Consider the following 177870-nt stretch of genomic DNA (forward strand, 5'->3'; position numbering starts at 1 on the left):
ACAAACTCGCCGCCCGCTACAAAGCCGGCATCCACCTCGCCTCACTCATCCTCTGGCTCCGCGTCCCCCAAGATCCCTTGTCAGACAGGACCTAGCGGGTGGTACTCGGTGACGGCCACCCCGTCGCCGAGCACGCCGAACATTCAGCCACCGCTCCGCCCCAGTGCCAGGCCGTTCGGCTGCGCACCGCCCGAGCCGAAATCTTCTGCCTCATCGAGACCTTCAACTACCGTCGTCGCCTGCGCATGCACCGAACTTCCAGGCTGTCTCGCCCCGGCCGAGAACGGGCAGCAGCATCAGCACTCCCCCGCGGCACAACGACCATGTCCGAGCCAGCGGAGAAACGCCAGGTGCTCACTCGCCTGCGTGCGGCTGCGCGGGGGCTTGGGCTGTGATCGGTCCGCATTCTTGTACGTACCGGCCGAGTACGCCGAGCATGGTCACCTCGCTGCCGAGCAGCAGGCGTTCGACCAAGCCGATCAGCTCCCGGCCACCGGGGCCCGCCGAGTAGGCCATCAGCGCGGCCCCGATCAGGGCGATGCACGACAGGACGCGCAGCCATCGAACTGTTCGCACCGCATGCGGTTCGGCGGAGAGCCGCCGGGCGAGAAGGAGCCCGGCGGCCGGGAGTGCGGCGAACGCCGCGATGGAGGCATAGCGGTGCACGTACGCGGACCCGCCCAAGTGTGTGGTCAGCGGGTCAGTCGGCACCACAGCCGCGACCACGAGTCCCAGGCCCCAGACGGTCAGCAGGGCTGAGGGAAGACCGCGCACGGGCACGCATCGCCCCCTCGCCACCGTCAGGAGTACCAACGAAACCGCACCCAGCAGGGCCATGGTGGCTTCGATCGGACCTCCGCGGTCCAGGGCAGCGAAGTCGCTGACGGTCAGGAAGAACGGACTGAGGTCGGGGTCCGTGTCCGAGGGGGACCACAAGGCCGCGCCCACGGCCAGAGCGACGGCGGTCCAGACTGTCGGGGCGAGTAAGTGGCTGAAGGCGCGACGTCCTGGTGTGATCATGGTCTGCATTCTCTGGTCCAGCGACCCGGCCAGACCACCGGGCCCGCCCCCGAAGCACCCCTGATTCCGACCCCCGACGGCAGTCAGGGATGACCACGTTGCTGAGTGCGTGTTGCGTCCCCCGTCCGGCTGCGCACCGTTCTGCCCGGCCCTTGCCACGGGGGAAGAGCGTCTCGCACTCGGTCGCCTCACGGCACAGGACACGAGCGCACCAGCGTCTGGCGCTCGTCGTCGGTCAACGTCACCTCGGCCACCGGCCGTCCCCTACGCGCCACGCGGGAACTGGACGGACTGGGCGACGAGCCGCGCCCCGGCGCTCCCCGGAAGATTTCCGATAAGCAAGTGGAGGCGGTCGTCGTCGCCACCTTGGAACGCACCCCGAAGGACGCTACACACTGGTCACGCGCGTCGATGGCGGCCGAGAGTGGACAGTCCAAATCCACTGTGGGGCGGATCTGGCGCACCTTCGGCCCCAAGTTGCACCAGGTGGACACGTTCAAGTTGTCCAATGACCCCCAGTTCATCGACAAGGTCCGCGACATCGTGGGCCTCACCTCGACCCGCCGGAGAAGGCGCTGGTCCTGTGTGTCGATGAGAAGTCCCAGATCCAGGCGCTGGACCGCTACGCGCCGGTGCTGCCGATGATGCCGGGCATGCCCGAGCGCCGCACGCACGACTACGTCCGCCACGGCATCACCACGCTGTTCGCCGCCCTGGATGTGGCCACCGGCGAGGTGATCGGCTCCGTCCACCGCCGCCACCGGGCCGCGGAGTTCAAGAAGTTCCTGGTCATGCTGGACAAGGAGGTCCCCGCCGGCCTGGACGTCCACCTGATCTGCGACAACTGCAGCACCCACAAGGCGCCGACGGTCCGAAAGTGGCTGGAAGCCCATCCCTGCTTGCATATGCACTTCACGCCCACCTACTCATCCTAGCTCAACCAGGTCGAGCGGTGGCTCGGCCTCCTGACCGACAAGAAGATACGGCGCGGAGTCCACAAGGACCCGTAGGCCCTGGAACGCGACATCCGCTCCTGGATCGCCCAGTGGAACGAGGACCCGAAGGCCTTCGTCTGGACGAAGGACGCGGACGAGATGCTGCAGCGCCTCGCCGCATATCTTGATCGAATTCCCGGCGCAGGACGCTAGATCGTCGGAGTGATGGCACCGAACGGCTCATAAGCAAGAACGTCCGAGTGAGTCGAGTCAGACCATTCTTCGATGACGATGACCTCGATCGGATTTCCGTCCTCGTCGCGGCCGACTCCGAGCGTGGCGCGGACCAGACCCGGCGTTTTTTCGCCGCGCAGCCGGGCTGTCTGCTGTTTCACCAGCGCTTGGACGCCCGCGTCGTCCGTGGCGGGAAGCCGCCGTGTTATCCACTTCTCGGCGACCGTGTCGACGTGCGCAACCACAGCGACAATCTCGGTCAGCGACCGATCCCGCTCGATATCGGGGACCCGGTCGTCGATCGCCGCGCGAGGGATCGACGCGACGTGGTGAACGTAGTGGTCGCGTGCGGCGGCGGTGGTCCACAGCGATTGGAGGAACAGCGTCGGTTCTGCCGGCGAGTGAAGCACCGAGAACTGGATCAGCCCGTCAGACCAGGGCATCGCCTCCAGTGCGCCGCGAGCGGCTTTTTCCGCCTCTGCTGCCGTGGGCAACCGCCACCAGCTGTCAATTCGGGCTTTGGCATCGTCATGGTGAGTGGCAACGTGTGTTGGCCGCATCGCTCGGGCTTGGTTCTGCTGATCGGTCATGCTGCCACTCTGGATGTTAAACATTTGTTGAAGGCAAGGCCTCGGTGGTGGGAGAGTGCTGTCATGACAGACACCAGGAATCTGACTGATGCGCCGCCGACCGCTGGTCCACGCGAAGCTGGCTTGACTGTTGGCGACGTTTCTCGGGAGTCAGGAGTGGCCACTTCGGCAGTGCGCTTCTATGAGCGGTACGGCGTGATCAAGGCAGAACGAACCAGCGCCAACCACCGGGTTTTTGATCAGTCGGCGGCGTGTCGGATCAAGGTGGCCAAGTTGGCCCAGGGTGTCGGCTTGACCGTTCGCGAGATCGCAGAACTGCTCGCCACCTTGTCCCCTGATCCCGAGCCTGACGACTGGGCCGAGATCGCTTACGAATTGATGGACGAGGCTGAGCGTCGAGTGGCCGCATTACGTGGCTACCTGACGGAGATCACCTCTGCCGGCAAGCTCTGCGAGGTCGTTGACCGGATGAGTTAGCGTCCTGCGCCGGAGTTCGAAGTAGAAGCAGCCTACGTATTAAACGAACTCCCGGCGCAGGACACTAGGTGTCCTCGCGGTCACCGCACTCGGCCTTCGCCGCCGCCCAGAACACCTCGTGCGTCTTGCTGAAGATCCCTTGGGCGCGGGCCTGCGCCAGCGCGGCCGCCCCGGCGAACGCACCGGGCTTGACCAGCAGGATCACCAGGTAGTGATCGAGGATGTCGTGCGAGGTGTACGGCGCTTCAGCCGCGGATGACGGGCGACGAAGGAGGCAACCATTTCATGGAGTTCTGCAAGGGAGATACCGTCACCGTCCATGTAGAAGCCATCAGAATGGGCAACTTCAAAAGAGCCGAAGTGGTCGAGGTGAGCCCAGTAGGCCAGTTCGGGTCATCGCGGCAACCGACAGGCAAACTTCAGGGCCCGGCGGCCTGGGTCGTCCAGTCGCCGTCGAAGAGCGCGCGACCAGGTGTCGGCGTACTCCTGAAAAGGCGCACCGGGGTACGGATGAAGGTGCTCAGGCCCTGGCGATTCAACGGAAGGCGTCGGCGTTCTCCGAAGCCCACTGCCGGAACGGGCGAGCCGGCGTTCCGGCGACCTGAGAAACCGTGTCGCGCACCATCAGCAGCTCGGGGTTCACGTCTCCACCAGTGACGTCGAGCACCGCGTCCGCGGCCTCGGCCCCGAAGACCGCGACCATCTGCGCGTAGGCCTGCCGACGGCTGATCTCGGCGAAGGGCACCTCCCGACCCAGTACTGCCGCGATGGCCTCGACCTGCTGTCGGGCGGTTATCGGCTCTGGCCCGGTCAAGGCATACGTGCGTTTGTGGTGGCCGGACTCGGTCAGTGCCACCCGTGCCACCGATGCGATGTCCGCGGGGTGGATGGTCGGTAGCGCGGTCTCGGCGTACGGCGCGCGGACGGTCTCGCGGCCGCGGATGGACGCAGCCCACATCAGGGCGTTCGACGCGAACTGCGTCGGCCGCAGGATCGTCCAGGCCATGCCGGTTTCCTTGAGTAGTTGCTCCACCGCCAGGTTCTCGTCGGCGGGGCCGAGGTGCGGGTGGGTCTGGACGGTGATGGACGACACCAGCACGACGTGTTCCACTCCCGCCTGCCGGGCGGCTTCGAGGATGTCGGCGTCCGAGCCCAGACGCGACACAAGAAACAGCGAGCGCACCCCCTTCAGCGCGGGCTTCAACGACGTCGGATCTGCGAAGTCGCCCTCCACGACCTCGACCCCTTGGGGGAAGACGGCTCGTGCGGCGTCACGGGTGAGCCCTCTCAGCGGCCCGACACCGCCTGCGTGCAGCTCCTTCAGCAGGGCACTGCCTATGTTTCCGGTGGCTCCGGTCACGAGGATCACGAGCGTGTCTCCCGTCGCTAGATGATCGAGTGGGCGACACGCTAGAACCTCAATCCTGCTTCAGGTCAAGAAGACGTCTGGCCGTGCCCGAGGCTGGGCACGTTTCATCCGTACTCGACTGTGCACGTTCACATGTACGCCGACACCAGGCAGGCATGGCCGTCGGAGAGCTGGCCGGAGCGGTGGAAGTGCTGGGCGACATGACCGACGGCGGCGGCCACCGGATCCGCACCGTCACGGTCGTGGCGATCCGGCTGTGGCTCCGCCTGCGACCTGCTGAGCTACTGGCCCAGGTCGTAATCGAACCAGATCCGATGCGTGCCGTCAGGGTCGATCGCGATGCCCCCGGTCCCTGTAATTCCGGCCAGCTCACCCGTTCCGCTGCCCGGAACGATGACGACGAAGTAGTCACCCTGCCGTTCTCCGCCCGACATCGTGGCGGAGTGCGCGAAGTTGAAGGCCCCCGCCCGCCCATGGAGGACCCCCTCGAACGACTCCATGGCGACATAGGTGCCCGTATTGCTGGGCTGGTCGAACGCGGAGGTGAACAATGTGGTCGCGCGCCCGACAACCTCGCCCTCGAACCGCTTGTCCATCGTGGCGACCCCGACAGACACCGCGGTCTCAATTGCCGGGCTCGGCACCGAAGCGGGCGTGAAGTCGACGACCTTGAACGTTCCTGAAACTCGCATCCCCGGAGCGTACCGGCCACCACCGACATCAACGCCGTCCTACCCCTTCGTGACCTGCAGCTGACGGAGTGGGCTCCTGCGCAGTCCGCACCACCCGCGCAGCTCCGGCCCTCGATGGCGCAGACAGGTACGTGATGTGGCCGGGCAGCGCTGCGCCGTCTCAGCGTGGCGACTCTCTCGGAACAGGGGCGGGTCAGTCCGGAGTGACGCCGGTGAGGACAGCGAGAACGGCGAGACGGATGCGGTTGTCTCGGCCCGTCTTCGCCATCAGGTTCGCCACGTGCGTCTTCACCGTGGTGACCCCAAGATGCAGCCGGTCGGCGATCTCCTTGTTGGACAGGCCCACGCCGAGCAGGCCGAGTACCTCCCGCTCGCGCGGGCTGATGCCCGGTATCGGGAGGTCCCTAGGGGTGTCGGAGGTGGGACGGGCGTGGAGGGCCTGGGCGACGAGGCGGTTAAGGATGTCCCTGCTGAAGGGGGCCTCTCCATTGGCGGTCCGGCGTACGGCGTCCAGGAGTTCGGCCGGTGGGGTGTCCTTGACGAGGAAACCGCAAGCTCCGGCCGCGAGCACCGGATACAAGTGGTCGTCGTCGTCGAACGTGGTGAGGGCGACGATACGGATGGCAGGGCGCGCCGCCAGGATGCGGCGGGTAGCCGTGATGCCGTCCACGCCGGGCATTCTCAGGTCCATGAGGATGACATCGGGAGTGAGACGTTCAGCCAGTCGTACTGCCTCCGCTCCGTTGTCCGCCTCGCCCTGGATCTCGATGTCCTGTGCCTGCTCGAAGAGCATGCGCAGCCCCATGCGGACGAGCTGCTGGTCGTCGACGACGAGGATGCGGATCACAGCTGGGGCTCCATGTCGGATGCGGGGGCGGGCATTTCGGCAGTAAGTCGCCAGCCGCGAGCTGCGGGGCCCGCATCCAGTCGGCCGCCGAGCAGGTCCACGCGTTCGCGCATGCCGATCAAGCCGTGTCCGGGTAAGCCCGGGGCTGGTGGTCGGGTTCTTCCGGCTCCGTCGTCGTGGATCGTCACGTGTATGGCGTCATCGGTAACCCGCACGGCCAGTTCGGCGTGTGCGCCGGGCCCAGCGTGCTTGGCCGCGTTGGCCAAGCCCTCCTGGGCCAGGCGGAGGACCGCGAGCGCACGTACCGCGTCGAGTCGTGCGAGACGGGGATCCACGGAAGCGGTTACGGCCAGGCCGGTCTGGCGGCTGTGTTCCGCCACCGACTCCAATGCCGCCGGCAGCGCCCTGGACGAGACCAGGGCATCGGTGTCGGGACCGGTACGGTCCGGGGCACGCAGTACAGCCACCAGGTGCCGCAGATCAGTCAGTGCCGCGCCGGCGCTGGAGTGCAGGTCGTCGAGGACGTCGGTGATCCGAGGATCGGTGGTGCTGGTGATGGAGATGACATGCCGGGCGACACCAACGCGCAGCACCATGGAGGAGACGTGGTGGGCCACGAGGTCGTGCAACTCGCGTGCGATGGTGGTGCGCTCCGCTGTCCGGGCGGCCAGCAGCTGCTGTTCGGCACGAAGTTCCTGCTGTTCTGTCCGCTGACGGGCGTGCACCGCGGCTTCGCGGGTCACGCGCACGTACGCGCCCAAGAGCAGTGGCAAGCCTGCGACGATGCCCATCTTGTAGAGCACTGGAAGAAGCTCGCCGGGCAGATCCTCAAGTCGGTTGAAGGCGACGGCAAGCGCCAGTACCGCCGTCCCGGCGGCCAGGCGGCGCCCGGACTGCCGAACCGCCAGCTCGAAGAGAGTCACGGCGGCCAGCACCTTCAACGAGGAAACGGTGCTCACGCCCAGCGCGTGCGCGGCGACGAGCAGGAGCGACTGCGCCAGGAGCGCGCCGAACGCCCACTTACCTGCGGCCAGGCACAGCACGAGTCCGGCTGCGGCAAAGCCCCAGTCCTGTGCTCCGGACGGCCGCTGCAGCAGCAGGAAGTCGCCAATCAGGATGCCGGCGAGCGCAAAGACCCGTATGACGGCGAATCTTCTGTCGAACACAAGCTCGATCCAAGATCGGTTCACGCGGCCCACGATAGACGGGCGCCCGTGCGCCTGGGGTCCTTCCATGGGAGGAGGGCGACTCCTCCTGTCGGCCGCGAGGTCCGGCCCGAGGACGGAGTCGTGTGCCCGGAGCGGGCTGCCAGTGTGGTCGTCATGGATGCGAATGCGAACACTGACACAAGTACCGACAAGAGTGCGGGTCCTGCGGGCATGGGGCGGCGGTCCCTTCTCGGTGGTGCTGCCGCCCTGGGCCTGGCGAGCGCGGCCTCCGGCACCACCGCCCATGCCGTCGGCGCCCAGTCCAGGTCCCGCACCAAGGCCGGTCGCTTCCAGGGAAAGTCGGTCCTCATCACGGGTGCCACCTCGGGCATCGGCAGGGCGGCGGCGAAGGCGTTCGCCGCGGAAGGTGCCCATGTCGGCTTCTGCGGCAGACGAGCCGACTGGGGGCGCCAGGTGGAACGCGAGATACGGGACGCGGGCGGCGAAGCCACATACATCCAGGCCGACGTCCGGATAGCCGCCCAGGTACGGAGCTTCGTGGACCGGGTCGCGAGCCGTTACGGCGGCATCGACGTGGCCTTCAACAACGCCGGCGTCGGCAGCGGCAAACTACCCCATGAGATGAGCGTCGAGGAGTGGGACGACGTCCAGGCCACCAACGCCCGAGGCGTGTTCCTCGCGATCAAGTACGAGATCCCGCACATGCTCAGGGCGCAGCGCGGCGTCATCATCTGCACCTCATCGTCAGCAGCCGAACAGGCGCGGCCGAACGGCGCCGCCTACACGGCAAGCAAGCGGGCGGTGCAGGGCGTGGTGAAATCCGCAGCGCTCGCGTACGGACCCAAGGGAATCAGGATCAACGCCCTGCTGCCCGGCACCACCGACACCCCCTTCGTCCGCCCGCCGGGAATCCCGGATGCGGAATGGACCAAGTACAAGCAGGCATGGGGGCCGCTCAACGTCGATGGTCTCGAGCGGATGGCCGAGACTGAGGAGATCGCTCGCGCAGTGCTCGGGCTCGCGTCCGACGACTTCCCCTATATGACGGGTGCGTCGGTGACCGTGGACGGCGGAAGCACCGCGGGCCGGAGAATGATCCAGCCGAGCGGTACCTGAGGTTGGGCCCCCTTACACTTGCCGATCTTGGCCGGCAGTTCGAGGTCCCCGCACCGGCCTCGTCGGCAAAGGGGATAAGGATAATGGTGAGTAGGCGCCTTGCGGCGCTCTAGTGTCTGGCTCCCATCCGGCGGGGCCGACGTGGTCTGTGTCGACTGGGGAACCATGCGCGTAGCGGTTTATCTTGCTCACCCGCGTCCGGGGAGCTTCAACCACGCCGTGTTCGACGCCGTGGTTGAAGAGCTGCGTGAGGGAGGAGCCGAGGTGGTGGCGCACGACCTCTACGCGGAAGGGTTCCCGGCCCTGCTCTCCGCCGACGAGACGGGGACAGTCGAATCCGCAGGGCACTCCCACGACGCGTGGCTGACGCTGCACCGGGAAGAGCTGTCCACTTTGGACGCGATGGTGTTCGTGCACCCGAACTGGTGGGGTATGCCGCCCGCTGTCCTCACGGGTTGGGTGCAGCGGGTCCTGGCGCCGGGGGTCGCGTACAAGCTGGAGACGGCAGAGGGCGAACCCGCCGGGTTGCTGAAGGCCGGCCGAGCCCTCGTGCTGAACACCTCCGATACTCCCGCCGACCGGGAGGAGAGCGAATTCGGTGATCCACTGCAGAGTGTCTGGGCGGCATGCGTGCTGCCGTACGTGGGAGTCTCCGACGTACGCAGGGTCGTCTTCCGCACCGTCACCGGCTCGCTCCCCGAAGAACGCGCCACCTGGCTTGCCGACGCACGCGAGCAAGCGGCAGCGCTCCTCCGCCCCGCATAGCAGTCCACGTCACCGATACAGCCCTGACACCGAGGTAGCGGCGAGACCTCTCGCGACCGGGGCCCATCGGCGGGTGGTCACATCTGCTGACGGAACCGACCGCCCGATCAGCCGGTGCGGGACGTTCGGGGTGCGCGAGCGGTGAAAGCCGAGCTCGGTCGACCCGTCACACGGGGCGCGCTTGTAGAGGAGCGGGAACTCGGGGTCGACCATGGGCACGTCGTGGTACCAGCCGCCGTCGTCGAAGCCGCGGTACGGCTGGCAGCGGTGGCCTCGTTCAGGGGCGTGACGGCACAAGGGGTGCCAGGAGCGTGGTGGTCATGTCCGTTCAACGAGCACCGCTCGGGTGCGCCGTTCAGCCGAGCGAGGAACCGCAGCGGCTCGCCCTGGCTGCTGCGCCGCGCACCCGGGGGTCCGGGGTCGCGCCCGGGTGCACGGCCGTTCAGACGGCCCGGTTGACGGGCGCGGCCGCCAGGCGGTTCAGGCATTCGTACAGGAGCCGCACGAGCCGGGCGCGGTTATGGGTTGCAGCGAGCGGTGCCCTGGATCGGCTGGGAGAGGCGGTCGGCGGCTTCACGGAGGATGACTTCGGCGAGGTCGACCGCCGGACGGTGTCGGCCGACAGGGCGCTGCTCGAGGGTGCAGAGGAGCAGTTGCTGGGGCTATGCGGGCGGCTGTGTGATCAGGCCGTACAGGGGGTGGGTTGTGCGGCGTGTGGTGCGCAGCCGGCGGTGAGGATGGGGGTGGTGATGACGGCACGGTTGTGGCGCATTGGCACGCGCGGGGTGCCCCACTGCCCGGCTCCAGTGGCAGGAACGGCGCGGCGCTCCGGGCGCGTAGTAACGCCTACCAGTAGCGGTCGTTTCACCAGACATGATTAACCGACGTACCACCTTGACTGTGACCGCCGCCGCCCTGGGAGCTGTCCTTACCTCGGCTGCTCCCGCCGCCGCCGGCGGTGTCGGCGATTTCCTCTCCCCCGCCTTCGGCACCCTCTGCACCAACCACCACACCGGCGCCCACGCCGACGGCACCACCACCCACGGCACCGGAGCCGCCAACGGCAACCTCGCCGGACTCCCCCTCGGCTCCGCCCTCAACCACTGCGGCGGCGCCGACTTCAAGAACATCTTCGACGGCAACGGAAGTGAAGCAGCCTCAGCTGAAGAGAGCGCTCGGAAGGTAAACGAGAATATTCCTGCTGCCCGGCCTGAACGGAAAGGACTCGACCAGGAACTTTACGACGGCATTCCTGAAGCTGTGCGCGACCCGAAGATCGTGCGCGAGACGTCACCCGAGGCGCTCAGCGTCATGAGCAACTTCATCGCCCCCCTGTTCAAGGACACGGCAGCTGCGGCATCTGCCCAAAGCGCGGCGGCCGGGTGAGCATGCCCTTCCTCGCTTGCCTGGCAGTGCGCAGCCTAGAAGGCATCCGGGCATGATGCGGTCCTTGCCCGAGCCGATGCTGGGGGTGTGGTTCGGAACAGCAGTTCTCTTGGATCGTCTCTATGGGCGATCTTGTCGAGGTGATCGAGAATGCGCGCGGTGGAGAAGGGCCGGCGTTCCCCACTCGCTGCGCTGGCGAAGCAGGCCGCCCCGGCGTGACCGGCACGGCGTTGTCCACGAGGGCGCTCCCCCACGGCTGTGGCGTGGGGGAGCGTCGTCGTCTCCGGCAAGCTTGGCCTCAGCGGCCGGGCGGTTCGGGGTAGCGCTGGCGGCGCCGGTCCGGGTCGTCGACGCCGATCTCGTACCAGGGCTCGCCCCGCTGGAGCCGCGGCAGGGTGTTCACCCAGACCGCGATGGCGATGCCCTTCACGTCGTCGGCGAGCGCCTTCAGGCGGTTGTCGAGCAGGTGTTCCTCCTTGCCCGCCAGGACGACATGCAGCCGCGGGAAGGTTTTCGAGCGTGTGTAGCGGTGGCGCTGCCAGAACGGGTACGTCGTGCCGATCGTGCCGCGGGCGCCTTCCCAGACGCGGTGCCCGGCGTAGCGCTCGTAGTCCCAGACCTCACGTGCGAGGCGGGCCTGGGACATGGTGCCGTTGTCGAGCTCGAAGAGGCGCACCTCGCTGGTCTTGGTGGGCAGGGCGAGGACGGCGTCGGTGTTGAAGCTGAGGCCGGTCTCTTTGATGGCGTGGTTGACCTCCACCTGCCAGTCGGTCAGATGCTCGCGGCCTCCGTAGGCGAGGATCATGTCCGTCACCGCGACGCCGTGCGGACCGAACCCGGCGCGAACGGCCTTCGCGCCGGTGCCGGTCTTCGGGCGGGGAGGCAGCTCGTTGCCGTCGGCCAGAGCCTTCTGCCCTGCCGGGGTCAGGTTCCAGATCGGGTGCCGTCCAGCCTTGCCGTTCGTCTCCGCCAGCCCGAGCTCCGCCAGCTTGTTCATCGCCCTGCGCACATACGACCGGCCGTCGGCATCCTCCGCCGTGATCACCTGAGCCATCTGCCGCACCGTGGCTGTCCGCACGCACCCCAGCATCCGCAGTGCATCAGCCCGCACCTTCCCGGCCGCAGGGGTGGACTTCTTCCCCTTCGCCGACGTCTCAGGGGAAGACAGAGAGGTGTCAGCGTGCCGGGAGGCTCCCTGGCGGGCGGTGTGAGCTGCGGTGATGGGCACGACGTTGGAATCATTCACGGCACCGTTCGCGGCACTGGATTCCGGGCCGCCCGGCTGGCGTTCAGGACCCCCTTGGCAGCGCGGCGAAGCCCACACCGTGTTCTCAGACGCGACGCGGACGGCGACGGAGGGGCCCGTGATCAGAGCCGACGGATGAGGAAGCGCGGGTCGCAAGCACCGAGCCGCCACCGGCCATGGCCCCAGCGATCCGGTTTCAATGCGAACATCAACAGGCCCTTTCGGGCTGAACCCCGCCGCCGCAGTAACGATTCCTCGGAGAACCCATGCGCCGCGCCTACCTCCTCCCCGCCGCTGTCCTCCTACTCTGTACCGCCTGTTCCGGCGGTACAGACAGTGACTCCGGTGAGAGCGCGAAGAAGGCCGCGGACCACGGGGCGGCCGTGCGCGCCGCGATCGAGAGGACGAGCACGGAAAGCGCCCGCGTCGACGAGAAGATCGAGCTGCAGTCCGCCGGCAGCCCCACCACCTACGTGTTCTCGATTTCCGGCACCTTCGACCTGGCAGGTGACAGGGGCCGGCTCACGGTGGAGTTCGAGGACAGCGGTATGGACCCCATCGAGGAGGTCTTCCTCGGTGACACCGTCTATGTAAGGGGCTCGCGGGCGGTGGAGGAGGGCACGTGGGCCTCAGCCGCCCGGAGCGAGGCCCTGACCCGCTATTTCCTGCGGGCGCCGCTGAACGACCCCGAGCACCTGCTCCACCAGATGAAGGCGATGCGGCAGGTGTCGCACGAGGGGACGGAACAGGTGAACGGCGCCCCCACGGTGCACTACCGGGGCACAATCGATCACGCCACCGCGACGCTCCGAATGACGGCTGAGACGAAACACGGGCTGGATGCTCGGCGCGAAAAGCTGGGCGACAACACGCCCGTCTACGCGGATGTGTGGGTCGACGGGAAGGGGCGCGCCGTCCAGGCCCAGCTGTCCTGCTCCGGCGTGAGGAAGGCCATGACGACGATGACACTGACGGACTTCGGAACGCGGGTGAAGGTCAAGGCGCCGTCGACCAAGCAAATCGTCCCCGTACCGGCGGGCGAGGACGTCCTGCTGGCCTGATCGGAGACGAACCCGGCACAGCACAGCACAGCCGGGCTGCGGCAACCGGGACAGGCCGCAGCCACGAACGGCGGCACACCGGCACGGTGGCGAAGACGAGGCCGCGGGTGGGATCGCGGAAGATCACGCGTTCCTGCCGAAGGGCCTGGTCCCGTCCCGTAACCGCTGACGCCCGAGCAGGTGGGGCGGAGCTTCGACTACATCCTGACTTCGTCGAACGGTGGCGCCGCCGCTGTCGCCGGGCGGGCGGAAGCGGACACGGAGCTGGCGTTCGTCCTGCTGCGGCTGTCCGAGGACATCATCTGGCCCGTCACGGCCGCGAACGGGGAGGCCGACCCCTGCGCGGACTCCTTCGCGCTGGACGAGGTCGGGTACGTGCTGCTGTCCGCGCTGCGGGACTGGGCGCGGGACTCCCGCACCACGGGCAGCGCCGGGCATCGCCCGCGGCATCATCCGGTTCACGGTAACGACGTTGTGAACGAAAGCCGCCGGGGGCCTTGACCGAGGCCCGTGGTTCTTGTGCTCGCGCAGCGTCCACGCTGGGGGCGGTGGTGGTGCACCGAGGCAGGGCGGCGAGAATGACGGACCGGAGGTCCCCGGGACGACGACGCGACCGCAGCACGGCGGAGAACGGGACCCTGCGGAGGGCGGCACACAACCGGACAGCAGCGGCGGGTGGCGGCCGGCACGCGGCCGACAGCTCGGCAGCGCGCCGGGCCGACGGGACGCCGGGACGGCGAGCCCGGTGCGGCGGGACGCCGGGACGGCGCGACGGGGCGGGGCGGGTGCGGCGCGACGGGCGCAGGCCGGGGGCGGGCGGGGCGGGTGCGGCAGGCCGGGCCGGGACGGCGCGGCGGCGGCCCGGGCCGAGGCGGCAGGACGGGGCGGTGCAGCGGGCTGGCGGGCCGGTTCGGCGGGGGCGGTGGGACGGCGGGCCGGCGGCGCGGCCGGACCGGCGGGCCGGGACGGGTGCGGCGGGCCGGGACGGTGGGCCAAGGCGTGTGCGGCGGGCGGACCGGGACGGTGAGCCGGGCCGGGCCGAGGCGGGGCGGGCCCGGAGCAGGCGGGTGGCGGGACGGGTCGGCGTGGTGACGGGCCGGCACATGACGAACCGGCGGCGCGGGGCCGCAACCCCGGGCGGCAGAACACCCCCAACGGGCAGACCCACCCGCGGCCAGCCGACAGCAAGCGGCCCCCAGCCGGACGCCGGCCGGACGGAACCGCGACAGCCGGCACACGGGACCAGGACGGCAGCCGGACGACGGTGCGCGGGACCGGGACGACGGACGGCGGGCGGCCGAGCGGCGGACGGGCTGCCGGCTGGCGACGGGCCGGGACAGCTACAGCGGCGGGGGCAGCGGAGACGGCCGGTACGCGACCGACAGCACGACAGCGGAACGGCCGGCGGCCGAGCAACGGCGCAGCGGACGGTGCGGCGGCGGGCCGGCGGCGGGGCGGCAGGCCGGCGGCGGGGCGGCAGGCCGAGGCGGCAGGCCGGCGGCGGGACCCAGGGCAGGCCGGGCCGGCGGGGTGGGCCCGGGTGCGACGCGGGCCGAGGCGACGGGACGGGTGCGGCGGCCGGGGGCGGCGCGGCGGGCCGCCAGCCCCGCGGCCGGGCCAGGAACACATCATGCTTACGTGCCTCAGGTTCACCACCGGTCAGCCCGGCCCGCTCCCCGGAGTCAGATCACGGCGGATCGCCCGGTGCAGCGTCGGGATCGACGGAGGCGGCTGCCCCTCGCCCCTGGCCACGCGAGCGGCCAGCTCGCGGTGCACCGCCGCAACGTTGCCCTTCCACAGCCCCAGCAGAGCCCGGACCTCACCAGTAACCGTGAACCGCCCGGGATACGCGGCCCGCTCCCCCGGTGCCCGGGCCGCAGCCTCGTCCCGCTCAGCGGCCGCCAGCCACCGCCACACCGCACGCTCCCGCACCCCCAGCACGTCCGCTGCCGACCTCACCTGCCCAGTCGTAAGCTTCCCCTCCCGCCGCAGGGCCAGCAGACGGCGCACCGCCGGTCCCCGCAACGCCCGAACCGACGCAGCAGGCAAAGTCCCAGGCGCGTCACCACCCACCGGGGCCGGGTCCTGCTCTCCCTGATCCACACCCCCGAGCACACCAACACCCATCGGCCAGCGGATCAGAACTCACGAAACTGAGACAGCGTCACCCCTGATGCAATAACGCCCCGGGAACAGCTACACCCCAGAAATCTCGCCTCCAGAACAGTGGCCCCCACCCCCTCCACCACCACTGACCAGCAGCAACACACCCAGGACCACTGTCACTCACCCACTGCCCCAAAACCGAGAGATCGCACTTCAGGGGCTGCCGCTCGGGCTCCTGCGACTCTGCTGACGGGATTTGACGAGAATTCATCATGTCAGGTGCATGACTGGCGTGGATGGATGGGCATACCATCGCAACGCGCCGGAGGAGCGGTCGACGGTGCATCCGGCCCTCACCGGACCAGTGCCACTCCTTCGCGCACCACCCGGCCCCGCCGGGGCCGGATCCCCCCACAGATGAAGGAGCAGCAATGCCCCTCGGTATTTGGCTCAAGGCAGGCACTTCCGCCACAGCACTCGTCCTCGCCATGGCGGGCGCCGCGACCGCCGCCACCGCTCCCGCGGGTGCATCATCCACCGCGCAGGCGGCAGCGGTGACCCTTCGCTACGACGACAGCCGCGCCGCAGGCTGGGAGGCCGCGATCGCGGCCGGAGTCGCCTCATGGAACGCGAACGTGAGCAACGTCCGTCTGGTGGAAGCAGCACCCGGCACCGCGGCCGAGATCGTGATCGTCGCCACCACGGGCTGGCCGCAGGCCACGCTCGGCCCTGTTCGTCCGGGCCGTCAGGTCCGCGTCGAGCTCGGCAGCCAGGCCGTGAACCAGGGGTACAACAAGACTCGGATCGCCGCTCACGAGCTGGGACACAGCCTCGGCCTGCCGGACACCAAGCCCGGCCCCTGCTCACAGCTGATGTCAGGGTCGAGCGCCGGCACGGCCTGCACCAACGCCACACCGAACACCACAGAGCGCTCCCGCGTACAGTCCGCCTACGCGAGCGGAACCCCCGCGCTCGCGCCCACCGACCTGACCCTCATCGACGCGCCCTGACCACACGGCCGTCGAACGGACGGGCTTCCCGGGGGTCTCGGCGAGATCACCGACCCCTACGCCGTGCCCTAGGACGTCGAGGTCGAAGCCGGGGCGACCAAGGCGTTTGGCTCGGGCGATGGGTCCACCAGCAGAGAAAGGCGCTTCGGCGCGGTAGGCCGTCCAGGTCGTCAGGCCCGCCGGGAGCGACGGGGCCAGGTAGGGGCAGTGGGCGGTCATCTGCCGCGCGTAGTCGCTGATGTCCACGGACCTCGGCCGGATGGCGCTGGCCTCAACGAGGCGCAGCGCCCCGGCGGTGGGCCGGGGCGCTGGCGTGGTGCGGCCGGTGGTCACCGGCGGGCGGTCTCCGGCTGGTCGGGCGCGGCGTCGTCGCCGTCCCCGCCGGTCGGGGAGCAGTCCCACTTGTTGGCCCACAGGTGGGAGATGCGGGTGTGGTCGAGGACCAGGGCGTGGGCGCCCTGGTGGAGGAACTGGGCGGTAAGGGTGCGCAGAATGGTCGTGCTGCCGCCGTCGGTGCCGCTGCAGACCAGGATGTTCGGGGCGGCGTCGACGTCGACGGCGATGGCCCGGCCGTCGGTGCTGACGCCGATGACTGCGGCGGAGTCGGGCAGCGCCCGGAGTTGCTTGCGCAAGCCGGGGTCGGTGAGGCGCAGGAGCTTCGGGAGCGTGACCGTGTTCGTCATCGTGGTGGTTGTGCTCTGCCTGGTGTACCGGGTGTTCTCCGGGGCTGGGTGGATCATGTCGGGGCGGACCGGACAGGTCCCAGGCCGCGGCCGTCGGGCGGGCTGGGGAGGTCACTCGAGGTAGATGGTCCCGGACGCGGCGCGGGGCCGGTTACGGGCCCAGTTCTTGAGGTCGCCGACGCGGTAGAGGAGTTCGATGCCGCTTTGTCGACCGGTTTGGGGAAGGTCGGGTCGTTGGCACGGGCGCGGCGATGGTGATGTCCGGCAGGTGGCGTTCGTGGGCCTGGCGGAGTCCCACCGCCTCATCGTCATCGACCGGCGCCGACGGCGGCGTGGGAACGGGACTGGCGTGGCGGGCCGGACGCGCGGCCGCTCCAGGCGGACGGCAACCGCGGCCGGGTGCTGGGGCAGTCGAATGAGCGGCGAGCCGGCCCACGCACGGGCGACGAACGGCCGGCGGCGGGCCGGGACGGTGCGGCGGGGCGGTGCGGCGGGGGACGGCCGGTACGCGACCGACAGCACGACAGCGGAACGGCGGCGGCCGAGCAACGGCGCAGCGGCCGAGCAACGGCGGGCCGGGCCGGACCGGCAGGCCGGCGCGCCGGGTGCGGCAGGCCGGGACGGGACGGCCAGCGGGCCGGCAAGCCGGGCCGGCCGAGGCCGGCCGGAGGACCGGCGGCGGGACGGCGGGACGGCGGCGCGGCCGGACCGGCGGGCCAAGGCGGGTGCGGCGGGCCGGCGCGGCGACGGGCCGGCACATGACGAACCGGCGGCGCGGGCCCCAACCCCGGGCGACAGAACACCCTCAACGGACAGACCCACCCGCAACCAGCCGACAGCACGCGGCCCCCAGCCAGCCGGCGTCCCGCCGGCGTCCGGCCGGACGGAACCGCGACAGCCGGCACACGGGACCAGGCAGGGCGGCAGCGGCAGACGACAAACCGACTACGGGGGCACAGCAGCCAGGCAACAACCGCCAGGCAGCAACCGCGACAGCAGCAGCAGCGGCGGCAGCAGCCGGTACGCGACCGACAGCACGGCAGCCTGACGGCACGCCGCAGCCGACTCGACCTGCTCTTCAGGCGGAAGGCCCTGCCGAAACACCACAAGGCCGTTCGCCTTGAGGCTGATGTGAATCTCAGCTTTGGCCAGGGCCGTCAAGGCGGTCCGGTCAGCTGCCAGCGAGTGGGATTCCACCCGTCGGGCTCTCAGGACGAAGGCCTCCACAGCCGTGCTCACTTCCGGCGCACGAAGCTGTGGAAGTCGCAGACGTCCGGATCCCCGGCGAACTCGTAGAGCCGGGGATCCGAGCGGGTGCCCGTGACGTTCAGGTCGGATCCGAAGGCGCCGCCACCGAGCCGACTCTGCCAGACGCCGGAGAGCATCGAGAAGAGCAGGGCCATGTCGCTGCCCCCCTCGCGCTCCGGGAACAGCTTCCAGCTCCCCTTGCCGTCGGCCACCCTCCGCGATTCCTCGGAGACCGGGTCGTCGTCCGGGTGCGGCCAGTCGGACACCGTGAAGGTGCCGTCCGCCGCGATCGTGAGCGTCCCGAACGGAGAGCCCTCATACGTTCCGACCAGGTCCTGCGCCGTCAGCCCCCGCGGGCGGGGGCCCTCCTCGCCGCACTCCACGTACCGCGCGAAGCAGCCGGTCGTGGAGAGGGACAGCATCAGGGCGAGGGCCGCCACGAGGCCTGTGGTCCGTGTCCACTTCCTCCGGGTCATGGCGCCGCCAACTCCTCTTCCCCGATCGCCTTCTGCTTTTTCGTGCGCAGCGGACTGTCGAACTTGTCGACGAGTGCGTTGAGGGGCCCACCGATGTACTTGTCCCACTCCTCCCGCTGGAAGGGCGGGTGGATCGACGAGTTGCTCGTCGTCCCGTTGGTTATCGTGATCCCCGCCTTGACCTTACCGCGCTCGGCGTAACGGGTAAGCACCTCGTACTCGTAGTTGTACGAGCGAAGGCGGAGCAACCGCACCCGGTTCCTGTGCCATCTGCTGCGCCACGGGCTGGGCCGGCGAGCGGCGGCGGACGGGCGGCCGGCGGCGGCGGGGCGGCGGACGGCCCGGGTGCACCCCGCCGGGACGGCGGGGTGCACCCGGGGACGGCGGGCGGTCCGCGGGAACGGCCCGGCCTGCACGGTGGCAATTCAACGGGCCGCCGGTATCTCTGCGGGACGGCATGCTGAACCAAGCAGTAAGTAATAAAGCCAGGAGGCCCGGTGGGCCGGCAGCGGGTGGACCCGCCACGCCTGTGTGACGGCCTTGCCGTAGTTGGCGGTGGCGGTGCAGGTGGTGACGGCCGGTTCGGGCCAGGTCTCGGGCGTGACGGAGCGGAACTCCGGCTCGTGCTTCGGCGGCCGGCCGCCTTTGGGGTCGTGGACCCGGGGCCGTTTCGCCAGCCCCATCACGCGATCGCCGCGGACGCGGCCGACCAGCTCGACAGGCAGGTCCCGCAGGAACCGGGCCAGGCGGGGTTCGGGTCAGACCCCACAGGTCGGTTTAGCGGAGCAGCGTGACGACGACGTCGTCGAGCTCATCGTCCTCGTCCGGGCGGATCGCGGCGGTGATGTCCAGCTCCGTCATGGCGCAGGCTACCCAGCAGCTGCAGGCGGTCCTCACATGAACTCGCTCAACGTTTACCGGGTACTCACTGCGAATGCTTACCCTTGCAGCCTCGCCCTGGCGGCTGGTCCGCGCGTCCTGCAACACGGGGCGCCCCCAGGGCGTTGCCGGGACGCATCCCGCGCCGCTGGCACGTTTACCAAAGTGGGGAGATGCACTCAGACCACCGGTGTCACCTCGCTCGCCCTCTGCTCCGCCGGCGATACTCCTACGCTGCCACCGGCGGCGGTGAGCAGACACTCAAGGACGCCGCCCTTGCAGCAAGCCAGGCGGGGCGCGGTCTACCGCGGGTGTGTGTCGTTGATTTCCTCGTTGGCGTTCCTGGTGCGGAAGGGCAGAATCTCCGTTGCGTCGATGCGCTGGACGACGTATCGGTCGCCGCGCAGCCAGATGGCGTGCTTGACCTGCTTTCCGTCGGCCGGAAAGGTGCGGCCCACCTTCGTGGTCTTGCTGGTGGACTGTGACTAGCTGGTTGACTGGCTCCTGACAGTGATGCTCGTCGTCTTCTCGATTTCCTGTGAGTTGGTGGTAGCCAGGCCGACAGTGGTCTCCTCGATCTTTTCCAGCGCCACCTTCCAACGAGTTTTCGCAGTAGAACACTCGGTCCCCATACCCGTGCCTGCTCACCATGTAGTAGGGCGAGTCTTGCACTGCCAAACCCGGTCGTTGCCCTGGAGGGTCAAGAAAGGGACGGAGATTTGACCGTCAGCGCTTCTTCGGTCCGCTCGGCCGGGAATCCACCGCCGCCGATCCGGTCGACGCCCTTGAGTTGTGGCTCGACAGACGGTAGGTCGACCTTCTGGCTCAGGTCTTCGACAACATCCAGTTTCCAGCGGGAATGTTCAGCGGCGCTGCCGGGCCCCTTCGCCCACAATGTGTTCGGAATTTTGTGCAACCAGCCACCCAGACCGGGGGTGGACGTAGCGGCCGTTCTGAACGTTTTTGACGCGGTAGTTACTCTCTCCCGCCCCTTCGAGCTCCCACTGGTCAGCGCGATCGTTCGGGTCGTACCCACTCCTGAATCCTGGTTCAGGTGACCATCCGGTGTGGCACGTACACCAGCCAACACCGGTTACTGCCCGCCCGCGCGGCGCCGCAGCACGGTGTGGAGCATGCAGTCGGTGATGACCGGGGGCCGAAACCCGTGCGGCGTCGAGTTTCGATCGATCAGCCTGAGTTCGCCGTGTCGCCGGTTCTGGCTCACCCACTTCGACGATGTTGCTCGGGACATCCCCCATCTCTGCGGTGGCATGCACAATCGGACGTGTCGTGCAACGCTCGATCAATCGGCGGCGACCCTCACGGACGACCGTGCGTGCGCGTGGGTCATGGTGTCGTCGAGGCCGTACGGGACGCGTGGTGCCGTGCGCCGGTGACGATGAGTGAGACATTCTGCCCCCCGAAGCCGAAGGAGTTGCTGAGCACGGCTTCCTGGGGGACGTCTCGTCGCTCTGCGACGACATCGAGATCGATGTCGGGCCCGACGCCGGCCGCGGCGAGGTTGCGAGTCGGCGGGATGACGCCGTGCTCCACGCTGAGGACGGCGATGATTACTTCGATCGCGCCGGCGGCGCCGAAGAGATGACCGAGCGCCGCCTTGGGGGCTGTCACGGTGGCGCGGCCGAAGACCTCCCTGATCGCGCGCGCCTCGGCGACGTCGCCGACCGGAGTTCCGGTGGCGTGGGCGTTGATGTGGCTGATCTGCTCGGGAACCAAGCCAGCTTGGGCGAGGGCCTTCCGCATCGCCGAGATCTGACCGGAGCCGTCGGCAGCGGGCGCCGTGATGTGGTGAGCGTCGGCGGCGATGCCGGCGCCAGCGAGTACCGCGTGGATGCGTGCGCCCCGGGCGCTGGCGTGTTCGGCGCTTTCGAGCACCACGACAGCGGCGCCTTCACTGAGGACGAATCCGCTGCGGTCCGCGGCGAACGGCCGGGACGCTGAGGCGGGTTCAGCGGTGTGACGCGACAGTGCTTGTGCCTGGGCGAAGCCAGCGACGGTGATCGGGGTGATCGCGGCCTCGGTCCCGCCCGTGATGACCACGTCCGCCTCGCCTGCACGGATGAGCCTGGCTCCCAGGGCGATCGCCTCGGCACCGGAGGAGCATGCCGAGACGGGCGTGTAGACCCCGGCCCGTGCGCCGTATTCGATGCTGATCAGCGCCGCCGCCGCATTGGGCATGAGCATCGGGACCGTGCGTGGCGAGACGCGGCGCGTCCCGGCCGTCTCCAGCACGTCGTCTTCCTTCAGCAGCGTCCGGACGCCCCCGATGCCCGTGCCGATCGATGATGCGAGCCGGTCCGGGTCGACCCGCGGGGCGCCGGCATCGGCCCAGGCTTCCGCCGCCGCGGCGAGGGCTGCCTGCTGCGAGCGGTCGAGCCGCCTGGCCTGCACCGGCAGCAGCGATTCGGCTGGGTCGATCGCCATCGTCCCCGCGACAGTGTCGGGAAGGCCGGTGTCCCCTTGGCCTCGTAGGACGCCGCCGCGGATGCCGGACTCACCGGCGAGCAGGGCGTCCCAGGTGGACACCACGTCTGCCCCGAGTGGTGTGATCGCGCCGAGTCCGGTCACGACGACTTCAGTCCCGTGCATGCCCCTCAACCCTTCTTGTATGCGATACAAGTGAACGAGTCTTGTTGTATCACATACAATTACGGTGTGGAGAAGAAGCGAACCGAAGATCGGTCGACGTCGCCTCGGTCACGTGATCGCGGTCGCGCGACGAGGCGTCGGCTGATTGAGGCAACTGCGCGGCTCTGCAAGGAACGGCCCGGCGCTGAGGTGAGCGTCGCGGAGATCGCGAACGCGGCAGGCGCCTTCCCCAATCAGGTCACCTACCACTTCGGCTCCAAGGACTCGCTCCTCGTGCACGCCGCCTTTCTCGGCTTGCTGCACGACGCCCGACGGATCGAGCGCATCGGTCGCCAAGCTCCCGATGCGGCGACATTTCGGCGCAACATCGCCCGCGCCGTACTGGCCATGCCCTCGCTCCCGTCAGTCACCCGAGCACTCGCCGCCGGGATCTCCAAGCCCGAGCTCGCCCCCGTGGTCGACCAGCACCTCCAGCTGCTGTTCCGGCAATCCGAGCGCTTCGTGAGCCAGCTCCTCGACAGTCGCGGCTGGAAGGCCCGTCGACCGCTCAACGTGGAAGCCAGGACGTTCTGGACCACCGCGCTCGGTGCAGTGCTGCTCGTCCGTGCCGGGGCACATGGCACCGTCGCCGACCTCGACCTCGCTGGAGCATTGACCATCCACGACGAACCCGATCCCGGTTAGCTCAGTCGAACAGGCCAGCGACGACGTGCGCGGTCACCGCACGAGGGTGGCCTTGTCGCGGTCGGCATGGTCGCCGAGATCCACTACGCAGAGCCGCTTGTCACTTCGCCATGGCCTGGGGAGAACGGGGCCTTCTCAAGGACCGGGCGGCTTGCGGGCGGCTGTGGCTGTCCGGGTCGGCTCTGGAGCATCCACGGCGATCAACCGGCTGTTCTCGGCCAACAGCCGCTGGTTGACGTTGCGGAGTGCCTGCATGGCGGTCTCTGCTGGGCGGCCGGCTGTGAGTGGTGCGTCTCGCTGCTCGCGCAGTTCCTCCATCTCCGTGTCGCGCAGCGAGCGGGCGTCGCCGTCGCGGAAGCGGGCGCCCAGTTCGTGGGCGCGTACCATGCGCAGCTCGTTCCGGACTTCGTGCAGGGCCCGTTGCAGGACGGCGTTCTGGGCCAGGAGATGCGGTTCTCGACGTCGAGGGGCCGCCTCCTTGCGCGCGGTCGCTGCTCCCACCGCCCGCGGCCCGTCTTGGGTGAGGGGGCGCGGACGGTCTCGGCTTCCGTTTTGAGATCGCGGTGGCGTTGCAGGTACTACGAGTTGACGGCGCCCCGCCGGGTGATCTCCGCGTCGGGGCGGGCCTGGCGGGCTCGTGCGCATCGCGGCCTGTACGCCGTCCCCTACGACACCCCAGTCGAGGTCGGCGTACACCAAGGCTTCCCCCTGGGACGGTGGTGCGCCAGCAGCGCAAGACGCTGCGTGCCGCTGCACTCGATTCCCACCGAAGGGAGCTGCTGGGGGGCCTGGATGGTGCGGGAGCCAAGCGAGGAGGAGTGGGAGGCCGAGCTCGCCGCGCTGCGCTCGTACCGGCGGGCGACCGGGCACCTCGCGCCCCGGCAGGACGCGGTGTGGGGCGAGGGTGAGGCGATGGTGCCCGTCGGACAGCACCGGGCCAACCTCCGCCGGAAGGGAGCGAAGAACGGCCTGCGCAAGGACCCGGAACGGGCGGCCGTACACGCGGCGCAGCTGACGGCGATCGCCCCGGACTGGGACTGCCCGTGGCCCCTGGACCGGCAACGCCACCACCGCACCCTCGCCGACCTCGTCGACGCCGACGACCACCTGCCGGCCACCGAACCCGGGGTGCTGTTCGAGGGCGACGACATCGGACGGTGGCTCCAGCGGCAGAAGAACTCGGATACCTGGGCGCGCCTCCTGCCCGACCAGCAGCAGCGGCTGACCATTTCCAGCGGGCCTCGCAGCCCTCGCCCAGTGGGTCGAGCGGGAGGGTCAGAGGCCGTTGCCGCGCTGCGGAAGCTGGGAGTCGAGTGGGCGGGACGCCGTTGGCCGCAGGTCGTTGCCCTGGCCGGACACACCAGTGCGCAGAAGGGCCCCGGGCTGTCATGGCAGCGCCCGGGGTCTTGGGCTGTCGGATGGGGTCTTGGTCAGGGTGTGCAACGCGGATGCGACACGCGCCCTGTCCTGGCGTGCGGTTTTAGCAGGTCAGGGGTCGCCCGCGCCGTCCACGGCGATCCCGCGCGGGGTATGCAGCGGGGCCGAGACGGCAAAGACACCCTCTGCACCGCGCCCCGCGCTCCCCGTCCCCGCGACCGTACTGATCCTCCCGTCAGTCGTGACCTTGCGGACCCGATTGCCGCCGTCGGAGATGTAGAGGGTCCCATCGCGGCACACCGCGACCCCGTACGGACCGCTCAACTGAGCCGAAACGGCAGGGTCTGTCCCTTTGGGCGCCCCCGCGGCACCGGTTCCCGCGACCGTGCTGATCAGACGCGTGGAGTACTCGCCATTTGCAGCTCCCGTGCCAGCAGTGCTCGTCTTCGTCCCTTCACTGTGCACCCGATCGCCGATCGCTGACGGTGACGTCGACAGCGACCAAACGGCAACGAAAAACAGGACGCCGGATCACGCAGTCGTCTGGGAACAGAGCGCTTGCCCATCTGCGGCTTCGGGGCGTCTCCTGCACAAGGCGAACCACACGTCGGCGCGCGGCCGAAAGCTCAGCCACCCTCATGAGGGAACGGCGGGCGCGGCGTGGACAAGGCTGGGCTCTGCTGTCGCTGTTGCGTCCCGGCCGGAAGGGCTCCCCCGGTCCCGGGCGTGGGCGGGGTCCGGCATGCGGCGGTGACAGCCGTCCCGCATCGCCGAGAAGCGACCACCTTGCAAAGAGGTGACGACAGCTCCAACCCGAGTGCCTCCGACGCCCCGCTGCACATCGACGCTGCCGCCTGCGCCCCTCATGACAGCGACCTGGCTGACCGTGTGGGTGGGTCAGGAAGACCTTGGTCACGCCCTTCGGGTTGCGGTTGCCGCTTCGTACATGTTCTGCGTGGCGCCGCGCCCGAATTCGGACAGCAGCCTCTGACCGCCCGCTTCGGCGCGTGTGGACATGCCCTTGCGGGTCGTCGGCATCTCCGGCCCTCGGCCCCGAGAAGGTGGACCTCGACACAGTGGCGCCCTGCGGTCGGCCGCGGGGGCGCTTCCCTATGGCGCCGCCGGGACGGGCTGCTCCTCCGAGCAGGGGTCGCCGGGCGGGGTCACGGGCCGGTCGTCGCCGGCATCCCTGGGGATTCTCACACCGTGCCGACCACCCGCCGCCAAGCCGTCTCGCGTCCGCGCAACCCTCCGCCGACGTGGCGGCGAAGCGCCCCGACCACCCGGTATTGACCCATGGATCCCGCCATTGAATGAACCATCCTGTGGGTCTTTGCGGGCCGTAGATTCATCTGTGTCAGCGGGAATCGCCGGTGAGAAGCCGACCAGACATCCAGGAGAAGCCATGAACCCCACCACGAACCAGTCGACCGGCCCCGTCCTCGTCCGCGCCGAGAACGCCGAATCCCTCCAGGACGGCGCAACGAGCCTGATCACGCTGCTCGCCGACGCGGGCGCGACGGGCGGGGCCCTCACCGCCAACAAGGCCACGTTCCGCAAGGGTTCGCCGGGCGCTCCCGCACACTTCCACACCAAGGCCACCGAGATGTTCTTCGTCCTCGACGGCGCGATGCGCATCCTCGTGAACGACGAGGTCCTCACCCTGGGCAGGGGTGACTTCCTGACCGTGCCGCCGACCGTGCCGCACGCCTTCGCGCCGGCCCCCGGCAACGAAGCGGAGATGCTGGTGGTCTTCACTCCCGGTCTGCACCGCTTCGACTACTACCGGTTGCTGGAGCGCGTCTACCGCGGCGACGCCACCGTCCAGGACATCCGCGACAGTTCGCAGCAGTACGACAACCACTACTTCGAGAGCCCAGTGTGGTCGCAGGCGCTGGCCGAGCGCTGATCCGCCGCCGGGCCGCCGCCCATCGCGGCGGTGGCCCGGCCGGTGTCCCCCCTGCCCCACAACCCGTCCGCACAGCAGCCTTTGTCAGGCCGTCAATCAACGCGGAAGCTCCGCAGCACCGGCTGGGAGCGACCCCGGCGCTGCTGGCGTTCGCCCAGCTGATCATCTCGATCGACTACAACATCGTCCATGTCGCCCTGCCCGAGGTCGGCTCCAACCTGGGCTTCTCGGCACAGAACCTGCGGTGGGTGGTCAGCGCGTACGCCGTCGCGTTCGGCGGCGTGCTGCTGCTCGGCGGCCGGGTGAGCGATCTGTTCGGACCGCGGCGGATGTGCGCCGTGGGGCTGGGCCTGTACGCGGTCTCCTCGCTGCTCGGCGGCCTCGCCGAAGCGCCCGGGGTGCTGGTAGCCGCCCGGGCGGTCCAGAGTGTCGGCGGCACGTGCCTGTTCCCGGCGACGCTCACCCTGGTTCCACGAGCTTCGCCGAAGGACGCCGGCGCAACCGGGCGTTCGCCGTGTGGGGCACGGCAGGTGGCAGCGGGCTCATTCCCGGTTCCCTGCTCGGGGGTGTGCTGACGAATCTGTTCGGCTGGGAGCCGGTCTTCTTCGTCAACGTCCCGCTCGCCGGCGCCGCGGCCCTGCTCGCCTTCTCGGTGATCACACCGGACACGCCGCGCGGTGGCGGGCGTTCAGTGGATGCCGGAGGCGCACTGTCCTCGACGGCCGGTGTCACCGCCGTGGTGTTCGCCCTGGTGCGGGGACCGGAGTCGGGATGGCTCGCGACGGCCGTGCTGACCACCGCCGTCGCGGGCGCCGTCCTGCTCGCCGTCTTCGTCGCGATCGAACCGCGCCATCCCGACCCGTTGTTGCCGCTGCGCCTGTTCACCGACCGCAATCCGAGCGTGGGTACGGTCGTCGCGTTCCTCTCCATGGGGACCTTCGGCACACCGCTGTACTTCTTGACCGTGTACCTCCAGGGTGTGCACGGGTACGACGCGCTGACCACCGGGCTGGCCTTCCTGGTGCCGACGGCCGCCATCGTGGTCGGCTCGCAGGGCGCGGGCCGCCTGGCCACCCGGTACGGGATCCGACCGGTGATGGTCGCGCCAGTGGCGGTGGGAGGTGTCGGCGCCGTGATCGTCGGGGCGACCGTGACGACGGGCGCCTCGTACGGTTCGCTGGTCCCCGGTCTCATCGTGCTGGGTGTCGGTCAAGGTGCCGGCTACACCCTGATGTTCGGCGCGGCTGCCCTCGGGGTGGTCGCCGAGGACCAGGGCTTCGCGTCGGGTGCCGCGTCCACCAGCCAGCAGGTCGGCGGCGCGGTCGGCCTGGGCTGCTGGTGGCGGTCGCCAACGCGGGTCTGGACGGACTCGGTGGCGAGGCGCTGCGCACGGCGACGACCGCCGGGCCGCGTACCGCGGTGTTCGTCGCGGCGGCGGGGATCGCGGTGACCGTGCTGGTCGCACTGGGCCTGCGCAAGCCCAGCACGAAGGAGGCCACCAGGCAGGAAACCGGGACGGACAGCCGTCCGGCGGTGCCCGCCTGACCGGCACGGATCCCCTGTTGCCGCCCTTACCGGGTGGCACCACACTTCTGGCGTTCGCGGCCCCCCCGTCGAAGGGGGCACGGGTGCGGCTCAGGTGTCAGGGAGGGGCGGCAGGGCCCGGCACAGCGCGTCGAGTGCCAACCGGTAACGGTGCTCGGGGGGCGTGGCATAGCCGACGACCAGCCCGTCCTGGTGAGGTTCGGGAGCGTCGGGGTGGCGGAACTCCGCGAGGCCGTCGAGTGCGACGCCCATCCACGTGGCCGCCTTGACGGTGGACGCCTCGGTGCCCGCCGGCAGGCGCAGGACGGCGTGCAGACCAGCCGCTACGCCGGTCACCGCGATGTGCGGGGCGTGCTCTGCCAGCGCCGCTACGAGCAGATTGCGGCGGGCTCGGTAGCGCCGCCGCATACGGCGGATGTGCTTGTCGTACTGCCCGGATTCGATGAACTCCGCGAGGGCGAGCTGGTCGGTGACGCCCGTCCACGCCTCACGCATCCCCTTGGCCGCCAGTACGCCGTCGACCAGGTGTGGTGGCAGGACCAACCAGCCGAGCCGGATCGCCGGGGACAGGCTCTTGCTGGCCGAACCCAGGTAGACGACGTGGTCCGGATCGAGCCCCTGTACGGCACCCACAGGTTCCCGGTCGTAGCGGAACTCGCCGTCGTAGTCGTCCTCCAGCACCACCCCGCCCCGAGTCCGTGCCCAGTCGACGGCCGCGGCACGGCGCGCCGCGTGCAGCGGGCCTCCGGTGGGGAACTGGTGGGCGGCGGTGAGCAGGACGGCACGTGCGCCGTGCCGCGATGACGTGCCCGGCTGCGTCGCCAGTCGGTCGGTCCTGGCCCCCTTCTCGTCCAGCCCCATGGGGATCGTGCGTACCTTGGCGTCGGCCAGGATGGTGCGGTGGAAAGGGAGGCCGTACGGCTCGACGGCGAGCGGTCCGGACAGCACACCGCCACCGAAGAGAAGACGCAGCCCGTGCGCGAATCCGGCGCAGACGACGATCTGTTCCGGTGAAGCGCACACCCCACGTGCCCGGGCGAGGTATTCGGCCAGCGCGCGCCGCAGTTCGGGACGGCCTTGGGGATCCCCGGGGCCGAAGGCGTCGTGCGGTGCGGCGGACACCGCCCGGCGGACGGCCGCGACCCACGCGGCTCGGGGGAAGGACGTCGAATCGGGCTGCCCCTGCCGGAGGTTGTGGACGGCGCCCGACTCGTTGCCCGGGGCCTTCTTCGGGACGCGCTGAGCCTTGGCGGCGACGCGCTCGGCAACCCGGGTGCCAGAGCCCTGCCGGGCGGTCAGCCACCCTTCGGCGACCAGTTCGGCGTACACGTCCGCCACCGTGTTGCGGGCCACCCCCAGGTCGACGGCGAGCGAGCGGTACGGCGGCAGCCGGGTGCCCGGCGCGAGTCGCCCGGTCCGCACCGCCTCGCGCAGGGCCGTCGCCACCGCCGCGCGGCGAGGCCCTGCCGGCGACAGCTCAAGATGCAGGTCCGAGCCTGTCTCGTGGGCCGAAGTGACCCGGGATTCCGGCACTTTACTGCACCCTTCCATAGGTCTCCCGGTTGCCCAGGCTAATCCCATGACGCCCAGGGCCGATGCCGAGCAGCGGGTCGGGCTCCACCCGAGCACGCGGGTCTCCGCGGCGGGCGCGGGGCCGCGCGGCAGCGGGGGAAGGTGTCGCGTACTGGGAGGCAGAGACACCGGGCGGCCAGGTCGGGCGCGGTACCGCTCCGGACTGCCTGCTGCAATCGTGTGCGCGCTCGCCGGCGCCGAGCGGCACGACTGGCCTCTGTTGCGCCCATCTTGGAGACCCTTGGGCGCTGCGGTGTCCATCCGCCCGACCGGATCACGGTGCACCCGGGCTCGGGGTGCGACTCGCACGTGACCCGCAAAACTGCTGACCGACCGGGGCTGCGGATGGCAGATCACCCCAAGGGGCGCGTCCTTGCCGCTGACCACAGCCACCGGTGGGTTGTCGAACGGACGAACCTCCTGGCACACACGGGGCTTCCAGTCACTGGCGTTCGTCACTGATCGGCGTACGGTAGTGCAAGCCGCGTGGGTGGCGCTCGCCAGCGCGGTCATCGTGGTCCGGCGCCTGATCGGCACAGCGTGGACGGTCCACCGGTGGGACACACGGCCCGCCCGACGCCCGTGACCTATCGGCGCGAACCCTGAGGTCCCTTCCGGCCGGATCATCGCCTGCAGGTGAGCCCCGGGCAGTGGTCCGCGGCACGCGGCTGGGCAACGGCGCGTCAGGCCTGGGAGTACTTGGCAACGTACTCGTCGAAGGGCTCGATGCCGACGTCCGCTCGGAGTGCGTTCATGCGCTCGGGCTCTTCACAGGGCCACGGAATCGGCACCCCGTTCTTCACGCCGGCGATTTGAGTGCCGTAGATCTGCGCACGGCCCTCATTGACCAGCGTGCGGTCGCGCAGGAAGGCCAGCTCACGCGGGCTGGCCGAGCCTGCCGACACCGCCTGCTGCATCAAATGGAGGGCGCGCCGCTGAACATCGAGTTGCCGGTCGGCGTGCTGGGCGATCAGCCATGCTGCACGTGCGGCCTCCTCACCGACCAGCTGTGCCGTCGGCCAGCCGTATTCGTCCATGATCTCGGCCAGCCGGTCACCGTGCCGGGCGGTCAGCCGCCGCCAGGCCAGCTGCTCGGCAGGGTCATCGCTGTTCGCGCGGACTGCGGCCCGGTGATCGGCCGCAGCCATGTCCGCGAGTTCCACGGCCAGCGCGGCATAGTCGTGCCTCACTCTCAACTCCCCATTTCGGTAAGTGCGTTTGTGCCCAGTGACCACAAGCCTAAAGGCGTAAATCAGGCGTAAAGATCATTCCGGAGAACGGTGACAGGCGCCTGCCCGCACGGGGATAATGGGTCTACCACCGAATCCGGAGCCGGATCGCTCCGAGAGCCACGGTGCCCTGGAAGACATAGGCACGCCTGTCGAACCTCGTGGCCACGCCCGGGAGTTCTTGAGGTCGGTGATCGTCCGCTCAGCTTCACTCCTTCGCTCGTGGATCGTCTTGTCGCAGTCGAGTGGGCCGGCCGCCGCGAATGCCGCGATGCTTTCGGTTGGCCCGCTGGTCGCCCGGTTCGGGGATGGTGTGCTTGATCTGCCGTTGGCGCAGGTAGCGGCGGTTGCGGCGAGAGGAGTACGCCTTGTCACCGCCGGGATGATCCGGTCGGGCGCGGGGAGGCCCGCCGCCGAGGCGGCCGACGCGGATGCCCCCCATGACGGGGATGAGCTGTGGGACATCGCCCCACTGGCCCGGAGTGATCAGCAGGGCCAGCGGACGGCTCCCGCCCTCTCCGGCGGAGACGCATCGTGCAGGTGAGACCGCCCCGGGATCGTCCGGGCCCGCCGTCGCGGCGGTGCCGCCGGGGCGTACGTCTTCTCCCGGCACCCGTGGGGGTCTCCTGTCGTGCTCCGGCGGCATGCTGGTGGGGCCCGGACGACGGTGGAGTCGACCGACATGGTCCAGCCGATGTCATCGACGGCATCGGCCGTCGCGAGGACGGCGGCGAGAGTCCTCTCCCACGTGCCGTCGGTGGCCCACCCGATCAGCTGTTTGTGAGTGGCCTGGAACGAGCCGAGCTCGTCAGGGAGGTCCGCCGGGGCGAGTTGGTGCGGTACTTCCCCGCGATGGCTTCGAGCGTGCGGCGGTGTCCGGCCCACCGGCGTCCGCGGCCCGGATCGGCCGGCATCAGCGGCTCGGTCCGGTCCCCCATCGCATCAGTGATCACTCATCGGACATACACATCCGATCGACCGGTGAGTGCACCGAAGAGACCCGCTCTAGTCGCTGAGCAGCCGCCATGCGGTGAGGGCGAGAGCGGCCCGTATCAGGCCGGGGGGTTCGGTGAGTTCGACGCCCAGAGTCTTTCCGATCTGCTCAAGTCGGCGGGCGACGCTGCTGTGGTGCAAGTGGAGAACTTCGGCGGCCCGGCGCAGGGAGCCGGTGGCGCAGTAGGCGTCCAACGTCTCCAGATCTTCTGGCTTGCTGGCGACGCGGGCGATCGCGGCGACGTCGGCATTGCCTTGCGCGGCGTCCTGGGGTATCTGGGCGAGCAGCGCCAGTGCCCCCAAGTCGTCGTAGCGGACGGTCGGCCGGCGTGAAGTGGTGAATCGGAGGGCGGTGCGGGCTTGCCTCCAGGACAGGTCGGGGCTTTCGGCGGCGCCGATGCCCGCGCGTATGCCTGCCGGGAACCGGGCCCGGTCCACGGTGGTCGCCAGGATGACGCCCACGTCGGCGAGCGATGCCGCCTTCACCGGGCGGGCCGGGCAGATCAGGGCGCCGACCTCGTTGAGGGGAAGCTGCGAATGTACGGCGACGACACGGACCGGCAAGTCGGCGGCGAACCCCAGGAGCCGTAGCGCCCGGGTCCGGGCCGCCTCGTCGCTGTTGGAGCTGATCGCCAGTTCGACGAGGGCGGGGTCGGCCATGGTGGTGAGGGCCGGGCCATATCGTTCGACGACCGCCGCGGCGGCGATGGCGAGCCGGTCCAGGAGCACTTCATCGAGCGGACTGGGCGGGCCGGGGCGTTCCAGCCACACCGTGCCGATCTCCTCCTCGTCGAGGGTGATCGGCGCCGTGGTGGACGCGGAGTGCAGCGGAGTGGACGCCTGCCTGCCTTCGGGCGAGACGCGGATCACCCGCCCCGTGCCGTGGAGCCGAATCCCGACCGCGCACCCGGCCAGGCCCGCCGAGGCCCGGGCGAGAGCCGGGAGATCCACCCGCCGGCGCATCAACGTGTCGTAGAACGCGATGACGCGGATCGCGCCTCGGGCATGCGGGTCCAGGTGCGACAGCCGTTCGGCAAGGGCCTCCATAGCGCAAGGATAGGGGTCGGTGGGTGCGCCGATCGGTGCGTGATTCGGCCGCATGCCCGACAGTTGGTGGCTGACGCCCTGGGTGTCGGCGACGAGGATGGTCGTCATGGATCCCGAACTCGAAGCGTTCATGCCCCTGCTCGTGAAAGCTGATCTGGCTGACCCTGTCACCGACCGCGAGAACTACGCCGAGCGTGCCGCCGCGACACCCGCGCCGGACACATCACGCATGGAGATCGAAGACCGTACCGTGCCCGCCGATCCGGATGTGCCGGTGCGGATCTACCGCCCGAACGGGGCACGGGGCACGATCATCTGGCTGCACGGCGGAGGCTGGGTCATGGGAGATCTGGACACCGACCACCACTTTGCCGCCCGGATCGCGGCCGGCGCCGGCACAGTGGTGATCTCGGTGGACTATCGCCGCTCTCCCGAGCACCGATTCCCGGCCGCCCTGGACGACACCTATGCCGTACTGACCTGGACGGCCGAACACGCGGCCGAGCTGGACATCGACCCGAACCGGATCGCCGTCGGAGGGCACAGCGCCGGCGCCGGCCTGGCGGCCGCGGTGGCGCTGCGGGCACGTGACCAGCAGGGGCCCGCGATCCGATTCCAGCTGCTCAACCAGCCCCTGCTGGACGACCGTCAGGAGACCTGGTCGCAACGGAACTTCACCGACACGCCCCTGCACGATCGCGACACACTCACCGTGGCGTGGCGGCACTACCTGGGCTCCAAGCCCGCCACACCGTTCGCCGCCCCGGCCCGGGCCGACGACCTTTCCGGCCTCCCCCCTGCCTACGTTGCCACCGCCGAGTTCGACCCGCTCCGCGACGAGGGCATCATCTACGCGCTGCGCCTGCTGCAGGCGGGCGTCCCGGTCGAACTGCACCAGTGGCCCGGCACCTTCCACGGCTCGCTGGCGGTCCTGTCCGCCGACGTGTCGCAGCGACAGCTCGCCGAACTCGGCGCAGCCCTGCGCCGTGCCGTGGCCGAGTGAGGCGGCGACCGACCGGGCCGCCCCTCATGCCCTACAACCCACCAGATGAGAGATCACCGCAGAAGGGATGTCCCGGCATGACCGTTACCCCGATCGATCTGTTCGCCTCCTTCATCCACCTTGACCGAAGCGGCCAGGTGCGCGCCGAGCAACCCGTGTTCGACCCGGAGCGGGACGGCTGGCAGTTGATGACCTTCCATGTGGAGACCGACGCCGACGTCCACGCCGACCATTGGGAGATCCACTCCGAGGCGGACGAAGTCGTGTCCTGCCTCACCGGCGGGATACGCCTGTACTTCCGCCCGGAGCAGCCCGGAGAAGAGGAGGAGATCAAACTGGCGGCCGGAACAGCGGCCATCGTCCCGCGCGGGCGATGGCACCGCATCGCACTGGACGGCCCCAGCGACATCATGTCCATCACCCTGCCACGGGGCAGCCGCCTGGAGAAGCGGACTGAAGTCCAGGCCGGGGCCTCGCATCCGGCTCCTGTCCCCGACGACGCTCGCCACAGGCGCTGACCTCGGCGGTGCGGAAGCGTGCGCTCAGGCAACCGCGCACCACCGTCGAGGCACGGCGCGGACGGTTTCGACGGTGGCCAGGCGGTTGGTTCGGTGTCCAGGGCTGGTGCCCTTCGCATCAGCGGCCGGTCAGGGGCCGGTCCGGGCCCGTACCGCTCGGTGCGGTTGCGCAACCTTGGCAGTTTCCCCGCTTTTCTCGGGGCAGGAGGCGGTGACGATCGCCTCCGCTCCCCTGCCGGGCACCGGCCGGAGGGTCAGCGGCGTGTACGCGCCGAAGCCAGCGGCGCCGACGGTACGGGGCAGGTCACCCTGCCCGTACCGGTAAGTGGCTGGCCGCCGTCCGCGTCAGCGGGTGAGGCGGCCATCGGTTACCCGACCTGGCGTATGGGGCCCAACCACGGTGACGGACCGGGAGTCCATGAGCGCTAGGGGCCCGAAATCGCCGGGAACGTGGTCGGGAATCTCGCGGCCTGGGGCTGCGCGGCCTCAGGGCGACCCGGGGCCCGGGGCGCGGCGACGGTGGGAGGCCCGGGCCTGATCACGGGCCGGGGCGAGGCCGCCGTGCTTGACCGGTCACCGACACCGGTGTCACCCGGCGCCAGGGCAACCGGTTGTCCACCACGCTGCTACCAGGCGCCACCGCAACCAGCAGAAAGCCTCTGCGGGGCGGCGGAGGGCGGGAGCGGCGCTCATGTTTTCCTTTTCTCGGGATGCTCGGGTGTGGTGGTGCGGTGGTATTCGGCGATGGCGATCAGGGCGAGCGTCACTGCGATCACCGCACAGCCCGTCATCACGGGTGTGAGGAAGCCGGGGACGGCCGCGGTGTAGGAGCCACCCGATGCCAGCCGGCAGTCGAGAGCGGGCGGAAGGTAGGACACGCTGTAGCCGCTCACCTGCCCGTACAGCGAGGGGTTCGCGTCCTGACACGCCTGAGCGGTGCCGCTCTCGTCGAGGAAGAGCGATACCAACCCCCAGACATAGGCGACGGCAGCGAGGACTCCGGCGAGCGCGGCGGCGCCACGCGCCACGGCCCCCGGGCCGCCCCTGCCGAGCACCGGGAAGCCGTATCCAACGAGGCCGAAGGCGGTCACAACGGCGACGACGATGCCGAGCAGCAGGGGCAGGGCGGCGGGATACGAGGAGGTCATGGCAACCACCTCACCCGCCGGCGAGCTGGTTGGCAAGGTTGTTGCATTTCTCGACAATGTGGTAGCGCTCCATCCCCTCGGGGGCGTCGGCCTCGGCTTGGTTGCCCCATGCGGCGGCCTGGAGCAGGGTCCAGGCGTGCCTGCGGACGTCGGCGTTGTACAGGAGCCGGGGGCGGGGCGGGTGAGCAGGCGCACGGCCAGGAGCAGGGCAGCGGGGCTGCGCGAGTGGGCGGCGGCGCATTCGATGACGTTGTCGGCATTGTGCTGGGCGGGAGTGTGCTCGGCGCTGCGCCGGAACAGGGGCAGCCACACCTCGTCCGTGAACGCGGAAAGGGCGAAGTAGCCGGCTCCGGTGAGCTCGCCGGACGGCCGGCCGGTCTCCAGCGTGGCCGTCCACCACATGGGCGCGACGTCCTCGGGGGCGCGGGCGGCCGGGTCCCCTGCGGCATCACCGGTGCGGGGGCGCCCCCGCACGGGAAGGGGCGAGCGGCAGGAGCAGGTGGGAGACGGCCGGGGCGCCGTCCGGGCCGGTGGCCACCTCGCGCCAGGCGTCCACGGGGTCGCCGAGCAGGTCGGGCGGGCCCTGGAGCAGGAGCGCGAACGCGACGTATGCGGCCGCGCGTAGCCCTACGCGTTCGCGCGCACCGCGGTCAGGAGCTGGGCGCGGTCCAAGGCGGCGGAGCAGCGGTTCGGATCTTTCCCGGTCCAGCCATGGGGCGGCCGGTGAGGGGCCGTTGGGGGTCGAGGGCGTGCAGCTCGGGGTGGGCGGCGGTGCCGGCGGTGGCGCGGCGGTGCAGGACTGGCAGGTGCGCGCCGATCACGGCGGCGACGGCCTCGTCGCCACCGCGGGCAGGACGTCGGCGACGAGGCGTAGGACGCCGCCGGGCATTTCGCCGTCCGCGGTGGCCTGGCCGGCGGCGTAGTCGAGAGGCAGCCCAGCGCGCGCACCGCCGGGTGGGTGTCCAGCGGGGGCCCGCGAGCAGTTCCTCCTTTCCCGGGCTTCCCCGGCCGGCCTGTTCGTCCGGGGCAGGCGATGCCGGCCGCGGGGGCGGGCGTTGCCGGGTTGGGCGCGGGCGGTGGTGGGGTGGGGCGGCGGGTGTAGGGGCTCGGCGAGGCCGTGCACGTGGTCCAGGACGGCCGGCAGGTCGCCGCCGAGGCCTGCGGCACCCGACGGTCGGCCTACCACCCCCGCAGCACGCCCACGGCCTCGCTCAGGCCGTCGACTCCCTGCGTGCTCATCACGATCACCATGTCCACGATCCGACACCCACCGCATGATGCGCCGTCCGCATCCGGTTCTGGACCGACGCGTCGCGGTCGCGGCCGGGCCGGGCACGCGTCACAGCGATCCGCATGTCTTGACCGGTTGCCCGGGCCGGGTCAGGCGTCCGGACCGCCGGAGTCGTCGAAGGTCATGGCGTCCACGGAGCAGATTCGGGCGGACATGTTGCGCTCCATCATGCGCAGGGCGGCGTCGGCGAGGCCCGCGTCGATATGGGCGACGGCTTCGGGGGCGAGGCTGACGTCGAAGTGGCGGATGTGCGCGTCGAGAGCGGAGTAGAGGACGCACTGCTCGGTCACCTGCCCGCACAGGACCAGCCGCTGGACCCCCAGCTGCCCCAGGAGGTAGGTCAGGGGCGTCTCGAAGAAGATCGAGTGCCGAGCCTTGACGACGAAGAGGGAGTCCTCGCCGGGAGCGACGGATTTGACCAGCTCGGGGTGCCGGCCCTCGAGGGCCGCCTGGAGGATCTCACCGTGGTGCGAGCGCCACCGACCGAAGTTGTCGTTGACGTAGATCACCGGAGCGCCGCTGTCCCGGGCACGCCGCAGGAGCTTCTCGATGGCGGGGAGTGCCTCCTTGACGGAGGACACGAGAGCGTCGGCGTCCTCGTGTTCGTAGGTGTTCAGCATGTCGATCACGACGAGCGCCGTCTGAGTCATCGGGTCACCTTCACCTCTCGCGTCCCTGCCGGGGCCTGCTGTGGGGCGGCGGGGCCGGGCGGATGCCGCGGCCTTGTACGAGCCGCCGTCACCCGGCCGGGTGACGGCGGCTGCGCGCGGCATCCAGGATGCTTTCCTCGCCCGCTCGCTCGGCGCCCGCAGTCGATCTCACAAGCAGCATCATGGGACTCTCCCCTCACTCGTCCCTCACGGTGCCTGTACGGAGGCGCCTGCCCCCGTCCCACATCTGTAACACCATAATTCCTGTCATCTCAGGCGGCACGGAGGCGAGTGAGGAGAGGGCGCGAGCGGGCGGTCACTGCCGTGCGTGCGATGCGGGCCCCTCCCCGCGCGCGGGGACGGCCGCACAGGAGGTTGTGGTTCTCCGGTCATGGTGCGGTCACTCGCGCACGTGTCCTGATAGGGCACACCGGACGCGTACAGCGTCGTCCATTCGTGCTGTGAGCTCGGCGACGGTCGCGGGGAGCTCGCCGAGGTTCCACGGCCGGACGCACGCGGCCGCCGCCATCGTCCGTAAGGCCTTGGACCCGGCCTGAGGAGCCGGCGCCCGGCGGGGCGGGGGGCGGGTGGCGGTGTGGACGGCGCACCGGAGGAGGCCCGCGTTCCAGCAGCCGCCGGACCACTCGGGGAACGTCGTCCCACGGCCTGGGCGGCGCGCGGAGCCGCGGGCGGGTCCGCGATCAGCACCGCAGCCGATGGGTCGGTCGAAGCGCGGCACGCACGGCGCGGCCGCGATGGCCGGTGAACAGCGGCTCGCCGATCCGGCGCTATCGCGCGGGTTCGATGACGAACACCTGACCGTCTCTACCGACGCAGCGGTCCATGACCGCTTCGGTTCCCTCCCGAGTTCCGGAGTCGACGATCCCCATGCAGCCCTGGCCGTCCACGCGGAACACGTACGTGCCGTTGCCGGGGGGTCCGGAGGGCTCGATGTGGAAGCGGCTGCCCTGGGCACAGTCGTCCATCGGCTCCAGCAGCCCCGCGCCGGAGCCCTGGGTCAGGACCTTCAGGCAGCCTTTGCCGTAGTCGGGGTGGTGCCACTGGATGCGGTAGCTGTCCCCGCCCACCGGCTCCAGCAGGGTGTCCTGCGGCGCCACCTGGTCACACGGCCGTTGTACGGCCACCAGGGGCGTGTACCGCCGGTCCCGGACGCGCCCGTCGGTCAGGCACAGCTCCGGAGCCGAGACCGGGCGGATGCGCACCCACCCCTCCGGCAGATCCAGGCTGACGGCGGGCAACGCGGGCCCCGCGTTCCCGCCGGCCGCGCCGCTGACAGCCGGCTCTCCGCCGGGGGCGGCCAGCAGCCGGACACCGGCACCCGTCAGGAGGAGGGCGAGCATCACTCCCGCTGCCACCGCCACGGGTCTCCTGGCGATCAGACCGCGCAGCGGCGGCCGCCGGACGGGTTCCGGCTCGGCGGTGCTCACGGTTTTCGACGCGCCGATATCCGCCCACGCCGCGAGCCACGCCTCCAGCCGGTGGCCGTCCCCGCACGCCCGCACGAAGGCCGCCAGCAGCTCCGGGCGCGGTGGTGTCCTGCCGGCCAGCACGTTGGCCAGCGTGCTGCGTGGCAGTACGTCACCCCGTACGGCCGCCCGCTCCTCCAGCTGCCGGTACGTCAGCCCCGACCGCTCCTTCAACTGCCGCATCAGGGACACGAACTCCGCCGCGTCCTGCGCCCGCTGTGGAAGTGACTTCGCCTGATTCTCCATGGCGGCATGGTCACCAGAGCGACGCGTACAGGCAATTGGGCCGACCGGCTCCGGACACGTTTCCGGACACCCCATGGGACAGGGCTCGGACAGAGACCGGACGAGGACCGGACACGGCGGTGACCAGGCCGGACACGGGTGCTCTGTCCGGGACAGGCCCCTGCGGTTGTTCCCGCTCCCCGGTATGCGGAACATTCGGATTGCCCGGCCGATCGCATCCATGGCCGGGCGGGCGTCTTTCCCCTCCTCCTCGCGCCACGCGTCCGACAGGAGGGGTTCGCCGCGCCTTCCCGGAAGAGTCCCCATCGAGAAGGAGACGTTGTGACACTTCGTTCGTGTGCCGCTGTCGCGGGTATCGGCGCCATGGCGGTCCTGGGAATCTGCGTCGCGCCTGCTCAGGCATCGGAGAATTCCTCCAGGTATTCCTGTGGTTCCTCTGGAGCCTGGTCGTCCGACCGCGGGGCGTACGCCGGCTTCAGCGAGAACTGCCTGTGGTCGACCGGTGGCGGTTACTACATCCACGTCACCGGCACGCTGCACGACTACGCCAGGGACGGTCTGGGTCCGCGGTTGTACGCGCAGCCCCGAATTTCGACGGGCTGGGGACCGACCCAGCTCGTGGCGAGGAACAGCAACGGCTATGACGGGCCACCCGCCGAGATCTCCGGCTACGTCACGGGCGTGGATGCCCAGTACGTCGCCCGGTACAAGGTGTGCAACGGCGGCGTCGACACCAACTGCTCATCTTGGTTCGAGGCATGATGGGCCGCCCGCGCACAGCCCCGCGCACCCGCGCCGGGGCGGGTGGGCGGGTTCGGCCGGACCCGTCGCTCGTATCCGCGCACCGGTTGCTCGCGGGCGGGTGCCTCGCCGTCGGCGGCGCGCTCCCGGACCAGGAGTGGCCATGACCACCCGCATCCGGACAGGACCCTCGCTGCTGACGACCGCCGCGCTCCTCGCGGGCGCTCTGATCGCCACAGCGGCACCCCCGGCCCACACCGCACTCGCCGCACAGTCGACCTCCGTCACGGCGGTCGCGACAGAGGACAGTACCTCCGGTGCCGCCGGCGAGGCGGAGTGGTATCGCACCACGTCGCTGGGCGGCCCGATCAGGGCGTGCTACAAGGCGAGCTGCGACTGGTACTACCGGACGTCCCCCGGGGACGAGCTGCACTGGAGCCACAGCGCCTACAACGAGTACGGGAACCTGTGGTACTACGTCGACAACACGCATACGCGCGGGTGGATCCATTGCGGGAATGTGACGGCGGGATGCTGACCGCCGGACCTCCCGGCGGAGGTCCGCGGTCCGTCCGAGCGGTGCACCACCCAGTGGCCCGGCAACCAACGGGGGACGCCCGCCGTTCGGCGCGCGCCGAACCCGAGAGGCCGCCGACGAGTCGCTCGACGGAACGACGGAACGAGCTGAAGCTGCCACGTCGGGGGAATGCACGAACACCGCGGTCGGCGCATGATCGGCGACCGCGTCCTTCCGCCCGGTGGGCAACCGCGGCAACAACGCCGCAGTCGCCCTGGGATCGGGTGGCTCCGGCGGCCAGTACCGTGTCCCGTCCGAGCACAAGAACGGCAACACTCGAGCGAGTTCGGTGTACTTCGCGTACGCCCGACGACAACTGCTGAGCTCGGCGGTCACGGTCCCTCGCTCGGGTCGCCCCTCCCCCACAGCACGCCGCCGGGCCTCGGAAGGGCGCCCCGGCCGGCGAGCCCCGGTGCGGGCGGCCGCAGGGACACGGAGGCCGCAGACCGCGTGGGCTCCGCCGCGGACGGCCGCAGCCGACGTCGGGTGCGGGTCCGGACATCTGACGGCCATGCTGCACGTCTTGATGCTGGACGCCTTCGGGATAGACCTCTCCCCGGCCCTGGTCGAGCATGCCTGGCGGGCCCGTCCGGCGCTGCGGTTCGACGAGGCGCGGATGGAGGCCGTGCCGGCCCACTATTCGATGCTCCGTACCCGGCCTGCGAAGACGCCCGTACCGCTTGCCGAGCAGGCGCCGGGCAGGACCGGCGACCAGCCCTGCACCCGCAGCCGGGAAGCGAGCGGCTCCTCCGTGACGTCCCCGCGCTCGGCCTTCTCGGGCGGGGTGCCTCATCGACGTCGCGGGGGGGCCGGTGGCGTGCCGAGCACCGCCCGGGCCGCCTCGTCCAGGAGGACTGCGGCATCCGGCGGGCAGGTACGCCACACCACGGCAACGAGGCGGGCCGGCTCCGGCAACCGGGCTTCCCGGAGCCGAACAGGCAGGAATTGGCCGGCACGTACGGCCATAGGTAACCGGGAGCCCATCCTCTTTGCTGCGACACGCGCGTGTCCACGGCTCCTCCCGCGGGATCTCCCCCAGTCCAGACACCCACCGATACCCGGAATGGGTGGACCCTCGACTGGCCCCAGGTGCCCCCGTCCCTCGGTCGTGGCCATCGGACAGGGCCGAGCTGAGGTGTCCCTCCACGTGGTGAACCTCTCCTATCCGTCAATCTTGGCGCCTCACCGAACGCGTCAACTCAGGTTGACGATTGCGGGGTGGGTCAACTAAGGTTGACTCATGGCTGAAGTTGACATTTCGTCGATCACCGAGAACGCCGATCCCATCGCAGCGCTCCGCGAGGCAGCCGCGCTGCGCCACCGCCTGGAAGGACAGGAAGAGGTCCTGGTGCACCGGGCGCGGGTGGCAGGGACAACGTGGACGCAGATTGCCGAGGCGCTGGGGGTTTCAAAGCAGGCCGTACACAAGAAGTACGGCGGCCGACGCCTGTTCGGCCGGACGGAAGCCTGACGATCGTGACCTCGCTCCTCGATGATCTGGCACGACGAACGGCCAAGCGGCTCGGCGCACGACAGCGTGGCGTCGTCGCGGTGGGTGCTGTCCGGGGCGGGCAGTCCGCACTGCACGGCGCAGACCCCGGCACGCTGTTCGAGATCGGTTCCGTCACCAAGACGTTCACCGCGCTGGCCCTGGCCCAGCTCACCGTGCGTGGCGCCGTGGGGCTGGACCAACCGCTCCGTGACCTGCTACCCCGCGACATCATGGCCCCCGAACGCGGTGGTGGGGTCATCGAGCTGGCTCACCTGGCCTGCCACACTTCCGGTCTGCCGCGGCTGCCCAAAGGCCTCCTGCCGCGAGGGCTGTTTCGATCGGACCCGTACGCCGGCTGCACGGGCGAGCTTCTGCTGGACGGATTGCGGCGCACCCGTTTGCGGTCGGTGCCCGGTACCCGCTTCCGCTACTCCAACTTCGGCGCCGGCCTGCTCGGGCTCGCCCTGGCACGCCACGCCGGCACCGACTACGACACGCTCATCCAGGCCGAGATCTGCCGGCCCCTCGGCATGACCGACACTCACGTGGTTCTCGACCCCGCACGCACCGCACGACTGGCCGGTGGCCACTCCCGCACCGGCCGCCCCCGCCCGCCCTGGCACCTGGCCGCCCTCGCCGGCGCCGGCGGCCTGCACTCCACCGTGCCCGACCTGCTCAGGCTGGCCCGGGCCCAGATCGGCCCCGCGCCCGAAGAACTCGCCGAAGCCATCGCTCTCACCCACACGACCGCCCACCGCATCAACGCCAGAGCCGCCGTCCATCCCGGCTGGATCTCGGCCAACCTGCCCCGCAGCCAGCACCGCGTCCTTTTCCACACCGGCGGCACCGGCGGCTACCGCAGCCTGCTGGCCGTAGCCCCCGAACACCGAGCCGCAGTCGTCATCCTCAACGCCAACACCCGACCCGTGGACCGCCCCGGCCTCAACCTGCTCGCCCAGATCATCGACTCCGGACCCGGTCCGGACCCCGTCCCGGCCGCCACGGGCGCCGCCGGCTGATGCCGGCGATCCGGCCCGCTTCCCAGTTGCTCACACCTCGATCCATGAGCAGGACGTATTCCCCCCGCTCACGAACCAGCACGGGGCTGGCCAACAAGGCGTGGGGCATACGGGCGCGATGTGCGCCGAAGCCGTGCCGGTCGACCTGCGGACGGGGACGGTCCCTCCCCGTCCACCTCACGATGCGACCGAGCCACGGGTTCCGGTGCTCGACAGACGAAAACGAGAAGCCCGAACGAATGTCGTGACGCGGGCGCTGATGTCGCCCAGCGCGGAGCTGGGGTCGCGTTCCGTGGCGAGGTCGGCCAGGGCGACGACACCCACCGCGCGCCGTTCCTGGAGCACGCGGTGGCGACTCCCCCGGGGCGTGCGATCCTGCGGCTCCTGGGGCGTGCGGACACCGCGGCCCCGCGCTTCGTCCGTGGTCACGCGGAGCGCCTGGGCCGGCGGCTCGGTGATGCGGAGCAGGAGGAGATGGGGACGCGGTCAAGGGTGCGGCCGGGACCTTTGGTGCCTGACTCATGGGGTTCACTCGTCTCCGTGGGAGCCAAGGGAGCGCCGTCGCCGGCCGACGGCGTGCCGTGCCGTGCCGACGCGGGCGTCTTCGTGCGGCGGTCTCCGGCGCACCGTCGCCGCTGGGCGCGTGATGCGGATTCGTTGTGGACCGCCGGGCCCGGTCGAGCCTGGCGTTCGCGGGTGCCGGGCGGTCAACAGGCAGGAGCGACGAACCTGGAGGGCCAGGAGCGACACGAGTCACCCCTCGGCCGATGCCTGGTTTCCATCGTCCATGCGTGCCGGGTGCGGTGTCAACGAGTTGCGTGGCGCGTGCAGACAAACCGGAAGGCCCGTTGGTTTGTCCGATTGCCGCGGGACACCGGCGGCCGGAATGCCCCTCAGCGGCTGGTCATCGCGGCGAGATCTCACCCAGTCCTCCGGCACATGCAGTCGATGGAGACGTCCGACACATCCGCTTTGAGCACGGTATGGGAGCCGTCACCTGTGGCGGAAACACGGCGAGATCCATGCGTCACCGCGTGACGTGCCACCGCCGGCCCTTGTTCGAAGGTGTGCGGGGCGATTGCGGGAACGATGGCTCAAACGCTCTCTCTTCCGTCGCTCCGGCACATCGATCCGGCCGGGGACGAGATACGCGTCCGGGTGGGCGGGGAACCCCCGGACCGGTTCATCGCGGTTTTACCGTCATCGCCGTGACCATGAACAACACGGCCGGCACCGGGACGACGGCCCGGATCGCCACGGTGACGGCCCCCCGGTTCAGCGGAGTCGATTTCCGGTCACTCATTTCGCCATTCCGTCGCGGCATGGCGGTGATGTCATGGCGCACGACGAGCGCCGAAGAAGGCCCAGGAAGTCGAATTGGTCTACCCCGGCACACTCCAGGGACCGCGCGGATCACGGGCCGTCATGAGATCCCACTGGTTTGCACAGACCAGGATGAACTGGGCGCATCGCGGCATGGGGCCAGCCGTTCGAATCACCGTTGACACCAGCAAGTTTCGTATGGAAGCTGTTGTGGTCGGAAACCTGACCGACGCATAGGAACCGAATGAGTGCGGATGCGCCACGAGTTGCTGACCTGATGGGGCGCCGAAAACCGTGCCCGACGCAGCGCTTGTCGGCTGCGTCCGCCAAGAAGGCCGCACATATCTGCACCTCGACCATGGAAAGCTGAGCCGAGGGGGAGCCGTTGTCCAGTGTGTCTTCCGGAAGCCGAACCACCGACGTGGGGCTCGACTTGGACGAGATAGAACTTCTCTGCGCCACGTGGGCCGATCGGCTCCTGGACCGGTCGGAGGATTTGTTACGCCTGCTCACATCCGTGGCAACTCGGGACAGCGCGGTGGCCGAACTGGATTCCGCCGTCGACACTCTGCGCGGAGGCCGGCAGGAACTGGAGCGGTTCGCCGGTCACGCAGGGGGGCGCGTCTGCACCTTTCTGCCGTCCAACAACGTGCTCTACTCGTACGTCCTGTTCGGTTTGATGCCCGGACTCTGGAGCGACGAGGTGCTGGTGCGGCCGTCGGCCCGGACCCGGGATGTGGTGCTTCGGCTCCATGAGCTCCTCAAGGACGTGCCGCACAACCCGGTCTCCATGGTCGACGTGTCCCAGCGGGAGTTCGTGGCGTTGTGCCGTCAGGCACAGATGGTGGTCTTCACCGGGCGGTACGAGAACCTCCAGGACATCAGGAACGCGATTCCTGCAGACATCCCTGTGCTGGGTTTGGGATCCGGCCCCAATCCGGTGGTGGCGGGACCTTACGCGGACGTCTCGGAAGTGGTCCGCGCGACGACGGAGTCCCGTCTCTTCAACGGCGGCCAGGACTGCCTCTGCCCGGACCTCCTGATCGCCCACAGCTCGCTGTATCCGCAAATCCGTGAAGAGCTGGCCGCAGTCTTTTCCACCATTCCCCGCGCCCGCAGGGAACAGCCCGGACTGATCGCTCCTCCAATGTTCTATCCCGACGCGTTCGACGCGGCTGCCGCGTTCGTCGAAACCCATCGGGACAAAGTCGTCAGTGGCGGAGGCATCGACGCGCCGAACAGATGGCTGGAGCCCACCGTTGTCGAATTCCCCGGCCTGTCGGAAACACATCCACCTGAACTCTTCTCTCCGGTGCTCTGTCTGACCTCCTATACGGAGCCCTACCAGGTCCGCGCCTGGCTGGAGAGCGAGACGGAAACCGAACGCGGCATGTACGTCAGCGTCTATGGTGAGCCCGGCTTGCCGGACCCCGTGCTGGGTACATCCGTGAACTGCGGCCCCCGCACCTCCTTCGACGTCGAGAACGGCAATCAGCCGTTCGGCGGCTACGGCAGGCGCGCCAGCGCCCGCTGGCAGCACGGCGAGGTGGTGGCGCGCCCCCTTCTGCTGTCCAGGGAAGCGGGGCGACATCCCGCCCCGGAGGTCTCCCACACCTCCGTGGCCGCCCGATGAATGGCAGCGAGCAGCAACGGCTGAGCCGCCACGGAACCGTCGTCAGCGTCCTGCGCCCAGCGCCAGGTCAGCGGACCGGGGCACTTGCCGCGCGGACGCCACGCGTCCCGGAGCCCTCCTGGTGGCGTGACGCCCCGGCCGCCGTCGCCGACGTCCTGGCCCGGCTGCCCGGCTTGACCGGCTGCACGCCCCTGCACTTCGCGGTCGCCGAGTACTGCGCCGTGGCCGGCGAGCTGTACACCCGGCGTGTCGACGGCCGGAAGTACCGGCTGCGCCCGTCGGCGTCGACGGAACTCGAACCCAGTCGGCTGCTGACGGCACACGCGGACGGCCCCGTCGCGCACCACGAGGCGTACTTCCACTGCGGCCCCGGGGACGGGGACGCGGCCGAGCAGGCGGCCCGGGCTGCCCTGGCGGCCGGCTCGTGCGGCAGCGCGGCGATCCTGCGGGTCCGCTGCTCGGAGTCCCTGTTCCGGTTGACCGGGGAACTGATCTCCGTGGCCCCGTGATCCGCGCACCCCAGCGGCGTGACCGATTCCCACATGTGCAGCACAGAAAGGGCGACTGTCAGTGTCGAGCGGCTTCTGGGACCGTATGGCAGCGGAGTTCGGCCGCCTGGGTGTCGACATGGTGGTGGGCTTCCCTTCAGACCTTCCGTCGCTCGTCGACGCGGCCTCCCGGCGGCAGGACACGCACGTGCTCGTGCCTCGGGACCAGCGCACGCTGGGATGCGTGGCGGCGGGATACGTGCGGACGAAACGTCGGCCCGCCGTGATCGAGGTGTCCACGGGACCCTCCGTCCTCAACGCGCTCACCGGACTGGCCGAGCTCGCCTCACTGCGGCTGCCCGCGGTGCTCGTCACCACGGCGACCGCCCGGGACCAACGGGGCAGAGCCGCCTTCCAGGAGCTGTCCCAGCGCGAACTGCTCGGCCAGTTCTCCGTCTGGTACCACGTGCTGGCCACCGGTGACCAACTCCGCTGGGCGGTCGAGTCGGCCCTGTGGCAGGCCACGGGCCCGCGTCCGGGCATCGCCGTCATCGAGGTTCCGGCCGACGTGGCCGAGGCGCCCATTCCCACCACGGCCGACGGGGACGCGCGCGCCGGGCGACCGGCGCCCGCGCGTCCGACCCCGGCCCCCGCGGAGGAGTCCCTCCTGTACGCCGGAATACTGCTGCAGCGCACTCGGCGGCCGCTGATCGTGGTGGGCGGCGGAGCGCACGCCGCGGGGGCCGGTCCGGCCGTGTGGAAACTCGCCAGGGAACTGAACGCGCCGGTACTCGCGACGGCCAGCGGCCGTGGCACGGTGCCCGAGGTCGGCAACCGGTTCCACGAAGCCGGAGACAACTTCTGCGGGCTGCTCGGTCTCTACCGTGAAGAGGCCCTGGCGGACACGCTCCGGCAGGCCGACCTCGTGCTCGCCTTCGGTACCAGGCTGGAGGAGACGGCGCGGGACGGCTGGGACGAATTCCTGGGCGACGCCCCGCTCGTACGGGTCGACTCCGACCCCGAGGCGCAGTTGTACGGCCCCTCGGCCGAGTGCTTTCTCGCGGGTGATGCCACCCTCACCGCCGAGTTGCTGCTCCTGGAAGCGGGGCGCGCGGTCACCCCGACGAGAGAGTCCTGGGGCGACCAGTGGCGCGCTGCCCGCGACCGGCTGTTCAAGGACGCCGCGCCGGGCATGGTGCCCGCGACCCTTCGTGCGCTGTCGCGCGAGTACGGCGACAGCCGTTGGTGCGTCGTCCAGGAAAACGGGCTGCACGACCTGTGGGGGTACCACTACGCCTGCCTGCAACTGGGCCCCGCGGGAACGGCGCTCACCCCGGGTGAGCAGACCATGATGGGGTTCGCGCTGCCCGCAGCGGTGGGCGTAGGCCTCGCGGACCCCACCATGGAAACGGTGGTGACCTGCGGCGACGGTGCCCTGGAGATGAGCCTTGCCGCCCTGGCGACGGCCCGGCAGGCCGGCATCGGCCTGACCGTCGTCACCTGGGACAACGGCGGCTGGGGCTGGCCCCGCGCCGAGCGTGACGCCACGGCGTCCCTCATGTCGTTCACGAACCGCTCCCGGAGCCTGCCCGCCCTGGAGCGGATGTTCGACGACACGCAGCGGGTCGAGAACGCGGACCAGCTGGCGCATGCCCTGGCCCGGGCCCGCGAGCACGCCCGGGCCGGGCGGCTGGCTCTGGTCGTGGTTCCCGCCGACGACGCGAATCTGCCGCAGGCCGCGCGGCGGGGACTGGAGCGGACGGCATGAGCGACCGGTCTCCAGCGGTGCGTCTCGTGGTGGACGGGGAGCCGGTCGACTCCCTGGTACTGCGGCGTGCGGTCGACGCCGTGACGCGGGCGGCCGCCGAGGCGGGAGCGGGTCCGGGCCTGGGCGTCCTCGCTCCCACGACCAATGGAACCGCGTTCGTGGCCGCGGCCGAGGCGTGCCGGCGCACCGGCGCCGCCCTGGTCCTCCGCTCCCCGTATGCGCGCACCTCGGGGCTGCCCGCCGTGTGCGAGGTGAGCGACGGCCCGGCGGGTCCGCGGGTGACACCCCGGCCCGTCGCCACGCACGAGCGATTTCCTTCCGACACGACGGTCGCCTGCTTCACCTCCGGCAGCACCGGTGATCCCCGCCTGGTCCTGCTCAGCGCCCAGGGCCAGGAGTACCAGTACCGGGCCACCGCGGAGCGCATGGGAACCACGGACACGGACCGGCTGTGCCTGCCGCTGCCGCTCGGCCACGCGTACGGCTTCAGCGTGCTCGGGATGGCCCGCCTGACCGGTGCTCAGCTGTGGGTCGAGACGGCGAACGACGCCCTGGCCGTCCTGCACCGGCTCACCCCGAACGGCATCACCACGCTCGACGGTGTGCCGGGGCTGTACGCGGCACTGCTGTCCCGCCTGGACAGGTTCCCCGACAAGCGCCGGGCCTTCGCCGCGCTACGGTTCCGCGGCTGCGGAGGAGAGGTACTGCCCGCCTGGATCGAGGACAGGTTCGCGCGGTGGGGAGCCCCTCTGCACAACGGGTACGGCCTGACCGAGGCCGGTCCCAACGTGGCGCTCAACGCGCCCGGGCACACCTACCCCGGCACGGTCGGCCTGCCCCTGCCGGGCACCGAGGTGAGGATCGAGGAGAGCCGCGGCGAACTGCTGGTCCGCGGCCCGGGCGTCATGTCGGGCTACTTCGGCGACAGCCGGCGTCGGCTCCGCTCCGACGGCTGGCTGGCCACGGGTGACCAAGCCGAATGGCGGGGTCCCGCCCTCCACATCGTGGGCCGGCTCGACCACCGCGTCATCATTCACGGTGAGACGGTCATCCCCACCGATGTGGAGGCGCTGCTCAGCGGCCTCTGCTCGGCCGGCCAGGTGGTGGTGGACGCCGTGGTCGACCGGCGGGGCACGACACGGCTGGGCGCCATGGTGGTGACGGCCGGTGACGCCGACCTCGCCGGCTGGCGGGCGGCCGCCCGGGACCTGCTGCCGCCCGCGCTGCGCCCACGCGTGGTCGTACCCGTCGAGGAACTCCCCCGCCTGCGCAACGGCAAGCTCGACCGCAGTGCCGTGCGGAGCCTGCTGTCCGAGCACGCCGCGGGAGACCGGCGCGCGGTCGCACAAGGAGGGCACCATGCGGACTGAACACACCCACGCGGGGCCGGGCGTGCTGATCACCGGCGTCGGCGTCCGCCTGGCCGGACACCAGGGCACCGAGGGGCTGTGGCACGCGGCCACGCAGGAGGGCGCGTACGCGGCGTCACCGCCCGAGTGGTCGAAGCCGGACCTGCTCGGCACGGTCATCGACGAGGCGCTCGCCGAGGCCGGGTTCCCCCGGTCGGCGCGGCCCGATTGCCGGGTGTCGGTCGTGGTCTGCGCACAGGCCGCCGTCACCACTCCGACGCTGTCGCCCTTCCTCCACGGCGCCGACACGAACGTGCTGACCACCCGTGCGGGACGGGCCCCGGTCACCGTGGTCTCCCATGCGTGCGCCACCGGCGGCTTCGCCCTCCGCCTGGCCGTGCAGAGGCTCGTCTCCAGCCAGTCGGACATCGTCGTCGTGGCGGGCGCCTCCGTGCCCGATCCGCTGGAGGAGATGAGTCTCGACGCGGTCGGCGTGCTGGCCGAAGGCCCCGTACGACCACTGGACGTGCGGCGTGACGGCATAGCCGTCGGCCGAGGTGCCCTGGCCCTGGTGCTCGAGCGGGCTGACGACGCGGCCCGCCGCGACGTCCCCGGGGCCATCTCGGTCGCCGCCACCGCGTGCCTGGTGAAGCCGGGCAGGGCCGAATCCGATACGCAAGCGGTGGGCGCGGTGCTGCGTGCGGTGCTGGACCCGGCGGACGGCCCGGACCGTACGCGCGTCGACGCCGTCTGCGCCCACGCCACCGGCACAGCGCGCGGTGACGAAGCGGAGCTGGGACAACTGGCGCAGCTCGGCGCGGAACTGGAGTGGACCGACGTGCCGGTCTTCTCCCACAAGGGAGCCCTCGGACACCTTCTGCACACCTCTGCCCTGGCGGCTGTCGCGCACTCGGTGGAGGCCATGCGGAGGTCCGTCGTACCCGGGACCCCGGGATGCCACACGCCGATGACGGTCGATGCGGGAGTGCGCGTCAGCACGGAGAGTTTCCCGCGCCCCCTGGCGCGTGTCCTGGTCAACGCGTTCGGGTTCGGCGGCAACTATGCGTCCGTTCTGCTCGAGAAGCACACGTATGGAAAAGAGCCGCAAGATGGATGACACCCTGGGGGCGAAGAGCCAAGGAACGAAGGCGGGACCCACGGCCCCGTTCGGCTCACGTGGGCTGTCCCGCAACGCGCTGTTCCTCAGCATCTTCTTCATCGAGCTGGGGGCCGCCATGACAGCGGTCGCCCTGCCTCTGCTCCTGCTCGACCAGTACGGCATCAGCGCCTCCTCCGGCCTCGCGTTCGCGGCGCGGCTGATCCCGGGTGTGCTGCTCGGGCCCGTGGCCGGAGACGCCGTCGCCCGCCATGACCCTCGGCGCGTCGCCGTCGTCAGCGCCCTGGCCAGCGCCGGCGTCATCGCCCTCATGCCGTGGACGACGGAGCTGTGGCAGATCCAGTTGCTGAGCCTCCTCGTCGGCATCGGTCACATGTTCGCGGGACCCGCCCGGCTCGCGCTGCGGCCCCTGGTACTCAAAGAGGGCGAGGAACTCGCCGGCAACGGCGTCCTCGTCACCGTGGAACGACTCCCCGTCTTCCTGGGGCCCCCGCTGGCCGGCATCCTGGTCGCCTCCGCCGGCTTCCACGTGGCCTTCCTGGCCGAAGCCGCCGCCTGCCTGACCGCCGCCGTGCTCGTTCTCCTCGTCCCCGCCTCGCCCGTCGGCTCCCTGCTCCGCCCACAGGACGTCACGGCGTCCGACGGGGCAGGACGCCGAGGCCCGGGCGGCAGGCTCGTCACCGCCACCCGGCGTCTGCGCGATGCCTACACCGCCGGCGTCCGCGGCATGACCACCGCGGTCACCCGTGACCGCTTCCTGCTGGGTCTGACCCTGACCGGCTTCACGTACGTCGGCGCCGTGGCGGTGGGCAGGATGTTCCTGCTGCGCCTCGCGGCCGATTCGTTCCCCGGGCACTCCGGCTTCTACGGCTACCTGCTGGGCGCCATGGCCATCGGTGCCGTCCTCGGCGGCCTCCTCGTCGGCAGACTCACCCGTCTGCACAGCGGGCTTCTCTACATCATCGGCAACACCGTCGAAGCCGCCCTGTGGGTGATCGTCGTCCACGTCCCGTCGGCCACCACCGCGCTGCTCCTGCTGTTCTTGGCGGGCGTCACCGAATCCGTCGCCACCGCCGTCTTCTTCGCCGAGGCCCAGCGGCGCCTGCCCGCGCAGCTCGCCGGCCACTACTACGCCGCCCTCATCCCCCTCACCGACGCGTGCAGTCTGCTCGGAGCCGTGGCCGGGGCCTCGCTCACCGCCGCAACCCTCACCGGTGCGTCCCTCACGGTCGCCGCACTCATCGCATTGCCGGTCCTCCTCACCGCGCCCTGGTATCTGCGCGGAAGCGGACCGCACCACGAACAGGCCGAGACCCATGGAGGTACCCATGCCCAGCGCTGACACCACCGCCTACCGGGTCAGTGCCTACCTGTGCGTCACCGAACTCTCCTCCTCGACCGTTCTGACACACGCCGTCACCGGTGAGCGTGCCGCTGTCGAGCCCGCATTGGGCCGTGCGTTGCACAGCCTGGCCGGCAGAAAGCGCTTCACCCAGGCGGAGCTCCATGAGGTCACAGGGCTCTCCCAGGGCTCCCTCCTCGAGTTCCTCGCCCGGCGCGGTTTCGTCGTCGAGGCGGACACCGACGAGCGCACCGGGCTGGAGTCGCTCTTCGCCCTGGCGGCCCCGGTGTCCACGCCCCGCGACCAGAGTGCCGGGATCATGCGGGGCTTCGGGCGCCAGCACTACTTCCAGCCGCGCGCGCTCACTGCCCGCCTCCTTGACGGCCACCAGGGGAAGCCGCGGCAGCTCACCGTGCTGGCGCTCGGCGGATGCGTGACGGAGTTCGCGCGGGACGAGCTGATCGCACAGGGGCTGGAACGAGGTCTCGACGTCCGCGTCGTCGGAGCCTGGCCCGACTCCCGGGGCCGGCTCAAGTCGCTCGTGGACAAGCACCGGCCGGACGTCACCGTTCTCCAGCTGTCCCTCTACCCCTACCTGACGGAGCTGTGGGACCACGGTCCCCTCGCGACCGAGGACGAACGCCGTGCGCGGGCGGAGCGGCTACGGAGCGTCGGTCGCTCCTGGATCGACGCCTTGGCGGAGGCGACCCGTGACCACGGCATCGGGATCGTGCACAACTACGGGCCGACGGCGCTGTCCCCCTACGGGCGGTTCGAGCACCGGACCCCCATGGGCAGCCGGGAGACGCTGGCCCGGTTGAACGCGGGGATCGACGAGGCACTGCGGGCCCATGACCACCTGATGCTGCTCGACGAGGAACGACTGGTCGCGCGGTACGGTGCCGAACAGCTCTTCGACGACCTGTACTTCCCCTTCGGCCACCACGGCGGAGCCCCCGATCCGGAGCGGGACCAGCCACATCAGCTTCCCCTGCTGGGGTCCGTGCTCGCCGGCGAGTACCTCGACGTGTACGCCGCGGCGACCGAGCGGGGACGCGTCAAGTGCGTGGTCGTCGACCTCGACAACACGCTGTGGCCGGGGATCGCGGCCGAGGACGGCTTCTCCTGGCTCGACCGGGATCACACCTCGACGTGGGTCCACCTCGGCCTCCACCAGGCGCTGGCCCTGCTCAAGTCCCGGGGGTTCCTGCTGGCCACCGCGAGCAAGGGCACCGAGTCGCAGACCCTCAAGGCGTGGGAACAGGTGGATCACCCGCTGCTCCTGAAACCGGACGACTTCGTGATGCACTGCATCGACTGGCAGCCCAAGTCCCGCGGCATCGCCCGTATCGCCGCCCGTCTCGGGCTGGCGCACGAGGCGTTCCTCTTCCTCGACGACAATCCCGTGGAACGGCACGAGGTGCACCGCGCGCTCCCGCAGGTCCGGATCGCCCAGGGGCCCGTGCACGGGTTCCGCGCGCTCCTGCTCGGCGAGCCACTGCTCGACCGGCCCCCGGCCGGGCAGGAGGCGTCGCGGCGTACCGAGACCACGCGCGGCATGCTCAAACGGCGCGAACTCGGCGAGAGCCTGGACGAACAGACCCTGGCGCAGGAGGTGGGAGCGCGGATCACGGTGCGCAGGGCCCGGCCGGAGGACGTGGATCGCCTGGAGGAACTCCTGCACCGGACGACCCAGTACCGCACCACCGACTGGCGGCCGGCCCGCCACGAGCTGGAACGGCTCATACGGGCCGGGAGCGTGACGGTGTGCCATGTCACGGACCGTTTCGCGGACTACGGGCTCGTCGGCGGATGCGCCGTCGCCGGCGGGCAGGTGCTCTGCCTCGTCCTGAGCTGCCGCGTCATCGGTCTGGGGGTCGGCCCCCGGCTGCTGGCCGCCACCGTGCGGGAACTCGGCCTGGCCGGGGAACGGGTGCGTGGCACGTTCCTTCCGAGCGAGCGCAACGGCCCCGCCTCCGACGTCTTCGATCGTGCCGGGTTCCGGCACGACCCGGACGCGGGCCCGGACCGGGGCGACCACTACGTGCTCCGCGCGCCCGCCGACCTCATCGATCCTCAGTGCACCGCCGACCCCCACGACTCAGTTGGAGTGTCATGACCCGCTGGAGCACACTGCTGCTGGACGAGGCCCAGCTCTCCGAGATGGCGCACGTGCCGCTGGAGGACATCGCCGGCCACGCTCAGCTGACCATCGCCGCACGGCCGACGTACAGGACGCTCTACCGCTCCTGGGACAAACAGCACTGGTCGGCGGAGGCCCTGAACCTGGAACGCGACGCCGAGCACTGGCAGCGCGTGCCCCGCAGGACCAGGAACCGGCTGGAGCGGATCGTCCGGCACTTCCTCGTCGGCGAGTACACAGGGCTCGACCTGCTGGCACCGATCACGGTCGGCGCCCCAGACGAGGCGTCGCTGATCTTCCTCGGCACCCAGTCGGCGGACGAGTCGCGCCACACCCGGCTGATGGACCGGCTCGCGAGCGAGGTCCTCGGTCTCAGCGGCGACGACCTGCGGTACGCCCTCAACGCGGCCTGGCAGCACTCGACCCCCGCCCAATTGCGGCTGAACGCGCTCGAAGCCCGGCTCATCCGCCCGCTGTCGTCCCTGCACGCCGGCCATGACGACTGGCTGCGCGCCGTCGCTGTCTTCCACATCGTCACGGAGGGGGTTCTGGCGCTGACGGCCCAGCGCCGGCTGGTCGCCTCACTGCGCTCGGGCTCCTTCCTGCCCGGGCTCCGGGCCGGGTTCGTGGCGATGACCCGGGACGAGTCGCGCCATGTCGCCTTCGGTGTCGAGGCCATACGGCGCGGGGTCACGGAGAACGTGCCGGAGGCGAGGATCGACGCCGTGGCCGACGCGCTGCGCGAGGCGCTCGCCCTGGCCGTCGCCGTGGAACTGCCCGAGGACCCGTCCGACCAGGAGCGGGCGGAGGCCCTGGCCTTCGGCCGGGAACTGGAGGGCGAGGCTGTGCTGCGGCTCCGGTCGGCAGGCTTCCGGCCGGAAGTCATTGCGTGGATACGAACAGGAATGACCGCCACTCTCGCCTCGCTGGAGGCGCCCGAGGACCACGGGGGAGCCGATCACCATGTCGCCTGAGCCCACGAATCCGATGACATCCCGCTCCGGCGGGCGGCCCCAGGAGTCGGCCCGAGCCCCCCAGCCCTCGTCGGAACCCCTGGTCAGCGTCGTGACCCTTACCCACAACCGGCCGCAGGCGTTGTTGCGTTGTGTCCGGTCCGTCGCCGCGCAGGAAGGCGTGCGGACCGAGCACATCGTCGTCGGCGACGCCTGCCCCGCCCTCGCCGACGAGGGTTTCGTGGCCGAGCTGAGAGCGGTCCGCGCGGACGTCGTGCTCCACAACCAGCGACGCGCGCCCGGTTTCGAAGCCCGGTACCTGTCCTCCCGGCTGGGACAGATGCGCAATCTCGGGATCTCTCTGAGCCACGGTGCCTTCGTCGCCCAGCTCGACGATGACAACGCGTATCGCCCCCAGCACCTGCGCACCCTGGTGGATGCCCTGGAGCGCTTCCCGGACGTCGGCGTGGCGCACAGCTGGCGGCGCCTGGTGACCGAGCAGGGGGAGGAGTTCGTGCCGGCCGGCGAGGACCCGTGGTGGCCCGTCGTGGAAGGCCGCGCGGCGCGTTCGGAGTCCTACGACCGGCTCGTCGCACTGGGTGTCTTCGTTCCGGGTTCGCCGGTCGTCAGGGACGTCTTCAAGGTCGAGGGCGAACTGATCGCACGCCTGGACACCAACGAGTTGCTCGTACGCAGGGAGATCCACGACAAGGTGCCGTTCCGGGAGGAGTTCTCCCGCGCCCGGCAGAAGATGCAGTGGACGGAGGACTTCACGTTCGCGATCGACTTGGCGCGGGCCGGCATCGAGGTCGTCTGCACTCGGCAGGCCACCGTCGACTACACCATGGGCGGCTGCTCCACCAACGGTGAGGAGCTGAGGAACGCGATATGAGCGCATCGCCACTGCCCACACGCCTGCCCCTGTCCTGCCCGGCCCCCGCCGGCGAGTCCCCCGTCACCTGGGGCCAGCAGGCGATCTGGGACGCCATGCGGGACCTGGGCGCCTACGATCACCAGTTCAACCTCCGGTGGACGCTCACCCTGCCGACACCTGGCCCGATCCCGCGCGTTCTGGCCGCGCTGGAGTGGCTCGTCGGCCGTCACGAGTCCCTGCGCAGCGTCTACGACGGCCGCGCCGGCGCGGCGACCCAGCGGTTGCTGCAGCGCTGCGACATACCGCTGCACTGGCGCCCCACCCAGGCGAGTCCCGGTGAGACGGAACAGGCCGCGGCCGATCTGGCGGAGCAGCTGTGCGCCCGGTCGTTCCGTCACGGCACCGAACCACCGTTGCGGGTGGGGCTCGTGTACACCGGGAACGAGGTGACGCACATCGTGCTCGCCGTCTCGCACATGGCCGCGGACAACGACGGACTCGCGCGGGCGGCGAGTGAACTCCTGGACCGTGTGGCAGGGGCTGGGTCACCGCTGCCGGAGCCGACGCAGCCACGGCACATCGCCGCGCTGCAGCGCGGCGCGTCCTGGCAGGCACGCAGTGAGCGAGCCGCCGATTACTGGATCGAGACCCTGCGCGCGGCTCCGCCCATGGCAGCGCCGTCACAGGTGGCCGACGAGCGAAGTCCTCGCTTCTGGCGGGGACTGCTGACCTCCCGGTCTGCGCTGGGGGCCGTGGGCCATCTCGCCCGCGAGGGGGGCGTCAGTACAACAAGTGTCCTCCTGGCCGCGGTCGGCAGGGCCCTGGGCACCCTCACCGGTTCCCGCCGTCCCTGCGTGATGCTGATGTGCAACAACCGGACCCGTGAACCGTTCCGGAGCACCATCAGCCCTGTCGCCCTGGAAGGCGTCCTCTCCTTCGACGTCTTCGCCGACGGCCCCGGTGACGGCGGGGAGTCCGGCGCGACCGGCGCCGAGCCGGACTTCCCGGCCTTGGCGCGGCGGGCCTGGGACGCCTCGCTGCTCGCCTACCGGTACGCCCAGTACGACAAGCCGGCTCTCTCCGAGGCCATCGCCCGGGCCGGCGGATTCCGGTCCCGTATGCACCGCACCTGCTGGTTCAACGACCTGCGGATCGAGCGCCGGCCCCACGGGGCGCCGCCCCCGGCCGGTGCCTGGCGGACCGGCGAGTTCCGCTGGATGGACTTCACCCATGAGCAAGGAGACGCGGATCTGGCCTTCCACGTCTACGACCCCGCCGACACGCTCCAGATCACGCTGACCGCCGACACCCGCCTGGTGGGGCCCGCGACGATCGAGGGCGTCCTGCGCGACGTGGAACGGATCATCATGGAGGCGGCGGTCACCGCCCCCACGTCAGGGGACGTGCATGTCTGACGCACCGCCGAGGACGAGTGTGGCGGTCATGTGCCATCCGGCGCGCCGGGACCGGGTGGCCGACTTGGTGGCCGCGCTGCACCCGCTGCGCCCCAGACTCGTCTGGGACCCCGACCCCGGTGCCGGGCCCAGCCCTCTGCGCACCGCCAAGCTCGCGTGGTCGGACGTGGAACCCTGGGCCACACACCATCTGGTGCTCCAGGACGACGTCACGCTGGTGCCCGGCTTCGCCTCCCATCTCGCGTCGCTCGTCACGGCGCGGGAGAAGGACGCGATCGCTCTCTACGTCAACTGGAACAGCCCCCACAACGCGTACCACGTGCGCTGCGCCGCCGTGGCCGGTTCGCCCTGGGCCCCGCTGACGCTCCGCGAATGGGTGCCGACGCTGGGGCTGGTGCTGCCGGCCGAGGAGGCGCGCGGGCTGGCCGCGTACCTCAAGGGGTTCCCGGACAGCTTCCGCGACGAGGACGAACTGGTGGCCGAGTACTGTGAGGCGGCGGGGATCTCCGTCGTCGCGGCGGTGCCTCATCTGCTGGAGCACGGTACGGGTCCGAGCGTCGCGGGCAACGACGCGCACGGCCGGCGGAAGGCGACGGTGTTCGCCGGGGAGGCCCGCGTCCCCGACGGGCACTGGGCCGCTCACCCGGGCCTGAGTTCCTTCCCGAGCCGGCCCGCCGCCCTGCCGCATCCGTTCTCGGTGGAACTGGTCGCCTCCCGTTGCGGGCTGCGGATCCTGCGCGGGCAGGCGGGAGAACCGGTGGAACACCCCTTCAGCTGGGGCTGGCGCGACTGGGCGCCACTGATCGGGGCCGACCCCCTGCACATCGCGGACTCGCTGCGGGAGCGGACGACGCCGCCGCGCGGCAGCCTGGACGACGGGCGCCGGGCACCTCGCCGACCGTGGCCGGAACCGGCCCGCCCTCTCGCCCGTACGCGCCTGGAGGTCTGGGCGGCCGGTTATCTGCTCGGCCTCGACGTGGCCTCGGCCGCGTGGCCCGCCCCGGCGGCCGGACAAGCCGCGTTCGCCGCGTGGCTGCGCGACGAGGCCCTGCGGACCTGGATCGTCCCAGGGCTGACGGAACGTGACGCGGACGCCCTTGAGGAGACGGGCGTGGAGCACCTGGTGCGGCTGTGTGCCGACGCGGTCGGGTGCGGCACGCGGGAAGGACACCGCCGAAGGGAGGCGCGACCCGCGTGACATCCGACCCCGCGGACCTCGCGCGGAACCTGGTGCGCGCCATGGCACGCCGTGAGGCCTCAGCGCTCACCAGCAGCGCGGGGCGGCTGCCGGACCTGGCGGTACGCAGTGTGGCCTGTCCCTGCGGATCGGTTGCCGGAGATCTCGCCGAGGGGATCGACCGGGTGCGCACCGGACGGCTCGTGGACCTTGGGCCACAGACCCGGGGGGACGCCGCCGACCAGGATCTGCCCGTGCTCACGAAACTGGCGTGCGAGCGGCTCGAGAACCGCTCGCTGTTGCCGGTCGCGGTCGTGCTCCTGCGCCACCCGGGCCGTCCCGTCCGGCTCCGCACACGGGCAGTGGCCTTGCGGGAAGCGGGCGCCGGCCCCTCCCCGGCGTACCTGTCGGCAGGGCCGCCGGGCGTGCGGGAGCTGCTGCCGGTACTTCGCAGACTGAACGACGAGGAGACCTGGTGGCCCTCCTTGCCCGAGCCCTTGCCGGCCGGCGGCCAGGCCTGGACCCTGCCGGTCGCCACGCACCCGGCCTCGTCCGCCTTCGACGCGCGGGGGGCCGCGTTCCTCGGCCCGCACTGGGACGGCGGGCAGCCGGAGGAACTCAACGAGGTATATCGCCGCGCCCGCCGGGACGCGGTTCTCCGAGCACTGTGAAAGGGATGCGCCGATGAGTGACGGACGGCTGTCCACGCCCTGTTACCGGGCGGCGCTGTTCGACCTGGACGGCACACTGGTGGAGTCCCACGGCACCATCGACCGGCACACGCGCCTGTGGGCCGAGCGCCTCGGCCTCGACGCGGCCGAGGTCATGCGGGTGTCGCACGGTCTGAGGGACCGGGATTTCGTCGCGATGTTCGTGCCGCCGTCCCGGGTCGAGACCGAGCTCCGGTGGCTGCACGAGCTGTCGTGCCGTGACACGGCAGGGGTCACCGCCACCCTGGGCGCCGCCGCACTGACGAGATCCCTGCCGCCGGGCGCCTGGGCTGTGGTGACGTCCGCGGCGCGCGAAGTGGCCCTGCGCCGGCTCGCGGCCGCCTCCCTGCCCCGGCCCTCCCTCCTCATCTGCTCGGAAGACGTGGCGAACGGCAAGCCGGCGCCCGACAGCTACCTTCGGGCGGCGGCCGCCCTGGGGGTCGGGGTTCAGGACTGCCTCGTCTTCGAGGACTCTCCCGCGGGACTCCTCGCGGCGCGGTCGGCGGGCATGGCCGCGGTGGCCGTGGGGTGCGGCCGGGACGCCCCGCACGGCACGCCGGTGACCGACCTGAGAGAGGTGGGCATCGAGGCTGCCCCCGACGGGCGGCTGCGGGTCACGCGCCCGGTCGCGCACCCGCCACGCCCGCCCCGGCGATCACGTCCAGGGAGCGAGCGACCCCGTTCGGTACGGCGAAGCGCGGAACAGTCATGGGAGCGGTCATGATCCTCAAGGGTAAGCGCGTGCTCGTCACAGGGCTGCTGTCCCCTTCCTCGCTGGCCTTCCACATCGCCGCGCTGGCCCAGCGGGAGGGAGCGGACATCGTCGTCACCGGATCCGGACGCATGAGCCTCGTCGAACGTGTCGCCGGAAAGCTGCCGCACCCGCCTCCGGTCATCGAACTCGACGTCCGCAGGCCCGACCACCTGGAACGACTCCCCGCACGGGTGCGCGCGCACCTGCCGGCTCTGGACGGTCTCGTCCACTCCATCGCCTACGCTCCGCAAGAGGCCCTCGGCGGGGAGGACTTCTGCGCCACCCCCTGGGCTTCCGTGGCGGAGACCCTCCAGGTCTCCGCCCACTCGCTGGCCTCGCTCACCCACAGCTGCCTGCCTCTCCTCGAGGGACACGGCGGCTCCGTGGTCGGTCTCGACTTCGACGGTCAGGTCGCGTGGCCGCGCTACGACTGGATGGGCGTGGCCAAGGCGGCCCTGGAGTCCACGTCCCGTTACCTCGCACGCGGGCTGGGACGCAAGGACATCCGGGTCAATCTCGTGGCGTCGGGGCCCATCGGGACCCTTGCCGCACGGTCCTTCCCCGGCTTCGACGCCCTGGTGGAGGCCTGGCGGTCACGGGCTCCCCTCGACTGGAACGCCACCGATCCGGAGCCCGTCGCGCGGGCGGTGGTCGCTCTGCTGTCGGACTTCTTTCCCCGCACCACCGGAGAAGTGGTGCATGTGGACGGCGGCTTCCACGCGATGGGCGCGGGGCGTCCCCAGCGACGAGGAGGAGCGGACCCGTTCGGCTCCTCGCATCACCCGCGTTCTTCGGACCCGGACGTACCGAGAAAGCAGTGATCACCGAAACGAAGGACTCGTCACCACACGGGAGGGAAACCATGCCGCTCACCATCAGCATCGTCGGAGCCGCCGGCTTCGTCGGCACGAACCTCGCCCTCGCGGCTCTGGACGCGGGCCACCACGTGCGCCTGGTCGACGTCGCCGACCGCTTGGGGCGCCTGAAGGCGTCCGGGCTGCTCGACCGGGCACCGCACCAGTTCGTCGATCTCTCGCAGCCCGGAGCCCGCCTGGACGGTGCGGCGGACGTCATCGTCCACCTTGCCGCGCTGCCGCAGGTGGACTTCTCCCTGTACGAGCCGGCGCGGGTCCTGACGAACAACACCGCTGTCACGGCAGCCGTCCTCGACTCCGCCCGCGCGATGGACGTGCCCGTGCTCTTCACCTCGTCGATCGAGGTCTACGGAGGGAATGACGGGGCTCTGTTCACCGAGACGAGCCCGCTGCTCCCACTCTCCCCGTACGCTGCCTCGAAGATCGGCTGCGAGGAGTACCTGGCCTCCCTCCGGCATGGCTTCGGCACCGAGACGACCACTGTCCGGTTGACCAATCTCTACGGCCCGTGGCAAGCCCCGGACCGGATCGTGCCGCGGGTCACCGCCCAGGGGCTGTCCGGAATGAAGAGCGAGGCGGTCACCGGAAAACTGCGCGACTTCCTCGCCGTCGAGGACGCCACTCGCGCTCTGCTGGGGCTTGTGGAGCGCCCCTCGTGGGGCGAGACGTTCAATCTGTCCGCCGGCCTGCACACCGGGCTCGAGGAGGTCGCCGACACCATCGCCGAGCTGACGGGCTCGGGACCGGTGGTCCGCACGAACTCCCCGGGGAAGGACGGGCGGGGTCCCTCACTGGTCGCGTCCGCCGCGCGCCTGGAACAGCGGCTGGGCTGGCGTGCGCGGATCCCGCTGTCCGACGGGCTGCGCAGCACGGTCTCCTGGTACGCCGACCACGAGTCGTGGTGGCGCCCCTTCGAGGCGCAGTTCGGAGCCGATCGCAACGGCCCGGACTTCCTGCTGGATCACACGTATCCCTTTTGGACGGACTGACCTGACCCGCAACCTTGGGAGGACCAACCGTGGAAGCTCTTGTTCACGACGTCGTGCGGACCGTGCAATCATGCCTGGTCGCGGCCGGGGTTCGTATCCGTGAGGGGTCGTCTTCGCCGGCCCAGCTCGCCGACCTGATGAAGGCCGCGAGCGCAAGCGATGTTCGGCGCTCGTGGAGGTCGGATTCCACGCCGGCCTGTCGAGTTACGCCTTCCTCGAGGCGAACCCGAAGGCCCTGGTCACCTCGTTCGATCTGGGCTTCCATGAATGCGTGGGTCCGGCCAAGGAATTGATAGACAAGACGTTCCCCGGCCGTCATCAGCTCGTCATAGGCGATTCGAAGACCACGTTGCCGGAATACCGCGGCAACGCCCCCGACGTCGAGTTCGACTTGGCATTCATCGACGGGGGGCACCGCCTGGAGGACGCCAGGTCGGACATCGAATCCCTGGCTCGGATGTGCAGGCCGGGAGCCACGGTCATCGTGGACGACATCCTTCCGGACCAGTTCTGGGGGAAGGGGCCCAGTCAGGCGTGGGACGAGAAGGTGCGGGAGGGCGTGGTCGTGGAGCGTGCGCGGCGTTCCTCGGAACCGAGCGGGGACGTCTTCTCAGCCATGTGGCCGAGGTTGGGCAGCTACCCTCTGCCTCGCTGCTGGGTCATAGGGACGTTCGTCTGACGAGGGCCTGCCCGGGGGCTCCGGGCAATCTCCGAGACGGGCGAGAGGCGGCGGGCGGTCGGTCCCCGCCTACCGCCGGGCGCCGTGGCGGCGCTGAACCGGGCGTCACGTCCGTCAGCTCGACGAGCACCCGACCGCCGGATCCGCCCGGCGTCGCGGAACACCTCCTCGGCGGCCGCCCGCGCTTCCGGGCCGTTCGGCTGAAAGTGCCCTGATCGGACGGTCCTGTCGCCGGTTCGATCCCAGCGTGGCCGCACTCCCCCGGGCCCGTGCGCTCCCTGGGCCCCGTACCCGGCCCGAACCGGCACTACGCGTCCTCTCGGGGTCCTGCGGGGCCAGCGCGGAGACCTCGTACGCGAGGCCGACCGGCACCGCGGCGTCCACCGCCCGGATCACCTTCCCGCACCCGCTGTACTTGTGGGGCGAGAGCTCCATCAGACAGCCGGACGCCGCGAAGAGCGTGCGGTCTTCGCCATCTCGCTCCAGGCCGACGATCTCGGCGAAGCGTATGCGGTGCACTCGCCCGTCCCCGTCGAGCTCCGCCACACCGTCACCGGTCAGCACCAACCGGGACCGGCGCGCCCCGCTGTACTTCGCGCGCGCCAGCAGCGATGGCCGGAACGTCTCGCCCGCGGGCAGGCCGCCGTGCTCCCAGCAGGCACCCCGAGGCAGCGGCCGTCCGTCCAGGGCGGCCAGCCGGGGCTCGACATCCGGCGCCACGGCGAGCTGTGCGGTGGCCAAGGCTTGCGTGAAACAGGCACGTACGTCCTCGGGGACGACGGCACGCAAGGCGGCCAGCCGGGCCGCGGCGTCCCGTGACGGCAGCCCGAAAAGCTGGGCGGAGGCCGCCGAGTCCAGCTCCGCCTCCACGGCGCGAGGGTCCGCGTAGCTCTCCCGGAAGCCCTCGATCTCCTCTTTGAGCTCCGCCTCGGTGGGCAGTTCGCGACCCAGGCGCAGTGCTTCCTGCCAGAGCAGGTCCGCTATCTCGGCTTCCTGCCCGGGGCGGGAGTCGAGTGAGAGCAGGCTGTCCATGGTGTGCTCGTCACGCAGGCTCGACTCGACCTGGACCGCGTAGCTCAGGCCGCGGCGGTGCCGGGCGAGCTCGGTGAGCCGGTGCTCGAGGAGCGCGAGACCGAGAGCCGCGGCCGGTGAGCCCAGGGGCATGGTCAGGGCGATGCCGGCGCCCTCGATCGGCGCCTCGTCCCAGGACGCGCCGGTACGTGCGGCGGGGGCCGTGCGCCGCGGCGGCCGGCCCTCGGGCAGTGGTAGCCGAAGGCCCTCGGGCGGAGGCCCGGTGAGTTGCAGGACGGCGTTCACGCGGGTGAAGTACTCGGCGGCGTGGGCCCGGACGGTGTCCGCGGAAAGCCGGTCGTAACCGGGCCCGGTGTAGGGCGCGAGGCCCGGCCCTCGGGCCCCGAAGCGCTGGTTGAGCAGGAAGGCAGCGGCCGGGGAGGTCACCGAGGAGGCCTCGGCGGTCAGGATGCCGGCCTCGTGCTGGATCCGGTCCAGCGGCAGGTCGGACAGGGCGGCGCAGACCGTCGCCAGGAAGGCGGTGATCTGTTCCGGGCGTCCTGAAGCGGTGAAGCGGGTGGTCTCCAGGTCGACGGAGGCGTTGTGTTCGTGGTGCAGCCGGGGCAGCGTGCTCATCGCCAGGTGCTCGATGAGGTGGGTGACTCCGATGGTGCGGAAACTCTCGTCCCGGGCGCCGCACCCGAAGGTGAGCGTCGCGCTGAGGGGAGCCGGGCCCCGGGTCCACAGAACGGTGACACCGTCGACGATCATACGCTGCATGGGCCCGACTCTACCGACAGCCCCGGGCGGGGCCCGGGCCCCTGGGCCACGGTCTCGGCCGTGCGGGACCGGCGGCTCACGCCGCCGGCCGCACGACGGGCGCTATGCGACTCGGGCCCGACGCCGGCCAGGACGGGCGATTGCGGGGCGCCCCGGCGGACGGCCTGGTGGGCCGGGCGGCGGGCGCGGACGGCTCCCGGGCCAGCAGCAGGTGAGGCGCTCGCCTGGTCCGGGCTCAGCTCTCCGGGACGACCTCGTCCGCCTGCATACCCTTCTGGCCCTGCACCGCGACGAAGGTCACCTTCTGACCCTCCTTCAGACTCTTGAAACCGTTCCCCTGGATCGCCCTGAAGTGCACGAAGAGGTCCGGGCCGCTTTCAGGGGTGATGAAGCCGAACCCCTTCTCATCGTTGAACCACTTCACGGTGCCGGACTGCCGCTCCGCCATGTCCACTCCCTCAATGTCACGTGCTCAGGTCGGACGCGCAGGACGCCCGACGAGCTGATCATTCCCGAAGGCGGGACGAAGGTCGCGGAGTTCAAGGCTGCTGGCTGGTAAAAGTCGCGCTGCGTGTGCCTGCCGACGTCTCCATACGTTGCCTTGGACCACCGTTCGGTGACACGCCGCCGATCAAGGTCGCGTGAGACGGGAGGGCAGGGACTGCACGGGGATGCAGGACACGGGGGTGCGGGCGCAGAGCACCGTCTACGGCAGCCACCAGGCCGTCGGGGTGCTGGAGGGCGGCCAGCCGCTCCCAGTCCCCCAGCTCGCCAACTGCTCGGCCGAGGTGCTGTGGGCGGCACGTGCCCGTTCAGTGATCGCTTACGGCGGGGCTCCTTCGGGGGCTTCGGGGAGATTCCGAGCAGGAGCAGCAGGCCCAACTCGCCTGCGCCCTCCACGGTGGGCAGTGGGGCGGCGCTGACTGCCGCTTCGGGGCTGGTCATGAACCCTCGACGACCTTCGCGTCCGGGGTCAGGAAGTCGCTCCGCGGTGTTCCGGTCATCAATGAGTCTCACGCCTTCCGTTGGTAGGGAGTGGTACCCGCGACGGGTCACCAGTCGCGCCAGAAGCTCGCACCGAAGGACATGCCACCCGAATGGGCGAGGACGGCGCGCGCCCCGGCGGGCGTACCGTTGCGCGCCCCTACCATGCGCCGCCCGGGGCCGTCGCCTTCGAAGCAGGCCTCCCATGGCGGCCGGGCGGGGTGGTGGGGCGAGTGGTCCCCTTCGGGCGGGCAGGCAGCTCGTCGCCGTCGACCAGAGCCTTCTGCCCCGCCGGGGTCAGGTTGCGGATCAGGTGCCACCCGTCCTCGCCGTTCGTCTCCGCCAGTCCCAGCTCCGCCGGCTACTTCATCGCTCTGCGCACGTACCACCGGCCGTCGGCGTCCTCCGCCGTGATCACCTGGGGCATCTGCCGATGTGTCTGGGATGACCCCGAGCGGGAGAATGAGGCTCACAGCGCGCACCATGTCCGGCGGAAGTGAGTGAAGCCCGGCCCCGGGGACGGCGATGGACAGTGTGCCTTGAAGTGGTTGCCGCGCCTGGAAGTGCAGTCCGCTGGCGAGGTCGTCCTGGGCGATGTCGTCTCGCTCAGCCAGTGTGAGCCACCGGGCGGATGAGCCGGCGGTGGTCCGCTCCACCCGCGCACAGGCTCTCTGCAGGCCCCAGGGTCCACGTGAAGAGGTTGCCGAACGGGTCGGAGGTCAAGCTCGGGGTGTTCCTGAGCAACAGCAAGAGCCGCTGGGCCAGACCCACCGCCGAGGAGCTCCAGGCGCTGGCCGGCCTCGGGCTCGACCGGGCGTGAGCTGGCGACGAAGGACGGGCGCGCCGGCGTCGGTGCCCCCGCGCGGGCTTCGGACCATGCAGTGAAGCGAAATCGCTGGGCCCTGTCCTGGTAAGCAAGGGGATGAACAGGGCATCCGGTTATCGTTCGAGTGGTGGAGATTGAGTCAGATCCGCATTGCCGCTGGGCCGGAAGGAGGCCCGGCGCAGCAACTCTGAACCGGACGCTGAATCGATTCTTTGATCACTTAAGAGTCGCTGGGGATTTATTAAGACGCTTTTTGACTCCTCAGGAGCAGTCACCGGAAGGCCTCCCGACCGCCCCTTTGTCCGAATGGTTTCGTTCAAGGACTCTGTGTCCTGATGTGAGGAGTCGCGGCTCCGCTCGGCGGGGAGTCCTCCGCACGAGACATCGCTTCTTGCCGTCGACACCGAGGAACCGCGCCCATGAGCACCCCCCCTCTCACCCCCTTGGCCACTAATCGGGCACCGGACGACACCGTCCTCGTCTGGGACGAGACCCGTTGGGAAGCCACTGTAGGGACCTGGACCGACCTGCCCGGCGCCACCATCGATCTGAAGATCGGTCAGGGCACCGCTTCGTACGGGGCCATCTTCGTGGCGACGTTCAGCGCCGAGGCCCTCGCCTCCCACCCCAACAACAACGCGGTCGTCAGCGCCACCGTGTTCTTCGGCAACGACCCGGCCGCGCCGGTCAGCGCCAACCATCGCTTCGTGACGGCGCGCGGCAATCCGGAGTGGTCCTCCCACACTCTGATCCGCGTCGCCGAGTTCCAGCCCGCCTTCCCCACCCGAGACGTCACCGCCCGCGTGAAGGTGATGGCCTCGACCGGTGCGACGGCAGGCTTCCAGAACTGGCTCCTGAGGATCGACCGGTACAACCTCTGACAGCGCCCCTCTGCTCGTGCGACCTGGCGAGGAGGTGTCGGGGACCGGGCCCGCAGCCACGTGCGGTCAGCGAGCGACGCACGGCGGAGTACGCGGACATGCTGGACGGGGTTGGTCGCCGATGGCGCACGCGGCTGGCCGGTCCAGTCCGGGGCGTCACTGTAACCGAGCCGTTCGTGTGGGGGCATCGGTGACGATCAGCTGCCCGTCCGCTGCGCTATCCCCTCAGCGAGCTGTACGGGGGATCACTCGCAAGTATTTCTCGAACTCGTGCGGCTTTCTGACATCGGAACACAACCAATGCACAGCGAGGGAAGGTGAAGGGACGACGATGAGCACTACCCATGCGGAGCCCACAGAGGGCGAGAACTCCGCTCCTGCGATCAGCACGGTGGCGGGAACCGGGGTCGGCGGATCGGAGGGGGGCGACGGGCCTGCCGTCTCGGCCCAGTTGAACTTTCCGTACGGGATCGCGCTGGACGGCAGCGGCGCCCTCTACTTCTCCGACCACGGTAACCACCAGGTCCGGAAGATCACGGCTGACGGAACGATCAGCACCATCGCGGGGACCGGTACCGCGGGCTACCGGGGCGACAACGGTCCTGCCGCCTCCGCCCAGCTGAACTGGCCTCGAGACGTGGCGGTGGAGGACACGGGCACCGTCTACGTCGTAGACGCCAGCAACCACCGGATCAGAAAGATCACGCCCGACGGAACAATCAGCACGGTCGCCGGCACGGGCAGGGCGGGTTTCGGCGGCGACGGCGGCCCCGCTACCTCTGCCCAGTTGAACGTTCCGTTCGGACTGGCGGCGAGCAGTACCGGCGCCCTTTACATCGCCGAGTACAACAACCACCGGGTCCGGAGGATCACCGCTGACGGGAAGATCAGCACGGTCGCGGGAACCGGGGTCGCAGGATCCGCGGGGGATGGCGGGCCGGCGGTCTCAGCCCAGCTGAACCGTCCGCAGGCAGTCGCAGTGGACGACTCAGGCAATCTCTACATCGCCGACAGCCACAACCACCGGGTCCGGAAGGTCGCGGCGGACGGGACGATCAGCACGGTCGCCGGCACAGGCACCGCGGGCTTCGACGGTGACGACGGCCCGGCGACCTCGGCACAGCTGAACTCCCCCTTGGGAGTAACGGTGAGCCGCGATGGCACCCTCTACTTCTCCGACCACCGCAACCACCGGGTCCGGAAGGTCGCGGCGGACGGGACGATCAGCACGGTCGCCGGCACAGGCACCGCGGGCTTCGACGGTGACGACGGCCCGGCGACCTCGGCACAGCTGAACAATCCGGTGGGGATCGCGCTGGACGGCAGCGGCGCCCTCCACATCGCCGACCACGTCAACCACCGGATCCGGAGGATCGCGGCGGCGAGGGTGGCCGACTTGCCCGCTTCGGGCACGGTGGTCTGCTGGGCGAATGTCCGCAGCGGGCTGCGGATGGGAGTGCACCGGGAGTCGACCAAGGACGGGGCCGAGGTCCACCAGGTGCTCGCCTCGCCCAGGGGGCACCAGCGGTGGCGGTTGATCGCGGTGGGTCAGGACGCCGGTGAGGTTCTGTACCGGATCGAGAATGTGCGCAGCGGCAAGGTCCTGGAGGTCGCCGGCGCCCGGGAGACGGCGGGGTCGGCGGTCTCACAGCGGGCGTACGAGGGCGACGACGCGTACCACCAGCACTGGAGGCTCATCCCGATCGGCTCGGCGACCGGCACCCCGCAGGTGTTCGAGATCGCCAACCGCAACAGCGGTCTGCTGCTGCGGGTGGACACCAACGCTCGCACGCCGGTTGAGCAGCACGGGTCGGAGGGTGACCGCCGGGGCCGCCAGTGGCAGTTGCTTCCCTCGTAGCGAGCGAGAAGGGGGGCAGGGGCGGTCGCGCCCCTGCCCCCCTTCTCGCTTCCGAGTTCTACTCGGACCGGGACGGCTTCTCCGCGGTCGCTGTGGGCGCCTTGGGTGCTTCCGGAGCCTTGGGGGCCTCCGGGGCCTTGGGGGGCTTGGTGAAGTCGCTCTTCTGCGGCCGGCTCTCCAGGTCCTCGTCCTTCTGGAGATCGCCGTACTCCTTCACCGTCGCGCTGGCCTCCTGCATGCCGGCGGACGCCGCCTCGCTGACCGAGCCGGGATCCTGGGCGTACTGGGCCTGCGCGCCGGCGGAGGCCTGGGTGGCCTGGATGAGGGAGCCGAGGAACCCCAGGACGGCCCGTGCTTCGGGGGATGTCTCCTGCACGATTTTCGCCCGGGAGGAGGCGCCGTGGATGGCGCTGTCGAGCAGGCTGGTGCTCGGGTCGTCGTACGTGGCGTCGTCGGAGTCCTCGAAGTCGACGCCGGCGCCCGGCTGGGGCTTCGTGCTGTTGGTGGTCACGGAGAAGAGGCCCGCACCCTTGCCCGCGGACTTGAAGATGTTGTCGAACACCATGGTCGTCACCTCTGGTCGTCTTCGTGGCGGCGGTGCCGCGCGGTCAGGGCTGCTTGTAGAGCGTTTGCTGGCTGACGGTCAGGCTCTCGACGTCGAGCAGGGTGTGGTGGACGTCCAGGGCGGAGACGACCTCGGCCAGCCCCTGCATGCGGAAGCCCCCAGGTGTCAGGTCGATGTCACCGATGTCGCGGGCGACGATCTGGCTGCGTCCGGGGTAGGTGCCGGGCTGCGGGGGCGACAGGACCGCCACCGGTACGGCGTACTGAACCGCGACCAGTCCGGAGAAGGTCACCGGGATTTCGTAGGTGTACTGCCTGCGGGTCCGCCGCTGTGTGACGATGGTCTGCACGCGGGAGTTCGCCGGCACCTTGCCCGAGATCTGCGACTTCGAGGCCCAGCTGGTGTTCAGGGAGCCCCCCACGGTGGCCGCGATGCCCAGGGCCAGCTGTGCGTTGAGCGACGCGTTGCCGGTGGCGCTGCCCGAGGTTGTGAACCCCACCGAATTGGTCATCGTGTTCGATGAGGAGTTCGTCGCGGAGCTGCTCGCGGACGTCTCGGTGGTGTTGGCGTTGTCGACCCCGACGCTGTCCTTGCTGTTCTTGTTGGTGACGGCGTTCGCGTTCTTGTTCGCCGTCCCGGTCTGGCACGACGCCGCGAGCTGCGACTGCAGGTCCAGGCGGAGCTGGTTCTGCAGTTGCAGCTGGAGCGAGGCACCGACGCTGCCGCCGAAGGTGAGCTTGGCGTCCCCGTGGAGCGACCAGGTGACCCCGTTGGAGACGGTGAAGTCGACCGAGTCGGTGAAGGTCATCTCGGACTGGCTGCGGTTGACGTACGAGCGGGAGGAGAAGGTGTCGGGCGGGGGCTGGCCGATGTCGCCCCGCACCTCGATCAACGGCTCCCCGAGGTTCATGTAGGCGAGCCAGCCCCGCTCGAACGCGCTCCCGGAAAAGGACCCGAAGCTCGACTTGTTCACGGAGAACCCGACGGGCTTGTGCTTCACACCGGAGGCGTCGACGTAGACCAGGTTGGGGTGGTCCAGGATGGACTGCCACGTCTGCTCGATGTGGAGTTCCCGCAGGTTCTTCTTCGTCAGCGGCTGACGCTTGGCGTCTACCAGGCTGTATACGGTGGAAGGCATCTACCCGTCCTCGACTAAATCCGGCCCGAACCGCGCTCGGCGAAATGTAAACAGGGATTTGCGCACGTTCTGCCAGTCGAAATTACCGCTCCCCATCCGACTCGGGAAGACACATCCACATGTCACGCTCAATCGAGTGATCGATTTTCGGAAATCACTTCCGAAACGCCGGCGAAGTGACCTTTCTTCACCGCCTGTCACTCGATCGATGACTTTTCGGCACCCCTGCCCGTGGGTACCGTGACTTCGGGCATTGCCATGGATGAAATTTCATTTTCAGCCATTGCTCCGATTTCGGACAGTCCCTCGGTGAAAACGATCAGTCTGCGGTAATGCGACGTGACGGTCCGCTGGATCGAGCGCCCGAAGCATTGCTCTCCCCCATTCGGAACAGGTGAGGTTTTCGCGATGTACACCCAAGAACGCACCACAATGTCCAATCTGGTGGTCGGTGGGCCGGTGGCGGTGAACAGCTACGACAACGCGATCGTGGCGGCGCTGGTCGAGAACCGGCCGGTCATGCTCGTCCACGCCTTCAACGGCGGCTTCCTGCGACCCGCAGAACTAGGCGAGGAGAGCCACGACAAGGGCGTCCAGCTGGCCACCGCCCTCGACGAGACCGTCAAGGAGGCCAAGGGCCACCTCTGGTACCTCACCCCGGCCGGCTTCTTCGGACAGCGCCCCCTGTACTTCATCGAGAGCGCTGCCGGCCAGGTGACGCCCAAGCCCGCGAGCGCGGGCGGGACCGACTCCGGACGCGGCGACGACGGCACGCCCAAGCCGCAGCGCAGGCGCATCGCCGTTCACCAGGACGCGCCGCAGAGTACGGCCGACACCGTGCAGGTCGGCCTGCCCGACAAGGTCGGCGACAAGTGGCGAGGGAAGAACGGCGCGCCCGAGGACACCCAGCTCTGGGTCGTCACGGTCACACCGTGGGGCGGCATCACCTTCGTGCCCATCACCCACCCCGACACCATCCTCGGTTTCAAGGACCACGCGGTGACCGCCAACAGCGAGGTGCGCCTCACCCACAACTGGGGCGGGGACTTCACTGGGACGGTCATCAACACCTTCTACCCGCGCCTGCCCAGCGAGTGGAACGTCCCCTACCACCACGTCTTCACGTGATCGGCGGCCACCGCCGTAACCGTCCCGAGCCACCGTCCGCACCGCCTGGAAGAGGCACCACGATGCCCGTCCCCACGGAAGAACTGAAACTGGAGATCGTCAACGCCGCCACGGGGAGGACCCTCGACGGCAGAGCCTCACCGGGGCAGGACGGGGCGCTCGTCGTCCGTGCGCTCCCCGAGGACGGTCCGCCCCCGGAGCAGTGGCAGATCGTCCCCGTGCAGTCCGCGCAGGACGAGCAGGCCTATGTGATCCGCGACGCGGCCGACGGCAAGGTACTGGAGCGGTCCGCCGCCGGGGACGGTGGTATCCGGCAGGGGGACGCGGCCGACGGCAAGAAGGACCAGCAGTGGCGCGTCGTTCCGATCGACCACGAAGCCGATCTCTACGTCATCGAGAGCGCGGCCGACGACACCGTCCTCGACCTCGATCTCGACAAGTCCGGTGACAACGGGACCCCGGTCGTCCTGCGCGCGTACGACGAGGAGGCCGAGAGCCAGCGGTGGCGTTTCGTGCCGGCCGAGCCGGAGCGCGTCAGCGACTCCGTGCTGCGGTGGGCACGGCTGGGGCACTGGAACGGCCGACAGTCCTGGCGGCTGGCTCCCTCGGCGGCGCTGCGGCCCGCACCCGACGCGACGCCCTCGTTCAGCGACTTGCTGCTGGTCCTCGAGCGGTTCGGAAGCGACCAGGACGCCGGCGGATGGAAGAGTGAAGGGGCCGCGCCCTGCCCCGGCGGACAGCCGGGCTCGTGGGCCGGGCTCGGTGCGCGGTTCCTCGCCAACACCGCCGGCAAGGGATCGGCGGACATCATCGGGCTCAATCCCGCCAAGGGGGCCGTGACGGCCGCTGCGAGGGGTGACGGCACGTTCGACGACGAGGAGCGCGTCCTGCGTCCGCCCGCGCCCTCCCCGAGCCCTGAGGACCTGTGGGCCTTCGCGGACACCACGGGCGAAGGCAAGCCTGGCATCGTGGTGCTGGCCGCGGACGGTGTCCGGGTGTCCTGCCAGGAGGAGGACGGGACGTTCGCACCCTCGGGCGGCAAGCCGGTCCTCGAGGCATTCGGCCACGGCGATCAGGCCGGTGGGTGGCTGGTCGACAAGCATCCCCGCTTCCTCGCCGACACCACCGGCAACAGCCGCCTCGACATCGTCGGCTGCCACGACGACGGCGTCTGGGTCTCCCTCCAGGACGAGGAGGGGAAGTTCGCGCCACTCCCCGACGAGCCCGCTCTCCGGGCGTTCGGCCACGACGAGAAGGCCGGTGGGTGGCTGGCTGACAAGCATCCCCGCTTCCTCGCCGACACCACCGGCAACAGCCGCCTCGACATCGTCGGCTGCCACGACGACGGCGTCTGGGTCTCCCTCCAGGACGAGGAGGGGAAGTTCGCCGAGCCCCTGTACGTCCTCGACGACTTCGGGACCGAGCAGGGGTGGGCCTCGGCCGGGGAGCATCCCCGGTTTCTGCTCAGGACCACCGGCGACGGGGCGACGGACATCATCGGCTTCGGGCCCCACGGCGTCGTCGTCGCCCGCGGACGCGGTGACGGCACCTTCGAGCCCTCGAAACTCGTCCTGAACGACTTCGGCACCGCCCAAGGCTGGACAGCCACGAAGCACCTGCGATTGCTCGCCGATGTCACCGGCGACGGCAACCCTGACATCGTCGGCTTCGGCGACGAAGGGGTCTGGGTGTCGCACAACCTCGGCGACGGCCGGTTCGAACAGGCCCAACTCGTCTGCCGCGGCTTCGGGTACAACGACGACGCCGGCGCCTGGCGCGTGGGCCGCCACCCCCGCTTCCTCATCGACATCACCGGCGACGGACGCGTCGACATCGTCGGCTTCGGCGGCCCAGGCGTGTACGTGGCCCGAAACCTCCACCGCCGATTCCGAACCCGATAGCCCCCAGGAGAGCAATCAACCTCCACCGCCGGATCAAGACGATCCACCATCCACACGGCGGAAAGCGTCACACCGGCTCGGTGTGCGGCCCAGCACGCCTTCGTCTGTCAGGCCGCACCCCGAGCAACCGACACCGCCAAGGACGACTGGGACCGCATCCTCGGCGTCAGCCTTACCGGAGCGTTCCTGTGCAACCGTACCCAGATCCGGCACAGGCTCCGCCGGAACAGCGGCGGCGCCATCGTCATGGGGACAGTCTTCTGAGCCTTGGTTGGTGCGGTCGTCCTGGCAGCCTGCTCGATCTTCGCGAAGTGGGCTGCACGGGCTTCCTCGTCGATCGGCTGCTCGTTTTCGGCGCGCATCCCGGTCCGGCCGTCGACGCCCTCGCGGAGAATGTCGGCGTGCCCGGCATGCCGGATGGTCTCGCCGAGGACATGGACCATGATGGCGAACAGGTTCGTGTTCGGATAAGGCTCCGACCACCAGGGAATGTGGCCGGGGGCATCGAGGGCAAGCTCGTTGATCGTCGACCCCGAGTGTTCCCACGTGCGCCGGTAGAACTCGATGATCTGATCACGCGTCTCGTTCCCGGCCGCCCATTGATCGCTGCCGTCGGAGTCCTGCCACCGGCACAGCGGTTCCGGAGAAGGGCGGTCAAAGACCTCGCCGAAGTACCTGGCCTCGACCGTGGCCACGTGTTTGACCAAGCCGAGGAAGCTGGTCCCGGTCGCTGTCAGAGGCCGGCGCACGTCGTATTCGGACAAGCCGTCGAGCTTCCAGAACAGCGCCTCACGGTCCCGCCGCAGTCTCTTGTGCAGGTTGTCTTTCGCGAACCCATCGATCATGCGGCACGAGCCTGCCACGGGCTGCTCATGGTCTCAAGATCCCGTACGCGGACCGCAACGACTGGACGAGCCGTGGTCAGCTATGGCCACCACCCCGACCTGCAAGGAGCTCAGGAACTTGTCCACGTGAGACAACCTCCAAGGCTTGTCCCGCAATTCTTGCGGGCCTTCGCGGGTGCTGACGGTGGGCGGTCAGCGCCTCTCCATCAGTGTCGAGTAGGCCCTCTCAAGTCCCTGGGCGTAGCCAGCCCCCAACTCGACGTAGACGTGCCCGCTGGCCGCACAGGCTTCACGCAAGGCGGTGCTTTGTTCCCTGACCCACGCGGCGATCTCCCGATAGGTGGTGTCATCGGCTCCGTCGAGCCAGTCCGGGGCGGCCCTCAAGTGTTCGGTGGTCAGCTCCGTGTTCCCCAGGAAGACGCAGCTCAGTGGCACCCCGAGACCAGCGGCGGCGGTGGCCGCGGCCGGCGTGACGATGTCGCCCTCGACCACGTAGCCGTCCAGGGGATCGGAGTCGTCGAGGCTCTCCGCGGTGGCACGGATGAACTCAACGAGGAAGGGCTGCGCCGGTACGGCCTTGTCCGGGTGCGTGCCGTGGCGCACGCCGTGCTGGGGTGCGGCGCGCTGCAGCATCGAGACCAGAGCGTCGGTCGGGCATCCCGGGATGCCGTCCCGTTCCAGCAGCATCCACGCGAGTGTGCTCTTGCCCACCCGTGGCGGGCCGCCTATCAGGTAGATCATCACGTGCGAACCGTACCCCGGGCGGCAGTTCGGATGGTCTCGCGGTGGCGGAGTCGTGACCACACCTTCAGATCGGGCAGGTGAACGTGCCATGGGACGATCTTGGCCGTGGCTGGTGTGATCACGGCGTCGCAGCCGTCCTGGACAGCCCCGTTCACCGGGCTGAACCCCCTGCTGCCTCGACAAGTTGGTGACGATGCTGCGGCGTGAAGGCACGGACGCGGTCCGCCGGGGCCGACCGTGGCCTGCCGCTGGAAGACCGGGTGCTGCTGGTCGCGGCGTGCTGGCGCCCCCACTTGACGCTGCGCCAGCTCGTTCCGCTGTTCGGCATCTCGAAGTCCGCAGCCGACCGCATCATCAACCATCTCGGCCCGTTGCTCGCGCTCCGGCCGCGCGGTCAGGGCGAGTTTGTCCCGGCACCAGCCGACGAGGGAGCCGGTGTGGCCGCCGTCGGCCCACACGAGGTTGATGTCGCGGTGCAGACGGCGCAGCCGGATCAGCAGGCCCGCCGCGGCGTCCCGGTCGCCGATGTTCCCGGCGGTGACCGCGACGGTCAGGAGCAGGCCGAGGGTGTCGGTCACGATGTGCCGCTTGCGGCCCGGCACCTTCTTCCCGCCGTCGTAGCCGCGTGAGGCGGTCGGCACCGTCGCGGCGGCCCGCACCGACTGCGCGTCGATGATCCCCGCCGTGGGCTCGGCCTCACGGCCCTCGCGCGCACGGAGCGTCCCGCGCAGCCGATCGTGGAACTCGGCGATCAGCCCGTGCTCGCGCCAGCGGCGGAAGAGGGCGTAGACCCGGGCCCATGCGGGGAAGTCCGCGGGCATCGCCCGCCATGAGATTCCGCCCACGACCAGGTAGCGGATCACGTCCAACAGCTGCCGGTGGCAGTAGCCCTCGGGCCGTCCACCCCGCCCCTGGAACCAGGCCGGCACCGGCAGCAACGGCCGGACGGCCGCCCACTCCGCGTCCGTCATGTCCGACGGATACCGGCGCACCCGGTCCGGATGGTCGGCCGCGTTGCCGTACACGTGCGGGAGGCAATCGCACGACACGGCGAGCGAGTTGAAGTCAACGTGCTCGGGCACGAACAACAAAGACAACAGGGCCTCCGGGAACCACTCGGAATGGGATCGCACCCCCGAGCTACCAGGAGGCCCTGCTTTCCCCCGCGGAAGCCGCCGCAGTCGACCGATCGAGGCTCCCGTTCGATCGAACAACCTTCGAGATCGGTACGTGCAACAACCACTTACGTGTCGGGGTGCTCCGGCAGGGCGAGCCAGTCCGACCAGGAGATCTCGCGGCCGAGGAAGCGCGGCTGCTCGAACGGCCAGTCGGCGGCGATCCACTGCGGCACCAGCGCATCGAGGGCCTGCTCGACCTTGCTGCCCACCAGCTCGTCCACCACCCACCAGGAGATCTCGCCGTCCGCGCCGGCCCTCTCCGGTGGGTCGATGTAGACACAGCCGAGCAGAGCTGTCTCCGCCGCGTCGAGCAGCGCGTAGTTGAAGGACTGGTGTGCGGCGATCTCCTTCTCGTGCCGCAACAGGTCGGCCTGGTCAGCCTCGTAGGTCATGGTGGCCGCGGGCCAGCCCCAGGCCGGGCCGAAGATGGTCCACAGCCGCTCGCGCGAACCCATCACAGCTGGATAGTCGAGCGGGGTGTCCGCCTCCCGGATCGGCCGCAGGTGATGGCCACCGCCCGGCAGCGGTACCAGGACGGGGTGGACGAAGTCATCGGGAAGCCAGCTCATGACGCCCGACCGTAACAGCACGCGGCCGTCCGCACCCCTGGGTTTTCCCCGCATACCGCCAGGCCCTGCTCTCATGCTGGGCATGGCCCGCGATCACCCGATCACGACCTGTGAGGCGTCCCAACAAATCTCAGCCGTGCGGTTCTGTTGCCTGTTGTCCGGGAACCCGATCGCGGCCACCTCGGAGACAGGCTCGGGCTCTGCGAAACCGTGGTCAGGCAGGGGCAGCTCAACTGTGCTGGGCCCGGCCGGGCTTTGCGCGCTCGCTGCGCACGAGCTTCCAGAGCAGCCCCAGGGTCAGTGACTGAAGGACGGCGCTGACGGCCAGGGTGACGACCGAGAGTTCCTGGGACGGCTTCGCGAACCCGCCGATCGCCTCGGCAAACTCCATGAGCAACAGGGCCGTGGGAGAGGTCACCATGAGGACATAGAGCCCTGCGAATTCTTGGGGGCCCTCGATGAGGGCAGCGATTACCTCGAACACCGCGACCGCTCCGACAACTCCCAGGTAGACGGCGGAAAAAGGGTTGGCGAAGGCGATACGAAACAGCTTGCGCGCGATCATGAGGGTCCCCCGGCAGGTGAAGTGGTCCCTCATGTTCCCGAAGAGCATGAGGCCGTGGCATGGGTACGCGTACTCACCTCACTGCGTACGAAGTTCAGGCGCCTCTGCGTACGGTCGCCACGCTGGCCCGTCATGTCTTCCCGCACGTGCACGCCTCGGTCGTACGGACGACCCGGCCGCCAGCCACGCCTGTCACCGCGCGCACCGGCCGCCCGAGCACGGACCGGAGTTCCGCCTCGCCAGTTCGGAGACCTGGCCGGAGCCGGCGGTGGTCACCGTGAATGGCACCCCCCGCTACGGCAAGGCCGAAGTACGCGCGTGGGACCGCCTCCATCCCGAACTCCAGCAACGTTCCGCCTGGATCGACCACCACAGCGAACTCCCCGTCTTTGAGGGCACCTCAATCCGGCTGGAGGTCGATCACCTGCCCCGTGACCGCGAGGCGCCACCGGTCTGGCTGTGGTCCTCCGCGACCGGCGCAAGCCCGGCCGACGTCGACTTCGTCTGGTCGAGCTACCTGCGCAGATTCGACCTTGAGCACACGTTTCGTCTGTTCAGGCAGTCCCTCGGCTGGGCCCGTCCCCGCATGCGCGACCCGCAGGCGGGCGGACCGCTGGACCTGGATCGTCACCGTCGCGCACACCCAGCTCCGCCTCGCCGCACCGCTGACCATCGACGTGCGCAAGCCCTGGGAGAAGACCACCCGCCCCGGCACCGTTCTCACACCGACCCGCGTCCGACGCGGCTTCCGGCATCTCCGGCCCCATTTGCCCTGCCCGGCCCGGGTGCCCAAACCCAGCCGGGCAGGCCCCGGACGCCCACCCGGCTCCAAGAACCGGCACCCCGCCACCAGGATGTGGGCAAAACCATCAAACGACCCAGCACCCTCTACGAACGCGACCGGGTGAGACCTTAAGTCGTCTGGACGAGGTCAGCGCTATCGACCTCGGGTTCCCCCACGCCATGCTCGCGAGCGACCACATCCGCCTCCAGACCCGCGGCGACCTGAAGATCCAGGCCCGCCGCTGACGATCGAGCAAAGCGCAGGGAGCGGCGATTACCGCTGCCACTGACCGGCGTCCGTCCCCTGGACGCCGGCCGGACCGACGCGAGGGCAGCTTGTGGTCACCGACTGGGCGGCTGGCGACAGAACGGCTGCCGATTGATCGTTTGTGACGGAATGGATGCCTTGTCCGTAGTGTTCGCCTCTGAGCAACTTTTGCCTCATGACACGTATCGTCGACCCGGCAAGGTGCGGGAAGAAGCACCCGTAGTCTTCACCCACTCGTGGTACTCGGCGTCCGCTGCCATTCCGTCTCCGGGCGTCCGCGCCCTTCGACGGTCGGCCCACCATGGGACCGGATGACCGGTACCGCGAACACCGACCACCTGGGCTGTGCGGTGAGATCACCGCGTCCGGCAGGCACGCACGATGGCGTACCCCTCCGTACGCCAAGGTCGATGCACCTGACCCGGGCGAGGTACGTGGCTGACCCGGGCGAGGTACGCGGCCAGGTCACCGCAGGGGTGTCCGGCCGTCTCCGACCTCCGCCGCACGTCGGTGCGGTTGTGCGGGGCCATGGCCGCGCACTGGATCCGCCACCTGCCGCGAGCAGGCGAGAGGAGGGCGGACCACGGCGACCTGGCGGGCGCCCTGACCGCCGACGACAGCCGGCCTGGCGGAACGGGACGCGGAGAGCGGGCTGCCGCTGCGGCTGACGCCGGCCGGAGCGGGACGCTCGCGCGGCAGCAGCGCGTGCGCCATGAGCAGCAGTACGCACGCACCGTTGACCAGACCGCCCACCACATCGCTCGGATGGTGCATCCCCCGGTACAGGCGGGACGCACCGACAGCCAGCGGAATGACCAGCAGCACCCCCGCCGCGGCGTACCGCCAGCGTCCCCGGAGCCCGGTGACCGCGAGCGTGGCCAGCCCGCCGTAGAGCGCGAGCGACGCTCCGGCGTGCCCCGAGGGGAAACTCGAGGTCGGTGGAGCCGGGTCGAGATGGGGCACGCCGGGGCGTGGCCGCTCCACGCACAGCGTGACAATCAGGAAGAGAACGGACTGTACTGCGACCGACGCACCGAGGAACCCCGCCTCCCACCACCGCGGCACACGCGGCAGGATGACAAGTCCGACGACACTGAGGAGGGTCACCCCGATGACGCTTTCAGTGGAGGCGATCAGCGTCAGCCATTCGGAGACCGCCGTAGCCGCGCCGGTGCGATGTCCGGCGAACCAGGCGTTGACAGAGCCCTCCGCTGAAAGGGGCCACCGAGCCGCGGCCGGCCCGGTGATCAGCAAGCCTGTCCACACCATCAACGCACCGAGGAACGGCAACAGCACCAGGGGTCTCATCCGTCCGGCGGCCGCGCCGCTTCGCGTCGTCATGGCCGTCGTATTGCCCGGAGCGGCCGGGTGAACCGTGGTGATGTGCGGTGCGCGTCAGTGGGAGAGCAGGGATCGGGCTTCTCCGGCCGCCGGTCCCGGGAGAGTTCGGCGTTGAACTGCGCGCCGGCCAGCAAGACGACGTGGGACACCCAGAGCCAGACCAGGAACGCCACGACGCCCGCCAGGGAACCGTAGAGGCGGTCGTACGTGGCGATGTGCGAGGTGTAGAAAGCGAAACCCACCGAGGCCGCGAGCCAGAGGACCACCGCCAGCGCACCGCCAGCCAGCGTCTGCCGCAGCCCGCGCGCCCCGGCCGGGCCGGACCGGAAGAGCAGCAGGACCAGGGCCACGACCACCACGAACAGCAGCGGCCACTTCAGGCCCGCCCACACGAGCGCCGCCTGATGATCCGCACCTGTCCCCCGTCCTATCGCCCGGGCGATCCGTCCTGTGGCGGTCAGCGTCAGCACGCCGCTGACCAGCAGCGCCAGAACGGTCAGCGCCCTGAGCAGAATGGCGGGAAACGTCCGCCACGCCGGGCGGCAGTCCGGGACACCGTGGATCGCGTGCAACGCGCGCCGGAACACGGCCAGATAACTGGATGCCGACCACAGCGCGGCGCCGGCAGTGAGTACGACCAGCAGCCAGGGCGCCGAAAAGCCCTCCTGGCGGCTGCCCACTGCCTGTTCGAGTACCGGGCGGGCCGTCTTGGGCACGAAGGCCCCGAACTGCGCGACGGCCTCGCCGGGGGAACCCGTGCCGAGCAGCGCTATGACAAAGACGATCACCAGTAGGGCGGGGAAGACCGCCAGGGTCGCGTAGTAGGTCAATGCGGCCGCCCAGTCGGTGAGGTCGTCTTCCCAGACGGCGACCGGTGTCCGAGCCAGTGCTGCTGCGTATGTCTTCCGTTGCTGATGGGATGCCGACCCGCTCGCGGGAAGACCGATCACCATGAAACCACCGCTCTGCTCCGGCCTGCCGTTCCCCGGCCGCGCCTCGGCGCGGTAACCGGCAGGTTCCCCGTACTGCTGCCCCGCACCGGTGCTCTCACGCCACGGCGGCGACTCCGCGCCCGGTGGCAGGCGCCGCCACCGCCGGGCCGACATCGAGCACGCCTTCCGGCTGTTCGACCGGACCCTGGGCGGCGGACCTGCCGGAGCATCCGCTCTCCCGGGCGGGTCAGCCGTTGGCTGCCACGGATTTGACCCAGTCGGCGTACGGAGCAGTGGCGGTGTATCGGGTGAAGGACTGCCGGTCACTGGTGGAAGCCACTCCGACCAAGGTGTGGTCGGTCATGGCGGGACCGCCGGAGTCACCACCGGCTCCCACCCCGTCGACGGCCTCGAGTTGGAGTGCGGTGCCGCCGTAGTAGTCGGAGGCGAGGCCGGCCATGCGCATGGTGGCGGTCTTCAGGACGGGGGACTGGCAGTAGGCCTCGTACTGCTGGGGGGTGCAGGTGGCACCCCAGCCGTAGACGGAGAGGTAGGAGCCGGTCTGCGGGTAGCTGGTGGCGATGCGGGCGGGGGTGTGGGGGATGTCCCGGTCGAGCCGGACCATCGCGAGATCCGCCGACGGGTGCAAGTTGATCCGGGTGGCGGCGGCCGTGGTGCCGCCGCTTTCCGCGTAAGTGCTGGCGATACGGAAGGTGTACTGGGCGGGCTTCTCGACGCAGTGCCTGGCGGTCAGGATGTAGCGGGAGGACACCAGGGTGGATGTGCACATCCCCCGCCCGTCCTGGAACACGCGGGCGTGGTAGGTCTGCGCCTGGGTCTGGCCGCCGCCGATGACAGGCTTGTACGTGCCCGACACCGGCGCGAAGGACATGGTGCCGACGGTGCCGTTGCCGTCCGCGCCGGGGTGCGCGATGGCGGTCTGCGCCGGGCCATCGGTGGCGATCGGGCCCGCGGTCGCCCGGCCCACACAGCCGAGGGTGATGGCACTGGCCAAGCCGGCGGCGCAGGCTGTCATGCGCAGGGACAGGGTGGAGGACTTCATGAGGCGCTCCTCGCCGTTCGATCACAGGAAGTGAAGCGGTGCGGCGACAAATTTGAGCCACGGGAGACAGTGGTGGGGAGACTGCGATCGTTCGATAGCCTTGTGCTATCGGTGGCCCTGGCGTACAGGCTGCTGCCTTCGGGCCCGGATGGGCGATGTCGCAGCGGCTTCCTACCGGACGGGGCTGGTCAGCAGCCGGCGGTGGCCGTACTCTCGCCCTTCATGGAGCTGGAATTACGGCATCTGCGGGTGGTGTGCGCCATCGCTGACGCCGGGAGTCTGCGCAAAGCGGCACGCATGCTCGGAGTGGCTCAACCCTCATTGACCGCACAGTTGCGCCGGATCGAAAACGCCCTCGGCGGAGAGTTGTTCGCCCGGCAGCCTCACGGCTGCCGTCCTACTGCGTTCGGCCACCATCTCCTCGCCCGGGCCCGCCCCCTGCTAGCCGAAATGACCGCTCTCACCGCTGAGATGAGGGCCGCATCAGCACGCACCGCGCCGACAGCACGGCTGCGCATAGGGTCCACTCCCAGCCGTGCCCTGGCCTGCTGGACGCGCCGCCTGCGCCTCCGCTACCCGGAATTCGTACCGGCAGCGCAAACCGACGTGTCGGCGAACGCGTTGTTGCGCATGGTGGCTGCCGGCCAGCTCGACGTCGCGTTCGTCCATGAGATGGAAGGCACCCATCTGCGTTTCCCGCCCGGTCTTCACCAGCGCGTCCTGGTGGATCGCGAGCCGGGCTTCGTGGCCCTCGCCGAACACCACCCGGCCGCCGAACGCGGCACCGTGCGGCTCGAGGACCTGGCGGGGGAACAGTGGATAATGGACCGCACGGCCGACGGGGAATGGGAGTGCGTGCACCGAGCACTGCGCGCGGCCGGACTGCCGCCCCAACTGTTCCACGGCGACTACTCCACTGCCGCGCTGCTGGTCGCCACCGGGGAGGCCGTCACAGTGTGTCAGGCTACCTCGACCGGTTGGGACGGCGTGGTAGCACGTCGTCTCGACGGCGATCCGATCGGGTGGCGCTGGCTGCTGGCAGCGCGTACCCAGGGCCAACTGGACGCTGTGCACGAGGACTTGGCCGCCGCCTACCAGGAGGCGGCCGAGCAGGCGCCGGACTATCAGGCCATGGCGCCCATGGTCTTCGGCCCCCAACGCTGACCGCACGGTCGCTCACGTACGAGCCGGGCAAGGTCAGGCGCCGGCAGAGCAGGCCGTCGTCGCGGCGTGCGCGCCGGCCGATGCCGCCGATCCGTTGCGGTGGAGGAGGTGGCCGGTCCCCTGGCCCAGCTCGGTCCGCAACAGGCGGAGATCCTCGCCGTCGCGCCTGTTGCGGCGGCCACCGTCGTGAGCACGCCGAGCAGGCGCGGGGCCGGCGATCGATGAGCGGTGGGCGCCGCCAGCTCGGGGCCGCGCTCGTCACTGTGACCTTGGAGGCGTCCTCCGCGCAGGACTTGGGCGTCGTCCTCAGCCGACGCGATGCCCTCCCCCACCACGCGGTCCTCGTCACCGGGCAGCGCCCACACGATCCGCGCGTCGACGGCGCCCGGAACACCAGGTCCACGGAAGCGGCAGGCGTCATACTGTCCGTCGGCGGCGGTCTCACCCAGGAAGCGCCGGGCGCCGAGGGACCGAACGCGGACGGACCCCGCATCCGGCCCCTGTGCGTACGGAAGGCCCCTATCCGCGCAGAGTGCCCTCCAGCACCGTGACCGCGTTCCCGGTGAGATGCACGCGGTCGGTGCGCACGGCGGTACGGATCAGGCCCCCGCGCACGGACACCTGCAGCCCGGTGAGCCCGTCGCGGCCGAGACGCCCGGACCAGTACGGGGCGAGTGCGGTGTGGGCGCTGCCTGTCACGGGGTCCTCGGCGATACCTTCGACAGGTGAGAAGAAACGGGAGACGAAGTCATAGGCCCGGCCGGCCTCGGCCGAGGCGGTGACGATCACGCCGCGCAGCCCCTCGCGGCGCGTCAGCGCGGCCACTGCGTCAAGGTCAGGGCTCACCGCGCGGACGGCGTCCTCGTCGGGCAGGACGGTCAGCAGGTCGCCCAGCGAGCCCGTGCGGAAGGTTGCCTCGGGCTTCGCTCCCAGCGCCTCGGCCAGTCCGCCCGGGACGGGCACCCGCGAGACCGGCGCGGCCGGGAAGTCCAGCGTGATGGTGCCTCGCGCGTCGGCGTGCGCGAGGAGGACACCGCTGTGTCTGCTGGTGAAGCGCACCGTACCGGCATGTCCGTGCATGGTGTGCAGCACGTGCGCCGTGGCCAATGTGGCATGGCCGCAGAGGTTGGTCTCGACGAGCGGGGTGAACCAGCGGATGCCCCAGTCCGCCTCGGCCACATCGGACGACGGCAGGGCGAAGGCGGTCTCGGAGTGGTTGACTTCTGCTGCGACCTGCCGCAGCCAACCGTCCTGTGGCCATTCCCCGGCGGGCAGGAGACACACACCCGCCGGGTTCCCGGCGAACGGGCGGTCGGTGAAGGCGTCGACTACGTATATGCGCATGCCGCACCGTAGCGATGCCGATCGAGGCCGATCCAAGTCCAATCGGAAGTACGTGGACCGTTTCAGGGGTTGGGAGTGCCAGTCGATGGAAAGGCTTCGAGACGGTCGCCCACCTGCGGGTCGGGCAGGGCCCGGGCGGCATCGGCGTGGGCCACGATGCCCACGTGGCCGCCGATGACGGGCAGCCGGGTGGCGACCGCGGAGCAGGACCGGACCCACCCCTTCACGTTTGCCCATCATTTGCACGGGAGCCCGAGGTGCGCCAGGAGCCCGCTCCCCCCACCGTGGCGCCCCCCTTCGAAGGCACGAAGACGCTGCACTCTCCGGCCAGGCGGGCAGCATGACCACCGCCTGCACGATGGCGTCCGCCCGGCCCGGCGAACAGGTAGCGCAGCGTCATGGACACGACGTCGTCGAAGAGTCCCCGGCTCGCGTCAGTGCCGCTCTTCCCCAGCTCCATCCGGATCGAGCGATACGGGTTCTGGGTATCAAACGTCAATCAAGTGCGGCCCGCGCGACCGCCCCCGAGGAATGCGAGGGCACGGACGTCCGGCGGGACCATCGAGGACGCGAGGAGACCGTTGAGGAACGCGACGAGGAAGGCGCCGAGGCAGGCGGCGAGGGTGTGCGGGTTGTGCCGCGCCGATCTCTCGTCGCGCTCCGCCGCCGCGCGCAGCAGGTCGGGTAAGCGCTTCCTGGGTGGCGCCCAGCACGTCCCGCACGGTCCGCCGGGCCGGCTGGTCCTCCCACAGGCGCTCGGTGGCGGCTTTGACCGACAGGCGTCCCCGGCCGCCGCGTGGACGGCGATCCGCCTCCGCTGGACCAGCAGCGCGCGGGTCGCCGATCGGGCATCCGCCCCTCTGCGAGGCCGCGCAGGACGGCCGCCGCGAGAGTGGTGCGGTAGTGCTCCAACGCGGCCCGGTAGAGGCTGTCCTTGTCACCGCACGCGGTGTACAGGGACTGTAGTCCGATCCCGGGAGTGCTGGGGGCAGGTCACGTGCCGAGTTCGCCTCGTACCCGGGCATTCGGAACAGCTTCATCGCGCGGCTTACCACCGCGTCGGCGTCGAACTCCCGGTTCCACCGCGTGGCCCAGTGCGGCCACAGGGCCCAACGCTTCCACGACCCGGGCATCGACGGGTCCACCCTCCGCCACGGCCCTGGCCCTCCCGGCGGACCCGGACCAACCCTGTGCGTGTACACCGTCGAACCGGCTGCGCCTGCGCCCAGGCCCTCGCCCTCCTCGCCAGTCGGAGCGCACCCGAGGCCACCCGGGCGACAACGCGTCACGCGCCCCCGGCCCGGCAGCACGGCACACCCGAAGTGACGTCACACCACCGCAGTCGGGCAGGTTCACCTCGCCCATGGGAACTGCGTCGGACCGCCGCGAAAGGAATCACATGAGCCAGGACACCACCCCCGCCGGCACCTCCCCGAGCCCAGGCGGCCACCTGCGCTTGGTCTGGCCCCAGTGGCAGGGCGCCGGTGCGGCCGTCGTCGAGGAGTGCGCCCCCGAGTTCCCCCTCGATGTCGCCCGCCGCGGGTACACGGTCGGCACGAAGGTGCTCGAAGCCGTCCTCCCCCCGCACGACGGCCCGACCGCAACCGTCTCCGTTACCCTGAGTGATGACGGGCTGGAAGAGCGTGACGGCGTCGAAGCCAAATCGATCGTCGTCAAGCAGCTCATGAGCGCCCTGCAGATCATCCGCGGCCACGACCCGGCACGCATCACGACGCTCGGCGGCGAGTGCGCCGTCAGCGTGGCCCCGTTCGCCGAACTCGCCCGCCGCTACGGCGACGACCTGGCCGTCATCTGGATCGACTCCCACCCCGACATCGGTACCCCCGACAGCGCGTACAAGGGCTATCACGCGATGGCCGTCGCCGCCCTCACCGGCCACGGCGACGCCGACGTACGAGAGCTGCTGCCCGCCACCGTCTCCCCGGACCGCGTCGCCCTGGTGGGGGTGCACCAATGGGCCGACGACGACTTCCCCAACATCGCCGCCTGGGGCATCCACTCGTACAGCCCCGACCAGCTGCGGACCTCCACCGAGCCCCTCCTCGGCTGGCTGGGGGCCACAGGCTGCTCCCGCGTCGCCGTCCACTTCGACGTCGACACCATCGACAGCAACGAGATCGGCCTCGGGCTCGGGCTCGTGCCGGGGGGACTCACCAGCAGCGAAGTACGACGTGTCGTCGCCGACATCGACCGGGCCGCCGACGTCGTCGGCCTCACGATCGCCGAGTTCATCCCCCGGCAGGTGATGCACCTCCAGCGGATCCTCAACGGCTTCCCGCTGCTCCAGGATGGCTGACCCGCCCGCTCGCGACAGGAAGCCCCTCCGCAGAACCGAACCGAGCCCCGTATGCGTGCGAGGTCCCGCTCGCACGACACACGCAAGGCCGCCCCTACCGGAGCCGTGGCCCGCCGAGCCCCCGCGGCGCTCCCGACGCCAAACGCACCCCGTCTCGCCGTACCCGTACGGGCGCCATTGCGCGGTCGCGCGGGCGGGCGCGGGGCATGGACCACCACCGCACGCGGTCCTGGCCGGCGCGACGCTGCTCGCCGAGGTCGGCCAGCGCACCAGGGGCTGCCTGGTCTTAGTGGCGACCAGGCTCATCGGCCTGGTCACCGGCGCCGCAGACGGCATGTACGGGGTGCTCGGCTGCACGGCTCGGTGTGCGGCGAGTCCGGGGGGGGCCGAGGCAGGCCCTGGTCTACCGGGTGCCGGGCGAGGCAGGCCGACGCGGCACGCCCCCGGAGGCATGGAGCCCGACCGGTGCGTGGAGTGGCGGTGGTGGAGGCCGCGGGATCTCCCGGCTGAGGTCGTGCCGTGCATCCGGTAGGCGATCAACGGCATTCGGCAGCCGAGTACCGCCTCCTGTCCTGAAGGCTTTCTCACACACCGAGCCGGCTGCGTCTGTCCGATGCGCGGCAACGACCGGCGGTCCGACGACTTCCGGCAGGTGTTCCTGCACCGCTGCGAGGTATCCCAGTCCTGCCTTCGGCGCCCTGCTCACGTGCGGGGCTACGTCGTCGCAACCTTCACCACGCGGCACGTTGCCGGGCCGACAGAGGTGTCGGACGAGGAAGCGGCCGCTCCCTGGCGCGACACCCTCAAGTCGCGGGCGACAGCTTCGGTACGTACGGGGCCGTCTGCGTGGGTGGTCCGCACCCCAAGGACGAAATCGGCGGCTGACCCCGGGTGATGGACGAGTGCGGTCGGCCGACCGGTGTCCTCGCCGCCGAATGAAGCCGCCCGGGTGTCGAGCCCGGTTCGGTGCGTGCTCGTGACGATCAGCCAGTAGACCCTCTCGTCCACGGAGCCGCCGGGCCCGGATCCTCCGGACCGATGGTGCGCCCGAGTCGTCACCGCGAGGATCAGCAGGGCCGTCGTCACCGTGCCGACCCCCGCGAGCAGCACACCCCTCAGCCGCCGCCTTCCGGTGATCGACGCCACGAAGTGCAGGATGGCGCCGGCCGAGCAGACGCCGATGAGGTTCCGTACCAGAGTGACCAGATGGGGCGGGCCGTCGGCGCGCATCACGGCCTCGGTCAAGGGCGGAAGGCTCAGCGTCATGGCCGCCGCGGCGGTGGCGCCCGCCAGCCACAGCCCGCGCTGTTCGAGGGAGTGGGCCGCGGAGCGGGAACGCAACAGGACGGCGGCCCACAGGGCGCAGGCGCCGACCGCCAGGGAGAGGTTGCCGAGGTCCCTCGGCCCAGTGTCCATGCGCGGCGCTCACTCCCCGGTCGCCTCGGGGAGGCCCCGCGGGCCACGAGGAGGCCGTGCGCCGCAGCCCTCTCGGGAACTCGGCCCGATGGTGAGCACATCGCCTCCTGTCCCTGGTGCGGGGCCGAATCGCGCCACAGGAAAAAGCACGCCGGAGCGTGCCGTTCCATATCGTCCGCTCCATGCAATCAGCAGAAGGCAGGGACGCGGAAGCCGCAGCAAGCGGATCTGGCCGATTCCCTGCGACAAACATGCCTGAATTCATGAGGCGCTTCCCGTTCCGCGCGCCGCACCCCTGACGCGGACGCGCGTCGTGCGCCGCCCGCGGGGGCACAGCCCGGTGCCGCGCCCGGCACAGGCCCCGACGCACTCCCGCCGGACCGGGCATCTCACCGGTTCCCGCCCGCGGGTCGCGCGCCGACCCGTCACGACCTGGACCGAACCCGCGGCGCCGGCGGACCGGGGCGCCGCGCACCCGTCCGTCGGCGGCGTCCAGCCCTCGGCTGCGGGGCGGTACCGCCCTCTGCCGTAGGGGCGGACCCGGTCACACTTCCGGACCGTTCCCCTTCATCCCGCGGTCGGTCGCGCACTCCCCCTCCCGGCCCGGAGAAGGAGGGCACGAAAGGATAATTGTCCGCCACACCGACACCCGAGATAATTTCCTCCTCGCTGCTTCGGCGGATTCACTCGGAGGTACCTTTCAGTGCGACGCGTGGGTTTCACCGCAGGGCGACGGGTTCCGGAAGACCGGACCGATCCGCACGATGGGAACGCGACCGCCACGCCTTATCCGGACAGCATGTGCGTCCACGAATTGTTCGCGGCGCGGGCGGGGGAACGCCCCGAAGCACGGGCACTGGCGTGGGGCGACGCGACCATGACGTACGAGGTGCTCGACGCCCGGGCCAACCGGCTGGCCCACCACCTGCGACACCAGGGCGTGGGGCGCGGTTCCCTGGTGGCCGTGTGCGTCGAACGCGGACCCGACTTCGTCGTGGCGTTGCTGGGCGTGCTCAAGGCCGGCGGCGGCTACGTTCCCCTGGACCCGTCGCACCCGGCCGAGCGGATCGCCTCCCTCGTCCGCGGCGCCGACCCGGTCCGGGTCATCACCCGGACGGCCACGGCCCGCCGCCTCTCCCTGGATCCGGACCGCACGGTGCTCCTCGACGAGGAGCGGCCGCTGATCGACCGGCTGCCGGCGAGCGCCCCCGCGGTGGCCGTCGCCCCGGACGACGTCGCCTGCGTCATGTTCACCTCCGGGTCGACCGGTGGGCCCAAGGGGGTCGTGTCCACGCACCGGGCCGTCCTGCGCACGTTCTTCGGGCAGGACTACATCGATTTCGGCCCCGACCAGGTGTCCCTGCAGTGTTCCCCGGTCTCCTGGGACGTCCTGGCACTGGAGCTGTGGTCGGTACTGCTGCACGGCGGGCGGTGCGTGCTCGCCCCCGGCCAGAGCCCCGACCCGGCGACGCTCGCCACCCTGGTGGCCGAACACGGGGTCACCACCCTCTGGTTGTCGGCCGGGCTGTTCGCCGTGGTCGCCGACGAGCACCCCCAGGTCTTCGCCCGGCTCCGGCAGGTCATGACCGGCGGGGAGACGCCCTCGGTCTCCCACGTGCGGCGGATCCGCCGCCGCTTTCCCCGCCTGCGGATGGTGCACGGCTACGGGCCGGTGGAGAGCATGGTCTTCGCCACCTGCCACCGCATCACCGAGGAGGACGGTGCGGACGGCGAGCCGATCCCCCTCGGGTCGCCGATCGCCAACACCCGGGTGTACCTCCTGGACTCCGCCCTGGAGCCCGTCCCCCTCGGCGTACCCGGCGAGATCCACATCGCCGGCGACGGACTGGCCCGCGGCTACCTCAACCAACCCCGCCACACCGCCGACCGCTTCGTCCCCGACCCCTACGGCCCTCCCGGCACCCGCCTCTACCGCACCGGCGACCTCGCCCGCCGCCACCCCGACGGCCACCTCGAATTCCTCGGCCGCACCGACCACCAACTCAAGATCCGCGGCTTCCGCATCGAACCCACCGAAATCGAGACCACCCTCACCCAACACCCCCACGTCCACACCGCACTCGTCACCGCACACCGGGCCGGGGGCGTCGGGAGCCCGCGTCTGGTGGCCTACCTCGTCGGCGCGCCGGACCAGGCGCCCGCGCGAACGGTAACGGAGCACACGGACGAGTGGCGGCACGTCTTCGACCGGTCGCAGGGTCCCGGCCGGCCCGACAGCCCCTTCTTCGACCTGGCGGGCTGGACGTCCAGTTACACCGGGGAGCCGATCCCCGAGGACGAGATGCGCACCTGGGTGGAGTCGACGGTGTCGCGCATCCGGGGCACCCGCGCCCGCCGGATCCTGGAGATCGGCTGCGGTACCGGGCTGCTGCTGTGGCGGCTCGCCCCGCACGCGGACCAGTACGTGGGGACCGACTTCTCCGCCTCCACCCTCGACTCCCTGGGACAGGCCCTGCGGGCCGGGGGGCTCGACCACAAGGTCCGGCTCGTGCACCGCGAGGCGGACGACTTCACGGGTTTCACACCGGGCGAGTTCGACACGGTGGTGGTCAACTCGGTGGTCCAGTACTTCCCGGACAAGTCGTACCTCGATCGCGTCCTGCGTGGCGCCGCTCGCCTTCTGGCGCCCGGCGGCACCCTGTTCGTCGGTGACGTACGGAATCTGGCGCTGCTGACCGCGCACCACTGTTCCGTGGAGTGGTCCAGGGGAGCGCGAGGCGCGCGGCTGGCGCGGCGGGTGGCCCGGCAGACCGCCCGGGAGAGGGAGCTCCTGGTCAGTCCGCGCCACTTCACCGCCTTCTGCGGTCCGGACCGGGAGTTCACGAGCCTGGAAGTGCTGCCCAAGCGGGGCCGGGCGCACAACGAGCTGACGAAGTTCCGCTACGACGTGCTGCTCCGCAAGGCCGGACGGCCCCGGGAGGGCACTCCGGCCGACGCGCCCGCGGAGGTGGCGACGTGGTACTCCTGGGACGCCGACGGGATTACCGCCGGGTGGTTGCGCGAACGGCTGGCCGGGGGCGGGTCCTTCGGCGTCCTCGGGGTGCCCAACGCGAGGGTCCGCACCGACGTGGCCCTGGCCGCCGGCCAGGGCGCGCGGGCGGTTCCCGACAGCGACGCGATCGACCCGGAGGACCTGTGGGAGTGGGCGGAGGAGCACGGTCGCCACGCGGCCGTCAGCTGGGCGGCCGGCCGGACGGACGGTTCGGTCGACGTGGCCTTCATACCCGCCGGCGCGGTCACGGACCCCCTGAGGGCCGTGTTCCCCGACACCGGTGGGCCGTCGGGCGACACGACCAACGATCCACTGCGCGCCCGCCTCCTGGGGGAGGCCCGGCGCGACCTCGTCCCGGCCGTACTCGCCTTCCTGGCCGGCAAACTGCCCAGCCACATGATCCCGTCGGCGTTCGTCCTGCTGGACCGCCTGCCGCTGACGGAGAACGGCAAGGTGGACCGCCGGGCGCTGCCCGAGCCCGACGGCGACCGGCCGGACTGGCTGGGTGAGTCCACCGCACCGCGCGACGCCTGGGAAGAGATCCTCGCTGGACTGTTCGGTGATGTCCTCGGGGTGGAGGACGTGGGCGTCCACGACGACTTCTTCGAGCTGGGTGGACACTCGCTGTCCGCGACCCGCCTTGTTTCCCGTGTCCGGAACCGGCTGGGAGTGGAGCTGCCCCTGGGTGAGGTGTTCACGCACCGGACGGTCGCCCGGCTGGCGGCACGGGTGGCCGGGGGTGGCCGCCGTACCGTTGGCGAGCTGCCGGGGCGACTGCCGGTGGCGCGCGCGGGCGGGGCCCTGCCGCTGTCCTTCGCGCAGCGACGGCTCTGGTTCCTGGAACAGCTGGATCCCGGGACCGCCCGCTACCACGTGCCGTGCGCCGTACGACTGCGCGGCCCCCTGGACGTGGAGGCGCTGCGGCACGCCCTGGCCGGGGTGGTCCGGCGGCACGAGACGCTGCGCACCACCTTCTCGCAGGAGGGCGGGGTGCCCCGGCAGACGGTCCACGAGCCCGGACCCGTCCCCCTGCGGGTCGAGGACGTCTCCACGGCGGCCGATCCGCAGGCCCGGGCCCGTGAGCGGGTGGCCGACGAGCTGTCCCGGCCCTTCGACCTGGGTGACGCGGCCCCGCCATGGCGGATCCTGCTATTACGGACAGGGGCCGACGACCACGTGCTGTGCGTGGTACTGCACCACCTCATCTCCGACGGGTGGTCCCTCGGTGTCCTCCTGCGCGAACTGGGCCTGCTGTACCGGGCGTTCGACGAGGGCGCGCCCTCACCGCTGCCGGACCTGCCCGTGCAGTACGGGGACTTCGCCGTCTGGCAGCAGGAGTGGCTGACCGAGGACTTCCTCCGGCCCCAGTCGGAGTACTGGCAGGACCGGCTGGCCGGGGCGCCGGCGGCGCTGGAACTTCCCACCGACCGCCCCCGCCCGGCCGTGCCCACCGGCCGCGGCGCGACGGTGGACGTCGAGATCCCGCCCGATGTCGCCGAGCGGCTGCGCGCGCTGAGCCGCGACCAGGGCGTGACGCTGTACATGACGCTGCTCGGCGCGTTCCAGGTCCTGTTGTCCCGCTGGACGGGCACCACCGATGTGACCGTGGCCTCTCCGGCCGCCGGACGGCGGCATCCGGACGTGGAAGGGCTCATCGGGTTCTTCGTGAACACGCTGGTCATGCGGACCGACTGCTCGGGAAACCCCTCCTTCACCGACATCCTGAACCGGGTGAGGGAGACGGCCCTGGGCGCCTATGCCCACCAGGACCTGCCGTTCGAGCAGGTGGTGGAGCAACTCGCGCCCGTCCGCGACCGGGGGCGTACCCCGCTGGCGCAGGCCGTCTTCCAACTGCTCAACGTCCCCCGCTCCACCCTGGAGCTCACCGGAGTGCGCGGGGAACCCTTCGACGCACCGGACACCACGATCCGTACGGATCTGGAGTGCCACCTCACCGAGGAGGACGGGCGGCTGTCCGGGCGCATCGTCTACAGCACGGACCTGTTCGACCGCGGGACCGTCGAGCGGTTCGCCGGGCACTTCCAGCGCCTGCTGGCCGGTGTGGCGGACGACCCCGAACGGCCCGTCGGGCGGATCGGCATCCTCACCGGCGAGGAACGCGAGTCGGTCCTGCACGCCTGGAACGCCCCCGCGACCGGTCTGTCGGACGGCCGGTGCTTCCACGAGCTGTTCGAGGCGCAGGTACGCCGCACGCCGCACGCCACGGCCGTGCTGTGCGGTCCTCGGCGCGTGTCCTACGCGGAGCTGAACGCGCGGGCCAACCGGTTGGCGCGGCTGCTGGCCGCTCACGGGGTCGGTCCCGAGACGCCGGTGGCGGTGATGCTGCCCCGGTCGGTGACGGCGGTGGTGGCGCAGCTGGCGGTCGTCAAGGCCGGCGGGGCGCATCTGCCGTTGGATCCGCAGCTTCCGGCCCAGCGGGTCTCGCTCGTGCTGGAGGACGCGCGGCCCGTCTGTCTGCTGACCGACTCCGGCACTGCCGCGGCTGTGCCCGGAACCACGGCGTGCGCCCGGATCGTACTGGACGACCCCGGCACCGCCGCGCGGATGGGCGCCTGCCCCGACGGGGACCTGACCGATGCCGAGCGCGGGGCACCGCCGTCCGTGGACTCGCCCGCGTACGTGATCTACACCTCGGGGTCGACGGGCGTGCCGAAGGGGGTGGTCGTCACCCACCGCGGCCTGGAGCCGCTGCGCGCCTCGCTGGCTCGGCGGCTGGGGGTGACCGGGGACAGCCGGGTGCTGCGTTTCGCCTCGCCGGGTTTCGACGCCGCCTGGGGAGAGGTGTGCCTGGCGCTGCTCAGCGGGGCGGCGCTGGTGGTCGCCGACGCCGCGCGCCTGCTCCCCGGGCCCGCGCTGTCCGCCCTGGTGGCGGAGACGGGTGTGACCGTGCTGTCGCTGCCCCCCAGCGCGCTGGGGATGCTGGACGAGAAGACCTTCCCCGAAGGGGTCACGGTGGTGGTGGCGGGCGAGGCGTGTCCGCCCGGACTGGTCGACCGGTGGGCCCCGGGCCTCCGGATGGTCAACGCCTACGGGCCGACGGAGGCCACCGTGTGCTCGACGACGAGCGGTCCGCTGCGGGCCGGGGAACGCCCTTCGCTCGGGTCGCCGATCGCCGACACCCGGGTGTACCTCCTGGACTCCGCCCTGGAGCCCGTCCCCCTCGGCGTACCCGGCGAGATCCACATCGCCGGCGACGGACTGGCCCGCGGCTACCTCAACCAACCCCGCCACACCGCCGACCGCTTCGTCCCCGACCCCTACGGCCCTCCCGGCACCCGCCTCTACCGCACCGGCGACCTCGCCCGCCGCCACCCCGACGGCCACCTCGAATTCCTCGGCCGCACCGACCACCAACTCAAGATCCGCGGCTTCCGCATCGAACCCACCGAAATCGAGACCACCCTCACCCAACACCCCCACGTCCACACCGCACTCGTCACCGCACACCAGCCCACGGACGGTCCCGCCGTCCTCGTCGCGTACTGGACCTCGCAGCCCGCGGCTGCTCCGGGAGCGGACCCGTCCCCGGCGGAGTTGCGCCGCCATGTGTCCGATCGGCTGCCGAGGCACATGGTGCCGTCCGCCTTCGTCCGCCTGGGCAGCCTGCCGCTGACGCCCAGCGGCAAGGTGGACCGGGCGGCGCTGCCCGCCCCGGTGTTCTCCGCCTCCGAGTCGCGGCAAGCCCCGCGCACGCCCACCGAGGAGGCCGTGGCCGAGATCTGGGGGCGGGTCCTCGGTCTGGAGCAGGTGGGCGTGGAGGACAGCTTCTTCGAGCTCGGCGGTCACTCCCTGCTGATCCCGCAGGTGATCGCCCGCGTGCACGAGCGGCTGTCGGTGAAATTGCCCGTGGAGACGGTGTTCTCGTGTGAGACGGTGGCCGCACTGGCCGCCGCCGTCGACCGGGCGAAGCTGCCGGGGGCCCGCCCGGTGCACCGGGTGGACCTCGTGGCGGAAGCGGTGCTCGACCCGGAGATCACCGCGGTCCCGCACGGACGGACGCCGGCCGGTGCCGCGCCCCCGGCCACCGCGCGGCGGATCCTGCTGACCGGCGCCACCGGCTTCCTGGGAGCCTTCCTGCTCCGCGAACTGCTCGACAGCACCGACGCCGAGGTGTGGTGCCTGGTACGCGCCCCGGGAGAGCGGGAGGCACACGAGCGGATCCGCCGCAACCTGGAGGGGTACGGCCTGTGGGACGGGGTCCGGCACCAGCGCATCGTCGCGGTTCCCGGGGACCTGGAGTCGCCGTTGCTGGGGCTGGGTGCCGAGCGCTTCGCCTTCCTGGCCGACGCCGTGGACGTGATCCACCACAACGGTGCCGCCGTCAACGGCGCCGCCCCCTATCACCGGTTGAAGGCGGCCAACGTCCTGGGGACACAGGAGATCCTCCGGCTGGCCACCCGCTCCCGGACCAAACCGGTGCACTACGTGTCGACCTCCGCCGTCGCCCTCGGCACCGGCACGCCCCCCTCCCGTCCCCTGCCGGAGCGCCGCGCCGACCCGGCCCTGCTTCCGCCGGGCGGTTACATCGCGAGCAAGTGGGTCGCGGAAGAGCTGGTGCGCACCGCAGCGGCCCGCGGCGTACCCACCGCCATCCACCGTCCCGGACGGGTCAGCGGCGACTCGCGGACCGGCGTGTGCGGGAGGGACGACGCGTTCTGGAACCTGGTCCGGGCCATGGTGACGCTCGGCGCCGTCCCCGAACTGCCCGGAGCCCACGGGTTCACGGGATCGGGGGCGGACGTGGGCCTCGTGCCCGTCGACTACGTGGCCAGGGCGATGGTGCACCTGTCGATCAACCGGTCCGCGCACGGTGAGACGTACCACCTCACGGGTGGCCGGCCGGTCGCCTTCGGCACCGTGGTGCGACGTCTCGTCCGCAGCGGCTACCGGCTCGACAGGGTGCCCTACGCGCAGTGGCGCGCGCTGCTCGACGACGGCCCGGCCGAGCTGGCTCCCGCCCGGCTGCTGGCCGGAACGCTCCAGGACCTGCCCCGCACAGGTGCCTTCCGCTTCGATCGCCGCAACGTCCTCGCCGGGCTCGCCGGATCACCGGTGCGCTGCCCGGGCGTCGACGCGAACCTGCTGGACACCTACATCGGCCACTTCGTGGCCTCCGGTTTCCTCCCCGCTCCGCCTCCGCCCTCCGGGCGTCGGTGAACGGGCCCCATCCGTCGTCTGGTCAAGGAGGCGCCCCCGTGGACAGCACCACGACGCACCGTACCGGCCCCGCCTTCGCACAGCAGTCGTACGCGGATTTCCTCACCGACCGGATGGCACGCGCGTGCGACGCCCTCGGCATCGTGCGGGGACTGTCCCGGCCGGTCCTGCGGGAGGTCCGTTCGTTGCTCGACCCCTGGGGCCGGCAGCCGATCGGCACTCGCAGCCGCTACCCGTCCGCCGTGTCCCACGACGGCTTTCCCGCCGAGCTGTCCGTCAACTGGAGCGATGGACCGCCACAGGTGCGCATCCTGTTCGAATCGCTGGGCGGTCCCATGACACCGCTGTCCTGCCGGCGGGCCGGGGTCGCGCTGAACGGCAGACTCGCCGCACGGCCGGGTGTGTCCCTGGACCGTTACCTGAAGATCGAGGACCTGGTCCTCCCCGCACCGCCGGAGCCCGGTCCCGGACTGATATGGCACTCGCTGGCCTGGACCCCTGGCCGCTCCCCCCAGTACAAGGTCTACTTCAGCGCGCAGGCCCGAGGACGTGCGCACAGCCACCACCTGGTGGAAGAGGCCATGGGGAGGCTGGGGCTCAGCACCGCGTGGAGTCATGTCCGGGGCGTTCTGGGACCGTCCGAGGACCAGGAGCACGAGCTGGAGTTCCTGGCGCTCGACCTCAGTGACACCCCGCGCTCCCGGGTCAAGGTCTACTACCGGCACCACGCCCCGACGGCGGCGGTGCTCAACCGGGTGGCGGGCCTGTCCGGTCACCACGACAGCGAACGCGCGACGGCGGCGTACCGCCGGATCCTGGGCGACGCCATGGTGCGGCAGTCCCTGCCCATCCCCAACGAACCCCTGACGTGCCTGGCCTTCCTCCAGGACCACGACATCCCGGTCGAGGCCACGACCTACCTCCGCCTCCCCGGCCTGGTCGGTTCCGACGAGGAGGCGCGCGGCCGGGTCAGCGGCCTGATGGAGGCCGAGGGGATCGACCCCGCTCCGTACCGCTCGATGATCGAGTCCCTGGCACCCGGACCGCTGTCGCGAACCACCGGGCTGCAGGAGCTGGTCAGTGTCAGGTGCGGCCGCCGGACCCCCGACGTCACGCTGTACCTTCGTTTCGCTGCCTACCCGTCGGACTGACGGGGCGGCGGCCGGCCCGGGTGTCAGGGGTCGAGGCCCATGGCCGCCTGGAGTCTGTCGAGCACGCCGGCCGACTCGCCGCGCCTGCCCACCCGCCCGTGCCCCGTCCGCAGGAGGTCGGCGAACGTCTCGGCCTGCAGTTCCTGACGGGTGGTGTAGCGGGAGCGTCCGAGGAGCCGACGGATCAGGCCGGGATGGAGGTCGGGCAGGAGCCCGCCGGGGACCAGCCGGCCAGTGGCGTCGTCGTCGAGCAGCTCGTGGTGGTCGAACAGCAGGTGCCCGATCTCGTGGAGCACGATGTGCTCCTGGTGCGGAAGCACGGTGCACCGCTCGAAGAAGATGTGGTCGTCGGTGTCAGTGGCCAGTAACAGGCCGCACATCCCGGAGACGGCGGCCTGCGGCGGCATGGGGTGGAGGTGGATCGGACGCTGCCGCTGCTCGGCCAGCCGCTCGCAGAACGCCTCGATCGAGAAAGGGTTCGGCACCGTGATCCGGCGCAGGATCGCTTCGCACTCTCGACGTATGCCGGCATGCCGGTAATGCGTACGCACGTCCTCTGGACCCTTCTTGCCGCAGTGGTTGTCAGGAGAAGGACGGGAATACCGGGGCGTGTCCTGTCTCCCCGTGTCGGCGGCCGGTCAGGAGCCGGACTCCGGGGATCCTCCCGGTGATGTGCCGTCGTTTCCGTCCGCGCTGGGAAGGTTCTGCACTCTGCGGGCCTCGTTGACCATGGCGAGCAGCGCGTCCAGGGTGGCCGGGGAGAGCCCCTCGGCACGCAACGCCAGATGGCGGACCTTGGTGTCCCGCAACGCCGTGGCGAGTGCCAGTTGCGCACTCACTCGTTCCGACACCTCGTCGTTGAAGAAGAACTCGGGTGGAACACCGAAGAACTCGGCGAGGACGTCGAGCTGCTCAAGGGTCACGTTGGACTTCTTGCCCGTCGCCAGTTCCCACAGATAGGTGCCGGAGATCGTACCGCCGGTCGTCTCGCTGATTTCCTTGGCGAGCTTGGCGTACCCCGGGCGCCTGCGCTCGTCCGGATAGACGGTCTCGATGAGTTCGTTGAGCCGCTGGGCGAGCTTGCGGGGCAGTGGCCGCTCGGCTCCCCGAGGTGCTGACCTGTCGCTGCCCATGTGCCGCCTTCACGTGACGAGAGGGACCCAACGCTTCCGGCCTGTCCGCCGGGGCGAACAGACTACCTTCTCAAACCAATACAGCCGTCCGGCAGGGTGCACAAGGCGCCGGCCGGGGGCGGGAGCACCGGCTTTCCCGGCCGGGCCGACGAACGGCGTACTCCCTCACCTCCCCGAGAGGTCCCGCGCCCCCTACTCCGGTAGCGGTGCCCCTCTGACGAAATGACCAACTCCCCCACTACTCGGGAACAATTGAGGAATACGGCGCGACCTTGCCATCATGGTCACGTCGCGACGCCGGCGACTCCCGCTCCCCGTTCACCCCTGGTTCCCTGCCGGGGAATGTCGATGACATCGAGGAGATCCCCTTGGCCGGCCGGAATCGGAAGCGGAGTACCAAAAGGTCAGCACCACGGAACTCCACGCTCTGCCATGGCCGCGACGGGCATTGTCTCCGCGCGGAGCATCGCACGGGAAAGACCTGGAACGGGCGTGGCGCCCGCGGGCACCGGTGCCGACCCGGTGGCGCGACGGCGGTGGCGTGGGGCTCCGCGACGACGGCCCGGTACTCGGCCCCGGCCACGCCGATGGAGCGGAGGGAGCCGGCGACGAAACCGGTGCCCGGTCCTGGACGGCAATGCCTCACTGGCGTGGGCACAGGCGGGCGTCGAGGCGGCGGGCGCGATGGCGGTCCTCGAACGGGTGGCCGCCTCCGTCCCGGCATCCGCCGTGCCCGACACCACGGGTGCGGTACCCCCCGGGCCTCCCGGTGCCCGGCCCGACGATCCAGAAGGAGGAGAAGTGATGAGCGAGGGCGCGCGGGACCGCGACGACGTCACCTACCAGGTCGTGGTGAACCACGAGGAGCAGTACTCGGTCTGGCCCACCGACAGGGACGCTCCCGACGGGTGGTGGGGCGAGGGCACCACCGGCACTCGTGAGGAGTGCCTGGACCACATCGAACGCGTCTGGGTCGACATGCGGCCCCTGAGCGTGCGGGGCGGCGGGGAGACCGGGGCCGACGTGCCGGCCGCGTCCTGAGCGGTCCGGCGGAAAGGGGACCGCCGTGCCGTCGGCCCGTTCACGGCCGGCGGCACGGCGTACCGCCCGGTGGGACAGCCGGCGCGGGCGGTTCAGTGGTGGCCGAGGAAGCCGTCGTCGGGCTCCGCACCGGCCACGACGTCGTGGAACTGTCCCCGGTGCGGCGGGAGCCCGTACCCGCCCTCGTCCGGCGGGAGCCGTTTCACCGTTTCGAGGTGCTCGTCGATGATGTCGATCGGTCTCTCCACCCCTTGCTCACAGGTTGTCCTCCGGCGCGTCGAAGGCGAGGCCGAGCTGCCAGATGAGCAGTGCGGCGTGGACCCGGTCCCGCAGGTGGAGCTTGGCCAGGATGCGCGAGACGTGGCTCTTCACCGTCGCCTCGCTGAGATTGAGCCCGCGTCCGATCTCGCGGTTGTTGCTGCCCTTCGCGATGAGGCGGAGGACTTCGCGCTCTCGTGCGCTCAGCGAGCGCAGTTCCGTGGGGACGTCCCGGGCCCTGGGGATGAGCCGGAAGCCGCCGAAGAGGCGGCGGGTGACGCCCGCCGGCAGGAACGCCCCTCCCTCCGCCACCGCGCGGATGGCCGCCACGAAATCGCTCTGCGGGGAGCTCACCGGGAGGTACGCCTTGACGCCCGCCTCCAACGCCTGGTGCAGCAAGGTGTCGGTGTCGTCGTCAGCGACCATCACGGCTGCCGGAGAGGGCTCGCCGGAAACCAGGTGGAGGAGCTCGAACCCGTTGGGTGCCAACAGGGACGAGCCGATGATCATTACGTGTGGTTCCGTCTTCTCGGCGACCGTGAAGAGTTCGTCACGGTCACGAGCCGGAAGGACCTCCACCTCGGGAATGCGGTCCAGAAGCGCCATTATCCCGCTTCGGTACACGTCCTTCTCCTCCGCGAGTACGACGCGCAGAACGTCCTCCCCGCCCGTTCTCGCGAGTCCCGCACTGGCGTACCGCCCGGCCGGCATCGGCGCCATCACCCCCTCCCCCACAGGTGGACGGGGCGGGGTAATCGTGGATTCAGGCCCGAGCGTGCCGGGCGTATCGGGTCACGGACCGGAGAATGCATCATGCCGAGCCTCCAGGTCAGGAAGCGCACGCCAACCGCAGAAAAGCCTCACCCTCGTCGCGAAGGGCGCGTTCGGCTCTCGTGCGCAGGGTGCCGGGCAGCCGGCCAACCGCCTGCCCTCCACAGGGAAGTGATCACCCGCATTGTAGGCAGGGCCCGGAAGTCGATGTCAACTATAGCGGACGATCTGTTCGTTCGTCGGATCCGGTCGGCCGCAACAGCCGCCGGGCAAGCCTCCTCACCGGCACAAACGAGCACAACGCCCCCGTCCCGCCGCACCGGACGACGAGCCTGAGCGCCACGGGGGCATTCCGATCGCGACACATCCGTGGAATACCGCTGCACAGATGACGACCAATCAGGTCGTGTGCGGCACGGCCTGGTGTCGGTCGCCTCGCTGGCGGAAGTGTCCGCCGGCGCGAGGCGGGTGAGGCCGCGGCCCGGCCACCTCCCGCGGACCCGGGCGAGGCACCGGGTGCGCGAACGGGTGAACCGGTGGCGCGGCGACACCTTCTGCGGCTTCCGGCGCGACCTGCTCGCCGTACTCGCCGAGCCGACCGGCCCGTCAGCGCCGGGCGGGAGGTCGTCACGGGGCGATGTCGACGAGGCTGCGGTTGAGCGCGCTGTCGGGGCGGCCGGTGAGCTCCTCCCAGGTGCCTTCCTCGGCGACGCGGCCGGCTTCGAGGACGGCGATGCGGTCGGCACGCCGGATGGTGGCGCGCCGGTGGGCGATGATGACGGACGTGCGGCCTTCCTGGTGGAGCGCGGTGGCGAGTTCGGCGTCACTCGCGTTGTCCAGGTGGGCGGTGGACTCGTCCAGGATCAGCACCCTTGGCTGCGCCAGGAGGGCGCGGGCCAGGGCGATGCGGGCTCGCTGACCTCCGGAGAGGGTGGAGCCGCGCTCGCCGACCAGGGTGGCCAGCGGGGCGATCCGGTCGACGCCGCACAGGTGGGCCGTCCCGGCGAGGAGGTCGTCGTCGGCCTCGGGGGCGGCGAGCCTCAGGTTCTCGGCGAGCGTGCCGTGGAAGAGCGGGGTCTCCTGCCCCACCAGCGCGACGGCGCGGCGGAGTTCGGCGTCGTCCACCTCGCGCAGGTCGATGGGGTGACCATCGGCGGGTATCAGCTGAACCCTTCCTTCGGAGGGGTCCCAGAAGCGGGCCAGGAGGTGGGCGCAGGTCGACTTGCCGGCGCCCGAGGCGCCGACCAGGGCGAGTGTCTGCCCTGCGCGGACGGTCAGCTCGACGCCGTCGAGGACGGGACCGGCGCCGTAGTCGAAGCTCACCCGGTGCAACCGGACGCCCAGCGGGCCGGGGGGAAGCGGGCGGGGCGCGGCGGGCGGCGGAGCGAGCGCCGGAGCTTTGACGGCCGCGCCGACGCGGGAGGCGGCGGCGCGCAGGGACACGGCCTGGCTCAGGGACCGGGCCGACTCCGCGACGGGGCCGAGGACGGCCAGGGCGAGCGCCATGGCTGCCGGCGCCCACGCGCCGTGCAGCCGTCCCGAGGCGATCGACTGCGCCGCCGCGGTCACCACGCCGAGCACCGCCACCACGATGAGGAGGTCGCGGACGGCCGCGGTGGCGGCTTCCCACGTGGCCTCGGCGCGCTGGGCGTCGCCCACCTGCCGGCCGCGCTCGGCCAGTCGGCGTCGGCGTCCGGCGAGGGTGCCGCAGGCGAGCAGCTCACGCAGTCCGTCGATGATCTCCACCGTGTCGGCCGACAGTGTGGCGACCGCCGTCCGGGTGCGGGCGCCGCGTACCGCGCGTCCGCGCGCGTCGGCGAAGGGAGCCGCGGCGAGCAGGGCCGCGACCGGCAGCACGGCCGCGAGCAGCCACGGCTCCACCGTGGCGAGGACGGCCGTGCCGCAGGTGAACACCGTGCCCGCCGCCAGGAGCTGGGCGGTGGTGTGGGCGTAGAAGAACTCCAGTGCCTCCACGTCGGCCATCGCGGTGGCGGCGAGGTCCCCGCTGCGCCGGCCGGCGACTCGGGCGGGCGCGCTGCGGGCGAGCCCGTCGAAGACCCGCACGCGCAGCGCGGCGAGGACCCGGTAGGCCAGATCGTGCGAGAGGTCCATCTCGCGCCAGGTCGTCAGGGCTCGTACCAGGACCAGGGCGAGGAGTGCGGTGACGGTGCCGGACGACGGGGCCTTGGTCCCGATGACGGCGGTGCCCACGGTGTGGGCGGCCAGCGTGACCAGCGCGACGAGGGAACCTTGTTCGAGGAGTGCGGCGGCGCAGGTGCGGACCGTCATGGCGCGGTGCCCGGCGAGGGCGGGGAGAAGGGCTCGCAGCGAGCCCCGCTCGGGCAGACCCGTCTCGGCGGTGACGGTGTCGATGGCGTGGCTCATGCGGCGAGTTCTCCTCGGTGGGTACGGCCGGCCGCGACCAGTCGCGCGTAGACGCCGCCGGCCTCGGCCAGGCCGGCGTGATCGCCCGTGGCGTCCACCCGCCCCGCGTCGACGACGACGATGCGATCGGCGTGCCGGACGGCGGCGAGCCGGTGGGCTATCACCAGGACGGTGCGGTTGCCGGCGGCGTTCAGAAGTTCGCGGACGATGTCCTCCTCGCGGCGTTCGTCGACCGAGCTGGTCGCCTCGTCGAGGACGAGCACCGGGGCGTCCGCCAGGAGAGCCCGGGCGAGCGCGAGCCGCTGCCGCTGCCCGCCGGACAGGGTGGCGCCGCGTTCGCCGAGGACGGTGGCGTAGCCGTCGGGGAGGGCGGCGATCTCGTCGTGGATGCCGGCGGCGCGCGCCGCCGCCGTCAGCTCGTCGTCGGTGGCGTCCGGCCGGGCCATGCGCAGGTTGTCGGCGATGCCGGCGTGGAAGAGGTACGTGTCCTGCGACACCACGGCGACGCCCTGCCGCAGCGCGTCCAGGGAGTACTCCGTGGTGGGGCGCCCGTCGAGGGTGATGCGGCCTTCGTTCGGGTCGTGGTGGCGCAGGAGCAGGGCGAGCAGGGTGGACTTGCCCGCGCCGGACGGGCCGACGATGGCGGTGGTGCGTCCCGCCGGTGCGGTGAAGGAGACGCCGTCGAGGGCGGGCGCCGACGCGCCGTCGTAGGCGAACCGGACGTGTTCGAAGCGGATCTCCGGGGGTGTGGGCCAGTTCGCGGGTGCCGTTCCGGTGTCGCGGACCGCGGGTTCAGCGGTGCGCAGGGCCGTGATCCCGTCCGCGGCCGAAACGCCCAGGTATCCGGCGTGCCACTCGCGAGCGAGGTCGCGGACCGGTCGGAAGCATTCGGAGGCCAGCAGCAGTGCAAGGTAGGTGCCGGTCGCCGTGGTGGTTCCGCTGACGGCCGACCAGGAGGCGAGGAGCGCGGCGGCGGTGGTGCCACCCTGGATGGCGAGGTCGGTGATGGCTGTGTCGGCCAGGGAGACGCGGAGTTTGGCGACGGTCGCCCGGTGCAGCGCCGCCGAGCGCCTCTCCAGGCGTGCGCGAGTGCGGTTGACGGCGCCGGCCGCCCGCAGGGCGGGCATGCCTTGGAGGGCTTCCAGGTAGTCGGCGCCGAGTCCTTCGTAGGTGTCCCAGTGTTCCTTGCCGCGGGCGGCGAGGAGCCGATCCCAGGCGCGGGGGCCGCACAGGGCGAGGAGCAGGGCGGGGACGAGACCGAGCAGCACGACCGGTGCGACCACGGCCAGGGCGGCGAGCACCAGTGGCGGCACGGTCAGGGTGATCAGGAGCTGGGGCAGGTAGCGGGAGACGTAGGCGTCGACGCCCTCCACGCCGTCGACGAGGGTGGTGCGGACGGCTCCGGCGCGCGCGGTGGTCAGGTGTGCCGGGCCCAGCCTCCCCAGATGGGCGATGAGTTCGTCCCGCAGCGCCACCCTGACCTCGGCTCCGGCCCGGGTGGCGGTGCGCCGCTGCTGGGTGCTGAGTCCGGCGCGGGCGGCGACGACGGCGAGCACCGCGATCAGCAGCCACAGGAGCTGCCCCGTGTATCCGCGGGCCAGGTCGGCGAGCGTGAGGGCGAGCAAGACCGCCTGTGCCACGTGGGTGAGGGTGACGGCGCCTTGCAGGAGGGTGGCCGTGAGCAGGGCGCGCCGTGCGCGTCGGGCGGCCCGGCGCAGCTCGGGGTGGACGATCATGCGGTGGTCTCCTCTTCGGCTTGGAAGGTGCCCAGGGCCAGCCCGTGGACGATCCAGTCCTGGCCCGGTGGGGCGCCGAGCGCGGCGCCGAGGTCCGCCTGCTGCCAGGAGCCCACGGGCCGGGCGGCGAGTCCGTGGCGGCGGGCCGTGACGTGGGCGAGGTGGACGGCGAATCCGGCCCGCAGGTGGGTGCGGCGGATGAGCGCCGCGTCGGCGTCCGTGGGGCAGCCGCGGGCGAGCAGGACGGCACCCGCGTCCGCGATCCAGGCCTGACCCGCCGCCCAGGCCGCGAGCGTCGGGCGGGCCTCGCCCGCGGCACACCGGCGCAGTGCCGTGCCGTCGGGGGCCAGTTCCAGCAGGCCGGGCCGTGGGGGGCCGACGGCGACGCACCACCGCAGGTCGCCGCCACCCGCCCGTGCGGCGGTGGTGAGGACCGCCCGCAGCTGGTCCGGGCCGGGGGTGCCGGGCAGTGGCGGCGGGGTGCTGCGGCGGGCCAGCAGTTCCGCAGGGGTGGGCGCGCTCGCCGGCGGCTCGGCGCCCCGCGGGGCATCGAACCGGTGCGCCTCGCCGGGCGGGGGAACGCGGACGGCGGCGAGTGGGCTCCGGGCGGCTCCGCCGAGCCGGAGTTCGGGCTCGTGGGCACCCAGCGCCCGGGCCGCGAGGAACAGCGCGGCGGCGGCGTGCCCGGTGTCGAGGAGCAGCAGCGGCCAGGCGCGGTGACCGTAGTGGGAGACCGTACGCCGTGCGGTGACGGACAGTTCGACGGTCACGCCCGGCGGCGTGCGGTCGTGGTACCGGCCGAGGCGGTGGACACGGTGGCGCAGCGGGTCGTAGCCGTAGCGGCCGGGCGGCAGGGAGCAGCCGGCGCCGACGACGAGTTCGGTGTCCACCGGGTGCAGCGCGCCGGCGGAGGGGGCCGGGCGCAGCCGTCCCGAGTCGTCCGAGGCAGCGAGGGAGAGGCGCAGCAGGGCGTGCAGGTCGAGTTCGGCCGGGTCGGCTTCCGGGATCTGCCGCGGCGGTCCGGGCCAGGCCGGGACGGCCGGCCCCGCGGGTGTGTCGGGGCCGGGGTGCCGCGCGGAGCGGGCGCGCCCGAGCGCGACGACGAGGTTCACCGGACCGCTCTCCCCCAGGTGGTCGGTGTCCGCCGGACGGCCGGTACCGGGGTGGCCCGTGCCCCGCGGGCGGTCCCCGGAGCGGTGATCTCCGTCCGCCGGGCGGTCATGGTCGAGATGTTCCACGGAGGACCTCACATGTGCGGCGGAGGCGCCAGTGTGAAGTCCTCGGGTGTGCTCGGCGCGGTCGTGCGCCAGCCCCGCTGGACGGCGGCCCCGGCGAGCCGCGGGCAGCCGAAGTAGCCGAAGGCGGCTGGGGCGTTGGGGAGGAGCCCGGAGACGAGGACCCGGGCGACCCGCAGGGACGTTTCGGCCACGTCTTCGGTGGTCAGGTCGAACGTCATGAGGCGGTGGCCGCCCGCGTGCAGCGCGCTCTCCAGCCGCTCCTGGCTGCCGGGCTCGACCGCGTCGACGGAAACCGTCCCGTGGGCGGGTTCGGTGAACCGCCGCGCTTCGCCGGCCATTCGTTCGTCCAGCCAGACCTGCACGTGCGCGCCCAGGTCCCGCACCTGCTCGAAGTGCTTCCCGCACGCCTCGAGATAGCGGCCGTCGGCGCGGTGCTCCAGGTAGAGGCCGCGGGCGAGCAGACCTGCCTCGACGGCCCGGAAGACCCAGCCGCCGGGGTCCGTCAGGCCCTGCGTGAAGACCCAGGTGTGGACTGCTTCGAGAACCGCCTTGCGGGCGGCCTCGGCCGGGTCGTACTTGCACGCGAACCCGGCGGCGTAGAGGCCGAGTCGGGGGTCGTGGACGAGCGCGGCCACGCACGGGGCGAACTCGGACGGCATCTCCACGAGGTGGACGTCGAGCGCGGATCCGGCCAGGTCGTCCATGAGGCCGGGCACGCTGGCGGGGTCGATGCCGCGGGTCGGTCCGTCGAGGTGCCACCACAGTTCCAGGGCGTCGCGTTCGACGATCTCCAGCAGTCCGCGTTCGACGGCGTCGTCGAAGCCGTCCCCGGTGGCGATGCCGGCGTAGTTGAGGTGGTGGGTGCGGGGCAGCTCGCGCAGGTCGCCCTGGCGCCAGTTGAGGTGGGTGAGGGCGACGGGTGCCCAGACCTCCGTCGTGTCCCCGCCGGGCAGCCGCTCGGTGCCGCGCGTCCACAGGGACGGGGTGTCGGCGGCGAGGCGGCGGTAGGGGAACTTCTCCCGGGCGTACTGCCATGGCGCGTACGCGGGCAGGTCGTCGGGGCCGTAGAGCCGCAGGCCCTTCTCCGCGAGTTCGGCGGCGGTGGCGCGCAGGGGTGCGTCGGCGTGACCGGGCGGGGGCACACGGTTGCCGCAGTACCGTTCTATTCCCTCGGCTATCGCGGCGACGCGGGCTTGCCCGGGGTCGCCGAAGGTGGTGCCGAGGGAGACCCGGTCGGCGGGCCACAGACCGAGCCTGCGGGCGTCGGATATCTCCGCGGTGAACGCGGTGTAGCGGGGCGGGGCGCCCGCGGGGTGTTCGACGGGCTTGACCTCGCGGACGATGCCGCAGACGGGGTCGACGAGTGCTTCCAGCGGCAGCGCCGTCATCGCAGGATCTCCTTGGCGGGGTCGGTGGAGGTGGGGCGGGAGGGGAGGACGTGCAGGGTCAGGGTCACGCTCGCCGGGTCGATCTCCCGCCGGGAAACGAGCAGTTGGCCGGCGGTGACCGGGTCTTCGCCGGTGTGCGGGTTACGGGCGTGGGCCGGGAAGTGGTGTCCGGCGATTTCGAGCCGCAGCCGCGTGCCGGCCCGCAACCGACGCGAGAGCCGGCCGAGATCGACGGTGAACTCGCAGTCCGCCGGTTCTTCGCGTCGCAGGACGCCGACGGCCAGTCGCTCGGCGATCCCGTCGGGTGTGAGGGCGACGAGGCGGGCCGCCCAGTCGGCCGACGGGGTGTCGGTGGTGGCCCGCAGCCGTACCCGCACGGGCCCGACGGCGTCCAGCGGACGTGCGAGCGGTGGCGTGGCCAGCAGGCAGCGGTCGGGGACTCCCCCGGTGGGCACGGTGAGGTCGTCGGAGCGGACGGGACAGGCGGGGTCGGCGGTGAAGCGGGGGCCGTGCAGCAGCCGCAGCCGCTGCGTGCGCGGTTCGCCTTCGGTGCTCGCGGGCAGCCACAGGTCGCCGTCGCCCAGTGCCACCGCGCCGTGGCGGCCGGGGGCGAGGCCACCGGTCAGGGCGCGGCGGGCCCAGCGCGCGTACAGCTCGCCGAGGACCACCCGGTGGGCGGGGCCGGCGCCGGGTCCGGGCGCGGAGGTGAGGCCGTGCCCCCAGGGGCCGAGAAGAAGGCGCGCCGAGGGTCCGCCCCAGGCGCGCCACAGGGCGACGGTGTCCTCGGTGAAGTGGTCGTGGTGGCCGCCGACCGCGAGCAGGGGCATTTCGGCGTGCGCCGCCCGGGACGCGAGTCGGCCGCGATCACGGTGCCGCCACAGGGCCGCCCAGGACGGCAGGTCCCGGCCCAGCCGCTCGGGGAGGCCGGTGAGGGGCAGATGGGTGAGAAGGCCGGGGTCCGCGGCCAGCGCCTTGTCCAGTGCGGCCTCGTCGGAGTCCGGCCGGTCGCCGTGGGCGGCCCACCATCCGGCGCGGGCCAGCAGCCGTTCCGCCCCGGAGGGTTCGCGGGCGGTCTCGGCGGCGCCGAGTGCGGGCACGGCGGCGAGGACGGCGTCCGGCCGGGCCTCCGCCTCCCCGGGCCCTTCGAGGGCGAGGACGAGGGCGCAGTGGGCGGCGTAGGAGGCGCCGACCGCGACGTACCGGCCGTCGCTCCACCGCTGCCGCCGGATCCATCGGGCGGTCACCGCCCCGTCGGCGGCCTCGTTCTCGTACGGGAGCCACCGCCCCGGCGAGGCGAACCGGCCCCGCACGTCCTGGAGGACGGCGGCGAAGCCCCGGCGGGCCCAGCCGCGCGCCTCGGCCAGGTGCCGGGCGCGATCGTAGGGGGTGCGGATGAGGACGGCTGGGAAGGGACCGGCGCCGTCGGGGAGGCGCACGTCCGTGGCGAGTCCTCCGACAACCGCGTGGAAGGACGTCATCCGTCCTTCCTCGGTATCGACGCGGCGGGGGGCACCGGCAGGACGGGGTGCTCGGCGACGCCCAGCGTGCGCAGGTCCACGTGTCGGAGTCGGCGCCGAGCCGGGTGCCCGGCCGTGTCGGGGGCCCCGGTGGCCCACCGGCTGAGATCGTCGGCCAGGAGAGCCGCGATGAGCGCGGCGGCGGAAACGGTGAGCCGGACCGGTGCGCCCGATGTACGAGGACCGCTCCAGTAGGCGGCCAGTTCGCGGTGGGCGGGGGTGGCCGCGAGCCGGCGGGCCCGGACGTGGGCGGCGGTGACGTCGCCGGGGGTGGCGGCGAGGGGTTCGACGTACGCCTGCCAGCCCTCGCGGTGGCAGCGCAGCCAGGCGACCCCGTACTCGGGCAGCCGGTCGGCGGCCTCCCACAGCCCGTCGGGTACTGGTCCGTCGAGGCACCACACGACGGCGGCGGGGTCTCCTTCGAGCAGGTCCTCGATCTCCGGCGCGGAGGCGCCCGGCGCGGTCACGGCGTGTGCCGTCCGGGGCTCGGCGCCCGCGGCGGCCAGGTGTGCGGCCAGCGGCCCGGTCAGGGCCGGGGCGCCGAGGAGACGGATACGGCGCCGGTCGGCCGGCCAGCGCGGGGGCTCGGGCTCGCCCGCCAGGTAACCGGCCGCCTCGAAGGCCGCGACGACACGGCGCAGTTCCTGGTCCGGCGGGGCGGCGTCGGCCCCGGACAGCACGGAGAGCAGGGCGCTGCCGTCCGCGTCCGGTGTGCTGACGCTGAGGAACTCTCCGTCGGTCGTACGGACGGCGAGACCCCGCCCGGGCACGGCGACGACTTCGACACCGGGTGCGAGCCGGTTGCGGGACACGGTGATCCTCCTGGCGGAAGGGGCTGGTGTGAGCGTGGGCCCGCCCGGAAGGCAACGGGCGGGCCCACGGTCGAGGGTGGTGAGGCCCTCGCTTACTCCTCGGTGTCCTCGAAGGGGTTCTCCACGAGGGCGTTGGAGTGGGTGGCCGAGGCGTGAGCCAGCTGGCCCGGGTCGGCGATCGGGGTGAAGATCTGCTCGTTGTCCATGAACTCTCCTTGTTCGTAAGGGAGATGAGGCGTTCGGATGAGCGCCACAACCCGAACACTAATGGAACTGATTTTCATTTTCTAGTGCGGGAAGAGGGTGATCTGGGTAACACACCGGCCAGCCGCCTTCGGGATCCGCACCGACACGGCCGGCCACCTTCAGCACGTCCGCCAGCAAGCCCGGCGTGACGACCTCCCTCGGCGTTCCGTCGGCCACCACGCGGCCTTCGCGCAGGGCGACGATGCGTTCGGCGAACCGGGCGGCGTGCGCCAGGTCGTGCAACACCATCACCACCGTGAGTCCGCGCTCCTCGCGCAGGCGGACCACCGTCTGCAGCACATCGAGCTGGTGGTGCAGGTCCAGGTAGGTGGTCGGCTCGTCGAGCAGCAGGACGCGGGTGTCCTGGGCGAGCGCCATCGCCAGCCGTACCCGCTGCCGCTCACCCCCGGACAGCGCGTCGACGTCCCGGTCGGCCCACTGCTCCACCCCGACATCGCGCAGCGCCCGGAGCACCACGGGGTCGTCGCCCTCGCGCAGCATGCCGAGCGGGCCACGTGCCGCGTACCGGCCCTGCCGCACCAGGTGCCGGACCGTCATCCCCGGTACCGCCGGCGCCGCCTGGTGAAGCACCGCCACCCTGGCCGCGGTGGCACGCCGGGAGAGCGCGGCGAGGTCGTCCCCGCCCAGCAGCACCCGCCCCCGGTCCGGCCTCAGCAGCCCGGCGACCACCCGCAGCAGGGTCGACTTGCCGCATCCGTTCAGGCCGATGAGCGCGGTCAGCTCGCCCGGCCGCACGGTCAGGTCGACGCCCCGCAGCACGGGTTGTGCGGGGTAGCCGAAGTGGACCCCCTCGACGTGTATCCCCATGGAGTCGGTCATGCTCTGTCCTCCGTCGATTCAGAACGTACGGCCCGGTGCGCGGCGCACGACGACCAGCAGCAGGGCGGCGCCCAGGCACGCGGTGAGCGCTCCGACCGGAAGCGTGAGCCGGCCTGCGTCCAGCAGCTCGGCCAACAGCCGCGAGGACAGCTGCGCCGCCGCATCCGCCCCGCACACCACCACCGCTCCCAGCAGAGCCGCGCCGGGGAGACCCACCCGCAGGTCCGCGCCGAAGACGGCCACGGCCAGATGCGGGACGAGCAGCCCCACGAAACCCAGCGCTCCGACGGCGGCCACCGCACCCGCCGTCAACGCCACCGAGCACAACAGGGCCAGGGCTCGGGAGCGCCGGACGGACAGGCCGGCGGCCAGCGCGATGTCGTCACCGCAGCGAAGCAGGGTCAGCGGCCCGGCCATCAGCCAGGCGGCGACCCCCCAGACCAGGGCCCACGGCCACAGCAGGTGCCAGTGGTCCCAGACCCGGCCTTCGGTGGTGCCGACGAGCCACTGCACGACGCTGCCGAGTTCACCCGGCTCCACGAGCAGCACCATCGCGGTGAGTCCGCCCAGCACCGCCGACACCAGCACTCCGTGCACGGCGGTCCGGGCCGGATCACCACCGCCACGGCCGACGAGCAGCCACAGCAGCAGCGCCCCGGCGCATCCGCCCGTGCACGCGGCGAGCACCACGGCCAGCGGCGAGTCCCACCCGGCCAGGCCCAGGGCCGTCGCCGTGACGGCCCCCAGGACCGCCCCCGGGGTCACACCCGTCACTTCGGGCCCCGCGAGGGGGTTGCGCAACGCGGCCTGCAGCATCAGCCCCGCGACGGCGAGTGACGCGCCCGCGCCCAGGGCCACCAGCATTCTGGGCAGCCTCAGTTGCAGCAGGATGTGGCGCTCCGTCATATCGCCACCGCCACCCAGAACGTCCCAGACCGCGCCGGGGGACATGCCGCGTCCGGCCACCAGTTCCACCCCCGCGCACACGACGGCCAGCGCCACGAGGGTCGCGAAACGCCGGCTCACCACGCCTTCTCCCGTCCGGTCCTCTCCACGGGGTGGGGGGAGGCGACGCGGGCGCCGGGCTCGTCGTGACGCACCGGCCCGCGCGCCGAACCAGCGGACCCGCGCCCGCCGCTCCGGCCACCACGGCCCGACCGCATCAGGGCGACTCCGGCCGGGACCCCCAGCAGGGCCGTCCAGGCACCGGCCGGGGTCTCCACGGGCGCCAGCGCCAGCCGGGCGGGGACATCGGCGACCGTCACCACGACGGCACCCCACGCGGCGGACCAGGGAAGCCAGCGCACGGCTCCCGAGGTCGGGTTGAACCGCCGCGCCAGGTGCGGTGCGAGGAACCCCACCCACGCGACGGGCCCGCACACGGCCGTGACGGGCGCGATCAGCACGACGGCAATGGCGAGCGCTGCCAGCCGGGCCCGCTGGGCGCGCACGCCCAGCGCTTCGGCGTCCTCGTCGCCCAGCCGCATGACCGAGAGCACCGGCGCGCAGGCCACGAGGGCGGGGACCGCGACGAGCAGCCACGGCCACAGCCCGGTGACGTCATCCCAGGTCCGGGCGGAGAGGGACCCCAGCAAGTAGCGGTAGATGAGCTGGAGGTCGAGCTGGTCCGCCATGACCATCAGGACGAGCAGCGCGGCCTGCAGGGCGGCCGCGACCGCGGCGCCGGTCAGGAGCACCGCCGACGGGCTGCGCCCGAGCCCGGCGGCGAGCATGGTCAGCCCCCCGCCGAGCGCGGCCCCGCCGAGGGCCAGCAGGGGCTGGACCGCGGCGGGCAGCGACACGGCCAGTACCAGCGGCGCCGCCACGCCCAGCGCCGCCCCGGAGGAGACACCCAGCATTTCCGGCACCGCCAGCGGATTGCGGAGCGCTTCCTGGAGCACGAGCCCCGCCGCGCCCAGGCAGGCTCCGGCGATCAGCCCCAGCGCCAGTCGTGGGAGCCGGAGTTCGGTGACGACGATCCCGGCGAGCGTGGTGTCCCCTTCCAGCACGGCTCCGGCGAGCCGGTGCGGTGGGACGTAGGGGGTGCCGAGACACAGCGCGCAGGCCGACGCGGCGATCAGCACCCCGAGCACCAGGAGGGGTTGCCACCTCCGTCCCCATGGCGAGAGCCGCCGGGCCCCGCCCGCCGGGTCGTCCACCGCGGTGGGCGCCCTCACCGCAGCGCGGCCGTGGCCTCGTCGAGGACGATGCCCATCGAACGGGTACCGCGCCCCTTGGCCCACACCTCAGAGTCCACCTCGTGGACGTCGCCGTTCCTGACTGCCGGGATCTTGCTCCAGAGTGGGTTCTTCGCCAGCTTCTCCGACAGCTTGCCGTCCGCGCCGCCGAAGCTCATGGTCTCGACGAACAGGACGTCGACCCCCTGGGCCAGGATCTCTTCGAGGCTGTAGCTGCCGTCCACTCCGCGGGACTTCCACGGGTACGCGGAGATCCGGGGGAACAGGCTGGCGGTCACATCCCCCTCCGGCGTCGCGACGCCGAAGTTCTCGTCACTGCCGTAGATGATGAGGGCGGTCTTGTCGCTCGGGGCGTTCTCTGCCTTCGCGAGCTTGCTCCGGAAGGCCCGTTCGGCCTTCTCCCCCTGGGCGGTTCGGCCGGTGAGGGCCGCGGTGTCGCGCAGGTAGCCGACGCTGTCCTGCCAGGTCTCGGGCTGCATGGCCCAGAAGGTGGTGGCGCCCTTCAGCGCGGGGGCGAGCTTGCCGTGGGTGTCCCCCAGGCCGATGACGAGGTCCGGCTTGTGGGCGAGGATCGCCTCCACCTCCGGGGCGATGAATCCGCCCGGGACAACGCCGACCTTCTTCGCCTTGTCCTCCCCGAGGAAGCCGGGGTGGGCGAGCAGTGCGCCATTGGTGGCCGTCGGGACGATGTCGAGTTCGGTCAGGATGTCGTCACAGAGCGCGAACAGGCAGACGATCCGCTCCGGCACCTTCTCCAGGGAGACCTTGGTCCCGTTCACGTCGGTCAGCTCCGTGGTCGCCCTGATGGGTTCGACCGTGACCTCCGTCTGCCCGGCCGGCCTCGCCTTGCCACTCGGGGGCTCGCCCGAGGGTGAGCCACAGCCGACCAGGACGGAACCCACCACCGCTGCGGTGAGCCAACTACGGACGAACTTCGACGGTGCGCGCAGCATCGATGCCCTCGCTTCTTCTTGGGGGACCTGGAACGCACCGAAGATACATGATAATCGTTTTCACTAGTCAGACCGCTGGAGGACCCATGACCGCTACCGCATCCGCGCTCCTCGTCTCCGACCACGTGGACGGGTCCGTGTACGTGGCGAGCGTGCCGGACGGCACTGTCACAGAACGCCTCACCGGGCGCCATCTCTCGGAGCACGCCGGGTTCTTGGCCCTGCCGGAAGGGCGAGTGGCCTGTGTCGACGACCGCCGGGGGGAACTGCTGGTGCTCGACCCGTTCGGCGACGAGCTCGTGGAACGCGCGGTCCCTGTCGCCGTGCCGGCCGAGCACCTGGCCTGCGATCCGTCCGGTCGCCGACTGGCCGTCACGACCGGTCTGGGCGAGAACGGCACGCCCTGGTCGGACCTCTTGACAGTCGTCGACCTGGCCACCGGAGAGGTCGCTCGCGTACGCACACGCGTCGGCGAACCGGGTGTGACGGTACTGGGCGGTGGCGATCCGCTCGTCGTCCTGCGGCACAGGGAGCCGGGCGCGCTGGCGGTCCACAGGTTCGCCGATCTCCTCACGGCTCCGCCCGGCTGCCCCGTGGTCACGCCTCACGCGCTCCTGCCGCTGCCGGACGACGGGCACGGTGACGCGCAGGACGCCGGTGCCGAGCGGGTGTTCGCGGCGACGGGTGAGGGGGTTCACTCAGCCCGCAGGAAAGGTGACGCGCTCGTGGCCGAGGGCGTGATCCCCTGGGAGTCGCCCGCCCGCGGCTGGTACCTCCGTCTCGACACCCGTCGGCGGGCGCTGTGGACCACGCTGCGCGGTGGCGATCCCGACCCGCTCCGGTGGCCGGACTGGACCAACCAGGTCTGGCGGCACGACCTGGAGACCGGCCGCACGCTCCTCACCGAGCTCGGTGCCGGTCTGGTCTTCCGGCTGGCCCTCGCCCGGAACCACACCGCCTTCACCCGCGTCCACCCCGACGGCGACGAACTGGTGCTCCTGGGCGCCGACGACACCCTCCGCCGTGTCCCGCTCCCCGCCATGGCAGGCGCGCCGCAGCGAGGCGGTACCCCCTGGGAGGGTGTGGAACGCCGGGCCGTAGCAGCCTCGCCGGGCTCCGACTGGGTAGCCGTCACCCGCGGCGGCCACGGTGAAGTACACCTGGTGGACGCCGGGACGGGACAGGAGGTGAACCGTCTGCGATTGCGCACGCCGCTGCACCACGGCGGCCACGTCATGCTGCTCAGCCGGAACGACGGCGCTGACGGCGATCTCGTGGGCCGTTGACAGGGCGCGCCAGCGGGGGTGCGCCGGCGGCCCGTACGCCGCAGGAAGGCAGCCGGTCGGCGATCCCGGCCGTCCACGGCCGACTGCGGGGTTCGTGAAGCCGTGGGGCGGCGGTCCGTCCCGCCCACTACTGCTCCACGGCGTCGGTGTCCCCAGGTCGGCCGGCGTAGCGGCGCCGGCGGACGAGCTGGTGCCGGTGACCTTCGGCGGTGCGCGTGCGGAACAGCCGCCTCCCTGACCGCGGGTGGGTGACATGGAGGCCCCCGGCGGCTCCGGGCCGCGGCCACGGCGGCGCTTGCGTGACGCTCCGCGCCTGACCGCGCCCGGTCCCGCACGAGTGCCGCCCGCCTGGAGCGCTCAGCTGCTGACGCGCGTGTAGGTGAGGAACACCGCGCCGCCCTTGAGGACGGTGTGGTCGGCGAGTGTCCAGGTGCGCGGGTCGAAGGCGGCCTTGCGGGAGAACAGGGGGATCCCGTCGCCGATGGTCAGGGGTCCGACCTTGAGGATCAGGGTGTCGATCTCGGTGTACAGGGAGCCCGCCAGCTCGGCGCCGCCGAGTAGCCAGATGTCCTTGCCGTCCTGCTGCTTGAGCTCCCGCACGGTCGCCACCGGGTCGTCGGCGACCAGTTCGACGGTCGGGTCCGGGCTCTCGGTCAGGGTCCGGGAGAACACCAGGTGACGCAGGTGGGGGTAGGCGTCGGTGATCCCGGCGGCAAGACCGATCTCGTAGCTCCGCCTGCCCTCCAGCACCGTGTCGAAGTGTGTGCCCTCCGCCGTGACGGACAGTGCCTGCCGGGCATGGACGGGCAGCGTCTCCGGGTACTCGGCCACGAGGTGCTGAAGGTAGTCCTCCGGTATGGGCCAGAAGCCGTTCGGACCGGTGGGGTCCGCGCCGTCCGGGCCCGCGATGAAGCCATCGAGAGTGGTGGCGATGTAGTGGACGAGTTTGCGCATGTCGGGGTCCTTTCGTCGGTCACACGGTCGCGGTGCGGCTCGGGGCCGCCGGACGGCATGCCGGGGCGCGAGGCCGTGGAGTGATCATGGCATCCGACCGACGACACAAGCAGCGTGTGTTCGGATCTCGTGCACATTCGCCCGCCCGCCGGAACGCAACTGCCGCTCGGACCAGCCGTCGAACGCTGTCGCGTGAAGTGAACAGGGCCAAGCGCGGCCGCTGCGGTCAGCGGCAGCCGGGCGGCACCGTCTCGCGCATGCCTCGGCGGCGGCGGAACCGGGCCGGGGTGCGCCGCGAGGGCGCGCTCCACAGCGGTGACGAGGCCGGACGCGGCGGGCCCCGCACACCCGGGCCGCCGAGGGCGCGGCCCGGGAGCGACCGGAGCGGCGGGGGCGGCACGGGCGCGACGGACGGCCGGGGCGGCCCGGGCGCCTCTGGAGGCGGCCGGGGCAGCGCAAGGGTGCAGTGTTCCGGGATTGGCCCGGGGCGCCGCCCGGCTTCACCGGCCGGGCGGCGCCCGTATACGCGCGACCGTCGCTACCAGGCGTCCCCGGCCACCCGGGCCAATACCGCCTCGCGCAGGCCGCCGGGGTCCACTTCCAGGGCCGCCAGCACATCGAGCCCGCGACCTTCTCCCGCGGCCAGCATGCCGAGCAGGATGTGTTCAGTGCCGAATGTCTCCTGGCCCAGGGCGCGCGCCTCACTCAGGGTGTGTTCGAGCGCCTTCTTGGCATCCGGGGTGTAGGCGGGCCTCGGGTAATGGAAGGCGCCGGGGCCGAAGTTGTCATTGGCCTGGCGCTGGATCTCCTCGACGTCGATGCCGATGGACGACAGGGCGCAACACGTCCCCGGCCGTGCTCCGGTCGGTGCCGACCAGGCCGAGCAGCAGGTGTTCCGTACCGATGAAGTCATGGCCGAGGGCGATCGCCTCGTCCTGGGACAGCACCACGGCGTGCCTCGCACGGTCGGTGAATAATTCAAACACTCTACTTCTCCTTGCCTTCGGCTCTGCGTCTGCTCGCGTGCTTCTCGTGCACCGACTGCCGGCTGACGTCCAGCGACGTGGCGATGCTCTGCCACGACCAGCCCTGGTCGCGGGCATTGTCGACGTGGACCCGTTCGAGTTCTTCCAGGAGACGGCGCAGGGCGACGACGGCCCGCAGCCCTACCGCCGGGTCCTTGTTGGTGACCTGTCCGGCCAGCGAGGTCGGTGTGTCCTCAGCCCCCATGTACGTCAGGCTGCCCTGACAACCGACGCATGTCAAGAAAACCTGACAGAGGTCGAGAAGCGTGTGGTCGGCCTCACCGAACCCCAACAGCACCAGACCCCGGGGCCACGCCCGGGACGGGTACCGCCTCGTTTCTGCCGCCGCACCCGTCGTTCATTACGGCGCACCAAGAACGCTTTCGGTTCCCGGTCACAGGTCCGCGCATTTCCCGCCGCCGGGAGATGTATCAGCCATTCACCAGCGGCTCGGCATGGCCACCCCACCACTTGGACACGCTTCGCCACGACACATTGACGTTGAGTGACACAGGGGGTCGGGGTGGGCCGTGCGCCCGGACCCGGCGTCCCCCAACGCCCCTGATGCTCCTCATCGAGTGATGCCTGATTGCCGGACGAGCCAGGAGTACCGATATGACCGCTTCCACATCCGAACGCGCCGCCTCCACGCCGGTGCAGTTCCCAATCGTCGAACCGTTCACGGGCACCAGCACGGCCAACCCGCACTGGAAGCTCGCGGGCAGTGCCCGGCTGGACGGCAGTCTGGAACTGACGCCCGCCACCAACAACCAGTCGGGGACCGCCTTCCTGGACCAGCCGTTCTCGTCGAAGCTCGGCGTCACCATCGACTTCGACTACTCCTGCGAGGGAGCCGGCACCGTCGGGGACGGCTTCAGCGTCTACCTGATCGACGGGGAGCAGACCACAGGCCCCGGCGGCACGGGCGGCGCTCTGGGCTACTCGTGCACGAAGTCGGCACCGAACACCGTCGTCGCGCCCGGCGTCACGGCCGGGTACGTGGGCGTCGGCTTCGACAACTACGGGAACTTCGCCTCGCCTCTCGCCGGTTCCGGCGGCCCGGGCAGCCAGTCGAACACCGTCGGGGTACGCGGCTCCGGCAGCGGGGAAGAGGGATTCCACTGGCTCACCGGCACCCCGGTCCCCGGCGGCTTCCGCGGATCTTGGGAGGCGGGCGCCCATGTCCAGGTGTCCGTCATCGGCGGCCGGCTCACCGTACGGCACGCCGACAAGAACAACCCCAACGGCACCCTGGTGATCGACGACTTCGACCTCGCCGGCGCCTCGGGCCAGACCCGCATGCCCGACACGTTCAAGCTGGGCTTCGCGGCGGGAACGGGCAGTGCCACCGCCACGCACCGGATCAGGAACCTCACGGTGGCCCTGCCGGTGAACATGCCGCTGGAAATGACCGGCCCCCGGACGGCCGAGTCGGGCCACCAGGTCTCCTACGACATCGGCGTGCGGAACCTGGGCCCCAACGACGCACCGGACGCCGTGGTGGAGGCCACCGTCCCACCCGAGCTGATCGATCCGTCGCTGATCCTCCAGGGCCAGAACGACACCGCCCCCGCCACGCGCTCCCCAGCACAGGGGCTGAGCCTGCCGGTCGACCTGCCGAGCGGAGGCGAGGCGACCGCCCGGCTCACCGGCACCATCGACTCGCGGTTCGAAGGCCGCCTGACGTGCACGAGCCGGATCACATCGCCGACCCGCGCCAACACCGCCGAACACCACTCCGGCTCCGTGGACACCGACGTCGAACTGCCCCGGGTCGGCATCGAGTACGTGCAGCACCCCGGCTGGGGTCAGGGCGACCCGCAGGACGCGCGAGGCTGGGTCATCAGCTATGACCTCACCCTGGCCGCCAACCAGAACCGGGTACACGCGTGGGAGGTGTCCTTCGACGTGCAGGGCGCCGTGGGCGAGACGCGCGTCAACCCGACACAGACCTACTGGTTCACCGTCACCAGGAACGGCCTCGACGGAACCGTGCTCCTCACCTCCCCTCGCGAGGGGCACAGCATCGACCCCGGCACACCCCTCACCTTCCGCGTGCAGATCCTCTACCGCTCCCAGTCCGACGCCGCAGACGGCACACTGCACAACCTCCGCGCCACCGAGGTGACCGGGTCCTGACACGAGGACCCGAAACCGCCCCGGGAAGCCCCGCCACCGCCCTACCGGTGAGCGGGGCTTCCCCCTGTCCGTACCGCCCGCGACACACCCGTGAGGTGTCCACCATTGCGGCGGCACCGACCGCCCCGCACATGCCCACCGGCAGCAACAACAGCGACCGACGGTGGCGCCGCGTCCCTCACCGGGGGCCGGGCCGGACCTGACGGAGCGGGAGGAGCGGCTGCGGGCCGGCGGGGCACGGGCAGCCGACGCCGCCGCGTCCGTCACGGTCGGAGCCACCCGGCTTCTCCACAGCGGGGTGACACCTCGGCGCGTCATAAAGGAAAAGGCATATACCGGGACTAATGTGCTGATTTGTCCGATTCCATCCAGCACTGATGATGTCGACTCCGACGGAAGTGGAGATGTTGTGCGCAAGCTTCGCAACGCCGCCCTGGTAGCTGCCATGCTCGGGAGTGTCAGCATGCTCGGGGCCGGTGCCGCCGCGGCCTCCGACACCTACGGCGACCAGGACGGCAACGTGGTCGTGTGCGATCAGCAGTCCGAGGTCAGCCGGGACACGTTCCAGCTCGGCCTCATCAACGTCGTCTCGGGGCCCATCACGGTCCTCGGCAGCGGCCCGGCGACCGCGGTCTCGGTCCAGCAGATCTGCAGCGGTGAGGACACCGTGGCCGCGAACGAAGCCGACGCCGAGACGGGGCCGGGACTCGACCTCGGCCTCGACCTTCTCTGACGTCGCGGAACGCGTACCAGCGCTCGCCGGTGAGCCGGAAGCGGGTGCCACCCGTTGAGCTCCTCGGCCGGCACGGGCCCGGGTCCGAACAACCGCTGTGCACCCATCCCGCAGGCCATGGCGGCTGGTCCGTCGACTGCCGGAACCACAGGAGGGCGACGCTCTCCAGGCCGTCGTAGTCGGGCGGTCGGTTGATGGGCCGCGAGCCGCTCACGCGAGATGCTCGGCTGGGCATTCCCAGCCGAGCATCTCGCGTGAGCGGTTGTCGTGTTGGGCCGCAGCGGCGTCCAGGGCTGCCGGGCCGGGACGTGACGGTGACACCGGCCGCCACGGCAGACCGCCGACGTCATGGGCACAGGGGCCCGAGCGCGCTCGGGCCTGGTCGGCACCAGAGCCGCTGGTCGCCCGGGGAACGAAGAACCCGGAGCCCTGGACCGGGCGCAGTGGCCGGGGCCCCGGAACCCCTGGGCACGGCGCACGATCCAGGGCCCGTCGTTCAAGAGGGCGATCGACAGTCGCGCCCTGGCGGTCAGGCCGGGACGCTTCCGGTCGCCGGCGCGGCGCCAACACAACAGCCGCTCAGGCAAGGCGCTCGGCCGGGAATCCCGGCCGAGCGCCTGCGTGAACGGCTCGCGGTCCACCGACCGACTGCCTTCGCGACAGGGCTCGAAAGCACCTTCCTGCGGTTCAGGCAGTCAACGGACTAGGCACCATGGCTCGCGGGACGGGCGTACAGCGGTTGTTCACTCTGCCGCCCAGGTCGGCCGAGCCCAGCGGGTACGCCCGTTTCCGGCTCGGCGGCGAGCACTGGTACGCGTCTCGCGTCGTCAGAGAAGATCGAGGCCGAGGATGAGGCCCGGCCCCGTCTCGGCGTCGGCTTCGTTCGCGGCCACGGTGTCCTCGCCGCTGCAGATCTGCTGGACCGAGACCGCGGTCGCCGGGCCACTGCCGAGGAGGGTGATGGGTCCGGTCGCGAGGTTGATGAGGCCGATCTGGGTGGTGTCATCGCTGATCTGAGACTGCTGCTCGCAGAGGACCACGTTGCCGTCCTTGCCCGTGTCCTCCTTGTCCCCGGTGGCGTGGGCGGCCGTTGCCACACCGGCTCCCATGATGCTGAAAATCCCGAGCGTGGCAGCTGCCAGGGCAGCATTGCGAATCGTGCGCACAACATCTCCACTTCCGTCAGAGGCGACGTGATCAGTGATGAGTGGAACCGTACAAACGTGAAGTTAAAAGATGTTTGCCCCGTTTCATAGCCAACTCCCCCATATGTCACCCTATCGGCCGCCCCAGCCCTGTGGGCAGTCCGGCGGTGCGCGGGGACGGAGCCCCTTCCCCGACGTGCGGACGCCTTCCGCCCGCAGGTCCACCCCGAGGCTCCATGGGAGGCCGCCGCGATCAGCGAGGGGGCCCGTACGCGAGGAGCCGTCGACGTTCGGGGAAGCGGGCCGTCGACGGGCGCGGGCACCGGATCCCTGGCGGGCACTGGACCGGCGGTATGGCTTCGGCCGGACGCGCAACGCACCGCAGGTGCGGCGCGCCCCCCGCCTGAGCTGAAGGCGGACGCAGGTGGTGCGCGGGACGACGAAACCGGTGCCGGTACCGGTGAGCCACGTCACACCCGGCTCCTGTCAGGAAGGGGAGCAGCGTCTCGTTCAAGGGGCACGCGAACGAGACAGGAGCAAAGCCATGAAGCACCGCATCGTCGTACTCGGCGCCGGATATGCCGGGGCCTTCGCCGCCGGAAACCTGGCCCGCCGCCTCTCCCCCGCCGACATCGAGATCACCGTCGTCAACGCCGAGCCCGACTTCGTCGAGCGGATGCGGCTTCATGAGCTCGCCGTCGGGCGGGACCTCCCGTTCCGCAAGCTCGCCGACGTGTTCGCGGGCACCGGGGTGCGGCTGCTGCTGGCGCGCGTCACCGGCGTCGACCCCGAGCGCAGGACCGTCGCAGTGGCCGGCGACGACGGCGACGGTGAGCTGGCGTACGACACCCTTCTCTACGCGCTCGGCAGCTCCGTCGCCCGCCATGGCGTCCCCGGCGTGGCCGAGTACGCCTTCGATGTGACCGGCCGGTCATCCGCGCTGCGTCTGCGCGAGCGCCTGGCCGGCCTGGGCGAGGGCGGCACGGTGCTGGTCGTCGGTGAGGGGTTGACCGGCATGGAGACCGCCACCGAGGTCGCCGAGTCCCGGCCCGACCTCTCGGTCGCGCTCGCCGCCCGTGGCGAGCCGGGTGACTGGCTCTCCCCCAAGGCCCGCCGTCACCTGCGCCGGGCCTTCGACCGGCTCGGCATCACCGTCCATGAGCACACCGGCATCGAAGCCGTCGAACCGATGCGGGCCGTCGCCGCCGGCGGTAGGTCCATTCCGGCCGAGGTGACGGTGTGGTCGGCCGGGTTCGCCGTGCATCCCCTCGCGGCTGCCAGCGGCCTGGAGGTCGCCGAGACCGGACAGATCGTCGTCGACCGTTCCATGCGATCGGTTTCGCACCCGGACGTCTACGCCGCCGGTGACTGCGCCTACGCGATCGGCGAGAACGGCCGGCCGCTGCCGATGTCCTGCGCCTCGGCCGGCTTGACCAACATGCAGGCGACCGCTGCGATCGTCGCCCGTCTGACGGGCGGCGAGGTCCCCATCACCGGGCTGAAGTACTACGGCAACCACATCAGCCTCGGGCGGCGGGACGCGATCTTCCAGATGGTGGACGGGGACGTCCGGCCGAAGTCCTGGTACCTGGGCGGCCGGACCGCCGCGCGGCTCAAGTCGGGCGTGCTCAAGACGGCCGGGTGGGGCATCGCCCACCCGACCTTCGGCATGCCGAAGCGCAAGCGCCGTCCGGTCGCCACGCCCGACCGGGCCGCTGTGCGGGTCGCGGCATAGGTTGTTCCGCATGGACGATGCGGCCGTCGATCGGTTCGAGGCCAGCCGGGGCCGGCTGGCCTCGCTCGCGTACCGTCTGCTCGGCTCGGCCGCCGACGCCGAGGACGCCGTGCAGGACACGTTCCTGCGCTGGCAGGCCGCGGACCGCGAACGGGTCGAGGTGCCCGAAGCGTGGCTGACCAAGGTCGTCACCCATCTCTGCCTCGACCGGCTCCGCTCGGCGCGGGCACGCCACGAGCGAGCGGCCGGTGCCTGGCTGCCCGAGCCGCTCCTCGACGGCGATCCGATGCTCGGCCCGGCCGACACCTTCGAGCAGCGGGAATCGGTGTCCTTGGCGGTGCTGACCCTCATGGAACGGCTCTCGCCGGTCGAGCGGGCCGTCTACGTCCTGCGTGAGGCCTTCCTGTACGGCCACGCCGAGATCGCCGGGATCCTCGACATCACCGAGTCCGCGAGCCAGCAGCATGTCCACCGGGCCCGGATCCGGGTCGCCGCCGAGCGCCGGCGCGGCGGCGAGGTCGACTCCGCGTCCGCGCGCCGGGTGGTCGAGGAGTTCCTCGCCGCCGCCGTGTCGGGGCGCACCGAACGGCTGGTGGCGCTGCTGACCGACGACGTGACGGCGGTCTCGGACGGTGCCGGACTGGGCAAGCGGCTGTTGCGGCGCCAGACGCCCGAGCGGGTCGCTTCCTACGTGCGGGCCGGGTTCAAGCCCACTGCGGCGAAGCGGCGGCTGGCCGGCGGCTCCCCCGCGTTCCATATCGCGCTGGTGAACGGCTCCCCGGCCGTCCTCGCCGTGGTCGAGGACCGGGTCGTGGGCACCGTGGTGTTCGAAGTCAGCGACGGCAAGGTCGCGTCCCTGCGCGGTATCGCCGCCGCGGACCGGCTCACGCGCCTCAACGAGGCCTGGCGGCAGCACGCACCCGGCGCGCCGCTCATCAGCTCGTGGTGACCTGCCACCGCAACTTGGGGACCTGGGTCGGAGTGAGGACCCGCACCGTTGATCGAGAGCGGAGGGAGGTTCGACCGGCAGTCGGACCCTGGAGCCACACCACCGGCGGACGGCCGGCGACACGGCAACGGACGGGTGAGGTGGCGACCGTCGTTGGCGGCGGGGCCGGCCGGCAAGGCTGAGCGGCGCCGGACGGCGGGGCGGCACCGGGAGTGGGCGACGGCGGGCCGTGTCCCGGACGGGCGGACGGGGACATCACCGCGGTTGACCCGTCGGAACACCTTGCAGGTGCGCCGACCGGGGATGGTCCCCGGCGGCGGGGAACGTCCCCGTCCCGCCGGGTGCCCGGGCGCGGCCAGGCCGGGGACCGGGTACGGGTAGCGCCATGGAGTATGCGGGCAGGAGCGTGGGCGGGCGCGGCCGGCGGGTGGTGGTCATCGGAGGCGGTGTCGCCGGGACGAGCCTGGTGGTTCAGTTGATGGCATCGCGGGACGCCGCCGGGGCCATCGCCTCGGTGGACGTGGTCGAGCCGCGTGCGGTGGGCTGGGGTCTGGCCTTCGGGGATGACGACCCCCTGTTGATGTGCAACAGCGCGGTGAACGTCAATTCCCTGCGCGCCGACCGTCCCGATGACTTCGCCATGTACCTGCGGGAATGCGGGTGGACGGGGCGAGCGGGGGATGTGGTGCCGCGCGGTGAGCTGGCGCGGTACTGCGAAAGGCGATTCCGCGCCGCGCGCCGGCAGGCGGCGCGATGGGGCATTCCGGTGCGGCATGTGCGGGGGGTGGTCACGTCGGTGCGTGTACGGGAGGAGGGCTACCGGGTGGTGCTTCGGGACGGCACGGAGGTGGCGGCCAGCGATGTCGTCGTGTGCGTCGGGGTGCACCGCGCGCGTGTTCCGGACGGATTCGCGGCGTACACGGATCACCCGCGGTACGTCGCCAGCCCGTACCCTTCCCGCAGGCTTCGGGGACACGTGCCGGCCGACTCACGCGTACTGGTGCTCGGCACTCGGCAGTCGGCGATCGACGCCGCGCTCCTGCTGTGCGGCGAAGGGCATCAGGTCACCATGGCCTCCCGCTCCGGGCGCTTGCCGGCCGTACGCGAAGCGCTCCGTGAACCCCCGGCCGCGCTCCCGTCACTTCAGCGCCTGGTCCGCCTCGATCCCACTGATCCGCTTCTCGCCCAGCGGCTCACCCGCTTGGCCGTCGAAGCGATCCGACTGCTCGACACCCGGCCACTGCGCCGGCAGACGTCACCGGCCGGCGATTCCGTCGAGCGGTTGCGGCAGGAGACCACGCTGGCGGAATCAGGCGCCTGCGCCTGGGCCGAGATCAGCGTCGCGCTGATCGAGGCCGTCATCGAACTCTTCCCCACCGTGCGGCCGGAGCGCCGCGGGGAACTGCTGGAGCGTTTCGCCTGGTTCATCGACCGCTACCTCACCGCCATGACCACCGTCAACGCCCGACGTCTGCTGCGGCACCTTTCCACCGGTGCGCTGCGTGTGAGTCCTGCCTACCCCCGCGACATCCAGGTGGAGAGTGACGGCTGGCACCTGCGATGGCCCAGTGGTGCTCGGGAGTCGTTCGACGTTGTCGTCAACGCCACGGGGTTCGAACTGCCCTGGCTGTACTGGGACGGTGAGCGGCAGGCGCTCCTTCTCGACCGGCCGTCACCGGACGCCCGCGTCGTCGACCGCCTCGACGACGAACTGCGGCTGACTCTCCGGCCCGCTCGGCCGCCGGAGCGCATCTGGGTGGCCGGTGTCGCCACCCACGTGCGCGTCCCCTTCTCCAACCACCTGCGTAACGTCGTCCGTCAAGCCGGGTGGGTCGCGGGGCAGCTCAGCCGCTCCGAAGGGGCGAGGTGACACGCGGACCGCAGACAAGGGCGGCCTCCAAAAACAGCGGGCGTCAGCGAGAGGCAGGGCAGCCCGGGTGATCAGCCCTGAGCCTGCTGATCGGCGAACCACTGTTGAAGTGCGGTATTGGCTTCGCCGGTCCCGACCGGGCCTACCCGTACGTCTTCGAGTACAACGTGGTCAACCCCGGCGGCCTCGACGAACGCCTCGCTCTCGGCCTGCCCGACCACACGCCCGAAACCGTCGAGGCGTTGCCGACTGAGGTGGCGGGCCACGGGGCGATGACGGTCCCCCCGGTGTTCGCTGACGGAGCTCGCCGGACCACCCGAGCACCACCGTCACTCACCGGCCGGGCACCGCTGCCCGTGACGCGACCGCCGGCCGGGCGGCTCCAGCGGCCCGCCTGACCGGCGGCCCGGCCGGCATTGGCGGCAGCCGCCTCGGGGCGGAACTGTACGTTTCTCCGTACGGTTCGGCATGGGCCCGGGGCCCGTACGGATGCCGGCGGTGCGCGTGCTGCTCGTGCTGGGCGATGCGCGTCGGGTGCCTGCGCGCCCGACGCCCGTCAGACCGTCTGTGAGGGGGAGGGTGAGGCGTCGGCCAGGCTCGCCCCCGTGTCGGCGGCGTGCCGTCGGGAGTGCCTGACGCCGTGCCAGTCCAGGCACATGATGGTGGCGTCGTCCTGGAGGTGACCGCCGTTCGCGGCAGTGACCTCGGCGATCACTGTTCGGGCGGCCTCACGCGGGTGCAGTGCGCTGGTGCGCGCGATCAGGCCCGCCAGGTCCACGTCGCGGGACCTGTGCTCAAGCATGCCGTCGGTGAACATGACCAGCCGGTCGCCGGCCCTCAGGTCCAGCCGCTGGACCTGATACTCGTGCGGGAAGCGGAAGCCGAACGGCATGTCGATTTTGACGCTGAGCTGCTCCACCCTCCCGTCACGCAGCCGCAGCGGCCAAGGGTGGCCCGCGTTGATGAATTCGGTGCCGCCGTCCAGCAGGCTGATGCGCAGGAGCTGACCGGTGACGTACCCCTGCCTGCCGTGGTCGAGCATCGTCTGATGCGCTTGCCGGGCCTGCTCCACCAGAGTGGCACCGGCTCGCCTGGCCCCGCGCAGCGCACCCACGGCGAGGGTGGCGAGCAGCGCGGCGTCGACGTCGTGGCCCATGGCATCGGTCACGGACAGCTGTACGGCGTCGCGGTCGATCACGTAGTCGAAGGTGTCACCTCCGACGTGGTCGGCAGGCTCCAGCGCTCCGGCGACCGTGAACTGTGCGGCCTCGCAGGCGAGTGATGACGGCAGCAGCCGGTGCTGGATCTCCGCGGCCAGGCTCAGCGGGCGGGTGCGGCGGCCCCATTGGTAGACGTCGGTGTACGACCGGTTCGCGATGACGATGTAGGCCAGGGCGTGCGCGGTCTCGCCGATCTGCCGCATCGCGATGTCGTCGGGCACCGAGGGGAGGAAGAGTTCCAGCAGGCCGATGGCATCCCCACGGTTGGTGACGGGAGCGATGACTCGAACCGTGCTCCCGCCGTCCTCGGTCCGGGTGGCCGGCTGCTGGGTCCGGATCACCTCGTCGTACAAGGTGCCGGGCAGGTCGATGCGCTGGACCGGCCGGTCGGTCTCGACTTCCCCGGCGGCGCCGAGGCGCACCACTGAGGTGCCGGTGAAGTCCGTGATGAGGAAGGAAACCCTTTTCGCGCCGAGGCGCTGCCTGAGCATGCGGGCGACGACGTCGAGCGATTCCACCGGCGGAGCGGCTTCGGCCGCGGCCAATGCCCCGGCCAGCCCCCCACTCCCCATGGGGCGATCGGTGTCCGGAGAGAGCTGTGCGCCGGCCGCGCTGCCAGCGTCCGGCGGATGTGCGCTCACCTGATGCCCCTCCCGTTGGCTGGACGTCCGCACTCCTCGCACGGGAGAAGACGAAATGCCGTTGAACGACGAAATCCTAAGTGCCGGTCGCGAAACGTGGGAAACGACCTCGCGGCCGAGGGCGTGATCCGAGCCCTGCCGTCGGTTTTCCCTGAGTACCTGCTCCATGACCTTTCGGAGCACGTCTTTCTCGACGCGACCTGGACGACGTGGTCAGCGCGAGCACGTGGACGGTCCACCGGCAGCTCACCGCCCTCTTCCGGCCGCCGGCCCGTGGGGCCGCCGGCCCGTGGGAACCGGGCGGGGTGGGCGAGCTCGCCGGCGCAAGCCGGTGGGACGCCGATGAACACCCGCGTGCTGGGCTGCGCGCCTGGCACTGCCCTGGTCACGGCGTGCTCGTCTTCGACAGGTGGGCCTGGCGCTGGCCCGTCATCCGCCGTCTCCCGGCCGTCCGTGGGGCACCGGAGCGTGGCGGGGCGGTACGGACCCCAAGCGGGTGACAACACTCCCCGCATGGCACGAGTACATGGGCGAGGCGGGCCCCGACACCAGCGGGCCTGCCGGACCTCGCCGGCCCGAGGCCCGAGCCATGGCGCGGCCTGGCGACACGAGCCGGCAAGCTCGTCCTTGTCCACCAGGCCGCGCTCCGCCTCGCCGGCGCCCTCCTCCAGGACCCGGCTTCCGTCCGAAGAGACGGAACCTAGCCGCCGACGTGGATGCCGGGGCGGCGGTCGGGGTCGGGTTCGTGTTTGCGGATGATCTCGCGGGTGACGGGTGCGGTGTCGCCGCGACCGAGGAGGAAGTAACGGAACATGTGCTTCAGCGGACTGCCTTCGGCCCAGGCGAAGTAGCAGTGCGGCTGAACCCCGGTGGAATCGCGCAGGGCGAGCAGGATGGCGGCGATGGCGTTGGGAGCGGCGGGCGCTTCGGCACGCAGGACGCGGTATCCGTCGACCTCTGTGCCGTGGACGGTGAGGGTCTCGCTGAAGTCCGAGGGGTCCACGACGTCGATTTCGAGGAACAGCACGTCAGCGGGGGCGGGGACCGGGTTGGTGCCGCGCTGCTCGCGTTCCTTGGCGCTGTACTCGGCGTGGTCACCGGCCTGACGGCGGTTGGCGATGATGTTGATGGCGTCGTCGTGGGCGAGGGAGTCGGCGATGAAGCGACGGGCCGCCGGGTCGAAGGCGATGCGGTCGGCTCGCAGTTCGGTGGTGCGGGAGACCCGGGATATCAGCGAGACGACGATGATGCCGGCGATGAAGAAGCCGGATATGGCGATGCCGTCGGGTTTGTCGATGATGTTGGCGACCAGGGCGTAGAGCAGGACGGCCGTGAGGAGGGCGAAGCCGATGGTGGTGGCTCGACGGCGGCGGCGCGCGACGGAGACGGTGACGGCGAAGGCACCGGAGACCATCATGGCGAGGATGCCGGTGGCGTAGGCGCCGGCCTGGGCGGCGACGTCGGCGTCGAACGCGATGGTGATGATGATGCACAGGGCCGTGTAGACGATGACCACGGGGCGTACCGCTCTTCCCCACTCAGGGGCCATGCCGTAGTCGGGCAGGTAGCGGGGGACGATGTTGACCAGTCCGGCCATGGCGGAGGCGCCGGCGAACCACAGGATCAGGATGGTGCTGATGTCGTAGACAGTGCCGAACGTCTCTCCGACGTGCTCGTGGGCCAGCCAGGCCAGCGCGCGGCCGTTGGCCGCGCCGCCGGCCTCGAACTCCGCATGAGGGATGAGGACGGTGGTGACGAAACTGGCGGACAGCAGGTAGACGCTCATGATGAGCGCGGCGGTGGTCAGAAGCCTGCGGGTGTTGCGGATCCGTGCACTCAGCCTGCGTTCCGGGGTCTCACCGTCCGCGGCCACGAGCGGCATCATGCTCACCCCGGTCTCGAAGCCGGACAGGCCGAGCACCAGGAGCGGGAAGGCCAGCAGCGCCGGCCCCATCAGGTCACCGAAGCCGCCCCCGCCTTCGACGAGAGTGTCCGTCCAGGCCGGCCACGCGCCCGGTGTTTCGACGAGAGTGTCCGTCCAGGCCGGCCACGCGCCCGGTGTGGTGAACACGTGCACCAGACCGACGGCGATGACCACGGCGTTGAGGACCAGGAAGATGGCGACGAGGGGGATGGCGACGCCGACCGCTTCGCTGAACCCGAGCAGGAACACCCCTCCGAGCACCAGCAGCAACGCCACCGTGAGGGCGACCTCGTGGCCGTGCAGGGCCGCGGGGAAGAAGGGGTTCTCCACCACGTGTACGGAGGCGTCCGCAGTGGACAGCGTGATCGTGATGATCCATGACGTGGCCACGAAGCCCAGCAGGACCAGGACGAAGAGCTTGCCCCACCAGAACGGCAGCAGATCCTCCAGCATCGCCACCGACCCGGCACCATGCGGGCTCTCCTTCGCCACCCGCCGGTACATGGGCAGCATGCCCAGCAGCGTCAGCGCCACGATCAGCAGCGTCGCCAGCGGCGAGACCGCTCCGGCCGCCAGGGCGGCGATCGCCGGCACGTAGGCCAGGCTGGAGAAATAGTCCACCCCGGTGAGGCACATCACCTTCCACCAGGCGTGGGACTCGGCGTGTCCCTCACCGGCCGCAGGCCCGACCGGCTGCACCCGGTGGTGAAGCAGCCACCGCCCCAGCCTTCCCGTCGGCTGGGCCCGCAGAGCTGGACTCTCCACCACTTCCGGCACCGCGCGTGCCGCCACCTCGTCCATGTCCCCCATCACTCTCTCGCGTCTTCAACCAGTGGTCACAACGGTCATGGCACGACGGCACCACAACGATCACCGAGTATGCGGCCTACCCCCAGCCAGGGCACACACGCGGTACGCGGACCAGCCGGGATACCGGCCGCGTCCCGCCGCACTCGCCCGCGAGCCCCTCGACGTCCCTGCGACGTCCCTGCGACGTCCTCCGCGACGTCCTCCGCGACGAACGCCTCACCGGCACGGCGGGTGGCCAGGCCGGCGACGTCACCCTCCTCGCCGCCGGCCCATTCCCTCAACCGGGCGCGGGCACAGGGGCGGCGACGGCTCCGGGAGGGGCAGTACGACGTAGGGGCGGCCACCGGGGAATCGGTGCCGCGCTCCTCCGGCTCGTCGTCCGGGCCGCCACCCGCCTCCAGGTGTCCCGCGCGCGCTGTCGCCGCCGCACGGCCGTGTACCAGTCCCCCACCGGCCAGGAAGCGGCTGTCCCGGCGCCGAGCCGATCCCCGGCTCAGCGAGCGTGGGCGGCCTGGTACCGGGCGCCGGGAGACCTCGGGCAGCGCCGCGCACCCGGGGGCCGGCTCAGGCCTTCCGCACGCCCGCCCTCGACCGGGAACGTCAAGCACCCCCTGGGGGCGTCCTGTCGCGGCGGACCCAATCCGTCCGCGGTCCGGCTCCGAAGAGGTCGTGTGACTGCTTCTGGAAGTTCCTGGTTCCGTCGGCTGCTCGCCGGGCTGAGCGGATTGCTCGCCGGATACGCGGCGCTCGCGATTGCCGAGCTCGCCGCCGCCGCCGTCCGCCCCGAGGCGGGTCCGGTCACGGCAGTGGGTGGAGCGGCCATCGACCGTACCCCCGCGCCGGTGAAGGACTGGGCGATCCGCACCTTCGGCGAGAGCGACAAACTGGTCCTGCAGCTGGGCATTGTCGCCGTCCTGGCGGCCCTCGCCGTGGTGCTGGGTCTGCTGGCGTTGAGGCACCGGCGGACGGGCGCGGCCGGGGTACTACTGTTCGGCGTGGTGGGAGCCGTCGCGGCCATGAGCCGACCGGACTCCGACTCCTTCGCCGACGCGGTGCCGTCACTGGCGGGGGCGCTCGCCGGGGCCGCGCTCCTCTTCCGGCTGACCGGCCGGCTCGTCGCTCCGGCGCGCGCCCGGGGGCCGGAGGAGGGCTTCGACCGGCGCGCCTTCCTCATCACCGCCGGCGCCGCCGCGGTGGCGTCCACCGGCGCCGGTGCACTGGGCCGGACGCTGGGCGTGTCGCGTGGGCGCGACGCCGTGTCCTCCCGATCGGCCGTCGTCCTGCCCCGTCCGGGCTCGCCTGCCGCGCCGGTGCCCGAGGGGGCGCGGCTGCGCGTCGCCGGTGTCAGCCGGTTCATCACTCCCAACAAGGACTTCTACCGTGTCGACACCGCCCTGGTGGTGCCCAAGGTGGATGCCGGGCGCTGGCGGCTGCGTGTCCACGGCCGGGGGGTGCGCAGGCCCCTCGTGCTCTCTTTCCAAAACCTGCTCGACCGGGAACTGGTCGAGCGGGACATCACGCTCGCCTGTGTCTCCAACGAGGTCGGTGGCCCGTACGTGGGCAACGCCCGCTGGCTCGGCGTGCGCCTGGCCGACGTGCTGGCCGAGGCCGGTGTGCGGGCGCCGTCCCAGGGCGGCCCGGCCGATCAGCTGGTGGCCCGGTCCGTGGACGGCATGACGCTCGGCTCACCGGTCGAGGAGGTGATGGACGGGCGCGACGCGCTGCTCGCCGTCGGGATGAACGGCGAGCCGCTGCCCTTCGATCACGGTTTCCCGGTCCGCATGGTGGTGCCCGGCCTGTACGGCTACGTCTCGGCGTGCAAGTGGATCGAGGACATCGAGCTCACCACCTTCGACGCCTACGACCCGTACTGGGTCAAGCGCAAGTGGGCCCGCAAGGCGCCCGTGAAGACCCAGGCCCGCATCGACACACCGAAACCGTTCGCCCGCCCGGCCACCGGGACGGTCATGGTCGCCGGCGTCGCCTGGGCCCAGCGCCGGGGCGTCGACCGCGTCGAGGTACGTGTCGACGACGGCCCGTGGCAGCAGGCCGACCTCGCCGCCGAGGACACGATCGACACCTGGCGCCAGTGGTCCTTCCCCTGGCGGGCCACCCCGGGCAGCCACACCCTGACCGTCCGCGCCACCGACCGCACCGGACGGACACAGACGCAAAGACGCACCCGCACGATCCCCGACGGGGCGAGCGGGTGGCATTCAGTGGTGGTCAGCGTGGACTGACCCCTCGGGTTCCTCCTGCGCCGCTGCTCCTCGTCGTGGCCGGCGCACCCTGGTCGAGCCCACGCCACCGGATCCGGGACGGCACCGACCTGCCCCTCACGCGGGCAGCCTCGGCCGGCGGTGGGCCGGAGGGGACTTCACCGGCCCGGGACGGGGCTCGCGGACCGGTGTTCGTGGTGAGCCATGAGGAGCGGTCCTCCCGCCGCGCCGGATGACGGCCGTCCCCCCCCGGACTCCCACGGTGTGGTACCACGCCGGCCTCGCCGGTGCAGCGCGCGGCCGCCGCGAGTGTCCACGGACGGTCCAGGCGTTCATCGGCTTCCGGCGGGCCCGTGCTCCGTGTGGCGTCGCGGCGTGCGCCTCCGCCGTACGGGCTCGGCGACCTGGAGGAGGGCGGCTCGCGCTCCCCGGGAGAAACCGCGAGCCGCCCGGCAGCGCCGTCGCCCCTCAGGCGGGAAGCGACATGAGCATCACGGGAGGGGTGGTGGGCCGCGGTGACCCGCCGGCCGGTTCCACCGTGACGCCCATCCCGGTGGCGCCGTCGACGCCGCCCTCCATCATCAGGCTGCCGTCGCCGCCGAGGAGACCGGCCGGCCTCATCGTGCCGCCGTCGTCGAACCACAACTGGTACGTCTTGCCGGAGGCCGGTTCCGGCAGGCCGGACGCGAGGAACACCGCGCTGTTCTCCTCCCGGGAGACGACCACGGTGGCCTTGGCGCCGCCCTTGCTCCCCGTGACGGTGCGGGCGTCGGGGGCCACCAGCACCCGGGCCATGTCGGCCGCCCGCTGTTCCGCCCGTCGTGCCTGTTCCTCCGCTTGCCGTGCCTCCTGGTGCTGCCAGAGAGCCACGCCACCGAACGCGGTGGCGACCGCGACACACGCCGCGAGGACGAGACGAGGCAGCCGGCCGGTGCGGCCGGGAGCGGTTCGCGGTGTGATCGCGCCGGACGCCATTGCCGGGGGAAGCTGGCGGACGGTGGTGATCTGGGCCAGGACCTGTTGCTTCATCGCGGCCGGTGGGGCGGAGGCCACGGCGGTTCCCAGGCGGGCGGCTGTGGCGGAGAGCTCGCGCACCTCCTGGGCGCACGCGGGGCAGTCCCGCACGTGGCGCTCGAACTCGGCGCGCTCGTCGTCCGGCAGCGCGTTCAGCGCGTACGCGCCGGAAGGGGCGTGCAGGTGTTCCTCGTTCACGCGTTCACTCCCATGCAGTCCCGCAGCCTGATCAGCCCGTCACGCAGACGCGTCTTGACCGTCCCGAGGGGCGCGGACAACGAGGCGGCGACCTCCCGGTAGGTGTACCCCTGGTAATAAGCCAGTGTCACCGCCTGCTTCTGCAGCTCGGTCAGGGACCGCAGGCACCGTCGTACCTGTTCGCTCTCCAGCCGGACCGTCACTTCCTCGCTGACCTGGTCGTACGCGGGCGTGTGCTCCCGGCGAGCACTGCGCCGGTCGCGGTCCGTGGCCGCCTGTTCGGAGCGGACGCGGTCCACGGCACGGCGGTGAGCCATGGTCATCACCCATGTCATGACGCTTCCCCGCTCCGGACGGAACCGGGCGGCGTGGCGCCACACCTCCACCATGACCTCCTGCGCCACTTCCTCGGACTGGGCCGGATCCCTGAGCACTCTGAGCACCAGCCCGAAGACCGGCCCCGCGATCGAGTCGTACAGCGTGGCGAAAGCCTGCTGGTCACCGCCCGCCACCTGCGCGACGACCTCCGCCAGATCCGGCTCGCGCCGGGTCGGCCCACCCACGCGTTCGATCTCCCTCACCGCGTACCCGCCCTGCTGGCGCGGCCCCTCGGCCGGGCGGCGACCTGATGGTCGTCCATGAGCGACCCCTTCATCCGTGTCGTCCTGGGAGGAAACGGTGCACACCTCTGCTTCCGCTTCCTTGCTTCCTTGCGCTTCCTTGCTTCCTTGCGCTTCCTCGCGCCGACTCGTAGCCGATTCGTGGCCGAGCCGTTCGCGGATGGGTCCGCGGACCGCCCGCCTGTGTGACCTTCCCCGTGGTGAGGCTCCACAGGAAAATGTTCCGGCCCAGGACCAATCCCTTCCGGCGGTATCTCCGAATGGGGGACGTGAGGGCAGCGGCAGGACTCCTCACCAGTTCCGGGGCTTCGAGCCGGTCCTGTCCGCTGCCCTCCTCGACCCCGCTCGGCACCCGCACGGCGGTGCCGGCATTCCTCACCAGGAGACCGACCCATGCTCACGATCCGCTCCCGCCGCGTTCTCGCCGCTGTCGCAGCAACCGCCGCCCTGCCCCTCGCCCTCACGGCCTGTGGCATGGACGACTCGAACGATTCGACGTCGGACGCGTCGGCCACCGCTGCCGCCTCCACTCCGGGCGGAACCGCGGAGAAGGCCACGGCGGCCGGGCCGTTCGGCCCGGCCTGCGCGTCGGTACCCGAGGAAGGGGCGGGCAGCTTCGGCGGAATGGCGAAGGACCCCGTCGCCACCGCCGCGTCGAACAACCCGGCACTGTCGACCCTCGTCACCGCCGTGAAGAAGGCCGGTCTGGTCGACACCCTGAACAACGCGCAGAACATCACGGTCTTCGCACCGACCAACGACGCCTTCGCGAAGATCCCGAAGGCGGAGCTGGACAAGGTCCTCAACGACAAGGCGACGCTGACGAAGATCCTCACCTACCACGTCGTCGGCCAGAAGCTCACTCCCCAGCAGCTGGAGAGCGGCACGTTCGACACTCTGGAGAAGAGCTCCCTGACCACGTCCGGCTCGGGCGAGTCCTACAAGGTCAACAACACCGCGAACGTCGTGTGCGGCAATGTGCCCACGGCGAACGCCACCGTCCACATCGTCGACACCGTCCTCATGCCCAAGATGTGACCCGGACGGCGGACGGGCCCGGGCACCGTCCGGGCCCATCCGCGGCACGGTCGGTCACGAACAACGGACATGAACCCGGAAACGGTGTGCCACACGGCGGCCGGTGGACGCGCGGAGCTACGCCACCGCCTCATCACCTGGCATCTGGACGCGGTGATCGACGACGCTCTGATCGTCATCACGGAACTGGCCGAGAACGCCGCACGCCATGGCGCGCCGCCGGTGAGCATCCGCGTCGGCCGCACGCTGGACTCGGACGGGCAGCCCCACCTGCTTCTCGAAGTGGACGACGCCGGAGCGGGCATCGACATCGAGTACGTACGAGCCCGTTGGCGACACCCCTCATACGCCGGCTTCGCCTGCCGCCCCGTTTTCACCAGCGGATCGCGCGGGCTCGCCGCTGTCGGCGTACCTGACTCACCTCTTGCCTCACCGTTCTTCGAAGGGCTCGACGACACGAATGAGCCGTGCTTGGGTGCCCCGGCGGCATGCTGGTGGGCACGTACTGAGGTGGAATCGAGTTGATGTCCCAGTCGATGTCCCCTGTGGCGTCAGCGACGGCCTGGACATGCTGCAGGAGCCTGTCCCAGGTGCCGTCCGCCGACCACAGCAGGTGCCGCTTGTGGACGGTCCGCCACGGGCCGAACCGCTGAGGCAGTTGACCACTGCACTCCGGTGCTCAGCCGGTGAATGATTCCGTTGATCACCTGGCGGTGGCTGCGCCATCGGCCGCATCGGTTACCGCTCACCGGCAGCAGCGGCTCCAGCATGGCCCACTCTTCGTTGGTCGGATCACCTCTGCTGATCATGTCCGGCGCAGTGAAGTACTCGTCGGGCAGGCGCGATTATACCTCGGCCTTCTTCATCAGCTCCACCAGGGTGGAGAAGCTGTCCGCGGCGTGGCCGGCGTCCATGCCGCGCTGAAAGAGCTCGACGACCGCGGTCGGAAGCGTGGTGTCGACTCCCGCGTCGGCGTTGGTGTGCAGGACGTGCTCGACGCTGGCCATCCCCATGGCGAGGCGGTCCACGTCGCCGATGTGCCGGCCGGCGTCGATGCGCTCGGCGTAGAAGGAGAAAAAACCCGGCAGCGAGTTCGCGGTCTCCACGGCGTGCGGCAGGATGTCCGCTGCCGTCAGGCCGTTGGCGTCGGCGAGGGTGATGGCCTGCCAGTAGCTCAGCATGGAGGTCCAGAACATGACCATGCCGATCTGGTACATGAGCGCGGCGAGCCCGGGGTCCTCTCCCCGGTGGTCGGTCCGTCCCGTGATGACTTCGAGTGCAGGCCGGTGCTGGTCGAAGACCTGGCGCGGGCCGCTGTAGAAGGTCGACGATTCGGCCTGCCCGATCCCGGAGGGCGGCACGGTGACGCCGCCGGTCAGCTGGACGGCGCCCCGCTCGGCCGCCCAGAGGGCCGCGGCCCGGGCCTTTTCGGGCGTGTCCGAACTGAGGTTCACCAGGGTCCGGCCGGTCAGTGCGGCCGCGGCGGGCTCGAGCGTGGTGTACATGGCGTCGTAGTCCGTGAGGCTGAGGATCACCAGCTCATTGGAGGCAAGGGCCTCTTCCACGTTCGGCGCGAGCGCCGCCCCGCGCGCGACCAGGGCGTCCGCGCGCGACGCGGTGCGGTTCCAGACGGTGACTTCGTATCCGCGGTCGAGGAAGGCGCCGGCCATGGCCTGCCCCATGGGGCCGAGGCCGATGACGGTGACCGACTGCTTGGTGCTGCTCATGATGAGGGCTCCACCTCTCGCTAAAACGAACGATCTATTTAGAGCGTGGTGAGAACGTACCACAGCTCTAGAACGAGCGCTCTACTCAATGGGCCGCTACGGTGGCTGCATGCAGACCAGCACACGGGACCGGATCGTCGTCGCCGCATCACGCCTCCTGCAGCGGCAGGGCTACGTCGGCACGGGAATCAAGCAGATCGCCCAGGAGGCGCAGGCCACCCTCGGCTCCGTCTACCACTTCTTCCCGGGCGGCAAGGAGGCCGTCGCCGTCGCCGCGATCAAGCACAGCACCGAGGAATTCGCGACGCTCCTACGGAAGGCACTGGACAGCGAGGAAGACCCGGCGGAGGCCGTGATGGCCTGCGCCCGACAACTCGCCGATGAACTGCGCGAGTCGGGCTGGATCGACGGTTGCCCCATCACGGCAGCGGCCCTGGAGACGCTCGGCACCGACTCGGAGATCCAGCAAGCGTGCGCCGACGCACTGCGCGGCTGGGAGCAGTTGGTCCGCGACAAGCTGCTGCGCTGCGGCTTCCCCTCCCAGAGCGCCCGGGGACTGGCGACCACCGTCATCTCCGCCCTGGAAGGTGCCGAAGTCACCGCCCAGGTCCACCGCAGCGAGGAACCCCTACAAGTGGCGGGCCAGCAACTCGCCCGCCTCGTACGCTCATACGAGGTCTAGTAGTGCTTCGCTAAGTTCTGCCTTGTCTGCGGCGGCTTCGCGGGTTGGGCAGGGGTCGTCCGCAGGTGGTGCAGGTGCCGGTCCAGCACCTCAGCAGGTTGAAGGAGATCGCGGACCTGGTAGAAAGTCAGGCCGGCGTCTGGGCTTTTGGGTCGAGCCGCCGGAAGGTGAGGAAGGCCTGGGCGGCGGTGACGAGGGTGACGTGGTGGTGCCAGCCGCGTCAGGTGCGGCCCTCGGAGTGGTCCAGTCCCAGACCGTGCTTGAGCTCGCGGTAGTCGTGCTCGATCCGCCAGCGCATCTTCGCCCACCGCACCAGGTCGGCAACCGGTGTGGTGGCGGGCAGGTTCGAGATCCAGTAGTCCGTCGGAGCGTCCTGGCCGTGCGGCCACTCGATCAGGAGCGTCCGGGTGGGCAGGACGCCGTCCCACCGGCTGCGGCCGCCGCCTGCCTCCTGGACCGCTGCCAGGGACTGCTTGCCCGCCGGCCGCACTGTCAGCACCGTGAATCGTGAGGTCATCGCGCCTTGGCTGCCGCGGCGCCAGGTCACCTCGGCGAAGCGGCCGGCACCGGCCTCGGCTGCGAGGGCGGAGACGGCCCGCGGTGGGGTGCGGTAGCGGGGCAGCGTCGGCGGACCGAGCCCGCCATAAGCAGGCTGGTGCGGCCGGGCATTCTCCGGACGGGCGACTTCCTTCCCGGTCAGTGCCAGGACATAGGCCAGCCCTCGCTCCTCGAGACCGAGCCGGAACGGGGTGCTGACGCCGTAGCCGGCATCGGCGACCACCACCGGGGCCTTCAAACGCCACTCGTCGAGCGTGTCGAGCAGACCGAGCGCCAGACGCCACTTCTCCTGGTGGACGATGCCGTCGGGGACTCCGGCCCTGCGGTAGCGGTCCGGCTCCTCCGTCCACTCGCGCGGCAGATACAACTGCCATTCCAGCGGACAGGACGCGGTGTCGGTGGCGGCATGGACACTGACCGCGACCTGACAGTTCGCCCGCTTGCCGACCGCCCCGCAGTACTGCCGGGCCACCCCACCGACGCGGCGCCGCACGTGGGGAACGACACATCGTCGATGACCCACACCTCGGGCTGGACCGTCTCGCACAGCCGCTCGGCGATCCGCCGCCGCACCGGCAGCGGATCCCACGGCGACTGGTTCACGAACTGCTGCAGGGCCTGCATGTTCCCGTCCGGCAGCCGCTCGGCCATCGGCTGGACCGACTTGCGCCGGCCCTCCAGCATCAGACCCCGCAGACAACACGCACCCCACCGCCGCTGATCCCGCCGCGGCACCGAGGCGAACACATCGGCAACGAACTCCGCCAACTCACCCCGGAGCCGTTCCACCTCCCCCAGCCTCATACCGGAGAAGATGCCCACCACCAGGCAAGATCACCCGACGTAACGAAGCACTACTAGGGCGTGCCCGGCGGATCAGGGCCGGGCAGGCCCTGGCCACCGTCGGCAGGCGGCAGGCGGCAGGCGGCAGGCGGCAGGCGGCAGACATTGATCGGAGAAACAGAGCCTAGGCTGCTCATCACATGGACGGTCGGCTGAAGGGGCAGGCGGATGCTGTTCGAGGTTGCGGGAGTCCGGGTGCCCGCGGGGCGGGCAGCCGAGGCGGCGCGGCTGGTCTGTGCCGAGTACGCCGACGGCGCGCTGTATCACCACTCGGTTCGGTCGTACTTCTTCGGCGCGGCTTGGGCCGAAGCACGTGGCCTCGACTTCGACCGTGAGCTCTTCTTCGTCTCGGCGTTGCTGCACGACCTGGCTCTTGTTCCTCCCTTCGACAGCCACACGCTCCCGTTCGAAGAGGCCGGTGGCCACCTGGCCCGGGTCTTCACGGCCGGTCTCGGCTGGTCGGCCGAGCGGCGTGACCGGGCGGCTGAGCTGATCGTGCTCCACATGCGGGACGATGTCGCGCCGGAAGTGGACGTGGAGAGCCGGCTGTTGCAGGTGGGGACCAGCGCGGATGTGTCCGGGGCCGGTCTGGACGCCTTCGACCCGTCTTTCCGAGAGGCTCTCGTGTCGGCCTACCCCCGGCTGGGCTTCGCCAGGTCCTTCGTACGTCTCTTCCAGGATCAGGCAGAACGCAAGCCGGGCTGCGCGGCGGCGAAGTTGGTGGCACAAGACTGGGCGGAACGGACTGAGTCCAATCCGCTCGACCGGGGCTGACCCCGACCCCGTACACGGACGCCACCGTCACGAGCCCGGGGACGGCTCCGCCGTCCCCGGCGGGGACGCCGTCCGTCACCCGAGGAGCGGGCCTGCTCCACGGGACGGTTCAGGGACGGGCATCCGCTCACCGCGCAGCAGCCCTCCCCCGGCGGCGACGCGGCGCGGCGGGGTACGGGCGTGGCCCAGCCGGTGGTCCGTCGTGGCCAGGGCTGTGGGCGCCCGGCTACTCAAGCGAAGCGTGAGTACGTGCGCTCTGCCACAAGTCCGGGGCGGGCCGGGACGCTTGAGCCATGCGCCGGAGATCACTGCGACTCGCTCCTCCCCTCCTGGTCCTCGTACCGGTTGCCGCATGGGCCGCCTGGCTGGGCTGGGACCAGCACCGTGATGTCCGACCCGACGGCTCGCTGACCGGCCCGTACGAGGCCTGGCAGGTGATCGGGTTGGTACTGACCCTGCTGGCACCGGTGTACTGGGCGGCGTCCCGGCGCCTCGTCGCGAGCGCGGTGCTCGGCACCACGACCGGCCTGACCGCCGCCGCCTACTACGACTGGTCGGACGACGGCAGCGGCCTCTTCGTGATCGGCGTGGGACTGGTCATGACGGCGAGCCTCGTGGCGACCTACACCCTCTCCATCCTGATCGCCTCCAGGACGCGGTCCGGACGACGAAGTGGCCCGGGACCGACCGGAACCTGACACCGCCCCCGGCGGGGAGGCGGGCGAGAAGCTGCCGCGCCACGTCCGGGAGACGGCTGGAGCCGGAGGAGGCCGGCCGGGAAGTGGTCCGGTTGCCGCACTACAGTGAGCCAGGTGACCGACATCGACTCAGCTCCCGTGGACGCGTTCGTAGCCCAGCGGCGTTATTTGGGCGCGGTCGCCTACCGGCTGCTCGGCTCGGTCACCGACGCCGAGGACGTACTGCAGGAGGCCTGGCTGCGCTGGCAGGCGGTCGACCAGTCCCAGGTGGGTGAGGTCCGTCCGTACCTCACCACCGTCGTCACCCGGCTCTGCTACGACCTGCTCGGCTCCGCCAGGGCCCGCCGGGAGTCGTACTACGGCGAGTGGCTGCCCGAGCCGCTGGTCTCGGACGACGACTCGCCCGCCGAACGGGCCGAAACCGGGGAATCGGTGTCGCTGGCCATGCTGGCGGTGATGGAGCAGCTCTCCCCGGCCGAGCGGATCGCCTTCGTGCTGCACGACCTGTTCGCCGTCGGCTTCGGCGAGATAGCCGCCGCACTCGGCCGCACCCCCGATGCCGCCCGCCAACTGGCCTCCCGCGCCCGTCGCCGGGTCCGGGACGGCGGCCGTCGCTGCACGGTCGATCCAGCCGAGCACCGGCGGGCTGTCAGCGCCTTCGCGGCCGCCACGGTGAAGGGCGACATCGCCGGCCTGCTCGCGGTACTCGATCCCGATGTGGTCTGGCACTCGGACGGTGGCGGCGTCGTCACCGCAAGCGTGCGCGCGATCCACGGCGCCGAGAAGGTCTCCCGGCTGGTGGCCGGTCTGGCCGCCAAGTGGCTCACCCCGGGCTCGGGAACGTCGGTCGGCTTCGCCCAGGTCAACGGTGAGCTGGGTGTGGTCTCGTACGAGTCCTCGGGCAGGATCGGCGGTGTGTTCGCCTTCACGGTCACGGACGGCCGGATCACCGAGGCGCACGTGGTGGTCAATCCGGAGAAGCTCGCCCATCTGGTGTGACGCGGCTCACTGTCACACTTCGCTCCACCGCTCCGTCCTCTTCCCGCACGCGTGAGACATCGCATCGGAGGAGGAGAACGGTATGACCGAGCAACACATCGTGGTCATCGGCGCGGGCTACGCCGGCCTGGCCGCGGCCACCCGCGCGAGCCGGCGCCACCGGGTCACCCTGATCGCCCCGGAGTCCCGGTTCCTGCACAGGATCCGCCAGCATGAGACCGCCGCCGGCCACCCCGAGGACCGGCCCGCCATCGAGCACCTGCTGCGAGGCCGGCGCGCCACGCACCTGAAGGCCCGGGTGACCGAGCTGGATCCGGCGGGCCGCAAGCTGGTCGTGGACGGTGGCCCGGCCGTCGAGTACGACACCCTGGTGTACGCCCTGGGCAGCCGGACCGCCTGGCACGGGGTACCGGGTGCCGCCGAGCACACCTACCCGCCGGAGCGGGCGGCCGAGCTGCGCCGGCGGCTGAAGGAGGCACCGCGGCCGGGCACCGTGGCCGTGGTGGGCGGTGGCGCGACCGGCATCGAGCTGGCGGCCGAGCTCGCCGAGGCGTACCCGCAGTGGCAGGTCCGGCTGGTCACGGCCGACGAGGTCGGCGGCTGGCTCTCGGCCCGGGGACGGGCCCATGTGCTGCGGGTGCTGGAACGGCTCGGCGTCCGGCTGTACGAGCACTGCCGGGTCAGCGCTGTCGACGCGGACGGACTGCACACCGCGCGGGGGCCCATCCAGGCCGGGGTGGTGGCCTGGGCCGCCTCGGTTGAACCGAACGAACTGGCCGCCGAGGCCGGGCTGGCCGTGACTCCCAACGGCCAGGCGGTGGTGGACCAGTACCTGCGCTCGGTCTCACACCCCGAGGTGTACGTGATCGGTGACGCGGCCGCCGTCACGGTGCCGGGCGTCGGGACGCTGCGGCCGGGCTGCGCGACTGCCCTGCCGATGGGCAGCTATGTGGGCAAGCGGCTCAGCGGCGCGACGTCGAAGCCGTTCGCCTTCACCTACGTGGCGCAGTGCCTGAGTCTCGGGCGCCGGGACGGCCTGCTGCAGTTGGTCCACGGCGACGACTCGATGCGGCCGGCGGTGTTCACGGGCGCGACGGGGCGGCTGGCGAAGGCGGCCATCGTCCGCAGCGTGATGTCCAGCCTCCGCTGACCGCCGGCGTTCCACTGGGACGGGACAGCCGACGGGGCTTCGGCTCAGCGGAAGTACCACGTGGCTGTCCCCCCGGACCCGCTGCCCAGGTGTACGCGTTGCCGCAGCGGTGGCTGCCGCTGGCCAGCAGGGCGTGGAGCACCACAAGGCCGAGAGCACGTCCAGGAGTTGCGAGCACCAGGACGCTGCCGGTCACGGCCGCGGCGGGGAGCACGCCCACCGCGGCTGGAAGCCTTGCGTCGCCCGCGCCAGGAGGTCCAGGCGCTCCGGATCACGTACCGCAGCCTCCAGCGGCCCCGCCGCCGGTGGGTGGCGGGGCGACACGGGAGAGGCGGGTCAGTTGCGGCCGGGCGGTACCGGGTCGTGAAACCCCCGGCGGCGGGCGGCACCGGGCCGGCAGCGCAGCAGACGCGCCACGATCAGCCGGCCGCCGCGGAAGGCGCCGTGGCGGTGGAGCGCCTGCACCGCATAGGTGGAACAGCTCGGGGTGTACGGGCAGCACGGAGGACGGTTCGGGCTGACGGCAACGCGGTAGTGGCGTACGGACCGGTACATCGCGGCGGCCACTCGCCCGCCCGGAGTGGGCGCGGCGGGATCCGCGCCGTGAGCGGCGGCCGTGAGCGAGGGACGGACGACGGCGAGGAGCAAGGCTGTCTGTGTCCACCCCCAACAGCAGGGGTGCGTCACTGTGTCGCACGCCCCCGCACAGCAGCCCTCCTCCTTCGCGTCGGCCGCGTCCTTCCCGCGGTCGCGCTTCCTGCTTCGCGTCATGCCGTCCGCCCTCCCCGTCACGGTCAGAAAGGATCATACGGAAGGACGGACAGCACGAGACGCCCCGGCTCCCGGTCCGAACCGGCGGCCGGGCGCGCGCGGTCGTCGGTGGTACGGCCTCGGCGCACAGCGGTACCGCCTCGGTGCTCGGAGGAGATCGTGGGGCCAACGGCCGCACCTGCCGGGGCGACCGCCCGTCGGGCGGCGGCGTCCGACCAACTGGCCGTCCCAGCCCACCGGCTCCGTCCGGCCGCCGGGACCGGGCTCCGCAGGCAAGGCCCCCGGCGGACTCGTCGGGGGCCGGCCCGGTCCGGGTGCGGCGGCCTCAGGCGCGGGCGGCGCGGGCGCGGGCGCCGCAGCGGGTGGAGCGTCACTGGCGGGAGCAGTCATCGCCGCGTCCGTGACCGGCCGGGAGCCGGGGTGACCGGCGTACGGCTCATACGGCGTTCGCGCAGTGCCGCGACACCTGACGCAACGCCTCCAGCAGCGCGGTCGGGGCGTCCACGGTGAAGGGCAGGCCCAGCGCGGCGAGGTGGACGGCCAGCGTCAGCGGCGTGGCGCCGCCGATGTGCAGCAGGCACCGCTCGTCGTCAAGGTGCTCGACCCTCGCCACTGGCGGTACCCGCTCACTGACGGCCACGGCCGGCGCGTGCACGGTCGCGACCGCGCGGCAGGGTCCCAGTGTCGAGGCCATGCCTCGGGTCACGAAGTCGATCGCGTCTCCCGGAGGCAACGACCGGCTCCGGAAGGACGGCCCGGGAGGGGTACGCGGCCTGAGCCGGTCGATGCGGAACATCCGCCAGTCGTCGCGATCGACGTCCCACGCCACCAGGTACCAGCGTCGCCCCGTCGATACGAGCCGGTACGGTTCGACGTCGCGCACGGTGGGATTCCCGTCGTGATCGCGGTAGTCGAACCGCACACGCCGCTGGTCCCGGCAGACGGCGGCCAGCGTGGCCAGCACGTCGGCTTCCACGACCGGGCCGTTCCCGGGCACGGGCACCGTGGAGGCCGCGAGCGCGGCCACACGGGGGCGCAGCCGGGCCGGCAGCACCTGTTCGAGCTTGGCCAGCGCGCGCAGCGACGTCTCCTCGATGCCGCCCACCGCTTGTGCCGTCGCCGTACGCAGGCCGATGGCCACCGCGACGGCCTCCTCGTCGTCCAGGAGCAGGGGCGGCAGTCGGGCGCCGGGCCCCAGCCGGTAGCCACCCGCCGTGCCGGAAGTCGCCGACACCGGGTAGCCGAGGTCGCGGAGCCGTTCGATGTCGGAACGGATGGTCCTGGTGCTGACGCCGAGCCGGCCCGCGAGTTCGGGTCCCGGCCAGTCGGTGCGGGACTGGAGCAGCGACAGCAGCCGCAGCAGCCGCGCGGCGGGGTCTCTCGTGGTCATGTCGTGCAGTCTTCCGCACCTCGCGGAAGTCCTGTTTCCGCGAGGGCTGCCATGGTGGGGGCCTCTCGGGCAGAAGGGAACATCCATGCAAGCGGCACTGGTGACGGGCGGGTCGCGCGGGATCGGGCGGGCCGTGGTCGAACGGCTCGCGGACGAGGGCGCCACGGTGGTGTTCAGTTACGTCGCCGACGAGCGGGCGGCTCGTGAGGTGGAGGGGGCGTATGGCGGGCGAGCCGTCGCCGTGCGCGCCGACGCGGCGCACCTGGACCAGATGGAGCGGTTGTTCACCACGGCGGACGAGGTGTTCGCCGACCGGGCCGCGGGGCCGCTCTCGGTACTGGTGAACAACGCCGGCGTCATCGACCACACGCCGATCGACGAGCTGACTCCGGAGGTGTTCGAACGGGTGATGGCGATCAACGTACGCGGTGTGTTCTTCGCGGTGCGGGAGGCAGCGCGCAGGATGGCCGACGGTAGCCGGATCGTGAGCATCTCCTCCACCGGCACCGCCTGGCCCAGCCCGGGTGAGTCGGTCTACGCCGCGAGCAAGGCGGCCATCGAGCAGCTCACCCGGGTCGCCTCCCGGGAGCTGGGGCGGCGCGGGATCACGGTCAACGCGGTGTCGCCCGGCCCCACCGGGACCGACATGCTGCGTGCCGGGACCCCGCCGGAGGTGCTGGCCGGGGTGGCGCACATGACGGCTCTGGGCCGGGTGGGCACGCCCTCCGACATCGCCGCCGTCGTCGCGCTGCTGCTCGGCCCGGATGCCGCCTGGCTGACCGGTCAGAACCTCGTGGCCGACGGTGGCCTTGTCTAGCGGCAAGTGACGGCGGCCTTGTCCAGCGGCGGGTGGTCCCGGGGCCGGCGGCACTCCTGAGACGCCGCATCGGCTGCCGGGAACGCGGTGACCGATGAGGGCCGCGGCCATGCCGACGACGGCCATGGGCGGGGCGGGCGGCTCCCGCCCGTGGCACGGTCACTTCCGGGTGAGTTCCCGCAGGGCGATGTTCAGCTTCAGGACGTTGACCCGGGGCTCGCCCAGGAAGCCCAGGACGCGTTCCTCGGTGTGGTCGGCGACCAGCCGCTCCACCCGGGTGGCGTCGAGGTGGTTGCGTTCGGCGACGCGGTGGACCTGGAGCTTCGCGTACTCGGGCGAGATGTGGGGGTCCAGGCCGGAGCCGGAGGAGGTGACGGCGTCGGCGGGCACGTCCTCGGGCTTGACGGTGAAACCGGCCGTGGAGTTGTCCCGTACGGCGGCGGCCTTGGCGTCGCCGACCCACTTGATCAGGTCGGCGTTGTCACCGGAGCGGTTGGTGGCGCCGGAGAGGAGCAGTTCGTACCGGGTGTTGGCAGTGTTGGTGCCGAGCCCGTTGGACGGGCGTGGCTGGAACCACCTCAGGTCGGGGGCGGGGGTCTCCTGACCGGCTGTCAGCGGCAGGTCGTAGCGCTGTCCGATGAGTCCGGAGCCGACGACCCTGCCGTCCCCGTCCGTGATCTCGGAGCCGTTGGCGTGGTGGGGGAAGGCCGCCTGGGCGATGCCGGTGACGGCCAGGGGGTAGAGCACGCCCGTCACCAGCGTCAGGACGAGCAGGGCGCGAAATCCGGCCACGACCAGTCGTGCGGTGTTCCTCGCGGTGTTGTTCATGGCGATCAGCCGATTCCGGGAAGGGAGGAGAGGAGCAGGTCGATGATCTTGATACCGATGAAGGGTGCTGTCAGGCCGCCGAGTCCGTAGATCGCGAGGTTGCGGCGCAGCATCCGGTCGGCGCTCATCGGCCGGTAGCGCACGCCCTTCAGGGCGAGCGGTACGAGCGCGATGATGATCAGCGCGTTGAAGACCACCGCGGAGAGGATCGCCGACTGCGGGGAGGCCAGCCCCATGATGTTGAGCTTGTCCAGGCCGGGGTGGGCGACCGCGAACATCGCCGGGATGATCGCGAAGTACTTCGCCACGTCGTTGGCGATCGAGAAGGTCGTCAAGGCGCCCCGGGTGATGAGGAGTTGCTTGCCGATCTCGACGATCTCAATGAGCTTGGTCGGGTTGGAGTCGAGGTCGACCATGTTCCCGGCCTCCTTGGCGGCCGAGGTGCCGGTGTTCATGGCCACCCCCACGTCCGCCTGGGCCAGGGCCGGGGCGTCGTTCGTGCCGTCGCCGGTCATCGCGACGAGCTTGCCGCCGGCCTGTTCCCGCTTGATGAGGGCCATCTTGTCCTCGGGGGTGGCTTCGGCGAGGAAGTCGTCGACACCGGCCTCGTCCGCTATGGCCCTGGCCGTCAGCGGGTTGTCGCCCGTGATCATGACGGTCCTGATGCCCATGCGGCGCAGTTCCGCGAACCGCTCCCGCATGCCCTCCTTGACGACGTCCTTGAGGTGGACGACACCCAGGACGCGCGCTCCCCCGCCGTCCTCCACAGCCACCAGCAGCGGCGTGCCACCAGCCTCGGAGATCCGGTCCGTGAGCGCCTGCGCGTCCTCGGCGACATGACCGCCCAGCTCCTCCACCCAGGCCACGACCGCACCGGTCGCCCCCTTGCGCGCCTTCCGCTCCTCGCCGTCCGCGGTGAGGTCCACGCCCGACATCCGGGTCCGGGCCGTGAACGGCACCCACTCGGCGCGGGCCAGCTCCCCCTGGTGGCGCTCGCGCAGGCCGTACCGCTCCTTGGCCAGGACGACGACCGAGCGCCCTTCGGGCGTCTCGTCGGCCAGCGACGAGAGCTGGGCGGCGTCGGCGAGTTCGGCGGCTGTCGTCCCCTTGACCGGGACGAACTCGGCGGCCCGGCGGTTGCCGAGGGTGATGGTGCCGGTCTTGTCGAGCAGCAGCGTCGACACATCACCCGCCGCCTCGACGGCCCGCCCCGACATGGCCAGGACGTTGCGCTGGACGAGCCGGTCCATGCCCGCGATGCCGATCGCGGACAGCAGCGCACCGATCGTCGTCGGGATGAGGCAGACCAGCAGGGCGATCAGCACGATCATCGTCTGTCCGGCGCCCGCGTAGGTCGCGAAGGGCTGGAGGCTGACGACCGCGAGCAGGAAGACGATGGTCAGCGAGGCGAGCAGGATGTTCAGCGCGATCTCGTTCGGCGTCTTCTGCCGGTCCGCCCCCTCCACCAAGTTGATCATGCGGTCGATGAAGGTCTCGCCGGGCTTCGTCGTGATCCTGACGACGATCCGGTCGGAGAGGACCTTCGTACCGCCGGTGACCGCCGACCGGTCGCCGCCGGACTCACGGATGACCGGCGCCGACTCCCCCGTGATCGCCGACTCGTCCACCGACGCCACGCCCTCGACGACGTCACCGTCGCAGGGGACGATGTCGCCGGCCTCGCACACCACCAGGTCCCCGACGCGCAGATCCGTGCCGGGCACCTGCTCCTCGGCACCGTCCACCAGCCGGCGGGCGACCGTGTTGGTTTTGGCCTTGCGCAGGGTGTCCGCCTGCGCCTTGCCCCGGCCCTCGGCGACCGCCTCGGCCAGATTGGCGAAGATCGTGGTCAGCCACAGCCAGCCGGCGATGGCCCAGCCGAACCGGTCGGCCGGGTCAGTGAGCGCGAGGGCGGTGGTCAGCACCGAGCCGACCAGCACCACGAACATCACCGGTGACTTGATCATCACCCGTGGGTCGAGCTTGCGCAGTGCGTCCGGGAAGGACTTCAGCAACTGCTGGGGGTCGAACACGCCCCCTCCGACGCGCCCGCCCGCCGGTTTGTGACCGGTGGGCACGTCGTGGTGCGGCGCGGGGGTCGGCACGGCGGTGGACCGCGGCTCGTTCTGCTGCTTCACGTCGGTGGTCATGACGCCAGTCCTTCGGCCAGCGGGCCCAGTGCGAGGGCCGGGAAGTAGGTCAGCCCGGTGATGATGACGATCGTGCCCGCGAGCAGGCCGGTGAACAGCGGCTTGTCGGTGCGCAGGGTTCCGGCGGTCTCCGGTACGGGCGTCTGTTCCGCGAGCGATCCGGCCAGCGCCAGGACGAACACCATGGGGACGAACCGGCCGAGCAGCATCACCAGGCCGATGGTGGTGTTGAACCACCGGGTGTCGGCGTTCAGGCCGGCGAACGCGCTGCCGTTGTTGTTGGCGCCGGAGGTGTACGCGTACAGGATCTCCGAGAAGCCGTGCGCGCCGGAGTTGGTCATCGAGTTCGCTGGCGTGTCCAGGGCCATGGCCGCGGCGGTGAAGCCCAGTACCAGCGCCGGGGTGACCAGGATGTAGCAGGCGGCGAACTTGATCTCCCGGGTGGAGATCTTCTTGCTCAGGTACTCGGGGGTGCGGCCGACCATGAGACCGGCGATGAAGACCGCGATGATCGCCATGATCAGCATGCCGTACAGGCCGGACCCGACACCGCCGGGGGCGATCTCCCCCAGCATCATGCCGAGCAGGGTGATCCCACCGCCGAGCCCGGTGTACGAGGAGTGGAAGGAGTCCACCGCGCCGGTGGACGTCAGCGTGGTGGAGACCGCGAAGAGCGACGAGGCGCCGATGCCGAACCGGATCTCCTTGCCCTCCATCGCTCCGCCGGCGGCCTCGAAGGCCGGGCCGTGGCCGGAGAACTCGGTCGCCCACATCAGCAGCACGAAGCCGACCCAGATGGTCGCCATCGTGGCGAGGACCGCGTACCCCTGACGGACGGACCCGGCCATCCGGCCGAAGGTGCGTGTCAGCGAGAAGGGGATCAGCAGGATCAGGAAGATCTCGAAGAGGTTGCTGAAGGCGTTGGGGTTCTCGAAGGGGTGGGCGGAGTTGGCGTTGAAGTAGCCGCCACCGTTGGTGCCCAGCTCCTTGATGACCTCCTGGGAGGCGACCGCCCCGCCGTTCCACTGCTGCGAACCGCCCGTGAACTGCCCGACCTCATGGATGCCGGCGAAGTTCTGGATCGCGCCGCAGGCCACCAGGATGAGCGCGCCGATGACGGAGATCGGCAGCAGGACGCGTACGACACCACGGACCAGGTCGGCCCAGAAATTGCCGAGTTCACCGGTGCGCGACCGGGCGAAGCCCCGAACCAGGGCGACGGCGACGGCCATGCCGACGGCGGCGGAGACGAAGTTCTGCACGGCAAGGCCGCCGGTCTGCACGACGTGGCCCATGGCCTGCTCGCCGGCGTAGGACTGCCAGTTGGTGTTCGACACGAATGACGCGGCGGTGTTGAACGCCTGGTCCGGGTCGATGGAGGCGAAGCCCAGGGAGCCGGGCAGGCTGCCCTGGGCCCGCTGCAGGACGTAGAGGAACAGTACGCCCACGGCGGAGAGGGCGAGGACGCCGCGCAGGTAGGCGGACCAGCGCATCTCGGCGGTGGGGTTCGCGCCGATGGCCCGGTAGACCCACTTCTCCGCACGCAGATGCCTGTCGGAGGAGTAGACCTCGGCCATGTGGTCGCCGAGCGGACGGTATGCCAGCGCCAGCGCGGCGATCAGTGCGAGGAACTGGAGCGCACCAGCGAGGAAGGAGCTCATGGCGGTGCTCAGAACCTCTCCGGCTTGACGAGGGCGAGGACCAGATAGCCCAGCAGGGCGGCGGCCACGATCAGGCCGACGATGTTCTCGGCAGTCACAGTTTCGCCACCCCCCTGGCGATGAAGGCCACCAGCGCGAACACCGCGACCGTGATGACGACGAAGGCCGTGTCGGCCATCGCGAGCTCCTGAAGAGTGTCGGTTGAAAGATGATCGGACCCCCAGAGCAAAGCGCGCTCCTGCACCCCGAAGATCGTCCTTGACGGCTCCCATACGGGCCCTGACCGGCTTCTAACGGCTTCCTTACGCACACCCCGGCCCACCCGCGGACGTGACGGGAGCTCAGACGCCGCGGCGGGGACACGGGCGGTGTCCGCGCCGGTGCCCTCCGGTCATCGAGGGCTGAGGACAGCGCGTGCTCCCCCGCCTCGTACGTACCGGACCGGCGCCTCGGCACGCAGGCCGCGGACACTCGACGCCGTGCCCCGAGGGTGCCGTACCGGAGCCGCGCTTTCGGGGGCCGAGGCATGTGCCGCCCCGCCGGGGCGCACCGGGCGACGGCGGCCGGCGGACGGGGAGCCGGGCGCGGGCCGGACGGCGGGCACGGCCGGGCCGGGCGCGGGCGGCGCGGGCCGGCGCGTCAGCGGCCGGCCGCAGCACTGCGGCCAGGCGGACGGCCGGACGGCCTGACCTCGCGCCCCACCGGAGCGGGCGGTGGTCCTCGACCGCCTGCGGGGCATCACCGAGCACGCGGCGACAACTGGGCGGGGCGAGCGCGCTGCCGTACTGCCAGGAGCTCCACCTCGCCCGTATGACCGGGGCCCGAACGCCGCCGCGGGGAGCTCATCGCGCCGGCGCGGCGCCGGGGCGCGGAACGCTGTCCTTCGGCCCGGCCGCGCGGGCGACGAAGAGGAGGAGCACTCCGCACGCCGCGACCAGAACCCAGCCCGGCCGGGACGCGTGGGCGAGCTCCGCACGGCCGGCGGCGGTGACCAGGCCGCCCGCGACGGCGATGCCGACGGCGGCACCGAACTGGCGCGCGGTGGATGTGATCGCACCGGCCACGCCGGCGCGGGCCGGAGGCAGTCCACTGACGGCGGTGTTGGTGATCGGGGCGTTCGCGAAGCCGAACCCGATGCCGATGAGCGCGTAGGCCAGCAGGAGCAGGGCGACGCTCGTGTCCGTCTCCAGCCGGACCAGGCACAATCCGCCGGCCGTGAGGAAGCCGCCGGCCAGAGCCAGTGGCAGTCTCGGCCCGAGGCGGCCGACCAGGCGGCCGGACCAGGGTGCGCAGAGGGTCGCACCGACCGCCATGGGCAGGGTCGCGAGACCGGCCGCCAGCGGTGCCCACCCCCGGGTGTGCTGAAGGTAGAGGGTGTTGAGCAGCAGGGTGACGTTCAGCGCGGTGAAGATCGCCACGGCGCCCAGGACCGCGCCGCCGAAGGCCGGGCGCCGGAAGAGCGCCAGGTCCATCAACGGCTCGCGCAGACGGGACTCCACCCGTATGAAGGCGGCTGTCGCCACGACGGCGACCGCGTACAGGGCCACGGCCGTCGCCGACGTCCAGCCGATGCGTGGTCCTTCGATGAGGACGCCGACCGAGGCTCCGATGACCACGGTCAGCAGGGCCTGACCGGGCAGGTCGAGCCGCCGGGCCTGCTTCGCCCGGGACTCCGGCACGAACACCGCGGTGAGTACCAGGGCCACCACGACGACCGGCACGTTGATCCAGAAGACCGACCGCCAGCCGAACGCGGCGATGAGAGCGCCGCCCGTGACCGGGCCGGCCGCCATGCTCAGGCCGAAGACCGACGCCCAGATGCCGATGGCCTGGGCTCGCTCCTTGGGGTCGGGCATCGCGTTCACCACGATCGCCAGGGCCACGGGGCTGAGCATCGAGGCCCCGATGCCCTGCGCCGCGCGCGCCGCGACGAGCACCCCCACCGAAGGGGCCACCGCGCAAACCAGCGAGGCCGCCGCGAACACGACCAGTCCCGTCCGGAACACCCGTCGGCGCCCGAACCGGTCCGCCAGCGCACCGGAGGAGATCAGCAGGGCCGCCAGGACGAGGGTGTACGCGTCCACCGTCCATTCGAGACCGCGCGTCCCGACACCCAAACCGTGGCCGATCGCGGGCAGACCGACGTTGACGATGGTGGTGTCCAGGCCCACCAGGAACATGCTCAGGCAGCAGACGGCCAGCACCGTCCAGCGTCCGCGAGCGCTGAGGAGGGGTGGAGCGGGGTGGGTCGTCGTGGTCACGGTTGCCTCTCACGTTCGGGAGCGCCCCAGGTCCGGGAGCGCCGGCCCGGTAAGGCTCCGGCCGGACGGCGACCACGGCACAGCGTTTTTGCGGAGGCTGCAAAATGGGGGCATGGACGCGGAACTGGAGCAAATACTCGACAGCATCGGGCCACGGCTGCGCGGGTTGCGCCGGGACCGGGGGCTCACTCTGGAAGCGCTCGCGACCATGACCGGCTTCTCGGTGAGCACACTGTCCCGCCTCGAGTCCGGCAAGCGGCGCCCCACGCTGGAGCTGCTGATCCCGCTCGCGCGGGCGCACCGGGTCGCCCTCGACCAATTGGTCGCCGCGCCGGCCAGCGGTGATCCCCGGGTGCACCTCCAGCCCCTGCGCAGGAGTCACGGCAGCGTCGTGGTGCCGCTGACGCAGTATCCGGGCCGTGTACAGGTGTTCAAGCAGGTACTGGCTCCCCGTGAGCCGAAGCTCGTCACCCATGACGGCTACGAGTGGCTCTACGTCCTCGCGGGCGAACTGCGGCTCATCCTGGGGCGGAGCGAACTCGTGCTGCGTCCCGGCGAGGCGGCCGAGTTCGACACCGGGGAGCCGCACTGGTTCGGCCCGGCCGGCGTCGGTACCGTCGAGATCCTGCACTTGTTCGGCCCGCGGGGCGATCAGGCCGTCGTCCGCGCGAAGCCGTCCCCGGCCGGCCCGCGGCGGACGCGCCCTCGGTGACCACCGGAGCGGGGAGCGGGCGCAGCGGGAAGCAGGGGTTTCCGCCCCGCCTCACCGGGCCGGGAAAGCGGGCGTTCGCGGAGCGCGACGACGCCCCGAAGGGCAGAGTGTCCCCATGACTGACGAAGCCACCGGCCACCTCCTCGACCGCTTCATCGGCGCGGTACGGCCGGCTCTGCCCCTGGTGTCGGTGTGGGCACACGGTTCGCTCGCCGGGGGCGACTACCAACCCGGCCGCAGCGACCTCGACCTCATCGCCGTGCTCGACCGGCCGTGCACGCCGGCGGAGGAACGGCGGCTCGCAGAGGTCCACGAGCGCCTCGGGGAGACTGGTCCCCTCGCGGCGAAGCTGCACTGCAGTTACGTCGCGGTCGCGGAGCTGGACGATCCCGCACGCACGCATCTCACGTGGGCGCACGAGGAGTTCCTGCGCCGTCCGGTCACCCCGGTGACCAGGCGAGAGTTGCACACCTTCGGGCTCGTCCTGCACGGTGAGCCGCCCGCCCTCCGGCTGCCGCCGGTGTCCGACCGTCAGCTGACGGAGTTCGTCGTCGCGGACATGGAGGGCTTCTGGCGGCCGTCCCTGGATCGCCCCGAGTTGTGGACGCGTGACATCTGGGTCGATCTCGGCCTGCTGACGGTGGCCAGGGCGACGGTGACGCTGCGGGACGGCAGGCTGATCACCAAGGCCGAGGCCCTGGGCGTGCTGCGCGAGTTGGGCGCTCCGGCCGAGGTGGTGGACGATGTCAGGCAGCGCCGTTACGGTGATCCCGCTCCGCCTTCGCAGCAGTGGCTCGCCCGGCGGGCGGAACTCACCCTAGCCTTCCTCGGGACCGCGATCGAGCGGATCGCCGCGACCTCCCGCCCTTGAGCGGCTCCCCCGGCCCGCGGTGGCCGGGCGCGGCGGATGGACGGGGCCAGGCCCGGCGACACGCAGGGCCCAGGCCGGTCGATGGCTCCCCCCGTGGGCGGGACCCGTCCGCGCTCGATGCCCGGGGCCGCAGTTCGGCGGGGGCGAAGCCTGCCCGGACCCTGGAGGCAGGCATCGTCGCGAGATGATGCCTGCCTCCGGTGCGTGTCTTCACCGTCCGCCGCAGAGCGGACGGACGCGTGGGCTGGGAGGGCGGTACCGGACCGGGTTGTCACCCAGTGGCTGTACCCCGGGGCGCCTTCACAGCCCGGCCCCCGAAGCCGTTGGAGGTCCCCACCGGCCTCGGGACCACGATGACTGCGCGGTCAGCGCTTGTTGCCGTACCCGTCCTGCTTGCCGTCGTCACCGTGCTTGCCGTCGTCATTCTTCTTCGAGTCGCTCTTCTTCGACTCACCCTTCTTCGAGTCACCGTCGTTGATGCAGACGTTGCCGAATGCCGGGTTGAGCAGACCAACGGCATTGATCGTGTTGCCGCAGATGTTGATCGGGATGTGGATCGGCAGCTGGACGATGTTCCCGGACAGGACACCCGGGCTGCCTACGGCCACGGCATCGGCCTCGGCGTCCGCGCTGGCCACGCCGGCACCGCCGATCAGGACCACACCGGCGGTGGCGGCAACAGCAACCGCCCTCTTCACAAGTGACATCGCGATCTTCCTTTGAACGAGATTCCTGCCGCAACTCTGCGGCGTGGACGGCCCGACAACACCGACGACCCACTCGGAGTCACGCACATACGGCCAACCCGGTGACCAGTCCGTGCGCCGAATGCCTGACGGTGGTGATCGTGACCTCGTCCCTCCCGCGTCAGCAGCCGCAGGCCGGTCAGCGATGGCGAGGTGACGGTGCAGTCGGGGGCGGGCCGTCATCAGCCGGGTGCTGATGAGGTGTAGAGCCTGCTGCTGGTCCGGGTGATGAAGTGCCGGGTCAGCTCGGGGCCGAGGGCCTGCGCCTGCAGGTGGGCGTACATCACGTTGTAGTGCTGCACGTCGGATGCCTTTTCGAGGTAGAGGTCGCTGGTGAACCTCTCCAAGTACACCACCGCCTGGCGGCTGTCCCGGAATTGCAGGAGGGAGAACGCTCCTGACAGGCCCGGGTGAGCGCCCGCCGTGTGAGGGAGGACCTGCACGGTGATGTGCGGCTCGGTGCTCAGTGCGTGCAGGTGGTCCAGTTGCTCGCGCATGATCTCCCGGCTGCCGACGACACGCCTCAGGGTCGATTCGTCCAGGACGACCCACAGGCGCAGGCGGCGGGCGGGATCGTAGATCCGGTGCTGGCGGCGGAGACGCACTTTCAGACGCGCGGCGGCCTGCTCGACGGTGACCAGGGGGATCGTTTCCTCGATGACCGCGGCCGCGTAGGCGGGAGTCTGCAACAGGCCGGGGATCACCATGGGCTCGTAGGCGTGAATGATGGTGGCGTCCGTCTCCAGGCCGACGTACACGCTGTGGGGGATGTCGCCGTAGGCGTGCCACCAGCCCTGTCGGCTCGACTTCCCGGCGAGCTCCATCAGGGAGTCGACGACATACGGGTCGGTGACGCCATAGAGCTCGCAGAGATCTCGTACATCGCGGGGGCTGACGGCACGGCGGCCGGTCTCCATATGACTGACCTTGGCCTGGGAAACCAGCAGTCGTGCCGCCACCTGCGTGCCGGTCAGTCCGCTGGCCAGACGGAGCCGGCGCAGCTCCGCTCCCAGTCGTCGTCCCCTGACGGTGGGGTTGTTGTTCGCCGCCACGGGCGGTGTACCTCCGGTTCCGGACAACTGCGTTGCAGCAGATTGGCATGGGCGGCCGGTCGTCGATCACGAGCCGTGCCGCCGGGTTCGGGGACGGCGAAAACGGACTGTGACCGTGTAATTTGCCGCTCAGCACTGCCCCGGACGGAACAGTGTTCCCCAAGGGAGGCTTGCCCGCCCCGTGTCTCTCCGCTCATCACCCCCGTCCCGGGGGCAGCCGAACGCGCCCCTCGGGACCGACACCGCCACCGACGGTGTCCGCGCGATCCTGGTACCAGCGGGCGCAGTGGGTGGTGTATCCACGGCTGTCGAGAGTGCATGCTCCACCGTCGGGGAAGCTACCGGAAGAGCATCACGGGCGCACGGCAGCAGGCGGTCCCCACAACGAACGACGGTCAGCGGCACGATGTCACGCCCGGGGCGGGACAGCCGGCAGCCGGCGCGGGCAGCGGGGACCGGGCGTTGCTGCCGTCGGGAACGGATCCCGCTCCCCACACGGCGGCCGGCCGACAGCCGCGGCGCGGCGGGTGCAGCAGGCCGGCCGGAACGGTTCGGCAATTGTTCGGGCTGCCGGCCGCCGGCGCCACCGGAGCGGCACGGCACGGGGTGGGCCCCGGGGCCCTTCTTCCAGCCGGAGGAGCCAGGCTCGATTGTCAGTGGTGGGTGAGACGGTAGGAGCATCGAGTCGGAAAGAGGGGGAGCCGCCCATGTCCGGAAGCCAGAACTACATCAACCACGTCGCTCTTGTGCTGGACGCGAGTTCGTCCATGTCCCGCCTGAGCCGCAAGGTCGTCGAAGTCGCCGACCAGCAGATCGCGTATCTCGCCCGCCGGTCGAGGGAACTGGACCAGGAGACCCGTGTCACGGTGTACGTCTTCGCGGACAAGGTGGAGTGCGTCATCTACGACAAGGACGTACTGCGGATGCCGTCGCTGAAGCAGCTGTACCGGGTCGGTGGGATGACGGCTCTGCTGGCCGCCGCGCTGAAGTCGCAGCGGGAGCTGGCGCAGACGGCGCAACTGTACGGCGACCACAGCTTCCTGACGTTCGTCCTGACCGACGGGCAGGAGAACGCCAGTCATCGCTGCCCGGACGCCCCTGCCCGGGATCCTCGTGAACTGGTCACGGCCATGGCCGAGATGATCGAGACGCAGGAGGACAACTGGACGCTGGCCGTGCTCGTGCCGGATCAGATGGGCAAGCGTGAGGCCATGCGGTGCGGTTTCCCGAAGGACAACATCGCCATCTGGGACGCCACGAGCACACAGGGTCTGGAGGAGGCCGGGCAGGTCATCCGAGAGGCCACCGAGAAGTTCATGGTGGGCCGCACCAAGGGCATCCGGGGATCGCGGGCGGTGTTCTCCACGGGTGCCGAGGTGGTCAACAAGGACACCATCGAGGCGGCCGGCCTCACCCCGGTGGATCCGTCGGAGTACCGGCTGATCCCGGTGGCCCGGGACGCGGCGATCCGGGACTGGGTCGTCGAAAGCGGGCACACCTACCGTACCGGTGGTGCGTTCTACCAGTTGAGCAAGTCGGAGAAGATCCAGGCGCGGAAGCAGATCGCGGTGCTGGAGAAGAAGACGGAGCGGGTGTACACGGGGCCCGAGGCCCGAGCCCTGCTCGGCCTGCCGGAGGTGGAGGTTCGCCTCAAGCCGGACCACAACGACGACTTCACGATCTTCGTACAGAGCACCAGTGTGAACCGGAAGCTCGTACCGAACACGCGGCTGCTGCTCATGTCCTGACGCCTTGGAGACCCCGTCGGGTGCCGGAGACCGTGTCCGTGCCGGCGCCCCACCCGCCACGGACGCGGTGACCGCGAGCGGGGGTGCGGCGCAGGAGTACGTATGGCTCCGGCCCACCGGCCGGCACCGGGACAGCGCCGCGAGGACCCGCCCCACCGGGGTACGTCCGATCGCGCCGGACGGTGGGGCGGTGGCGACAGCCGGCGCGGGTTCGGGGACATGGGCCAACCGGTGGCCGAGGGGGGCCGCGGCGCGCGGCCGGACGGCCCAGCGCAGAAACCCGGCGGGCGGGTGAACATCAGACGGGCCACCGGCCCGACGGCGGACTGCGTCACGCACACCAGGGGCCCGGGTCAGCGCACGGCGGAGCAATGGAATGGCACAGGCTCGGCGGCACGGGGCATACGGGGATCGTGACTGACGAACTGATCAACGGGCCGGATGCCGCGCATCGGCGGCCGGCAGGGGTAAGCGACAAGACGGTGGAAGCCCTGGGTTCCCTCTCGAAGGCGCTGGAGACCACGGAGCGGGCCCGGGGGCATCTGTACGCCTTCCACCAACTGACCGGCGGCGCGGACCTGGAACTGGACAGCGCGGTACAGCTACTGCGCGAGGCCGGTCACGAAGAGGAGGCGACCCTGGTCGAACGGGAGATCCTGGGGCGCAATGTCATCCCTGGACACTGGACATTTCAAATCGTCGAAGCGTACAACCGCACGTACTACCGGCCCTTCACGGACATTGAGCGGGACATCGTACGCAAGCTCGCCGACGGCCGGGACCATCTCTACGAGGCGGAGATGAAAGAGGCCCGGCGGACCCGGCATCACCCGGACCACACGGCTGCACCATCCAACGAGTAGCCGTGGTCGAGGCCGGCCGCCGTCCGACGCGGGCCCCGACCGTCGGGCTGCGCGGGCGTGGGCCGGGCGCTGAAGGAGCGGGGCCCAGCCCGAGGACGGCGGGAAGCGGTGCTTCCTCATGCCCGTGTCCCCCAGCGAGTGATGCTCTCCTCCGCAACCGCGTGCGTGGATCTCGCCGGATGGCACGAGCCCACCAGCCCACCGGGAGGGCACGGGGAGCGGACGACGGGCTCTGGGGTGCGCGCCATGCGCGCCGCGCCGCGGGTGGCCGCCTGCCGCTCGTCACCCGCCGGCCCCCCGGCAGGCGGGGCGCCGCCGGGACCCGCGCCGCGCCCGGCGCCCGGTCCGTCGGTCCGGCGTGGTGTCGGCTGCCCGTTCCGCGAGGTCCGACGCCGTGCTGCGGCCGGCCGCCGACCGTACGGGGGAACCGCTGCTGCTGGGAAGGCCGGGATCGCGACCGCGACGGCGGCCCCCGTCACCGCGGTGGCTGAAGCACCGCAGCGACCTCCGGCCGCCTGTGGGAGCGGCCGGTGCAGGAGAGCGTCGCGGGGTCCGCCGCGTTCCGCCGCCGTACGGGGCGGACGCCGACGTCGGCTCGCTGACCGTACCCTGGCGGCATGCGCATGCGCCCCACTCTGAGCTGGACCCCCACCGAGGATCTGCCGCCGGGCACCACCGATCCGGAGCCGGTCGCCGATGCGCTGAGCACCGGCGGTGTGCTGGTGCTCAGCGGGGCGGGCATCTCCACGGAGTCCGGTATCCCCGACTACCGGGGCGAGGGCGGCAGCCTGAGTCGGCACACCCCGATGACCTACCAGGACTTCACCGCCAGCGCTCAGGCCCGGCGCCGGTACTGGGCGCGCAGCCACCTCGGATGGCGCACCTTCGGCCGCGCCCGGCCCAACGCCGGGCACCGCGCCGTGGCCGCGTTCGAACGGCACGGCCTGCTCCTGGGTGTGATCACCCAGAACGTCGACGGCCTGCACCAGGCTGCCGGCAGTGAGGGGGTCGTCGAACTCCACGGGAGCCTGGACCGGGTCGTCTGCCTGTCCTGCGGCGCCTCCAGCCCGCGTCGTGAACTCGCCCGGCGGCTGGAGGAGGCCAATGCGGGCTTCGATCCGGTGGCCACCGCGATGAACCCGGACGGTGACGCCGACCTCACCGATGAGCAGGTCGGGGACTTCCGCGTGGTGCCCTGCACGCTCTGCGGCGGCATCCTCAAGCCGGACGTGGTGTTCTTCGGCGAAGCCGTTCCGCCGCGACGGGTCGAGCACTGCCGCGAACTGGTCGGTGAAGCGGCCTCGCTGCTGGTCCTGGGATCGTCGCTGACGGTGATGTCCGGACTCCGGTTCGTCCGTCAGGCCGCCCAGGCCGGAAAGCCGGTGCTGATCGTCAACCGGGACCCGACACGGGGCGACCGGCACGCCCTCACCCGCGTCGCGCTCCCTCTGGGAGGCGCCCTCACCACCGTGGCCGACCGGCTGGGCATCCCCATCGGCGGCCGGGCGACGGCCTGAGCGGGTCGCCCCGGCGCCGATGCGGTGCAGGGGTGCGCGGAGGGCCCGCGGTGAGTCCCGGCCAGGTCTGCCGTCCCGGGGCCCAGCCGCGGCTGGTGGTGGCCCGTGCCCGACACCGCCTCCCCCGATGCCCGGCGCTACGGCCGCGGGAACGGCGCTCGCAGCGTCTCGAAGACAAGCGGTCGGTCCTCCGACCGCACCACCATCCCGCCCTCGCGGACCAGCCCGAGCGGCACTGCCGCCCCGCGCGGTGACAGGCGCGGGAAGTGCCGCTGGATCGGAGAGCCGGGCCACGGCAACGCCGTCCCGCCCGTCCCGGCCGGCCGGGACGGTGTGGACCATGACCACCGGAAGCCGTCGAAGTCCGTATCCACCGTCCCCGGCTTCGGCGGCTGCCGGGGCGGAGCGCAGCAACAACGACAGTCGCACGGGCTGTGGCGGGCGATCAGATCCCGCTGTCGATTCCCGTCACCGCGGCCGGCCCCAAGGGGGCGTCCTCCTCGGCCATGCCGCTGTCCCGCAGGGCGCCGGAAACCAAGCGGACCGCCTCTGCCTCGGCGCCGGCCTGGTCCTCGGCCTCGACCTCGAGCCGGACGGAGAACATGCCTCCCTCACTGACCGACAGCAGGCTCAGCTCCTCGCTCTCCCCCAGCTCGGTGTTCCGCGGATCCTGCGGGCGCAGCCTGCGTTCGAAGGCCGAACGTGCGGCCTCGGTCACTCCGTGGACGAACGTACCCGGAACGGTGATGACATAGGTGGTCACAGGATCTCCTCACAGGAAAGGCCGTGGCATTCGGGCCGTCGGGCTCGGTGAGGTCGCCGCCACTCGTCCGAGTGGCGGGCGAGCTCCCTTTGACGACCCGTGCGTGAGCGGATGCGGGAGCCGGCCAGCGACGGCTGTTCCCACCGCGCGCACGGTGGCAGCGCGCCGAGTCGTCGTGGGCCCGCGCCGAGGTGTCCCACCCTGCCCGAACCCGTTCGCCCCGAGCATGTGCCGCCTCTCCCCGCGCTCCCCGACTCCGCCTCTTGCTCCGCCGTATTGGACGGACACTCTACGGGTGCGGCCCGAGGGCCGGTGGACATCGATGCGCACGAGATCCCGCGCCGCCGGTGCGGGGCGGGCCGAAAGGTGACCGTCCTCGGTGCGAAGGCGGCACCCGCGGCGTCGGTGAAGCGCCTCGGGGGCCCGGTGGGCGGTCGCCGACCGGGTCCGCTGTCGGGCACCACCTCGGTGGCAGCGGTGTCCGACGCGGCGCCGACGGGTCCCGCGGCGTGCGGATCCGGACGGGCGAGCGGGAGCGGGGCCCGGGGGTCAGGCAGGCTGGTCCGACGGAGCGGAACCTGCCGCTCCCCCGGCCGCCGCCCCGGCCGGCTTGTGCGCCGGCGTCCGTGCCAGTGCCTGCTCCAGGTCCGCCCACAGGTCCTCGACGTGCTCGATGCCGACGGACATCCGTATCGTTCCCGGACCGATGCCCGCCGCGTCCAGGGCCGCCGCGTCGAGCTGCCGGTGCGAAGTGGAGGCCGGGTGCATCACCAGGGTCTTCACATCGCCGAGTGAGGCGGTCAGGGCTGCCAGGCGGACGGCTTCGATGAAGGCCCGCCCCGCCTCGCGCCCGCCCGCGAGGTCGAAGGAGACGACCCCGCCCCCACCGTGCGGCAGCAGCCGACGGGCGACGGCGTGGTCGGGGTGCCCGGCGAGCGCCGGGTGGCGGACGGCCGCCACCGCCGGGTGCGCTGCGAGCCGGCCGGCCAGGTCGAGGGCGCTCGCGCTCTGCCGCTCGATCCGCAGCGGCATGGTCTGCAGACCGCGCAGGGTCAGCCAGGCGGCGAAGGGGTCGGTGACGGCGCCCTGTTCGACGGCGTAGTGGCGGATGCGGCAGTACAGCTCGGGGTTCTTGAAGACCGCGATGCCGCCCAGAACGTCCGCGTGTCCGGCGAGGTACTTGGTCGCGGAGTGGATCACCACGTCGGCGCCGTGCTCGATCGGCCGGCACAGCAGCGGCGAGGCGAAGGTGTTGTCCACGGCGCTGGGGACGCCGGCGTCGGTGGCGACGGCGATCAGGGCGGGCAGATCGGAGACGCGCGTGGTGGGGTTGGCGATGGTCTCCAGGTAGAGCAGCCGCGTCCTCGGCCGCAGCGCCCGCCGCACCTCCTCGGGGTCGGTCCCGGAGACGTACGTCACCTCGACGCCCCAGCGTGCGGCGAGGTCGCCGAGGACCGCGTACGTGCCGCCGTAGAGCCCGCGCTGCGCGATGACATGGTCGCCGGCGGAGAGCAGGCCGAGCAGGAGGCTGTTGATGGCGCCCATACCGGATGCGTAGGAGAGGGCGGAGGCACCGCCTTCGAGACGGGCGACGGCGTCCTCCAGGGTGCGGACGGTGGGGTTGCCGAGGCGGCTGTAGACGAAGGTGTCGGGCGAGTGGAAGGCGTCGGCCATCGCGTCGGCGCTGTCGAAGGAGAAGACGTGCCCCTGGTGGAGGGGGACGCCCAGGGGCGTGCTGCCGGTGACGTGCACCTGGGGAGGGTGGACGGCGAGGGTCTGGGGCCGGAGTGCTCCGGTGTCGTTGCTCATGGCACCCAGTCAACTGTCGCTCGGCTTGCGGTCACAGGGCCAATCCCGGCAGATTGGTCCGGTGATGAAGCCAATCTCTCCGTCCCTGGACGAACTCGTCGCCCGTCTCGGCCGCTGGTCGGCCGGGCGGGGGCCGCTGTATCTCCTGCTCGCCGCCCGTTTCCGGCAGTTGATCGACGAGGGGGTGTTGGCTCCGGGTGTTCTCCTGCCGCCCGACCGCCGGCTCGCCGGAGCGCTCGCGGTGGGTCGCACCACGGTCGTGGCGGCTTACGACGCCCTGCGTCAGGAGGGTCGGCTGGTGCGGCGGCAGGGCAGTGGGACACGCGTGGCATCCGCCGCGCTCACGCCCGGGCCGCGCGTGCGGGAGACGTCCAACCCCCTCTTCCTGCATCTGCTCGACACACCCGACGACGTCATCCTGATGAGCTGCGCCGCACCGGTGGATCCGCCGCCCGAACTGAGGGAGGCGTACCGGACGATGACGCTCCCGGCCGGTGATCTGGGCTACCACCCGGCGGGGCTGCCGGCTCTGCGGGAGGCGATCGCCGAGCGGTACGGGGCACGGGGCGTCGCGACCGGTGCGGAGCAGATCCTGGTCACCACAGGTGCCCAGCAAGGCCTTTCCCTGCTGACCCGGCTGCTGGTCGCTCCGGGGGACGGGGTGCTGGTCGAGGCGCCGACGTATCCGGGGGCGCTGGACCTGTTGCGGGAGGCGGCGGCCGTCCTGCACCCGGTGGCGGTGGGACCGGACGGGGTGGACGTGGCGGAGGCGGTCACGGTGATGGAGCGTCACCGGCCGGCCCTGGCCTACGTCGTCCCCCGGTTCCAGAACCCGACCGGGTCGGTCCTCGCGCCGCTGGCCGGCCGCCGGCTCGTCGAGGCGGCGAACGGGCTGGGGGTGCCGCTGGTGGACGACGAGGTGCTGACGGACCTCGCGTTCGAGGCGGGGGCGCCGTCACCTTCCCTCTCCCCGTACGGCGAGGTGATCGGGGTCGGCTCGCTGAGCAAGGTGGTGTGGGCCGGGCTGCGGATCGGCTGGGTGCGCGGCCCGGCGTCGTTGATCGCGCGGCTGGCGCGGCTGAAGGCCATCCACGACCTCGGCTCGGACGTGCCGGCACAGTGGGTGGCCACACGGCTGCTGGGCGACTTCGCGCCGATCGTGGCGGACCGGGCACGGACGCTGCGCGCCGGCCACGACCACCTGCGGGCCGAGCTGGCGCGGCTGCTCCCCTCCTGGAGCTGCCCGCCGGCCGAGGGCGGCCAGACGCTGTGGGTCCGCCTCCCCCACGGTGACGGTGTCGCCTTCGCCCAGGTCGCGCTCCGGCACGGCGTGGCGGTGCTGCCGGGCGCCACGATGGACGCGCTGGGCGGCAGCACGCGCTGTCTGCGGCTGCACTTCGTACTGCCGCCGGACGTGCTGTCGCGGGCGGTGGACCGGCTGGCGCGTGCGTGGAGCGAGTACGCGCCCCAGGCGGCGTCGACGCCCTCCCCGCCGGCCGCCTCGGTCACGCTGAACGCGATCGCGGTCTGACGGAGCGGGGCGTCGGGGCGCGGGGGTCCGTCAGCGCCGACACCCGGCCCTGCGGAGCCGGAACCCGGCCCCCGTCGTCCATGTCGGGCCGGCGGCCCTGGAGCCGGGCCGGCGGGGCGCGCCGGCTCAACAGCGCGCGGGGGGGCCGAGACCGCAAGCGCCGGCCCGACGGCGGCCGCGCGCGGCCGGGAGCGGCAGCCACCCGGTGGGAGGCGCGCGGGCGGCACCGGGGCCCTCATGGGTGCCCGACCGCTGTCACCTCGCCCAGCGGCACGGGGCGCCGGTGGTGTACGAAGTCCTCTGTGAACGCACAGATCCAGGCCCCGACCGTCCGCCTCTTCATAGCCCTCGCTCCGCCCGACGACGCCAAGGAGGAGCTGGCGCAGGCACTGCGGCCCGCCCATGACGCCCACCCGCGCATGCGGTGGAACCGTATCGAGGACTGGCACATCACCCTGGCGTTCCTCGGTGAGCTGCCGAGGTCGGCCGGTTCGCTCCTGCGGCCGCCGCTCGCGGCTCTCGCCGCGAGGCGCCAACCCCTGCGTCTGGCCCTGCGCGGCGGCGGACACTTCGACGAGCGCGTGCTGTGGACCGGTATCGGCGGGGACCTCGAAGGGCTGCGGGTGCTCGTCGGCGAGGTGCGGGCGCTGGTGCGGGAGCAGGGCATCACGTTCCTGGACCGGCCGCTGAATCCCCACCTGACGCTCGCCCGGTCCCGCCGCGACGACACTGCCGGCGTCGTACAGGCCGCCGCGGGACTTTCCGCGTTCACCGGCCGGACATGGCAGGCCGGGCGCCTGCACCTGGTCGGCAGCAACGTCGGCCGCGGCCCGGGGCCCATCCACTACCGCGACATCGAGTCCTGGCCCTTCAGCGGTGCGAGATGAACCGCCTCCGTGGGCCGGACCCCCGGGGCGAGCGGCAGGCCGTGCTCCGGAGCTCATCGGGACCCTCGGCCGCGGCGGGCCCCGCACCGCGCGGTCATCGCCGCGCGGCGGGCCCGGTACGACGTCCAGCGGCTGACTATCCACTGCGACGCGCACCGGGACCCGCCGCCCGGTTCCCCGATCGCTTACGCGGCGGCGGGGAAGCGGTCCCAGACGCGGTGGCGGCTGAGGAGCGGGGTGATCGCGGCGAGCACACCCTCGCCGCTGTCCCCGGTCACCACACCGGGTGCCGTGGCCGGTACGCCGGCCGCCTGCAGGACGCCCTCGGCGCCCGCCCAGCCGCCGATGGCCTTGGCGTGCCGGTAGGCCTCGGAGATCATCATCAGGAGGCGGGGGTCGAGGGCGGTGCCCGCCTGCCCGGCGTCACCGGCCTTGGCGTCCCGCGCGCCGTACGCGTCGCTGCCCGGCGCGGGCACTCCGGCGAGGATCAGGGCGTCGAACTCGACGGAGCGGGCGGTGGCGAAGGTGCGCTGCACGGTGACGGGGTCGGCGCCGTTCAGGCCGATCCTGCCGCCCGCGGGGGCGATGACGAGGGGCACCATGCCCGCGTCCAGGACGGCCTGGCGAACGGTCCGGACGCCGTCGACGTCGCAGTTGTCGTCGGCGACGATGCCGATGATGCGGCCGTCGGCGGGCCACTCCTGGCCCACCTGGGACAGCGCGGGGCTCGGCTGGACGTCGGCCGGCGGCTGGGTGGGTTCGGGTGCCGGGAGCCCGAGGCCCTCGGCGACCCGGGCGCACAGCTCGGTGTCGATGTTGGCGAGCGCCTGGAGCTGGCGCTGCTTGACGGCGTTGTCGTAGCACTTGCCGAGCTCGAAGGTGTACGCGGTGATGATGTGTTCGCGCTCCACCGGGGACATGCTGAGCCAGAAGAGCCTGGGCTGGCTGAAGTGGTCGTCGAAGCTGGCGGGCGCCTCCCGCACCTTGCGCGCGGCGGGCACCTCCACCGGGGTCTCGACGTACGCCCCGGTGCCGGCGCCGGCGAAGAAGGGGCAGCCGCCGTCGAGCGAGTTCGGCTTGTAGGGGGCGACGCCACTGTGCACGCCCTGCTGGTGGAAGCCGTCCCGGAGCATGTCGTTGACCGGGGCGTGCGGGCGGTTGATCGGGATCTGGCTGAAGTTGGGGCCCGCCAGCCGGGTGATCTGGGTGTCCAGGTAGGAGAAGAGACGCCCGGCGAGCAGCGGGTCGTCGGTGACGTCGATACCCGGCACCAAGTGGCCGACGTGGAAGGCGACCTGCTCGGTCTCGGCGAAGAAGTTGCTCGGGTTGCGGTTGAGGGTGAGCAGGCCGATGGGCTGCACCGGCGCGAGTTCCTCGGGGACGATCTTCGTCGGGTCGAGCAGGTCGATGCCCTCGAACGTCTGCTCGGGGGTGTCGGGGAAGGTCTGGATGCCCAGCTCCCACTGCGGGTACGCACCGGCCTCGATCGCGTCGGCCAGATCACGGCGGTGGAAGTCGGGGTCGACACCACCGGTGATCTGGGCCTCCTCCCAGAGCTGGGAGTGCACGCCGAGCTTCGGCTTCCAGTGGAACTTGACCAGCGTGGTCGCGCCCTCCGCGTTGACGAGGCGGAAGGTGTGGACGCCGAAGCCCTCCATGGTGCGGTACGAGCGCGGGATGCCCCGGTCGGACATGTTCCACATCGTGTGGTGCTGGGCCTCGGTGTGCAGCGAGACGAAGTCCCAGAAGGTGTCGTGGGCGCTCTGGGCCTGCGGGATCTCCCGGTCGGGGTGCGGCTTGCCCGCGTGGATCACATCGGGGAACTTGATGGCGTCCTGGATGAAGAAGACCGGGATGTTGTTGCCGACGAGGTCGAAGACGCCCTCCTCGGTGTAGAACTTCGTCGCGAAACCGCGGGTGTCGCGAACGGTGTCCGCTGAGCCGCGCGATCCCAGGACGGTGGAGAACCGTACGAAGACCGGCGTTTCGGCGCCCTTGCGCAGGAAGGCCGCCTTGGTGACGCCCTCGGCCGTGCCGTAGGCCTGGAACACACCGTGGGCGGCGGAGCCACGGGCGTGTACGACACGCTCCGGAATGCGCTCGTGGTCGAAGTGCATGATCTTCTCGCGCAGGTGGTGGTCCTGGAGGAGGACCGGGCCGCGGGGGCCCGCCTTGAGCGAGTGGTCGGTGTCGTGCAGCCGGGTGCCCTGGGCGGTGGTGAGGTAGGCGCCGTCCTGGGCCCGGGACTGCGGCGGGTTGCCGGTGTGGCGGCCGGTGGGTGAGTACGGTGCCGGCTCACCCTGGTCCGGCTTGGGCGGCAGCGGGTCCCGCGCCTCGGTGGGCTCCTCGACCTGGGCGGGCTCGGGGGCGGGGGCGCCGGGGACGCCTTCGGCCGGTCCGCCGCCCTGGAGGGTGTCGGTCAGCTTGTCGGCGGCGGCCTTCAGCGGATTGGAATGGGGCATTTTTCCTCCGTGCTCGGGACAGGCACTCCTCAGCCATGACCGCCGCGGGACGGTACGTAACGGAAGCACCGGAGACATCCGTCCATCGGCACACCGGCCGATGGACGCAAGTCAACCGGTCCGTGAGCGGTCACGGCTGTGCTGGTACCCCCATGTCGTTGGAGGAAGCACGGACTTTGGTCATGTGTTCCCGGGGCGTGCCGCCGATCCTTTGCCGCGTCACCCGCCCCGGGGAGGAGGCCCTGACCGGAAGAGCGCGGCCCGCGGTTCCGATCCGCCGGGACGAGGTCGCGGGGCGCGTGCGAAGGTGCCAGTTCCGGGCCCCGGTGATGGGCGGGCCGCTCACAGGGCGGGCCGACCGGCGAGGCGTACCCGGGCCTGCGGCGGCCATGGCCGCCCCTCTGGCGTGCGCGGTCACCGACGGCAACGGCCGCGACTGCGACTGCGGCCGGTGTGGACCCGTCAGGCCGGGATCCGTAACGCCCGGCCGGGCCGGGCCGACTGCGGGCCCACCCGTGCGACGTCGGTCGAGAGGGGGCTGCCCGGCAGACAGCTCCGCGTCCGGCCGGGACGGCACGGAAGCGCCCGCGCGGTTCCGGCGCGGGCCGGCCGGATCAGCGGCCGCACCCGCCGAGGACACCGGCTGCGGCAGACCGGCCACCCTCTGCCAGGCCATGGTCCCGCTCGCGTGCCTCCGTGTCCGGCTCCCACGGCTTGCCGGACACGGCCCAGGGCCTGCCGCTCCGCGGATCATGCCGGGCTCCGGGGCCCGGCACGCACGTCCGCCACGTTGCCATGGGCGCCGGCACTCCCCTGTTGGCCCGTCCACCGCCGTGCGACGGCGCGCGCCAGGCCCGGCCCCCGACCCGGCGAGTCCGGACGAGGCTCAGCCCTGGACCTCGTACCGGCCGACCTCGAGGAAGTGGCGCAGCGCTTCCGGGGAGTTGTCGTCCAGAGCCGTGTTCGCCGCCTTGCGCAGGGCGTCGCTGATGCCCGGGTCGGCGAGGATACGAAGAATCGCGACGCGGTCGTCCTCGGCCTGGGCGAGCCGGTGGCCGGTCTCCAGCCAGGCTCGCATCTCCGCCACGGTGCCGTCGTCGAGGAGCTCGTTCGCCTCCCGAGTGACACGCTTACCACTGTCCGGGTCGCCCAGGACACGGAGGATCGCGACGCGCAGGTCGTCCACGTCCATCTCGTCGTAGGGGGAGCCCGCATCCGACACCGCTGCGGCAGCCGAAGGCGTCGCCGCGGCGGCGGCCAGTGACGGAGTGGCGAGCAGCAGGGCCGGGGCGAGGGCACCGGCGGCGATGGCGAGGGGCACGCGGGTCAGTCTCATGGGTCAACCACCTTGTGTGTTGGTCGTGGGGTGTGGCGGGAACATCTTCCCGAGGGAAGCGGGGTGGGTCACTGCCCGGACCACGCAGTCTTCGCGTGTTCCTCATTGCCCAGGACTGGCCATGAGCCGCTCCGGTGACGATCCGTCGACCGCCGGTCTGTGCCGTCGGACCCGGTGACGCGCGTGGGCCGGTTCGGGCCGTAGCCGCGGGCGAGGCGGTGCCAGGCACTCGACGCGCCGCCCCGGGTCCGAGCCGCCCGGCCGCTGCGGGACCGGGTTGGGCGTTCAGTCCTCGAACGGTGCGGCAGCGACCAGGTCCAGGAAGCCGCCGTGCCGGATCAGCTGGGCGATGTGCGACTCCGGCTTGTCAGCCGCCTGCCTGCGTACCGCCTCGGTCACGAAGGCGGTGAACCCTTGCCGGGGATGCAGTTCGAGTACGTCGGCGACGAGCCCGGGGGGCAGTTGGTACAGGCGCAGGCCCATGACGTCCGCCGCGGCGCCCAGGTGGACCGCGGCCACCTCCGGGCGGGTGTCGTCGGCGGTGGTGATCTCCATGTGCAGGGCGATCGCGTCCCGGACCAGTTCGACCAGATCGGGGCGGGCTCCGCGGGCACGCAACTCCCGCTCGGCCAGCGAGGCTCCGTGCACCTCGAAGGGGATCCGGCGGTCGTCGTACGTCTCGGTGAGCGCCAGGTCGTGGAGTACGGAGGCGATGAACAGCGCCTCGGCGTCGAACGTGCGCCGCTGCCCCTCCAGGAAGGCGGAACCGAACCGGTAGGTGCGGTGGCAGTGGGCCACCAGTGCCGGTGGGCTCACGGCGCACAGCGTCCGGTCGGCTGCGCGGGCGAGCGGCGAGTCGGGGAACGGAGGGAACGGCATGGGGCTCTCTCAGCGGGTCATGGTGCGGGGATCCGGCCGGGTGCGGAAGCAGGGCCGTCGGGGAACGCGCCGGGGACGGGCGGGGACCGGAAGGGGACGGGCGGGGACCGGAAGCGGCGCCGGTACTCGGCCGGAGTGGTGGCGAGCCGGCGCCGGAAGGCCCGGTGCAGGGTCTCCACGGAGCCGAGGCCGCTGGCCGCTGCCACTTCGGGCAGACCGTGATCGGTCTCCTCCAGGAGGCGGCGCGCGGCTTCCACCCGGAGGGCTTCGACGTACGAGGCGGGTGTGCTGCCGGTGCGCTGCCGGAACAGCCGGGCGAGGTGACGCACGCTGAGGTGCGTCCGCTCGGCGAGCGTCTCGACCGACAGGTCGTCGGTGAGATGGTCGGCGATCCACCGGCGCAGCTCGTCGATCCGGTCCTCGGAGGGGGCGCGGATCGAGAGCGGTACGCTGAACTGGCTCTGCCCGCCGGGGCGTTTGACGTACATGACCATCGTGCGGGCGGTGGTGAGCGCCAGGGCCGGGTCGTGGTCCTCGGCGACCATGGCCAGTGCCATGTCCATCCCCGAGGTGATGCCCGCGCACGTCCATACCTGCCCGTTGCGAAGGAAGATCGGGTCCGGGTCGACGGTGACCCGGGGATGATCGGTGGCGAGCCGCTCGGCGGTGAGCCAGTGGGTGGTGGCGGACAGCCCGTCGAGGAGCCCGGTCGCGGCCAGTACGTGCGCACCCGCGCAGACCGAGGCGGCCCGGCGGGCCCGGGGAACGGCCGTGCGCAGCCACTCGACGACAGCGGTGTCGATCACCGGTTCGACGCCACCGTCCACGAGGTTGATCGCACCCGGCACGAGCAGCGTGTCGACCCGCCCCCGCACCTCCCGCAGCGCCAGGTCGGCCACCAGTCGGACCCCACTGGAGGTGGGGAGTTCACCGGCCCGAGGTGCCGCGATCTGCACCCGGTACCGGGGGCGGTCCGTTCCCACGTTGTCCGACGCCACGGAGAAGACCTCGGCGGGACCGGTGACGTCCAGGAGGTCCACTCCGGGAAAGGCGACGATGACGACTCTGTGTGGTGCGGGGGGCATGCCGCCATGGTTCCCTGGCTGGTGCTGTGTCCGCAATGACCAGTTCCTGTCAGATCCGGTCATGCGAACTGCCGCCCGGGAGCCCGGTCGGGGCGGGGCGCGGTCGTCCGTCACGGGGTGGGCCGTCGGCCGCGCGTCCGTTCGTCGTCTCGCCTGGGGCAGCCGTTCCGCGTCCCTCAGGAGGTCGATGTCAGCGGCGCGCCAGTGATCCCGCCATGACGACGGAGGACGGGGCGAGCGCGGTCTCACCGTCGTCGATGTCCCACAGGGCGTTCTGCAGCAGCCGTCCCAGCGTCCAGCCGGTTGCCCGGGCGCGGTCCAGGTCGAGTGCCTCGGTGAGCAAGTCGAAACGGCGGCGCAGCAGGCGCGGCGTGTCGCCCTTCGCGACGACGTCGTCCCATCGGCTGTCCAGGGCGGGCCACAGGTCGAAGCCGGGGTCGCCAGCGAGCGGTTCGGGGTCGATGGCGAGCCACGGCTGTCGCTCCGCGGCGAGGACGTTGTCGTAGTGCAGGTCCCAGTGCAGCATCCGGTCGCCGGGTTCGCTGACGAGTTCGGACACCGCTGACGCCCAGTCGCGCAGGAGTCGCCGCTCGGCCGGGTCGGCCAGAGCCGTGACCGCCGACGGAACCCGCTCCAGCATGTCGGCGGCGATGTCACCCAGGCTCCGGAGTTCCGGCGGCGCGGGAACCGCGACCAGTCGCGCCAGAATCCCGGCGAGGGTGCTCATCGCGATGTCGTCGTCCTCGATCGAGGTCAGTGTGCGGGTGCCGTCCAGCCGCTCCAGGAGCATCGCGCCGCTCTCCGGATCATGGTCGAGCAGCCGCACCATGCCCTCCCCGTTCCACGTGCGCAATCCGATGAGTGCGGCGGTGGTCTCCTCCCTGGGCATCTGGAGTTTGAGCACCGCCCGCGTGCCGTCCTCGCGCCGCACCGGCAACACGAGCGAGGCTTCTCCCGTTCCCGGCTCGCCGTCCCGTTCCAGCTTCCAGCGGTCCAGCGCCTGCGCAGCCAGGGCGGGCAACGCGTCGGTCCAGGACCTGCCTTCCTCGCCGAAGGCCCTGGTGTACGACGCGATCAGTGCTCCTGGGACCTCGACCGCTTTCGGCGCGCTCATATCGCGTTCCTCTGAACTGAAGCCGGTTGCCCACCGCAACTTACCGGAACACAGCGCACGGCAGTTCCAGCCGCGGGCCCGCCGCACACCGTGGCCCACGGGTCGCCGGCGCCCAGTGGCGCGGTGGTCGGTGTCGGTGCCGGGTGACGACGCGGTGCGGTAGGCGGCGGGCGCGGTCGGCCTCGTCCAGGTCGTCCAGGTGGGCCGGGCGGGCGGTGTGGTCACCGACGGGGACGCCGCGGCAGCCGACCCGGACCAAAGAACTCGCCGGTCCGGCTCAAGTCCGGCGGTTGGCATCGGTCTGCTCACGCAGGATGTCGCTGTGGCCGGCGTGGCGGGCGAACTCCTGGATCATGAGCAGGTAGATCCATCGCAGGCTGACGGTGCCGAAGCCCGGGCACTCTCGGACGGCGTCGAGATCGAAGTCCGCGGCGATCGTTCGTGCGCGGCTGCTGGCGCGCTCGAATTCGGCGATCACGTCGGCCACCGTCTCGTCGTCGCTGACCACGAAACTGGCCTCGCCCACCATCGCGCCGTCGCATGCGGATTCGGGTAAACCCCCCAGGATGTGCTGGAACCACTTCCTGTCTGCGAACGCGGCATGTTTGACCAGCCCGATCGGTGTCGTCATGGATGGGACGAGACGGCGGCGGGCTTCTGTTTCGGATAGGCCGCGCACCGTGTCGATCAGTTCGGTCCGCGTGTGGTCGAGCATGTATGCGAGCAGTTGACGCTCGGGGCCGCCGGTGGTGCGAGTCGGGTTTTTCATGGCGCGTGTGTCCCTTCGTGAACGGCGTTGGAGTTCGCGGTTTCGATCGACTGGGTGTCGTTGTTCCCGACCGGATGCCGAGTGGAGGCGGTGTTGTCCGACTTCCGGGTGGCGGGCGACGTCGCCGGATCCAGCGAGCCAACCACTGGGGGGCGATGATTCCGCTTACTCGCGGGCAAGTGGCGCCGAGCCGATGGGATCGGTGTCGAACACGAATCGGAGGCCGAGAGGGAGGTCTGGCCGAGAGGGGTGCCGTCGACGACCAGCAGTCGGGTCAGCGAGGCGACGGGACCGGCTTCTCGGACTTCGAGTCCGGCCTGCCGCAGAGGTCCGTCGGCTCCACTCCAGCTCGCCGACCGACGGCCCGGTAGCCCGAGTCCTCGCATCCACGGCCGATATCGACAACGAGCGAACGAGCAAGCCCGATCGGACACCCTGCCGCACCACACGCCGGTGCGACTGGCAGTCCGTCAACTGTTGGAGCTGACGGTGAGGTGCGCTGTGCAGTCGTGGGGACCCGGTTGGCTGGGGCGGCGGACGCCCGCAGGTGTTCGGCATGGTCCGCACCACGACCCCGGCCGGTACCGGGATCAGCGGTACCGGCCGGGGCCCGGGCGGCTGCCCGGAGTTCCGGAACGGGGTGCGTCCGGGCGAGACCCGGTTCGTCTCCGACCCGGCGAAGGGCGGTGGGACGGCCCGACCCGAGCCCGGCCGGCCCCTCGCCGCTCCGGCGCCGGGACGGCCCGAAGCGGCCCGGCCGTTCACGCCCGAGCAGCAGCGGCGCAACCACGAGCTCCTGGTGCTCGCGCCAAGCCTGCCTTGACCGGCCGGGGCGCTCCCGCACCCCACGGAAGCCGGGCGGACCCGCTTCGGTGACTGAGCGCTCTGGCTGGCCCTACTGGTCGGCCGGAGCGCCCAAGGGAAGTGCTGGCCGGTGCGGTCGCCGCAGGCGGGGCACCGCCCGGCGTGCGGTCAGCGAGTGGCGAGGAACTCGAGCGTGTCGATCACACGGTTCGAGAAGCCCCACTCGTTGTCGTACCACGCGACCACCTTGACGTGGCGGCCGTGGACGCGGGTGAGGGCCGAGTCGAAGATCGACGAGGCCGGGTTGCCCGTGATGTCGGAGGACACGAGCGGGTCGTCCGAGTACTCGAGGATGCCGGCCAGCGGCCCCTCCGCCGCGGCGCGGTACGCCGCCAGCACGTCGTCCCGCGTCACGTCGCGGGCGACGGTCGTGTTGAGTTCGACGATCGAGCCCACCGGCACCGGTACGCGGATCGAGTCGCCCGACAGCTTGCCGTCGAGGTTCGGCAGCACCAGGCCGATCGCCTTGGCCGCGCCGGTCGTGGTCGGCACGATGTTGACGCCGGCGGCCCGGGCACGACGGGCGTCACGGTGCGGACCGTCCTGCAGGTTCTGCTCCTGCGTGTAGGCGTGCACCGTCGTCATGAACCCGTGCTCGATACCGGCGAGTTCGTCGAGGACCGCGGCCAGCGGCGCGAGCGCGTTGGTGGTGCAGGAGGCGTTCGACACGATCGTGTGCACGGCCGGGTCATAGGCGTCGGTGTTGACCCCGAACGCCAGCGTGACGTCGGCGCCGTCCGACGGCGCGCTCACGAGCACCTTCTTCGCGCCCGCGTCGAGGTGGGCCCGGGCGGCCTTGGCCGAGGTGAAGCGGCCAGTGGCCTCCAGGACGATGTCGACGCCGAGTTCGGCCCACGGCAGCTGAGCCGGTTCGCGCTCGGCCAGCACCGTGATCCGACGGCCGTCGACGACGAGGGTGTCCCCGTCGACGGCCACCGGGCGCCCGAGCCGGCCGGCCGTGCTGTCGTAGGCGAGCAGCCGGGCGAGAGTGGCGGGCTCCGTCAGGTCGTTGACGGCGACGACCTCGAGGGTGCTGTCGCGCTCCAGCAGCGCGCGCAGCACATTGCGTCCGATGCGGCCGAATCCGTTGATGGCGATGCGAGTCATGAGTGATGTCCCTTCCCTTCCGCACCAGGCTCGCCCACGGCTCGCACCCGCTGACAGTGGCGGGATCGCCAGGGTTCAAAAGGATCCCGCCACGCGAGGCCGAGCGGGTCATTCGCCCCGGGTGAAGGTGCGCCGGTACTCGCTCGGTGTGGTGCCGAGGATGCTGTGGAAGTGCAGGCGGAGGTTCGCGCCGGTGCCGAGCCCGACGTCGGCGGCGATCCGTTCGACGCTGCGCTGCGAGCGCTCGAGCAGTTCACGGGCCAGGTCGATGCGGGCGCGCATCACCCACTGCATCGGTGTGTAGCCGGTCTCCTCGACGAAGCGCCGGGAGAACGTGCGCGGCGAGACCCCCGCCTGCCGCGCCAGTATGCCGAGGGTGAGGGGCTCGCCGAGCCGGTGCAGCGCCCACTCGCGGGTGGCGGCGAACCGCTCGCCGAGCGGCTCGGGGACGCTGCGCGGCACGTACTGGGCCTGACCACCGCTGCGGTAGGGGGCGGCGACCAGACGCCGGGCCGCGTGGTTGGACGCGGCCACCCCGAGATCGCCGCGCAGGATGTGCAGGCACAGGTCGATACCGGAGGCGGCGCCGGCCGAGGTGAGCACGCTGCCCTCGTCGACGAACAGCACGTTCTCGTCGACCCGCACCAGTGGATGCCTGGCCATGAGTGCCCGCGTGTAGTGCCAGTGCGTCGTGGCGCGCCTGCCGTCGAGGAGGCCAGTGGCGGCGAGCGCGAAGGCGCCCGTCGAGATGGCGGCGAGTCGCGCGCCCCGGTCGTGGGCGGCGATCAGTGCCTCGACGACGGCCTGTGGCGGGTCGTCGCGGTCCGGGAAGCGGTAGCCGGGGACGAAGACGATGTCGGCCCACGCAAGCGCGTCGAGGCCGTGGGAGACGTAGTACGCGAGGCCATCGCCGCCGGTCACGAGACCGGGTGTCGCCCCGCACACCCGCACCTCGTACGGCATGCTCGCGCGGGTCGTGAAAACCTGCGCGGGGATTCCGACGTCGAGTGGCTTCGCACCCTCGAGCACAAGGACGGCGACGCGATGCAGGCGGGGTGCGGGCACAGGAGGAGGTTACGTGAGGCGTGGCTTCGCTACGCCCGCCGGGCGGACCGGGCAGACGGCACACCGGCCGGGCCGTATGCCCGTCGCGGCCCGCCGCACAACCGCTTCCGGAACGCCCGCGCCAGTGCTGCCGCCCGACGTGGACCGAGCCAGCGGGGTGCGGCACGTGGCCGGCGCCGTGGTCCGCCGCGACGGCCTTCGCGCGGCGCGGCCGGCAGCGGTCGGCCTCGCGAACACCACGTGCCGGACGTGGGTCTCCCGCAGTGCCCCCTCGGGCCACGATTGCCGCTGCGGCCACATCGGCGGCTGGCCTCGGCGGGGCAGTGCCGTTCCCCCACCATGCCCGCGAGCCCTTCCACCCCGCTCCTCGGCCCCAGGCCCTCCGCGCCGGCGATCCCTGGTCGCCACGGCGACCGGGCGCGTGCCGGGAGCGGTGCGGATGTGCAGCCGGCACGTCCCCGGCAGCCCGGGGAGGTGGGCATACGGCGTCCACGCCGCGCCGGCGCGGAGCCGTCGACGTGTGGAGCTCGTCCGGACCGCGGGGGCGCGGTCCGGTTCGGGGGCCGGGCCGGCGGAGAGGTGTCAGCCGGCCGTCGTCGGCGTCCGGGTGACGTCCACCTCGCCGGCTTCGGCCAGGGCCTGGCGCGGTGGTTCCGCCTGGGCGGGGCGCTCGGCCTCGGGCAGGGCCACGGCGGCCCGGAGCAGTGCCCGGACGTGTCGGCGGGCCTCGGCGGCGTACCAGGGGGCCGGGGGCGCCCCGGGCGGGCCCACGGCCCCGCACCGGGGTGGGTGAGCAGGCGCGCCGCCAGCGGCGGGGCGGTGTCGCCGTGCGGGTGGGCGGCGGCGCGGTCGGCGACGAGGTCGGCGCTCTCCCGCGCGGGGGTGTGGCTGCGGGGAGATCGTGGGAGGGAACCTGGCGGGAGGGGAGGAGCCGAGGGGGCCCGGCGGCGGACCGGGGCCCCCTCGCAACGGGTCGGTGGTCTCAGAAGAAGACGCCGCAGCGCAGCAACACGTTCGCGTAGGGCCGTGCCTCGCCCGTGCGGACGACCAGCCGGGCCCCCGCCGACAGCTCCTTGAGACGCGCGTGCGGGACGAGGTCCAGCGCGGGGAAGCAGGCGTCCAGCAGCTTCGACGCCTGCGGATTCGCCCGCCGTACCTCCTCCGCGGCCGTCGCCCCCTCGACGACCAGCTCCGCCAGCAGCCCCTCCAGGACCTCCGCGAACGCCGGCACCCCGGCCCGGAAGGCCAGGTCCACCACACGCGGGCCGTCCGGTATCGGCATGCCCGCGTCGCAGACCAGCACCCCGTCGCCGTGGCCCAGTTCGGCCAGCGCACCGGCGAGATAACGGTTCAGTATCCCGTCCTTCTTCACTGGGCAGCGACCTCCGCCGCCGTCGGGAAGGACGCCTGCGCGCCCTCCTTCGTGACTGTCGCCGCCCCGACCCGAGCCGCGTACGCCGCCGCCTGAGCCAGGGACTCGCCCGCGCCGAGCCGGTAGGCCAGCGCGGCGGTGAACGCATCGCCCGCGCCCGTCGTGTCCACCGCGTCCACCGTCACGGACGCGACACGGCTGACGCCGTCCGCCGACGCCACCAGCGCGCCCTCCGGGCCCAGCGTCACCACCACCGACCGCGGGCCCTTCGCCAGCAGGGCCCGCGCCCACTCCTCGGGGGCGTCCCCGACGGCGGAGCCGCCCAGGATCACCTTCGCCTCGTGCTCGTTGACGATCAGCGGGTCGCAGGCCGCCAGTACCTCCGGCGGCAGAGGTCGCGGCGGCGAGGGGTTGAGGACGAAGCGGCTGCCCGGCGCCAGCCTCCGTACGACCTCCACCACGGTCTCCAGCGGGATCTCCAGTTGCGCCGAGACCACCCGGGAGCCCTGGAACAGGCACCCGGCGGCGCGCACGTCCTCCGGGGCCAGCCGGCCGTTCGCGCCCGGCGAGACGACGATGCTGTTGTCCCCGGACGGGTCGACCGTGATCAGCGCGACCCCGGTCGGCGCACCGCCCACCAGGACACCCGCCGTGTCGACGCCGGCCTCCCGCTGCGAGTCCAGCAGCAGCCGGCCGTGCGCGTCGTCGCCGACCCTGGCCAGCAGAGCCGTACGGGCGCCGAGGCGGGCGGCGGCGACCGCCTGGTTCGCGCCCTTGCCCCCCGGGTGGACGGCCAGGTCGGAGCCCAGCACGGTCTCGCCGGCACCGGGCCGGCGCTCCACTCCGATCACCAGGTCGGCGTTGGCCGACCCCACGACCAGGAGGTCGTAGTCGTACATGCGTTGTCTCCCCACTGAGTGACATGGCCGGGGGGGGCCCCCCGCGGGGGGGGCCCCCCCCCCGTGCGCCACAGGACGACGCGAGCACCCGCCCC

At 71.3% G+C, this 177870-nt stretch carries 153 protein-coding genes and 13 pseudogenes; 70 read left to right on the forward strand and 96 right to left on the reverse strand.

The features are described 5' to 3' along the window. Positions 1-354: 354 nt before the first annotated feature. Positions 355-1029, reverse strand: a complete 675-nt coding sequence (locus AB0H53_RS12730) for a DUF998 domain-containing protein (protein ID WP_362110690.1) — start codon at positions 1027-1029, stop codon at positions 355-357. 276 nt (positions 1030-1305) lie between these two features. Here AB0H53_RS12730 and AB0H53_RS12735 point away from each other — a divergent pair. Continuing rightward, positions 1306-2168: pseudogene (locus AB0H53_RS12735) on the forward strand (IS630 family transposase); the annotation flags it as partial. Here AB0H53_RS12735 and AB0H53_RS12740 read toward each other — a convergent pair. Then, a complete protein-coding gene (locus AB0H53_RS12740; protein WP_362110693.1) occupies positions 2165-2779 on the reverse strand; it encodes a hypothetical protein in 615 nt (204 codons plus the stop codon). The pseudogene AB0H53_RS12735 and the gene AB0H53_RS12740 sit on opposite strands and share 4 nt — an antisense overlap. A gap of 63 nt (positions 2780-2842) precedes the next feature. Here AB0H53_RS12740 and AB0H53_RS12745 point away from each other — a divergent pair, with 63 nt between their 5' ends. Beyond that, entirely contained in the window at positions 2843-3256 is a 414-nt protein-coding gene (locus AB0H53_RS12745; protein ID WP_362110696.1) for a MerR family transcriptional regulator, read from the forward strand. 64 nt (positions 3257-3320) lie between these two features. Here the strand turns inward: AB0H53_RS12745 and AB0H53_RS12750 are convergent, their stop codons facing one another. The 5 genes from AB0H53_RS12750 to AB0H53_RS12770 all read right to left on the reverse strand — a co-directional run bounded on the left by AB0H53_RS12750 (position 3321) and on the right by AB0H53_RS12770 (position 7354). Further along, positions 3321-3461 carry a hypothetical protein gene (locus AB0H53_RS12750; protein ID WP_362110699.1) on the reverse strand — a complete coding sequence of 47 codons (141 nt, stop codon included), beginning with the start codon at positions 3459-3461 and terminating at the stop codon, positions 3321-3323. A 330-nt stretch (positions 3462-3791) separates the two neighbouring features. After that, on the reverse strand, positions 3792-4625 hold the full coding sequence (locus tag AB0H53_RS12755) for an NAD(P)H-binding protein (RefSeq protein WP_362110702.1): 834 nt from the start codon (positions 4623-4625) through the stop codon (positions 3792-3794). Positions 4626-4906: 281 nt separating this feature from the next. Beyond that, positions 4907-5317: a DUF3224 domain-containing protein gene (locus tag AB0H53_RS12760; RefSeq protein ID WP_362110705.1), complete on the reverse strand. Its 411-nt coding sequence runs from the start codon at positions 5315-5317 to the stop codon at positions 4907-4909. A 193-nt stretch (positions 5318-5510) separates the two neighbouring features. After that, positions 5511-6164, reverse strand: a complete 654-nt coding sequence (locus AB0H53_RS12765) for a response regulator transcription factor (protein ID WP_362110708.1) — start codon at positions 6162-6164, stop codon at positions 5511-5513. After that, positions 6161-7354, reverse strand: coding sequence for a histidine kinase (locus tag AB0H53_RS12770; RefSeq protein WP_362110711.1), 1194 nt, complete (start codon positions 7352-7354; stop codon positions 6161-6163). Before AB0H53_RS12770 ends, AB0H53_RS12765 begins: the two co-directional genes overlap by 4 nt. A gap of 189 nt (positions 7355-7543) precedes the next feature. On the opposite strand from AB0H53_RS12770, the gene AB0H53_RS12775 reads away from it, so the two are divergent. The 3 genes from AB0H53_RS12775 (at position 7544) to AB0H53_RS12785 (ending at position 10600) form a co-directional block, all read left to right on the forward strand. Next, positions 7544-8449, forward strand: a complete 906-nt coding sequence (locus tag AB0H53_RS12775) for an SDR family oxidoreductase (protein ID WP_362110714.1) — start codon at positions 7544-7546, stop codon at positions 8447-8449. A 165-nt stretch (positions 8450-8614) separates the two neighbouring features. Continuing rightward, positions 8615-9214 (forward strand): NAD(P)H-dependent oxidoreductase, encoded by a 600-nt coding sequence (locus AB0H53_RS12780; protein ID WP_362110717.1) that lies wholly within the window; start codon positions 8615-8617, stop codon positions 9212-9214. 900 nt (positions 9215-10114) lie between these two features. Beyond that, complete coding sequence (locus AB0H53_RS12785) at positions 10115-10600, forward strand: hypothetical protein (protein ID WP_362110720.1); 486 nt, start codon at positions 10115-10117, stop codon at positions 10598-10600. Between the two features lie 298 nt (positions 10601-10898). Here AB0H53_RS12785 and AB0H53_RS12790 read toward each other — a convergent pair whose 3' ends face one another. After that, positions 10899-11690, reverse strand: coding sequence for a replication-relaxation family protein (locus AB0H53_RS12790; RefSeq protein WP_362111120.1), 792 nt, complete (start codon positions 11688-11690; stop codon positions 10899-10901). A gap of 539 nt (positions 11691-12229) precedes the next feature. Here AB0H53_RS12790 and AB0H53_RS12795 point away from each other — a divergent pair. Both AB0H53_RS12795 and AB0H53_RS12800 read left to right on the forward strand, forming a co-directional pair. Then, positions 12230-12907: a hypothetical protein gene (locus tag AB0H53_RS12795; protein WP_362110723.1), complete on the forward strand. Its 678-nt coding sequence runs from the start codon at positions 12230-12232 to the stop codon at positions 12905-12907. A 180-nt stretch (positions 12908-13087) separates the two neighbouring features. Then, complete coding sequence (locus AB0H53_RS12800) at positions 13088-13408, forward strand: hypothetical protein (RefSeq protein WP_362110726.1); 321 nt, start codon at positions 13088-13090, stop codon at positions 13406-13408. Between the two features lie 1158 nt (positions 13409-14566). On the opposite strand, the gene AB0H53_RS12805 is transcribed toward AB0H53_RS12800, so the two are convergent. After that, positions 14567-14866, reverse strand: a complete 300-nt coding sequence (locus AB0H53_RS12805; RefSeq protein ID WP_362110729.1) for a hypothetical protein — start codon at positions 14864-14866, stop codon at positions 14567-14569. A 578-nt stretch (positions 14867-15444) separates the two neighbouring features. Here AB0H53_RS12805 and AB0H53_RS12810 point away from each other — a divergent pair. Beyond that, positions 15445-16023 carry a snapalysin family zinc-dependent metalloprotease gene (locus AB0H53_RS12810; protein WP_362110732.1) on the forward strand — a complete coding sequence of 193 codons (579 nt, stop codon included), beginning with the start codon at positions 15445-15447 and terminating at the stop codon, positions 16021-16023. A 329-nt stretch (positions 16024-16352) separates the two neighbouring features. On the opposite strand, the gene AB0H53_RS12815 is transcribed toward AB0H53_RS12810, so the two are convergent. The 9 genes and pseudogenes from AB0H53_RS12815 to AB0H53_RS12855 all read right to left on the reverse strand — a co-directional run bounded on the left by AB0H53_RS12815 (position 16353) and on the right by AB0H53_RS12855 (position 21919). After that, positions 16353-16706 (reverse strand): hypothetical protein, encoded by a 354-nt coding sequence (locus AB0H53_RS12815; protein WP_362110735.1) that lies wholly within the window; start codon positions 16704-16706, stop codon positions 16353-16355. 945 nt (positions 16707-17651) lie between these two features. Beyond that, complete coding sequence (locus tag AB0H53_RS12820; protein WP_362110737.1) at positions 17652-17933, reverse strand: hypothetical protein; 282 nt, start codon at positions 17931-17933, stop codon at positions 17652-17654. Between the two features lie 8 nt (positions 17934-17941). Next, positions 17942-18430 carry a hypothetical protein gene (locus AB0H53_RS12825; protein WP_362110740.1) on the reverse strand — a complete coding sequence of 163 codons (489 nt, stop codon included), beginning with the start codon at positions 18428-18430 and terminating at the stop codon, positions 17942-17944. Then, positions 18427-18846 carry a hypothetical protein gene (locus AB0H53_RS12830; RefSeq protein ID WP_362110743.1) on the reverse strand — a complete coding sequence of 140 codons (420 nt, stop codon included), beginning with the start codon at positions 18844-18846 and terminating at the stop codon, positions 18427-18429. Before AB0H53_RS12830 ends, AB0H53_RS12825 begins: the two co-directional genes overlap by 4 nt. 9 nt (positions 18847-18855) lie before the next feature. Next, positions 18856-19176, reverse strand: a complete 321-nt coding sequence (locus tag AB0H53_RS12835; RefSeq protein ID WP_362111123.1) for a transposase — start codon at positions 19174-19176, stop codon at positions 18856-18858. A gap of 435 nt (positions 19177-19611) precedes the next feature. After that, positions 19612-19767 (reverse strand): hypothetical protein, encoded by a 156-nt coding sequence (locus tag AB0H53_RS12840; RefSeq protein ID WP_362110746.1) that lies wholly within the window; start codon positions 19765-19767, stop codon positions 19612-19614. A 242-nt stretch (positions 19768-20009) separates the two neighbouring features. After that, positions 20010-20225, reverse strand: a complete 216-nt coding sequence (locus AB0H53_RS12845; protein ID WP_362110749.1) for a hypothetical protein — start codon at positions 20223-20225, stop codon at positions 20010-20012. A 249-nt stretch (positions 20226-20474) separates the two neighbouring features. Further along, positions 20475-20616 (reverse strand): annotated as a pseudogene (locus tag AB0H53_RS12850) (leucine zipper domain-containing protein); the annotation flags it as partial. A gap of 40 nt (positions 20617-20656) precedes the next feature. Next, on the reverse strand, positions 20657-21919 hold the full coding sequence (locus AB0H53_RS12855) for a beta-ketoacyl-[acyl-carrier-protein] synthase family protein (RefSeq protein ID WP_362110752.1): 1263 nt from the start codon (positions 21917-21919) through the stop codon (positions 20657-20659). A gap of 66 nt (positions 21920-21985) precedes the next feature. Here AB0H53_RS12855 and AB0H53_RS12860 point away from each other — a divergent pair, with 66 nt between their 5' ends. Continuing rightward, positions 21986-22603 (forward strand): TetR/AcrR family transcriptional regulator C-terminal domain-containing protein, encoded by a 618-nt coding sequence (locus AB0H53_RS12860; RefSeq protein ID WP_362110755.1) that lies wholly within the window; start codon positions 21986-21988, stop codon positions 22601-22603. Between the two features lie 135 nt (positions 22604-22738). Here AB0H53_RS12860 and AB0H53_RS12865 read toward each other — a convergent pair whose 3' ends face one another. Continuing rightward, positions 22739-23104: a hypothetical protein gene (locus tag AB0H53_RS12865; RefSeq protein ID WP_362110758.1), complete on the reverse strand. Its 366-nt coding sequence runs from the start codon at positions 23102-23104 to the stop codon at positions 22739-22741. 147 nt (positions 23105-23251) lie between these two features. On the opposite strand from AB0H53_RS12865, the pseudogene AB0H53_RS12870 reads away from it, so the two are divergent. The 4 genes and pseudogenes from AB0H53_RS12870 to AB0H53_RS12885 all read left to right on the forward strand — a co-directional run. After that, positions 23252-23897, forward strand: a pseudogene (locus AB0H53_RS12870) (Helicase associated domain protein); the annotation flags it as partial. Positions 23898-25385: 1488 nt separating this feature from the next. Next, a complete protein-coding gene (locus tag AB0H53_RS12875) occupies positions 25386-25889 on the forward strand; it encodes a cupin domain-containing protein (protein ID WP_362110761.1) in 504 nt (167 codons plus the stop codon). Then, a complete protein-coding gene (locus AB0H53_RS12880) occupies positions 25862-26464 on the forward strand; it encodes an MFS transporter (RefSeq protein WP_362110764.1) in 603 nt (200 codons plus the stop codon). Before AB0H53_RS12875 ends, AB0H53_RS12880 begins: the two co-directional genes overlap by 28 nt. Further along, entirely contained in the window at positions 26404-27339 is a 936-nt protein-coding gene (locus AB0H53_RS12885; RefSeq protein WP_362110767.1) for an MFS transporter, read from the forward strand. The genes AB0H53_RS12880 and AB0H53_RS12885 overlap by 61 nt, the downstream gene beginning before the upstream one ends. A 185-nt stretch (positions 27340-27524) precedes the next feature. On the opposite strand, the gene AB0H53_RS12890 is transcribed toward AB0H53_RS12885, so the two are convergent. The 4 genes and pseudogenes from AB0H53_RS12890 to AB0H53_RS12905 form a co-directional block, all read right to left on the reverse strand. Continuing rightward, a complete protein-coding gene (locus AB0H53_RS12890; protein WP_362110769.1) occupies positions 27525-28967 on the reverse strand; it encodes a PLP-dependent aminotransferase family protein in 1443 nt (480 codons plus the stop codon). A gap of 722 nt (positions 28968-29689) precedes the next feature. Further along, entirely contained in the window at positions 29690-30196 is a 507-nt protein-coding gene (locus AB0H53_RS12895; RefSeq protein ID WP_362110772.1) for a DUF6624 domain-containing protein, read from the reverse strand. Positions 30197-30320: 124 nt separating this feature from the next. Continuing rightward, positions 30321-31173, reverse strand: a pseudogene (locus tag AB0H53_RS12900) (IS5 family transposase). A gap of 67 nt (positions 31174-31240) precedes the next feature. Next, complete coding sequence (locus AB0H53_RS12905) at positions 31241-32275, reverse strand: helix-turn-helix domain-containing protein (RefSeq protein WP_362110775.1); 1035 nt, start codon at positions 32273-32275, stop codon at positions 31241-31243. A 106-nt stretch (positions 32276-32381) separates the two neighbouring features. On the opposite strand from AB0H53_RS12905, the gene AB0H53_RS12910 reads away from it, so the two are divergent. Together AB0H53_RS12910 and AB0H53_RS12915 are read left to right on the forward strand one after the other, a co-directional pair. After that, a complete protein-coding gene (locus AB0H53_RS12910; protein ID WP_362110778.1) occupies positions 32382-33278 on the forward strand; it encodes an alpha/beta hydrolase in 897 nt (298 codons plus the stop codon). Positions 33279-33355: 77 nt separating this feature from the next. Then, a complete protein-coding gene (locus tag AB0H53_RS12915; RefSeq protein WP_362110781.1) occupies positions 33356-33796 on the forward strand; it encodes a cupin domain-containing protein in 441 nt (146 codons plus the stop codon). Between the two features lie 689 nt (positions 33797-34485). Here AB0H53_RS12915 and AB0H53_RS12920 read toward each other — a convergent pair. The 4 genes from AB0H53_RS12920 to AB0H53_RS12935 all read right to left on the reverse strand — a co-directional run bounded on the left by AB0H53_RS12920 (position 34486) and on the right by AB0H53_RS12935 (position 38618). Next, complete coding sequence (locus tag AB0H53_RS12920; protein WP_362110784.1) at positions 34486-34944, reverse strand: hypothetical protein; 459 nt, start codon at positions 34942-34944, stop codon at positions 34486-34488. 10 nt (positions 34945-34954) lie between these two features. Then, entirely contained in the window at positions 34955-35185 is a 231-nt protein-coding gene (locus AB0H53_RS12925) for a hypothetical protein (RefSeq protein WP_362110787.1), read from the reverse strand. Positions 35186-36324: 1139 nt separating this feature from the next. Beyond that, positions 36325-36885: an isochorismatase family cysteine hydrolase gene (locus tag AB0H53_RS12930; protein WP_362110790.1), complete on the reverse strand. Its 561-nt coding sequence runs from the start codon at positions 36883-36885 to the stop codon at positions 36325-36327. A gap of 788 nt (positions 36886-37673) precedes the next feature. Continuing rightward, positions 37674-38618: a helix-turn-helix transcriptional regulator gene (locus tag AB0H53_RS12935; RefSeq protein ID WP_362110793.1), complete on the reverse strand. Its 945-nt coding sequence runs from the start codon at positions 38616-38618 to the stop codon at positions 37674-37676. A 321-nt stretch (positions 38619-38939) separates the two neighbouring features. Here AB0H53_RS12935 and AB0H53_RS12940 point away from each other — a divergent pair, with 321 nt between their 5' ends. From AB0H53_RS12940 to AB0H53_RS12960, 5 genes and pseudogenes are all read left to right on the forward strand, one after another. Further along, positions 38940-39380: a hypothetical protein gene (locus AB0H53_RS12940; RefSeq protein ID WP_362110796.1), complete on the forward strand. Its 441-nt coding sequence runs from the start codon at positions 38940-38942 to the stop codon at positions 39378-39380. A 142-nt stretch (positions 39381-39522) separates the two neighbouring features. Next, on the forward strand, positions 39523-39897 hold the full coding sequence (locus AB0H53_RS12945; RefSeq protein ID WP_362110799.1) for a hypothetical protein: 375 nt from the start codon (positions 39523-39525) through the stop codon (positions 39895-39897). Between the two features lie 514 nt (positions 39898-40411). Continuing rightward, positions 40412-40627, forward strand: a pseudogene (locus AB0H53_RS12950) (class I SAM-dependent methyltransferase); the annotation flags it as partial. A gap of 549 nt (positions 40628-41176) precedes the next feature. Further along, entirely contained in the window at positions 41177-41407 is a 231-nt protein-coding gene (locus tag AB0H53_RS12955; RefSeq protein ID WP_362110802.1) for a hypothetical protein, read from the forward strand. 5 nt (positions 41408-41412) lie between these two features. After that, complete coding sequence (locus tag AB0H53_RS12960) at positions 41413-42447, forward strand: serine hydrolase domain-containing protein (protein ID WP_362110805.1); 1035 nt, start codon at positions 41413-41415, stop codon at positions 42445-42447. A 177-nt stretch (positions 42448-42624) separates the two neighbouring features. Here AB0H53_RS12960 and AB0H53_RS12965 read toward each other — a convergent pair whose 3' ends face one another. Beyond that, the gene (locus AB0H53_RS12965) at positions 42625-42792 is read right to left on the reverse strand and encodes a hypothetical protein (protein WP_362111131.1); all 168 of its coding nucleotides are present in this window, start codon (positions 42790-42792) and stop codon (positions 42625-42627) included. Positions 42793-44203: 1411 nt separating this feature from the next. On the opposite strand from AB0H53_RS12965, the gene AB0H53_RS12970 reads away from it, so the two are divergent. From AB0H53_RS12970 to AB0H53_RS13045, 16 genes and pseudogenes are all read left to right on the forward strand, one after another. Further along, positions 44204-45403 (forward strand): aldehyde dehydrogenase family protein, encoded by a 1200-nt coding sequence (locus tag AB0H53_RS12970; RefSeq protein WP_362110808.1) that lies wholly within the window; start codon positions 44204-44206, stop codon positions 45401-45403. Next, on the forward strand, positions 45400-45912 hold the full coding sequence (locus AB0H53_RS12975; RefSeq protein WP_362110811.1) for a hypothetical protein: 513 nt from the start codon (positions 45400-45402) through the stop codon (positions 45910-45912). Before AB0H53_RS12970 ends, AB0H53_RS12975 begins: the two co-directional genes overlap by 4 nt. 85 nt (positions 45913-45997) lie before the next feature. Continuing rightward, a complete protein-coding gene (locus tag AB0H53_RS12980) occupies positions 45998-47659 on the forward strand; it encodes a thiamine pyrophosphate-dependent enzyme (protein WP_362110814.1) in 1662 nt (553 codons plus the stop codon). Beyond that, positions 47656-49029, forward strand: coding sequence for a fatty acid--CoA ligase family protein (locus AB0H53_RS12985; protein WP_362110817.1), 1374 nt, complete (start codon positions 47656-47658; stop codon positions 49027-49029). Before AB0H53_RS12980 ends, AB0H53_RS12985 begins: the two co-directional genes overlap by 4 nt. Then, the gene (locus AB0H53_RS12990; protein ID WP_362110820.1) at positions 49019-50125 is read left to right on the forward strand and encodes a beta-ketoacyl synthase N-terminal-like domain-containing protein; all 1107 of its coding nucleotides are present in this window, start codon (positions 49019-49021) and stop codon (positions 50123-50125) included. Before AB0H53_RS12985 ends, AB0H53_RS12990 begins: the two co-directional genes overlap by 11 nt. Further along, positions 50118-51467, forward strand: a complete 1350-nt coding sequence (locus tag AB0H53_RS12995; RefSeq protein ID WP_362110823.1) for an MFS transporter — start codon at positions 50118-50120, stop codon at positions 51465-51467. Before AB0H53_RS12990 ends, AB0H53_RS12995 begins: the two co-directional genes overlap by 8 nt. Then, positions 51454-53586: an HAD-IIIC family phosphatase gene (locus AB0H53_RS13000; protein ID WP_362110826.1), complete on the forward strand. Its 2133-nt coding sequence runs from the start codon at positions 51454-51456 to the stop codon at positions 53584-53586. Before AB0H53_RS12995 ends, AB0H53_RS13000 begins: the two co-directional genes overlap by 14 nt. Next, positions 53583-54584: a ribonucleotide-diphosphate reductase subunit beta gene (locus AB0H53_RS13005; RefSeq protein ID WP_362110829.1), complete on the forward strand. Its 1002-nt coding sequence runs from the start codon at positions 53583-53585 to the stop codon at positions 54582-54584. The genes AB0H53_RS13000 and AB0H53_RS13005 overlap by 4 nt, the downstream gene beginning before the upstream one ends. A gap of 91 nt (positions 54585-54675) precedes the next feature. Next, the gene (locus tag AB0H53_RS13010) at positions 54676-55455 is read left to right on the forward strand and encodes a glycosyltransferase (protein WP_362110832.1); all 780 of its coding nucleotides are present in this window, start codon (positions 54676-54678) and stop codon (positions 55453-55455) included. Beyond that, positions 55452-56852 (forward strand): condensation domain-containing protein, encoded by a 1401-nt coding sequence (locus tag AB0H53_RS13015; protein WP_362110835.1) that lies wholly within the window; start codon positions 55452-55454, stop codon positions 56850-56852. The genes AB0H53_RS13010 and AB0H53_RS13015 overlap by 4 nt, the downstream gene beginning before the upstream one ends. Next, a complete protein-coding gene (locus AB0H53_RS13020; RefSeq protein ID WP_362110838.1) occupies positions 56845-58050 on the forward strand; it encodes a hypothetical protein in 1206 nt (401 codons plus the stop codon). Before AB0H53_RS13015 ends, AB0H53_RS13020 begins: the two co-directional genes overlap by 8 nt. Continuing rightward, positions 58047-58700 (forward strand): hypothetical protein, encoded by a 654-nt coding sequence (locus AB0H53_RS13025; protein ID WP_362110841.1) that lies wholly within the window; start codon positions 58047-58049, stop codon positions 58698-58700. The genes AB0H53_RS13020 and AB0H53_RS13025 overlap by 4 nt, the downstream gene beginning before the upstream one ends. A 13-nt stretch (positions 58701-58713) precedes the next feature. Further along, on the forward strand, positions 58714-59463 hold the full coding sequence (locus tag AB0H53_RS13030) for an HAD-IA family hydrolase (protein WP_362110844.1): 750 nt from the start codon (positions 58714-58716) through the stop codon (positions 59461-59463). After that, positions 59460-60224 (forward strand): annotated as a pseudogene (fabI, locus tag AB0H53_RS13035) (enoyl-ACP reductase FabI); the annotation flags it as partial. The gene AB0H53_RS13030 and the pseudogene fabI, both read left to right, overlap by 4 nt. 131 nt (positions 60225-60355) lie before the next feature. Then, positions 60356-61357 carry an NAD(P)-dependent oxidoreductase gene (locus tag AB0H53_RS13040; protein WP_362110847.1) on the forward strand — a complete coding sequence of 334 codons (1002 nt, stop codon included), beginning with the start codon at positions 60356-60358 and terminating at the stop codon, positions 61355-61357. A 172-nt stretch (positions 61358-61529) separates the two neighbouring features. Next, positions 61530-62036 (forward strand): class I SAM-dependent methyltransferase, encoded by a 507-nt coding sequence (locus tag AB0H53_RS13045; RefSeq protein WP_362110850.1) that lies wholly within the window; start codon positions 61530-61532, stop codon positions 62034-62036. Between the two features lie 114 nt (positions 62037-62150). Here AB0H53_RS13045 and AB0H53_RS13050 read toward each other — a convergent pair whose 3' ends face one another. Then, positions 62151-63827: a hypothetical protein gene (locus AB0H53_RS13050; RefSeq protein WP_362110853.1), complete on the reverse strand. Its 1677-nt coding sequence runs from the start codon at positions 63825-63827 to the stop codon at positions 62151-62153. A 235-nt stretch (positions 63828-64062) separates the two neighbouring features. Further along, positions 64063-64275: a cold-shock protein gene (locus tag AB0H53_RS13055; RefSeq protein ID WP_362110856.1), complete on the reverse strand. Its 213-nt coding sequence runs from the start codon at positions 64273-64275 to the stop codon at positions 64063-64065. Between the two features lie 1227 nt (positions 64276-65502). On the opposite strand from AB0H53_RS13055, the gene AB0H53_RS13060 reads away from it, so the two are divergent. The 3 genes from AB0H53_RS13060 (at position 65503) to AB0H53_RS13070 (ending at position 68376) form a co-directional block, all read left to right on the forward strand. Continuing rightward, positions 65503-65631, forward strand: coding sequence for a helicase (locus AB0H53_RS13060; RefSeq protein WP_362110859.1), 129 nt, complete (start codon positions 65503-65505; stop codon positions 65629-65631). A gap of 425 nt (positions 65632-66056) precedes the next feature. Beyond that, a complete protein-coding gene (locus tag AB0H53_RS13065) occupies positions 66057-66518 on the forward strand; it encodes a hypothetical protein (RefSeq protein ID WP_362110862.1) in 462 nt (153 codons plus the stop codon). Between the two features lie 331 nt (positions 66519-66849). Then, positions 66850-68376: an RICIN domain-containing protein gene (locus AB0H53_RS13070; protein ID WP_362110865.1), complete on the forward strand. Its 1527-nt coding sequence runs from the start codon at positions 66850-66852 to the stop codon at positions 68374-68376. Between the two features lie 58 nt (positions 68377-68434). On the opposite strand, the gene AB0H53_RS13075 is transcribed toward AB0H53_RS13070, so the two are convergent. Further along, entirely contained in the window at positions 68435-68941 is a 507-nt protein-coding gene (locus AB0H53_RS13075; protein WP_362110868.1) for a hypothetical protein, read from the reverse strand. Positions 68942-68984: 43 nt separating this feature from the next. Next, complete coding sequence (locus AB0H53_RS13080) at positions 68985-70079, reverse strand: hypothetical protein (protein WP_362110871.1); 1095 nt, start codon at positions 70077-70079, stop codon at positions 68985-68987. Between the two features lie 408 nt (positions 70080-70487). Here AB0H53_RS13080 and AB0H53_RS13085 point away from each other — a divergent pair, with 408 nt between their 5' ends. Continuing rightward, positions 70488-71207 (forward strand): hypothetical protein, encoded by a 720-nt coding sequence (locus tag AB0H53_RS13085; protein ID WP_362110874.1) that lies wholly within the window; start codon positions 70488-70490, stop codon positions 71205-71207. A 62-nt stretch (positions 71208-71269) separates the two neighbouring features. Continuing rightward, positions 71270-73108, forward strand: a complete 1839-nt coding sequence (locus AB0H53_RS13090) for an FG-GAP-like repeat-containing protein (RefSeq protein ID WP_362110877.1) — start codon at positions 71270-71272, stop codon at positions 73106-73108. 263 nt (positions 73109-73371) lie between these two features. Here AB0H53_RS13090 and AB0H53_RS13095 read toward each other — a convergent pair. Together AB0H53_RS13095 and AB0H53_RS13100 are read right to left on the reverse strand one after the other, a co-directional pair. After that, positions 73372-73953 (reverse strand): annotated as a pseudogene (locus AB0H53_RS13095) (DinB family protein); the annotation flags it as partial. Between the two features lie 192 nt (positions 73954-74145). Then, positions 74146-74697, reverse strand: coding sequence for a hypothetical protein (locus AB0H53_RS13100; protein ID WP_362111134.1), 552 nt, complete (start codon positions 74695-74697; stop codon positions 74146-74148). 105 nt (positions 74698-74802) lie between these two features. On the opposite strand from AB0H53_RS13100, the pseudogene AB0H53_RS13105 reads away from it, so the two are divergent. Next, a pseudogene (locus tag AB0H53_RS13105) lies at positions 74803-75089 on the forward strand (transposase family protein); the annotation flags it as partial. Between the two features lie 33 nt (positions 75090-75122). On the opposite strand, the pseudogene AB0H53_RS13110 reads toward AB0H53_RS13105, so the two are convergent. From AB0H53_RS13110 to AB0H53_RS13120, 3 genes and pseudogenes are all read right to left on the reverse strand, one after another. Then, positions 75123-75668, reverse strand: a pseudogene (locus AB0H53_RS13110) (IS5 family transposase); the annotation flags it as partial. A 272-nt stretch (positions 75669-75940) separates the two neighbouring features. Further along, entirely contained in the window at positions 75941-76444 is a 504-nt protein-coding gene (locus AB0H53_RS13115) for an N-acetyltransferase (protein WP_362110880.1), read from the reverse strand. Positions 76445-76673: 229 nt separating this feature from the next. Further along, positions 76674-77009, reverse strand: coding sequence for a hypothetical protein (locus AB0H53_RS13120; protein ID WP_362110883.1), 336 nt, complete (start codon positions 77007-77009; stop codon positions 76674-76676). A 205-nt stretch (positions 77010-77214) separates the two neighbouring features. Here AB0H53_RS13120 and AB0H53_RS13125 point away from each other — a divergent pair. Continuing rightward, a pseudogene (locus tag AB0H53_RS13125) lies at positions 77215-77925 on the forward strand (transposase); the annotation flags it as partial. A gap of 600 nt (positions 77926-78525) precedes the next feature. Here AB0H53_RS13125 and AB0H53_RS13130 read toward each other — a convergent pair. From AB0H53_RS13130 to AB0H53_RS13140, 3 genes are all read right to left on the reverse strand, one after another. Then, the gene (locus AB0H53_RS13130) at positions 78526-79356 is read right to left on the reverse strand and encodes a phosphatase PAP2 family protein (protein ID WP_362110886.1); all 831 of its coding nucleotides are present in this window, start codon (positions 79354-79356) and stop codon (positions 78526-78528) included. 41 nt (positions 79357-79397) lie between these two features. Next, complete coding sequence (locus AB0H53_RS13135; RefSeq protein WP_362110889.1) at positions 79398-80354, reverse strand: YihY/virulence factor BrkB family protein; 957 nt, start codon at positions 80352-80354, stop codon at positions 79398-79400. A gap of 226 nt (positions 80355-80580) precedes the next feature. Then, a complete protein-coding gene (locus AB0H53_RS13140; protein WP_362110892.1) occupies positions 80581-81396 on the reverse strand; it encodes a trypsin-like serine protease in 816 nt (271 codons plus the stop codon). Positions 81397-81618: 222 nt separating this feature from the next. Between AB0H53_RS13140 and AB0H53_RS13145 the strand changes: the two genes are divergently transcribed. Continuing rightward, on the forward strand, positions 81619-82560 hold the full coding sequence (locus AB0H53_RS13145) for a LysR family transcriptional regulator (RefSeq protein ID WP_362110895.1): 942 nt from the start codon (positions 81619-81621) through the stop codon (positions 82558-82560). 519 nt (positions 82561-83079) lie between these two features. Here the strand turns inward: AB0H53_RS13145 and AB0H53_RS13150 are convergent. The 3 genes and pseudogenes from AB0H53_RS13150 to AB0H53_RS13160 all read right to left on the reverse strand — a co-directional run bounded on the left by AB0H53_RS13150 (position 83080) and on the right by AB0H53_RS13160 (position 85037). Next, a complete protein-coding gene (locus AB0H53_RS13150; protein ID WP_362110898.1) occupies positions 83080-83904 on the reverse strand; it encodes a PhzF family phenazine biosynthesis protein in 825 nt (274 codons plus the stop codon). A gap of 62 nt (positions 83905-83966) precedes the next feature. After that, complete coding sequence (locus AB0H53_RS13155; RefSeq protein WP_362111137.1) at positions 83967-84131, reverse strand: hypothetical protein; 165 nt, start codon at positions 84129-84131, stop codon at positions 83967-83969. A 272-nt stretch (positions 84132-84403) separates the two neighbouring features. Further along, positions 84404-85037, reverse strand: a pseudogene (locus AB0H53_RS13160) (TetR/AcrR family transcriptional regulator). Between the two features lie 266 nt (positions 85038-85303). Between AB0H53_RS13160 and AB0H53_RS13165 the strand changes: the two are divergent. Beyond that, positions 85304-86221, forward strand: coding sequence for an arginase family protein (locus AB0H53_RS13165; RefSeq protein ID WP_362110901.1), 918 nt, complete (start codon positions 85304-85306; stop codon positions 86219-86221). Positions 86222-86935: 714 nt separating this feature from the next. On the opposite strand, the gene AB0H53_RS13170 is transcribed toward AB0H53_RS13165, so the two are convergent. Beyond that, entirely contained in the window at positions 86936-87637 is a 702-nt protein-coding gene (locus tag AB0H53_RS13170; protein ID WP_362110904.1) for a hypothetical protein, read from the reverse strand. A gap of 799 nt (positions 87638-88436) precedes the next feature. Between AB0H53_RS13170 and AB0H53_RS13175 the strand changes: the two genes are divergently transcribed. Both AB0H53_RS13175 and AB0H53_RS13180 read left to right on the forward strand, forming a co-directional pair. Next, positions 88437-95828, forward strand: a complete 7392-nt coding sequence (locus AB0H53_RS13175) for an amino acid adenylation domain-containing protein (protein WP_362110907.1) — start codon at positions 88437-88439, stop codon at positions 95826-95828. A 38-nt stretch (positions 95829-95866) separates the two neighbouring features. After that, complete coding sequence (locus AB0H53_RS13180; protein WP_362110910.1) at positions 95867-96979, forward strand: tryptophan dimethylallyltransferase family protein; 1113 nt, start codon at positions 95867-95869, stop codon at positions 96977-96979. Between the two features lie 23 nt (positions 96980-97002). Here AB0H53_RS13180 and AB0H53_RS13185 read toward each other — a convergent pair whose 3' ends face one another. Next, positions 97003-97464 (reverse strand): hypothetical protein, encoded by a 462-nt coding sequence (locus tag AB0H53_RS13185; RefSeq protein WP_362110913.1) that lies wholly within the window; start codon positions 97462-97464, stop codon positions 97003-97005. Positions 97465-97617: 153 nt separating this feature from the next. Continuing rightward, on the reverse strand, positions 97618-98112 hold the full coding sequence (locus tag AB0H53_RS13190) for a hypothetical protein (protein ID WP_362110916.1): 495 nt from the start codon (positions 98110-98112) through the stop codon (positions 97618-97620). A gap of 804 nt (positions 98113-98916) precedes the next feature. Between AB0H53_RS13190 and AB0H53_RS13195 the strand changes: the two genes are divergently transcribed. Next, positions 98917-99153: an MbtH family protein gene (locus AB0H53_RS13195; RefSeq protein ID WP_362110919.1), complete on the forward strand. Its 237-nt coding sequence runs from the start codon at positions 98917-98919 to the stop codon at positions 99151-99153. Positions 99154-99245: 92 nt separating this feature from the next. On the opposite strand, the gene AB0H53_RS13200 is transcribed toward AB0H53_RS13195, so the two are convergent. The 13 genes from AB0H53_RS13200 to AB0H53_RS13260 all read right to left on the reverse strand — a co-directional run bounded on the left by AB0H53_RS13200 (position 99246) and on the right by AB0H53_RS13260 (position 113495). Continuing rightward, on the reverse strand, positions 99246-99401 hold the full coding sequence (locus AB0H53_RS13200; protein ID WP_362110923.1) for a hypothetical protein: 156 nt from the start codon (positions 99399-99401) through the stop codon (positions 99246-99248). A gap of 7 nt (positions 99402-99408) precedes the next feature. Continuing rightward, complete coding sequence (locus AB0H53_RS13205) at positions 99409-100017, reverse strand: response regulator transcription factor (protein WP_362110926.1); 609 nt, start codon at positions 100015-100017, stop codon at positions 99409-99411. A 792-nt stretch (positions 100018-100809) separates the two neighbouring features. Beyond that, on the reverse strand, positions 100810-102567 hold the full coding sequence (locus tag AB0H53_RS13210) for an ABC transporter ATP-binding protein (protein WP_362110928.1): 1758 nt from the start codon (positions 102565-102567) through the stop codon (positions 100810-100812). Further along, positions 102564-104303: an ABC transporter ATP-binding protein gene (locus tag AB0H53_RS13215; RefSeq protein ID WP_362110931.1), complete on the reverse strand. Its 1740-nt coding sequence runs from the start codon at positions 104301-104303 to the stop codon at positions 102564-102566. The genes AB0H53_RS13210 and AB0H53_RS13215 overlap by 4 nt, the downstream gene beginning before the upstream one ends. Further along, positions 104300-105415 (reverse strand): SagB/ThcOx family dehydrogenase, encoded by a 1116-nt coding sequence (locus AB0H53_RS13220; RefSeq protein WP_362110934.1) that lies wholly within the window; start codon positions 105413-105415, stop codon positions 104300-104302. The genes AB0H53_RS13215 and AB0H53_RS13220 overlap by 4 nt, the downstream gene beginning before the upstream one ends. Before the next feature lie 134 nt (positions 105416-105549). Then, a complete protein-coding gene (locus tag AB0H53_RS13225; RefSeq protein WP_362110937.1) occupies positions 105550-106929 on the reverse strand; it encodes a YcaO-like family protein in 1380 nt (459 codons plus the stop codon). After that, the gene (locus AB0H53_RS13230) at positions 106926-108407 is read right to left on the reverse strand and encodes a CocE/NonD family hydrolase (protein ID WP_362110940.1); all 1482 of its coding nucleotides are present in this window, start codon (positions 108405-108407) and stop codon (positions 106926-106928) included. Before AB0H53_RS13230 ends, AB0H53_RS13225 begins: the two co-directional genes overlap by 4 nt. Continuing rightward, a complete protein-coding gene (locus AB0H53_RS13235) occupies positions 108404-109258 on the reverse strand; it encodes a hypothetical protein (RefSeq protein WP_362110943.1) in 855 nt (284 codons plus the stop codon). Before AB0H53_RS13235 ends, AB0H53_RS13230 begins: the two co-directional genes overlap by 4 nt. A 92-nt stretch (positions 109259-109350) precedes the next feature. Further along, positions 109351-109464: a streptamidine family RiPP gene (amiA, locus tag AB0H53_RS13240; RefSeq protein WP_256525211.1), complete on the reverse strand. Its 114-nt coding sequence runs from the start codon at positions 109462-109464 to the stop codon at positions 109351-109353. Between the two features lie 58 nt (positions 109465-109522). Beyond that, entirely contained in the window at positions 109523-110344 is an 822-nt protein-coding gene (locus AB0H53_RS13245) for an ABC transporter ATP-binding protein (RefSeq protein WP_362110947.1), read from the reverse strand. 18 nt (positions 110345-110362) lie between these two features. Further along, positions 110363-111370: an iron ABC transporter permease gene (locus AB0H53_RS13250; protein ID WP_362110950.1), complete on the reverse strand. Its 1008-nt coding sequence runs from the start codon at positions 111368-111370 to the stop codon at positions 110363-110365. Next, entirely contained in the window at positions 111367-112425 is a 1059-nt protein-coding gene (locus tag AB0H53_RS13255; protein WP_362111125.1) for an iron ABC transporter permease, read from the reverse strand. Before AB0H53_RS13255 ends, AB0H53_RS13250 begins: the two co-directional genes overlap by 4 nt. A gap of 92 nt (positions 112426-112517) precedes the next feature. Then, positions 112518-113495 carry an ABC transporter substrate-binding protein gene (locus AB0H53_RS13260; protein WP_362110953.1) on the reverse strand — a complete coding sequence of 326 codons (978 nt, stop codon included), beginning with the start codon at positions 113493-113495 and terminating at the stop codon, positions 112518-112520. A gap of 86 nt (positions 113496-113581) precedes the next feature. Between AB0H53_RS13260 and AB0H53_RS13265 the strand changes: the two genes are divergently transcribed. Beyond that, positions 113582-114781: a hypothetical protein gene (locus AB0H53_RS13265; RefSeq protein WP_362110956.1), complete on the forward strand. Its 1200-nt coding sequence runs from the start codon at positions 113582-113584 to the stop codon at positions 114779-114781. A gap of 357 nt (positions 114782-115138) precedes the next feature. Here the strand turns inward: AB0H53_RS13265 and AB0H53_RS13270 are convergent, their stop codons facing one another. The 4 genes from AB0H53_RS13270 to AB0H53_RS13285 all read right to left on the reverse strand — a co-directional run bounded on the left by AB0H53_RS13270 (position 115139) and on the right by AB0H53_RS13285 (position 116965). Then, positions 115139-115735, reverse strand: coding sequence for a dihydrofolate reductase family protein (locus AB0H53_RS13270; RefSeq protein WP_362110959.1), 597 nt, complete (start codon positions 115733-115735; stop codon positions 115139-115141). A 538-nt stretch (positions 115736-116273) separates the two neighbouring features. Then, positions 116274-116384: a hypothetical protein gene (locus AB0H53_RS13275; protein WP_362111128.1), complete on the reverse strand. Its 111-nt coding sequence runs from the start codon at positions 116382-116384 to the stop codon at positions 116274-116276. A gap of 136 nt (positions 116385-116520) precedes the next feature. Then, the gene (locus tag AB0H53_RS13280) at positions 116521-116838 is read right to left on the reverse strand and encodes a Clp protease N-terminal domain-containing protein (protein ID WP_362110962.1); all 318 of its coding nucleotides are present in this window, start codon (positions 116836-116838) and stop codon (positions 116521-116523) included. After that, positions 116723-116965: a hypothetical protein gene (locus AB0H53_RS13285; RefSeq protein ID WP_362110964.1), complete on the reverse strand. Its 243-nt coding sequence runs from the start codon at positions 116963-116965 to the stop codon at positions 116723-116725. Before AB0H53_RS13285 ends, AB0H53_RS13280 begins: the two co-directional genes overlap by 116 nt. 410 nt (positions 116966-117375) lie before the next feature. On the opposite strand from AB0H53_RS13285, the gene AB0H53_RS13290 reads away from it, so the two are divergent. Continuing rightward, on the forward strand, positions 117376-118899 hold the full coding sequence (locus AB0H53_RS13290; protein ID WP_362110967.1) for a hypothetical protein: 1524 nt from the start codon (positions 117376-117378) through the stop codon (positions 118897-118899). A 409-nt stretch (positions 118900-119308) separates the two neighbouring features. Further along, positions 119309-119632, forward strand: coding sequence for a hypothetical protein (locus AB0H53_RS13295; RefSeq protein ID WP_362110970.1), 324 nt, complete (start codon positions 119309-119311; stop codon positions 119630-119632). An 827-nt stretch (positions 119633-120459) separates the two neighbouring features. Here AB0H53_RS13295 and AB0H53_RS13300 read toward each other — a convergent pair. Beyond that, a complete protein-coding gene (locus AB0H53_RS13300) occupies positions 120460-120798 on the reverse strand; it encodes a hypothetical protein (RefSeq protein ID WP_362110973.1) in 339 nt (112 codons plus the stop codon). Positions 120799-121321: 523 nt separating this feature from the next. Here AB0H53_RS13300 and AB0H53_RS13305 point away from each other — a divergent pair. From AB0H53_RS13305 to AB0H53_RS13315, 3 genes are all read left to right on the forward strand, one after another. Continuing rightward, positions 121322-122512 (forward strand): FAD-dependent oxidoreductase, encoded by a 1191-nt coding sequence (locus AB0H53_RS13305; protein WP_362110976.1) that lies wholly within the window; start codon positions 121322-121324, stop codon positions 122510-122512. Positions 122513-122522: 10 nt separating this feature from the next. Then, the gene (locus AB0H53_RS13310; RefSeq protein WP_362110979.1) at positions 122523-123461 is read left to right on the forward strand and encodes a sigma-70 family RNA polymerase sigma factor; all 939 of its coding nucleotides are present in this window, start codon (positions 122523-122525) and stop codon (positions 123459-123461) included. Between the two features lie 385 nt (positions 123462-123846). Next, positions 123847-125331, forward strand: coding sequence for an FAD/NAD(P)-binding protein (locus AB0H53_RS13315; protein ID WP_362110982.1), 1485 nt, complete (start codon positions 123847-123849; stop codon positions 125329-125331). A 71-nt stretch (positions 125332-125402) separates the two neighbouring features. On the opposite strand, the gene AB0H53_RS13320 is transcribed toward AB0H53_RS13315, so the two are convergent. From AB0H53_RS13320 to AB0H53_RS13330, 3 genes are all read right to left on the reverse strand, one after another. Then, on the reverse strand, positions 125403-125597 hold the full coding sequence (locus tag AB0H53_RS13320; protein ID WP_362110985.1) for a hypothetical protein: 195 nt from the start codon (positions 125595-125597) through the stop codon (positions 125403-125405). Positions 125598-125887: 290 nt separating this feature from the next. Continuing rightward, a complete protein-coding gene (locus AB0H53_RS13325) occupies positions 125888-127123 on the reverse strand; it encodes a PP2C family protein-serine/threonine phosphatase (protein ID WP_362110988.1) in 1236 nt (411 codons plus the stop codon). A 769-nt stretch (positions 127124-127892) separates the two neighbouring features. Further along, positions 127893-129926: an amino acid transporter gene (locus tag AB0H53_RS13330; RefSeq protein WP_362110991.1), complete on the reverse strand. Its 2034-nt coding sequence runs from the start codon at positions 129924-129926 to the stop codon at positions 127893-127895. Between the two features lie 671 nt (positions 129927-130597). Between AB0H53_RS13330 and AB0H53_RS13335 the strand changes: the two genes are divergently transcribed. After that, positions 130598-132166 carry a molybdopterin-dependent oxidoreductase gene (locus AB0H53_RS13335; protein WP_362110994.1) on the forward strand — a complete coding sequence of 523 codons (1569 nt, stop codon included), beginning with the start codon at positions 130598-130600 and terminating at the stop codon, positions 132164-132166. A gap of 447 nt (positions 132167-132613) precedes the next feature. Here AB0H53_RS13335 and AB0H53_RS13340 read toward each other — a convergent pair whose 3' ends face one another. After that, positions 132614-133357, reverse strand: coding sequence for an anti-sigma factor (locus AB0H53_RS13340; RefSeq protein ID WP_362110997.1), 744 nt, complete (start codon positions 133355-133357; stop codon positions 132614-132616). Beyond that, a complete protein-coding gene (locus AB0H53_RS13345; protein WP_362111000.1) occupies positions 133354-133938 on the reverse strand; it encodes a sigma-70 family RNA polymerase sigma factor in 585 nt (194 codons plus the stop codon). Before AB0H53_RS13345 ends, AB0H53_RS13340 begins: the two co-directional genes overlap by 4 nt. A gap of 432 nt (positions 133939-134370) precedes the next feature. Between AB0H53_RS13345 and AB0H53_RS13350 the strand changes: the two genes are divergently transcribed. Then, the gene (locus tag AB0H53_RS13350) at positions 134371-135015 is read left to right on the forward strand and encodes a fasciclin domain-containing protein (protein WP_362111003.1); all 645 of its coding nucleotides are present in this window, start codon (positions 134371-134373) and stop codon (positions 135013-135015) included. A 470-nt stretch (positions 135016-135485) separates the two neighbouring features. Here the strand turns inward: AB0H53_RS13350 and AB0H53_RS13355 are convergent. Both AB0H53_RS13355 and AB0H53_RS13360 read right to left on the reverse strand, forming a co-directional pair. Next, positions 135486-135821 (reverse strand): annotated as a pseudogene (locus AB0H53_RS13355) (IS5 family transposase); the annotation flags it as partial. Positions 135822-135860: 39 nt separating this feature from the next. Then, positions 135861-136742 carry an NAD(P)-binding domain-containing protein gene (locus AB0H53_RS13360; protein ID WP_362111006.1) on the reverse strand — a complete coding sequence of 294 codons (882 nt, stop codon included), beginning with the start codon at positions 136740-136742 and terminating at the stop codon, positions 135861-135863. A 109-nt stretch (positions 136743-136851) separates the two neighbouring features. Here AB0H53_RS13360 and AB0H53_RS13365 point away from each other — a divergent pair, with 109 nt between their 5' ends. Beyond that, positions 136852-137424 carry a TetR/AcrR family transcriptional regulator gene (locus AB0H53_RS13365; RefSeq protein WP_362111009.1) on the forward strand — a complete coding sequence of 191 codons (573 nt, stop codon included), beginning with the start codon at positions 136852-136854 and terminating at the stop codon, positions 137422-137424. A 220-nt stretch (positions 137425-137644) separates the two neighbouring features. On the opposite strand, the gene AB0H53_RS13370 is transcribed toward AB0H53_RS13365, so the two are convergent. Both AB0H53_RS13370 and AB0H53_RS13375 read right to left on the reverse strand, forming a co-directional pair. Continuing rightward, positions 137645-138529 carry an IS701 family transposase gene (locus tag AB0H53_RS13370; RefSeq protein WP_362111012.1) on the reverse strand — a complete coding sequence of 295 codons (885 nt, stop codon included), beginning with the start codon at positions 138527-138529 and terminating at the stop codon, positions 137645-137647. Continuing rightward, positions 138436-138786: pseudogene (locus AB0H53_RS13375) on the reverse strand (transposase); the annotation flags it as partial. The gene AB0H53_RS13370 and the pseudogene AB0H53_RS13375, both read right to left, overlap by 94 nt. A gap of 207 nt (positions 138787-138993) precedes the next feature. On the opposite strand from AB0H53_RS13375, the gene AB0H53_RS13380 reads away from it, so the two are divergent. The 4 genes from AB0H53_RS13380 (at position 138994) to AB0H53_RS13395 (ending at position 142446) form a co-directional block, all read left to right on the forward strand. Then, positions 138994-139599 carry an HD domain-containing protein gene (locus AB0H53_RS13380; protein ID WP_362111015.1) on the forward strand — a complete coding sequence of 202 codons (606 nt, stop codon included), beginning with the start codon at positions 138994-138996 and terminating at the stop codon, positions 139597-139599. A 293-nt stretch (positions 139600-139892) separates the two neighbouring features. Beyond that, complete coding sequence (locus tag AB0H53_RS13385; RefSeq protein WP_362111018.1) at positions 139893-140297, forward strand: hypothetical protein; 405 nt, start codon at positions 139893-139895, stop codon at positions 140295-140297. Positions 140298-140411: 114 nt separating this feature from the next. Next, entirely contained in the window at positions 140412-141296 is an 885-nt protein-coding gene (sigJ, locus tag AB0H53_RS13390; RefSeq protein ID WP_362111021.1) for an RNA polymerase sigma factor SigJ, read from the forward strand. 82 nt (positions 141297-141378) lie between these two features. Continuing rightward, entirely contained in the window at positions 141379-142446 is a 1068-nt protein-coding gene (locus AB0H53_RS13395; RefSeq protein ID WP_362111024.1) for an FAD-dependent oxidoreductase, read from the forward strand. Between the two features lie 336 nt (positions 142447-142782). Here AB0H53_RS13395 and yidD read toward each other — a convergent pair whose 3' ends face one another. Further along, the gene (yidD, locus tag AB0H53_RS13400) at positions 142783-143217 is read right to left on the reverse strand and encodes a membrane protein insertion efficiency factor YidD (RefSeq protein ID WP_362111027.1); all 435 of its coding nucleotides are present in this window, start codon (positions 143215-143217) and stop codon (positions 142783-142785) included. Positions 143218-143653: 436 nt separating this feature from the next. Continuing rightward, a complete protein-coding gene (locus AB0H53_RS13405) occupies positions 143654-144607 on the reverse strand; it encodes a YafY family protein (RefSeq protein ID WP_362111030.1) in 954 nt (317 codons plus the stop codon). 85 nt (positions 144608-144692) lie between these two features. Here AB0H53_RS13405 and AB0H53_RS13410 point away from each other — a divergent pair, with 85 nt between their 5' ends. Beyond that, positions 144693-145424, forward strand: coding sequence for an SDR family oxidoreductase (locus AB0H53_RS13410; RefSeq protein WP_362111033.1), 732 nt, complete (start codon positions 144693-144695; stop codon positions 145422-145424). 159 nt (positions 145425-145583) lie between these two features. Here AB0H53_RS13410 and AB0H53_RS13415 read toward each other — a convergent pair whose 3' ends face one another. The 6 genes from AB0H53_RS13415 to AB0H53_RS13440 form a co-directional block, all read right to left on the reverse strand. After that, positions 145584-146252, reverse strand: a complete 669-nt coding sequence (locus tag AB0H53_RS13415; RefSeq protein WP_362111036.1) for a potassium-transporting ATPase subunit C — start codon at positions 146250-146252, stop codon at positions 145584-145586. A gap of 5 nt (positions 146253-146257) precedes the next feature. Continuing rightward, on the reverse strand, positions 146258-148402 hold the full coding sequence (kdpB, locus tag AB0H53_RS13420) for a potassium-transporting ATPase subunit KdpB (protein WP_362111039.1): 2145 nt from the start codon (positions 148400-148402) through the stop codon (positions 146258-146260). After that, on the reverse strand, positions 148399-150063 hold the full coding sequence (gene kdpA, locus AB0H53_RS13425) for a potassium-transporting ATPase subunit KdpA (RefSeq protein WP_362111042.1): 1665 nt from the start codon (positions 150061-150063) through the stop codon (positions 148399-148401). The genes kdpB and kdpA overlap by 4 nt, the downstream gene beginning before the upstream one ends. An 8-nt stretch (positions 150064-150071) precedes the next feature. Further along, entirely contained in the window at positions 150072-150161 is a 90-nt protein-coding gene (gene kdpF, locus AB0H53_RS13430; protein WP_290353327.1) for a K(+)-transporting ATPase subunit F, read from the reverse strand. Beyond that, entirely contained in the window at positions 150158-150307 is a 150-nt protein-coding gene (locus AB0H53_RS13435) for a hypothetical protein (protein ID WP_362111046.1), read from the reverse strand. The genes kdpF and AB0H53_RS13435 overlap by 4 nt, the downstream gene beginning before the upstream one ends. 598 nt (positions 150308-150905) lie before the next feature. After that, positions 150906-152324: an MFS transporter gene (locus tag AB0H53_RS13440; protein WP_362111049.1), complete on the reverse strand. Its 1419-nt coding sequence runs from the start codon at positions 152322-152324 to the stop codon at positions 150906-150908. A 112-nt stretch (positions 152325-152436) separates the two neighbouring features. On the opposite strand from AB0H53_RS13440, the gene AB0H53_RS13445 reads away from it, so the two are divergent. Together AB0H53_RS13445 and AB0H53_RS13450 are read left to right on the forward strand one after the other, a co-directional pair. Then, entirely contained in the window at positions 152437-153036 is a 600-nt protein-coding gene (locus AB0H53_RS13445; RefSeq protein WP_362111052.1) for an XRE family transcriptional regulator, read from the forward strand. A 115-nt stretch (positions 153037-153151) separates the two neighbouring features. Further along, entirely contained in the window at positions 153152-153907 is a 756-nt protein-coding gene (locus tag AB0H53_RS13450; RefSeq protein WP_362111055.1) for a nucleotidyltransferase domain-containing protein, read from the forward strand. A gap of 365 nt (positions 153908-154272) precedes the next feature. On the opposite strand, the gene AB0H53_RS13455 is transcribed toward AB0H53_RS13450, so the two are convergent. Together AB0H53_RS13455 and AB0H53_RS13460 are read right to left on the reverse strand one after the other, a co-directional pair. Next, the gene (locus AB0H53_RS13455) at positions 154273-154614 is read right to left on the reverse strand and encodes a chaplin (protein ID WP_362111058.1); all 342 of its coding nucleotides are present in this window, start codon (positions 154612-154614) and stop codon (positions 154273-154275) included. A 221-nt stretch (positions 154615-154835) separates the two neighbouring features. Continuing rightward, complete coding sequence (locus tag AB0H53_RS13460) at positions 154836-155705, reverse strand: helix-turn-helix transcriptional regulator (RefSeq protein WP_362111061.1); 870 nt, start codon at positions 155703-155705, stop codon at positions 154836-154838. 707 nt (positions 155706-156412) lie between these two features. Here AB0H53_RS13460 and AB0H53_RS13465 point away from each other — a divergent pair. The 3 genes from AB0H53_RS13465 to AB0H53_RS13475 all read left to right on the forward strand — a co-directional run bounded on the left by AB0H53_RS13465 (position 156413) and on the right by AB0H53_RS13475 (position 159833). Further along, complete coding sequence (locus AB0H53_RS13465) at positions 156413-157453, forward strand: vWA domain-containing protein (protein ID WP_362111064.1); 1041 nt, start codon at positions 156413-156415, stop codon at positions 157451-157453. Between the two features lie 413 nt (positions 157454-157866). Next, complete coding sequence (locus tag AB0H53_RS13470; RefSeq protein ID WP_362111067.1) at positions 157867-158316, forward strand: hypothetical protein; 450 nt, start codon at positions 157867-157869, stop codon at positions 158314-158316. A gap of 617 nt (positions 158317-158933) precedes the next feature. Further along, complete coding sequence (locus AB0H53_RS13475) at positions 158934-159833, forward strand: NAD-dependent protein deacetylase (protein ID WP_362111069.1); 900 nt, start codon at positions 158934-158936, stop codon at positions 159831-159833. Positions 159834-160278: 445 nt separating this feature from the next. On the opposite strand, the gene AB0H53_RS13480 is transcribed toward AB0H53_RS13475, so the two are convergent. Further along, on the reverse strand, positions 160279-160596 hold the full coding sequence (locus AB0H53_RS13480) for a hypothetical protein (protein ID WP_362111072.1): 318 nt from the start codon (positions 160594-160596) through the stop codon (positions 160279-160281). A gap of 549 nt (positions 160597-161145) precedes the next feature. Further along, complete coding sequence (locus AB0H53_RS13485; protein WP_362111075.1) at positions 161146-162405, reverse strand: aminotransferase class I/II-fold pyridoxal phosphate-dependent enzyme; 1260 nt, start codon at positions 162403-162405, stop codon at positions 161146-161148. Between the two features lie 64 nt (positions 162406-162469). Between AB0H53_RS13485 and AB0H53_RS13490 the strand changes: the two genes are divergently transcribed. Together AB0H53_RS13490 and thpR are read left to right on the forward strand one after the other, a co-directional pair. Beyond that, positions 162470-163936: a PLP-dependent aminotransferase family protein gene (locus AB0H53_RS13490; RefSeq protein ID WP_362111078.1), complete on the forward strand. Its 1467-nt coding sequence runs from the start codon at positions 162470-162472 to the stop codon at positions 163934-163936. A gap of 302 nt (positions 163937-164238) precedes the next feature. After that, positions 164239-164823 (forward strand): RNA 2',3'-cyclic phosphodiesterase, encoded by a 585-nt coding sequence (gene thpR / locus AB0H53_RS13495; RefSeq protein ID WP_362111081.1) that lies wholly within the window; start codon positions 164239-164241, stop codon positions 164821-164823. A gap of 185 nt (positions 164824-165008) precedes the next feature. On the opposite strand, the gene AB0H53_RS13500 is transcribed toward thpR, so the two are convergent. The 6 genes from AB0H53_RS13500 to AB0H53_RS13525 all read right to left on the reverse strand — a co-directional run bounded on the left by AB0H53_RS13500 (position 165009) and on the right by AB0H53_RS13525 (position 172468). Next, complete coding sequence (locus tag AB0H53_RS13500; RefSeq protein ID WP_362111084.1) at positions 165009-167285, reverse strand: catalase; 2277 nt, start codon at positions 167283-167285, stop codon at positions 165009-165011. Positions 167286-168171: 886 nt separating this feature from the next. Continuing rightward, positions 168172-168621 carry an ALF repeat-containing protein gene (locus AB0H53_RS13505; RefSeq protein WP_362111087.1) on the reverse strand — a complete coding sequence of 150 codons (450 nt, stop codon included), beginning with the start codon at positions 168619-168621 and terminating at the stop codon, positions 168172-168174. 285 nt (positions 168622-168906) lie between these two features. Next, positions 168907-169437 (reverse strand): metal-dependent phosphohydrolase, encoded by a 531-nt coding sequence (locus AB0H53_RS13510; RefSeq protein ID WP_362111090.1) that lies wholly within the window; start codon positions 169435-169437, stop codon positions 168907-168909. 80 nt (positions 169438-169517) lie between these two features. Beyond that, positions 169518-170585, reverse strand: coding sequence for a helix-turn-helix domain-containing protein (locus tag AB0H53_RS13515; protein WP_362111093.1), 1068 nt, complete (start codon positions 170583-170585; stop codon positions 169518-169520). A gap of 190 nt (positions 170586-170775) precedes the next feature. After that, complete coding sequence (locus tag AB0H53_RS13520; protein WP_362111096.1) at positions 170776-171699, reverse strand: aminoglycoside phosphotransferase family protein; 924 nt, start codon at positions 171697-171699, stop codon at positions 170776-170778. Between the two features lie 277 nt (positions 171700-171976). Next, positions 171977-172468 carry a DinB family protein gene (locus AB0H53_RS13525; RefSeq protein ID WP_362111099.1) on the reverse strand — a complete coding sequence of 164 codons (492 nt, stop codon included), beginning with the start codon at positions 172466-172468 and terminating at the stop codon, positions 171977-171979. A gap of 556 nt (positions 172469-173024) precedes the next feature. Between AB0H53_RS13525 and AB0H53_RS13530 the strand changes: the two genes are divergently transcribed. Then, a complete protein-coding gene (locus AB0H53_RS13530; protein ID WP_362111102.1) occupies positions 173025-173291 on the forward strand; it encodes a hypothetical protein in 267 nt (88 codons plus the stop codon). 149 nt (positions 173292-173440) lie between these two features. Here AB0H53_RS13530 and gap read toward each other — a convergent pair whose 3' ends face one another. The 5 genes from gap to AB0H53_RS13555 all read right to left on the reverse strand — a co-directional run bounded on the left by gap (position 173441) and on the right by AB0H53_RS13555 (position 177775). Next, complete coding sequence (gap, locus tag AB0H53_RS13535; protein ID WP_362111105.1) at positions 173441-174439, reverse strand: type I glyceraldehyde-3-phosphate dehydrogenase; 999 nt, start codon at positions 174437-174439, stop codon at positions 173441-173443. A 108-nt stretch (positions 174440-174547) separates the two neighbouring features. Continuing rightward, positions 174548-175504 carry a helix-turn-helix domain-containing protein gene (locus AB0H53_RS13540; RefSeq protein WP_362111108.1) on the reverse strand — a complete coding sequence of 319 codons (957 nt, stop codon included), beginning with the start codon at positions 175502-175504 and terminating at the stop codon, positions 174548-174550. Between the two features lie 582 nt (positions 175505-176086). After that, positions 176087-176275, reverse strand: coding sequence for a hypothetical protein (locus AB0H53_RS13545; RefSeq protein ID WP_362111111.1), 189 nt, complete (start codon positions 176273-176275; stop codon positions 176087-176089). Positions 176276-176486: 211 nt separating this feature from the next. Beyond that, positions 176487-176876: a D-ribose pyranase gene (rbsD, locus tag AB0H53_RS13550; RefSeq protein ID WP_362111114.1), complete on the reverse strand. Its 390-nt coding sequence runs from the start codon at positions 176874-176876 to the stop codon at positions 176487-176489. Beyond that, positions 176873-177775: a ribokinase gene (locus AB0H53_RS13555; RefSeq protein WP_362111117.1), complete on the reverse strand. Its 903-nt coding sequence runs from the start codon at positions 177773-177775 to the stop codon at positions 176873-176875. The genes rbsD and AB0H53_RS13555 overlap by 4 nt, the downstream gene beginning before the upstream one ends. Positions 177776-177870 lie beyond the last annotated feature (95 nt).

The organism is Streptomyces sp. NPDC050856 (genome assembly GCF_040653855.1).
Lineage (GTDB): Bacteria > Actinomycetota > Actinomycetes > Streptomycetales > Streptomycetaceae > Streptomyces.

Bases quoted from the DNA above. Each gene is read 5' to 3' on its own strand.
- yidD (WP_362111027.1), bottom strand. From the start codon at position 143,217: ATGACGCGAAGCAGGAAGCGCGACCGCGGGAAGGACGCGGCCGACGCG.
- AB0H53_RS13215 (WP_362110931.1), bottom strand. From the start codon at position 104,303: ATGATCGTCCACCCCGAGCTGCGCCGGGCCGCCCGACGCGCACGGCGC.
- AB0H53_RS13050 (WP_362110853.1), bottom strand. From the start codon at position 63,827: ATGCAGCGTATGATCGTCGACGGTGTCACCGTTCTGTGGACCCGGGGC.
- AB0H53_RS12905 (WP_362110775.1), bottom strand. From the start codon at position 32,275: ATGGAGGCCCTTGCCGAACGGCTGTCGCACCTGGACCCGCATGCCCGA.
- AB0H53_RS13040 (WP_362110847.1), top strand. From the start codon at position 60,356: ATGCCGCTCACCATCAGCATCGTCGGAGCCGCCGGCTTCGTCGGCACG.
- AB0H53_RS13290 (WP_362110967.1), top strand. From the start codon at position 117,376: ATGACCGCTTCCACATCCGAACGCGCCGCCTCCACGCCGGTGCAGTTC.
- AB0H53_RS13070 (WP_362110865.1), top strand. From the start codon at position 66,850: ATGAGCACTACCCATGCGGAGCCCACAGAGGGCGAGAACTCCGCTCCT.
- AB0H53_RS13490 (WP_362111078.1), top strand. From the start codon at position 162,470: ATGAAGCCAATCTCTCCGTCCCTGGACGAACTCGTCGCCCGTCTCGGC.
- AB0H53_RS12910 (WP_362110778.1), top strand. From the start codon at position 32,382: ATGGATCCCGAACTCGAAGCGTTCATGCCCCTGCTCGTGAAAGCTGAT.
- AB0H53_RS12825 (WP_362110740.1), bottom strand. From the start codon at position 18,430: ATGACCCGGAGGAAGTGGACACGGACCACAGGCCTCGTGGCGGCCCTC.
- AB0H53_RS13530 (WP_362111102.1), top strand. From the start codon at position 173,025: ATGGTCCGCACCACGACCCCGGCCGGTACCGGGATCAGCGGTACCGGC.
- AB0H53_RS12955 (WP_362110802.1), top strand. From the start codon at position 41,177: ATGGCTGAAGTTGACATTTCGTCGATCACCGAGAACGCCGATCCCATC.
- AB0H53_RS12730 (WP_362110690.1), bottom strand. From the start codon at position 1,029: ATGCAGACCATGATCACACCAGGACGTCGCGCCTTCAGCCACTTACTC.
- AB0H53_RS12975 (WP_362110811.1), top strand. From the start codon at position 45,400: ATGAATGGCAGCGAGCAGCAACGGCTGAGCCGCCACGGAACCGTCGTC.
- AB0H53_RS13120 (WP_362110883.1), bottom strand. From the start codon at position 77,009: ATGATCGCGCGCAAGCTGTTTCGTATCGCCTTCGCCAACCCTTTTTCC.
- AB0H53_RS13275 (WP_362111128.1), bottom strand. From the start codon at position 116,384: ATGCTGGCCGCGGGAGAAGGTCGCGGGCTCGATGTGCTGGCGGCCCTG.
- AB0H53_RS12875 (WP_362110761.1), top strand. From the start codon at position 25,386: ATGAACCCCACCACGAACCAGTCGACCGGCCCCGTCCTCGTCCGCGCC.
- AB0H53_RS13065 (WP_362110862.1), top strand. From the start codon at position 66,057: ATGAGCACCCCCCCTCTCACCCCCTTGGCCACTAATCGGGCACCGGAC.
- AB0H53_RS13085 (WP_362110874.1), top strand. From the start codon at position 70,488: ATGTACACCCAAGAACGCACCACAATGTCCAATCTGGTGGTCGGTGGG.
- AB0H53_RS13005 (WP_362110829.1), top strand. From the start codon at position 53,583: ATGACCCGCTGGAGCACACTGCTGCTGGACGAGGCCCAGCTCTCCGAG.
- AB0H53_RS13270 (WP_362110959.1), bottom strand. From the start codon at position 115,735: ATGCGCAAACTCGTCCACTACATCGCCACCACTCTCGATGGCTTCATC.
- AB0H53_RS13505 (WP_362111087.1), bottom strand. From the start codon at position 168,621: ATGAGACTGACCCGCGTGCCCCTCGCCATCGCCGCCGGTGCCCTCGCC.
- AB0H53_RS13455 (WP_362111058.1), bottom strand. From the start codon at position 154,614: ATGTCACTTGTGAAGAGGGCGGTTGCTGTTGCCGCCACCGCCGGTGTG.
- AB0H53_RS12815 (WP_362110735.1), bottom strand. From the start codon at position 16,706: ATGACGAACACGGTCACGCTCCCGAAGCTCCTGCGCCTCACCGACCCC.
- AB0H53_RS13305 (WP_362110976.1), top strand. From the start codon at position 121,322: ATGAAGCACCGCATCGTCGTACTCGGCGCCGGATATGCCGGGGCCTTC.
- AB0H53_RS13090 (WP_362110877.1), top strand. From the start codon at position 71,270: ATGCCCGTCCCCACGGAAGAACTGAAACTGGAGATCGTCAACGCCGCC.
- AB0H53_RS13360 (WP_362111006.1), bottom strand. From the start codon at position 136,742: ATGAGCAGCACCAAGCAGTCGGTCACCGTCATCGGCCTCGGCCCCATG.
- AB0H53_RS13330 (WP_362110991.1), bottom strand. From the start codon at position 129,926: ATGGGGGACATGGACGAGGTGGCGGCACGCGCGGTGCCGGAAGTGGTG.
- AB0H53_RS13135 (WP_362110889.1), bottom strand. From the start codon at position 80,354: ATGGTGATCGGTCTTCCCGCGAGCGGGTCGGCATCCCATCAGCAACGG.
- AB0H53_RS13080 (WP_362110871.1), bottom strand. From the start codon at position 70,079: ATGCCTTCCACCGTATACAGCCTGGTAGACGCCAAGCGTCAGCCGCTG.
- AB0H53_RS13315 (WP_362110982.1), top strand. From the start codon at position 123,847: ATGGAGTATGCGGGCAGGAGCGTGGGCGGGCGCGGCCGGCGGGTGGTG.
- AB0H53_RS13555 (WP_362111117.1), bottom strand. From the start codon at position 177,775: ATGTACGACTACGACCTCCTGGTCGTGGGGTCGGCCAACGCCGACCTG.
- AB0H53_RS12775 (WP_362110714.1), top strand. From the start codon at position 7,544: ATGGGGCGGCGGTCCCTTCTCGGTGGTGCTGCCGCCCTGGGCCTGGCG.
- AB0H53_RS13395 (WP_362111024.1), top strand. From the start codon at position 141,379: ATGACCGAGCAACACATCGTGGTCATCGGCGCGGGCTACGCCGGCCTG.
- AB0H53_RS13380 (WP_362111015.1), top strand. From the start codon at position 138,994: ATGCTGTTCGAGGTTGCGGGAGTCCGGGTGCCCGCGGGGCGGGCAGCC.
- AB0H53_RS12740 (WP_362110693.1), bottom strand. From the start codon at position 2,779: ATGACCGATCAGCAGAACCAAGCCCGAGCGATGCGGCCAACACACGTT.
- AB0H53_RS13210 (WP_362110928.1), bottom strand. From the start codon at position 102,567: ATGAGCCACGCCATCGACACCGTCACCGCCGAGACGGGTCTGCCCGAG.
- AB0H53_RS13410 (WP_362111033.1), top strand. From the start codon at position 144,693: ATGCAAGCGGCACTGGTGACGGGCGGGTCGCGCGGGATCGGGCGGGCC.
- AB0H53_RS12745 (WP_362110696.1), top strand. From the start codon at position 2,843: ATGACAGACACCAGGAATCTGACTGATGCGCCGCCGACCGCTGGTCCA.
- AB0H53_RS13520 (WP_362111096.1), bottom strand. From the start codon at position 171,699: ATGAGCGCGCCGAAAGCGGTCGAGGTCCCAGGAGCACTGATCGCGTCG.
- AB0H53_RS13055 (WP_362110856.1), bottom strand. From the start codon at position 64,275: ATGGCGGAGCGGCAGTCCGGCACCGTGAAGTGGTTCAACGATGAGAAG.
- AB0H53_RS13415 (WP_362111036.1), bottom strand. From the start codon at position 146,252: ATGAACAACACCGCGAGGAACACCGCACGACTGGTCGTGGCCGGATTT.
- AB0H53_RS12915 (WP_362110781.1), top strand. From the start codon at position 33,356: ATGACCGTTACCCCGATCGATCTGTTCGCCTCCTTCATCCACCTTGAC.
- AB0H53_RS13165 (WP_362110901.1), top strand. From the start codon at position 85,304: ATGAGCCAGGACACCACCCCCGCCGGCACCTCCCCGAGCCCAGGCGGC.
- AB0H53_RS13020 (WP_362110838.1), top strand. From the start codon at position 56,845: ATGTCTGACGCACCGCCGAGGACGAGTGTGGCGGTCATGTGCCATCCG.
- AB0H53_RS13285 (WP_362110964.1), bottom strand. From the start codon at position 116,965: ATGGGGGCTGAGGACACACCGACCTCGCTGGCCGGACAGGTCACCAAC.
- AB0H53_RS13150 (WP_362110898.1), bottom strand. From the start codon at position 83,904: ATGCGCATATACGTAGTCGACGCCTTCACCGACCGCCCGTTCGCCGGG.
- AB0H53_RS13465 (WP_362111064.1), top strand. From the start codon at position 156,413: ATGTCCGGAAGCCAGAACTACATCAACCACGTCGCTCTTGTGCTGGAC.
- amiA (WP_256525211.1), bottom strand. From the start codon at position 109,464: ATGGACAACGAGCAGATCTTCACCCCGATCGCCGACCCGGGCCAGCTG.
- AB0H53_RS12920 (WP_362110784.1), bottom strand. From the start codon at position 34,944: ATGACCTCCTCGTATCCCGCCGCCCTGCCCCTGCTGCTCGGCATCGTC.
- AB0H53_RS12760 (WP_362110705.1), bottom strand. From the start codon at position 5,317: ATGCGAGTTTCAGGAACGTTCAAGGTCGTCGACTTCACGCCCGCTTCG.
- AB0H53_RS13385 (WP_362111018.1), top strand. From the start codon at position 139,893: ATGCGCCGGAGATCACTGCGACTCGCTCCTCCCCTCCTGGTCCTCGTA.
- AB0H53_RS13015 (WP_362110835.1), top strand. From the start codon at position 55,452: ATGAGCGCATCGCCACTGCCCACACGCCTGCCCCTGTCCTGCCCGGCC.
- AB0H53_RS13000 (WP_362110826.1), top strand. From the start codon at position 51,454: ATGCCCAGCGCTGACACCACCGCCTACCGGGTCAGTGCCTACCTGTGC.
- AB0H53_RS13230 (WP_362110940.1), bottom strand. From the start codon at position 108,407: ATGACGTCCTTCCACGCGGTTGTCGGAGGACTCGCCACGGACGTGCGC.
- AB0H53_RS13350 (WP_362111003.1), top strand. From the start codon at position 134,371: ATGCTCACGATCCGCTCCCGCCGCGTTCTCGCCGCTGTCGCAGCAACC.
- AB0H53_RS13140 (WP_362110892.1), bottom strand. From the start codon at position 81,396: ATGAAGTCCTCCACCCTGTCCCTGCGCATGACAGCCTGCGCCGCCGGC.
- AB0H53_RS13485 (WP_362111075.1), bottom strand. From the start codon at position 162,405: ATGAGCAACGACACCGGAGCACTCCGGCCCCAGACCCTCGCCGTCCAC.
- AB0H53_RS12790 (WP_362111120.1), bottom strand. From the start codon at position 11,690: ATGCTGGGGTGCGTGCGGACAGCCACGGTGCGGCAGATGGCTCAGGTG.
- AB0H53_RS13445 (WP_362111052.1), top strand. From the start codon at position 152,437: ATGGACGCGGAACTGGAGCAAATACTCGACAGCATCGGGCCACGGCTG.
- AB0H53_RS13175 (WP_362110907.1), top strand. From the start codon at position 88,437: ATGTGCGTCCACGAATTGTTCGCGGCGCGGGCGGGGGAACGCCCCGAA.
- AB0H53_RS13310 (WP_362110979.1), top strand. From the start codon at position 122,523: ATGGACGATGCGGCCGTCGATCGGTTCGAGGCCAGCCGGGGCCGGCTG.
- AB0H53_RS13205 (WP_362110926.1), bottom strand. From the start codon at position 100,017: ATGGCGCTTCTGGACCGCATTCCCGAGGTGGAGGTCCTTCCGGCTCGT.
- AB0H53_RS12930 (WP_362110790.1), bottom strand. From the start codon at position 36,885: ATGACTCAGACGGCGCTCGTCGTGATCGACATGCTGAACACCTACGAA.
- AB0H53_RS12925 (WP_362110787.1), bottom strand. From the start codon at position 35,185: ATGCGCCGCCGCCCACTCGCGCAGCCCCGCTGCCCTGCTCCTGGCCGT.
- AB0H53_RS13195 (WP_362110919.1), top strand. From the start codon at position 98,917: ATGAGCGAGGGCGCGCGGGACCGCGACGACGTCACCTACCAGGTCGTG.
- AB0H53_RS13075 (WP_362110868.1), bottom strand. From the start codon at position 68,941: ATGGTGTTCGACAACATCTTCAAGTCCGCGGGCAAGGGTGCGGGCCTC.
- AB0H53_RS13500 (WP_362111084.1), bottom strand. From the start codon at position 167,285: ATGCCCCATTCCAATCCGCTGAAGGCCGCCGCCGACAAGCTGACCGAC.
- AB0H53_RS12855 (WP_362110752.1), bottom strand. From the start codon at position 21,919: ATGCACGGGACTGAAGTCGTCGTGACCGGACTCGGCGCGATCACACCA.
- AB0H53_RS13245 (WP_362110947.1), bottom strand. From the start codon at position 110,344: ATGACCGACTCCATGGGGATACACGTCGAGGGGGTCCACTTCGGCTAC.
- kdpB (WP_362111039.1), bottom strand. From the start codon at position 148,402: ATGACCACCGACGTGAAGCAGCAGAACGAGCCGCGGTCCACCGCCGTG.
- AB0H53_RS12990 (WP_362110820.1), top strand. From the start codon at position 49,019: ATGCGGACTGAACACACCCACGCGGGGCCGGGCGTGCTGATCACCGGC.
- AB0H53_RS12780 (WP_362110717.1), top strand. From the start codon at position 8,615: ATGCGCGTAGCGGTTTATCTTGCTCACCCGCGTCCGGGGAGCTTCAAC.
- AB0H53_RS13145 (WP_362110895.1), top strand. From the start codon at position 81,619: ATGGAGCTGGAATTACGGCATCTGCGGGTGGTGTGCGCCATCGCTGAC.
- AB0H53_RS12980 (WP_362110814.1), top strand. From the start codon at position 45,998: ATGGCAGCGGAGTTCGGCCGCCTGGGTGTCGACATGGTGGTGGGCTTC.
- AB0H53_RS13525 (WP_362111099.1), bottom strand. From the start codon at position 172,468: ATGAAAAACCCGACTCGCACCACCGGCGGCCCCGAGCGTCAACTGCTC.
- AB0H53_RS12985 (WP_362110817.1), top strand. From the start codon at position 47,656: ATGAGCGACCGGTCTCCAGCGGTGCGTCTCGTGGTGGACGGGGAGCCG.
- AB0H53_RS12995 (WP_362110823.1), top strand. From the start codon at position 50,118: ATGGATGACACCCTGGGGGCGAAGAGCCAAGGAACGAAGGCGGGACCC.
- AB0H53_RS13265 (WP_362110956.1), top strand. From the start codon at position 113,582: ATGACCGCTACCGCATCCGCGCTCCTCGTCTCCGACCACGTGGACGGG.
- AB0H53_RS13260 (WP_362110953.1), bottom strand. From the start codon at position 113,495: ATGCTGCGCGCACCGTCGAAGTTCGTCCGTAGTTGGCTCACCGCAGCG.
- AB0H53_RS12945 (WP_362110799.1), top strand. From the start codon at position 39,523: ATGACCACCCGCATCCGGACAGGACCCTCGCTGCTGACGACCGCCGCG.
- kdpA (WP_362111042.1), bottom strand. From the start codon at position 150,063: ATGAGCTCCTTCCTCGCTGGTGCGCTCCAGTTCCTCGCACTGATCGCC.
- AB0H53_RS13030 (WP_362110844.1), top strand. From the start codon at position 58,714: ATGAGTGACGGACGGCTGTCCACGCCCTGTTACCGGGCGGCGCTGTTC.
- AB0H53_RS13280 (WP_362110962.1), bottom strand. From the start codon at position 116,838: ATGCCCGCGACCAGGGCTGGTCGTGGCAGAGCATCGCCACGTCGCTGG.
- AB0H53_RS12810 (WP_362110732.1), top strand. From the start codon at position 15,445: ATGCCCCTCGGTATTTGGCTCAAGGCAGGCACTTCCGCCACAGCACTC.
- AB0H53_RS13170 (WP_362110904.1), bottom strand. From the start codon at position 87,637: ATGGACACTGGGCCGAGGGACCTCGGCAACCTCTCCCTGGCGGTCGGC.
- AB0H53_RS13405 (WP_362111030.1), bottom strand. From the start codon at position 144,607: ATGACCACGAGAGACCCCGCCGCGCGGCTGCTGCGGCTGCTGTCGCTG.
- AB0H53_RS12935 (WP_362110793.1), bottom strand. From the start codon at position 38,618: ATGGAGAATCAGGCGAAGTCACTTCCACAGCGGGCGCAGGACGCGGCG.
- AB0H53_RS13450 (WP_362111055.1), top strand. From the start codon at position 153,152: ATGACTGACGAAGCCACCGGCCACCTCCTCGACCGCTTCATCGGCGCG.
- AB0H53_RS13190 (WP_362110916.1), bottom strand. From the start codon at position 98,112: ATGGGCAGCGACAGGTCAGCACCTCGGGGAGCCGAGCGGCCACTGCCC.
- AB0H53_RS13475 (WP_362111069.1), top strand. From the start codon at position 158,934: ATGCGCATGCGCCCCACTCTGAGCTGGACCCCCACCGAGGATCTGCCG.
- AB0H53_RS13325 (WP_362110988.1), bottom strand. From the start codon at position 127,123: ATGGGGAGTGGGGGGCTGGCCGGGGCATTGGCCGCGGCCGAAGCCGCT.
- AB0H53_RS13225 (WP_362110937.1), bottom strand. From the start codon at position 106,929: ATGACGGCGCTGCCGCTGGAAGCACTCGTCGACCCCGTCTGCGGCATC.
- AB0H53_RS13515 (WP_362111093.1), bottom strand. From the start codon at position 170,585: ATGCCCCCCGCACCACACAGAGTCGTCATCGTCGCCTTTCCCGGAGTG.
- AB0H53_RS13115 (WP_362110880.1), bottom strand. From the start codon at position 76,444: ATGAGCTGGCTTCCCGATGACTTCGTCCACCCCGTCCTGGTACCGCTG.
- AB0H53_RS13365 (WP_362111009.1), top strand. From the start codon at position 136,852: ATGCAGACCAGCACACGGGACCGGATCGTCGTCGCCGCATCACGCCTC.
- gap (WP_362111105.1), bottom strand. From the start codon at position 174,439: ATGACTCGCATCGCCATCAACGGATTCGGCCGCATCGGACGCAATGTG.